The 226,084-nt window shown below is 60.1% G+C and carries 231 protein-coding genes (2 of these 231 cut by a window edge); 99 read left to right on the forward strand and 132 right to left on the reverse strand.

Translation table 11 applies throughout. The features are described from left to right. The 6 genes from HU722_RS25470 to HU722_RS25495 form a co-directional block, all read left to right on the forward strand. Positions 1–457: the 3' portion of a LexA family transcriptional regulator gene (locus HU722_RS25470; RefSeq protein WP_186753070.1), read on the forward strand. The gene continues 320 nt to the left of window position 1, outside the view; the window shows 457 of its 777 coding nt (coding positions 321–777); the start codon falls outside the window, past its left edge; its stop codon occupies positions 455–457. Positions 458–586: 129 nt separating this feature from the next. Further along, complete coding sequence (locus tag HU722_RS25475) at positions 587–967, forward strand: response regulator transcription factor (RefSeq protein WP_186753069.1); 381 nt, start codon at positions 587–589, stop codon at positions 965–967. A 63-nt stretch (positions 968–1,030) separates the two neighbouring features. Beyond that, positions 1,031–1,279, forward strand: coding sequence for a hypothetical protein (locus HU722_RS25480; RefSeq protein ID WP_186753068.1), 249 nt, complete (start codon positions 1,031–1,033; stop codon positions 1,277–1,279). After that, a complete protein-coding gene (locus tag HU722_RS25485) occupies positions 1,276–1,560 on the forward strand; it encodes a hypothetical protein (protein ID WP_186753067.1) in 285 nt (94 codons plus the stop codon). Before HU722_RS25480 ends, HU722_RS25485 begins: the two co-directional genes overlap by 4 nt. Continuing rightward, the gene (locus HU722_RS25490) at positions 1,557–1,724 is read left to right on the forward strand and encodes a hypothetical protein (RefSeq protein WP_186753066.1); all 168 of its coding nucleotides are present in this window, start codon (positions 1,557–1,559) and stop codon (positions 1,722–1,724) included. Before HU722_RS25485 ends, HU722_RS25490 begins: the two co-directional genes overlap by 4 nt. A gap of 220 nt (positions 1,725–1,944) precedes the next feature. Continuing rightward, positions 1,945–3,126: an Arm DNA-binding domain-containing protein gene (locus tag HU722_RS25495; RefSeq protein ID WP_186753065.1), complete on the forward strand. Its 1,182-nt coding sequence runs from the start codon at positions 1,945–1,947 to the stop codon at positions 3,124–3,126. Between the two features lie 22 nt (positions 3,127–3,148). On the opposite strand, the gene HU722_RS25500 is transcribed toward HU722_RS25495, so the two are convergent. Both HU722_RS25500 and HU722_RS25505 read right to left on the reverse strand, forming a co-directional pair. Beyond that, a complete protein-coding gene (locus tag HU722_RS25500) occupies positions 3,149–3,433 on the reverse strand; it encodes an STAS-like domain-containing protein (RefSeq protein WP_186753112.1) in 285 nt (94 codons plus the stop codon). A gap of 2 nt (positions 3,434–3,435) precedes the next feature. After that, positions 3,436–4,422, reverse strand: coding sequence for a hypothetical protein (locus HU722_RS25505; protein ID WP_186753064.1), 987 nt, complete (start codon positions 4,420–4,422; stop codon positions 3,436–3,438). 596 nt (positions 4,423–5,018) lie between these two features. Here HU722_RS25505 and HU722_RS25510 point away from each other — a divergent pair. The 3 genes from HU722_RS25510 (at position 5,019) to HU722_RS25520 (ending at position 7,705) form a co-directional block, all read left to right on the forward strand. Continuing rightward, positions 5,019–5,279 carry a DUF6124 family protein gene (locus tag HU722_RS25510; protein ID WP_065875326.1) on the forward strand — a complete coding sequence of 87 codons (261 nt, stop codon included), beginning with the start codon at positions 5,019–5,021 and terminating at the stop codon, positions 5,277–5,279. A 347-nt stretch (positions 5,280–5,626) separates the two neighbouring features. Further along, positions 5,627–6,136 carry a hypothetical protein gene (locus HU722_RS25515; protein ID WP_065875327.1) on the forward strand — a complete coding sequence of 170 codons (510 nt, stop codon included), beginning with the start codon at positions 5,627–5,629 and terminating at the stop codon, positions 6,134–6,136. Positions 6,137–6,271: 135 nt separating this feature from the next. Next, positions 6,272–7,705, forward strand: coding sequence for an ArnT family glycosyltransferase (locus tag HU722_RS25520; RefSeq protein ID WP_065891135.1), 1,434 nt, complete (start codon positions 6,272–6,274; stop codon positions 7,703–7,705). Positions 7,706–7,719: 14 nt separating this feature from the next. Here the strand turns inward: HU722_RS25520 and HU722_RS25525 are convergent, their stop codons facing one another. Further along, a complete protein-coding gene (locus HU722_RS25525; RefSeq protein WP_049711466.1) occupies positions 7,720–8,208 on the reverse strand; it encodes a TIGR00645 family protein in 489 nt (162 codons plus the stop codon). Between the two features lie 165 nt (positions 8,209–8,373). Between HU722_RS25525 and HU722_RS25530 the strand changes: the two genes are divergently transcribed. Next, positions 8,374–10,197 carry a hypothetical protein gene (locus HU722_RS25530; protein WP_083213997.1) on the forward strand — a complete coding sequence of 608 codons (1,824 nt, stop codon included), beginning with the start codon at positions 8,374–8,376 and terminating at the stop codon, positions 10,195–10,197. A 3-nt stretch (positions 10,198–10,200) separates the two neighbouring features. Here HU722_RS25530 and HU722_RS25535 read toward each other — a convergent pair whose 3' ends face one another. Beyond that, entirely contained in the window at positions 10,201–10,509 is a 309-nt protein-coding gene (locus HU722_RS25535) for a PA4575 family protein (RefSeq protein ID WP_049711465.1), read from the reverse strand. 413 nt (positions 10,510–10,922) lie between these two features. Further along, the gene (locus HU722_RS25540; RefSeq protein WP_065875329.1) at positions 10,923–13,361 is read right to left on the reverse strand and encodes a Lon protease family protein; all 2,439 of its coding nucleotides are present in this window, start codon (positions 13,359–13,361) and stop codon (positions 10,923–10,925) included. A gap of 267 nt (positions 13,362–13,628) precedes the next feature. Between HU722_RS25540 and HU722_RS25545 the strand changes: the two genes are divergently transcribed. The 4 genes from HU722_RS25545 (at position 13,629) to HU722_RS25560 (ending at position 17,236) form a co-directional block, all read left to right on the forward strand. Beyond that, a complete protein-coding gene (locus tag HU722_RS25545; RefSeq protein WP_010206666.1) occupies positions 13,629–14,117 on the forward strand; it encodes a DUF3015 domain-containing protein in 489 nt (162 codons plus the stop codon). A gap of 93 nt (positions 14,118–14,210) precedes the next feature. Continuing rightward, entirely contained in the window at positions 14,211–16,064 is a 1,854-nt protein-coding gene (locus HU722_RS25550; RefSeq protein ID WP_065891137.1) for an Lnb N-terminal periplasmic domain-containing protein, read from the forward strand. Between the two features lie 247 nt (positions 16,065–16,311). Beyond that, positions 16,312–16,668 (forward strand): hypothetical protein, encoded by a 357-nt coding sequence (locus HU722_RS25555; RefSeq protein WP_065875333.1) that lies wholly within the window; start codon positions 16,312–16,314, stop codon positions 16,666–16,668. 70 nt (positions 16,669–16,738) lie between these two features. Next, positions 16,739–17,236, forward strand: coding sequence for a GreA/GreB family elongation factor (locus HU722_RS25560; protein ID WP_065875334.1), 498 nt, complete (start codon positions 16,739–16,741; stop codon positions 17,234–17,236). On the opposite strand, the gene gdhA is transcribed toward HU722_RS25560, so the two are convergent. Both gdhA and ettA read right to left on the reverse strand, forming a co-directional pair. Next, positions 17,233–18,570: an NADP-specific glutamate dehydrogenase gene (gene gdhA, locus HU722_RS25565; RefSeq protein WP_065875335.1), complete on the reverse strand. Its 1,338-nt coding sequence runs from the start codon at positions 18,568–18,570 to the stop codon at positions 17,233–17,235. The two genes, HU722_RS25560 and gdhA, sit on opposite strands and share 4 nt — an antisense overlap. 346 nt (positions 18,571–18,916) lie before the next feature. Continuing rightward, positions 18,917–20,581, reverse strand: coding sequence for an energy-dependent translational throttle protein EttA (gene ettA / locus HU722_RS25570; RefSeq protein WP_049711458.1), 1,665 nt, complete (start codon positions 20,579–20,581; stop codon positions 18,917–18,919). A gap of 160 nt (positions 20,582–20,741) precedes the next feature. Between ettA and HU722_RS25575 the strand changes: the two genes are divergently transcribed. From HU722_RS25575 to glyA, 3 genes are all read left to right on the forward strand, one after another. Then, positions 20,742–21,347 carry a LysE family translocator gene (locus HU722_RS25575; RefSeq protein WP_065875336.1) on the forward strand — a complete coding sequence of 202 codons (606 nt, stop codon included), beginning with the start codon at positions 20,742–20,744 and terminating at the stop codon, positions 21,345–21,347. A gap of 121 nt (positions 21,348–21,468) precedes the next feature. Next, a complete protein-coding gene (locus tag HU722_RS25580) occupies positions 21,469–25,320 on the forward strand; it encodes a bifunctional diguanylate cyclase/phosphodiesterase (protein WP_065891138.1) in 3,852 nt (1,283 codons plus the stop codon). Positions 25,321–25,534: 214 nt separating this feature from the next. Further along, positions 25,535–26,788, forward strand: a complete 1,254-nt coding sequence (glyA, locus tag HU722_RS25585) for a serine hydroxymethyltransferase (protein ID WP_049711455.1) — start codon at positions 25,535–25,537, stop codon at positions 26,786–26,788. A gap of 123 nt (positions 26,789–26,911) precedes the next feature. Here the strand turns inward: glyA and yjiA are convergent, their stop codons facing one another. The 3 genes from yjiA to HU722_RS25600 all read right to left on the reverse strand — a co-directional run bounded on the left by yjiA (position 26,912) and on the right by HU722_RS25600 (position 30,331). Continuing rightward, positions 26,912–27,871 (reverse strand): GTPase, encoded by a 960-nt coding sequence (yjiA, locus tag HU722_RS25590; protein WP_065891139.1) that lies wholly within the window; start codon positions 27,869–27,871, stop codon positions 26,912–26,914. 180 nt (positions 27,872–28,051) lie between these two features. Beyond that, positions 28,052–28,249 carry a YbdD/YjiX family protein gene (locus HU722_RS25595; RefSeq protein ID WP_003176208.1) on the reverse strand — a complete coding sequence of 66 codons (198 nt, stop codon included), beginning with the start codon at positions 28,247–28,249 and terminating at the stop codon, positions 28,052–28,054. Between the two features lie 15 nt (positions 28,250–28,264). Next, positions 28,265–30,331, reverse strand: coding sequence for a carbon starvation CstA family protein (locus tag HU722_RS25600; RefSeq protein WP_057024512.1), 2,067 nt, complete (start codon positions 30,329–30,331; stop codon positions 28,265–28,267). A 174-nt stretch (positions 30,332–30,505) separates the two neighbouring features. On the opposite strand from HU722_RS25600, the gene HU722_RS25605 reads away from it, so the two are divergent. Then, on the forward strand, positions 30,506–30,874 hold the full coding sequence (locus tag HU722_RS25605; RefSeq protein WP_065875339.1) for a PilZ domain-containing protein: 369 nt from the start codon (positions 30,506–30,508) through the stop codon (positions 30,872–30,874). 9 nt (positions 30,875–30,883) lie between these two features. Then, entirely contained in the window at positions 30,884–31,630 is a 747-nt protein-coding gene (locus tag HU722_RS25610; protein ID WP_064053086.1) for a sulfite exporter TauE/SafE family protein, read from the forward strand. 27 nt (positions 31,631–31,657) lie between these two features. Here HU722_RS25610 and HU722_RS25615 read toward each other — a convergent pair whose 3' ends face one another. Genes HU722_RS25615 through katB form a run of 4 tightly spaced genes read right to left on the reverse strand, consistent with a single transcriptional unit; the run spans position 31,658 to position 35,951 of the window. Then, positions 31,658–32,392: a hypothetical protein gene (locus HU722_RS25615; RefSeq protein ID WP_065891140.1), complete on the reverse strand. Its 735-nt coding sequence runs from the start codon at positions 32,390–32,392 to the stop codon at positions 31,658–31,660. A 16-nt stretch (positions 32,393–32,408) separates the two neighbouring features. Beyond that, complete coding sequence (gene radA / locus HU722_RS25620; RefSeq protein WP_049711449.1) at positions 32,409–33,776, reverse strand: DNA repair protein RadA; 1,368 nt, start codon at positions 33,774–33,776, stop codon at positions 32,409–32,411. Between the two features lie 35 nt (positions 33,777–33,811). Beyond that, positions 33,812–34,351 (reverse strand): ankyrin repeat domain-containing protein, encoded by a 540-nt coding sequence (locus HU722_RS25625; RefSeq protein WP_186753063.1) that lies wholly within the window; start codon positions 34,349–34,351, stop codon positions 33,812–33,814. Between the two features lie 58 nt (positions 34,352–34,409). Then, on the reverse strand, positions 34,410–35,951 hold the full coding sequence (katB, locus tag HU722_RS25630; RefSeq protein WP_065875343.1) for a catalase KatB: 1,542 nt from the start codon (positions 35,949–35,951) through the stop codon (positions 34,410–34,412). A gap of 287 nt (positions 35,952–36,238) precedes the next feature. Between katB and mscL the strand changes: the two genes are divergently transcribed. After that, a complete protein-coding gene (gene mscL / locus HU722_RS25635; RefSeq protein WP_065880427.1) occupies positions 36,239–36,658 on the forward strand; it encodes a large-conductance mechanosensitive channel protein MscL in 420 nt (139 codons plus the stop codon). 44 nt (positions 36,659–36,702) lie between these two features. On the opposite strand, the gene HU722_RS25640 is transcribed toward mscL, so the two are convergent. Then, positions 36,703–37,479 carry a ferredoxin--NADP reductase gene (locus HU722_RS25640; RefSeq protein WP_065891142.1) on the reverse strand — a complete coding sequence of 259 codons (777 nt, stop codon included), beginning with the start codon at positions 37,477–37,479 and terminating at the stop codon, positions 36,703–36,705. Between the two features lie 383 nt (positions 37,480–37,862). Here HU722_RS25640 and HU722_RS25645 point away from each other — a divergent pair, with 383 nt between their 5' ends. Together HU722_RS25645 and HU722_RS25650 are read left to right on the forward strand one after the other, a co-directional pair. Next, positions 37,863–38,573, forward strand: a complete 711-nt coding sequence (locus HU722_RS25645; RefSeq protein WP_186753062.1) for a helix-turn-helix transcriptional regulator — start codon at positions 37,863–37,865, stop codon at positions 38,571–38,573. A gap of 161 nt (positions 38,574–38,734) precedes the next feature. Then, entirely contained in the window at positions 38,735–39,859 is a 1,125-nt protein-coding gene (locus HU722_RS25650; RefSeq protein WP_065875347.1) for a methyltransferase, read from the forward strand. 68 nt (positions 39,860–39,927) lie between these two features. Here HU722_RS25650 and HU722_RS25655 read toward each other — a convergent pair whose 3' ends face one another. From HU722_RS25655 to HU722_RS25665, 3 genes are read right to left on the reverse strand one after another with little or no spacing between them, the layout of a single operon-like run. Then, the gene (locus tag HU722_RS25655) at positions 39,928–40,095 is read right to left on the reverse strand and encodes a DUF2474 domain-containing protein (protein WP_010562540.1); all 168 of its coding nucleotides are present in this window, start codon (positions 40,093–40,095) and stop codon (positions 39,928–39,930) included. Positions 40,096–40,107: 12 nt separating this feature from the next. Then, positions 40,108–41,115 carry a cytochrome d ubiquinol oxidase subunit II gene (gene cydB / locus HU722_RS25660; protein WP_065891144.1) on the reverse strand — a complete coding sequence of 336 codons (1,008 nt, stop codon included), beginning with the start codon at positions 41,113–41,115 and terminating at the stop codon, positions 40,108–40,110. A 1-nt stretch (position 41,116) separates the two neighbouring features. Then, positions 41,117–42,556 carry a cytochrome ubiquinol oxidase subunit I gene (locus HU722_RS25665; RefSeq protein WP_065880430.1) on the reverse strand — a complete coding sequence of 480 codons (1,440 nt, stop codon included), beginning with the start codon at positions 42,554–42,556 and terminating at the stop codon, positions 41,117–41,119. A gap of 321 nt (positions 42,557–42,877) precedes the next feature. On the opposite strand from HU722_RS25665, the gene HU722_RS25670 reads away from it, so the two are divergent. Then, positions 42,878–44,116 (forward strand): MFS transporter, encoded by a 1,239-nt coding sequence (locus HU722_RS25670; protein WP_065891145.1) that lies wholly within the window; start codon positions 42,878–42,880, stop codon positions 44,114–44,116. A gap of 74 nt (positions 44,117–44,190) precedes the next feature. On the opposite strand, the gene HU722_RS25675 is transcribed toward HU722_RS25670, so the two are convergent. The 4 genes from HU722_RS25675 to HU722_RS25690 all read right to left on the reverse strand — a co-directional run bounded on the left by HU722_RS25675 (position 44,191) and on the right by HU722_RS25690 (position 48,405). Further along, complete coding sequence (locus HU722_RS25675; protein WP_065891146.1) at positions 44,191–46,374, reverse strand: xanthine dehydrogenase family protein molybdopterin-binding subunit; 2,184 nt, start codon at positions 46,372–46,374, stop codon at positions 44,191–44,193. Continuing rightward, positions 46,371–47,360 (reverse strand): FAD binding domain-containing protein, encoded by a 990-nt coding sequence (locus HU722_RS25680; RefSeq protein WP_065880431.1) that lies wholly within the window; start codon positions 47,358–47,360, stop codon positions 46,371–46,373. Before HU722_RS25680 ends, HU722_RS25675 begins: the two co-directional genes overlap by 4 nt. Continuing rightward, positions 47,357–47,863, reverse strand: coding sequence for a (2Fe-2S)-binding protein (locus HU722_RS25685; protein WP_065891147.1), 507 nt, complete (start codon positions 47,861–47,863; stop codon positions 47,357–47,359). Before HU722_RS25685 ends, HU722_RS25680 begins: the two co-directional genes overlap by 4 nt. 95 nt (positions 47,864–47,958) lie before the next feature. After that, a complete protein-coding gene (locus HU722_RS25690) occupies positions 47,959–48,405 on the reverse strand; it encodes a DUF4879 domain-containing protein (protein WP_065875354.1) in 447 nt (148 codons plus the stop codon). 173 nt (positions 48,406–48,578) lie between these two features. Here HU722_RS25690 and HU722_RS25695 point away from each other — a divergent pair, with 173 nt between their 5' ends. Together HU722_RS25695 and trmA are read left to right on the forward strand one after the other, a co-directional pair. Then, entirely contained in the window at positions 48,579–49,874 is a 1,296-nt protein-coding gene (locus HU722_RS25695) for an NCS2 family permease (protein ID WP_065891148.1), read from the forward strand. Next, the gene (gene trmA / locus HU722_RS25700) at positions 49,871–50,950 is read left to right on the forward strand and encodes a tRNA (uridine(54)-C5)-methyltransferase TrmA (protein WP_065875355.1); all 1,080 of its coding nucleotides are present in this window, start codon (positions 49,871–49,873) and stop codon (positions 50,948–50,950) included. Before HU722_RS25695 ends, trmA begins: the two co-directional genes overlap by 4 nt. Here trmA and HU722_RS25705 read toward each other — a convergent pair. The 9 genes from HU722_RS25705 to HU722_RS25745 form a co-directional block, all read right to left on the reverse strand. Then, positions 50,933–51,403, reverse strand: coding sequence for a DUF2442 domain-containing protein (locus HU722_RS25705; protein ID WP_065875356.1), 471 nt, complete (start codon positions 51,401–51,403; stop codon positions 50,933–50,935). The two genes, trmA and HU722_RS25705, sit on opposite strands and share 18 nt — an antisense overlap. Further along, positions 51,400–51,828: a DUF4160 domain-containing protein gene (locus HU722_RS25710; RefSeq protein ID WP_065891149.1), complete on the reverse strand. Its 429-nt coding sequence runs from the start codon at positions 51,826–51,828 to the stop codon at positions 51,400–51,402. Before HU722_RS25710 ends, HU722_RS25705 begins: the two co-directional genes overlap by 4 nt. 135 nt (positions 51,829–51,963) lie before the next feature. Next, entirely contained in the window at positions 51,964–53,280 is a 1,317-nt protein-coding gene (locus HU722_RS25715) for a TolC family outer membrane protein (protein ID WP_065891150.1), read from the reverse strand. Continuing rightward, a complete protein-coding gene (locus HU722_RS25720) occupies positions 53,277–54,602 on the reverse strand; it encodes an HlyD family type I secretion periplasmic adaptor subunit (RefSeq protein WP_065891151.1) in 1,326 nt (441 codons plus the stop codon). The genes HU722_RS25715 and HU722_RS25720 overlap by 4 nt, the downstream gene beginning before the upstream one ends. Continuing rightward, complete coding sequence (locus tag HU722_RS25725) at positions 54,599–56,335, reverse strand: type I secretion system permease/ATPase (protein WP_065875360.1); 1,737 nt, start codon at positions 56,333–56,335, stop codon at positions 54,599–54,601. The genes HU722_RS25720 and HU722_RS25725 overlap by 4 nt, the downstream gene beginning before the upstream one ends. Positions 56,336–56,508: 173 nt before the next feature. Then, positions 56,509–57,132: a heme acquisition protein HasA gene (locus tag HU722_RS25730; RefSeq protein ID WP_049711428.1), complete on the reverse strand. Its 624-nt coding sequence runs from the start codon at positions 57,130–57,132 to the stop codon at positions 56,509–56,511. Positions 57,133–57,236: 104 nt separating this feature from the next. Continuing rightward, positions 57,237–59,996: a TonB-dependent receptor gene (locus HU722_RS25735; RefSeq protein ID WP_065891152.1), complete on the reverse strand. Its 2,760-nt coding sequence runs from the start codon at positions 59,994–59,996 to the stop codon at positions 57,237–57,239. Positions 59,997–60,146: 150 nt separating this feature from the next. Beyond that, a complete protein-coding gene (locus tag HU722_RS25740) occupies positions 60,147–61,145 on the reverse strand; it encodes a FecR family protein (RefSeq protein WP_065891153.1) in 999 nt (332 codons plus the stop codon). Positions 61,146–61,208: 63 nt separating this feature from the next. Further along, the gene (locus tag HU722_RS25745) at positions 61,209–61,730 is read right to left on the reverse strand and encodes an RNA polymerase sigma factor (protein WP_049711425.1); all 522 of its coding nucleotides are present in this window, start codon (positions 61,728–61,730) and stop codon (positions 61,209–61,211) included. Positions 61,731–61,936: 206 nt separating this feature from the next. Between HU722_RS25745 and aroQ the strand changes: the two genes are divergently transcribed. Beyond that, positions 61,937–62,386, forward strand: a complete 450-nt coding sequence (aroQ, locus tag HU722_RS25750) for a type II 3-dehydroquinate dehydratase (RefSeq protein WP_065891154.1) — start codon at positions 61,937–61,939, stop codon at positions 62,384–62,386. Next, positions 62,383–63,237, forward strand: a complete 855-nt coding sequence (locus tag HU722_RS25755; protein ID WP_065891155.1) for a shikimate dehydrogenase — start codon at positions 62,383–62,385, stop codon at positions 63,235–63,237. Before aroQ ends, HU722_RS25755 begins: the two co-directional genes overlap by 4 nt. Before the next feature lie 138 nt (positions 63,238–63,375). Here HU722_RS25755 and HU722_RS25760 read toward each other — a convergent pair whose 3' ends face one another. Beyond that, on the reverse strand, positions 63,376–64,017 hold the full coding sequence (locus HU722_RS25760) for a TetR/AcrR family transcriptional regulator (RefSeq protein ID WP_049711422.1): 642 nt from the start codon (positions 64,015–64,017) through the stop codon (positions 63,376–63,378). A 77-nt stretch (positions 64,018–64,094) separates the two neighbouring features. Beyond that, complete coding sequence (gene quiC / locus HU722_RS25765; RefSeq protein WP_065891156.1) at positions 64,095–65,996, reverse strand: 3-dehydroshikimate dehydratase QuiC; 1,902 nt, start codon at positions 65,994–65,996, stop codon at positions 64,095–64,097. Positions 65,997–66,206: 210 nt separating this feature from the next. Between quiC and HU722_RS25770 the strand changes: the two genes are divergently transcribed. After that, the gene (locus HU722_RS25770; RefSeq protein WP_065880390.1) at positions 66,207–67,541 is read left to right on the forward strand and encodes an MFS transporter; all 1,335 of its coding nucleotides are present in this window, start codon (positions 66,207–66,209) and stop codon (positions 67,539–67,541) included. A 1-nt stretch (position 67,542) separates the two neighbouring features. Here the strand turns inward: HU722_RS25770 and HU722_RS25775 are convergent, their stop codons facing one another. Next, a complete protein-coding gene (locus HU722_RS25775) occupies positions 67,543–68,421 on the reverse strand; it encodes a DMT family transporter (RefSeq protein ID WP_065880391.1) in 879 nt (292 codons plus the stop codon). A gap of 199 nt (positions 68,422–68,620) precedes the next feature. Here HU722_RS25775 and HU722_RS25780 point away from each other — a divergent pair, with 199 nt between their 5' ends. Genes HU722_RS25780 through HU722_RS25790 form a run of 3 tightly spaced genes read left to right on the forward strand, consistent with a single transcriptional unit; the run spans position 68,621 to position 70,942 of the window. Continuing rightward, positions 68,621–69,034: a membrane lipoprotein lipid attachment site-containing protein gene (locus HU722_RS25780; protein ID WP_049711418.1), complete on the forward strand. Its 414-nt coding sequence runs from the start codon at positions 68,621–68,623 to the stop codon at positions 69,032–69,034. A gap of 45 nt (positions 69,035–69,079) precedes the next feature. Next, entirely contained in the window at positions 69,080–69,967 is an 888-nt protein-coding gene (ypfJ, locus tag HU722_RS25785) for a KPN_02809 family neutral zinc metallopeptidase (RefSeq protein ID WP_065873645.1), read from the forward strand. After that, positions 69,968–70,942 (forward strand): hypothetical protein, encoded by a 975-nt coding sequence (locus HU722_RS25790; protein ID WP_065880392.1) that lies wholly within the window; start codon positions 69,968–69,970, stop codon positions 70,940–70,942. It abuts the gene before it with no gap. Positions 70,943–70,971: 29 nt separating this feature from the next. Here HU722_RS25790 and HU722_RS25795 read toward each other — a convergent pair whose 3' ends face one another. The 3 genes from HU722_RS25795 to HU722_RS25805 are packed head-to-tail and all read right to left on the reverse strand — an operon-like array spanning position 70,972 to position 73,048. Continuing rightward, the gene (locus tag HU722_RS25795) at positions 70,972–71,571 is read right to left on the reverse strand and encodes an HAD family hydrolase (RefSeq protein WP_065891157.1); all 600 of its coding nucleotides are present in this window, start codon (positions 71,569–71,571) and stop codon (positions 70,972–70,974) included. Then, a complete protein-coding gene (gene tesB / locus HU722_RS25800) occupies positions 71,568–72,437 on the reverse strand; it encodes an acyl-CoA thioesterase II (RefSeq protein WP_049711414.1) in 870 nt (289 codons plus the stop codon). Before tesB ends, HU722_RS25795 begins: the two co-directional genes overlap by 4 nt. 41 nt (positions 72,438–72,478) lie before the next feature. Beyond that, positions 72,479–73,048: a GNAT family N-acetyltransferase gene (locus HU722_RS25805; protein WP_065880394.1), complete on the reverse strand. Its 570-nt coding sequence runs from the start codon at positions 73,046–73,048 to the stop codon at positions 72,479–72,481. A gap of 75 nt (positions 73,049–73,123) precedes the next feature. Here HU722_RS25805 and HU722_RS25810 point away from each other — a divergent pair, with 75 nt between their 5' ends. Together HU722_RS25810 and HU722_RS25815 are read left to right on the forward strand one after the other, a co-directional pair. Then, positions 73,124–74,044 (forward strand): histone deacetylase family protein, encoded by a 921-nt coding sequence (locus HU722_RS25810; RefSeq protein ID WP_065880395.1) that lies wholly within the window; start codon positions 73,124–73,126, stop codon positions 74,042–74,044. 170 nt (positions 74,045–74,214) lie between these two features. Next, the gene (locus HU722_RS25815; protein WP_065891158.1) at positions 74,215–75,441 is read left to right on the forward strand and encodes a TIGR03862 family flavoprotein; all 1,227 of its coding nucleotides are present in this window, start codon (positions 74,215–74,217) and stop codon (positions 75,439–75,441) included. 121 nt (positions 75,442–75,562) lie between these two features. Here the strand turns inward: HU722_RS25815 and rhlE1 are convergent, their stop codons facing one another. After that, complete coding sequence (gene rhlE1 / locus HU722_RS25820) at positions 75,563–76,897, reverse strand: RNA helicase RhlE1 (protein ID WP_065891159.1); 1,335 nt, start codon at positions 76,895–76,897, stop codon at positions 75,563–75,565. Positions 76,898–76,945: 48 nt separating this feature from the next. Further along, positions 76,946–77,842: a drug/metabolite exporter YedA gene (gene yedA / locus HU722_RS25825; RefSeq protein WP_065873652.1), complete on the reverse strand. Its 897-nt coding sequence runs from the start codon at positions 77,840–77,842 to the stop codon at positions 76,946–76,948. Positions 77,843–78,002: 160 nt separating this feature from the next. Here yedA and HU722_RS25830 point away from each other — a divergent pair, with 160 nt between their 5' ends. Further along, on the forward strand, positions 78,003–78,464 hold the full coding sequence (locus HU722_RS25830; protein WP_065880398.1) for an Lrp/AsnC family transcriptional regulator: 462 nt from the start codon (positions 78,003–78,005) through the stop codon (positions 78,462–78,464). 221 nt (positions 78,465–78,685) lie between these two features. On the opposite strand, the gene HU722_RS25835 is transcribed toward HU722_RS25830, so the two are convergent. From HU722_RS25835 to HU722_RS25845, 3 genes are all read right to left on the reverse strand, one after another. After that, positions 78,686–79,297, reverse strand: a complete 612-nt coding sequence (locus HU722_RS25835; protein WP_065891160.1) for a 3'-5' exonuclease — start codon at positions 79,295–79,297, stop codon at positions 78,686–78,688. Positions 79,298–79,339: 42 nt separating this feature from the next. Continuing rightward, positions 79,340–79,816: a LabA-like NYN domain-containing protein gene (locus HU722_RS25840; protein ID WP_065873655.1), complete on the reverse strand. Its 477-nt coding sequence runs from the start codon at positions 79,814–79,816 to the stop codon at positions 79,340–79,342. A 117-nt stretch (positions 79,817–79,933) separates the two neighbouring features. Beyond that, the gene (locus tag HU722_RS25845; RefSeq protein ID WP_065891161.1) at positions 79,934–80,701 is read right to left on the reverse strand and encodes a DUF2076 domain-containing protein; all 768 of its coding nucleotides are present in this window, start codon (positions 80,699–80,701) and stop codon (positions 79,934–79,936) included. A gap of 178 nt (positions 80,702–80,879) precedes the next feature. Here HU722_RS25845 and HU722_RS25850 point away from each other — a divergent pair, with 178 nt between their 5' ends. Further along, complete coding sequence (locus HU722_RS25850; RefSeq protein ID WP_065891202.1) at positions 80,880–81,539, forward strand: DUF7847 domain-containing protein; 660 nt, start codon at positions 80,880–80,882, stop codon at positions 81,537–81,539. A 40-nt stretch (positions 81,540–81,579) separates the two neighbouring features. Then, a complete protein-coding gene (locus HU722_RS25855; RefSeq protein WP_065873657.1) occupies positions 81,580–82,668 on the forward strand; it encodes an endonuclease/exonuclease/phosphatase family protein in 1,089 nt (362 codons plus the stop codon). Positions 82,669–82,695: 27 nt separating this feature from the next. Here HU722_RS25855 and hrpB read toward each other — a convergent pair whose 3' ends face one another. Further along, complete coding sequence (gene hrpB, locus HU722_RS25860) at positions 82,696–85,203, reverse strand: ATP-dependent helicase HrpB (RefSeq protein WP_065891162.1); 2,508 nt, start codon at positions 85,201–85,203, stop codon at positions 82,696–82,698. Positions 85,204–85,457: 254 nt separating this feature from the next. On the opposite strand from hrpB, the gene pmcY reads away from it, so the two are divergent. Together pmcY and HU722_RS25870 are read left to right on the forward strand one after the other, a co-directional pair. Further along, positions 85,458–85,877, forward strand: a complete 420-nt coding sequence (gene pmcY / locus HU722_RS25865; protein ID WP_065873659.1) for a periplasmic Zn2+ metallochaperone PmcY — start codon at positions 85,458–85,460, stop codon at positions 85,875–85,877. A gap of 15 nt (positions 85,878–85,892) precedes the next feature. Further along, complete coding sequence (locus tag HU722_RS25870) at positions 85,893–86,786, forward strand: cation diffusion facilitator family transporter (RefSeq protein ID WP_065873660.1); 894 nt, start codon at positions 85,893–85,895, stop codon at positions 86,784–86,786. On the opposite strand, the gene HU722_RS25875 is transcribed toward HU722_RS25870, so the two are convergent. After that, positions 86,783–87,823, reverse strand: coding sequence for a DUF6515 family protein (locus HU722_RS25875; protein WP_065873661.1), 1,041 nt, complete (start codon positions 87,821–87,823; stop codon positions 86,783–86,785). The two genes, HU722_RS25870 and HU722_RS25875, sit on opposite strands and share 4 nt — an antisense overlap. Before the next feature lie 397 nt (positions 87,824–88,220). On the opposite strand from HU722_RS25875, the gene HU722_RS25880 reads away from it, so the two are divergent. Continuing rightward, positions 88,221–88,700, forward strand: coding sequence for an Lrp/AsnC family transcriptional regulator (locus HU722_RS25880; RefSeq protein ID WP_017735654.1), 480 nt, complete (start codon positions 88,221–88,223; stop codon positions 88,698–88,700). Positions 88,701–88,808: 108 nt separating this feature from the next. Beyond that, on the forward strand, positions 88,809–89,018 hold the full coding sequence (locus tag HU722_RS25885; protein WP_065891203.1) for a DUF2788 domain-containing protein: 210 nt from the start codon (positions 88,809–88,811) through the stop codon (positions 89,016–89,018). Here the strand turns inward: HU722_RS25885 and HU722_RS25890 are convergent. From HU722_RS25890 to HU722_RS25905, 4 genes are all read right to left on the reverse strand, one after another. Then, positions 89,013–89,648 (reverse strand): pseudouridine synthase, encoded by a 636-nt coding sequence (locus HU722_RS25890; RefSeq protein WP_065891163.1) that lies wholly within the window; start codon positions 89,646–89,648, stop codon positions 89,013–89,015. The two genes, HU722_RS25885 and HU722_RS25890, sit on opposite strands and share 6 nt — an antisense overlap. A gap of 71 nt (positions 89,649–89,719) precedes the next feature. After that, complete coding sequence (gene amn, locus HU722_RS25895) at positions 89,720–91,192, reverse strand: AMP nucleosidase (RefSeq protein ID WP_175403026.1); 1,473 nt, start codon at positions 91,190–91,192, stop codon at positions 89,720–89,722. A gap of 181 nt (positions 91,193–91,373) precedes the next feature. Further along, positions 91,374–93,029, reverse strand: coding sequence for an acyl-CoA dehydrogenase family protein (locus HU722_RS25900; protein ID WP_065891165.1), 1,656 nt, complete (start codon positions 93,027–93,029; stop codon positions 91,374–91,376). Between the two features lie 67 nt (positions 93,030–93,096). Further along, positions 93,097–95,487 carry a hybrid sensor histidine kinase/response regulator gene (locus HU722_RS25905; RefSeq protein ID WP_065873664.1) on the reverse strand — a complete coding sequence of 797 codons (2,391 nt, stop codon included), beginning with the start codon at positions 95,485–95,487 and terminating at the stop codon, positions 93,097–93,099. A 287-nt stretch (positions 95,488–95,774) separates the two neighbouring features. Between HU722_RS25905 and HU722_RS25910 the strand changes: the two genes are divergently transcribed. The 4 genes from HU722_RS25910 (at position 95,775) to HU722_RS25925 (ending at position 99,295) form a co-directional block, all read left to right on the forward strand. Continuing rightward, complete coding sequence (locus HU722_RS25910; RefSeq protein ID WP_065873665.1) at positions 95,775–96,572, forward strand: hydroxymethylpyrimidine/phosphomethylpyrimidine kinase; 798 nt, start codon at positions 95,775–95,777, stop codon at positions 96,570–96,572. Between the two features lie 18 nt (positions 96,573–96,590). Next, positions 96,591–97,214: a thiamine phosphate synthase gene (gene thiE / locus HU722_RS25915; RefSeq protein ID WP_065873666.1), complete on the forward strand. Its 624-nt coding sequence runs from the start codon at positions 96,591–96,593 to the stop codon at positions 97,212–97,214. A gap of 17 nt (positions 97,215–97,231) precedes the next feature. Next, positions 97,232–98,515: a glutamate-1-semialdehyde 2,1-aminomutase gene (gene hemL / locus HU722_RS25920; protein WP_049711390.1), complete on the forward strand. Its 1,284-nt coding sequence runs from the start codon at positions 97,232–97,234 to the stop codon at positions 98,513–98,515. Positions 98,516–98,740: 225 nt separating this feature from the next. Further along, positions 98,741–99,295 carry a tetratricopeptide repeat protein gene (locus tag HU722_RS25925; RefSeq protein WP_065891166.1) on the forward strand — a complete coding sequence of 185 codons (555 nt, stop codon included), beginning with the start codon at positions 98,741–98,743 and terminating at the stop codon, positions 99,293–99,295. 66 nt (positions 99,296–99,361) lie between these two features. On the opposite strand, the gene HU722_RS25930 is transcribed toward HU722_RS25925, so the two are convergent. Continuing rightward, positions 99,362–99,688 carry a DUF1820 family protein gene (locus HU722_RS25930; protein WP_003236992.1) on the reverse strand — a complete coding sequence of 109 codons (327 nt, stop codon included), beginning with the start codon at positions 99,686–99,688 and terminating at the stop codon, positions 99,362–99,364. Between the two features lie 131 nt (positions 99,689–99,819). Here HU722_RS25930 and miaB point away from each other — a divergent pair, with 131 nt between their 5' ends. The 5 genes from miaB (at position 99,820) to lnt (ending at position 105,248) form a co-directional block, all read left to right on the forward strand. Continuing rightward, on the forward strand, positions 99,820–101,148 hold the full coding sequence (gene miaB, locus HU722_RS25935; protein WP_065873667.1) for a tRNA (N6-isopentenyl adenosine(37)-C2)-methylthiotransferase MiaB: 1,329 nt from the start codon (positions 99,820–99,822) through the stop codon (positions 101,146–101,148). Between the two features lie 231 nt (positions 101,149–101,379). Continuing rightward, entirely contained in the window at positions 101,380–102,384 is a 1,005-nt protein-coding gene (locus HU722_RS25940) for a PhoH family protein (RefSeq protein WP_065873668.1), read from the forward strand. Continuing rightward, positions 102,377–102,835: an rRNA maturation RNase YbeY gene (ybeY, locus tag HU722_RS25945; RefSeq protein ID WP_065873669.1), complete on the forward strand. Its 459-nt coding sequence runs from the start codon at positions 102,377–102,379 to the stop codon at positions 102,833–102,835. The genes HU722_RS25940 and ybeY overlap by 8 nt, the downstream gene beginning before the upstream one ends. Before the next feature lie 41 nt (positions 102,836–102,876). Continuing rightward, complete coding sequence (locus tag HU722_RS25950; RefSeq protein WP_065873670.1) at positions 102,877–103,716, forward strand: CorC family transporter; 840 nt, start codon at positions 102,877–102,879, stop codon at positions 103,714–103,716. An 8-nt stretch (positions 103,717–103,724) separates the two neighbouring features. After that, on the forward strand, positions 103,725–105,248 hold the full coding sequence (gene lnt / locus HU722_RS25955; protein ID WP_065880408.1) for an apolipoprotein N-acyltransferase: 1,524 nt from the start codon (positions 103,725–103,727) through the stop codon (positions 105,246–105,248). 67 nt (positions 105,249–105,315) lie between these two features. On the opposite strand, the gene HU722_RS25960 is transcribed toward lnt, so the two are convergent. Further along, entirely contained in the window at positions 105,316–106,077 is a 762-nt protein-coding gene (locus HU722_RS25960; protein WP_065891168.1) for a YdcF family protein, read from the reverse strand. 95 nt (positions 106,078–106,172) lie between these two features. Then, positions 106,173–106,490: a hypothetical protein gene (locus HU722_RS25965; RefSeq protein WP_065873673.1), complete on the reverse strand. Its 318-nt coding sequence runs from the start codon at positions 106,488–106,490 to the stop codon at positions 106,173–106,175. A gap of 262 nt (positions 106,491–106,752) precedes the next feature. Here HU722_RS25965 and leuS point away from each other — a divergent pair, with 262 nt between their 5' ends. The 5 genes from leuS to HU722_RS25990 all read left to right on the forward strand — a co-directional run bounded on the left by leuS (position 106,753) and on the right by HU722_RS25990 (position 112,931). Further along, positions 106,753–109,359 (forward strand): leucine--tRNA ligase, encoded by a 2,607-nt coding sequence (gene leuS / locus HU722_RS25970; protein WP_186753060.1) that lies wholly within the window; start codon positions 106,753–106,755, stop codon positions 109,357–109,359. Positions 109,360–109,447: 88 nt separating this feature from the next. Next, a complete protein-coding gene (locus HU722_RS25975; RefSeq protein WP_065891170.1) occupies positions 109,448–110,053 on the forward strand; it encodes an LPS-assembly lipoprotein LptE in 606 nt (201 codons plus the stop codon). 39 nt (positions 110,054–110,092) lie between these two features. Beyond that, entirely contained in the window at positions 110,093–111,130 is a 1,038-nt protein-coding gene (gene holA / locus HU722_RS25980; protein WP_049711379.1) for a DNA polymerase III subunit delta, read from the forward strand. Between the two features lie 249 nt (positions 111,131–111,379). Next, the gene (gene arfA, locus HU722_RS25985; RefSeq protein ID WP_003176285.1) at positions 111,380–111,544 is read left to right on the forward strand and encodes an alternative ribosome rescue factor ArfA; all 165 of its coding nucleotides are present in this window, start codon (positions 111,380–111,382) and stop codon (positions 111,542–111,544) included. Positions 111,545–111,605: 61 nt separating this feature from the next. Continuing rightward, positions 111,606–112,931 carry a lytic murein transglycosylase gene (locus tag HU722_RS25990; protein WP_065873676.1) on the forward strand — a complete coding sequence of 442 codons (1,326 nt, stop codon included), beginning with the start codon at positions 111,606–111,608 and terminating at the stop codon, positions 112,929–112,931. Between the two features lie 125 nt (positions 112,932–113,056). On the opposite strand, the gene HU722_RS25995 is transcribed toward HU722_RS25990, so the two are convergent. The 13 genes from HU722_RS25995 to HU722_RS26055 form a co-directional block, all read right to left on the reverse strand. Further along, positions 113,057–113,974 (reverse strand): S66 peptidase family protein, encoded by a 918-nt coding sequence (locus HU722_RS25995; RefSeq protein WP_065873677.1) that lies wholly within the window; start codon positions 113,972–113,974, stop codon positions 113,057–113,059. Positions 113,975–114,125: 151 nt separating this feature from the next. After that, complete coding sequence (gene lipA, locus HU722_RS26000) at positions 114,126–115,127, reverse strand: lipoyl synthase (protein WP_162490596.1); 1,002 nt, start codon at positions 115,125–115,127, stop codon at positions 114,126–114,128. 26 nt (positions 115,128–115,153) lie between these two features. Beyond that, complete coding sequence (gene lipB, locus HU722_RS26005) at positions 115,154–115,801, reverse strand: lipoyl(octanoyl) transferase LipB (protein WP_065891171.1); 648 nt, start codon at positions 115,799–115,801, stop codon at positions 115,154–115,156. Then, positions 115,801–116,076, reverse strand: coding sequence for a DUF493 domain-containing protein (locus HU722_RS26010; protein WP_065891172.1), 276 nt, complete (start codon positions 116,074–116,076; stop codon positions 115,801–115,803). Before HU722_RS26010 ends, lipB begins: the two co-directional genes overlap by 1 nt. Positions 116,077–116,159: 83 nt before the next feature. Further along, entirely contained in the window at positions 116,160–117,317 is a 1,158-nt protein-coding gene (locus HU722_RS26015; RefSeq protein ID WP_065873680.1) for a D-alanyl-D-alanine carboxypeptidase family protein, read from the reverse strand. 180 nt (positions 117,318–117,497) lie between these two features. Further along, positions 117,498–118,502, reverse strand: coding sequence for a septal ring lytic transglycosylase RlpA family protein (locus HU722_RS26020; protein ID WP_065873681.1), 1,005 nt, complete (start codon positions 118,500–118,502; stop codon positions 117,498–117,500). Next, positions 118,502–119,512 carry a lytic murein transglycosylase B gene (gene mltB / locus HU722_RS26025; protein ID WP_186753111.1) on the reverse strand — a complete coding sequence of 337 codons (1,011 nt, stop codon included), beginning with the start codon at positions 119,510–119,512 and terminating at the stop codon, positions 118,502–118,504. The genes HU722_RS26020 and mltB overlap by 1 nt, the downstream gene beginning before the upstream one ends. Positions 119,513–119,529: 17 nt before the next feature. Continuing rightward, entirely contained in the window at positions 119,530–120,633 is a 1,104-nt protein-coding gene (gene rodA / locus HU722_RS26030) for a rod shape-determining protein RodA (protein ID WP_049713470.1), read from the reverse strand. Between the two features lie 31 nt (positions 120,634–120,664). Then, positions 120,665–122,563, reverse strand: coding sequence for a penicillin-binding protein 2 (mrdA, locus tag HU722_RS26035; protein ID WP_065873683.1), 1,899 nt, complete (start codon positions 122,561–122,563; stop codon positions 120,665–120,667). Between the two features lie 15 nt (positions 122,564–122,578). After that, positions 122,579–123,046, reverse strand: a complete 468-nt coding sequence (gene rlmH, locus HU722_RS26040) for a 23S rRNA (pseudouridine(1915)-N(3))-methyltransferase RlmH (RefSeq protein ID WP_003176297.1) — start codon at positions 123,044–123,046, stop codon at positions 122,579–122,581. Positions 123,047–123,055: 9 nt separating this feature from the next. Then, a complete protein-coding gene (gene rsfS / locus HU722_RS26045) occupies positions 123,056–123,550 on the reverse strand; it encodes a ribosome silencing factor (protein WP_003237041.1) in 495 nt (164 codons plus the stop codon). A 69-nt stretch (positions 123,551–123,619) separates the two neighbouring features. Continuing rightward, positions 123,620–124,264: a nicotinate-nucleotide adenylyltransferase gene (nadD, locus tag HU722_RS26050; RefSeq protein WP_049711370.1), complete on the reverse strand. Its 645-nt coding sequence runs from the start codon at positions 124,262–124,264 to the stop codon at positions 123,620–123,622. After that, on the reverse strand, positions 124,264–125,529 hold the full coding sequence (locus HU722_RS26055) for a glutamate-5-semialdehyde dehydrogenase (protein ID WP_065880415.1): 1,266 nt from the start codon (positions 125,527–125,529) through the stop codon (positions 124,264–124,266). The genes nadD and HU722_RS26055 overlap by 1 nt, the downstream gene beginning before the upstream one ends. 174 nt (positions 125,530–125,703) lie before the next feature. Here HU722_RS26055 and HU722_RS26060 point away from each other — a divergent pair, with 174 nt between their 5' ends. Together HU722_RS26060 and HU722_RS26065 are read left to right on the forward strand one after the other, a co-directional pair. Beyond that, positions 125,704–126,390 carry a DNA-3-methyladenine glycosylase gene (locus HU722_RS26060; RefSeq protein WP_065873735.1) on the forward strand — a complete coding sequence of 229 codons (687 nt, stop codon included), beginning with the start codon at positions 125,704–125,706 and terminating at the stop codon, positions 126,388–126,390. Positions 126,391–126,561: 171 nt separating this feature from the next. Beyond that, complete coding sequence (locus HU722_RS26065) at positions 126,562–127,878, forward strand: bifunctional DedA family/phosphatase PAP2 family protein (protein WP_065873685.1); 1,317 nt, start codon at positions 126,562–126,564, stop codon at positions 127,876–127,878. On the opposite strand, the gene HU722_RS26070 is transcribed toward HU722_RS26065, so the two are convergent. From HU722_RS26070 to HU722_RS26080, 3 genes are read right to left on the reverse strand one after another with little or no spacing between them, the layout of a single operon-like run. Further along, positions 127,875–128,465 (reverse strand): LON peptidase substrate-binding domain-containing protein, encoded by a 591-nt coding sequence (locus HU722_RS26070; protein WP_065891174.1) that lies wholly within the window; start codon positions 128,463–128,465, stop codon positions 127,875–127,877. The two genes, HU722_RS26065 and HU722_RS26070, sit on opposite strands and share 4 nt — an antisense overlap. Positions 128,466–128,487: 22 nt before the next feature. Continuing rightward, positions 128,488–129,204, reverse strand: a complete 717-nt coding sequence (locus tag HU722_RS26075) for an LrgB family protein (protein WP_065873687.1) — start codon at positions 129,202–129,204, stop codon at positions 128,488–128,490. Next, complete coding sequence (locus tag HU722_RS26080) at positions 129,201–129,554, reverse strand: CidA/LrgA family protein (RefSeq protein WP_065873688.1); 354 nt, start codon at positions 129,552–129,554, stop codon at positions 129,201–129,203. Before HU722_RS26080 ends, HU722_RS26075 begins: the two co-directional genes overlap by 4 nt. A gap of 160 nt (positions 129,555–129,714) precedes the next feature. Here HU722_RS26080 and HU722_RS26085 point away from each other — a divergent pair, with 160 nt between their 5' ends. The 3 genes from HU722_RS26085 (at position 129,715) to HU722_RS26095 (ending at position 132,664) form a co-directional block, all read left to right on the forward strand. After that, positions 129,715–130,170 (forward strand): MaoC family dehydratase, encoded by a 456-nt coding sequence (locus tag HU722_RS26085; protein WP_049711364.1) that lies wholly within the window; start codon positions 129,715–129,717, stop codon positions 130,168–130,170. Between the two features lie 104 nt (positions 130,171–130,274). Next, positions 130,275–131,993, forward strand: coding sequence for a C13 family peptidase (locus tag HU722_RS26090; protein ID WP_065880417.1), 1,719 nt, complete (start codon positions 130,275–130,277; stop codon positions 131,991–131,993). Positions 131,994–132,022: 29 nt separating this feature from the next. After that, entirely contained in the window at positions 132,023–132,664 is a 642-nt protein-coding gene (locus tag HU722_RS26095) for an oxidoreductase (RefSeq protein WP_049711362.1), read from the forward strand. Positions 132,665–132,953: 289 nt separating this feature from the next. Here HU722_RS26095 and HU722_RS26100 read toward each other — a convergent pair whose 3' ends face one another. From HU722_RS26100 to HU722_RS26115, 4 genes are read right to left on the reverse strand one after another with little or no spacing between them, the layout of a single operon-like run. After that, positions 132,954–133,238 (reverse strand): YceK/YidQ family lipoprotein, encoded by a 285-nt coding sequence (locus HU722_RS26100; protein ID WP_065891175.1) that lies wholly within the window; start codon positions 133,236–133,238, stop codon positions 132,954–132,956. Beyond that, positions 133,231–133,860, reverse strand: a complete 630-nt coding sequence (ubiX, locus tag HU722_RS26105) for a flavin prenyltransferase UbiX (RefSeq protein ID WP_186753059.1) — start codon at positions 133,858–133,860, stop codon at positions 133,231–133,233. The genes HU722_RS26100 and ubiX overlap by 8 nt, the downstream gene beginning before the upstream one ends. Beyond that, positions 133,857–135,206: a UDP-N-acetylmuramate:L-alanyl-gamma-D-glutamyl-meso-diaminopimelate ligase gene (gene mpl / locus HU722_RS26110; protein ID WP_065873691.1), complete on the reverse strand. Its 1,350-nt coding sequence runs from the start codon at positions 135,204–135,206 to the stop codon at positions 133,857–133,859. Before mpl ends, ubiX begins: the two co-directional genes overlap by 4 nt. 57 nt (positions 135,207–135,263) lie before the next feature. Then, positions 135,264–137,171 carry a sigma-54-dependent Fis family transcriptional regulator gene (locus tag HU722_RS26115; RefSeq protein ID WP_065891177.1) on the reverse strand — a complete coding sequence of 636 codons (1,908 nt, stop codon included), beginning with the start codon at positions 137,169–137,171 and terminating at the stop codon, positions 135,264–135,266. Positions 137,172–137,444: 273 nt separating this feature from the next. Between HU722_RS26115 and exaC the strand changes: the two genes are divergently transcribed. The 9 genes from exaC to HU722_RS26160 all read left to right on the forward strand — a co-directional run bounded on the left by exaC (position 137,445) and on the right by HU722_RS26160 (position 146,874). Further along, positions 137,445–138,965 (forward strand): acetaldehyde dehydrogenase ExaC, encoded by a 1,521-nt coding sequence (gene exaC, locus HU722_RS26120; protein WP_065873693.1) that lies wholly within the window; start codon positions 137,445–137,447, stop codon positions 138,963–138,965. Positions 138,966–139,183: 218 nt separating this feature from the next. Further along, positions 139,184–140,617, forward strand: coding sequence for an ethanolamine permease (gene eat, locus HU722_RS26125; RefSeq protein ID WP_049711357.1), 1,434 nt, complete (start codon positions 139,184–139,186; stop codon positions 140,615–140,617). 63 nt (positions 140,618–140,680) lie between these two features. After that, positions 140,681–142,075, forward strand: coding sequence for an ethanolamine ammonia-lyase subunit EutB (locus HU722_RS26130; RefSeq protein WP_065891178.1), 1,395 nt, complete (start codon positions 140,681–140,683; stop codon positions 142,073–142,075). Continuing rightward, positions 142,072–142,905 (forward strand): ethanolamine ammonia-lyase subunit EutC, encoded by an 834-nt coding sequence (gene eutC / locus HU722_RS26135; RefSeq protein ID WP_065880420.1) that lies wholly within the window; start codon positions 142,072–142,074, stop codon positions 142,903–142,905. Before HU722_RS26130 ends, eutC begins: the two co-directional genes overlap by 4 nt. 92 nt (positions 142,906–142,997) lie before the next feature. Continuing rightward, positions 142,998–143,456, forward strand: coding sequence for a GNAT family N-acetyltransferase (locus HU722_RS26140; protein ID WP_049711354.1), 459 nt, complete (start codon positions 142,998–143,000; stop codon positions 143,454–143,456). A gap of 311 nt (positions 143,457–143,767) precedes the next feature. Beyond that, a complete protein-coding gene (locus tag HU722_RS26145; protein ID WP_065891179.1) occupies positions 143,768–144,424 on the forward strand; it encodes a DedA family protein in 657 nt (218 codons plus the stop codon). 6 nt (positions 144,425–144,430) lie between these two features. After that, the gene (locus HU722_RS26150; protein ID WP_186753058.1) at positions 144,431–145,246 is read left to right on the forward strand and encodes a M90 family metallopeptidase; all 816 of its coding nucleotides are present in this window, start codon (positions 144,431–144,433) and stop codon (positions 145,244–145,246) included. Between the two features lie 109 nt (positions 145,247–145,355). Next, positions 145,356–145,883 carry an inorganic diphosphatase gene (gene ppa / locus HU722_RS26155; protein WP_049711351.1) on the forward strand — a complete coding sequence of 176 codons (528 nt, stop codon included), beginning with the start codon at positions 145,356–145,358 and terminating at the stop codon, positions 145,881–145,883. A 214-nt stretch (positions 145,884–146,097) separates the two neighbouring features. Further along, a complete protein-coding gene (locus HU722_RS26160; RefSeq protein ID WP_065873697.1) occupies positions 146,098–146,874 on the forward strand; it encodes a LexA family transcriptional regulator in 777 nt (258 codons plus the stop codon). Between the two features lie 301 nt (positions 146,875–147,175). Here the strand turns inward: HU722_RS26160 and HU722_RS26165 are convergent, their stop codons facing one another. From HU722_RS26165 to HU722_RS26205, 9 genes are all read right to left on the reverse strand, one after another. Beyond that, entirely contained in the window at positions 147,176–147,412 is a 237-nt protein-coding gene (locus tag HU722_RS26165) for a hypothetical protein (RefSeq protein WP_065891181.1), read from the reverse strand. Positions 147,413–147,744: 332 nt separating this feature from the next. Beyond that, on the reverse strand, positions 147,745–148,902 hold the full coding sequence (locus HU722_RS26170) for a glutathionylspermidine synthase family protein (RefSeq protein ID WP_065891182.1): 1,158 nt from the start codon (positions 148,900–148,902) through the stop codon (positions 147,745–147,747). 12 nt (positions 148,903–148,914) lie between these two features. Next, complete coding sequence (locus HU722_RS26175; protein ID WP_049711347.1) at positions 148,915–149,622, reverse strand: DUF1190 domain-containing protein; 708 nt, start codon at positions 149,620–149,622, stop codon at positions 148,915–148,917. Positions 149,623–149,640: 18 nt separating this feature from the next. After that, positions 149,641–150,069, reverse strand: a complete 429-nt coding sequence (locus HU722_RS26180; RefSeq protein WP_065873700.1) for a DUF350 domain-containing protein — start codon at positions 150,067–150,069, stop codon at positions 149,641–149,643. Between the two features lie 16 nt (positions 150,070–150,085). Continuing rightward, a complete protein-coding gene (locus HU722_RS26185; protein ID WP_065891183.1) occupies positions 150,086–150,760 on the reverse strand; it encodes a DUF2491 family protein in 675 nt (224 codons plus the stop codon). Beyond that, the gene (locus HU722_RS26190) at positions 150,747–151,781 is read right to left on the reverse strand and encodes an ion channel (RefSeq protein WP_065881135.1); all 1,035 of its coding nucleotides are present in this window, start codon (positions 151,779–151,781) and stop codon (positions 150,747–150,749) included. Before HU722_RS26190 ends, HU722_RS26185 begins: the two co-directional genes overlap by 14 nt. A gap of 72 nt (positions 151,782–151,853) precedes the next feature. After that, positions 151,854–152,414, reverse strand: coding sequence for a rhomboid family intramembrane serine protease (locus tag HU722_RS26195; RefSeq protein ID WP_065891184.1), 561 nt, complete (start codon positions 152,412–152,414; stop codon positions 151,854–151,856). Positions 152,415–152,564: 150 nt separating this feature from the next. Next, a complete protein-coding gene (locus HU722_RS26200; protein ID WP_049711342.1) occupies positions 152,565–153,263 on the reverse strand; it encodes a PspA/IM30 family protein in 699 nt (232 codons plus the stop codon). Positions 153,264–153,280: 17 nt separating this feature from the next. Continuing rightward, complete coding sequence (locus HU722_RS26205; protein WP_082224410.1) at positions 153,281–153,970, reverse strand: YjfI family protein; 690 nt, start codon at positions 153,968–153,970, stop codon at positions 153,281–153,283. A gap of 507 nt (positions 153,971–154,477) precedes the next feature. Between HU722_RS26205 and HU722_RS26210 the strand changes: the two genes are divergently transcribed. From HU722_RS26210 to HU722_RS26250, 9 genes are all read left to right on the forward strand, one after another. Beyond that, positions 154,478–155,809, forward strand: a complete 1,332-nt coding sequence (locus HU722_RS26210) for an amino acid permease (RefSeq protein ID WP_225930661.1) — start codon at positions 154,478–154,480, stop codon at positions 155,807–155,809. Then, a complete protein-coding gene (locus HU722_RS26215) occupies positions 155,793–157,064 on the forward strand; it encodes an aspartate aminotransferase family protein (protein ID WP_065891185.1) in 1,272 nt (423 codons plus the stop codon). Before HU722_RS26210 ends, HU722_RS26215 begins: the two co-directional genes overlap by 17 nt. Before the next feature lie 75 nt (positions 157,065–157,139). Then, positions 157,140–157,871 carry a TetR/AcrR family transcriptional regulator C-terminal domain-containing protein gene (locus tag HU722_RS26220; RefSeq protein ID WP_065873705.1) on the forward strand — a complete coding sequence of 244 codons (732 nt, stop codon included), beginning with the start codon at positions 157,140–157,142 and terminating at the stop codon, positions 157,869–157,871. Positions 157,872–157,990: 119 nt separating this feature from the next. After that, positions 157,991–159,982: an acetoacetate--CoA ligase gene (locus HU722_RS26225; RefSeq protein WP_065891186.1), complete on the forward strand. Its 1,992-nt coding sequence runs from the start codon at positions 157,991–157,993 to the stop codon at positions 159,980–159,982. Positions 159,983–159,984: 2 nt separating this feature from the next. Continuing rightward, complete coding sequence (locus tag HU722_RS26230) at positions 159,985–161,163, forward strand: thiolase family protein (protein ID WP_065873707.1); 1,179 nt, start codon at positions 159,985–159,987, stop codon at positions 161,161–161,163. Position 161,164: 1 nt separating this feature from the next. Next, the gene (locus tag HU722_RS26235; protein ID WP_065873708.1) at positions 161,165–161,551 is read left to right on the forward strand and encodes a Zn-ribbon domain-containing OB-fold protein; all 387 of its coding nucleotides are present in this window, start codon (positions 161,165–161,167) and stop codon (positions 161,549–161,551) included. Positions 161,552–161,655: 104 nt separating this feature from the next. Further along, on the forward strand, positions 161,656–162,288 hold the full coding sequence (ycaC, locus tag HU722_RS26240) for an isochorismate family cysteine hydrolase YcaC (RefSeq protein ID WP_049711340.1): 633 nt from the start codon (positions 161,656–161,658) through the stop codon (positions 162,286–162,288). A gap of 150 nt (positions 162,289–162,438) precedes the next feature. Next, complete coding sequence (locus HU722_RS26245; protein ID WP_065891187.1) at positions 162,439–163,005, forward strand: hypothetical protein; 567 nt, start codon at positions 162,439–162,441, stop codon at positions 163,003–163,005. Positions 163,006–163,034: 29 nt separating this feature from the next. Then, positions 163,035–163,469: a hypothetical protein gene (locus tag HU722_RS26250; protein WP_065873710.1), complete on the forward strand. Its 435-nt coding sequence runs from the start codon at positions 163,035–163,037 to the stop codon at positions 163,467–163,469. 21 nt (positions 163,470–163,490) lie between these two features. Here the strand turns inward: HU722_RS26250 and HU722_RS26255 are convergent, their stop codons facing one another. Next, complete coding sequence (locus HU722_RS26255; RefSeq protein ID WP_065891188.1) at positions 163,491–164,522, reverse strand: PDDEXK nuclease domain-containing protein; 1,032 nt, start codon at positions 164,520–164,522, stop codon at positions 163,491–163,493. Between the two features lie 201 nt (positions 164,523–164,723). Between HU722_RS26255 and HU722_RS26260 the strand changes: the two genes are divergently transcribed. The 6 genes from HU722_RS26260 to HU722_RS26285 all read left to right on the forward strand — a co-directional run bounded on the left by HU722_RS26260 (position 164,724) and on the right by HU722_RS26285 (position 171,010). After that, entirely contained in the window at positions 164,724–165,368 is a 645-nt protein-coding gene (locus HU722_RS26260) for an NAD(P)H-dependent oxidoreductase (protein WP_065881127.1), read from the forward strand. Continuing rightward, positions 165,307–165,684: a MerR family transcriptional regulator gene (locus HU722_RS26265; RefSeq protein WP_065891189.1), complete on the forward strand. Its 378-nt coding sequence runs from the start codon at positions 165,307–165,309 to the stop codon at positions 165,682–165,684. Before HU722_RS26260 ends, HU722_RS26265 begins: the two co-directional genes overlap by 62 nt. A 159-nt stretch (positions 165,685–165,843) precedes the next feature. After that, the gene (locus HU722_RS26270) at positions 165,844–166,086 is read left to right on the forward strand and encodes an exodeoxyribonuclease VII small subunit (RefSeq protein ID WP_003176346.1); all 243 of its coding nucleotides are present in this window, start codon (positions 165,844–165,846) and stop codon (positions 166,084–166,086) included. Next, positions 166,083–166,970 carry a (2E,6E)-farnesyl diphosphate synthase gene (ispA, locus tag HU722_RS26275; protein ID WP_065873714.1) on the forward strand — a complete coding sequence of 296 codons (888 nt, stop codon included), beginning with the start codon at positions 166,083–166,085 and terminating at the stop codon, positions 166,968–166,970. Before HU722_RS26270 ends, ispA begins: the two co-directional genes overlap by 4 nt. A gap of 110 nt (positions 166,971–167,080) precedes the next feature. Then, positions 167,081–168,979: a 1-deoxy-D-xylulose-5-phosphate synthase gene (gene dxs / locus HU722_RS26280; RefSeq protein ID WP_065873715.1), complete on the forward strand. Its 1,899-nt coding sequence runs from the start codon at positions 167,081–167,083 to the stop codon at positions 168,977–168,979. A gap of 135 nt (positions 168,980–169,114) precedes the next feature. Further along, positions 169,115–171,010, forward strand: a complete 1,896-nt coding sequence (locus tag HU722_RS26285; protein ID WP_065891190.1) for a TonB-dependent receptor domain-containing protein — start codon at positions 169,115–169,117, stop codon at positions 171,008–171,010. Between the two features lie 90 nt (positions 171,011–171,100). On the opposite strand, the gene HU722_RS26290 is transcribed toward HU722_RS26285, so the two are convergent. The 10 genes from HU722_RS26290 to nrdR form a co-directional block, all read right to left on the reverse strand. Further along, a complete protein-coding gene (locus HU722_RS26290; protein ID WP_065873717.1) occupies positions 171,101–171,889 on the reverse strand; it encodes a cobalamin-binding protein in 789 nt (262 codons plus the stop codon). After that, on the reverse strand, positions 171,886–172,305 hold the full coding sequence (locus HU722_RS26295) for an MFS transporter (RefSeq protein ID WP_065891191.1): 420 nt from the start codon (positions 172,303–172,305) through the stop codon (positions 171,886–171,888). Before HU722_RS26295 ends, HU722_RS26290 begins: the two co-directional genes overlap by 4 nt. Then, the gene (gene ribA / locus HU722_RS26300) at positions 172,302–172,919 is read right to left on the reverse strand and encodes a GTP cyclohydrolase II (protein WP_065873737.1); all 618 of its coding nucleotides are present in this window, start codon (positions 172,917–172,919) and stop codon (positions 172,302–172,304) included. Before ribA ends, HU722_RS26295 begins: the two co-directional genes overlap by 4 nt. Positions 172,920–173,052: 133 nt before the next feature. Continuing rightward, positions 173,053–174,021: a thiamine-phosphate kinase gene (gene thiL / locus HU722_RS26305; protein ID WP_186754940.1), complete on the reverse strand. Its 969-nt coding sequence runs from the start codon at positions 174,019–174,021 to the stop codon at positions 173,053–173,055. Positions 174,022–174,037: 16 nt separating this feature from the next. Next, a complete protein-coding gene (gene nusB, locus HU722_RS26310) occupies positions 174,038–174,538 on the reverse strand; it encodes a transcription antitermination factor NusB (RefSeq protein ID WP_065873720.1) in 501 nt (166 codons plus the stop codon). Then, positions 174,535–175,011, reverse strand: a complete 477-nt coding sequence (gene ribH / locus HU722_RS26315) for a 6,7-dimethyl-8-ribityllumazine synthase (RefSeq protein ID WP_003194576.1) — start codon at positions 175,009–175,011, stop codon at positions 174,535–174,537. The genes nusB and ribH overlap by 4 nt, the downstream gene beginning before the upstream one ends. Before the next feature lie 90 nt (positions 175,012–175,101). Beyond that, positions 175,102–176,193 (reverse strand): bifunctional 3,4-dihydroxy-2-butanone-4-phosphate synthase/GTP cyclohydrolase II, encoded by a 1,092-nt coding sequence (ribBA, locus tag HU722_RS26320; RefSeq protein ID WP_065873721.1) that lies wholly within the window; start codon positions 176,191–176,193, stop codon positions 175,102–175,104. Between the two features lie 15 nt (positions 176,194–176,208). Beyond that, the gene (locus HU722_RS26325) at positions 176,209–176,871 is read right to left on the reverse strand and encodes a riboflavin synthase (RefSeq protein WP_065873722.1); all 663 of its coding nucleotides are present in this window, start codon (positions 176,869–176,871) and stop codon (positions 176,209–176,211) included. Between the two features lie 48 nt (positions 176,872–176,919). Then, positions 176,920–178,056, reverse strand: a complete 1,137-nt coding sequence (gene ribD / locus HU722_RS26330) for a bifunctional diaminohydroxyphosphoribosylaminopyrimidine deaminase/5-amino-6-(5-phosphoribosylamino)uracil reductase RibD (protein ID WP_065873723.1) — start codon at positions 178,054–178,056, stop codon at positions 176,920–176,922. Beyond that, a complete protein-coding gene (gene nrdR / locus HU722_RS26335; protein WP_049713467.1) occupies positions 178,053–178,523 on the reverse strand; it encodes a transcriptional regulator NrdR in 471 nt (156 codons plus the stop codon). The genes ribD and nrdR overlap by 4 nt, the downstream gene beginning before the upstream one ends. Positions 178,524–178,663: 140 nt before the next feature. On the opposite strand from nrdR, the gene HU722_RS26340 reads away from it, so the two are divergent. The 3 genes from HU722_RS26340 to trxA are packed head-to-tail and all read left to right on the forward strand — an operon-like array spanning position 178,664 to position 180,701. Next, positions 178,664–179,119, forward strand: coding sequence for a YbaY family lipoprotein (locus tag HU722_RS26340; RefSeq protein ID WP_065891192.1), 456 nt, complete (start codon positions 178,664–178,666; stop codon positions 179,117–179,119). Beyond that, positions 179,116–179,796, forward strand: coding sequence for a class I SAM-dependent methyltransferase (locus HU722_RS26345; RefSeq protein WP_065881119.1), 681 nt, complete (start codon positions 179,116–179,118; stop codon positions 179,794–179,796). The genes HU722_RS26340 and HU722_RS26345 overlap by 4 nt, the downstream gene beginning before the upstream one ends. Before the next feature lie 32 nt (positions 179,797–179,828). Beyond that, positions 179,829–180,701: a thioredoxin gene (gene trxA, locus HU722_RS26350; RefSeq protein WP_186754938.1), complete on the forward strand. Its 873-nt coding sequence runs from the start codon at positions 179,829–179,831 to the stop codon at positions 180,699–180,701. On the opposite strand, the gene HU722_RS26355 is transcribed toward trxA, so the two are convergent. Beyond that, the gene (locus HU722_RS26355; protein WP_065891194.1) at positions 180,698–181,039 is read right to left on the reverse strand and encodes a hypothetical protein; all 342 of its coding nucleotides are present in this window, start codon (positions 181,037–181,039) and stop codon (positions 180,698–180,700) included. The two genes, trxA and HU722_RS26355, sit on opposite strands and share 4 nt — an antisense overlap. Before the next feature lie 136 nt (positions 181,040–181,175). On the opposite strand from HU722_RS26355, the gene HU722_RS26360 reads away from it, so the two are divergent. The 5 genes from HU722_RS26360 (at position 181,176) to HU722_RS26380 (ending at position 185,207) form a co-directional block, all read left to right on the forward strand. Beyond that, positions 181,176–181,763 (forward strand): DUF2796 domain-containing protein, encoded by a 588-nt coding sequence (locus HU722_RS26360; RefSeq protein WP_065873728.1) that lies wholly within the window; start codon positions 181,176–181,178, stop codon positions 181,761–181,763. A 149-nt stretch (positions 181,764–181,912) separates the two neighbouring features. Further along, positions 181,913–182,623: an ABC transporter ATP-binding protein gene (locus tag HU722_RS26365; protein WP_065873729.1), complete on the forward strand. Its 711-nt coding sequence runs from the start codon at positions 181,913–181,915 to the stop codon at positions 182,621–182,623. Between the two features lies 1 nt (position 182,624). Continuing rightward, positions 182,625–183,890 carry an ABC transporter permease gene (locus HU722_RS26370; protein WP_027605183.1) on the forward strand — a complete coding sequence of 422 codons (1,266 nt, stop codon included), beginning with the start codon at positions 182,625–182,627 and terminating at the stop codon, positions 183,888–183,890. A gap of 11 nt (positions 183,891–183,901) precedes the next feature. Continuing rightward, complete coding sequence (locus HU722_RS26375; protein WP_065873730.1) at positions 183,902–184,414, forward strand: DUF3299 domain-containing protein; 513 nt, start codon at positions 183,902–183,904, stop codon at positions 184,412–184,414. A gap of 94 nt (positions 184,415–184,508) precedes the next feature. Next, on the forward strand, positions 184,509–185,207 hold the full coding sequence (locus HU722_RS26380) for an OmpW/AlkL family protein (protein WP_065891195.1): 699 nt from the start codon (positions 184,509–184,511) through the stop codon (positions 185,205–185,207). A gap of 167 nt (positions 185,208–185,374) precedes the next feature. Here the strand turns inward: HU722_RS26380 and HU722_RS26385 are convergent, their stop codons facing one another. After that, positions 185,375–186,259 carry a sugar nucleotide-binding protein gene (locus HU722_RS26385; protein ID WP_083207053.1) on the reverse strand — a complete coding sequence of 295 codons (885 nt, stop codon included), beginning with the start codon at positions 186,257–186,259 and terminating at the stop codon, positions 185,375–185,377. A gap of 142 nt (positions 186,260–186,401) precedes the next feature. On the opposite strand from HU722_RS26385, the gene HU722_RS26390 reads away from it, so the two are divergent. Beyond that, the gene (locus HU722_RS26390; protein WP_065891196.1) at positions 186,402–190,652 is read left to right on the forward strand and encodes a DEAD/DEAH box helicase; all 4,251 of its coding nucleotides are present in this window, start codon (positions 186,402–186,404) and stop codon (positions 190,650–190,652) included. Positions 190,653–190,777: 125 nt separating this feature from the next. Here HU722_RS26390 and HU722_RS26395 read toward each other — a convergent pair whose 3' ends face one another. After that, the gene (locus tag HU722_RS26395) at positions 190,778–192,883 is read right to left on the reverse strand and encodes a mechanosensitive ion channel family protein (protein ID WP_065872576.1); all 2,106 of its coding nucleotides are present in this window, start codon (positions 192,881–192,883) and stop codon (positions 190,778–190,780) included. Between the two features lie 177 nt (positions 192,884–193,060). Between HU722_RS26395 and HU722_RS26400 the strand changes: the two genes are divergently transcribed. Genes HU722_RS26400 through HU722_RS26415 form a run of 4 tightly spaced genes read left to right on the forward strand, consistent with a single transcriptional unit; the run spans position 193,061 to position 196,965 of the window. After that, a complete protein-coding gene (locus HU722_RS26400) occupies positions 193,061–193,987 on the forward strand; it encodes a DUF72 domain-containing protein (RefSeq protein ID WP_065872577.1) in 927 nt (308 codons plus the stop codon). After that, positions 193,984–194,760: an endonuclease/exonuclease/phosphatase family protein gene (locus HU722_RS26405; RefSeq protein WP_065872578.1), complete on the forward strand. Its 777-nt coding sequence runs from the start codon at positions 193,984–193,986 to the stop codon at positions 194,758–194,760. Before HU722_RS26400 ends, HU722_RS26405 begins: the two co-directional genes overlap by 4 nt. Continuing rightward, positions 194,757–196,019 carry a cardiolipin synthase ClsB gene (gene clsB / locus HU722_RS26410; protein ID WP_065891197.1) on the forward strand — a complete coding sequence of 421 codons (1,263 nt, stop codon included), beginning with the start codon at positions 194,757–194,759 and terminating at the stop codon, positions 196,017–196,019. The genes HU722_RS26405 and clsB overlap by 4 nt, the downstream gene beginning before the upstream one ends. Continuing rightward, positions 196,009–196,965, forward strand: coding sequence for a lysylphosphatidylglycerol synthase domain-containing protein (locus tag HU722_RS26415; RefSeq protein ID WP_065872580.1), 957 nt, complete (start codon positions 196,009–196,011; stop codon positions 196,963–196,965). Before clsB ends, HU722_RS26415 begins: the two co-directional genes overlap by 11 nt. Before the next feature lie 127 nt (positions 196,966–197,092). Here the strand turns inward: HU722_RS26415 and HU722_RS26420 are convergent, their stop codons facing one another. The 3 genes from HU722_RS26420 to HU722_RS26430 all read right to left on the reverse strand — a co-directional run bounded on the left by HU722_RS26420 (position 197,093) and on the right by HU722_RS26430 (position 200,078). After that, positions 197,093–197,848, reverse strand: coding sequence for an alpha/beta hydrolase family protein (locus HU722_RS26420; RefSeq protein ID WP_065891198.1), 756 nt, complete (start codon positions 197,846–197,848; stop codon positions 197,093–197,095). Further along, positions 197,838–198,947, reverse strand: a complete 1,110-nt coding sequence (locus HU722_RS26425; RefSeq protein ID WP_065891199.1) for a DUF3182 family protein — start codon at positions 198,945–198,947, stop codon at positions 197,838–197,840. The genes HU722_RS26420 and HU722_RS26425 overlap by 11 nt, the downstream gene beginning before the upstream one ends. Before the next feature lie 171 nt (positions 198,948–199,118). Beyond that, entirely contained in the window at positions 199,119–200,078 is a 960-nt protein-coding gene (locus HU722_RS26430) for a GlxA family transcriptional regulator (RefSeq protein ID WP_065872583.1), read from the reverse strand. Between the two features lie 96 nt (positions 200,079–200,174). On the opposite strand from HU722_RS26430, the gene HU722_RS26435 reads away from it, so the two are divergent. Continuing rightward, positions 200,175–200,738 (forward strand): cysteine hydrolase family protein, encoded by a 564-nt coding sequence (locus HU722_RS26435; RefSeq protein WP_065879555.1) that lies wholly within the window; start codon positions 200,175–200,177, stop codon positions 200,736–200,738. Positions 200,739–200,759: 21 nt separating this feature from the next. Here the strand turns inward: HU722_RS26435 and tam are convergent, their stop codons facing one another. Continuing rightward, entirely contained in the window at positions 200,760–201,521 is a 762-nt protein-coding gene (gene tam / locus HU722_RS26440; protein ID WP_065872592.1) for a trans-aconitate 2-methyltransferase, read from the reverse strand. Positions 201,522–201,621: 100 nt separating this feature from the next. On the opposite strand from tam, the gene HU722_RS26445 reads away from it, so the two are divergent. After that, positions 201,622–202,530 carry a LysR family transcriptional regulator gene (locus tag HU722_RS26445; RefSeq protein ID WP_065879556.1) on the forward strand — a complete coding sequence of 303 codons (909 nt, stop codon included), beginning with the start codon at positions 201,622–201,624 and terminating at the stop codon, positions 202,528–202,530. Positions 202,531–202,678: 148 nt separating this feature from the next. Here HU722_RS26445 and HU722_RS26450 read toward each other — a convergent pair whose 3' ends face one another. Next, a complete protein-coding gene (locus HU722_RS26450) occupies positions 202,679–203,206 on the reverse strand; it encodes a single-stranded DNA-binding protein (protein WP_010467282.1) in 528 nt (175 codons plus the stop codon). A gap of 9 nt (positions 203,207–203,215) precedes the next feature. Continuing rightward, the gene (locus HU722_RS26455) at positions 203,216–204,610 is read right to left on the reverse strand and encodes an MFS transporter (protein WP_049711299.1); all 1,395 of its coding nucleotides are present in this window, start codon (positions 204,608–204,610) and stop codon (positions 203,216–203,218) included. A gap of 178 nt (positions 204,611–204,788) precedes the next feature. Between HU722_RS26455 and uvrA the strand changes: the two genes are divergently transcribed. Beyond that, the gene (uvrA, locus tag HU722_RS26460; RefSeq protein WP_049711298.1) at positions 204,789–207,623 is read left to right on the forward strand and encodes an excinuclease ABC subunit UvrA; all 2,835 of its coding nucleotides are present in this window, start codon (positions 204,789–204,791) and stop codon (positions 207,621–207,623) included. Between the two features lie 66 nt (positions 207,624–207,689). Here uvrA and bfr read toward each other — a convergent pair whose 3' ends face one another. The 32 genes from bfr to fusA form a co-directional block, all read right to left on the reverse strand. Then, entirely contained in the window at positions 207,690–208,154 is a 465-nt protein-coding gene (gene bfr / locus HU722_RS26465; RefSeq protein WP_015886133.1) for a bacterioferritin, read from the reverse strand. 155 nt (positions 208,155–208,309) lie between these two features. Beyond that, complete coding sequence (locus HU722_RS26470) at positions 208,310–209,758, reverse strand: catalase (RefSeq protein WP_065872586.1); 1,449 nt, start codon at positions 209,756–209,758, stop codon at positions 208,310–208,312. 235 nt (positions 209,759–209,993) lie between these two features. Further along, positions 209,994–210,380 (reverse strand): 50S ribosomal protein L17, encoded by a 387-nt coding sequence (rplQ, locus tag HU722_RS26475; RefSeq protein ID WP_017135967.1) that lies wholly within the window; start codon positions 210,378–210,380, stop codon positions 209,994–209,996. A 41-nt stretch (positions 210,381–210,421) separates the two neighbouring features. Next, positions 210,422–211,423 carry a DNA-directed RNA polymerase subunit alpha gene (locus HU722_RS26480; protein ID WP_003176403.1) on the reverse strand — a complete coding sequence of 334 codons (1,002 nt, stop codon included), beginning with the start codon at positions 211,421–211,423 and terminating at the stop codon, positions 210,422–210,424. 22 nt (positions 211,424–211,445) lie between these two features. Next, entirely contained in the window at positions 211,446–212,066 is a 621-nt protein-coding gene (gene rpsD / locus HU722_RS26485) for a 30S ribosomal protein S4 (protein WP_003210056.1), read from the reverse strand. A gap of 18 nt (positions 212,067–212,084) precedes the next feature. After that, complete coding sequence (rpsK, locus tag HU722_RS26490; protein ID WP_002555466.1) at positions 212,085–212,474, reverse strand: 30S ribosomal protein S11; 390 nt, start codon at positions 212,472–212,474, stop codon at positions 212,085–212,087. A gap of 30 nt (positions 212,475–212,504) precedes the next feature. Continuing rightward, on the reverse strand, positions 212,505–212,861 hold the full coding sequence (rpsM, locus tag HU722_RS26495) for a 30S ribosomal protein S13 (protein ID WP_003210063.1): 357 nt from the start codon (positions 212,859–212,861) through the stop codon (positions 212,505–212,507). Positions 212,862–212,990: 129 nt separating this feature from the next. Beyond that, complete coding sequence (rpmJ, locus tag HU722_RS26500; protein ID WP_002555468.1) at positions 212,991–213,107, reverse strand: 50S ribosomal protein L36; 117 nt, start codon at positions 213,105–213,107, stop codon at positions 212,991–212,993. A gap of 28 nt (positions 213,108–213,135) precedes the next feature. Next, the gene (gene secY, locus HU722_RS26505; protein WP_003176406.1) at positions 213,136–214,464 is read right to left on the reverse strand and encodes a preprotein translocase subunit SecY; all 1,329 of its coding nucleotides are present in this window, start codon (positions 214,462–214,464) and stop codon (positions 213,136–213,138) included. Further along, entirely contained in the window at positions 214,465–214,902 is a 438-nt protein-coding gene (gene rplO, locus HU722_RS26510; RefSeq protein ID WP_003176407.1) for a 50S ribosomal protein L15, read from the reverse strand. A gap of 3 nt (positions 214,903–214,905) precedes the next feature. After that, a complete protein-coding gene (gene rpmD, locus HU722_RS26515; protein ID WP_003176408.1) occupies positions 214,906–215,082 on the reverse strand; it encodes a 50S ribosomal protein L30 in 177 nt (58 codons plus the stop codon). A gap of 2 nt (positions 215,083–215,084) precedes the next feature. After that, complete coding sequence (rpsE, locus tag HU722_RS26520; protein ID WP_003176409.1) at positions 215,085–215,585, reverse strand: 30S ribosomal protein S5; 501 nt, start codon at positions 215,583–215,585, stop codon at positions 215,085–215,087. 3 nt (positions 215,586–215,588) lie between these two features. Next, complete coding sequence (rplR, locus tag HU722_RS26525; protein WP_003176410.1) at positions 215,589–215,939, reverse strand: 50S ribosomal protein L18; 351 nt, start codon at positions 215,937–215,939, stop codon at positions 215,589–215,591. Positions 215,940–215,949: 10 nt separating this feature from the next. Next, complete coding sequence (gene rplF / locus HU722_RS26530; RefSeq protein WP_003176412.1) at positions 215,950–216,483, reverse strand: 50S ribosomal protein L6; 534 nt, start codon at positions 216,481–216,483, stop codon at positions 215,950–215,952. Between the two features lie 12 nt (positions 216,484–216,495). Beyond that, on the reverse strand, positions 216,496–216,888 hold the full coding sequence (gene rpsH / locus HU722_RS26535; RefSeq protein WP_010566853.1) for a 30S ribosomal protein S8: 393 nt from the start codon (positions 216,886–216,888) through the stop codon (positions 216,496–216,498). Positions 216,889–217,096: 208 nt separating this feature from the next. Next, the gene (rpsN, locus tag HU722_RS26540) at positions 217,097–217,402 is read right to left on the reverse strand and encodes a 30S ribosomal protein S14 (RefSeq protein ID WP_003176414.1); all 306 of its coding nucleotides are present in this window, start codon (positions 217,400–217,402) and stop codon (positions 217,097–217,099) included. 13 nt (positions 217,403–217,415) lie between these two features. After that, on the reverse strand, positions 217,416–217,955 hold the full coding sequence (gene rplE / locus HU722_RS26545) for a 50S ribosomal protein L5 (protein WP_003176415.1): 540 nt from the start codon (positions 217,953–217,955) through the stop codon (positions 217,416–217,418). Between the two features lie 20 nt (positions 217,956–217,975). Continuing rightward, a complete protein-coding gene (gene rplX, locus HU722_RS26550; protein ID WP_003176416.1) occupies positions 217,976–218,290 on the reverse strand; it encodes a 50S ribosomal protein L24 in 315 nt (104 codons plus the stop codon). A gap of 11 nt (positions 218,291–218,301) precedes the next feature. Further along, positions 218,302–218,670: a 50S ribosomal protein L14 gene (gene rplN / locus HU722_RS26555; protein WP_002555479.1), complete on the reverse strand. Its 369-nt coding sequence runs from the start codon at positions 218,668–218,670 to the stop codon at positions 218,302–218,304. A 23-nt stretch (positions 218,671–218,693) separates the two neighbouring features. Next, a complete protein-coding gene (gene rpsQ, locus HU722_RS26560) occupies positions 218,694–218,960 on the reverse strand; it encodes a 30S ribosomal protein S17 (RefSeq protein WP_003176419.1) in 267 nt (88 codons plus the stop codon). Between the two features lie 2 nt (positions 218,961–218,962). Then, positions 218,963–219,154 carry a 50S ribosomal protein L29 gene (rpmC, locus tag HU722_RS26565; protein WP_002555481.1) on the reverse strand — a complete coding sequence of 64 codons (192 nt, stop codon included), beginning with the start codon at positions 219,152–219,154 and terminating at the stop codon, positions 218,963–218,965. Then, on the reverse strand, positions 219,154–219,567 hold the full coding sequence (gene rplP, locus HU722_RS26570; protein WP_003232424.1) for a 50S ribosomal protein L16: 414 nt from the start codon (positions 219,565–219,567) through the stop codon (positions 219,154–219,156). Before rplP ends, rpmC begins: the two co-directional genes overlap by 1 nt. A 12-nt stretch (positions 219,568–219,579) precedes the next feature. Next, positions 219,580–220,266 carry a 30S ribosomal protein S3 gene (gene rpsC / locus HU722_RS26575; RefSeq protein WP_003176422.1) on the reverse strand — a complete coding sequence of 229 codons (687 nt, stop codon included), beginning with the start codon at positions 220,264–220,266 and terminating at the stop codon, positions 219,580–219,582. Positions 220,267–220,279: 13 nt separating this feature from the next. Continuing rightward, complete coding sequence (rplV, locus tag HU722_RS26580; RefSeq protein ID WP_003103908.1) at positions 220,280–220,612, reverse strand: 50S ribosomal protein L22; 333 nt, start codon at positions 220,610–220,612, stop codon at positions 220,280–220,282. Positions 220,613–220,623: 11 nt separating this feature from the next. Then, entirely contained in the window at positions 220,624–220,899 is a 276-nt protein-coding gene (gene rpsS, locus HU722_RS26585; protein ID WP_003232420.1) for a 30S ribosomal protein S19, read from the reverse strand. Positions 220,900–220,915: 16 nt separating this feature from the next. Next, positions 220,916–221,740 (reverse strand): 50S ribosomal protein L2, encoded by an 825-nt coding sequence (gene rplB / locus HU722_RS26590; RefSeq protein WP_003176423.1) that lies wholly within the window; start codon positions 221,738–221,740, stop codon positions 220,916–220,918. A 14-nt stretch (positions 221,741–221,754) separates the two neighbouring features. Further along, positions 221,755–222,054, reverse strand: coding sequence for a 50S ribosomal protein L23 (gene rplW, locus HU722_RS26595; RefSeq protein ID WP_002555488.1), 300 nt, complete (start codon positions 222,052–222,054; stop codon positions 221,755–221,757). Continuing rightward, a complete protein-coding gene (gene rplD, locus HU722_RS26600) occupies positions 222,051–222,653 on the reverse strand; it encodes a 50S ribosomal protein L4 (protein WP_049711296.1) in 603 nt (200 codons plus the stop codon). The genes rplW and rplD overlap by 4 nt, the downstream gene beginning before the upstream one ends. A gap of 12 nt (positions 222,654–222,665) precedes the next feature. Continuing rightward, the gene (gene rplC / locus HU722_RS26605; RefSeq protein WP_065891200.1) at positions 222,666–223,301 is read right to left on the reverse strand and encodes a 50S ribosomal protein L3; all 636 of its coding nucleotides are present in this window, start codon (positions 223,299–223,301) and stop codon (positions 222,666–222,668) included. Between the two features lie 81 nt (positions 223,302–223,382). Continuing rightward, positions 223,383–223,694, reverse strand: coding sequence for a 30S ribosomal protein S10 (gene rpsJ, locus HU722_RS26610; RefSeq protein ID WP_003186070.1), 312 nt, complete (start codon positions 223,692–223,694; stop codon positions 223,383–223,385). 159 nt (positions 223,695–223,853) lie between these two features. Further along, complete coding sequence (gene tuf, locus HU722_RS26615) at positions 223,854–225,047, reverse strand: elongation factor Tu (protein WP_003176426.1); 1,194 nt, start codon at positions 225,045–225,047, stop codon at positions 223,854–223,856. A 30-nt stretch (positions 225,048–225,077) separates the two neighbouring features. After that, positions 225,078–226,084 carry the end of an elongation factor G gene (fusA, locus tag HU722_RS26620; protein WP_015886136.1) on the reverse strand. The gene runs 1,099 nt beyond the window's last position, so only the last 1,007 of its 2,106 coding nucleotides appear in the window; its start codon lies beyond the right edge, outside the window — the gene reads right to left on this strand; the stop codon is at positions 225,078–225,080.

Below are 226,084 nucleotides of genomic sequence, written 5' to 3' on the forward strand. Positions count from 1 at the left end.
TGCCCCACCCCGCGAGCAATACGTCCTAATACCGCAATATTTAGACGATAACTCGTTCATGCCAAATGTGAACGACGAGCATCGCGGGCTAACCGAAGGCATGGTATTCAGGCGCGGATGGCTTCAAGAAATGGGAGTTTCGTTTAGTAGTCTCAACATCGTTTACGCCGGCGACGACAGTATGGCGCCACATATTTTGTCAGGCGACGTGGTCATGATTGACACGTACAAGCCGACCTTGAAGGATGGTGAGGTATATCTCGTCCGCATGCCTGACGGCAGGACTAGCGTGAGGCGGGTAGCACAGCAAATTTCGGGAAACTGGATGCTTAGGTGTGACAACCAAGACAAGCAGATATTCCCAGACGAGGTTATCCCGAGTTCGGCAGCCGTCGATCTCCCATTGATTGGAAGAGTGATATGGCGCGGAGGAAGCGTGAGGGTATCCAGACCTTAAGTCGAAAAAAAGCCGCCGCAGTTGAGCGGTTTTTTTTGGTCAACTGAAAATAATATTGCCAAAGGCATTTACTAACATAATTACCTTTGGTACTTTTATTTCATCACATCCGAGCATGGAGCTTCAGACATGACCACCAACACCGTCACCGCCGGCAACTGGCAAGGCTCGCTCAAAATGGGCCTGGCTCCTCGCGAGCTTGAAGCCACTTTGTGGGCGGCGGCCGATCTGACGGTGAAAGAGATTGGTCGAGTCATGGGTATCAGTCCGAACACCGCTGAGAAGCGCCTTGAGTCTGCACGGTTCAAGCTAGGCGCCAAGACGATGCGCGGCTTGGTAATCGAGGCGTTCAAGCGCCAGATCATCACCCCTCTGGTAATCGTTCTCTGCATGGTGCTGACCGCCCAGCAAGCCAATACCGAACAGTTCGGCCGCATTCGCCGCCCAGGCGAGCGCCGTACTGAAACACGTGTGGCCGTCCGCCGAATTGAGGCCGCTCCAACCGTTTAACCAACCCTGATTTTTGCGAAAGCCAACAACGCGGTCGGGATTCGTTCGGCCTGGAGAAAGTGAATGTCACGCAAACCGGTCACACCGTTCCGGCTGTTCAAGGTGCTGATGTCGATCCTTATCTATATCAGCGTTTCCATAGGCTGGCTGCTCTTCACAGCCCCCGACCTGATCGACAGTACATCCGGTCTCGATGTGGCCGGGGCCCTCTTCGGCACCGCCGTTTGGCTGATAGGGAGCGCTTGCCTATTTCTGTTTATTACTACACCCAAGCCTGGCGAAACATCAAACACGAAGGAGAAAGGCCAATGAAGCTGATTCCCGCCATTGCCATGCTGCTGTTAGCTGGCCAGGCCTCGGCCGGCGAGCAACTGATCGACGTCCAGCACGACAGCGCCCGTGGCGTCACCTGCTGGATATTGAACAACACCGGGATCAGCTGCTTGCCGGACAGTTCGCTCCTACAGACGCCCACCAGCACCACCAGCGGCGGCGAGAGCCCAGCGGCACTGGCCTCTCTTGCAACATCCATGTGCCAAAGCGAGCAATTGACCGCCGCCCCGCTCCCGCAGAAAACGGGGTTCCAGCTATGAACTGCCGCAACGGTACCAAGGGCCATCGCCTGATCGAGTTGTTCAACGCCCTGCAGCGCCGAGAAACCACCTTCGGGCAGATCTACGCAATGTCGGCGTCGTGCGGTATCGACGCGCGCCGGGTGTTGGCCGACCACTTTCGCGGGAGTTCAAGCGATGGGTAAGTGGGATGTCGCGACACAGTTCGCGGATAACGAAAACGTGTCGCGACACGCGGAACGGTGAAGGTATGCGCTATGTGACCGTCAGGAAATTTGCCAGCGAGTCTGGCTATACAGAAGACGCGATCCGCTCAAAGATCCGTGACGGGATCTGGCGGCTCGGTGAGATATGGATCAAGGCGCCGGATGGCCGGACGCTTCTCGATGTAGAGGGATATGAGTCATGGGTAGAGGCGGGAGGGGAGTTCGGGCAGTCTCCGATTCGAGTATCGAAATCACGTTCATGTATCGGGGCGTCAGGTGCCGCGAGCGGATCACGCTCAAGCCCACCGCCACTAACCTGAAAAAGGCCGAGCAGCACAAGGCCGCGATCGAACACGCCATATCGATCGGCACCTTCGACTACTCAGTGACCTTTCCGGGATCTGCCCGGGCGGCGAAGTTTGCGCCAGAGGCGTCCCGCGAGACGGTGAATGGGTTCTTAACCAGGTGGCTGACTGCGAAGGAAAAGCACGTTGCCAGCAGCACCTTCGACGGGTACCGGAAGTTGGTCACGCTGCGCTTGATCCCTGCTCTGGGCGACACGATGCTGGTAGACCTGAAACGGAAAGCCGTTCGCGACTGGCTCGACACTCTGGAAGTGAGCAACAAAACGCTCAGCAATATCCAGAGCTGCCTGCGCTCCGCGCTGAACGATGCCGCCGAGGAGGAGTTGATTGAACTGAACCCGCTGGCCGGTTGGACCTACTCGCGCAAGGCCGCGCCGCCGAAAGAGGATGATGTCGATCCGTTCAGTCCCGAAGAGCAGCAGGCCGTGCTTGGCGCCCTCTCCGGCCAAGCGCGCAACATGATGCAATTCGCCTTGTGGAGCGGGCTGCGTACCAGTGAGTTGGTCGCTCTGGACTGGGGCGATATCGACTGGCTACGCGAAGAGGTGATGGTAAGCCGAGCGATGACCCAGGCCGGCAAGGGGAAGGCGGAGACCACAAAGACCGCAGCCGGGCGCCGAAGCGTGAAGCTTCTCCGACCTGCGCTGGAGGCGTTGAAAGCACAAAAGGCGCACACGTTCCTGGCTGACGCCGAAGTTTTCCAGAATCCACGCACCCTTGAGCGCTGGGCTGGAGACGGGCCGATCCGAAAAACGATGTGGGCGCCGGCGATGAAGAAGGCTGGCGTTAGGTACAGGCGCCCCTATCAGACTCGCCACACCTACGCGTCAATGATGCTGTCAGCGGGTGAGCATCCAATGTGGGTGGCCAAGCAAATGGGACACAGTGATTGGACCATGATCGCCCGAGTGTATGGGCGCTGGATGCCTGCTGCTGACCTCCATGCAGGTCAGCGAGCTGAAAGTCTTTGGGATGCTTCTGACAAAAATTTTAGCCAAAAAAAAGGGGCTGAATAGCCCCCTTTTCTCGTATCAATGATCACGCAGCAACAGCTCGTCTGCGCTTCATTGCTATGGCAATAGAACGCAACACATCATCAGCAGCGTTAACAATTTTGACATGCTTGATCACGAAGTCAAAACCTCGTTCAAGCACAAGTACGCCGAATAGCTCATCAGCGAAAGATTCGGAGATTGACTCTACCGAAGCTAGATCGATCACGATCTGTTCATGATCATGCAGCTGTCGATACAAAGCGCTCCGTTCCTTCGAGGCGAGGCTTCGGGAAGCTAGGTCACTGTGCCTAAAGGCAAATGTTTCCATCATTACCCCCTCAATAAATTCATAATATTTCTTACATCCTCAGCCTCAACAACCTTAGCGGCCATGAGACTAGATTCTTTAATGGAAAGGGAAACCGCAACCCCTCTCCACGGCTGGGCAAGCCGCCTAAAACTTTGCTGTCCACCTCGGCGCAACATCATCAAGCAGTCACCCGAAGCGATGTTCAAAACACCATCATACGATCTAGCAAGCTCCACAAGCTTCGCTAAGCCTAATCCTTGGTGGTGATTCCCGTTGCCTGAGTGAACAACTGCGGCACCACCAAACGGGCTTGATCCTAGGTAATCCTCAGGGACTGACTGCGCCCATTCATCTTCGAGCTTAGCAAGCTTCGAGGAGTTCCCTTCCTGAATGCACCACTCAACAGCCTCACGATCGGACTTAATTCCCTTGGATCCAGCGATTCGAGAGCGTTTGAGTTCCTCCAGGAAACCCATTCCACAATCAGCTAGAGAAAATTCTATAGCATGACCTGTGCCATTTTTGATGACCTGCCGCTGAGCGACAGAAAACCCTGTGCTAAGCCCATGAGACCAAACGTTGTCATGCATCTCGCCAACTACGTGGGTCAACTCCTTGAAAGCTGGACTCCTACTGTAGTCCACATCATCACACGACGCGAAGGACCGCAAGCAACTGTTGATCTGCGCCGTTGCTTTGTCAACATCATTTTGAGAAGCAAGGGGCGTCAAAGGAGCATAATTAACTCCAGCATTTTTTCGTTCATACTGATAATCATCTAGCCCCCACACTGCCTTTGCCAGGCCGACGGCAGAAAAATACCCCTCATGATTCTCATTCTCAAAAACCACAGACTCACGATTTACGCGCTTGTGAGTGAGGTAGGCAGCGAACGCAGCGATAAACCCTGGGGAGTAATATTTATCAGGCACCATGTGCACTGCTGCGGCGTCCAGATGACCATAATGCTTAGGAAGCCAATCAAGAGCTTCGACGAGGGTAGCCACGCTCATTCCTTTGATTTTTTAGTTAGCCCATCATTTTGACATCACTAGACCACCTGTTCAAAATTATCTGACATCTGGTAGGCCAGACATCTTTGATGCGTATAAAAAATGAAAGAACGTCAACTTAATGACAGCAAAATGGCAGCCTGAAGGCTGGAAGCCACGAACCGTAAGGGCTGGATGCGGGTTCAAATCCCCCCGGCCCACCACTTCGAAGCATCGACAAAACCCGCCTAGTGCGGGTTTTGTTGTTTTTGGGTCTCTGAAATCACCGCCAAACCGCGCTTCGGATTTTTCCTTCAAGATGTCGCGCCCTTGGTGAACTGGTTCCACTCCACCTACCCGGCTAACCTCTCCACGTCGCTGCAAAATCAGCGACCGGGTTTAGCAGCTCGGTTAATATCAAGGCCTGCAAAGCCACCATCCGTTCAAGCGATGCTTTCAGCATCCGCTGGTTCGCATTATGGCGGCTGTGCGTGGGGCACTTTCGGGTGCGCTGGGTTCCTTGATTCCTGGTCTGCTAACCCGCGTACGGTCGCCACCCTTTTCGTTTAGCAGCGATGTCTGGCGACTCCACTAATCAAGGAGATTCAGCCATGAAAAAAATCACCCCAAATCCCCCAACCACCCTCTTCACCATCGCGCCAAACATCGATCCCGAAACACTGCTGATCCAAGCCAGCGAAACCCTTGCATCGCTGGACGCAATCATCACAGACCTGGCCTTCGAACTCGACGGATTAACCCGTCAAAAACTCTTGGGTAGCCAGCAACTGGTGGTGCTGGGCGGATTACTCATCGAGCGTGTGCTCGTCACGCTGGCCTCCACCGCTGACGCGCAACCGTTCCCGACGTAACCTCAGTAGCAAATCAAAAAAACCGAGTCACGTGCAGGCTGACGCCGCTGAAAACGGTCCAACAACTCACCCTGGCAATCACCACTTCACACTGAGCTCAGGCTTTCACGCCCCTTTCACACTTGAGCGTCTATGGTTATACCAGCTCCTTGTGAATATCCCTTTCAAGCCCGCTTCTCCCCATCGCGGGCTTTTCTTTGTCTGCGATTTGCCATCGTCTAATTTCCCCGGCTCACGCTCTCAGCGCACCACCCAAGGGGCACATCCTTTACAATTCAATGCTGCACTACTGCCCTGTCTCCGAGAGACACCAGCGGCAGGCTCCGACTACAAGGACGAACGTCGCATTGAACAAAAACTCCTATGCCTACCTGATACCAACCACCATTGGCCTGCTACTCCTCATCGCGCTGATTCTGGTCTGGACATTCATTATCTGGCCGTCTGCACATTTCAACCCGATAGCTGAAAAGATCGCCCTGATCTCATCGCCAGCGCTGGCAATCATCTTGATGGTGTGGGGGTGGCATACCGGGAACTCCAGGTTCCTGCGCAAAAAACCGCTGGATCGATTAAAAGTCTTTTTCGGCTTGCTCATCGCCAGTGGCTTGGTGATGGATGCGCTGCTATCGGTGGTTATTCTGCTTACGAGCACGGTATTCAGCAGCTATGTGACTTCGTACGAATATGCAGCGGGAGGCAGGCATAATTGCGCAGGCATCCGGGTATTCGATACGGAAGTGAACAAACAGATTAAAATTTGCCGTACCAGCTACTACGGTGAACAGGGTTGGGTAAGGGTGGAAAAACGTAGTGGACCGTTGGGAATTGTTGTAATAGACACCACGCGCCTGTGACTTCCTATACCGCCCAATAGGCGCCCCTCACTATTCTCCCATCTGTTCACGAAACGTTCAGAAACACAGACGGATACTAGCCAACTGCAATGACCGTTCCCCCGGACGGTCCTCCTGCCTTGGTAGCCACAACCCATGACGCGTCCCGCTCCCCTATTACTCCTGCTTGCTGGTCTGTTGTTCTTCTTCGCCCTGGGTAACCATGAGCTGCAAGGCTCCACCGAAGCGCGCGTCGCCGGCATCGCCATGGCCATGCACCTGGACAATAACTGGGTGGTGCCCCAGTTGTTTCGTGAGCCCTTCCTGGAAAAACCGCCCCTGAGCCTGTGGATCGATGCCGGGGCCATTCGCCTGTTTGGCGGCACCACCTGGGCCGTGCGCCTGGCCTCGGCATTTGCCGGGTTGTTCAGCGTGATGCTGCTCTACGCAATGCTGCGCCGGTTCGGACGGCCGCAGACGCTGGCGTTCAGCGCGGCGTTGATTCTGGCGACCATGGCCAGTTACTGGAGCAATGCGCGCGGCGTGGGCGAGGATTCGTTGCTCAGCCTGGGCGTGACCACCGCGCTGCTGGCGTTTTACCAAGCCGTGCGGCCCGAGCACCAAGGTTCAAACACAGCCGCTTGGGCACTGTTTACCGCTGGCATGGTGATCGCCACGCTCAGCAAAGGCGTGCTGGGCCTGGCGATGCCGGGCATTGTGATTTTTGTGTACCTGGCCAGCACCAGCCTGATGGACAAGCGCCTACGCATCGGCGACTGGCTCAAGCCGGCGCTGTTTACCTTGTTGGCGCTTGTGCCACTGCTGATCTGGCTGGGCTTTCTGTTCCAGCGCGGCGGTATGCAGGCGGTGGGCGAAGTGCTGTGGACCAACAGCGTCGGGCGTTTCAGCGGCTCGTTTGTCGAGGCAGGGCACTATGAGCCGATGTATTACTACATCGCAAAACTGCCTCAAGCGTTCTTGCCTTGGAACATCCTGGTGTACCTGGGCCTGTGGCATTTCCGTAAAAGCCTGGTGCGCAACCGCTACCGGCTGTTTTTCAGTGTCTGGCTGGTGGGGCAGTTCACCCTGCTGACGCTGGCGTCCAGCAAGCGCACGGTGTACCTGATGGCACTGACGCCGGCCGCCGCCGTGTTGGCGGCAGAATATGCGCGGGTGCTGCTGGGCTGGCTGAAAGACCACAAGCCCGCGCTGTACAAACACCATAGACCACTAGTCAGCAGCGTTTTCACCCTGGCCGTGGCCTGCTACCTGGCAGCCGCCTTCTGGTTCGCGCCCAAGGCCGACGTGCGCCAATCGTTCGTGCCGGTGATCAGCCAGATCCAGGCGCTCAAAGACGAAGGCAAAGAAGTTGTGCTGTTTCAGCCCAATGAACGCATCGCCGGGGCCAGCGTGTTCTATCTGCGGGGCTACCTGCCCATCCTGCAAACCGAGGCCGAGTTGCACAATTACCTCGCCGCCAAGCCCGGCAACGTTGCATTGCTGGACCATACCAACGGTTTGAGCACGCCTGTGAGGGTCGCCAAGGAGATGTCGATCAATCGCCAGCCTTACTATTTCGTGGAACAGTAAGGCCGGCGCGCACATCAGTGCTTGGTGAGTTTGTCCAGGTAGCCCATGGCGAACGCCGACACGACAAAGGTCATGTGGATGATCACGTACCACATCAAATGCTCCGGATCGACGTTCTTGGCGTCCATGAAGATGCGCAGCAGGTGGATGGACGAGATCGCCACGATGGAGGCCGCGACTTTCATCTTCAGCGACGAAGAGTCCATGGTGCCGAGCCAGTTGAGCTTTTCTTTGTTTTCATCGATATCCAGCTGCGAGACGAAGTTCTCGTAGCCGGAAATCATCACCATCACCAGCAAGCCACCGACCAGCGCCATGTCGATCAACGACAACAGCAGCAGGATCACCTCAGACTCCAGCATGGTAAAAACCGTGGGAATGACGTGGATGATTTCCTGGAAGAACTTCAGCGCCAGGATCAGCAAGCCCAGGGACAACCCCAGGTAGATGGGCGCCAACAGCCAGCGTGAGGCGTACATAGTATTTTCGATAAAGCGTTCCATGGGATCTCACACAGCTTGGCTAAAAATGGTGGCGAGTATACCAGCGGTTACAAAACACCTGTAACCACGAGAAAACTGACCTGGGCGGCATCTGTAAGAGAATTTTTCTGCTAGTGTCGAGCCCAATAAAAATCGGCTCGATGATGTCGGACAGGAAAAACTCAGATGATGGATGTGCGATCCCCTTTGGCCAATCTCGGCCTGTGCGCGGCATTGCTGCTGGCCGGCGGCTGCTCCCCCAGCGACGAGCAGAAGCAGGCCACCCTCGAAGAGAAAACCGCACAATTCGAACACTCCCTCGACAGCATCCAAGACCCCAAGCTGCGCGACGCCGTTGCCGAACTTGGCGGTTCACTGCTGTTACTGGAACGGGCACGGGCCAAGCTTGCCACCAAGCCCATCGAAGCCGAATACGGCGAAGACAGCCTGGCCCTGCTCAGGCACTACCCCACGCCCCAGGCGCTGGTGGACACCTACATCAATGGCCTGTTCGTGCTGCGTAAAACCTCACACTCCGACTATTTGACGGACTTGCAGCCGGTCTTCCCGTTTAATTTCAGTGTCCCGGACCCATTCCCCTTTCCCCATGGCCTGGAATGGAAGTCCGTGACCTTGAGCAACAACAAGGTCATCCCCTTTCAGCCGGAATGGTCGGAAACCGATCCGGGCATCCAACTGAGCCCCAGCAGTTCCAACCTGACCAACCCCGACGACTTGACGGTGACCTACCCGTTTATCGACGGCATCGAAACCGAAAACAAGAGCCAGCCGCAACCCGTCAACCTAAAGGGCACCATTGAAGTGGTTGCGCCGGGCAAGGTGTTGACGTTTGATTTGTCGAAAAAGGACGTCGGCCACAAGCGTACCGAAGGCAATATCACCCTCAACCTGCTGCTCCTGGAGAAAAACTACGCCGAGATCGAGCTGATCAACAGCCAACCACTGGCACCGGAAGTGGGTGACGAGTCGCCCAACCCACTGCTGGTACAGGCACGGGACAGCACTGGGCAATTCCTCACACGCTCGGGCTCGATCAACGAAAGCAGCGCGCAGGTGGCGTTCTACGAGAAGCAACTGGCCGAAATGCGAAAGCAGAAAGTCTGGTCGGAGGCATTCGAAAAACAGCTTACCGATGAACAAAAAGCCTTCGAACACAAGCAGAGCAGCCATTACGCCAAGGTGTATTTCAATGGCGTGATCGACAACCTGCAGGTCAACGTACTGGATTTCTCCACCGCTACGCTTACCCGCAAAGACCTCGACCTGCCCGTGTTGCGCTTTGACAAGAACAGCCTGCAGCAAACCGTACAGGCCTTGCCAATGCCGGTCACCGTATACGACGACGGCGCCGCCAGTTGGCTCAAAGACGCGAGCATGACCGAAGAGCAGCTGAAAAACAGCGTCACCATCAGCCAGTCGGTCGAGGACGCCAGTGCCGCACACATCGTGTTTGACCACCCGTTCACCTTCAATGACGACCTGGTGGGCAGTGAGCGCAACAGCAGCGAATCGCCGGTGACCTTCTTTACCGCCGACGAAAAGGGCGAACGCGGGGAGCCGATCGAATTGCCGACTGAGGCCTTCGAACTGAACCCGGCGCGCGGCACCCTCACCTATGACCTCAACCTGTTTCCGGAAAACCCGGCGTTTGTGGTGGGCTCGATTCCACTGTTCCTGGCGACCATCGAAAAAGCCGACATTGAGGTAGGCAAGCTCCCCAAAGGGCTGTCGCTCAAGGACAACGCGCTGGTCGTGGACCAGAAGGAATTCCCTGCCGACAGCTGGCGCTTCTACGCCAAGGACGCCAGCGGCAACTACCTCAAGGAAATCCTGGGTGTGAGCCACCGCGCCGAGGAATACGGCACGGCGCTGTTTGACGTGCATTATTTCTACGGCCAGCCTACGTCCCTGGAAAGCTACCAACGCACCGACCTCAGCACCGTGCAGTACGGCTTTGAAGTCAAGCTGGACAAGCCCGAGAGCAAATAGCACTCAGTGCTGGGTATCACCATTGAGCTGTCGCAGATGGGCCTGCATGTGCAGGCTCCAGATCTGCGGATCGCCCGCCTGCTCATAGCCATGCAGGGTCAGGCTATCAACGATGGATTCCAGAATGTTCTCCGCCACGAAGGGGCCGTGAAACGGGCCCTGGGACTTGATAGTGGAGGGTTGTTCGCCGGTCATTCCGGCGGCAAACAACAACGTCCACATGCCGTTATCGCCCGCGAGAGGGCGAATGGAACATTCGATACGGGTGACTAGGCCAAAGCACTGGCGGGTGAGGCAAAGGTTGCGCGGCATGGCGGCGACCCTCGTTAGATCGGTGTTCAACCTGCGCCTGGGGCGAGGCTGTCTCTATCCAGCGACTCCTGTGGATATCCCTTGAACACAGAATAGAAGAAAACCGCGACAAACCAAGGCTGTAGGGACCAACGGCGCTGGCCCCTCAACCTAAGTCAAATTTATGGCGGTTTCGTGATTTCTCCGAATACACCACCGTCAATCTGGGAGCTGGCTTGCGTGCGATGACTGACGTCCAGGCAACATCTCCGTTAACGGGTAGACCGCTATCGCAGCATAAGTATCTACACATCTTCAAAGTGAAATTGCGTAGCAGAGGGCACCCTCAAGATGTGTTGATACCTATGGCTATCACAGCGGTGCGGCGACCCGACAAGCCAGCTCCCACACTTGACCGCATCACGACAAAAAAATCAGGTGGGTTTGGCTTCCGCCAACGCCTGCTGTGCCAACTCCTTCTCCGCCTCCTTCAAGTCTTCCTCGCTGATCATCTCGGCAATCGCGCGCAAGCGCTCTACCACGCGCGCATTGACCGTGCCTTCAGGGAACTGCCCTTCCGCATCCGGCTCACCGGCATCCTCACCCACCAGTAGGCTCAAGGCCTCATCCGCCTGGCGCACGGCATAGATGTGGAACTGCCCGGCGCGCACCGCCTGCAGCACCTTCTCATCAAGCATCAGCGTGGCGACGTTGGCTTGCGGAATGATCGCCCCTTGCTCGCCGGTCAGCCCGCGTGCTTCACAGAGGCGGAAGAAACCTTCGATCTTCTCGTTGACCCCGCCCACCGCCTGCACTTCACCAAACTGATTGATCGAACCGGTGATGGCAAAGCACTGTTTGAGCGGCGTCTTCGACAAGGCCGAGATCAAGGTGCACGCCTCGCCCAGGGACGCACTGTCGCCGTCCACGTAGCCGTAGGATTGCTCCAGCGCGATGCTGGCCGAGATCGCCAGCGGGAATTCCTGGGCATAACGGCTACCCAGGTAACCGGTGAGGATCATCACCCCCTTGGAGTGAATCGGCTGGCCGAGGTTAACCTCACGCTCGATGTCGACAATGCCGCTGCCGCCCGGGTACACCGTGGCGGAAATCCGCGCCGGCACGCCGAACGCCGAGTCACCGACCTCCAGCACCGTCAGCCCGTTGCACTTGCCTACGGCCGCGCCTGCGGTGTCGATCAGGATGACCCCGGCCAGCATGTCGTCGAGAATCCGTGCCGACACGCGCCCGGTGCGCGTGGCCTTGGCCTTGAGTGCGCGCTCGATATGACCGGCGTCGGTCATTTCGTCGCCCGCCAGGTGGCGAATGAAATCCGCTTCGCTGACCAGTTGGAACAAATCACCAATGCGCGCCGACAAGCGCCCCTGATGTTCCGCCAAGCGTGCGCTGTAAGTGGCCAGCCGTGCCACCGCATCCGAGGTCAGCGGCGCCATGCCTTCTTCCGATGTGCGGGTTTTGAGCAATTGGGCGAACTGCTCCAGGCTCTCATCGACCATCGGGATATCTTCGTCGAAATCCACCAGCACCCGGAACATCTCCTGGAAATCCGGATCGGCGTCCTGCAACGCGTAGTACAGCTGGCGGGAACCAATGATGATGACCTTGACCTGCAGCGGGATCATCTGCGGGTTGAGGGTCACCGTAGCCAGGCGGCCCAACTCGCCCAACGGCGATTCCATCTTCAGCTTGCGCGACTGCAGGGAGCGCTTGAGGGCGTCCCAGACAAACGGTTCGCTGAGCATTTTTTCGGCTTCAAGAATCAGGAAACCGCCATTGGCGCGGTGCAAGGCGCCCGGACGTAATTGCCGATAGGTGGTGTAGAGCGCGCCCTGGTCGGTGCTGTATTCGATACGGCCGAACAGGTTGTCGTAAGTCGGGTGCGGTTCAAATACCACCGGTGCGCCACCGTTGACCGGATGGCCCACCACCAGGCTTGGGCAGTACTGCTCTTCAAGCAGCTTGCGCGCCTGGGCGTCGGTCTTGGCGTCGTCCACCAGTTGCTCGACTACGGTCTTGAGCAGGTACACCTGCATGGCTTGCAGATAACCGCAGACAGCGGCGTTTTCCGCGTACTTTTCCGACAGCGGTGCGAGCAAAGGCTGCAGGGCCAGCGTGATGGTTTCTTCGTTGAACTGGCGCAGTTGGTTATTGGACTCACGTTTCCACTGCGGCAGGCTGGCCAGTTCCTCATTGAGACGTTCTTCCAGCTCGGAAATATCCGTGTGGAAACGCTCGCGATCGGCTTCCGGTAGCTGCGAGAACTCGGCCTCGTCCAGCGCCTTGCCGTCGAGCATCGGGGTAAAGGCGATATTGGAGCTGTCGCGGTATAGCGCGACGTCTTTTTCCAGGGCCAGGCGTTCGATTACGTCCAGGGCCTTGTCGTAGCGCTGGTTGAAGGCGCGGTCGATGGCACTCTTGCGCTGTTGATACGTCGGATGCTCGAAAACCGCCGGGAAGGTGGCGACCAGGTTGTCGACCAAGCCGTTGATATCGGCAATAAACGCCGCCGCCCCGCCGCCTGGTAGTTCCAGGGCGCGGGGTTCGCGAGGCTCATCGAAATTATTCACATAGACCCAATCTGCCGGGGTCTGCAGGCGTTTGCCTTCGGCTTTCAGGTAACGTTTGACGAACGAAAAGCGGCCGGTGCCGGGCTCGCCCATGACAAACACGTTGTAACCGGGGCGTGGCATGGCCACACCGAACTGCAGTGCTTCAACCGCACGTTCCTGGCCAAGCACACCGCGAAAGGGCTCCAGATCATTGGTGGTCGAGAAGCTGAACTGTTCAGCGGAGAAAGGGCGAGTCAGCGCTTCGGGCGCTAGACGCAAGCTGGCAGCAACAGGATCAGGCATCGGGCTTCCTTACATCAGGCGGGGCAGATAACGGCATTCTGGCTCCCGGTTACGCGCTCTGGCAAGGCGCGCTTGAGGGAAAGCATAGACGCGGGATGCGTCCCGCAAAAATAGTGCGACATCGCGAATTGTTTTATAAAAATACACGGAACCCTTAGAACGTGCCTAAACTCCAAACTGCGCGGGTTGGACTAATAACCGACCCCTAGGGCGCGTTGACGTGCCTGAACCCTTGTCCATTGGTTTGCACACAAAGAGAACAAAGCTATGAAACGGATCCTTCTCGGTACTCTCTTCACCGTCGTCTCCCTCAATGCAATGGCAGAAGCACCAGGTGGCCCGAACTGCGGTTGGGGCAACATGTTGTTTGAAGGCCAGCGCGGTACTCCAGCTCACTTCCTGGCCTCCACCACCAACGGTACTTCGGGTAACGCCACCTTCGGCATGACCTCGGGCACCAACGGTTGCAGCACCAACAGCGCCCTGAGCTATGGCGGCAAGTCCTGGATTGCCATGAATGGCATGATGAACGAGCTGTCCGAAGACATGGCCAAGGGTAACGGCGAAGCGCTGACTACCTACGCTGTGGTACTGGGTGTTGCACCGGAAGATCGCGAGCACTTTGCTGCCGTGACTCACGAGCACTTCCAGCAAATCTTCAGCAAGGCTGACGTGACTGCTGATGACGTGCACAACAACACCATTGCTGTACTGAAAAGTGATGCCCGTCTGGCGAAATACGCTACCCAGGCTTAAGCTCGACCTGCCCGCGCCTTTCGAGGCGCGGGTTTTATTTTTTCGACCTGTCCCCCCTTGGGTCTTTTTTTTATTTCGACTTAAGTAGCCCCCATGCTCAAACGCCTCGCTTGCCTGGCTCTCTTCGCCTGCGCCCCGCTGTACGCGGCACCGCACCTCGATGATCAACGTTTGCAGCAATTGGCCAATGACCCCTTCTGGTTATCCCTGGGCCACTACGAAGCCGGCAAGATCAGCGGCTGGCGCAGTTATGTCAGCGAAAAAAAGTTTTTCCTCGCACCTGACGGCGCCCATCACCCGGATGCGGAACTCAAGGCCACCGTCGACGCCCTTTACGCGCCGGCCAGCCTGGGTGAACAACACGCCCAGTGCGTGTACCCCGCACGAACCCGCTGGCTCAAGGATCAGTTGCAACTTACTGACCTGCCTGCCGTGGACTGCAAAGAATTCAAGCAGTGGTTCAAGGACGTCGCCCCCCATAGTGCGGTGATGATCTTCCCAGCGGCCTACCTCAACAGCCCCTCGTCGATGTTCGGCCACACTCTGCTGCGCATCGACCAGGCCGACGTGCAAAGTAACAACACTGCCCTGCTCAGCTACGCGATCAACTTCGGCGCCTATATCGAGGGCTCCGACAACAGCATTCTCTACGCCTGGAAAGGCTTGATGGGGGGTTACCCCGGCCTGTTCGCCCTGGTGCCCTACCAGGAAAAACTCTCCGAGTACCGTAGTCTCGAGAACCGCGACCTGTGGGAATACCGCCTCAACCTCACCCAGGTCGAGACCGAACGCATGGTCGAGCACGTGTGGGAGCTCAAGCAGATCCAGTTCGACTACTTCTTCTTTGACGAAAACTGCTCCTATCGCCTGCTGGAACTGCTGCAAGTGGCGCGCCCTGGCCTACGCCTGACCGAGCAATTTCCGCTGACCGCCATCCCGACCGACACGGTCAAGGCCGTGAAAGAGGCCGGTCTGGTAGAAAAGATCGACTACCGCCCTTCCCGCGAACGCGAACTGCTGGAGCGCGCCAAACCACTCGACAGCGACGAGCAGCAATGGGTATTGAAGGTCAGCGACGACCAGAAACAATTGCAGGAGCCTGCCTTCAAAGCCCTGCCCCGCGAGCGCCAGGCCCTGATCATCGACGCCGCTTACCGCCTGGGCCGCTACCGCGCCAATGGCCTGGAGCGCGACACCGCCCGCTCCCAGCGCAGCTTCGAACTGCTGCGCGCGATCAATCAGAACCCTGCGCCCGACCTTAAAATCGTACCGCCCGGCCTGCCGGAAAACGGCCATGAATCGCGCACCTGGCAAGCCGGCATCGGCACCCGTGGCGACAAAGCTTTTGGCGAATACGGCCTGCGCATGGCCTACCACGACCTCAACGACAACGCTGAAGGCTTCCCCCTCGGCGCGCAGATCGAAATCCTGCAAATGAAACTGCGCCAGTACGAGGGCAACCACTGGCAACTGCAGCAACTGGACCTGGCCACCATCCGCTCCCTGACCCCGCGCAATGCGCTGTTGCAACCCTGGTCATGGCAAGTCACCGGCGGTCTGGAGCGCGTGCCTGGCAAACACGACGACGAAACCCTGGTCGCCCACGTCAACGGCGGCGCCGGCGGCACCTGGCAACTGCGCGACGACATGCTCGGCTTCGCCCTTGGCACCGTACGCGTGGAACACAACAACGACTTCAACGAAGCCATCTCCCCCGCAGCCGGTTTCAATACCGGGGTGTTGTGGAGGAATCCGCTGGGTAATTTGAGTTTGGAAGCCAAGGGTGATTTCTTCACCAATGGCGAAGTGCGGCGCAGCATCAGCTTGAACCAGCAGTGGGAGCTGTCACGCAACCTGGGGCTGCGGTTGAGTGCACAGCGCGAGTACAGCCACCTTTCCACGCCGGTCAACGAAGTGATGCTTGAAGTGAAGTGGTATCACTACTAATCAAAGCCTGACGAAGATCAAAATGTGGGAGCGGGCTTGCTCGCGAATGCGGTGTATCAGTCACTGGAAACTTGGCTGAGCCACCGCTTTCGCGAGCAAGCCCGCTCCCACATTTGGTGTTGTGTTTAGCCAAACACCATCGTGCGGTCCGCACTTACAACACCTTTCTCACTCTCCCTTCACACCTCCCTGACAAATCCCGTTCTAGACTCTCCCTAACAGCCGTGAAACGGCCAGGGAGTACGCCATGTGGCGGTCTGCGTTATTGCTGTGTGCAGTGGTGTGGCTGGCGGGTTGCCAAACGACCCATCAGGATTTGCTGGCCAAGGGTTATCCACCGGCCTTTGCCGACGGTTTTGACGATGGCTGCAGCAGTGGTCGCCAGGCTGCCGGGGTGATCACCGGGGAGTTTCGCAAAAATGTGCCGCGTTATCTGAAGGATCGGCAATACGCCGAAGGCTGGGAGGATGGCTTTCGACAGTGCAAGGCCATGCGTGAAAACGAAGAGTTGCGCGACTACAGGGACAACCACTGGGATGACCGAGAGCGGGCCTGGCAGCACGAGAAAGACCGCGACGCCGCCAGGGCCTATCGCTCGCAATAGGTCGCTTTCAGACATCCATCGAAACTAATGCGCGGCGAACATGGCCCAAACTCCATAGAGGGAGAACACCATGAGCCGAGCTTTTGTAAACGAGGACAATGCTGCCGCCCAGGCTGATCAGCCGGTGGAGCGTCAGGTCAGTGAGCAGCCCAACCGTCTGACTGCGCAGGGTTTGGCGCAATTGCAGGCCAAGGTTGCGCAGTTGCAGCAGGAACACAGCGCTGAATCCGCCAAGGGCGAGCGCGCTGACAAACAACGCCAGGCCGACCTTGAACGGGATTTGCGTTACTTCAATCAACGGGTGCAGAGCGCCCAAGTGGTCGCACCGGCCACTTCCAGCGATAAGGTGCAGATCGGCAGTTGGGTGACGTTCGCCAATGAGCAGGACGAGCAGCAGCGCATTCAGTTGGTCGGTGAAGATCAGGCGGACGCCAACGCGGGCTTGATCAACTGGGGTTCGCCCCTGGGCCGCGCATTGCTGGGCGCCCAGGTGGGTGACGAGGTGCTGTGGCTGCGCCCCGTCGGCGATCAGTTGATCGAAGTGCTGCTGATTGAGCCCGAGGCTTAGACGATGCCTTGAGCCAGCATCGCGTCGGCGACTTTGACGAAACCCGCGATATTCGCGCCTTTCACGTAGTTGACCCGACCGTTTTCTTCGCCGTAATGCACGCAGGCATGGTGGATCGACTGCATGATGGCGTGCAGCTTGCTGTCCACTTCGCCCGCCGTCCACAGCAGGCGCATGGCGTTCTGCGACATTTCCAGGCCACTGACCGCGACACCGCCGGCGTTGGAGGCTTTGCCCGGTGCGAACAGAACGCCCGCCTCGATAAAGATATCCACAGCCTCCAGCGTGGTCGGCATATTGGCGCCTTCGGCCACGCAGAGGCAGCCGTTGCGCAGCAGGGTGCGCGCAGCATCGGCATTGAGTTCGTTCTGAGTGGCGCAGGGCAGCGCGATGTCGCAGGCCAATTCCCACGGGGTTTGACCCTTGCGAAACTCCAGGCCAAAACGCTCGGCCAGTTCGCTGATGCGGCCGCGTTGCACGTTTTTCAGCTCAAGCAAGGCCGACCATTGCTCCTCGGTCAAACCGCTTTCGGCGTACAGGGTGCCTTCGGAATCGGACAGGGAAATCACCTTGCCGCCCAGGTCCATCACCTTGCGCGCCGCGTATTGCGCCACGTTGCCGGAACCGGACACCGCCACACGCTTGCCCTCGACACGCTGGTTATTGCGCTTGAGCATTTCTTCGGCGAAGTACACGCAACCGAAGCCGGTGGCTTCCGGGCGAATCAGGCTGCCGCCGTAGGTCATGCCCTTGCCGGTCAACACCGAAGTGAATTGGTTGCTCAGGCGCTTGTACTGACCAAACAGGAAGCCGATTTCACGGGCGCCCACGCCGATATCGCCGGCCGGCACGTCCACGTCTGCGCCGATATGGCGGTACAGCTCGCTCATGAAGGATTGGCAGAAGCGCATGACCTCAGCATCGCTCTTGCCCTTGGGATCAAAGTCCGAGCCGCCCTTGCCGCCGCCCATAGGCAGCGAGGTCAGCGAGTTCTTGAAGGTCTGCTCGAAGGCGAGGAATTTCAGCACACCCAGGTTCACCGACGGGTGGAAGCGCAGGCCGCCTTTATAAGGGCCAATGGCGCTGTTCATCTGGATACGGAAACCGCGATTGACCTGGACCTTGCCATGATCATCCACCCATGACACCCGGAAGGTAATCGCGCGTTCCGGCTCGCAGATGCGCTCCAGGATGCCCGATGCCAGGTAGTGAGGGTTGGCTTCAAGAAACGGCCACAGGCTGCGTAGGACTTCTTCTACTGCCTGGTGGAATTCGGGCTGGTCTGGGTCGCGTTTCTTGAGGCGAGCGAGGAAGGATTCGACGGATTCGATCATGAAAAGTCTCGGCAGATTTTTAGTTGTTAACAGAGATTGAGCCGGACTTTATCAATTCGTTTCGCACTGCGACAGGGCAAAATGTCGCCTTTATGAATTTAAATGGTGCATTTGATATAAATAACTACATTATTTCGCCCCCAAATGGGGATTTCAGCTCAAACCATGCACCAATAGGTAGTCGGGCATCGCAGACAAGCCAGCTCCCACATTGACCGAGTACATCCGCATCAGCGCGGTCAAGTGTGGGAGCAGGCTTGCCTGCGATGAGATCACCTCGGTCACCCTGAAAAGCACGCAAAAAAAACGGAGCCCTAAGGCTCCGCTTTTTTCATACCAACCCGAATCAGGCCAGTTTCTTGTGGCGCACACGGTGCGGCTGGGCAGCAGCATCGCCCAAACGCTTCTTACGGTCCGCTTCGTACTCGGTGTAGTTACCTTCGAAGAACACCGCCTGGGAGTCATCTTCGTACGCCAGGATGTGAGTCGCGACGCGGTCAAGGAACCACCGATCGTGAGAGATCACAATGGCGGCGCCAGGGAAGTCCAACAGCGCTTCTTCCAGGGAACGCAAGGTTTCAACGTCGAGGTCGTTGGACGGTTCGTCGAGCAACAGCACGTTGCCGCCCTCTTTCAGGGTCAGGGCCAAGTGCAAGCGACCGCGCTCACCGCCGGACAGGTCCTTGACGAACTTCTGCTGATCGCCGCCCTTAAAGTTGAAACGGCCCACGTAGGTACGCGACGGGATCTCATAGTTGCCGATACGGATCTGGTCGGAACCGTCGGAAATCTGCTGGAACACCGTCTTGCTGCCGTCGAGGTCTTCGCGGCTCTGGTCCACGCAGGCCAGCTGCACGGTTTCACCGACTTCGATAGTGCCCGAATCCGGCGTTTCCTTGCCCATCAGCATGCGGAACAGCGTGGACTTACCCGCACCGTTACCACCAATAACACCGACGATCGCGCCTTTTGGCATGGAGAACGACAGGTTGTCAATCAGCACACGGTCGCCATAGCCTTTGGATACGTTCTTGAACTCGATGACCTTGTCACCCAGGCGCGGGCCGGCCGGGATGTAGATCTCGTTGGTTTCGCTGCGCTTCTGGAATTCCTGCGATTGCATTTCTTCGAAGCGTTGCAGACGCGCCTTGGATTTGGACTGACGCGCCTTGGCGCCTTTACGCACCCACTCCAGTTCTTCCTTCATGGCTTTTTCATGGGCCGATTGCTGCTTGGATTCGGCAGCCAGACGGTCGGACTTGGCTTCCAGCCAACCGGAGTAGTTGCCCTCGTAAGGGATACCGGCGCCACGGTCGAGCTCGAGGATCCAGCCGGCCACGTTGTCCAGGAAGTACCGGTCGTGCGTGATCGCAACCACGGTGCCCGGGAAATCATGAAGGAAATGCTCCAGCCAGGCGACGGAATCGGCGTCCAAGTGGTTGGTCGGTTCGTCGAGCAGCAGCATGTCAGGGGCCGACAGCAGCAGGCGGCACAGGGCCACACGGCGCTTTTCACCACCGGACAGGAATTCGACCTTGGCGTCCCATGCCGGCAGACGCAACGCGTCGGCGGCAACTTCCAGCTGACGCTCCAGGTTGTGACCGTCGCTGGCCTGCAGGATGGCTTCGAGCTTGGCTTGTTCGGCCGCCAGTTTGTCGAAGTCGGCGTCTTCTTCAGCGTACGCGGCGTAAACCTCGTCGAGGCGCGCCTGGGCGTTTTTGATCACGCTGACGGCTTCTTCAACCACTTCGCGAACGGTCTTGGTCGGGTCCAGGATCGGCTCTTGCGGCAGGTAGCCGATGTTCAGATCGGGCATCGGGCGGGCTTCGCCTTCGAACTCGGTGTCGACGCCGGCCATGATTTTCAACAGCGTGGACTTACCCGAACCGTTGAGGCCGAGCACGCCGATCTTGGCGCCAGGGAAAAAGGACAGCGAAATATTTTTCAGGATTTCCCGCTTCGGAGGGACAACTTTCCCCAGCCGATGCATGGTGAAGACGTATTGAGCCAAAATGTGGACCTCATGAAAAAGTGAGAACAGGCCTACGTAGCGTCATGGCGCTGTACATAGCATTGCGAATCCTCAAGGTTAACCTAAGTGGCCGAGCGTATCGAAATCTATCTGTTAGATTAGCCGCCCAACCCCTCAGAGGTTCCAGGAGACCCCCTTCATGCTTGGCGTCATTTCTGCACTCGGCTTGCTGCTATTAATGCCGGGCCCCACCAACACACTGCTATTGCGCTCGGGAATACTCACGGGGTTCAGGCGCGCCTGGCCGCTGAGCCTGCTGGAGTGCCTGGCGTACCTGACGCAGATATCCTTCTGGGGCTACCTGCTCAGCCATATAGGCGACAGCGTGCCTTGGGGGCTGAAGCTCGTGCAGTTCGCTTCGGTCTGTTACCTGATCAGGACTTCCTACCTGCTGTGGTGCCACCCCGACGAAACACTCAAGTCTGCACCTGAAGCACGCGTATCCAGGCTGCATTTCTTTCTGCTGACGCTGATCAACCCCAAGGGTTTGCTGATCGTTTCGTTCATCGTCCCCGTGCAGACGTTTATCGACCTGACGTTATATGTGCAGTTCGTCGCACAGTTCACAGCCGTGGTGGTACCGGTGGGGTGCGCATGGGTACTGTTCGGCGCCCGCATCAGACATGGCGGATACGCCTGGCTGACGCCGCACGCCATCAACCGCACGGCCTCTGTGGTTATCGGCGTCTTCACGCTCGCCATCCTGACCCGCCTGGCCGACAGCCTGATCCACACAGGTGCCTGACTTGAGTCCTGCCAGGCGGGGCTGGCACTTTGCCACAAGTCAGGGCATGCTAGCCGCCCTCCGGGCGTCCGGCTTATAGTGCACGTCGCGCGCCAGTCCAGCCAAACCGCAGGATCACAGCTTGTCCAAAGTCACGCCGCCTACTCCCCTGCGCGCCGCTCATATAGCGCCGGGAGCGCCCCTGCACGGCACCCTCAAAGGCGCATTGGCGACGCTCGTCCTCATGCTGCTCGCCTTATTGTTCTGGCAACTGCTTGACCAGTTGCAGCAAAACCAGAAGAACCAGCAGCAATACACCATCGACTACAGTGCCGACCTGGCCGAACAGATCAGCCTGAACATGGCCCTGAGCGCAAAAATCGCTCTTAACCTACTCCCGATGGTCGAGCCACCGCGCGACAGCGAACAGCAACAGGCCTTGATGCGCACCTTGCAGCGCTCGCTGCCGGAGCTGCGCAGCGTCGCCCTGCTCGCCCCCAGCGGCGCGATGATCAGTGACAGCGCCACCGACAGCCAGGACGGCGCCTGGCTTGAAGAGCTGGTGCAGCGCAGCCACTCCCAGTCCTATTACCTGAGCAACAGCAACGACGGCACCCTCATCTATCTGCTATTGCACCAGCCCAGCGGCGGTTCAAGGATGTACTGGGCATTGCGCCTGGCGCCCAACTACCTGGCCAACCTCACCCCCCAGGACGGCCAGGGCCAACGCCCGATGTGGGTCATCGAGAATCGCGTCAACCACCGCGTCATCAGCCGTGACAGCGGCATGCCGGCCCAGTGGGCCAGCGCCCTCACACCGGACGAACTGAATAAAAGCGTACTGGTCACGCCCCTGAGCAAGAGCGACTGGCAATTGCGTGGGCTGTTCGACCGCACCGCCGTGTTGGAGCAACTGTTGCCGGCGTTTATCGGCAAATGCCTGTTGGGCCTGGCGTTCTCGCTGATCCCGGTGATCGTGCTGTTGAACATGCGTCGCCGCCAGCGCCAAGTGCATGAAGGCCGGCGGCGCTACCAGGACATTTTCGAAGGCACCGGCGTGGCCCTGTGCGTGCTTGACTTGTCGGGCCTGAACGGTTTCTTCGACAAGACCCGATTGCAGACCCGTGAGCAATTGCACGACTGGCTGCAGGCCAACCCCGACGAGCGCCAGCGACTGCTCAAGGAGTTGCGCATCACCGAGGTCAACCAGGTGGCGGTGCGCCTGTTGAACGTGGGCTCCTGCGAGGAGGCTTGGGGACGCCTGATCGATGACTGCCCGCGCAATGCCACGTCCATCGGTTACCAGATACTTGATGCTGTCCTGACCCAACAGAGCCAGTTGGAGCTGGAAATCCAGCTCAAGGACGTGGCCGGCAACGAGCAATACCTGTGGCTGGTGATGCGCCTGCCCGAGCAACAAGACGACTTCAAGGCAGTGATCCTCAGTATCAGCGATATCACCAGCCGCAAGCTGATCGAGCTGTCGCTGGTCGAACGGGAAAGCTTCTGGTCAGACGTGGTCCGCACCGTGCCCGACCACCTGTATGTGCAGGATGTGATCAGCCAGCGCATGATTTTCAGCAACCACCATTTGGGCCACACTCTCGGCTACAACAAGGCCGAACTGCAGCAAATGGGCGAGTACTTCTGGGAAATCCTGCTGCACCCCGAGGACGCCGAGCATTACCATGATTTGCGCCAGCAGCAGCGCAATGTCGGCTACACCACGCAGTTGCACTGCCAACTGCGCTTCCGTCATCGCGATAACCAGTGGCGCCGTTTTGATATCCGTGAACAAGCCCTAGCCCGCGAAGAGACCGCGCAGATCAGCCGGATCATCGGCGTGGCCAAGGACATCACCGACCAGATCGAAGCCAGTGAATCCCTGCGCGACAGCGAACAGCGCTACCGCATGCTGGCCGAAAGCATCAGCGACGTGATCTGCTCCACCGACAGCCAATTGGCCCTCAACTATGTCAGCCCGTCGGTCAATGCCGTGCTGGGCTATGACGTGGATTGGGTGTTCAAGAACGGCTGGCAGTCGATCATTGCCAACCCGCAGCAACTGACCGGCATTTATAGCCTGATGGAGCAGGTCAGCCGCGCGCTGGGCGATCCCGAGGCGTTGAACAAGCTGCGTGATGACATTCAAACCCAGTTGTTCCTGTTCGATTGCCTGCGCGCCGACGGTCGCAAAGTGCCGATTGAGTTGCGCCTGGTGCTGGTGTGGGACGAACACGGCGCCTTTGAAGGCATCCTTGGTGTGGGTCGCGACATCAGCCAGCAGCGCCGCGCCGAGAAAGACCTGCGCATGGCGGCCACGGTATTCGAGCACTCCACGTCGGCGATCCTGATCACCGACCCGGCGGGGTATATCGTGCAGGCCAACGAGGCGTTCAGCCGGGTCAGCGGCTATGCGGTCAGCGATGTGCTCGATCAATTGCCCAACATGCTCACCGTCGACGAACAGCAGGAAGCCCACTTGCGCTACGTGCTCAAGCAACTGCATCAGCACAGCACCTGGGAAGGCGAAGTGTGGCTCAAGCGCCGCAATGGCGAGCATTACCCGGCGTGGGTCGGCATCACTGCCGTGTTTGACGATGAGGGCGACCTAGCCAGCTACGTGTGCTTTTTCAGTGATATCAGCGAGCGCAAGGCCAGCGAACAGCGCATCCACCGCCTGGCCTACTATGACGCCCTGACCCACCTGCCCAACCGCACGCTGTTCCAGGATCGCCTGCACACCGCGTTGCAGTCGGCCGAACGGCAGAAGTCGTGGGTGGTGCTGATGTTCCTCGACCTCGACCGCTTCAAACCGATCAACGACTCCCTGGGTCACGCCGCCGGCGACCGCATGCTTAAGGAAATGGCTACGCGCCTGCTGGGTTGCGTGGCCGAAGACGACACCGTGGCGCGCATGGGTGGCGACGAGTTCACGTTGCTCCTGCAGCCACGGGTCAACCGTGAAATGGCGCTGAACCGCGCGATCCATGTGGCCGAGCAGATCCTCGCCAGCCTGGTAAAACCCTTTGTATTGGAAGGCCGAGAATTCTTTGTGACCGCCAGTATCGGCATCGCCCTCAGCCCGCAGGACGGTAACGAGCTGAGCCAGTTGATGAAAAACGCCGACACCGCGATGTATCACGCCAAGGAGCGCGGCAAGAACAATTTCCAGTTCTACCAGTCGGACATGAACGCCAGCGCCCTGGAGCGCCTGGAGCTGGAAAGCGATTTGCGCCACGCCCTGGAACAGGACGAATTCGTGCTCTATTACCAGCCGCAGTTCAGCGGCGACGGCAAGCGCCTGACGGGCGCCGAGGCCCTGCTGCGCTGGCGCCACCCGCGTCGCGGGCTGGTGCCGCCGGGGGACTTCATCCCGGTGCTGGAAGAGTTGGGCCTGGTGGTGGACGTCGGCGACTGGGTGATCAGCGAAGCCTGTCGCCAACTCAAGACCTGGCACCAGAACAAGGTGCGCGTGCCGAAAGTCTCGGTGAATATCTCCGCGCGGCAGTTCTCCGACGGCCAGTTGGGCACGCGCATTGCCACTATCCTCAAGGACACTGGCTTGCCGCCGGCGTGCCTGGAGCTGGAGCTGACCGAAAGTATCCTGATGCGCGAAGTCAACGAGGCCATGCATATTCTCGACAGCCTGAAAAACCTGGGCCTGAGCATTGCGGTGGACGACTTCGGCACGGGTTATTCGTCACTCAACTACCTCAAGCAATTCCCTATCGACGTGCTGAAGATCGACCGCACCTTTGTCGACGGCCTGCCGTCAGGCGAGCAGGATGCACAGATCGCCCGGGCCATTATCGCCATGGCCCACAGCCTGAACCTGGCAGTGATCGCTGAAGGCGTGGAAACCCATGAGCAACTGGACTTCCTGCGTGAGCATGGCTGCGATGAAGTGCAGGGCTACCTGTTTGGGCGGCCGATGCCGGCGCATCGGTTTGAGGCGCAGTTCAGTAACGACGCCCTCTTCATGTTCGACTGAGTTTGTGTGGTTGGGGCTGATGGCCTCATCGCAGGCAAGCCAGTTCACACATCAAAATGTGGGAGTCGGGCTTGCCCGCAATAGGGCCGGCACTGGCACCGCTTATCCCTAAGTGAATCCCGCTTGTCCGCGACATGATGTCCTTTCATATGCCATCTAAAACCCATTGGGTTAGAATGCCCTCCTTTTCTGCCCCCGATCCTTGAGGACCGCCATGTTCAGCCGTGATTTGACTATTGCCAAGTACGACGCCGATCTCTTTGCCGCCATGGAGCAAGAAGCCGTGCGCCAGGAAGAGCACATTGAGCTGATCGCTTCGGAAAACTACACCAGCCCTGCGGTGATGGAGGCTCAAGGTTCGGTTCTGACCAACAAGTACGCCGAAGGCTACCCAGGCAAGCGCTACTACGGTGGTTGCGAGTACGTTGACGTGGTTGAGCAGTTGGCCATCGACCGTGCAAAAGAACTGTTCGGCGCCGATTACGCCAACGTCCAGCCGCACGCCGGTTCCCAAGCCAACAGCGCCGTGTACCTGGCCCTGCTGCAAGGTGGCGACACCATCCTGGGCATGAGCCTGGCCCACGGCGGTCACCTGACCCACGGCGCCAGCGTTTCGTCCTCCGGCAAGCTGTACAACGCCGTTCAATACGGTATCGATGCCAACGGCCTGATCGACTACGACGAAGTCGAGCGCCTGGCGGTCGAGCACAAGCCAAAAATGATCGTGGCAGGTTTCTCTGCCTACTCGCAGATCCTGGATTTCCCGCGCTTCCGCGAAATCGCTGACAAAGTGGGCGCGTACCTGTTCGTTGACATGGCTCACGTAGCCGGTCTGGTCGCCGCGGGCGTCTACCCGAACCCAGTGCCTTACGCTGATGTGGTCACCACCACGACCCACAAGACCCTGCGCGGTCCACGTGGCGGCCTGATCCTGGCGCGCGCAAACGCCGAGATCGAGAAGAAGCTGAACTCTGCGGTGTTCCCAGGCGCCCAAGGTGGCCCGCTGGAGCACGTGATCGCCGCCAAGGCAATCTGCTTCAAGGAAGCGCTGCAGCCTGAGTTCAAGACCTATCAACAACAAGTCGTGAAGAACGCCAAGGCCATGGCTGAAGTGTTTATCGCGCGCGGCTTTGACGTGGTGTCCGGCGGCACTGAAAACCACCTGTTCCTGCTGTCGCTGATCAAGCAGGACATTTCCGGTAAAGATGCTGACGCTGCCCTCGGCAAAGCCTTCATCACCGTGAACAAGAACTCCGTACCGAACGACCCACGTTCGCCGTTCGTCACCTCCGGCCTGCGCTTCGGCACTCCGGCGGTGACCACTCGCGGCTTCAAGGAAGCAGAGTGCAAGGAACTGGCTGGCTGGATCTGCGACATCCTGGCTGACCTGAACAACGAAGCCGTGATCGACGCGGTACGTGAGAAGGTCAAGGCCATCTGCAAAAAGCTGCCGGTGTACGGCGCTTGATAGCAGTTGCTTGAATAAGAAGCCCGGCTGAAGAGCCGGGCTTTTTTATGCCAATTCAAATGTGAAATACGGTCAATTGTGGGAGCTGGCTTGCCTGCTCCCACAGTTGGGCTGCGTTTCAAGTCAGGGTTGGTAGACCTTGGCAAAACCGTCGCGAATCTTCTGTTCCGGCAACTCATCGGCAATAAACACAATCACACTCTCCCGTGCCTCGCCTTCGGCCCACTCGGTATCCCAGTCGAAACCGTAGAGCTTCAACACGCCCTGGAACACCATGCGTCGATCTTCCCCGGCAATGTTCAGCACGCCCTTGTAGCGCAGCAATTGCTTGCCGTGGTCTTCCAACAGTTCGTTCATGAACTCACTGAGGCGGTCGATATCCAGCGGCTGGTCAGTGCGCAGCACCAGGCTGGAAATGCGGTCGATGGACGGCGCGGCGCTCACCGGGCGCAGGCTCATGCCAGCATTGAGGTTGAAGCCACGCACGTCGAACAGTTCAGCCAAGTCGATATTGCCATGGTCCACCACGCGGATCGGCGCACGGCGATTGATGCGGGTGAGGCGTTCGCTGAGCGCGTCGAAGGTGGCGTCATCCACCAGGTCGCGCTTGCTGACCAGCAGGCGGTCGGCAAAACCGATCTGGGCCTGGGCGATGGTCTGGGTCAGGTGGTGCTCGGCGTGGGCGGCGTCCACCAGGGTGATGATGCCGTCGAGGATGTAGCGCTCGCGCAGTTCCTCGTCGATGAAAAACGTCTGGGCCACCGGCGCCGGATCGGCCAGGCCGGTCGTCTCGATCACCAGGCGATCAAACGCGATCTCGCCGCTGTCCAGACGTTCGAGCAGCAAGTAGAGGGCTTTGGTCAGGTCGGTGTGGATGGTGCAGCACACGCAGCCATTGGACAGGGTCATGACTTGCACCGGTTCTGCGCCCAAGAGCTGGGTGTCGATACCGGCATCGCTGAATTCGTTTTCAATCACGGCGATTTTCAAACCGTGCTCGGCCTTGAGCAGGTGGCGCAGCAGGGTGGTCTTGCCGGCGCCGAGGAAGCCGCTGAGGATGGTGACGGGGATGGGAGAGGACAAAGAAAATTCTCCTGAAGGAACACAAAAACAAATGTGGGAGCGGGCTTATGTGGGAGCTGGCTTGCCTGCGATGCAAACACCTCGGTGTATCAGTTACACCGCAGTGATGCTATCGCAGGCAAGCCAGCTCCCACACAAACCGGCTCCCACAGGGGATCACCGCCAGCCCGAATTATCGGGTCAGCAGCACTTAGGCCCACCCTTGCCACCGTAACGGGCTTCCTGGCGCTCCCGAAAGAACGCCTTGTAGTCCATCATCGGTTTGTCCGGGTGCTTGGTTTGCATATGCTCGACGTACGTGTCGTAGTCGGGCATGCCGACCATCAGGCGCGCGGCCTGACCGAGGTATTTACCGAGGCGACTGATGTCATTGAACATGGCTGCAATCCTCTATTACGCGTCCGGTACAGCCTGGAACGGGGCTTCTTTATCCGTACGTTCTTTGTTGCCCCAGGCGGCGACGCCGACTTTGAGCGCATAGAACAGGATGCTGAACACCACGAACAGGAACAGCGCCGTCAGCGTTGCGTTGGTGTAGGCGTTCCAGATCACGTGCTGCATCTGGTCGATGTTCTTGGCCGGAGCCAGGATCTGGCCGTTGGCCAGGGCATCGCTGTACTTCTTGGCCAGCGACAGGAAGCCGATCGCAGGGTTCGCGTCGAACAGCTTGATGAAGCCCGCCGTGGTGGTGCAGATCAGCAGCCAGACGGCTGGCAGCATGGTCACCCAGATGTAGCGTTGGCGTTTCATTTTGATCAGCACAACGGTTGCCAGCATCAGCGCGATACCCGCCAGCATCTGGTTAGAGATACCGAACAGCGGCCACAAGGTGTTGATGCCGCCCAATGGATCGATCACGCCTTGGTACAGCAGGTAACCCCACATGGCCACGCAACCAGCGGTCGCGATCAGGTTGGCCGTCCAGGACTCGGTGCGTTTCAGCGCCGGCACGAAGGAACCCAACAGGTCTTGCAGCATGAAGCGACCGGCACGGGTACCGGCGTCCACCGCCGTCAGGATGAACAGCGCTTCGAACAGGATCGCAAAGTGGTACCAGAACGCCATGGTGTTTTCACCCGGCAGCACACTGTGCAGGATCTGCGCGATCCCCACCGCTAGCGTCGGTGCACCACCGGCACGCGCCAGGATGGTGGTTTCACCGATGTCATGGGCGACGGCAGACAGCGCCTCAGGCGTGATCGCAAAGCCCCAGCTGCTGACGGTCTGCGCCACGGTGACCACGTCCGTGCCGACAATCGCGGCCGGGCTGTTCATGGCGAAGTACACGCCAGGTTCGATCACCGACGCGGCAACCATGGCCATGATGGCCACGAACGACTCCATCAGCATGCCGCCGTAACCGATGTAGCGGGCATGGCTTTCACTGGCCAACAGTTTGGGCGTAGTGCCCGACGAGATCAGTGCGTGGAAACCCGATACCGCGCCGCAGGCAATGGTAATGAACAGGAATGGGAACAGACCGCCCTTCCATACCGGACCGGTGCCATCGATGAACTGGGTCAACGCCGGCATTTTCAGGTCGGGCATGGTCACCAGGATGCCAATTGCCAAGGCAATGATGGTGCCGATTTTCAAGAAGGTCGACAGGTAGTCGCGTGGCGCGAGGATCAGCCACACCGGCAGTACCGCCGCGACGAAGCCGTAGCCGATCAGCATCCAGGTGATCTGTATACCGGTGAAGGTGAAGGCCTTGGCCCAGACCGGGTCAGCGGCAATCTGCCCGCCCAGCCAGATCGAGCCCAGCAGCAACAGCACGCCGATGATCGAAATTTCACCAATGCGGCCCGGGCGGATGTAGCGCATGTAGATGCCCATGAACATCGCGATCGGGATGGTCGCCATCACCGTGAAGATGCCCCACGGGCTCTCGGCCAGGGCCTTGACCACGATCAGCGCCAGCACCGCAAGGATGATGATCATGATCAGGAAGCAGCCGAACAGCGCGATGGTCCCAGGGATGCGGCCCATCTCTTCGCGGACCATGTCCCCCAGGGAGCGGCCGTTGCGACGAGTGGACAGGAACAGGATCATGAAGTCCTGCACGGCACCGGCCAGCACCACGCCGGCAATCAGCCAGAGCGTGCCAGGCAGGTAGCCCATTTGCGCCGCCAGTACCGGGCCGACCAACGGGCCTGCACCGGCAATCGCCGCAAAGTGGTGACCGAAAAGGATGTGTTTGTTGGTCGGCACATAGTCCAGACCATCATTATTGACCACTGCGGGGGTGGCCCGCCGTGGATCGAGTTGCATCACGTTATTAGCGATGAACAGGCTGTAGTAACGGTACGCAACCAGATAGATGGCCACCGCAGCGACCACAATCCACAAGGCGTTGATCGCCTCGCCGCGGCGCAAGGCCACTACGCCCAGGGCGCACGCTCCTACAATTGCCAGCACCAGCCAGGGTAGATGGCGTAGCAGGCTATTATTATTTTTCATTTTTATATTCCAGCCAGGGTGGACAGAAAGGACAGCCATCCGGAGTTTAGCGCTACTGGCCTTAAAGGCCACCCCCCTACGTTGGTCTAGAGCCTTCTAAGGGTAAAAAAAGCAGAAATAACGGCCCGATGATGGCGCAGGGCTACAATCCTTCTAACCACAGAGGGTTTCACCATGACCGAGCAGCCGTCTGACCGCCGTCGTTTTCGCCGGATCGCCTTTGATGCCAAGACCGAACTTCGGCAAAACGGGCGCGAATGGCCAGTGCAATTAGTAGATTTGTCGCTAAAGGGCCTGTTGGTGCAACGGCCCGAAGACTGGAAGGGCAATAAGGCGCTGCCGTTCGATGTCGACATACGCCTGGATCCCAAGGCGCATATAAAAATGCAAGTGCGACTGACCCATGAGGATCATGGGCAACTGGGCTTTGTGTGCAAAGACATCGATCTGGAGTCGATCAGCCACTTGCGGCGGCTGATCGAGTTGAATCTGGGCGACCAGGAAGAGTTGGAGCGAGAGCTGGGTGCTTTGCTGGAGGTATGAACCGCCATTATGGTTGAGCATGAATGGCTGACAGGCGCTGGATTGGTGCTGCTGGGTGTTATAACGGGTTTTATCGGAACCAATACGGGAGGCAGCGTATTTCTAACCGTTCCAGTGATGATCTGGCTTGGGATACCCCCTCAGTCTTCGATAGCAACCGCTCGCCTGGCTTCGGTAGGCACTATGTTCGCCGGCTTGAGGCACTTTCATAACAGTGGAAAAGTGGATTACAGGCTAGCGGCCCCCGCGGCGGCACTGGGGTTGGCCGGCGCCTTGATCGGTGCAAGCCTGCTCGTGCAAATAGACCCCGCGCTGCTGCATAAAATCATTGGCGGCCTGACGCTACTATTGGTGGCACTTTCACTCATCAGGAAGCCTCATTCACCGAAGGCCACCCCCTCATCGCTCAGACGCTTTTGCGGCTATGTACTGTTTGTTCCCGTGGGCATGATTGGCGGTTTATTTGGCGGACAAGCCAAGTTATCAACTTATTTGTATATTATTTTTTTTAAAAAAACGATCAGTGAATCAATTGGTACTCGGAAAGTCGGAGGTCTCATCCTCTCAGTTGGCTCGTTAATAATATTCGGTATCAGCGGCATCATTAATTGGCAGTACGGATGTTGCCTGATCATAGGCACGCTGGTGGGCGCCAATGCGGGCGCCAAGTTTGCTCTACAGAAAGGCGATAAGTGGATGGAGAGCGCTTTCAATGTCGTCGTCGTTGCCTTGGCGTTGAAAATGCTCTTCTGGTAGCGGTTCTCTCACGGGAAAAACGACAGTTCAGGGAAATGCCGTACGCGTGGGGAAGTCGCTTTCCGTGTCCCAGTAACCCGCTTTCTGGCTCACCGCGACCTGCCACTGCCCATCCACAAAACGATAGGTTTGGTAGCGGGTGGCAAAATCATCCTCGCCATCACCGTCCATAAATGAAGAAACTTGCAGCAGCTCATCCGCGCCACCTTTGACCGGCGATGCAACCCGCCACGCGGCCTTGCCGGTCTGGGCCAAGGTCAGCGTCTTGAACTTGCCGTCAGCGTCCTTGTAACTCATAGGCTCAAGTTTTTGCTTGGCCGGCAGCAGCACTTGAGTTGCCGGGCCACTGTAACTCCCCATTGGCGCGGTCTGATCAATGATCAGAAAATACACCGCGTCCGGTAGGCCTTTGAGCGGGGCTTTCTTGACCTCGGCCAAGGGATAACCGAGGTCGTCGTGCGCGACTAAATCCCCCGACGCCGACAGCAATCGCACCTGGGCTCCGAGCAGCGGGTTTTCTACCAGGTCACCGGGTTCGTCGAACGAATCCTCATCCAGGCCACTGCCCCAACTGTCCTTGTGCATCTGGGCGCTGATGCGTTGATCTTCGAGTACCTGCAAGACGCTGCCGTCTTGTGTCACCAGTTTTTGGGCCAGGCGGTAACCGGCCGGCAGCTTGGCCGTGTCGGCCCACGCCATCGCAGGCAACCCGGCCAAGGCGATAAACAAGGCGATAACACCCCACCTACTCGATCGTTGCATTGCATCCATCCTTGATCTATTCGAAAAGTGCATCCAACGCCTGCTCCAAGCGCGTCACCCCAATAATCTGTATCCCCGGCGGCGACTCCTTCGGCGCATTACCCTTGGGCACGATGGCGCGCTTGAAGCCGTGCTTGGCTGCTTCCTTGAGGCGCTCCTGGCCGCTGGGCACCGGGCGTACTTCGCCCGATAGGCCGACTTCACCAAACACCAGCAAGTCATGCGGCAACGGCCGATTACGCAGGCTGGACATCACCGCCGCCATCAACGCCAGGTCAGACGCGGTCTCCAGCACCTTGACCCCACCCACGACGTTCAGGAATACATCCTGGTCATGGGTCGGAATGCCGCCGTGTCGGTGCAACACCGCGAGCAGCATGGCCAGGCGGTTTTGATCCAGACCCAAGGTCACACGGCGCGGGTTGGCCAGATGACTGTCATCCACCAGCGCTTGCACTTCCACCAGCATCGGGCGAGTGCCTTCCCACGTTGCCATTACCACACTGCCTGGGACTTCTTCCTGAGCGCGAGTCAGAAAAATCGCCGACGGGTTGGAGACTTCTTTCAGCCCCCGGTCTGTCATGGCGAACACGCCCAACTCGTTTACCGCACCAAAACGGTTCTTCACCGCCCGCAGCAAACGCAGGCGGCCGTCGGATTCGCCTTCGAAATACAGCACAGTGTCGACCATATGCTCCAACACCCGTGGCCCGGCCAGCGCGCCTTCTTTGGTCACATGGCCCACGAGGAAGATCGCCGTGCCGCTTTGCTTGGCATAACGCACCAGCAGCGCCGCGCTCTCGCGCACCTGGGACACACCGCCCGGCGCTGATTGCAGTTGCTCGGTGAAAATCGTCTGGATCGAGTCGATCACCATGACCTTGGGCTTTTCGATACGCGCCGTGGCAATGATGCTTTCGATGCAGGTTTCGGTCATGACCCGCAGTTGATCCTGGGGCAAACCCAGGCGACGGGCGCGCATGGCGACTTGCTGCTGGGATTCTTCGCCAGTGACGTACAGCGCCGGCATGCGACTGGCGATGCTGCACAGGGTTTGCAGCAGGATCGTCGATTTACCGATACCCGGATCGCCGCCGATCAGCACCACCGAGCCGTCCACAAGACCACCACCCAATACCCGGTCGAGCTCGCCGGAAGCGGTGGAGAAACGCGGAATTTCTTCAACGCTGACTTCGGCCAACGTCTTGATCTGCGCCTGTTGCCCGGTCCAGCCGGCACGGCCGGTGGGGGCCGCCGCGCCGCCGCTTTCGATCATGGTTTCAGTCAGGGTGTTCCAGGCACCGCATTCGCTGCACTGGCCGGCCCACTTGGGAAAGGTCGCGCCGCACTCCGTGCAGCCGTACATGCGCTTGGCCTTTGCCATTTGAGAACCTCCAACCGAAAAACCGCGATGATAGCTCAGCGCGGCGCCGGGGTCCGGATTTCACCGCTGGCCAATCGTGAAGCACTGTTGCCGATCGGGTCTTCGGCATTGAGGTCGGCGCCTTTGGCTTTCAACGCATCCAACAGCTCGACGCGCTTGAACAGCCCGGCATACATGGCCGCCGTCTGCCCGGCGCCATTGCGCTGGTCGGGGTTGCAGTCGGTGGCCAGCAGGCGTTGGGCAATTTTCAGTTCGCCCTTGAAGATCGCGCCCATCAGCGCTGTGTTGCCGCGTTTGTCCTGCACGCAGGCGTCGGCACCGGCGTTGAGCAAGCGCTCCACGGACGGGCCCTGGCCGTGGTACGCGGCGAGGATCAACGCGGTGTAGCCCTTGTCATCCTGGGTGTTGAGGCTGTAGCCGGAGTCGATAAAGGTATTGAGCATGTCGAGGTCGCCACGACGGGCGGCGTCGAAGTAGTAATCCTGCAACTGGGCCTTGAGCGCGACCGGGTCGGGCGACTCGGCGTGGGCGACAAAGGCCAGCATGGCCATCAGCAGACCGATAGAAATTCGCATGGGTGTTCTCCTGCCAAGGGTCGACGCCCGTCTCTGGGCGCCGACCATAACCAACGGATCAGTCAGTCAGTTTTTCCGCCAGCGCCTTCACGCGCGCCAGGTCCCCCTTGGCAACCTTGGCTACGCCAGTGCCGTACTCCGGGTCGGCTTTGTAAAGGAACGACAGGATGATGTGCTTGCTTTCATCATCGGTGGTTGCCAGCGAGCCGCCGAAGTTCTCGATCAGGTCCTGACGCTCTTTTTTATTGAAGGAGCGGTACAGATCACCGGCCTGCTTGAAGTTCTGCTCACGCTGGATCTTCGTCTGCTGGGTGCTGCCCGACAGGGCCGATTGGCTGTAGCGCGCGGTTTGCGGCTCTTCCCGAGGCTCCAGGCGGCTTGGCTGGTAGTTCACGCCGCTGGTGGTTTTGCCGAAATTCAGTGCGCCGTCCTGATTGCCATTGTTGACGGTCACGCGTGGCGCGTTGATCGGCAGTTGCAGGGCATTGGCGCCCAGGCGGTACATCTGGGTGTCAGCATAGGAAAACACCCGGCCTTGCAGCAGGCGGTCTTCCGACGGTTCGATGCCCGGAACCAGGTTGGCCGGGGCCATAGCCACCTGCTCGGTTTCCTGGAAGACGTTGGCCGGGTTGCGGTTGAGTACCATCTGCCCGACTTTGCGCTCGGGCACATTCGGCCAGATCTTGGTGGCGTCCAGTGGGTCGAAGTCGAACTTGGCCAGGTCTTCAGGCTTGAGCACCTGCACGTACAGGTCCCACTTGGGGAAGTCGCCCTTGTTGATATGCGTGACCAGGTCGTTGGTCATGTGGCTGTAGTCACGGCCCTGCACTTCGGTGACTTGCTTGGGATCAAGGTTCTTGATGCCTTGCAGGCTCTTCCAGTGGAATTTGACGTAGTGCACTTCGCCCTTGGCGTTGATCAGCTTGTAGGCGTGCACGCCGTTGCCATCCATTTCCCGATAACTGGCCGGGGTGCCGGAGTCGGAGTACAGCTCGGTCAGCGTGCGCGTGGACTCGGGCACGTGGGAGAAGAAGTCAAAGCGACGGGAGTCGTCATCGAGGTTGGTGCGCGGGTCAGGTTTGAACGCGTGGACCATGTCCGGGAACTTGATGGCATCGCGGATAAAGAACGTCGGGAAGTTGTTGCCCACCAGGTCCCAGTTGCCGTCGGCGGTGTAGAACTTGGTGGCGAAACCGCGCGGGTCGCGCAGGGTTTCCGGGGAGTGGTTGCCGTGGACCACGGCGGAGAAACGCACGAATACCGGTGTGGTTTCGCCCGCCGCGAATACCTTGGCCTTGGTCAAGTCGCTGAGGTTATCGGTGACCGTGAAGGTACCGTGGGCGCCGGTGCCACGGGCGTGTACCACGCGCTCCGGGATGCGTTCGCGGTCGAAGCGTTGCAGCTTCTGGATCAGTTGCACGTCTTGCAGCAGTACCGGGCCGTTGGCGCCGGCGGTCTGCGAGTTCTGGTTGTCACCCACCGCCGCACCGTTATCGCGGGTCAAGTTGGCGGCTTGCACAGAGAGGGACAGCAGGCTGGCGGTCACCAGTACCAGCGCGGTTCGCGCTGTAACAGGCCCGCGGCTCATTGGGGTTTTCATCAAGGTTTCCTCTGGTTTTTTTAATGCACATTCAGTTGTGCTTGCCAGAGGCTAGTGACCCGAGCGTCAGAAGATAAATAGAAAAGACGTACCAACCCGATTGATAAAATAATCTGGTAAGCACCTGATTTGGCGCGTATTTCGCGCGCGATTGATGGCACTTTGCAAACTATTTGCGATTTAATGTGTCGATAAAAACTAACAGTGTTAACGGTTGTGTCAGGCAAGCCCGCTACGACTGACTTACACTGAGCCCCACCCTTCTCATCTGTAACAAGGAATAACCTATGGGCGTGATCAGTGAGTTCAAGGCCTTCGCGGTCAAAGGTAATGTGGTCGACATGGCCGTCGGTATCATCATCGGCGCGGCCTTCGGCAAAATTGTTTCCTCCTTTGTAGGCGACGTGGTGATGCCACCCATTGGTCTGTTGATTGGTGGCGTGGACTTTGGTGACCTGGCAATAACGCTCAAGGCCGCACAGGGCGATGTGCCTGCGGTCGTCCTGGCGTATGGCAAGTTCATCCAGAGCGTGATCGACTTTGTCATCGTCGCGTTTGCGATCTTCATGGGTGTGAAGGCGATTAACCGCCTGAAACGTGAAGAAGCCGTGGCGCCAAGCCTGCCACCGACGCCGACCAAGGAAGAAGTGTTGCTGGGGGAGATCCGTGATCTGCTCAAGGCACAGAACGACAAGCCGCTTCAGTAAATACCGGTTTGAAAAAAAGGCGCCTGCTTGAGGCGCCTTTTTTATTACCAGTAGTTTTCTACCGCCACCTGACCAGGGCGACGGCTCAGGCTCAGATTCATATCGCGCTGCTTGAGCAACTGCCGTGTGTCATCAACCATCTGCGGATTGCCGCAGATCAGTACGCGGGAATGTTCCGGGGCCAGCTCGACGCCGGCCGCGCGTTCCAGTTCGCCATTTTCAATCAGCGTCGTGATGCGCCCATTCAGCGCGCCTGGGTGTTGTTCACGGGTCACGATAGGAATGTAGGTGAGCTTGTGCGCGTATTCGGCCAGGTACTCGCGCTCGCCCAGTTCCCTGATCAGCGCCTGATAGGCCAGCTCCTTGGCTTCGCGGGCGCTGTACACGAGGAGGATACGCTCGAATTTCTCCCAGACCTCGAAGTCCTGCAGGATCGACAAAAACGGCGCCACCCCGGTGCCAGTGCCCAGCATCCACAAATCGCGACCATCGACGAAACGGTTCAACGTCAGGAATCCGGTGGCCTGGCGTTCCACCATCAAGGTATCGCCCACCCGCAGGCGACTCAGCTCACTGGTGAACTCACCGCCCGGGACAACGATCGAGAAAAAATCCAAGTGCTCATCAAACGGCGAGGACACTAAGGAATAGGCGCGCCAGACGGTGCTGCCATCCGCCTTGGTCACCCCCAGGCGTACGAATTGGCCGGCAGTGAACCGGAAACCGGGATCGCGGGTGGTGCGCAGGGTAAACAGGCTGGGGGTCAGCGATTGCACATCGAGCAAGGTCTGGCGGGTGAATTTCTCAGCGCTGGCCGTCATGGGGGCCTCCGTTCAACAGGTGCCCTAGTGTCCCTCAAAGTGGCGCATGGAAACACCTATGGTTGGTAGTGGTATCGCGCGATGCGTGCAGTAGTGGCTATCCAATTGCACCGCCAATCAATTTGCTATTAGCCTTTCAACCCTGTCTATAAACACGTTGTTAGCTGATCGTTACACCGCCTTTAAACGCCTAATAAACCGTGACATTCAGACGGCCCGCGGCCAACGCCAGCAGGTTCCTTTGCAGAAAAATTCTTAAAGACCTGCGCGCCAGAACGAAATTTTCCTCTCGATATGTAGCCGTTGTCCTACACTCATTTTCGTGCAGCGTTGGGGGTCCAGGACGTACCTCAAGGCACGGAGAATTCCATGGAGTAATACCAATGATTAACTGGCGCAACACACGGCTTCCCAAACTGGAAGGCGAAGATGAGGTCACCAGCGTGTTTGAAATGGTGGGCATCAGAACGCTAGAGCTCGGCTTCCAACACTGTTCCTTCAAGATGAGCGCTAACCTGCCAAAAAACCAAGTCAATCCGATTGAATTCACCAACTACCCAAATGAATGGAAAACAGTCTATGACCAGGCGAGCTTCTTTGGCGTAGACCCGGTGGTGAAGCATTGCAGGGAGAACCCGCTGCCCATTGTCTGGAAGGAAGAAACCTTTAAAGACGTACCCAGCCTTTGGTCATTGGCGCAGACGTTAGGCGTGCACATGGCGCTGACCATAACCGTCCATGATTTCCGGGGCATGTTCAGCATGTTGACCCTGAGCCGTGGTAAAGGCGCAATCACGCCGGAAGAGCTCTACGAAAAATCCGGGCTGATGCTGTGGTTATGTCACGCGATGCATACAGTTCTGGCGCATAAATACGCCGACAAACCCAGCACCCACCCCGCCAGCCTATTGACCCCGCATGAAACGGAAGTGCTCATGTGGTCCGGCAAGGGCAAGACCGCAGCGGACATCGCCGCCATCCTTTGTTTATCCGAACGCACTGTAGGCTTTCATGTCTGCAGTTGCCTGAAAAAACTGGGGGTCAACAACAAGATCGCCGCCGTGCTCCGCGCCGCGCAAGACGGGATTATTTAACCCGCCAACAATCACCGCATGTAATCCCGCTGAAAAAAAAGTAACATTTGCGGCCAATTCTGAGTGTTGAGCAGCCCCCCCGGGAGGCCGCCCGTGGTTCACTCAGACGTCTCGGCTGGCCACTGCCGAACACTTATCGTTTACCCAGAGCCTCCCCCGCCATGCCCCTGCTCGAAAGCCCCTTCGCCCAGCTCGATCTGATCCGCCAGCCAGAGCAACATAATGATCCGCTGCAAGCCTTCGATGCGGCAGACGAGTACCTGCTCAATCATCTGGCCGAACAGCAGCCGACGACTGATACCCGCGTATTGGTGCTCAATGACAGCTTCGGCGCCCTGGCCGCCAGCCTACAAGGCCACGTGCAGGTAACCTCCAGCGGCGACTCATTCCTGGCAGCCCAGGGCCTGGAGAAAAACCTGGTGCGCAACAGCAAGGCGTTTGACGCTGTGCCGTTCATCCCGGCCAGCCAGGCCCCGGCCGGGCCTTTTGACCGCGTACTGATCCGCGTGCCGAAAACCCTGGCCCTGCTCGAAGAGCAACTGATCCGCCTGCAAGGCCAACTTGCGCCGGGCGCCGAAGTGATTGCCGGGGCGATGATCAAGCACTTGCCACGGGCGGCGGGCGAGTTGCTGGAGCGCTACATCGGGCCGATGCATGCATCGCTGGCGGTCAAGAAAGCGCGATTGCTGATCGCCACTGTTGAAGATCGTCCCGCGGCTGTCTCGCCGTATCCGACCCGCTACACCCTGGACGCGCCAGCCATCGAGTTGCTGAACCACGCCAACGTGTTCTGCCGCGAAAGCCTAGACATCGGCACCCGTGCGTTCCTGCCGCACCTGCCGAAAAACCTGGGCAGCGCGCGGGTGGCAGACCTGGGGTGTGGCAACGGCGTACTGGCGATTGCCAGCGCCCTGCAAAACCCCGAGGCGCAATACACCCTGGTGGACGAGTCCTATATGGCCGTGCAGTCGGCGGCCGATAACTGGCAAGCAGCGCTCGGTGAGCGCGACGTCATCGTACGCGCCGCCGATGGCTTGGCCGGCCAGGCGCCCGATTCGCTGGACGTGGTGCTGTGCAACCCGCCGTTCCACCAGCAACAGGTGGTCGGTGACTTCCTCGCCTGGCGTATGTTCCAGCAGGCGCGTGAAGCACTGGTAGTCGGCGGCGCCCTCTATATAGTCGGCAACCGCCACCTGGGTTATCACACCAAGCTGGCACGCTTGTTCCGGGGCGTCGAGCAAATCGCCACCACGCCGAAATTCGTGATCCTCAAAGCGCGCAAATAAAAAAGGCCCCGCCACTGCGAGCAGAGGCGGGGCCAAAAAACCGTGCCGCAAGGCAACGGGATGGGATGTCAGTGGGTGGTCAAGCCAGCCGCGTTCATGAACATGCGCATAAGGCTCGCCACGACGAACAAGGCCAGCACGCTGCCAGTCCAGATCATCGCCAGCCACCCCAGGCGCCGCCACAACGGCTGTTTCTCGGCCTGTTCAATCTCGTGCAACGTAGGCTTGCCAGACATGAGACGACCCTCCTAGTGATAACCGTCTTCGTGGGTGACCTTGCCGCGGAACACGTAGTAGCTCCAGAAGGTGTAGCCCAGGATGAACGGGATGATGAATAACGTGCCCACCAGCATGAAGCCCTGGCTTTGCGGCGGCGCGGCAGCGTCCCAGATCGACACCGATGGCGGAATGATGTTCGGCCACAGGCTGATACCCAGGCCGCTGTATCCCAGGAAGATCAGCACCAGTGTCAGCAGGAACGGCGTGTAGTGCGCGTTGCGTGCCACGGCGCGGAACAGACCGTACATGGTCACCAGCACCAGGATCGGCACTGGCAGGAACCAGAACAGGTTTGGCAGGGTGAACCAGCGCGAGGCAATTTCCGGGTGCGTCAGCGGCGTCCAGATACTCACGATGCCGATCACGGCCAGCACCACGAACGCCAGGGGCCGCGCCAGGTTGTGCATCTTCTCCTGCAACGGGCCTTCGGTCTTCATGATCAGCCAGGTGCAACCGAGCAACGCATAGGCCACGATCAACGCCACACCGCAGAACATCGTGAACGGCGTGGCCCAGTCCAGCGAACCGCCGGCGAACTGGCGATTCACCACCGGGATGCCATCGATAAACGCCCCCAGCGCCACGCCTTGGAAGAACGTTGCAGCCAACGAGCCGCCGATAAACGCCTTGTCCCACAGGTGACGCTTTTGGTCTTTGGCCTTGAAGCGGAACTCGAACGCGACCCCGCGAAAGATCAGCCCGATCAGCATCAGGATCAGCGGCAGGTACAGCGCCGACAACACCACCGAATAGGCCAACGGGAACGCGCCGAACAGTGCCGCGCCGCCCAATACCAACCAGGTTTCGTTACCGTCCCAGACCGGCGCCACGGTGTTCATCATCACATCACGGTCGGTCTTGCCTGGGATAAACGGAAACAGGATGCCGATACCCAGGTCGAAGCCGTCCATGACCACGTACATCATGATGCCGAAGATGATGATCACGGCCCAGATCAGCGGAAGATCAATACCCATCTCAATTCCCCTTGTGCTGGATGTCGTCGTGCTCATTGTCGGTGCCGTCATCGGCAGCAGACAAAGGACGTGCCGGCGTACGTTTCTGGCCAGGGCCGCCGTGGGTTGGCTCGGTCACGTCATGGGCCACAGGGCCTTTGCGCACCAAACGCATCATGTAGCCAAGGCCCGCACCAAACAGCGCGAAGTACACCACCACGAACAACACCAGGGTAATGGTCATCTGCGCCAGGCTATGCCCGGACGAAGCATCCGCTGTGCGCATCAAGCCGTAGACCACCCACGGCTGGCGGCCGATCTCGGTGGTGAACCAACCCGCAAGGATCGCAATCAGGCCGGATGGGCCCATCCACAACGCCAGGTACAGGAACGGTTTGGACGTGTACATCTTGTCGCCCCGGCGCAGCCATAGGCTGAACAGGCCGGTGAAGATCATCAGGAAGCCCAGGCCGACCATGACCCGGAACGACCAGAACACGATGGTCGAATTAGGACGATCTTCCGGAGGGAAGTCCTTGAGTGCAGGCACCTGTTTATCCAGAGAGTGGGTCAGGATCAGGCTGCCCAGGTACGGAATTTCCACCGCGTATTTGGTTTTTTCGGCCTTCATGTCGGGCCAGCCAAACAGGATCAGCGGTGTCGGTTCGTTGCCTTTGTTTTCCCAGTGGCCTTCAATCGCGGCGATTTTCGCCGGCTGGTGCTTCAAGGTATTGAGGCCATGGAAGTCGCCGATCACCGCCTGGATCGGCGCAACGATCAGGGCCATCCACATCGCCATCGAGAGCATTTTGCGGATCGCCGGATTGTCCTTGCCGCGCAACAAGTGCCAGGCCGCCGAGGAGCCGACAAAAAACGCGGTGGCCACGAAGGCCGCCGTGGCCATGTGCGCCAGGCGATAAGGGAACGACGGGTTGAAGACCACGGCGAACCAATCGGTTGGGATCACGCGGCCGTCAATGATTTCAAAGCCCTGGGGCGTCTGCATCCAGCTGTTGGACGACAGGATCCAGAAGGTCGAAATCAACGTACCCACGGCCACCATCACGGTGGAGAAAAAGTGCAGGTTGCGCCCGACCTTGTTCCAACCGAATAACATCACGCCGAGGAAACCGGCCTCGAGGAAGAAGGCCGTGAGCACTTCGTAGGTCAGAAGCGGCCCGGTAACGGCGCCGGCAAAGTCCGAGAAGCGGCTCCAGTTGGTGCCGAACTGGTAGGCCATCACCAAGCCGGACACCACGCCCATGCCGAAGTTGACGGCAAAGATCTTCGACCAGAAGTGGTAGAGGTCACGGTAAGTGTCGTTGTGGGTCTTGAGCCACAAGCCTTCCAGCACCGCAAGGTAACTGGCCAGGCCGATGGTGATCGCCGGGAACAGGATATGGAATGAGATGGTGAACGCGAACTGGATTCGGGCGAGATCTAGCGCCTCCAAACCGAACATAAGTTTTCCTCTTTCAGGTAATACCGAATGCCGGCCGGCGGCCTGCAATCACTGCCCCCATCGATATGGAGTACGCCGAATTTCAATTCGTTTCTTTTTTTGTCCAATCACGCTGGGATGCTTGCCTGGCCTGCCGCCTTGCACTGACGCTGCGAAGGCATTGACCTGGATCAAGCATTGCTAAAAGAGTAGTCCCATTTTTGCGGTTGGCCTGTGTGGTCTTTTGCCGCGTGACAGACTGCCTCAGCTCAGTTCTTGCAACTATCTGTTACAACTTAATGATAATCTCGGCGCTTCCTCCGGCCTTGACCCGAATTCCCGATGCCTAGCGAACCTGCGTTGCTGTTACGTCACCACCGCCCTTTCATCGCGTTCTGGCTGGCACGGATCTTCACCGCCAGCGGCTTCCAGATGCTCACCGTGGCCATCGGCTGGAACCTCTACCAACTGACGGGCAATGTGCTGGACCTGGGTTTGGTCGGCTTGGTGGAATTCGTGCCGCGCGTGCTGTTCATGCTGCACACCGGGCATGTGGCCGACCGCTATGAGCGACGCAAGGTCGCCGCCATCTGCCAGACCGTGCAGGCGCTGATTGCGCTGTCCCTGGCCATCGGTGGCCTGACCGGCAACGTAACCCGCGAGATGATCTTTATCCTCGCCTTCCTGCTCGGCGCCGCGCGCTCATTTGAAATGCCCACCACCCAGGCGATGCTCCCGAGCCTTGTGCCCGCCGCACTGTTCCCACGGGCCGTGGCCTCATCGCAGTCGGCCCAGCAGTTGGCGACCATTGTCGCGCCGGCCCTTGGCGGTTTGCTTTACGCCTTTGGCAGCGTGTGGGTGTATGGCCCCACGGTGGCGCTGTACCTCATTGCGTGCGTGCTGACCCTGAATTTGCCCGCGCGCCAGACGCCGCTGAACAAAGCCAAGGCGACCATGGACTCTCTGCTCGCCGGTATCCGCTTTATCCGCAGCCGCCCGGACATTCTCGGTGCCATCTCCCTCGACTTGTTCGCCGTGCTGCTGGGCGGTGCCACCGCGCTGCTGCCAGTGTTCGCCAAGGACATCTTGCTGACCGGCGCCTGGGGCCTGGGCCTGTTGCGTTCGGCACCGGCAGTGGGCGCGTTATTGATGTCGTTATGGTTGGCGCGGTTCGCGGTGGACCGGCATGTAGGGCGAGTGATGTTCACCGCCGTCGGCGTATTCGGCGTGGCGACCATCGCGTTCGGCCTGTCTACCTCGTTCTGGTTTTCCCTGGCGGTGCTGGTGGTGCTGGGTGCGGCGGACATGATCAGCATGGTGATCCGCGCGTCGTTCGTGCAACTGGAGACACCCGATGAAATGCGCGGGCGGGTCAGTGCGGTCAACGGTTTGTTTATCGGCGCGTCGAATCAGTTGGGCGAGTTTGAATCGGGCATCACCGCCCACTGGTTCGGCACCGTGCCTGCGGTGGTCATGGGCGGGATCGGTACGCTGGTGGTGACAGGGGTGTGGATCAAGCTGTTCCCGACCCTGGCGAATCGGGATCGGATGCATGTGCCGGTGGAAGAGCCCAAGGTTTAAGCCACACCGCAAAACACTGTGGGAGCTGGCCCGCCAGCTCCCACACTTGATCTTCAGTGGCTTGGAGATTGGCGTCAAAGCACTTTGTCCAAGGTGATCGGAAACTCCCGCACTCGCTTCCCCGTGGCGTGATAAATCGCATTCGCCACCGCCGCCGCCACACCCACAATACCGATCTCACCAACCCCCTTGGACCCGAGGGCATTGACGATCTCGTCGTGTTCTTCGACAAACACCACGTCAATCTCGCCGATATCAGCGTTGACCGGGATGTGGTACTCCGCCAGGCTATGGTTCATGTAACGCCCCAATTGATGGTCGATCTGGGTTTCTTCGTGCAGGGCCATGCCAATACCCCATACCACCCCGCCGAGGATCTGGCTGCGCGCCATCTTCGGGTTGACCACGCGCCCGGCGGCAATCGCGCTGACCACCCGGCTGACGTTGATCGTGCCCAGGTCTTCGTCCACGCGCACCTCGACAAATACTGCCGAATGGGTGGCAGTAGCAAACCCCTCGCGCTGCTTGTCGGGCTCGCTGTCGACCTGCACCTCCAACACGTCTTCGCCACTGTCCTTGACCAACTGCGCCAACGACACACTGACGTCACCCGTATGCAGCTGGCCGTCTTCAAAACGTATGGCCTCGGCCGCCTTGAATACCGGATACGTCTGCTGGGCAACGGCCAACAGCTTGGCGTTCAACGCTTCGCAGGCCTGCTGCACAGCCGTGCCGACGGAGGACACCGTAAACGACCCGCCCTGCAGCGGCGCAGTGGGCAACGATGAATCCCCCAACAGAAAGTCCACGTCCTCAACCGCCACGCCACTGGCCTGGGCCGCGATCTGGGTCATCACCGTGTAGGTGCCCGTGCCGATATCGGTGGTGGCGCTGCTGACGGTCAGTTTGCCCTCGGCATCAATACGCGCCTTGGCGCTGGCCTTCATCTGCATCGCCTCCCACACGCCGCCGGCCATGCCCCAGCCGATCAACTGGCGGCCGTCGCGCATGCTGCGCGGTTCCGGGTTGCGTTGGTGCCAGCCGAAACGCTCGGCACCTTCGCCGTAACACTCGCGCAGGGCTTTGCTCGACCAGGGCTTGTCTTCGTTCTGATTGCGTTCGGCATAGTTGATCAGCCGCAGTTGCACCGGGTCCATCCCCAATGCGCTGGCCAATTCGTCCATGGCGCACTCCAGGCCGATCACCCCGAGGGCCGCCCCAGGTGCACGCATGTCCAGCGGCGTGAATACATCCAGTGGCACCAACTTATAAGTCAGCTGCACGTTATCGCAGTGGTAGAGCATGCCGCTCCATTCCACCACGTGCTCACTGAAATCCTCGAAGCGCGACGTCTGGCCAATCGCGGTGTGCCCCAGTGCCAGCAGGCGGCCGTTGGCGGCGGCGCCCAGCTGCAAACGCTGCAAGGTGCGTGGGCGGTAGCCGAAGGTGAACATCTGCTGACGCGTCAGCGTGACCCGCACCGAGCGCTTGAGTGCCAGGGACGCCATCACCGCCAGCGGCAATTGGTACTGCGGGCGCAGGCCGGAGCCAAAGGCGCCGCCGACAAATGCCGCGAAGATACGCACCTGGCTTTTATCCAGGCCGAAGACTTTTTGCACATAGGCCTGGCAGTTCTGCGGGCCTTGGGTCTTGTCGTGGATGTGCAGCGTGCCGTCCGGCTGAAACAGCACGGTGCTGGCGTGGGGCTCCATCGGGTTGTGGTGTTCGATAGGGGTGCTGTAGTGCAGATCCAGGCTGACGGCAGCGCCGGTCCATTCGGCCTGGAAGTTGCCGCGCGGCTTGGGCGGCTTCTGCGGCGACGCGTACGCCTGTTCCTGCGAGGCCAGCAAGTCGGTTTCAAAGGCTTCGGTTTCGTACTCGATCTCCACCAGGGAGCCGGCATGTCGCGCCAGCTCGAGGTTATCGGCGATCACCAGCGCCAGTGGCTGGCCGCTGTACAGTACCCGATCGTTGTACAGCGGGCGAAACGGCGAGCCGTCGGCGGCATCATCGTCCTGGAAAGCATCATCGTAGCTGGCGATTTTTGGCCGATTGAGGTGATGGAGAACCTCCACCACACCCGGCAGCGCCAGCGCCTTGGTCGCGTCGATACGCAGCACCCGGCCCTTGGCCACGGTGCTCGACACTACGCTGCCATGCAACAGGCCTTCTTCGGGAAACTCACCGGCATACCGCGCCTTGCCTGTGACCTTGAGCAGACCGTCAACGCGGTCCAAGGGTTTGCCGATAGCACTCATGGGCGTTCTCCTGCGACAGCGGCGTCACTCAGGGCGCGAATAATCCCCCGGCGTGCCAGCTTGATCTTGAAGCCGTTGTGTTGCAGCGGCTCGGCGTCTTGCAACAGGGCATCGGCGGCGTGACTGAAGGTTTCGCGGCTAACAACCTGGCCGATCAGTGCGGCTTCCACCGCGCGGTCACGCCAGGGTTTGTGGGCCACGCCACCCAGGGCCAGGCGCGCGTCGATGATGGTGTCGCCGTCCAGCTCAAGCGCGGCAGCCACAGACACCAGGGCGAACGCATAGGAGGCACGGTCGCGGATTTTCAGGTAATTGCTATGGTTTGCCAGATGATCGGCGGGCAGTTCGATGGCGGTGATCAGCTCATCGTCGGCCAATTGGTTGTCCCGTTGCGGCGCATCACCCGGCAGGCGATGAAAGTCGGCGAACTCAATGACCCGCGAACCGCCGCGCCCCTCTACATGCACCCTCGCCTCCAGCGCTGCCAAAGCGACGCACATGTCGGAGGGATGGGTCGCGACGCACTGTTCACTGGCGCCGAGGATCGCGTGAATACGGTTCAAACCGGTGCGTGCCGGGCAGCCACTGCCGGGCTCACGCTTATTGCACGGCACGGTCGCGTCATAGAAGTAGTAGCAACGGGTGCGCTGCAACAGGTTGCCGCCGGTACTGGCCATGTTGCGCAGTTGCGGAGAGGCGCCGGCCAGGATGGCCTGGGACAGCAGCGGGTAACGCTGTTCGATCAGCGGGTGCCAGGCCAGGTCGGCGTTGCTCACCAACGCGCCGATCAGCAGACCGCCACCGGCAGTCTCCTGAATGTCATTCAGGGGCAATCCGGTGATATCGATGAGATGCTCGGGGCGGCTGATGTTTTCTTTCATCAGGTCCAGCAGGTTGGTGCCACCGGCAATAAAGCGCGACGCGGCGCTGCTCAGATGAACCGCTTCTTTCACATCCGCAGGCTTGCTGTAGTGGAAGGGATTCATTGTTCACCTCCCACTACGTCTTCAATGGCATCGCGAATATTGCTGTAGGCCCCACAGCGGCACAGGTTACCGCTCATCAGCTCTTGGATTTGCGCCGTGTCGTGGGCGCGGCCTTCATTGGCCAGGCCGACGGCCGAGCAGATCTGGCCAGGGGTGCAGTAACCGCATTGGAAGGCATCGTGTTTGATAAACGCCTGCTGCATCGGGTGCAGTTGGTCGCCGTTGGCCAGGCCTTCGATGGTGGTGAGTTCGGCACCGTCGCACATCACCGCCAGCGTCAGGCAGGCATTGATCCGTTTGCCATCGCGCAAGACGGTGCAGGCGCCGCATTGGCCGTGGTCGCAGCCTTTTTTGCTGCCGACCAGGTCCAGTTGCTCGCGCAGCAGGTCCAACAGCGTGGTCCAAGGCAACACGGCCAGCTGGCGGTCCTGGCCGTTGAGGCGCAGGCGTATCGGGTGGCTGACGAACGGCTGGGCCGCCGCGCCATTGGGGGTCGCGCTCATAAACACCTCACGGGTTGGTGTACATCCGCGGCGTTAGAAAAGTCGCCGTCTCAGGGGTACGACTTCTCGTGGTTTTGAGCGTTCAAGAAGATTGATCAGCGGATATTGAGCAGGGTTTTCAGGGTATTTCGCGGGGGGTTGATCGAGGCGTTGCTGTATTCGAACCAGCCTTGGGCTTGGACATTCAGGTCAAACACATAGATGTAGCCCATCAAAGTGCCGGCCCCGCTGCAGGCCTCGCTGATGTTGCCGACCTGGCATACCGGCGTGCGCTGGCCGTTCAACACCGCGCCATTAAAGAGGCCAACCGGGTTATTGCCCAGGCCGACTTCCATCACAGAAACCCTGGTGGGCCCGCGGTGTTCACACATTTGGGTAGTGCTTACACGTTCCGGAATGGTCTCGCTGCACTTTGCCGACTCGACCTTGAACACACGCACTTCGCTCAAGGGCGGTGCAGTCGCGCCCCACGCCGGTGCTGCGCCGAGCAACAGGCTGATACAGGGGATCAGGGCTAGACTCCACGGGTTAGCGTTTTTCATGCTGCGGGTGACCTTCGTTTAAACGTCGGCGCAGTATGCCTCAAGGCCTCGGCTGCTGGTATGATGCGCCGCTTTTTCCGATCCTCTCTGAAACCAAAGGCGCTTGGCGCAGTTTGTGCTTTGACTTAGAGGTCAACAAATCACGACGCCACAGAGCGTCACAGGGAGCAGGCATGCTGGAAAAGCTGTTTCAACTCAAGGCACACAACACCAACGTGCGCACCGAGATCCTCGCGGGCATCACGACATTCCTGGCCATGGCCTACATCCTGTTCGTGAACCCTAGCATCCTCGGCGAGACCGGCATGGACAAGGGCGCGGTGTTCGTTGCGACCTGCCTGGCGGCGGCCATCGGTTCGACCGTGATGGGCCTGATCGCCAACTACCCGATCGCACTCGCGCCGGGCATGGGCCTCAACGCCTTCTTTACCTACACCGTGGTCCTGCACATGGGCCATACCTGGCAGGTTGCGCTGGGTGCGGTGTTTATCTCGGCGGTGCTGTTCTTCCTGCTGTCGATCTTTCGTATCCGTGAGTGGATCATCAACAGTATTCCCCTGCCCCTGCGCTCGGCGATTGCCGCGGGTATCGGCCTGTTCCTGGCGCTGATTGCGCTGCACAACGCCGGGATTGTGGTTGCCAACCCGGCCACGCTGGTTGGCCTGGGTGACTTGAAGCAACCGGCTCCAATCCTCGCCACCCTGGGTTTCGTGCTGATCGTTGCGCTGGAGGCCCTGGCGGTACGCGGAGCCGTGCTGATTGGCATCCTGGCAGTGACCATCGTGTCGATCCTGCTGGGCGTCACCCCGTTCGGCGGCGTGACCTCAATGCCGCCGTCCCTGGCCCCGACTTTCCTTCAGTTGGATATTAAAGGCGCGCTGGATATCGGCCTGGTGAGCGTGATCTTCGCGTTCCTGTTCGTCGACCTGTTCGATAACTCCGGCACCCTGATCGGCGTCGCCAAGCGCGCGGGCCTGATGGGCAAGGACGGCCACATGCCGAAAATGGGTCGCGCACTGATCGCCGACAGCACCGCCGCCATGGCCGGTTCGCTGCTGGGTACGTCGACGACTACCAGCTACATCGAATCGGCTGCCGGCGTGAGCGCGGGTGGCCGCACCGGTTTGACCGCCATCGTAGTAGCGATCCTGTTCCTGCTGGCGCTGTTCTTCTCGCCACTGGCCGCCAGCGTTCCCGCCTTTGCCACCGCACCCGCGTTGCTGTTCGTGGCCGTGCTGATGACCTCCGGCCTGGCCGAAATCGACTGGGACGACATTACCGTTGCAGCGCCGGTGGTGATCACCGCCCTGGCGATGCCCTTCACTTACTCCATTGCCAACGGCATCGCCTTCGGTTTCATCGCCTGGACCGCCATCAAGCTGCTTTCGGGCCGCTACGGTGAGCTGAACCCGGCGCTGGTGATTCTGTCGATTCTGTTTGTGATCAAGCTGGGCTGGTTCAACGCATGACTTTTGACGCCGCACGCTACACCGCTCAACTACAAGACAAGGTCACGCGCTTGCGTGACCTGCTGGCACCGTTCGATGCACCGCAGCCACAGGTCTTCGACTCGCCCCTGCAGAACTTCCGCCTGCGCGCGGAGTTCCGCCTGTGGCGCGAAGGCGGTGAGCGCCACTACGCGATGTTTTCCCAGGACGACAAGCGCACGCCGATCCTGATCGAAGAATTCCCTATCGCAAGCCTGCGTATCAACCAGTTGATGCCGCAACTCAAGGCCGCCTGGCAAGCCAGCGCCGCCCTGAGCCACAAGCTGTTCCAGGTGGAGTTCCTCACCACCCTGGCCGGCGACGCGATGATTACTCTGTGCTATCACCGCCCGCTGGACGAGCATTGGCACGCTGCCGCGAACCAGCTGGCTGCCGACTTGAACGTCAGCATCATCGGCCGCTCGAAGGGCAAGCGCGATGTGATCGGCCATGATTACGTGGTGGAAAAACTCGACGTTGGCGGGCGCACCTTCAGCTACCGCCAACCCGAAGGTGCCTTCACCCAACCCAACGGCACGGTGAACCAGAAGATGCTCAACTGGGCATACGAAGCCTTGGGTGACCGCCCGGATGATTTGCTTGAGCTGTACTGCGGCAACGGCAACTTCACCCTGCCCTTGGCAACCCGCGTGCGCAAAGTGCTGGCCACCGAGATCAGCAAGACCTCAGTGAATGCAGCCCTGAGCAACCTCGATGAAAACGCAGTGGATAACGTCACCCTGGTGCGACTCTCCGCTGAGGAACTCACCGAAGCCCTTAACGAAGTGCGCCCGTTCCGCCGCCTGCACGGCATCGACCTGAAGAGCTATGAGTTCGGCAGCGTGTTCGTCGACCCGCCGCGCGCCGGCATGGACCCGGACACCTGCGAACTGACCCGACGCTTCGACAATATCCTGTACATCTCCTGCAACCCGGAGACGTTGGCGGCGAACATCGCGCAACTGCATGACACGCACCGCATTACCCAATGCGCGCTGTTTGACCAGTTCCCGTGGACGCACCATATGGAATCCGGGGTGTTACTGACTCGGCGGTAGTTCAACGTCCTCAGGTTCCTTCTTGCGTGGCCGCCCGCCCTTCTTGCCATTGGCTCGGGCGGCGGCGGATTTGGCGGCGCTGCTTTTGCGACCGTTGCGCGAGGCAACCAAACTGGTGGCTAGGTCCATCAGCGGTTTGCTGGTGGCGATCAGGCCCGTGACCGAAACATCCAAGTCCTGGGCCTCACAGCACAGCGCCTTTCCGCCAAAGCCGACTTCAAGTTGCTCAAAGTCCTCCAAGGAAAACCCCGCGAACTCGGGCAGGCCAGCCACCGGCAGTACAACGCGACTGCCGTCGCTGAAGCCGATGGAAATGCAGTTGTCCTCATAACGCACAGAGCTGGCGCGGGCATAAAGGTGCCGTGTCTTACGCCCTCGGGCTATCGCCTTTTCGACATCGGCCTCAGTGAGCGGTTTATAGGGGACAACTTTGGCTTTTACGATTTGCTTCATAGTTCAAGCTCCACAAAACCCGGTGCCCTGACCAGATTCAAAATTGTTTTCTGCCCAACGACATCGTGCCGGGCACGCGCGATCACATAAACACCCGGCTGAATGATCAGCCCAGGCAACACCTCGCGGGCCTCCCAATCCCAGGAGTGATTCTCCAGGCAGACCGTTTGCAGGTATTCCCACCAGATCCTGCGTGCCCGCGCCAGGTAATGCCGCTGCATGATCGCCTCGCGTATTTCTTTCAAAACCGCCAGGGGTGGCTGCCGCCGCTCAGGCTCGACATCCCACAACTCAACATCCCCATCCAGAAAACTGAAACTAAAACGCGCATCCCATCCGTTCCCCCTCACATGCACATGGGGCGGGCAATGCTCATCCCTGATAAACACCGAAATCACATATCCCTTGTAAGCGCCTACTTTCATCGTAACCCATCCGTTAGGTTATTTTCCGCCAGGTAACAATTTTCCCGTGCCACCCGACAACCGGTTTCATATTCCCGAAGCTGTTTCACAGATTAGTAACCACAAAAAACCCGGCGAATGCCGGGTTGTAACCACTCATGCCGACGGCTGGAAATACCCCGCCAGCGCGCGCAAATCCTGCTCACTCAGCAACCCCGCGTAATACTTCAGCTGAATCCTCGCCAGCAGATACGCATGCCGCGCATTCGCCAAATCGCGACGGGCGGTGAAGAGTTGTTGCTCGGCGTCGAGTACATCAAGGTTGACCCGCTCACCGCCGGTGACGCTCTTTTTAGTCGCGGTAACCAGGGCGGTGGCGGAGCTGACGGCCATTTCATAGGCACGCACTTTGGCCGCGCCGCTGGTATTGAGGTTGAACTGCTTGCGCAACTCCACCAGTGTCGCCGAGGTTTGCGCGTCCAGCTCATACTGGGCCTGGGACAGCTGGTTCGCCGCCTGGCGGGTGGAAGCCGACACCCCGCCGCCGGCAAACAGTGGCAGGCTGACCTGAATGCCGACACTGTTGGTGTCGTACTTTTGGTTGTAGCTGCTTTCCGAGTCAGAGCTGGTCTGGCGACTGGTGGCGTACAGGCTGACCTTGGGCAGGTGGCCTGCACGTTTGCGCTCCACTTCATAGGACGCCACGTCCAGGGCGTGGTGCTGGGATTTAAGCTCAGGGTTATTAGCCATGGCCATTTCGCGCCAGGTTTCGAAACGGTTCGGCTCCAGGGGCGGGATATCGAATTGGCGGGTCAGCGGCGCCAGCTCTTCGATCTGTAAAGGTTGGCCGACGATGGCTTCCAGCTCGCGCAAGGCGCTGTCCTGAGCGTCCTGGGCTTCGATTTCTTCAGCCTGCGCCAGGCTCAGACGCGCCTGGGTTTCCAGCACATCCGTGCGCGTGCCCTCGCCGCCTTTGAACAGGCGATCATTAAGTTGCAAGCGCTCGGCAAACGCGCGTTTCTGCGCACGGCTCAGCTCGATACGTTCTTGCGCCAGCAAGGCCTGGCTGTAGGCATTGAGCACCCGCACCGCCAGTTCCTGGCTCTTGCCGCGAAAGTGCTCGTCGGCCATCAACGCCTGGGCGGTGCCCTGGCGAAATCGCGCATAGGCTTCGTAATCCAGCAACGGTTGCTGCAAGGTCAGAGTCGACGCGTAACTGCGGTAGTCACGGTCGCTGGTGACATCACCCGCCGTCACTTCAGACTCATTGCGCGAGTTGTTATAGCTCCACGACAAGTTGGGCAACAACGCCGCACGGCCGATCACGCGATTCTCTTCACCGGCTTCACGCGCCTGGATGGCCGCCTGAAAAGTCGGATCATTGCGCAGGGCCAAGTCGTACGCATCCAGTAAACCCAAGGCGTGTGCCGTCGAGGTACAACCGAAACACAAGGTAAACAGCAGCGCCTTCATTCTTCCACCAGGGCCATATGGGTGCGGTCCAGCAGGGGTTTGAACAGGTAGTTGAGCATCGAGCGCTCACCGGTCTTGACGAAGGTTTCCACCGGCATGCCCGGGCGTATCCGTACACCGTCGAGCTGCTGCATACCCGCCGCGCTAACCTGGGCACGCAGTGTGTAATACGGTTCGTCGGTGCGCTCATCGACCTGGCGGTCGGCAGAAACCAGCGTCACCTCGCCGGCCACCCGTGGCGTGGTGGCCTGGTTGAACGCCGAGAACAGCAACTCCACCGGCAAGCCCGGATGCACCTTGTCGACCATCTGCACTGGCACCCGCGCTTCGACCAGCAACGCTTCGCCTTGCGGCACGATGTCCATCAGTGCCTGGCCGGGCTTGATCACGCCGCCTTCGGTGTACACGTCCAACCCCACCACCACACCAGAGGCGGGGGCGCGTACCAGGCTGTTGGCCAGTTCGAACTCGGCCGAGGCCAGGCGATTGCGCAGGTCGTCGCTGCGGGTGCGGGTCTCGGCCAACTGGCCGCGCAGGTCTTTCTGGAAGTCTTCGCCGAGCTGGCGAATGCGCAAACGCAGCTCGAGGACCTGGCGTTGCAATTGGCCGATACGGCCGTAGTCCTCGGCGATGGCGCCATCGATTTGTGAGTACAGGCGTTCACTGTCGAGCAGGCGGTTGCGCGGAATGTAGCCGTCACGCGCCAACTCGCGCAGGCCTTGCAGTTGCTCATTCAACGCCGCGCGTTGCTGGACCTTGCTCGCTTGCGAATCCCGCGTGCCGCGCAACTGCGCCTCGGCCCCGGCGATGGTTTCGCGCAGGCCTTGTTGCTCGGTTGCCAAGGCCTGGGCGCGGCTATTGAACAGCTGCCGTTGCAGGTTCAGGGTGCTCGCCGCCTCAGGATCGTTGAGCAGTTCAGGGCCGAAGGTGATCGCCGACAACCCTTCGCTTTCGGCATTCAAGCGCGCCTCGCTGGCCAGGGATGCCAAGTACTGGCTGCGCAGGGACTGCATCTGTCCGCGCAACGGGGTTTCTTTCAAGCGCAGCAGCACCTGACCGGCGCTGACCACATCACCGTCGCGCACCTCGATACGTTCGACGATGCCACCGGCCGGGTGCTGCACGGTCTTGCGATGTCCCGAGACCATGACCTTGCCCGGCACCGCCACGCCTTTATCGAGTGGCGCCAATGCCGCCCACGCGAGGAACCCGGCAAAGCCACCGAGTACCAACAGCCAGCCCAGGCGCGAATACTTTTTGTCATCCAGCGCCAGCACATTGCTTGGCGCGTCGCTGATCAACACCGGTTTGCTCTGGCTCATGCCTGTTTTCCTTCACCGAGGCGGTAGCTCATGCTCATGGTCGACACCGGCTTGTTCGCTGCCGGTTTCTGCCGTGCCTCCAACACCCGCGCCGTCGGCCCGTAGGCCTGCAATTGGCCTTCCTTGAGGATCAGCAATTGATCAGTCAGGCTCAGCACATTGGGTTTGTGGGTGATCAGGACCACGGTGCGGCGCTGTTGCTTGAGCTGGGCGATGGCCTGGAGCAAGGCCTGCTCGCCCACTTCGTCGAGGTTCGCGTTGGGTTCGTCCAGCACGATCAGCGCGGGCAGACCGTACAGCGCACGGGCCAGCGCGACGCGTTGCTTCTGGCCACCGGACAAGCCCGCGCCGCCCTCGCCCAGTTGCGTCTCGTAGCCTTGGGGCAGTTGCAGGATCAGCTCATGCACGCCGGCCATTTGCGCGGCAGCCAGGACCTTCTCCGCGTCGACCTCGGCAAACCGCGCGATGTTTTCTGCGAGGCTGCCGGCAAACAATTGGATGTCTTGCGGCAGGTAACCGATGTGCGGCCCCAACTGCTGTTTGTCCCACAAAGCCAGGTCGGCGCCGTCCAGCCGCACCTTGCCGGCCAAGGGTGCCCAGGCGCCCACCAGTATTCGGGCCAAGGTGGATTTACCGCAGCCCGACGGCCCGATCACCCCCAGCACGTCGCCCGCCGCCAAGTTAAAACCCAGGTTGGCCAGCGCCGGCCGACGGCTGCCGGGCGCGCAGGCGCTGATTTGCTCCACGCTCAGTTGGCCTTTGGGCACCGGCAGGCTCATGCGTTCCGGCCGTGCGGGATTCGCCTCCAGCATCTGTGACAGCCGATCAAACGCCAGGCGCGCCGAGCCCCACTGTTTCCACACGCCAATCAACTGGTCGATCGGGCTGAGCACGCGGCCCATCAGAATCGAGCCGGCAATCATCATCCCCGGCGTGATATCGCCCTGCACCGCCAGCAAGGCGCCCAGGCCCAGCACCAAAGACTGCAATGCCAGGCGCACGCCCTTGGACCAGGCGGTGACGGTCGCGGTCTTTTCGCTGGCCAGGTTCTGCTGCGCCAGGAACGCCTGATGCTGGCCGAACCAACGCCCGCGCAACGTAGCGAGCATGCCCATGGCTTCGATGGTGTCGGCATTGCGCAGGTTGGCCGTGGCCTGCTGGCTGGCACTGATGGACAGTTGGCTGGCCAGGGCCATCGGCGCCTGGCTGACGTGATGGTTGACCCACGCCAGCACAATCAACACCACCGCCCCTACCAGCGCCAGCAGGCCGAGCCAGGGGTGAAACAGGAAGATCACCAACAGGTACACCGGAAACCACGGCGCATCAAAAAACGCGAACAACGCCTGGCCGGTGGCGAACTGGCGCAGGGTGGTCAGGTCATGCAGCGCCTGCCCCGCCGCCTGGGTGCCGCCCTTGAGTTGCGCTTCGAACGCGGCGTCGTACACCCGCTGGTTCAAGCGCATGTCCATCTGCGTGCCGAGGCGGATCACCACCTGGCTGCGCACCCATTCCAACGCGCCCATCAGGCCGAACAGGCCGAGGATCATCAGCGTCAGCATCAACAGGGTCATCTGATTGCCCGAGGCCAACACCCGGTCGTACACCTGCAGCATGTAAAGCGCCGGGGCGAGCATCAGCAGGTTGATCACCGCCGAGAACAGGCCGATGTTGAAGAAGCCACTTTTATAGGCCGCGAGGGCGGCCAGGGTTTCGTTGCCGGCGTGGCGCATCTGGGGATTCTCATGGGGTTGGGCGCGCAGCGTCGCCGCGTTGACAGGCGATACGACGCTGCGCAGAATTCGGCACCGCCGCCGCCTGAAGAATTAGAAGGCTTAGGCGACAGCGGTGTACTGCGGCGAATGGGAGAGCGATCTTCCATTCGCTTTTTTCATGCAGCAGAGGTTCAGGCCGCGAGGGCCCAGTCCTGCGCAACGTCTTGCACGCCCACCAGCGCCACGTCGGTGGTGGCAGCGGTGGCCGCGTGGGCAGCCAACCCAGCGCTGACTTCGTCAAAGGTGCTGGCGGTGGACAGACCGAAATCGTCCAGCAGGTCGTTGAGCACGGTTTCCAATGCCGACGTGTTGCCTTGCATCAAGCCGTAGATCACGCTCTGCACTTCGTTGCCGGTGCGGCCTGCACCTTCGGCGGCAAACAGGTCGAGACCGTTGAACGCCACCTTGTAGGCACTCAGGTCAAAATCGCTGCCTGCGCCGCCGGTCAGGCCCGTGCCCAGTTCGACGTTATCCAGGTTGCCCCACAGGTAGTGGTTCAGGTTGCTGCTGGCCGGCAAGGCCGGGTTGAACACATAGTGCAGGCCGTTGCTGGTGTTGCTGTCGGCGATAAACGCGTAGTCGGAGTTGTTGGCGCCATGCGTCGAATACTGATCGCCACTGAAGGTGCCGTTGCTGAAACCGCCGGTGTTACCGGTGCCATGACCTGCGGTGGCGAAACCTATGGCCCAGTCCGTCAGGTAGTCGGACAGCGACGTAGTGCCCAGGTACGACTCGTAACTAACAGAAATAGTCATCACTAAACCTCGTTATAAACAGCGCTATTGATCAGTACGCAGGTGCGCACTTTTTGCCCAACCCTGGGCAAAACCGTGGGTGGATCCAGTGCCTGCGCACCGGATCAGAATGTGTATTCGAGCATTCCGCTCAGCGTGCGCCCGCGCGCCAGGCTCAGGTTGTTGGCATCGCCCATGGCGACGAAATACGCCTCGTCCGTGGCGTTCTCCAACGCCAGCGCGATATTTAATTGATCGGTCATCCAGTAACTGGCGTAGAGGTCATACACGGTGTACTTGGGCCACATGGCCTGGTCGATGAACTGGTAACCCTGGTTATTCAGGTTTTCCCCATTACCGGAGCTGTAGCGAACACGAACGCCGGTATCCAGGCGCTTCTCCAGGAAGCGTGCCCCCACCGTCACTGAACCCCGATCCGCCGGTGTATACGTGGCGTTGCCCATGATTCGGCCGCAGCTTTCCTTGCTGTTGGCGACGTCGTCATCCAGCACTTCGTATTTAGTGACAGGCCTTCGCCCAATCGTGCCGTTGGGGCGCACGTACGTCTCGATCACGGTGGTTGACGGCCCGTTCTTCTTCGCACCGCCTATGTAATAGTTCTTCGAGCAGAACTCATTCGTGCCGATCATGTGGGTGTAGCTGAGGTTGGTATAAGCCCGGCCCATGTCGTAGTTGAATTGGTACTCAAGGCCTCTGAACCGGGTGTCATTGAGGTTATTGGTGTACGCCATGATCCCGTTGAAACCGCCCACGGAGGTTTCCGGCAAACTCACGCTGGTATTGAGGAAGGTGAAGTTCTTAATCTTGGTGTCGAAGTACGCCACCTTGATGCCCAGTCGGTCGTCATTGAAAAACAACGACTCCTTGAACACGTTCATCCCCACTTCCCAATCGCGGGACTCTTCGGGCTTGAGGTAGGGGTTGGGAAACACGCGCTCCCCCGAACCGCCACCGTGCGGGCGGCCGCTCATGAAGGTTTCCGTCACGGCCGGCGGGCGCCAGCCTTTGCCCCAGCGGGCATACAGTTGCAGCCAGTCGAGCCCGGGCTTGATGCCGATACCAAAGGTCGGAGAGAACTGCCCCTGCTCACGATCAATATCGAAAATGTCCTCGACGCGCTTGGCGCCTACCGAGCTTGAGTAAAAACGGTCGCGCTTCCAGAGCGTCATCCCCGTAACGCCTTCCAGCCGATAGCGGTCGTAACGCAGGCCGGCATCCACGGTCAGCCAATCGTCATAGTCGTATTGGAGGGTGTTGAACAGGCTGGCGATGGTGCGCTTGCCTTCCGGGTCTGCACTGGGGGTGTAGGGCAATGAACCGCTGGCGACCGTATTGCTCGATTCAACCTTGTTGGTGCTGGGCTTGAACCTGTCTTGATACATCTCCAGGCCATAGCTCCAACTCACGTGCCCCACGCGGCCCAGGTCAAAGCGCGACGTGTTTTCGCCTTGCAGGCCCCAGGTGTCGGTCTGGAAATGGTCGGTGTAGCCCGGGGTGTAGTTGCCGGAACTCACGGACGCCGTATTGGGTGCGTTGGCGCGATCCAGTTGGGTGGTGACGAAATACAGCTTGGCCTTGAAATCTATCAGCGGGTTATCCGGGCTGTAGCTGTAGTCCAGCGCGACATTTTTCGCGTTGAGGTTGTTTTTGCTGGTACGCAGGTAGTAGGTGCTCTGAAGGTCATCGGCGATGTAGCCCCAGGCATCGTTACTGTCGGCGTCGCTTTCCAGGTAGCTCAACTGCACGCGCTGATCGTTGGGCAGGTTCAGGCCAAGCTTGACGATCTGCGAGCGGGTCACGCTGCCGGTGTCACCGACTTCGCTGTTCAACCAGTCGTCAAAGGCTACCGGGGCGTACTTTCTGGCGCGCATGTTAGTGCCCAGGTTGTCCGCGTTGCGCTTGCCGCCACGGTAGTTACCGAAGTGGCGCTCGCTGTAACCCAGCATGACATCGCCGCGCTCATCACCGAAGGCAAACACGCCACTGCCATTGAAGTCGGTGCCGTTGCCCAGTTCACCGATGCCGCTGCCGGCGCGAATTCGCCCGCCGTATTCTTTGCCGTCCTTGAGAAACTCGCTGGCGTCCAACGTCTTGAACGACGCAATACCGCCCAACACCGCCGCACCGCCCTGCCCCGACTGGCTGCCCTTGTCGATCTGGATGCTGGAGACGAACTCCGGATCGATCAGCATGGTGCCGTTGCGTTGCTGGTGGCCGTTGACGTTGAAGTTCTGGCGCATGCCGTCGATGTTCATGTTGACGCGGCCATAGTCCTGCACGCCGCGAATATTCACCGACAACCCAGGGTCGCGCTGGTTGACGGCGGTGTAGACCCCGGCGGTTTCTTCAAGCATGTCGGCGGCGTGACGGGGCGGGCGTTTATCGATCATGTCACGGCTGATCACGGCCACGGACTTTGGGCTCTGGTACACCCAGTCGCTGGCCTGGCCTTGGGTGTTGCCAGTAATGGTGGTGGTACCCACCGTCATGGCACCGTCATGGTCGTCGCTGACGCGGCTGAGGGAGACCTGGCGGTCGCTGGTGAAGCGGTATTCCACTGGCGCAGCGCCAAGCAAACGGCCCAGCCCTTCCTGCACGCTGAAGCGGCCCTTGAGTGCGGTGCTGTTCAAGCCGCGCAGGCGCTGGCTATCAAACAGCACTTGCAGGCCGGCTTGGTCGGCAAAGGCCAGTACGGCGACGCCCAGAGGTTGCGCAGGAACATCGAACATCAACACGGCGGGCTGGGCGGCGTTACCTGTCTGCGGCTGCGCGGCATACACGGGTGCCGTTACCGCGAACAGGCCCAAGTGAATGGCCAGGGCTAACCGGCTACCGGTGATGCGCCCCTTGTTGAGTGCTGACATTTCTGTTGTTCCCTGCGCTGAGCGTTTTTGTTTGTGAGAATGCTTCTCACCTAGCAAGACGTGCGGCACGCAGGAAGTCAGTAAGACTTTCCGAAAGTTTTTTAAGGAGGGAGGCGTTCGGCGGGTGGGAGAAGGCCTCCCACCGGGTATTCAATAGATCAGGCTGAGGCCTGCCAGGTCCAAGCGTTGCACTTGCAGTTCCTGGGTGAGGGTGGCGAGGGCAGTGTCGAGCATGTCGAGTCGAAACACGCCGCTGACTTCGCGATCGCCCAGTTGCGCGTCTGTCAGCACGATGCGGCCAGGGCGGTAGCGGTTGAGTTGCTCGATGACGTTCGCCAGGGGCTGGCGATCAAAAATCAACACGCCGCGTCGCCAACTGGTGGCGCGCTCCACATCGAATTGATCCAGGGGCACGATGCCTTCCTGAGGGCTGTAGCGTGCGGCCTGGCCTTCCTTGAGCACCCTGTCGGCCGCACCCTTTTTCGGCGTGGCTTGCAGGGAAACCTCGACACTGTGCTGCAGCATGCCGACCCAGGCCTGGCTATCGCCCTCGCGCCCCACCACAAACCGCGTGCCCAGGGCCCGGGTTTGCCCCCCGGCGCTCTGCACCACGAAGGGCCGGTTTTCCCCGCCCACCATCGGCGCCACGTCAAAAATCGCCGCGCCCTGGATCAGGCTGATGCGCCGTTGTACGCCGTCATAGTCCAGGCGGATGGCACTGGCGGAATCCAACTCGACCTTGCTGCCATCGGCCAGGTGCACGGTGCGCATTTCGCCTTTCTGGGTGATGTAATCGGCTTGCATGCGCAGCAACATGTCCGGGCCGCGCACCCAGCCGACGCCCGCCGCCACCACAACCAGCGCAACCGCAGCCGCGCGTTGCCATGGCCTGCGCCGCGTGGAGCGACGCACCGGCAGCGTGGCGGCTGAGGGCCGCTGGCGATGCACCGGCTCTTCCTTATGCACCTCGCCCAATGCCGCCCACGTCTGTTCGGCAAAACGCAGTGCCGCTTCGTGGCGACTGTCGCAGGCGATCCAATGCCGCAGCTCGGCCTGCTCCTGGTCGGTCAGGGCACCGGCGTGCAAGCGCACCGCCCACTCGGCGGCCGCCTCGGTAATGCTGTGCTGTTGCGGACCCTGGCTATTCACGTGTGAATCTCGAATTTTTCGTTATATAACGCTGTGACGTCTGACCTGGCGTATTTCGGTAACTCATTCGTCGGATGGCACCCCCTCGCCGTCCTGCAAGCGCTGCATCACGTAGGCCAGGGCCTTGGCCAGGTGCTTTTGCACGGAGCTGTCGGAGATGTCCAGGTGCCGGGCGACCTGGGCGTGGGTCATGCCTTCGATGCGGTTTAGACGGAAAATCTGCTGGGTGCGCTCCGGCAACTCCGCCAGTGCCTGCTTCAATGCCTGTCGCTGTTGCTGCGCCATTGCCTGAGCCTCCAACCCGGCCACTTCATCTTCAATCTCGGCCAGCGCCTCATGGGGCACGGAGTCTGTCTTGCGCCGCGCTTCCTGGCGAATATGGTCGATCAGCAGATTGCTCGCCGTCCGATAGAGATAGCCCTGGGAGTTGTCGATGCGCTCGCCGGCCGGTTTTTCCGCCAGGCGCAGGAAGCTCTCCTGCACCAGGTCTGCGGCCAACTGCGGGTCCCGTACCTTGCGCGCCAGATACCCGCGCAGGGTATCGGCGTGCTTGAGAAACAGGCCTTTGAGATCCACGTCCGACAAACCGACTCCCTGGAATGTTAAGGAAACAGGCGGCATCTTAAGCGTTGTCGAGAATGATTTTCAATTGATATCTAATCTGATTCAACCGTACGAAAGGTCTGATTAACGGTTCGATTATCGAACATATCCGCCGCCATCAATTGACCAAATTAACTAACCAGTACATTTTATCCACACAACTAACAAGAACTGTGGAGAAACCCTCAATGCCGCCCATCGTGCTGGTGCTCAACGGCCCCAACCTCAACCTGCTCGGCACCCGCGAGCCCGCCACTTACGGCCATGAAACCCTCGCCGACGTCGCGGCGCTGTGTGGCCGCAGCGCCGAACAGCTCGGGCTGAAAATCGAATTTCGCCAGACCAACCACGAAGGCGAATTGCTCGACTGGATCCACGGCGCCCGCGCCCGTTGCGCTGGCATCGTGATCAACCCGGCGGCCTGGACCCACACCTCTGTAGCCATTCGCGATGCGCTGGTAGCCAGTGAAGTGCCGGTAATCGAGGTGCACCTGTCCAACGTGCATGCCCGTGAAGCGTTCCGCCACCACTCCTTTGTGTCGCCCATCGCCAAGGCGGTGCTGGCGGGGTTCGGCAGCCATGGCTACCACCTGGCCCTGGAACATTTCAGCCATCTGCTCAAAGGGGCGGTCCGATGAAACCGCACATCCTCGCTGGCCTGATCGGCGCCGGCATCCAGGCTTCCCGCACACCGGCCCTGCACGAACAGGAAGGTGATGCCCAAGGCCTGCGCTACCTGTATCGCTTGATCGACCTTGAGCCCTTGCACTTGGACATCAACGCCCTGCCCGACCTGCTGCACGCCGCCGAGCTGATGCACTTCACCGGGCTGAACATTACCTACCCCTGCAAGCAGGCGATCCTGCCGCTGCTCGATGAACTGTCCGACGAGGCCCGTGGCATCGGTGCGGTCAATACAGTGGTGTTCAAGGACGGCAAACGCATCGGCCACAACACCGATTGCCTGGGGTTCGCCGAAGGATTTCGACGCAACTTGAATGACGTGGCGCGCCAACGTGTGGTGCAGATGGGCGCTGGCGGTGCGGGCGCAGCGGTGGCCCACGCGCTGTTGGCGGAAGGTGTGGAGCAGTTGAGCATTTTCGACGTGGACGCCAATCGCGCCCGCGACCTTGTGGATAACCTCACGCAACGTTTCGGTGCTGGCCGGGCCCAGGTCGGCAACCACTTGGAGAACGCGATGGCCGAGGCCGACGGCGTGGTCAATACCACGCCGATGGGCATGGCCAAGCTGCCCGGCACACCGGTGCCGGCCGCTCTGTTGCGCACTGAGTTATGGGTCGCGGAAATCGTGTATTTCCCACTCGAGACCGAGCTGCTGCGCGACGCCCGCGCCTTGGGCTGCCGCACGCTGGATGGCGGCAACATGGCGGTGTTTCAGGCGGTGAAGGCGTTTGAGTTGTTCAGTGGGGAGGTGCCGGATGCAGACCGGATGTTGGCGCACTTCCAGAGCATGAACATTTCACTGTAGTAACCGAATCCAAATGTGGGAGCGGGCTTGCTCGCGAAGGCGGTGTGTCAGTCACTCAATGTGTTAACTGATCCACCGCATTCGCGAGCAAGCCCGCTCCCACAGGGATTGCATTTCAGCCTTGAGAGTCGCGCGCACTCAAGCCTGCAAATAGCGCATCACCGAGTCACAAATCATGTCCCGATGCCGCTGTTTAATCGCTTCATCCGACAACTCAATCTGAAAGATCTCGCTGAACGTATGGCGGTTGGACACACGGTAAAAGCTGAACGAGTTGATCAGCAAATGCACATCCAGCGGCTCCAGCCCCTCGCGAAACACCCCCATCTCGGCCCCGCGACGCAACGTCGCGCCCAGCGCTTCGAGAATGTTGCTGTTCATCGCCTTGATCGCATCCGAGCGCTTCACGTACTCGGCATTGTGGATATTTTCGATGCTGACAATGCGCACGAAATCCACGTTCTGGTCGTGGTGATCAAAGGTGAATTCCACCAGCCGACGGATCGCCTCGCGCGGTTCCAGCGCGGTGAGGTTCATCTGGGTTTCGGTGGTGCGAATGTCGCCGTAGAGCTTTTCCAGCACCTCGACGTACAACTGCTCCTTGCTGCCGAAGTAGTAATAGATCATGCGCTTGGAGGTGTGGATGCGCTCGGCGATTGCATCCACGCGAGCGCCGGAAAGGCCCTGCTGGACAAACTCCACAATGGCTTCCTGGAGTATGTTCTCGCGGGTCTTTTCCGGGTTGTTCTTACGACTCTTGCGGGGTGCCTCGGAGGTCATGGTGCGCTCACGGCCAGTGTTGTGCAGGCCGTGATTATGGGCCGCGATGCTGCCTGAAAGAAAGCGCCGGCCTGCCGTTATAAACGCGCCTGGCGAACCGCACCGCTGCGCGATTTGGCCATTGCCGCCAAGCGCACCGCCACATTGGCCGCACCGTAGCCGGCATAGCCGTTCTTGCGTTGGATGATCTCGAAGAAAAACCGCCCTTCAAAGGGTTCGGTGTACACGTGAAACAACTCACCGCCCTGAGCGTCGCGGTCGTACAGCACGTTGTAATACGCCAGCTCGCTGAGGAACTCCTCGTCAAAGTCGAAACGTGCCGCCAGGTCATCGTAATAGTTGAGCGGGATATCCAGCAGCGGCACCCCCGCCTCCTTGGCTCGGCTCACTTCGGCGAAAATATCTGCGCAATCGAAGGCAATGTGGTGCACGCCCGAGCCGCGATAGCTCGACAAGGCATGGGAAATGGCGGTATTGCGGTTCTCGGAGATGTTCAGCGGCAGGCGAATCGAGCTGCACCGGCTGCGCAATGCGCGGCTTTTCACCAGGCCGTAAGGATCGGGCAGCACCACTTCATCATCGGCCTCGAAATCCAGCAGGCTCTTGTAGAACAGCACCCAACTGTCGAGGCTGTCGGCCGGCAGGGCCATCGCCATATGGTCAATGCGCAACAGGCCGCCGCTGGTGGTCGAAGCGCTTTGCAGGTTGAAGTCGGTGTCGTACAGCGTGCCTTCACTTGGGTCTACCAGGTAAATCAGGCTGCCATCCGGTGCGCGCACCGCGGCCAATTCCAACTCGTTAGGCCCGACCAGGCCGCGATACGGCTGGCCCTTGTAGGCCACCGCGCGCTCCAGCGCCTTGGCGCTGTCCTTGACCCGGATCGCGGTGGCGCACAACGAAGGCCCGTGGGCCTCGAAAAAGTTGTGGGCGAAAGAATAGGGTTCGCAGTTGAGGATCAGGTTGATATCACCCTGGCGCAGCAGGCTCACGCTCTTGGAGCGATGCTGCCCGGCCTTGACGAAGCCCAGGCGTTCCAGCCAGTGCGTCAGCTTGGCGCCGAGGCTTTCATCGACAGCGAATTCGAGGAATTCGATACCGTCGTATTCGCTGGCGGCCGGGGTATCAAACAAAATCTCGACCGGTTGCGCCGGTGCTTCCTGCTTCAGGCGTTCGCGGGTTTTCTCCTCCAGGTACAGCAAGGAGCGCAGGCCATCCGCCGCATTAGCACGGGTGGGCGCGGCGCGGAAGCCGTCGTTGAAGATTTCCAGGGACAGGGGCCCGGTGTAGCCACTCTTGATGATCGGCGCGAGGAACCCCGCTAGGTCGAATTCGCCCTGGCCGGGGAAGCAGCGGAAATGTCGGCTCCATTCCAGGACGTCCATGGCCAGGATTGGCGCGTCGGCCATTTGTACAAAAAAGATCTTGTCGCCGGGGATCTCGGCAATGGCACTCGGGTCGCCGTTCAGGGACAGGGTGTGGAAGCTGTCGAGCAGTACGCCCAAGTTTGGGTGATCAACCTGACGCACCAGGTTCCACACCTGTTGCCACGTGTTCACATGCTTGCCCCAGGCCAGGGCTTCATAGCCGATGCGCAGGCCTCGGCGGCCGGCGTGTTCGGCCAACAGGCTCAGGTCATCGAGTAAAATGCGCTCGTCACCTACACAGTCGGCCGACGCATTGCTGCACACTAGCACCAGGTCGGTGCCCAGCTCTTGCATCAAGTCGAACTTACGCTCGGCGCGTTCCAGGTTGCGCGCCAGCCTGTCACGGCGGCAACCTTCAAAGTCGCGAAACGGCTGGAATAAGGTGATGGCAATGCCGAGGTCGGCGCACATCTGCCTGACTTCACGGGGGCTGCCGTCGTAGTACAACAAGTCGTTCTCGAAGATTTCGACCCCATCAAACCCGGCGGCGGCAATGGCTTCGAGCTTTTCCGGCAGGGTGCCGCTCAAGGAAACAGTGGCGATGGAACGTTGCATGGGCGACTCCCGGCAATTGTTGTTTGCAGCAAATTATTCGCCCCCAGCCTACACGCAGCAATTAAAATGTACGAACCGGTTAGTTTTTGGTGCGATTATCGAACACTATGCCGGTTTGGCGAATTGACGATTTTTTAGCCACTGCGCACCATCGATGACGCAACAGACCCAGAACACACCATAAAAATTTCAAAAAACGGGTACGACCTCATGCCTCTGCAAAATTCCGCCCTGGCCGCGCGCCCAGGCACCCCGCACGCCGGCATCGGCGACAAGATCCGCGGCGCCGTGGCCGTGGGCAAAACGCGCTGGGGCATGCTGGCCCTGGTGTTTTTCGCCACCACCCTGAACTACATCGACCGCGCCGCGCTGGGCGTCATGCAGCCGATCCTCGCCAAAGAGATGAGCTGGACGGCGATGGACTACGCCAACATCAACTTCTGGTTCCAGGTCGGCTACGCCATCGGCTTTGTGCTGCAGGGCCGACTGATCGACCGCGTGGGCGTGAAACGCGTGTTCTTCTGCGCGGTATTGCTGTGGAGCCTGGCGACGGGCGCCCACGGCCTGGCCACTTCGGCGGTCGGCTTTATGGTGTGCCGCTTTATCCTCGGGCTGACCGAAGCCGCCAACTACCCCGCGTGCGTCAAAACCACGCGCCTGTGGTTCCCGGCCGGTGAGCGTGCGGTGGCGACCGGTATCTTCAACGCCGGCACCAACGTGGGCGCGATGATGACACCGATGCTGTTGCCGTTGATCCTGCACGTGTGGGGCTGGCAGGCAGCGTTCCTGTGCATGGCGTCACTGGGCGCGATCTGGCTGGTGTTCTGGGGCTTGAAGTACTACAACCCGGAAGACCATCCGACGGTTAAACAATCCGAATTGGACTACGTGCAACGGGAAGTCGAACCGGAACAACCCGGCGTACCCTTCAGCCGTATCCTGCGCATGCGCGGCACCTGGGCCTTCGCCATCGCCTATGCGCTGACCGCGCCAGTGTTCTGGTTCTACCTGTACTGGCTGCCGCCGTTCCTGAACCAGCAATACAACCTGGGCATCAACGTCACCCAGATGGGCATCCCGCTGATCATCATTTACCTGACTGCCGACTTCGGCAGCGTGGGAGGCGGGATTCTGTCGTCGTTCCTGATCGGCCGTGGCATGAACTCGATCAAGGCGCGGCTGCTGTCGATGCTGCTGTTTGCCTGCTGCATCGTCGGCGTGATCATGGCTGCCGGCTCCAGCCAGCTGTGGGTCGCCGTGTTTGCCATCTCCCTGGCGATTGGCGCGCATCAGGCCTGGACTGCCAACATCTGGAGCCTGGTGATGGACTACACGCCCAAGCACATGATGAGCACGGTGTTTGGTTTCGGCGGCATGTGCGCGGCCATCGGCGGCATGTTCATGACTCAGATCGTCGGCCACATCCTTACCGTGACCAACAATAACTACACCGTGTTGTTCACGCTGATCCCGGCGATGTACTTCATTGCGCTGACCTGGATGTACTTCATGGCGCCGCGCAAGATTCCTACCGTAGACGTCTGATCTACCTGCGCCGCTGCTGCCAGGCAGCGGCCAGCCCGCTCATGCAGATCACCCCGATGCCGACCACCGTGGTCAAGTCGGGGGTATGGTTGAACACCAGCCAGCCCAACAACCCCGCGAATACGATCTGGCAATAGCCGAACGGCGCCAACAAGGCCGGCGCCGCGAAGCGGAACGCCTGGGTCAGCATCAAGTGCGCAGTCATCCCGCAGGTACCCAGGGCCAGCATCAACACGCCATGCCACAGCGTCGGGACCTGCCAGAAGAACGGCACCATCGCACTCATCACCAAGGTATTGCACAGGCCGGCGAAAAAGTTGCTGGTGGTGGGGGTGTCGAATTTACTCAGGATGCGCGTGAGCAGTTGGTAGAAGCAGAAGAACAGCGCCGAACACAGCGGCAGCAATACGGCCGGGGTAAACAGCTCGCCGCCGGGGTGGATAATGATCAGCACGCCGACAAACCCGCAGATGACCGCCAGCCACTGGCCGCGCGTCACGTGCTCGCCGAGCAGAGGCACCGAGAGCGCCGTCACCAGGATCGGCGCGAGGAAGTTCACCGCCGTGGCTTCCGCCAGCGGGATGTAATGCAGCGCCGCAGTGAAAAACAGGCTGGTGCCCAGCAGGCACAGCGCCCGCACCACCTGCATCCCCGGTCGTTTACTGCGCAATACACGCAGGCCTGATTGCGGCAGGAAGATGCCGGCCATCAACAAGGTATGCACCAGGTAACGCGCCCACACCACCATCACGACGGGGTAGAACCCCGCCAAGTATTTGGACAAGGCGTCGTGGCTGGAGAACAGGAACGTCGCCAGCACAATCAGCAGGATGCCCTTGAAAGGATGGTTGACGCCGGATAGAGGAGTACTGACGGTCATTGAATTCTCTTGCGTGACGGGCTGAACACGGAGCACTGAATGAAATAGCGCTCAACCCGGTAATCTAGCAGCCGGGCCGGAGTCTGCCCCAAGAGCATAACCAAACACCGTGCGAACAGCGCACTAAATCACGGGATTCGAGTCCAACGCTGCACGTTGATTGCCGTGTTGCACACTTTTTAACCAAGGCCCTGCCGCTATGAAAAAAACCCTCTTTGTTCTGTCTGCCCTTGCCCTGCTCACCGCTTGCAATCAGGAAGCGAAGGAAGCACCCAAACCTGCCCCGGCTTCGGTGCAGGCCACCCTGGTGCCAGAGACCCCGCCCACCGACAAATGGGTCGGCAAGTGGATCGGCGTCGAAGGCCTCAACCTGACCATCGCCAAGGACGACAGCATTGGCCGTGGTCATTACATCCTCACCATGCAATACGGCCTGGACGCCGATGACTCGGGCACCTTCAAGGGTGAAGCCGCCGAAGACGGCATCGCCTTCACCCGCCCCGACGGTCCACAGCTATTGCGGGCTGGCGACGGTGCCGCCACCGGGCTGAAATGGCTCGCGGATAAAAAGGACTGCCTGATTGTCGATACCGGCGAAGGCTATTGCCGCTAATAACGACCATAATCAAACACTGTCATCACCCAGAGGATTGCCCACATGCTATGGAAAAAAGGCCGACGCAGCGACAACGTGGTGGATGCCCGCAGTGACGGCGGCGGCGGTGGGGGCGGCATGCGCTTTGGTGGCGGCAAAGGCCTGAGCCTGACGGCGATTGTGCTGATCGTCGGCATCGGCTGGCTGACCGGCCAGGACCCGATGCAGATCCTCGGTCAGTTGACCGGCCAGATGGAACAGGCACCGTCAGTGAGCACCCAATCGCGCCAGGCGCCGCCGGCCAACGATGAGCAAGCCGATTTTGTGCGGGCCGTCCTGGGCGATACCGAAGACACCTGGGGCCAGGTGTTCCAGGAAAACGGGTTGGCCTACAAGAATCCGAAACTGATCCTGTTCCGTGGCCGGGTGAATTCGGCCTGCGGTGGCGCCACCTCGGCCAGCGGCCCGTTTTATTGCCCGGCTGACCAGCAGGTGTACCTGGACCTGGAGTTTTTCCGGGAAATGTCGCAACGTTTCCAGGCCGCCGGCGACTTTGCCCAGGCGTATGTGATCGCCCACGAAGTCGGGCACCACGTGCAGACGTTGCTCGGCATCTCGTCGAAAATCCAGGCCGCGCGCCAACAGGGCCGGCAAATGGAAGGCGACGGAGGCCTGCTGGTCCGTCAGGAACTGCAAGCCGACTGCTTCGCCGGGGTGTGGGCCAACCGTGCGCAAAAGCGCTTGAACTGGCTGGAGCCCGGCGACATTGAAGAAGCGCTGAATGCGGCCAACGCGATTGGCGACGACCGCTTGCAGCAACAGGGTCAGGGCCGTGTAGTACCGGACTCGTTTACCCACGGCACCTCGGCACAGCGGGTACGCTGGTTCAAGACTGGCTTCGCCCAGGGCCAGATCAATCAATGCGATACGTTTACGGCCAAGAGTCTCTAGATGACTAAACGATTGGGATTGCTGTTGGGTTTGATGCTGGCCTGCTCTACCACCTTGGCCGCGGAACATGGCGTCAACGTCGTGAGTCCCGATCGTTTTCACCTGGATGCCGGTGACCTCAGCCTCGGCTTGAGCCAGGACTGGCGCCAGCCGCTGCCCCAGGTCACCCGTGCGTTGATCATCGTGCATGGTCGCCTGCGTAACGCGCAGACTTACCTGCAAAGCGGTGAAGACGCCGCCGAACACGCAGGCCAAGCTGCCCATACACTGGTGATAGCGCCGCAGTTTCTGAATGAGTTCGACGTGAAGCGCAACCACCTGGACAACCAGGTACTGCGCTGGAAGGGCAATGATTGGATGGCCGGCGAGTCCTCGACCGGCCCTGGCCAGGTCAGCTCGTACGGCGCCCTCGACCAGATCATCAAGCACCTGGGCAATCGCACGCTGTTCCCGGCGCTGAAAGAAATTGTGGTGGCTGGCCACTCCGGCGGCGGCCAAGTGGTGCAGCGTTTCGCCCTCACCGGGCACGAACACCCTACCCTCCTGACCGAAGGCATCCGCTTGCGCTATGTGGTGGCCAATCCGTCTTCCTACGCCTACTTCAGCCCACAGCGCCCGCTGAAGTTCGACGCGGCCAACTGCCCAGGCTTCGACGACTGGAAATATGGCATGCAACACTTGCCGGCCTACGCCAAGGGCCAGAGTGCCGAACAGCTTGAGCGGGTTTACGTGTCACGCAACGTTACCTATCTACTGGGCCAGCAGGACACCGACCCAAACCACCCAGCACTGGATAAAAGCTGTGAAGCCGAGACCCAAGGCGCGTATCGCCTGATTCGCGGGCACAACTATTTTGACTACCTCCAGCAGCGGCATCCGCAGTTGGGCCACAGGTTGGTGGAAGTGCCTGGAGTGGGGCATAACGGGGATGGGATGTTTACGTCGCCGGAGGGCCAGAAGGTACTGTTCCAATAACCCCCCCTGAAGAAGCCCACATTTGATCTCTATTGTCTGGGCTGGATCATCCGGCGCAGCGCCGCACAATCCTCGGCATGCCAATCCGCCAACTCCGGCCACGGGTTTTCCGGCACGTTAACCAACACCGTCCGCGCACCTGCCGCTCGGCCACAATCCAGGTCGAAGCGGTAATCGCCGACCATCACCATCTCGCTCGGCGCGACATCCCAGGCTGCCGCCAGTTTCAGCAAACCACCCGGGTCCGGCTTCGGCGGCGCATCATCACGCCCCAGCACATCCTCGATGGCAAAACAGTCCGCCAGGCCGATCGCCTCCAACGTAACGTGGGCCAACTCCTGCGCATTGCGGGTCAGGATGCCCAGCCGATAGCCCCGCCCGGCCAGTTCGCGCACCAACTCAACCGCGCCATCTGCGGCGACCGAACCCAGCGCCAACTCGCGCTCATGCTCCAGCAGCCAGGCATGCTTGGCCGCCGCCTCATCCGCGGGCAACGCCGCCAGATGCGTGAGAATATCGTCCTCGGGCGGGATCTCCAGGGCCACGCGAATGGCCGCAAAATCATGCACGGCCACCGTCAGCGTGCCATCCATGTCGAACACCCAGTGCGTAACGTCCGCCAGGCTCATGCCCAGTCCTTGCGATGGCGAATCAAGCCTTCCTGGGTCACCGAGGCCACCAGTTGCCCGGCGCGGTTGTACACGCTGCCCCGGGAGAACCCACGGGAATTGCCGGCCCACGGGCTGTCCATGGCGTACAGCAACCAGTCATCGGCGCGCAGGTCAGCGTGAAACCACAGCGCATGGTCGAGGCTGGCGACCTGCATGTCTTTCTGCCACACGGTCTTGCCATGGGGCAGCAACGAGGTGGTCAACAGGCCGAAGTCAGAGGCGTAGGCCAGCAGGTACTTATGCAGCGCCGGCGCGTCGGCCAACGCGCCGTCGGCACGAAACCACACGTACTTGACCGGGTCGGATGGCTGCGGGTTGAACGGGTCTTTTTCGGTGACCGGGCGCACTTCGATCGGCTTGGGGCACAGCAACTTGTCGCGCATATGCTCGGGGATCAAGTGCGCACGCTGTTTGGTCAGCTCAAGCTCGGACGGCAAGTTTTCCGGGCCGACCACTACGGGCATGGTGGTCTGATGGTCGAAGCCTTGTTCGTCGTACTGGAACGAGGCACTGCAGGTAAAGATCGGGTGGCCCTTCTGGATCGCTGTCACACGACGAGTGCTGAAACTGCCGCCGTCGCGTACGCGGTCCACTGAATACACCACCGGCAACGCCGCATCACCGGGACGCAGGAAGTAACCATGCAGGGAATGCACGTGCCGCGCTTCTTCTACGGTCTGGCTGGCGGCCGACAGCGATTGGCCGAGCACCTGGCCGCCGAACAGTTGGCGAAAACCCAGGTCCTGGCTGCGGCCGCGAAAGAGGTTTTCCTCGATCGGCTCCAGGGTCAGCAAGTCCACCAGATCTTCCAATACTTGGCTCATAGAGCAACTCCTACAACAATCGATAGGGCATTCCGGGCTGCTTATCCGTGCAGCGTGTCCAACCATTGGGCGCGGGTGATGCGATACAAAACATGATGGCGCAGCGGGTCATCGGCTGCGACCTTGGGGTGTTCAAAATCTGCCTGGGGATCGTAATGCATACCGATGGCCTGCATGACTTTTTGTGATGGCAGATTGGATTGCGTGGTGAAGGCAACGATTTCGTCCAGTTGCAAGCGGTCGAAACCGCAGCGCAGCGCGGTCCACGCCGCCTCGCTGGCGTAACCCAGGCCCCAGTGCTCGCGAGCCAGGCGCCAGCCGATTTCCACCGCCGGGGTAAAATCCGCTTCGAAGCTGACGTTCAGCAACCCGGTAAGGCCGATGAAGTCACCGGTGTCCTTGCGCTGCAATGCCCACAGGCCAAAGCCGTATTCGGCGAAATGACCACGAATCCGGCCGATCAACGCAGCGCTTTCCAGATGGCTCAGCTTGGCCGGGAAATAGCGCATCACCTGCGGGTCGGCGCACATGCGCGCAAACTCCAGCAAGTCGCTGTCGCGCCATTGGCGCAGCACCAGCCGTGCGCTTTCCAATTCGAGTATCGGCTCCATGGGTCCCCTCCCTTGCCATGTGCGTGAGTGTACAGCGCTGGTAAGATCCGTCGCAGGTTCCCGTCAGAAAATCCCATGCCTTTGCCATTGATCTACCACGATGACTACAGCCCCGAGTTCCCGGCGGACCATCGCTTCCCCATGGACAAATTCCGCCTGTTGCGCGACCACCTGGTGTCCACGGGACTGACCGACGACAGCCAACTGCTGCGCCCACAACTGTGCCCACCGCAGATTCTGGCCCTGGCCCATGACGCTGGGTATATCGAGCGCTATATGAGCGGCGAGTTGTCCCGCGAAGACCAACGGCGCCTCGGCCTGCCTTGGAGCGAAGCCCTGGCCCGGCGCACCGTGCGTGCAGTCGGCGGCTCGATCCTGGCGGCGGAACAGGCGCTGGAACACGGCCTGGCCTGCCACCTGGCCGGCGGCACCCATCACGCCCATTACGATTATCCGGCCGGCTTTTGCATCTTCAATGACTTGGCGGTGATCAGCCATTACCTGCTGGCGAGCGGCCGCGTCAACCGCGTGCTGATCTTCGACTGCGACGTGCACCAGGGCGATGGCACCGCGCGCATTCTCCACGACACGCCAGACGCCATCACTGTGTCGCTGCACTGCGAAAAGAACTTCCCGGCGCGCAAGGCCCAGAGCGACTGGGACATCCCGCTGCCGATGGGCATGGGCGATGCCGATTACCTCAAGGTGGTGGACGACGCGCTCAACTACCTGCTGCCGCTCTACCAGCCCGACCTGGTGCTGTACGACGCCGGGGTCGATGTGCATAAAGACGACGCCCTCGGTTACCTCAAGCTGACAGACGAGGGCGTCGCCGCCCGCGACGAAAGCGTCATGCGCCACTGCCTGGGCCGTGACATTCCGGTGATGGGCGTGATCGGCGGCGGCTACAGCAAGGACCGCCCGGCCCTCGCCCGCCGCCACGGCATCCTGCACCACAGTGCGCAACGGGTATGGACGTCATCAGGTTGTCATTGAACCGTGGGCGTTACCCACAATGCCTGTGGAACCACCTGTGGATAACTTGAGCGTAAGCGCCTGAAAGCCAGAAGCAGTCTGGCCTGTAGGAAGTTGTACATTTTTTGATCAGGCAGTTGCGCCGTCCTCGGGTAGAATGCTCGGCCTATTCAGCGACCGTAGCCCAGCCCATGCCTCAGACCCCTCCTCCTCACGTTGCCATTATCGGCGGCGGCCCTGCCGGGCTGATGGCTGCTGAAGTCCTGAGCCAGGCGGACGTGCGCGTGGACCTGTTCGACGGCATGCCTTCGGTGGGGCGCAAGTTCCTGCTGGCTGGCGTGGGCGGCATGAACATCACCCATTCCGAGGCGTACCCGGCGTTCCTGTCACGGTACGCCGAGCGCGCGCCGCATATGGCGCCCTTGTTGCGTGGGTTTGGTGCCGAAGCGTTGTGCGAATGGATTCATGGCTTGGGCATCGAAACCTTTGTCGGCACCTCTGGCCGCGTATTTCCTACGGACATGAAAGCCGCTCCCCTACTGCGTGCGTGGCTCAAGCGCCTGCGCGATCAAGGCGTGGTTATCCACACTCGCCATCGCTGGGTGGGCTGGAATACCGAGGGCGACTTACTTATCCACAGCCCGGATGGCGAGAAAACTGTCCACAGCGATGCAGCGTTGCTGGCCCTCGGCGGCGGCAGTTGGTCGCGCCTGGGTTCTGACGGTGCCTGGCTCAAGTTGCTGGAAGACAAAGGCGTGCCTTACATCCCATTGCAACCCAGTAATTGTGGCTTCGAGGTGTCGGCCTGGAGCGAATTGATGGTCAGTAAATTCGCCGGTGCGCCGTTGAAAAACGTCGCCATCGGCTTGGGGGATGACAAGCCTCGGTTAGGGGAATGTGTGGTCACTGCCACCGGCATTGAGGGCAGTTTGATCTACGCACTGTCGGCGCCGATTCGCGAAGCGATCAACCGCGACGGTTCGGCCACGGTGCACATCGACCTGTTGCCGAGCAAACCGCTGGATAAGGTCCAGGCTGCCTTGGCCAAGCCACGTGGCTCGCGCTCGATGAGCAAGCATTTGCACAGTCAGTTGGGGTTGGATGGGGTGAAAGCGGCGCTGTTGCGTGAGTTGGCACCGGCAGAGCACTTCAACGATCCGGCGCAACTGGCGGTGGCTATCAAGGCGCTGCCGTTGACGCTGGTGAAGACGCGACCGATGGATGAGGCGATCAGCACGGCAGGCGGCGTGCCGTTTGAGGCGTTGGATGAGCGCTTGATGCTCAAGCAATTGCCGGGGGTGTTTTGTGCGGGGGAGATGCTGGATTGGGAAGCGCCGACGGGGGGCTACCTACTGACGGGATGCTTTGCCAGCGGGCAGGCGGCTGGGCGTGGCATGTTGGAATGGCTTAACCGCTGAGATGTGTGGTGAATCTAGAGCCGCCATCGCAGGCAAGCCAGCGCCCACATTTTGATGTGTGAACACCGTCAAATGTGGGAGCTGGCTTGCCTGCGATGAGGCCATCAGCAACGCCGCAAAATCACTTCTTCTTACGCGGCCCAGTATTAAACACAGGCACCTTGCGCACCGGTTTGATCGAAGGCTCCACCGGTGCCGCATCCCCACTGTCCACCCACTTACCCAGGTTGCGCTTACCGCCACCACCCGACGTTTTAGGCTTCTTCGGTTTTTTCGGCTTCTTCACCACTTGCCCGCTGGCATCGGTGTCCGGCACGCGGTGCTCCGGTTCGAAATCCTGCTCCATATGCCGGTTCAGCGTCTGACGCGTCAGCATCTCAATGGCCGACAGCATGTTCACTTCATCGGCGCACACCAGGGAAATCGCTTCACCGGTATTGCCCGCACGCCCGGTGCGGCCGATGCGGTGAATGTAATCCTCGGCCACAATCGGCAGGTCAAAGTTGACCACCAGCGGCAGGTCTTCGATGTCCAGGCCACGGGCCGCCACATCGGTAGCCACCAGGATCTGCACATCACTCGATTTAAAACGGTCCAGCGCACGTTGACGGGTGGCTTGCGGCTTGTCGCCATGGATGCCGTCGGCATTGATGCCCAGGCCTTGCAACTTATCCACCAGCGCATCCACGCCGTTACGGGTCTTGGCGAACACCAGCACCTGCTTCCAACGGCCTTTGCGCATCAGGTGCACAAACAGCTCAGCCTTACGCTTCTTGTCCACCGGCACCACCCATTGCTTCACGGTGTTGGCGGCGACGTTGCGCGGGCTGACTTCGATGGTCAGCGGGTCGTTGAGCATCTGACCGGCCAGCGTGCGGATCTCGTCGGAAAAGGTGGCGGAGAACAGCAGGGTCTGGCGCTTTTTCGGCAGCATGCGATAAATGTTGGCAAGCTCTTCGGAGAAGCCCAGGTCGAGCATGCGGTCGGCTTCATCCAGCACCAGGGTTTGCAGCTGGTTGAGTTTCAGCGCGTTCTGGCGGAACAGGTCAATCAGGCGGCCAGGCGTAGCGACCAGGATGTCGACGCCTTTGCGCAGCTTCATCATCTGCGGGTTGATGCTCACGCCGCCGTACACGGCGTAAGTGGTCAGCGGCAGGTTTTGGGCGTACTCGGCAACGCTGGCGTGAACCTGTTCGGCGAGCTCGCGGGTTGGGCACAGGATCAGCGCACGCGCCGAGTTGGCAGCGACTTTCGGCCCTTCCATCGTCAACAGTTGCAGCAGCGGCACGGCGAAACCGGCGGTCTTGCCGGTGCCGGTCTGGGCCGCGGCCATCAGGTCGCGACCGGCCAGCACCGCCGGAATGGCTTGCGCCTGCACCGGCGTCGGGGTCTGGTAGCCAAGCGTCTCAAGGGCGCGCAGCAAGGGTTCGATCAGGCCAAGGGTGGCGAAAGTCATGTATTTACCGTAGGAAAAATTCAGCGCAAGGGCGTAATGCGCCGCAGTTTACCTTATTTCCGGCCTCGGCTTGCGCCACTGGGGCAGGCTGATCAATAGCACCGCGCTGATAATCACCAACATGGCCAGGGCTTCTTCCATGCCGATGGTCTCGCCCACGAATACGATCCCCAACAACACCGCCACCGCCGGGTTGACGTAGGCATAGCTGGTAGCCGCCGCCGGGCGTACATGCTTGAGCAGGTACATATAAGCGTTAAAAGCGATGATCGAACCGAATACAGCCAGATAAGCCAGGGCCAGCCAACCTTCCAGCGGTGGCATAGCCTGCAGGCGTTCACCGGTCAACGCGCTGCCGATCAACAACGTGACGCCGGCCACCAACATTTCTGCGGCACTGGCCATGGCCCCTTGAGGCAGCGGCAAGCGCCGGCTCCACACCGAACCAAATGCCCACGAAGCGGCAGCAAATAACAGCAAGGCAGCGCCGGTGGGGCTCGATTGCAACGTGCTGCCCATGTTGAGCATGGCGATGCCGATAATCCCCAGGACCACCCCGGCCCATTCCAGACGGGTATTACGCGCGCCCCAGAAATAGCCACAGAGCAAGGTGAACAACGGCACCGTTGCCACGGCCAGTGCGGCAACGCCGGACGACACACCCGAGTGTTCGGCCAACGTCACCGCGCCGTTGCCGAAAGTCAGCAGCAAAATGCCGATTTTGGCGGCGGCCTTCCACTGCTCCCACGTCGGCGCCGGCGCCCCGCGCCAGCGTAAATAGCCATACATCGCCGCGCCCGCCAGCAAAAAGCGAATCCCACCCAACATCAACGGCGGCCAGTACTCCACACCAATCCGGATCACTAGGTAGGTAGACCCCCAGATCACATACAACGCAAAAAAGGCGGCGATCAATGGTAATGGAAAGCGACGTGGGCCAGGCATTGGGCAGCTCTATGGCAGATGTAGGAAGGCTTATTCTAAAAAAGCAGGTCGATAAACATAAGTTACAAAACCTGTTTAAACCGCCCATACACTTTTCAAAGCATGGTAATCAGCGCTATAAGCCATGCTTTCGAAAGCCACGCGTTACCGGAGCCTTATCATGGACAAATACGACCGCCTGCTCCTCAGCGCCCTGCTCGAAGACGGCCGCGCCTCCTACGCGCAACTCGCCCGCAAGGTAAACCTCTCCGCCCCCGCCGTCGCTGAGCGAGTGGCCAAGCTCGAGGCCAGTGGCGTGATCACCGGTTATCAGGCCAAGGTGGACCTGTCCAAAGTCGGCTTGCCAATTCAATGCGTGATGGAGTTGCGGCTGACTAACCACGGCAGCCAAAAGACCTACGACGCCCTCGCGCAAATCCCTGAGCTGACCGAGTGCCATCGAGTGACGGGTGATCCGTGCGTGATCATGCAAGCGGCAGTGGGCACCATGCCGGAGCTGGAAAACCTGATTAATCGGGTGGCGAAGTTCGGGTTCAGCAAGACCTCGATCATTTTGTCGAGCGCCATAGAGCGGCGGGTGCCGTTGGGGCAGTTGGAGGGGGTCGGGAAGAGTGGCGGCTGACCCACCGCCATCGCGGGCAAGCCCGGCTCCCACAATGAACCGAGTTACCTGGACTGCACGCGGTCAACCACGGGGTGGTGGATCGGGCGCTGTAGTGAGCGGGCTTGCCCCGCGCTGGGCTGCGAAGCAGCCCCAATAAGGCCGCCGCGATTTTTCAGTTAGCACTCGGTGCCAGGTTTTGGGGCCCAGCGCGGGGCAAGCCCGCTCACTACAAAGGCGGATCAGAACCCGCGATGTTTCTTCAGGTGCTCATTGATCTTCGCCGCCGGCACTTTTTGCAAGGTGCACAGCAACTCATGGGACAGTTCGCGCAGGCCGTGGGTGCCGCGCAGTTGCTGGGCCAGGTGCGCGGTCAGGTTGGCGGCCATCTCCGCATCCGCCATCGCCCGGTGAGCCTTGCCGGTGTGGGGCAGTTGGGCGAAGGCGTTGAGCGTGCCGAGTTTGTGGTTGGGCGCGGTGGGCATCAACCGGCGAGCCAGCAGTAGCGAACAAGCAAATTTCTGCAGGCGGGTGCGGCGGATCAAGCCCAGTTCGTAGTCCCAGAATTTCTGGTCGAACGCGGCGTTGTGCGCCATCAAGGGCGTGGTGCCGACGAATTCATTGACTTCATTCATAACCCGCTCAGCCGGCGGCGCGCTGCGCAGCATGGCGTTGCTGATGCCGGTGAGTTGTTCGATGAAACCGGGAACGCGTACGCCGGCGTTCATCAGGCTCTGGTAGCGGTCCACGATCTGGCCGCGTTCGAGGATAACCACGGCGATTTCCGTCGCGCGGCAATAGCTGCTCGGGGTGATGCCGGTGGTTTCAAAGTCGATGACCGCTATACGTTCCAAACCTGTTCCAACTCCGTCTAACAATGTATTAAGCCGCAGCGCTTATTTGAGCAGCAACGCGCCTTCGATGGGTACGTAGCGACTGGCAGCGCGGATCAGTGAGTTGGCCGTCAGCCCCGGCACGCCGTAAGCCACGGCTTCAACGCCGTGCTTGTGGATGATGCGGTCGAGCAGCATGTCGAAATCACCGTCGCCGGAGGCCAGCACGATTTCGTCGACGTGGTCGGCGGCGTCCATGATGTCGAGGGTGATGCCCACGTCCCAGTCGCCCTTGGCCGAGCCGTCGCTGCGCTGGATGTAGGGTTTGAGTTTTACCGTAAAGCCCAGGTTGCGCAGGATCTGCTGGAATTGCTGCTGCTTGCTGTCGCCGCGGTCGATGGCGTACGCATAGGCCTCGACAATCTGCCCCCGCGAACTGATGTCAGCCCACAGGGCGGCATAGTTGAAGTGGCAACCATAGGCCTGGCGGACGGTGTAGTAGAGGTTTTGCACATCGGCGAACACTGCAATTTTCTTCACCGCACTTCCTCATGACAGCCAGGCGCCAGCGCCCGGAAAGGCTGCCAGTATGCCAGCCGCGAGAACGTTTCCGGGAAAAATCAGACCGGGGCGACGAAGCACCCCGGTCAAGGTGCGTCAGACGAAGGAATCGTCGTCGCCGAAGGAAGAAGAATCGTCGGAGTAATCGCTGTCGGCAAAGCTGTCCGAGGCGTTGTCGTTGCCCCAGTTGTCATTGCCGGCAAACTTCTGGTCATCGTTGCCCCAGTTGCCGCTGTCACTGGCAGGCGCGGGCTCTTCGCGGATGATTTCCTCGACGACTTGCGGCTGTTGCGAGTTGTGGTTGAACAGGCTGCTGATGCCCTCTGCCAACATCACACCACCGGCCACACCGGCAGCAGTTTTCAACGCGCCACCGAGGAAACCACTGCCCATTGGAGCGGCTGGCGCTTGCTGTGGTTGTTGATAACTCTGCTGCGGGGCGCCGTAGTTTTGCTGCGACGCAGGCTGGCCAAAGGAAGGCCGCGCCGGTTCACGCCAGCCGCCGCCGGAAGAGGCCGGCGCGCTCTGTGCCGGTTGCGAATCACGTGAACCGCCTCCGCCAAAGATGCTCGACAAGAAACCACCGCCACCCGAAGCGGTGGGTTGCGCGGATTTGGCCCGTTGCAACTCCTCCTGCAATTGCTGGATTTGCTGCGCCTGTTGTTTGTTCTGCGCGTCGAGTGTCTTGAGCGCGTGTTCCTGCACCAGGATCGACTGGGTCATGTAATACCCGGCCGCCGGTTGGCGAGTCATGTGCTCCTTGATCCGCGCTTCGGCCTGGGCGTCGCGGGGGGCTGAGTCCGTTTCGGCTTGCTGCAACCGTGAAAACAGTCCATCGATCAGGGTTTGCTCTTCGCTGTTCATGGCGACCTCGTTAGATTGCCGGTAGAAAAATCGTGGTCTCGCCTTTAATCAGGCGCTGTCTCAGTTATGGGGGTGTTACGAGTTGTTTCAATGGTCTTTACTCAAGGTTTACGTTTGCGTACCGCCAGCCTTGATCGGTTAAAGTGTTGCCCTTGCTTTCAGGCCTGCGATGAACTTGATGAATCCGTTAGACGTATTGCGCGACTCCTTGCGTTTCACCCGACACAACCTGGGCGCCATCGTCCAGCTATGTTTGCCGCTGGTGATTCTCGAAGCCCTGCTGCAACAGGTGCTCAACCACATGGTCGGCCCGGACGCGTTCCCCGGTTACAGCGTGGTGGTGGGGTTGCTGGTCTACCCGCTGTACACCGGCGCGTTGATTCTGTTCCTGGATGCCCGCACCCGTGGCGAGTCGCCGCGCAACCAGGACGTATGGGCCATGGCCCTGACCCTGTGGCCGCGCTTCGCCCTGCTGACGGCCATGAGCACGCTGCTGATTCTGCTGGGGCTGTCGCTGTACTTCCTGCCGGGCCTGTGGCTGATGGTGGTGCTGGCGTTCGCCGAATACTTGCTGGTGCTGCGCGGCATGCCGGCGCTGGAGGCCATGAAGGAAAGCTTCCGCCTGACCCGTGGGCATTTCTGGCGAATCCTGGTGTGCCTGCTGTGCGTGATGACGCCGTTGTGGCTGCTCAAAGGCGCCAGCGTGGCAGCCTATCCAGAACCGGCGCCGCTGCTGGGCCTATTGATGGACAGCGCCCACAGCTTCCTTCAACTGTTTACCAGCGTGGTGCTGTTCCGTTTATTCATGTTGATCGGTGGCGATGCCGACGCGCGGTGATATGCTCCGCACCACTCTTGAAACGCTATAAGCCGAGCCGATGACCCGTTTATTGCGCATCACCCTGCTGGGCCTGCTGATCGTCGCGGGCCTGCTGACGGCCTTGATCTACAGCTTGACCTGGCGCCCCGAGGCCAAGGAAACCCTGCCGGTGAGCTGCGTCGCCCCGCGTGCGCCGACCTTGCTGCCGGGGCAGGCGCTCAAGGTCATGACCTGGAACGTGCAATACCTGGCCGGCAAGAACTACGTGTTCTGGTACGACACCGCCGACGGCAGCGGCCCCGATGATCGCCCCACGGTTGAAGACATGGCCGCCAGCCTCGACGAAGTGGCGCGGGTGATTCGCGACGAACAACCCGACATCCTGCTGCTGCAGGAACTCGACGAAAACGCCAAGCCTTCCCACTACCAAGACCAGCTCGCCCTTTTGCAGGAACGCCTGGTCGACCTCTACCCGTGCAGTGCCCAGACGTTCGACTGGAAAGCCGACTTTGTGCCAAACCTGCATATCTTCGGCAGTGTCGGCCGCAAATTGGCGACCCTCAGCCGCTACCAGATCGAACACGCCGAACGCCTGCAATTGCCGGCATCCGAGGCCAATATCCTCAGCCGCCAGTTCCAACCCAAGCCGGCCTTGCTGCTGACCTACCTGCCGCTCAGCGACGGCGGCCAACTGGCAGTGATCAACACGCGCCTGGACGGCGATGCCCCCGGACGCAGCGCGGTGCAGGAGCAAGTAAACACCACGGTCAAACTGCTGGACAGACTCGAAGGCCGTGGCACACCCTGGCTGATCGGCGGGGATTTCAACCTGCTGCCCCTGGGTCAATTCCTGCGTTTGGACGCCGGTAAGCGCGGGCAATATTCGCCGGACAGCGAGCTGCATATGCTGTGGGACAAATACCCGATGATCCCCAGCAACAGCCAATCCAGCGGCATCGACCGTGAGAAATGGCTGACGCACTTCCCGAATGACCCGAGCGTGGACGGCCCGGATCGCACGTTGGATTACCTGTTCTACAGCCCACGGATCAAGCGGGTGGAAGCCAAGGTGCGCCAGGAAGACACGCTGCGCATCTCCAATCATTTGCCGGTGATCGCACGCTTCCTGCTGCCCGCCGCGCAATAACCCACACCACATAGATAGCTGTCGCGCCTACTTTCGCGGTTTGATCCGTGCCGTCGCCTCGGCCACCAACGGATCATCCGGCCAGTAATGTTTCGGATACCGCCCCTTCAAATCCTTCTTCACGTCGGCGTAGGTACTGCGCCAGAAGTTCGCCAGGTCCTGGGTCACCTGTACCGGCCGCCGCGCCGGGGACAGCAGGTGCAACTTCACCACCTGGCGCCCGCCGGCAATGCGCGGGGTGTCCGCCAGCCCGAACAATTCCTGCAAACGCACTGCCAGAATCGGCGGGTGTTCGCTGTAGTCCAAGCGCACTGACGAACCCGACGGCACTTTCACATGCTGCGGAGCCAGTTCATCGAGGCGCTGTGGCAGCGGCCACGGCAGCAGGTTGTGCAGGTAGCTGGCGATATCCAGGTTGGCGAAATGACTCAGGCGCGAGACTTTGCCCAAGTACGGCATCAACCAGTGTTCAAGGCTGGCGAGCAAGGCGCTATCGCTGATGTCGGGCCATTCGCTGGTTTTGCCGGCGTCGAGTTGGCGCAGCAGCATGACGCGAGCCTGCCATTGCCGTAGCTCAGGCGTCCACGGCAGCAGTTCAAGGCCTTTGCGGCGCACCAGGTTGACCAGCGCCTGGCTGCGCGCGGATTCGTCGAGGCCGGTCAGTGGTTCGCGGCTGAGCACCAGTTCGCCGACTTTGCGTTGGCGTTCGGCGCGCAGGACGCCTTCGCGTTCGTCCCAATCCAATTGGTCGACATTGCGCACTTGCTCGGCCAGCACCATGTCGAACAGCGCCGGATCAAAATCCGCTGCCAGGTAGATGCGTTCTTCACGCTGGCCCTGGCGGCTGCCCAGGTCGGCGATCACCAGCCAGGGTTGCTTCATCAGGCTGTCGGCCTCGGCGAACAACGCGGCACGGCCATTGGCCAGACGGTATTCGGCGCCACCGGGACGGCGTTGCTGGGCGACGCGGTCCGGGTAGGCCAGGGCGAGCAAGGCGCCGAGCCAGCGCGGGTGATCGGGATCGACCACCGGTTGCGTGGCCTTGCCTCTCAGGTAGCCGCGATATTGCCGGGCCAGTTGCTTGGCGCGCTGTACGCCGCCTTGCGTGCCACGCGCACGTTCTTCGCCGGACAACAGCGCCAGGCGGCTGTGCAAATCCGCGCCGCCACCGCGCAAGATGTCGCGCTCACCCAGCAGGGCGGCAACATCACACGCCGTCGCCGCGAGCCCCAAGTCCTGCCCGCGCAAGAGTAAATGGGCAATACGTGGATGAGCAGGCAACTCGGCCATCTTCTGGCCGTGCGCGGTGAGTGTGCCTTCATTCATGGCGCCGAGGCGCATCAGCAAGTCCTGCGCCTGGGCATACGCAGCGGTCGGCGGTACATCCAGCCACACCAGTTGTGTAGGCGTCACACCCCAACGCGCCAACTGCAAGGCCAAACCCGCCAGGTCGGCGGCGAGGATCTCCGCGCTGCCGTAAGCAGCCAGGCCTTCATGCTGGTCCTCGGACCACAAGCGATAACACACGCCAGGTTCCAGGCGCCCTGCCCGGCCAGCCCGTTGCGTGGCGCTGGCGCGGGAGATGCGCTGGGTGTCGAGGCGGGTCATGCCGCTGCCCGGGTCGAAGCGCGGCACGCGGGCCAAGCCGGCGTCGATCACCACGCGCACGCCATTGATGGTCAGGCTGGTCTCGGCGATGTTGGTCGCCAGCACGACTTTGCGTTTGCCGGCGGGCGCGGGATCGATAGCAGCGCGCTGGGCGTTCAAATCCAGTTCGCCATGCAGTGGGCACAGCAGCACATCGGTACGATCACCCAGGGCGTCGGCCAGTTGTTGATTGACCCGCCGAATCTCCGCCTGCCCCGGCAAGAACACCAGCACGCTGCCGGTTTCGTCATGCAGGGCTTCAAGGATGGTCTGTACCAGGCGCGGCTCGATAAATTCACCCGCCTGATACGGCCGCCCCCAACGCATCTGCACCGGGAACATGCGCCCTTCACTGCGCAGGATCGGCGCGTTGTCCAGTAGGCTGGCGAGGCGTTCGCCTTCGAGGGTGGCGGACATCAGCAGGATTTTCAGCGGCTGCTCATCGCGAAACAGGTCGCGGCCGTTCAGGCTCAGGGCCAACGCCAGGTCGGCGTCGAGACTGCGCTCGTGGAACTCGTCGAAAATCAGCAGGCCCACGCCGTCCAACGCCGGGTCGTCCTGCAGGCGGCGAGTGAGAATGCCTTCGGTGACCACTTCGATGCGCGTGTTGGGGCCGACTTTGCTGTCCAGCCGAATGCGATAACCGACGGTTTCACCGACTTTTTCACCCAGCTCGCTGGCCAAGCGCTCGGCAGCGGCGCGGGCGGCCAGGCGACGCGGTTCGAGCATCAGGATGGTTTGCCCGGCCAGCCATGGCTCATTCAACAAGGCCAAGGGCACGCGGGTGGTTTTACCGGCGCCGGGCGGCGCTTCCAGCACGGCTTCATGGCGATTTGCCAAGGCGTCACACAGGGCGGGTAAAACATCATCAATCGGCAACGAATTCATACTGGCTCCAAAGCAGAGCGGCGAGTATAACGGCGAACTGCCGGATGCCGACGCTGGTCTCAAAGACACAACCCGATCCTAATGGGAACACGGTTGAATGTGGGAGCGGGCTTGCTCGCGAATGCGGTGGATCAGTCAGCAGATGTATTAACTGAAAGACCGCATTCGCGAGCAAGCCCGCTCCCACATTTGAACATCGTCGCCTGGTAGATCTGGCTTATAGTCACCTTTCAATCGTGTTCAGGAGATTTTTTATGCGTATCGCTTCCCGTGTCATTGGCGGTGTCCTCGCCGTCACCCTGCTGAGCCAACTGACGGCTTGCGGATCGATCTTCTACCCGGACCGCCGCGGCCAGATCGACGGCAAGATCGACCCGACGATTGCCGTGCTCGATGCCGTGGGCCTGCTGTTCTACGTAATCCCAGGCCTGATCGCCTTTGGTGTGGACTTCGCCACCGGCGCCATCTACTTCGAACCGGGCAAGACCGCCCAAGTCGCCCCGGAAAAACTCCACGAAGCCATCGGCGCCGACGGCAAGGTCGACAATGCCAAGCTGCAAAGCATCATTCAGAAAGAAACCGGCCGCACCCTGCCGCTGGACGACCCGCGCATGATCCAGTTCAAAGGCAGCGTGCAACAGCTCGCCAGCCTGGGCCTGCAACCCGCTGCGTAAGGAGTCGAGCCGTCTATGACCAGCAGTCCCGAACACGCCAGGCTCTTGCGCCTGGCCACCCGCGCTTCGGTGGGTGTGGCCTGTGCGTTGATTATCACCAAGGCCATCGCCTGGTGGTTCAGCGGCTCGGTGAGCATGCTCGCCGGGTTGACCGACTCGCTGCTGGACGGCGTGACCTCGCTGTTGAATTTGCTCGCGGTGCATTACGCGCTGCGCCCGGCCGATGACGATCACCGTTATGGGCATGGCAAGGCAGAATCGCTGGCGGGCATGGCGCAAGCGCTGTTTATCGGCGGCAGTGCGGTGCTGATCGCGTTCCAGGCCTACGAGCGGCTGCAGCACCCGGAACCGGTGGGCGCGCCATGGTTGAGCATTGGTGTGATCGTGTTTTCCCTGGCGTTGACCGTCGCCTTATTAATGCTGCAACACCGGGTGATCCGCGAAACCGGCTCCAACGCCGTGCGCGCGGATTCGCTGCACTACCGCTCAGACCTGATGCTCAATGGGAGCATCCTGGTGGCGCTGGTGCTGGCGGGTTTTGGCTACCATCAAGTGGACGCCTGGTTCGGCCTGGGCATCGCTGCCTACATCTTGTGGAGCGCAATCCAGATCGCTCGGGAAAGTTTTGCGGTGTTGATGGATGAAGAGCTGCCGCCGGACGTCAGCCAGCACATGTTGGAACTGGCCCGTGGCGTACCGGGGGTGTTGGGTGCACATGATCTGCGCACGCGGATTTCCGGCAGCCACTGGTTTGTGCAGTTGCACTTGGAGTTGCCGGGGGAGTTGACGCTGTCAGTCGCCCACGGGATCAGCGATCAGGCCGCCGATGCCATTCACAAGGCTTACCCGCGCGCCGAAGTGCTGGTGCACGCCGACCCGCGGGAAGTAGTCACGGGCAATAAAACCTAGTACTGCACCTGATAGCCGCGACTGCTCAGGCAGTTGCCCTGGGCCTGGCGGTAGGTTTGCACCACCGCCGGGTCGGGGGCGTAGGTCACTTGCTGCGGATCGAAACCGCTTTGCTGCACGGCCCAGCGATAACAGTCATAACCGTCCTGCTGCACCTGGGCCGGTGACTGGCCGTTGGTGGGATACGCCACCACGTCATAGCCATTGCCTTGCGGCGTGGGCTGCGGCGCCGGCACGGCAGTCGGCGGTTGCACCACCACATACTGCTGGGAGCTGCTTTCGTAGGTGTAATAAGAGCCCGCCGCAAGAAAGAACAGCGCACTGCCTATCCACACTTCACGTGCATAGTCGGGCAGGTAATGCACCCGGATACCGTACGGCGGCGTCACCACCACATAGCGCGGGCCTTGCGGGCGGTACCAGTAGCCACCGGAATAGAAGTAATCCTGACCACGGTAAGGCACGCGGTAGTTGCGGTCGGGGAAGCGGTCGATCACGTAGCCAGGGCGATGCTGCGGCCCTGGGCCCCAGCCGTTGCCATGGCCGTCGGGGCGACCGGGCCAGCGGTTATCGCCCGGACGTGAGCCTGGGCCGCCGGCCTCCCAGTGCTGGTTACCGTCATTGCGTCGAGGGATGTCGCGGTAGTAGCCCTGGCGCGGCTCCTGGGTCTGGCGCACGGTGTCCGGGCGACTCTGGATCGGCAGGTTATTCGAGGGCTGCGGCACCGGCCGCCCCTGCTCGTTACCCTGGGGACGCCCCTGCCATTGGCCGCTACCGTTCTGACCACCGCGATCAAAATGCTGATTCTGCGGGCGTGGCTGATTGTTTTCCGGCCGAGGCTGATTGTTCTGCGGACGCGGTGGGTTATTCTGCGGCCGCGGCTGTTCATTACCCCCAGGCCGTCCGCCCTCCGGCCCTCTTTCATGCTGACCACCGCCTTCACCGCGCGGCGCGTTATCACGCTCGTCGGCCACTGCCTGGGCGCCAACGGTGACCATCAGCAAACCAACACCTGCCAAACGCCAGATGCGCTTCATGCTATTCCTCACTGCGGATTAGGGCCTGTCCATGAGACTGGAAAAGCGAGGCCCGGTTCTTGGACAGGTTATCAGCAGGCAAAAGAAAAGGGGTGACCCGTCGGCCACCCCTTGAGAACTTCGTCCTGGCTCAACGCTTTTGGCGTTGGCTCACCTCACGCCGTCTTGTGGACAGTGTGCAGCCTGGAGGCCGGCTCAACCCTGCTGGGGTGGCGGCCGCAACGGGCCTGATTGGGCGCGCTGCTGTGGACTGTTGTCCAGGCGGTGATTCTGTTGATAAAGATACAGGCGAGCGCCCGACAGATGATTGCGAAGATTGCGTCAATAAACAGTGCTTGCGCAATTTTTAACCCTTCATAGATAATTCACCGCAATAGTTACGACAAAGGCCAACCCAATGAGCAAGCTTGACCGATACGACCTGAGTATTTTGGCGGAATTGCAGCGCGATGCGAGGATCTCCAACCAGGAGTTGGCCGAACGTATCGGCTTGTCGCCTTCGCCGTGCTCGCGCCGGGTCAAGCAGTTGGAAGACGACGGCTACATCGCCCGCCAGGTCGCTTTGCTCGACCGCAAGATGCTCGGCCTGAGCCTGACGGCCTATGTGCTGATCGGCATGGACCGCCACACCCCCGAGCGTTTCGAGAATTTCGAAGCGGCCATTCGCACATTGCCCCAAGTATTGGAATGCAGTTTGGTGACGGGGATGGATGCTGACTATCAGTTGAAGGTGGTGGTACCGGATATGGATCACTACCAGAAGTTGCTGCTGGGGCATCTGACGCGCATTGATGGGGTGACCAGCGTGCGGTCGAGCTTTGTGCTGAACCAGGTGCTCAACAGCACCGAACTGCCGCTGACCCACCTGCGTACCTGAGACCAATGAAGCTCCCACATTGACCGCGACCGACTCAGGTCAATGTTGCGTCTGTAACGCTGCCGTATACTTCCCGCCTGCCCTGCTGGAAAAGCCCTAATGAACAACATCGACCCCGTCCTGTTTGAAGAATGGATGATGACCGGCCTGGTCACCCTCCTGATCATTTTCATGGGCTTTATCGTCTGGGACCTGGCGAAGAAATCCAAGGCCGGGCGCTTTGGCTCGTTCATCCTGTTCTTCGTACTGGGCCTGGGCGTGGCCGCGTTCATCATCAAGAGCGTGGTCATCGGCCTGATCGAGTCCGGCGCCTTATAAGCGCGCCGGCACTTCCTTCCACTGGCCTTGATCCAGGCCTTCAATTGTCCAATCGCCAATTCGCACACGTACCAGCCGCAAGGTGGGCAACCCCACGGCGGCGGTCATGCGCCGCACCTGACGGTTGCGCCCTTCTCGAATCACCAACTCCAACCAATGGGTCGGCACGCTTTTACGAAAGCGCACCGGCGGGTTGCGCGGCCATAACTCGGGCTCGTCCAACTGCCGTGCTTCGGCGGGCAAGGTCTTGCCGTCGTTCAGCTCGACGCCGTCACGCAGCCGTTGCAGTTGTTCTTCGGTTGGCTCGCCTTCCACTTGTACCCAGTAGGTTTTCGCCAGTTTGTGCTTGGGGTCGGCAATCCGCGCCTGGAGTTGGCCATCGTTGGTCAGCAGCAACAGGCCTTCACTGTCACGGTCCAGGCGACCGGCCGGGTAGATGCCGGGAATGTCGATAAAGTCCTTGAGGGTCGCGCGCCCGCCTTCGTCGCTGAACTGGGTCAGCACGTCGAACGGTTTATTGAACAGGATCAACTTCGGCTCGGCCGGCGGTGCCTTGGCGACACGACGGGCTGCGGAATGCGGAGGCTTCACGCCGGAGCGGCGCGAATCGGGACGGGTGGGACGGGACATGGCAAAGGAACATCTAACGGTCAGGACCGACAATGCTAGTGGCCTGACCGTTAAATGACCATCCCAACCGCTTAGCGAAACGGCGGTTCGTCGAAGCTGCGCAGTTTGCGCGAGTGCAGCGAGTTGAGCTCGGTGCGCAGCAGGTCCACGGCTTCGATGCCGATCTTCAAGTGCTGGCTGACCGCGCGCTCATAGAACGCGTTGGCCGAACCCGGCAGTTTGATCTCGCTGTGCAGCGGCTTATCGGACACGCACAGCAAGGTGCCGTAAGGCACACGCAAGCGGTAGCCTTGCGCCGCGATGGTACCGCTTTCCATGTCCACGGCCACCGCGCGAGACAGGTTGATCAATGGGCGTTCCTGGGCCCAGCGCAGCTCCCAGTTACGGTCGTCATAGGTCAACACGGTGCCGGTGCGCAGGCGTTTTTTCAGCTCTTCGCCTTTTTCGCCGGTGACGTTGGCCGCCGCTTGCTGCAAGGCCATCTGCACTTCGGCCAGGGCCGGGATCGGAATATTCGGCGGCACTACGCGGTCGAGAATCCCGTCGCGGCGCATATAGGCGTGGGCCAGTACGTAATCGCCGATGGTCTGGGATTGGCGCAGGCCGCCGCAGTGGCCGATCATCAGCCAGCAATGCGGGCGCAGCACGGCCAAATGGTCGGTGATGTTCTTGGCGTTGGACGGGCCGACGCCGATGTTCACCAAGGTCACGCCGTGGCCGTCGCTGGCCTGCAAGTGATAGGCCGGCATTTGATAACGATGCCACACAACGCCTGCGGCAATCGCCGACGCTTCACCGTGGTCCATGCTCTTGTCGATAACCACGTTGCCCGGCAGCACCATCCGGATAAACCGTGGGTCGCTGCGCAGTTGCTCCAGGCCATGCACGATGAACTGGTCGACATAACGGTGGTAGTTGGTCAGCAGGATCCACGGTTGCACATGGCGCCAGTCGCTGCCGGTGTAATGCACCAGGCGGCGCAGGGAAAAGTCAACGCGGGCCGCATCGAACAGCGCCAGCGGCAGCGGGTCGGTATTTTCCCAGTCGTACAGGCCATCGGCGATGCCATCGGTGGCAGCCGACAGGTCAGTGCTGGGGAACACGCGGGCCAGGGTCGCGGCGGTCACGCCGGAGCCGGCCAGTTCGTCGCCCTGCTCCACCACGTACGGGTACGGGATGTTCTGCTGGCTGACGCCCACTTCCACCGTCACGGTGAAGTCGTGCATCAGCGGCACCAGTTGCTCCAGGAGGTACTTACGGAAGGCCGCAGGATGGGTGACGGTAACACTGTAGGTCCCCGGCAACTGGACCTTGGCGTACGCCCGAGTGGTCTGTGGGACTTCGCCGTGGCAGTGGTAGGTCAGGCGCAGTTCCGGGTAACGAAACAGCGCACGTTGTTCGGCATCGGGTTCGACGCGGTCTTTGAGGTACTGCTTGAGGGCTTGATTGAGCGCGCCGGTAGCGCGCTCATGCAGGGCCGCCAGACGATCCACGGCTTCTTCAGCGGTTTGAACGACAACAAAAGCTTCGGTCACGGTAAGCATCCTGTGTTCTGACTTGCAGGCCTTTATCTTGCCTGTATCCCAGGCTCACTGAAACACCGGAATTGGAATGGGATCAATAATGTGGGAGCGGGCTTGCTCGCGAATGCGGCGGGTCAGCTACTGAATAGGTGACTGATACACCGCATTCGCGAGCAAGCCCGCTCCCACATTTTGACCGTGTCTAGTCAGAGGGGTTAGGTGTTGAGCGGGCAACAATCGCTTCCACGTCCACACCACGCGGCAAAGTCCCGTAGACCCGACCGGACGACGCACCCAACCGGCTGGCAATAAACCCATCACTCACCGCCGCATTCCCCGCCTCCAGCAACAATTTGGCCTGCAACGCCACGGCGATATCCTCGGTCAACTGCCGCGCACGGTACTGGATATCCTGAGTGTCCATAAACGCTGACTTCAGCTGTTCAATATGTCGCGCCAATGGCTTATCCCCGTGCCCGTCCCCGAGTTCGACAAACAACGCCTCCAGCACACCCGGTTCTTTTGACAACGCGCGCAGCACGTCCAGGCACTGCACATTGCCGGAACCTTCCCACGTCGAATTCACCGGGGCCTCACGGTACAGGCGCGGCAGGATGCTGTCCTCCACATACCCGGCGCCGCCCATGCACTCGGCGGCTTCGTTGATCATGGCCGGGGCGCGCTTGCAGATCCAATACTTGCCCACCGCCGTCACCAGCCGGGCGAACTTGGCTTCCTGCTCATCACCCAGGTTATCCAGGGCCTTGCCCATGCGCATGCTCAGGGCCAACGCGGATTCACTTTCCAGTGCCAGGTCAGCCAGCACGTTTTGCATCAGCGGTTGCTCGCTGAGTACACGGCCGCCCACCGAGCGATTGGCACAATGATGGCTGGCCTGGGTCAGCGCCTGGCGCATCAGGGCGCTGGAGCCGACCATGCAATCGAAGCGGGTCATGGCGACCATCTCGATGATGGTCGGCACGCCGCGTCCCTCCTCGCCGATCATCCAGGCCAGGGCGCCACGGAACTCCACTTCGCTGGAGGCGTTGGAGCAGTTGCCGAGTTTGTTTTTCAGGCGCTGGATGTAGAACTCGTTGCGCGTGCCATCCGGGCGATGTCGAGGCAGTAGGAAGCAGGACAGGCCCTTGTCGGTTTGCGCCAGCGTAAGGAAGGCATCACACATCGGCGCCGAACAGAACCATTTGTGGCCCACCAGTTCATAGGCTTGCCCCGGGCCGCCCGCGCCGACCGGGTAAGCGCGGGTGGTATTGGCGCGCACGTCGGTGCCGCCCTGTTTCTCGGTCATGGCCATGCCAATGGTGGCCCCGGCCTTGTGGGCGATGCCGACATTGCGTGGGTCGTATTGAGTGCTGAGAATTTTCGGCAGCCAAAGGTCAGCCAATTCTGGCTGCATACGCAGCGCCGGCACACAGGCGAAGGTCATGGTCAGCGGGCAGCCGGTACCGGCTTCGGCCTGGCTGTGCAGGTAGGTCATGGCAGCGCGGGCCACATGGGCACCGGACTGCGGGTGCGCCCAAGGCAGCGACGGCAGGCCGTGCTCGACGGCGGTGCGCATCAGTTCGTGATAAGCCGGGTGAAATTCCACCAGGTCGATGCGATGACCATAGCGGTCATGGCTGTTGAATACCGGTTTGTTCTGATTGGCCAGGAACCCGGCTTCCATCAGCGGCCCACCGGCTAGCGCGCCGTAGGCATCGATGCGCGCCTGCGCCCAGCCAGCGCCACAGCGGCGTGACCATTCTTGCAGTGGCAAGTCGATGCGATACAGGTTAGTGCCGTCCAGGGACGGCGGTTGGTTGGTGACGTCGTGGGTCTCGGCAAACTGATGCAGGTTCATGACGGGCCTCCTGAAAAAGGCCACGTCCAGTTGGGGCCTGAATTTCAGTTAAGCACCGTCATCCGCCTTAAAAAAGGGGCATACCCGCCGAAAGCCCGGCGCTTTCGCCCTCGACCGGACACAACAACCGACGCTCCAACACCGCTTGCAATGCCTCGAAACGCACCGGCTTGACCAGCCGATCGGAGATACCGATGCCATGGCAATGCTCGCGCTCAGACACATTCAGCGACGCACTCAAGGCGATCACCGGCAATTCACCGCAGCCAGGCAGTGCACGAATCTGACAGCACAAAGAGAAACCACCTTCGGGAAGGTCCAACAGTACCGCGTCGAAATCCCCGGCCTGCAAAGCCGCCAACGCGTTCGGGCCGCTGTCCACGTTTTTCACCCGGTAGCCGAGCTTAAGCAGCATGCCGCGCACCACTAATTGGCCGACGCTGTTGTCATCCACCAGCAGCACCGCGCACTCCTGAGGCGCGCGTTGCCGGCCTGGCATTGGTTTGAACTCAGGCGGCACTGGGCTGACCTCCACCTCCAGCTGGAAGCGGCTGCCTTTGCTCGGTTCGGAATGATGAGTGAGGCGCCCGCCCAGCAGCTCGATCAGTTGCCGACAGATCGCCAAGCCGATACCCATGCCGCCATATTCACGGGTGGTGGAGCCATCGAGCTGGAAGAACCGCTGGTACAGCGTGGCCTCATCTAGGAAGGCAAAGCCGATGCCGGTGTCGGTGACGATAAAGCTCAGGCGCAAAGCGCCCTCACTGTGCGGCACGCCGACCACACGCAGGCGGACCGAGCCTTCGTGGGTGAATTTGAAGGCGTTGTCCAGCAGGCAATCCAGGCACTGCAGCAGTTTGTCGGCGTCGCCCACCACGCGGTCCGGCAGTTCATCCGCCACGTCGATGGAAAACGCCAGGCCTTTGCTCTGGGCGCTGGCGTTGAACTGCTGGCGCAAGGTCTCGAGCGTCCCGCGCAGGCTGAACACCTGCGGCTGGGCACTCAGGCGCCCGGCCTGCAATTCAGTCAGGGTGAGGATGCCGTTGACCATGCGCATCATGTCCCGCGCCGAACCGGCGGCCGTTTGCTGGTACTGCGCCAGGTCAGCGTCCAACGGCACGGTTTGCATCAGTTCAAGGGAGCCGATCACGCCGTTCATGGGCGTGCGCAGTTCGTGAGTGAGGGTAGCGAGGAACTCATCCTTGAGTCGGTTACTGCGGGCCAATTGCTGGTTGAGCACTTCGAGCTTCTGGCTGGCATCGAACAGGATCTGCGCCTGTTGCTCACGCATGGAGTTGATACGGTCGGCCAGGGCCAGGGACAACAACGCCACTTCAATCGCCGAGCCGATCTGGCTGGCGTACATGGTCAGGAACACATTGGGCAGGTAGCCCAGCACCATCAGCGTATTCACCACCCCGCCCAGCAGGAACGCCGACCAGGCGATGATGAAATAGCGCGCCACTCGCTGGCCGCAATACCAGGCCTTGATGGCGGCAACAAAGATGGTCACGGTAAATACCAGCGCCAGACCAGTGGCCAGGCGCAGCGCCAGGGCGTAGCTGGTCATCAACGACAGCAGCATCACCACTGCGCCGCAGGCCACCAGCGCCAGCAGCAGGCGGTTGATCCAGCGACTGTGCTGGGCGGTGTGCAAGAAGCTGCGCGCAAACAGGCTGCCGAAGAGCGCCGCCGAGCCAATCAGGAACGGCGTCGCCGCATTCGCCCACCAAGGGTTGTTTGGCCAGAAATACTCCACCGCCGCGCCGTTGACCGACAGTTGGTACATGCCGAACGAAGCAATATAGAAGATGTAATAGAGGTAGCTGGTGTCGCGCACGCTGAGGTAGATGAACAGGTTGTAGACCAGCATCCCCAACAACACGCCATAGATCAGGCCTAACACATACAAGCGCAGCGGCTGTTGTTCCAGGTAGGCGGTGCTGGACCAGAGCGTCAATGGCGCCTGGATCGAGCCCTCGCTTTGCAGGCGCAGGTAGACAGTTTTCGCCTGCCCAGGGGTGAAGTCGACGTTGAACAGGTAATTGTTCTGGCGAATTTCACGGGAAGAATAGGGCAGCGCGTCCCCCGTGCGCCCGGCCAGGCGATAGGTGCCGGTGCTGTCGGGCAAATACAGCTCAAGATGGTCGAGCGGCGGGTACGCCAGCTCCAGCAACCAGGTGCGTTGCGCTTCGGGATGGGTGGGCAGGTAATGCAGATTGACCTTGAGCCAGAATACCGAGCGTGAGTAGCCGGCGTTGAGTGTGTCTTTATCGTGGGGCTTGAATAGCGTGGCGGCGGAAGGCGCGCTCACATCAGCAATGGTCAGGGCATCGGTCGGGTCTTCGAGCACTTGCATGGCCCGGCCCAGCGGCAGGCTTCGCGTGTCTTGGTTGAACTCGACGGCGTTGGCGAGCAGCGGCAGCCCGCACAACAGTAAAATCAGCAAATAGCGCATAGTGCCCCAGCGTGGCCTGTCCGGTTATGTCAAAAAGCCCCCCATCCTTTTGAGAAGACGTACACCGGCAATACAGTTAGTCGTTTGGATCCACTCTAGCATAGCCGCTAAAGGCCATTGGACACCATTGAAATAAAATTTTGAAAGGCTCTAGAACAAGGGTTTTAGCGCGTTTCACCGCAAGTAGCGGATACTAGCAAACAGCCATAAACGCTGATGATTGCGTACAAAATTCAGCCATCGCCAGACGGCCCCGGCAAAAGCGTTTGGTGGTAAGCTCGCGCACCATGAATATCTACAGCTCTCGCCCCGTTGTCCTCTGTCTCTCCGGCCATGATCCCAGTGGTGGCGCCGGCTTGCAGGCAGATATCGAAGCCCTGCTCGCCCAGGGCTGCCATGCGGCCCCGGCCGTCACCGCCCTGACCGTGCAGAACACCGTCAATGTCAGCGATTTCCGCGTGCTCGACCGCGAGTGGGTGCTGGCCCAGGCCAATGCCGTGCTCGGCGATTCCGAGGTGGCAGCGGTCAAGCTGGGCATGCTCGGTTCCACTGCGATGGTCGACACCGTGGTCGAACTGCTGCAGGCGCACCCGCACCTGCCGGTAGTGTGCGACCCGGTGCTGCGCGCCGGTGGCGGTGGCAGCCTGGGCAAGGACGAGGTCGGTTACGCGATGCGCGAGCGGCTGCTGCCGTTGTCGCTGATCGCCACGCCAAACTTGCCCGAAGCGCGCATCCTTGCAGAATTGCCTGAAGGCACGGCGGACGAATGCGCCGAGAAGCTGCTGCCGTACATCAAGCACCTGCTGATCACTGGCGGCCATGGCGATGAGCACGAAGTGCACAACCGTCTCTATAGCCGTGAAGGCACGCGCCAGACCTTTACCTGCCAGCGCCTGCCCGGCAGTTACCATGGTTCGGGCTGCACGCTGGCCAGTGCATTGGCCGGCCGGATCGCCCAGGGCGAAGGCTTGGTCAGCGCCGTGCAATCGGCCCTCAGCTACACTTGGCGCACACTGCGTGACGCCGAACAACTCGGCCAGGGCCAGTTTGTACCGCGCCGGTTGCCGCTGGATTTCTGCTCTTAACACCAAGGGGCATGCCCGATGAAACTACGTGGCCTTTACGCCATTACCGACAGCCAACTGTTGGCCGGCAAATTCCTCGCCTACGTCGAAGCGGCGTTGGACGGTGGCGTGACCCTGCTGCAGTACCGCGACAAAAGCAGCGACGAAGCCCGGCGCCTGCGTGAAGCGGAAAAGCTGCGGGAGCTGTGCTCGCGCTACAAGACCCAACTGATCATCAACGATGACGCTGAATTGGCCGCGCGCCTCGGCGTCGGCGTGCACCTGGGCCAGACCGACGGCCCACTGACCCCGGCCCGTGCGCTGCTCGGTTCCAAGGCCATCATCGGCTCGACCTGTCACAGCCAGATCGAACTGGCCGAGCAGGCCGCCAAGGAAGGCGCCAGCTACGTCGCCTTCGGCCGCTTCTTCAACTCCAACACCAAGCCCGGCGCGCCGGCGGCCACCGTCGAGATGCTGGCCCAGGCGCGCGCACGCTTGCACGTGCCAATCTGCGTGATCGGCGGTATCACCCTGGAGAACGCCGAACCGCTGGTGGCCCACGGGGCCGACCTGCTGGCGGTGGTGCACGGCCTGTTTGGCGCCGACAGCACCCAGGAAGTCACGCGTCGCGCCCGCGCGTTCAACGCCCTTCTTAAGATTTGATTTCAGAGAGCCCAACCATGTCCCGTTCCGAAACGCTGTTTGCCAATGCCCAGAAACATATCCCCGGCGGTGTGAACTCCCCCGTGCGTGCGTTCAAAAGCGTGGGCGGCACGCCGTTGTTCTTCAAGCATGCCGAAGGCGCCTACGTCACCGACGAAGATGACAAGCGCTACGTTGACTACGTCGGCTCCTGGGGCCCGATGATCCTCGGCCACAGCCACCCGGACGTACTGGACGCGGTGCGCAAGCAACTGGAACACGGCCTGTCCTACGGCGCACCGACCGCCATGGAAACCGAGATGGCCGATCTGGTGTGCGCCATCGTGCCGTCGATGGAAATGGTGCGCATGGTCAGCTCCGGCACCGAAGCCACCATGAGCGCGATCCGCCTGGCCCGTGGTTTCACCGGCCGCGACAGCATCATCAAGTTCGAAGGCTGCTACCACGGCCACTCCGACAGCCTGCTGGTGAAAGCCGGTTCCGGCCTGCTGACCCAAGGCGTGCCAAGCTCGGCCGGCGTACCGGCAGCCTTTGCCAAACACACCCTGACCCTGCCGTTCAACGACATCGCCGCCGTCGAGCAGATGCTCAATGAAGTGGGCCAGGACGTGGCCTGCATCATCGTCGAACCGGTGGCCGGCAACATGAACTGCGTACCGCCTGCGCCAGGCTTCCTTGAAGGCCTGCGCGAGCAGTGCGACAAGCACGGCGTGGTGCTGATTTTCGACGAAGTGATGACCGGTTTCCGTGTGGCCCTTGGTGGCGCGCAGGCGCACTACGGCGTAACGCCAGACCTGAGCACCTTCGGCAAGATCATCGGTGGCGGCATGCCAGTGGGCTGCTTTGGCGGCAAGCGCGAAATCATGCAGCACATCGCGCCGCTGGGCCCGGTGTACCAGGCAGGCACCTTGTCAGGTAACCCACTGGCCATGGCCGCCGGCCTGACCACCTTGCGCCTGATCAGCCGCCCGGGTTTCCACGCCGAGCTGACCGACTACACCACCCGCCTGCTCGACGGCCTGCAACAACGCGCCGACGCCGCCGGTATCCCGTTTGTAACAACGCAAGCGGGCGGCATGTTCGGCCTGTACTTCAGCGGCGCCGACGATATCGTCACGTTTGATGACGTGATGGGCAGCGACGCAGATCTGTTCAAGCGCTTCTTCCACCTGATGCTGGAAGGCGGCGTGTACCTGGCGCCGAGCGCGTTCGAAGCCGGCTTCACCTCGATCGCCCATGGCGAAGCCGAACTGAAGCTGACCCTCGACGCCGCTGAACGCGCCTTCGCCGCACTGAAATAATTGGCCGTAAAAATCAGGCACCGCACAAACGGTGTCTGATTTGCTACTTTGCTTACAGAGATTTCCGAGTTTTTTCGAGAAATCACCTGCAATCCGGCAGATAACTTGCCCAACCAGCAGAAAAACGAGTAAAGACTTTGTAAGCAGAGGCCTGCTTATTTCATAATGCGCGCTTATTGGATCCCCCGAGGGTCCGCGTGCCCCGTCAGAGGTAAGTCGATTCCCATGAAACGCACCGGCCGCACCCTGGTTCTGGGCTGCCTGTTGCTCCTTCAGCCGCTGCTGGCACATGCACAAGCAGGCGGCAACTCGTTGTTAATCCCAGCGATGGGTCGTTGCACCCTCAATACCCAGCCAGACAGCCAGGCCGAAGCGCTGAGCGCGTGCCAGAAACAGGCCGAGGACGGGGATGCGCAGGCGCAATACGAGTTGGGTGAGTACTTCCACGACAGCAAAAACCCATCCCGCGACCTCAACAAGGCCTTGAGCTACTTCGAGAAAGCCTCGTTGCAGGGCCACGCCCAGGCGCAGTTCCAACTGGGCAACATGTTCTTCAAAGGCGAAGGTGTGCCGGCCAATAACGTCCAGGCGTATATCGTGCTGAAAATGGCGGCGGTCAACGGTGCGGAAGATGCGCTGGATACGGCCGACGAAGTCGCCGAGCACATGCAGCGTGATGAATTGGAAGTGGCGACCCAGGTGCTGGGGCAGATTTTCCGCAATTACCTGCAGGAATTGCAGAGCGCGGATGGGCGTTCGCCCTTTTCACCCCTGCCCTGAATTCATCTAAACCCTTCTATCGCTATCGCAGGCAAGCCAGCGATGGGCGCGACGCGGTCTGAAGACTTATTTCTCAGGCATCGGCATCGGAAACGGCATGACATTGCTCACGCCCCGCGCTTCGCTGATTTTCGGCGTGCCCAGGCGCTCGACTTCATCGATGCGCACAATCGAATGCATCGGCACAAAACTGCGCACCACGCCTTCGAACTGAGCCTTGAGCTTTTCTTCGCCCGGGTCGACGACCAACTGGGTGCGCTCGCCAAAGACGAACTCTTCCACCTCCAGGAAACCCCACAGATCGCTCTGATAGATCTGCTTGGCGTACATTTCGAACACCTGGCCCTGGTTGAGGAAAATCACCTTATAGATTGGAGCTTCACGTTTGGTCATGGTGGGCGAACAACACATCGGGGATATAAAAGAGGGCGCGAACTATAGCATGGCACCCGATGCACAACGCTAGGAACCAATGGGCATGCCCCCTATAATGCGCGGTTCTTTACCACCAGTTGACGATTACCATGGCCAAGAAGCTTTATATCGAAACCCACGGTTGCCAGATGAACGAGTACGACAGCTCGCGCATGGTCGACCTGCTGGGCGAACACCAGGCCCTGGAAGTCACCGCCCGCGCCGAAGATGCCGACGTGATCCTGCTTAATACCTGCTCGATCCGCGAACGGGCCCAGGACCGTGTGTACTCACAACTGGGCCGCTGGCGTGAATTGAAACTGGCCAACCCGGACATGGTGATCGCCGTCGGCGGTTGCGTGGCCAGCCAGGAAGGCGCCGCGATCCGCGACCGCGCGCCCTATGTCGACGTGGTCTTCGGCCCACAGACCCTGCACCGCCTGCCGGAAATGATCGACGCGGCGCGCATCACCAAGCTGCCGCAGGTCGACGTATCCTTCCCGGAGATCGAAAAATTCGACCATTTGCCCGAGCCCCGTATCGATGGGCCAAGCGCCTACGTGTCGGTGATGGAAGGCTGCAGCAAGTACTGTACGTTCTGCGTAGTGCCCTACACCCGCGGTGAAGAAGTCAGCCGGCCGTTTGACGATGTCATGTCGGAAATCATCCACCTGGCCGAAAACGGCGTGCGCGAAGTGACGCTGCTGGGCCAGAACGTCAACGGCTATCGCGGCCTGACCCACGACGGCCGCCTGGCCGACCTGGCAGAGTTGATCCGCGTGGTCGCCGCCGTGGACGGAATCGAGCGTATTCGCTACACCACCTCGCACCCGCTGGAGTTTTCCGACAGCCTGATCCAGGCTCACGCCGAGGTGCCGGAGCTGGTCAAACACCTGCACCTGCCGGTGCAATCGGGCTCGGACCGCATCCTGTCGGCGATGAAGCGCAACCATACGGCGCTGGAATACAAATCCAAACTGCGCAAATTGCGCGCGGCGGTGCCGGGTATCTGCATCAGTTCGGACTTTATCGTTGGCTTCCCCGGTGAAACCGAGAAAGACTTCGAGCAGACCATGAAGCTGATCGAGGATGTCGGTTTCGACTTCTCCTACTCGTTCGTCTACAGCCAGCGCCCCGGCACCCCGGCGGCCGACTTGCTGGACGAAACCCCGGAAGCGCTGAAAAAAGAGCGCTTGAACGCGCTGCAACACCGCTTGAACCAACAGGGTTTCGAGATCAGCCGACAAATGGTCGGTTCGACCCAGCGGATCCTGGTCACCGACTACTCGAAAAAAGACCCGGGTGAGCTGCAAGGGCGTACTGAGAACAACCGAATCGTAAATTTCCGTTGCGACAATCCGACCTTGATCGGCCAGTTTGCCGAGGTGCACATTGATGCGGCGCAGCCCCATTCGTTGCGTGGTTCTTTGATCAACTGACAATCCCAGGATAAATGAAGATCAAATGTGGGAGCTGGCTTGCCTGCGATAGCGATGTAACAGGCGACATCTCTTTTGAATGTGCAGGCCCCATCGCAGGCAAGCCAGCTCCCACAGTAGTTATTTGTAGTTCTTGAGAGTGAGGCCAGTCCATTTAAGTGCTTTCGCACACAGGCGGCTGGCGTTATTCTCTATTTCACCTCAACAGCCAAAGGGCGGCTAAAAGCGACCTTGAACGCACCCATAGCAGAACCCCATCGTTTTCTCCTCGAGCCCTTTGAGGCTCGCCGTTTCGCCAACCTGTGCGGACAGTTCGACGAGCACCTGCGCCTGATCGAACAACGCCTGGGCATCGAGATCCGCAACCGCGGCAATCAGTTCGAGCTCATTGGCGAGGCCCACTACACCAAGTCTGCAGAAAACCTGCTGCGTCGGCTCTACCGCGAAACCAAGGGTAGCGAGCTGTCGCCGGAAACCGTGCACCTGTATTTGCAGGAATCGGCTGTGGAAGATTTGGCCAACAACCCCGTGGCCGAAGCCAGCGTGGCCCTGCGTACCAAAAAAGGCATGATTCGCCCAAAGGGCCTGAATCAGCAGAAGTACGTCAAGGCAATCCTCGGTAACGACATCAACTTCGGCATCGGCCCTGCGGGTACCGGCAAGACCTACCTGGCCGTGGCCTGCGCGGTCGACGCACTGGAGCGCGAGCAAGTGCGCCGCATCCTGCTGGTGCGCCCGGCGGTCGAGGCTGGCGAGAAGCTCGGTTTCCTGCCCGGCGACCTGGCGCAGAAGATCGACCCGTACCTGCGCCCGCTCTACGACGCGCTTTACGAGATGCTCGGCTTTGAATACGTGGCCAAGCTGATCGAACGCCAAGTGATTGAGATCGCCCCGCTGGCCTACATGCGCGGCCGCACCTTGAGCAACAGCTTCATCATCCTCGACGAAAGCCAGAACACCACGGTCGAGCAAATGAAGATGTTCCTGACCCGCATCGGGTTCGGTTCCACGGCCATTATCACCGGCGACATTACCCAGGTTGACCTGCCCAAGGGCACCAAGTCGGGCCTGAGCCATGTGATTGAAGTGCTCAAAGACGTGCCGGGCATCAGTTTCACGCATTTCTCGCCCAAGGACGTAGTGCGCCACCCGCTGGTGCAGCGCATTGTCGAAGCCTACGAGCGCTTCGAACACCGTGACGATGGTTTGTCCAAGGACACTCGCCGCGATGCTTGAGCTAGACCTGCAGCTGGCTACCGAAGCGCCCGCGCCCAGCGAAGAACAGTTCCGCCAATGGTGTGCGCTGGCCCTGCGCCAGCGCACCGCTGATTCGGAACTGACCATTCGCCTGGTCGACGAGCCCGAAGGCCGCGAACTGAACCACACCTGGCGCCAGAAGGATTACGCGACCAACGTACTGTCCTTCCCCGCCGACGTACCTGATGAACTGCTGGATATCCCGTTACTGGGCGACCTGGTCATCTGTGTCGAGGTGGTGGAGCGCGAGGCCAAGGAACAAGGCAAGGAACTTGAAGCCCATTGGGCCCATCTAGTCATCCACGGCTGCTTGCATCTCTTGGGTTACGACCATATAGACGATGACGAAGCCTGCGAGATGGAAACACTGGAACAAACGTTGCTTGCAGAACTGGGTCATCCAGACCCGTATGCAGACGACGAAGTTTAAAAACACTCAATTGTCACACTAAAGGATTCAGAGTAATCGCTATGAGCGAAGACCGATCGAGCAACGGGCAGAAGTCATGGCTGGGTAAAATTACCCAGGCTTTTGCCCACGAGCCGAAAAACCGCCAGGAGCTGCTTGAGCTGCTGCGCGAGGCCCATCAGAACAAGTTGCTGGACAGCGAAGCGCTGGCTATCGTCGAGGGCGCCATTCAGGTGGCTGACCTGCAAGTACGCGACATCATGGTCCCGCGCTCGCAGATGATCAGCATCAAGGCAACCCAGACCCCACGGGAATTCCTCCCGGCCGTGATCGACTCGGCGCACTCGCGCTACCCGGTGATCGGTGAAAGCCATGACGACGTCATGGGTGTCCTGCTGGCCAAGGACCTGCTGCCGTTGATCCTCAAGGAGAACGGTGACAGCTTCAACATCAAGGACCTGCTGCGTCCGGCCACCTTTGTGCCTGAATCCAAGCGCCTGAACGTGCTGCTGCGGGAATTCCGCGCCAACCACAATCACATGGCCATTGTGATCGACGAATACGGCGGCGTCGCTGGCCTGGTCACCATTGAAGACGTGCTGGAACAGATCGTCGGCGACATCGAAGACGAACACGACGTTGAAGAAGACAGCTACATCAAGCCGCTGCCCAGCGGTGATTTCCTGATCAAGGCGCTGACGCCGATCGAGAATTTCAACGAGTTCTTCGACAGCGAATTCTCCGACGATGAGTTCGACACCGTGGGTGGCCTGGTGATGAGTGCGTTCGGGCATCTGCCAAAACGTAACGAAACCACCGAGATCGGCGCTTATCGCTTCCGTATCCTGAATGCGGACAGCCGTCGTATCCACCTGATCCGCCTGACACCTATTGCCCGCTAAGGACTGACATGCGCCGTTTGATCGCACCCGGCTGGCCCGGTAATTTGCTGGCCGTGGTGGCCGGCGCCATCACCCCCCTGGCGCTGGCGCCGTTCGATCTGTGGCCATTTGCACTGGTAGCGGTCGGGTTGTTCTATGTAGGGCTGCGGGATCTGAGCCCCCGCCAGGCGCTTGGCCGTGGCTGGTGCTTCGGCTTTGGCCTGTTTGGCGCTGGCACCAGTTGGATTTACTACAGCATCCACCATTTCGGCGGCGCTTCGGTGTTGCTGGCTGGCTTCTTGATGCTGCTGTTTACCGCGGCCATCGCCTGGTTCTTCGCCCTGCCCGCCTGGCTGTGGGCGCGCTGGTTGCGCCGCAATGAAGCGCCGTTGGCGGATGCGCTCACGTTCGCGGCGTTGTGGGTCGGCCAGGAAGCATTTCGCGGCTGGTTCCTCACCGGTTTCCCGTGGTTGTACTCCGGTTACAGCCAACTCGACGGCCCCCTGACTGGCTTGGCACCCGTGGGCGGCATGTGGCTGATTTCCTTTGCCCTGGCACTGACGGCAGCCCTGCTGTGCAACCTGCCGCGCCTGCTGGCCGGTAAGCGCAATGCCTTTATCGGCGCTGGCTTGGTGCTGCTGGTAGCGCCGTGGGTGATCGGCCTGGCCCTCAAGCATCACGCCTGGACCAGCCCGTCTGGGGCGCCACTGAGCGTCGCAGCCATTCAGGGCAATGTCGAACAAAGCATGAAGTGGGACCCGGAGCAGCTCAATGCGCAGCTCGCGCTGTACCGCGACATGAGTTTGAGCTCAAAGCGTGTGGACCTGCTGGTATGGCCGGAGACGGCGGTGCCGGTGCTCAAGGAGTCTGTCGAAGGCTACCTGGGCATGATGGGCAAGTTCGCCGCCGACCGGCACACTGCGCTGATTACCGGTGTACCGATCCGCCAGGAAGTGCACCACCAGAAGCGCTACTTCAACGGCATCACCGTGGTGGGCGAAGGTGACGGCACCTACCTCAAGCAGAAGCTCGTGCCGTTTGGCGAATACGTCCCGCTGCAGGACATGCTGCGCGGCCTGATCGCCTTCTTTGACCTGCCGATGTCGGACTTCGCCCGTGGTCCTGCCGATCAGGCGATGCTACAGGCCAAGGGCTATCAGATTGCGCCCTTCATTTGCTACGAAGTGGTGTACCCGGAGTTCGCCGCCGGCCTCTCGGCTCAGAGTGATCTGCTGCTGACCATCAGCAACGACACCTGGTTCGGTCGCTCCATCGGCCCTTTGCAACACCTGCAAATGGCGCAGATGCGTGCGCTTGAAGCCGGCCGCTGGATGATCCGTGCCACCAACAATGGCGTGACCGGCCTGATCAACCCGTATGGGCAGATCACCGTGCAGATCCCGCAATTCGAGCGCGGCATTCTCTACGGTGAAGTAGTGCCGATGCACAACCTCACGCCGTACCTGCAATGGCGCTCGTGGCCGTTGATTATTGTGTGCCTTGGGCTGTTTGGCTGGGCGCTGCTGGCCGGTCGCATGTCCAAAACCGTCTAACAGACAAACGTAAAGCAGTGTGGGAGCTGGCTTGCCAGCTCCCATGATTGACCTGCGGTGTGGCAAGTTACCGATAAAACAACCGGTAACCTACCTGCCCCACCGCTTCATTGATCAACTGCCCGCTCTGCCACACCGACTTGAACTCCGGCATCCAACCACCCAGCGGCCTGGCATTGTCTACGCCCAGGAACCCCACTGGCGCAGGCACTACCGTGAAGCCAGCCTTCTCAAAACTCCACACCGCACGCGGCATGTGCCAGGCCTGAGTTACAACCACTACGCGTTTGACGCCCTCGGGTAGCAGAATCTCAGCACTCATCTGCGCATTTTCCCACGTAGTGCGGCTGTGCTCTTCCTTCCAGTGCACCGTCACACCGAAGTCATCCCTCATCGACACCGACATCAACTCTGCCTCGCTGGGCGGGGTGCCATAATGCAGGCCGCCAGCGGTCAACACCGGCAACCCGGAGGCCTTGGCCAATCGTGCGGCATACCGCTGACGCTCCAGGCCGATACCGGTTGGCTGGTCGGCGCCCCAGGCCGGGTCGCCGCGCTCGCGCCCCGAACCCAACACCACAATGGCGTCGGCGCGCTGAGCCAGTGTCGACCAGTCTTCCCGCGCCAGCGGCGGCTCGGTTTCCAGGGCCCGTGCGCCCCACTCCACCATCACCGGTAGGCTGATCAGCCACATGCCGCCAAAACCCAGGGCAAAGCAGCAACCCGCCAAGCGTGGCCGGCTGCGACGAAACCACCAGGCAAGCGCCAGCAGCAGCAAGAGAATGCCGGGCGGCAGGAGCAATTGTTTAATGAAATAACGAATAGGCATCGGGCATCTCCATAGATGCCCGAAGCCTAAGGTGTAACGGGGTTTAGCGACAATCCTTACAGTGCAGCGCGATGATGCGTTCAGGGGGGAATGAACTACTTGTAGCGGGCGGACCGGAGCTTTTCCGGGCCACGACCGGCCGACAAGTCCTTGAGCCACACCACCTTGGCTGGGTGCGTAGGCTCCCCTGCTGGCGGGTTTGCCACCCAGGGAGGCGCACTGCGCCCATTGCGTTCCAAATAGGCCTCGATCAGTTCCAGCTCTGCGCGGCTCAAACCACGCAGTTCCAACTCAACAGGCCGCTCATCACGCAATCGGCCTGCTGTTCTCGCCGCATCCAATGCACGACCCAATCGGTCGATCAGTCCTTCGTAGATATCCGGTTTCGATACGATTCGCTGCGATTCAACCATCCCCTCACCTCATTGAAGATATGACTCACTCCCCAATAAACAGCGTAGCCCCCATGGCTGCCCCTGCCTGCCGCCGCGACAGACGGCCCTGCGTGCGCAATCAGGGTTTCCCTCGATAGAGTGGGGTCATGTATGCTACGGCGCTTCCTGTAACTCCACTTCCCGCAGGGTTTGGGCACGGACGCGCCGCTTTTTGGTGTCGATCAACCTGAACGTTGCACCGAAGAGGATTAGGCCACCCCTATTCAGTTCAAAAGTAGCCATGCACGAACAATATCAGCCCCGTGAAATAGAAAACGCCGCCCAAACCTTCTGGGACGAGCAAAAGTCCTTTGAAGTCAGTGAACAGCCAGGCAAGGAGACTTTCTATTGCCTATCGATGTTCCCTTACCCCAGCGGCAAGCTACACATGGGGCACGTGCGCAACTACACCATCGGTGACGTGATTTCCCGCTACCAGCGCATGCAAGGCAAGAACGTCCTGCAACCCATGGGTTGGGACGCCTTCGGCATGCCGGCGGAAAACGCCGCGATGAAAAACAACGTGGCCCCTGCCAAGTGGACCTACGAAAACATCGCCTACATGAAGAACCAGCTGCGCAGCCTGGGCTTGGCGGTGGATTGGTCCCGCGAAGTGACCACCTGCAAGCCGGACTACTACCGCTGGGAACAATGGCTGTTCACTCGCCTGTTCGAAAAAGGCGTGATCTACAAAAAGAGCGGCACCGTGAACTGGGACCCGATCGACCAGACCGTGTTGGCCAACGAACAGGTGATCGACGGTCGCGGCTGGCGCTCCGGCGCGCTGATCGAAAAGCGCGAAATCCCGATGTACTACTTCAAGATCACCGCCTACGCGGATGAACTCTTGTCGAGCCTCGACGACCTGCCGGGCTGGCCTGAACAGGTCAAGACCATGCAACGCAACTGGATCGGCAAGTCCAAGGGCATGGAAGTGCAGTTCCCGTACAACGTCGATTCGATCGGCGTAGCGGGCGCGCTCAAAGTGTTTACTACCCGTCCGGATACCCTGATGGGCGCGACTTACGTCGCCGTGGCCGCCGAACACCCGCTGGCCACCCAGGCAGCCCAGAACAACCCTGAGCTGCAGGCGTTCATCGCCGAATGCAAAGGCGGCAGCGTGGCCGAAGCCGACGTCGCCACCCAGGAGAAAAAAGGCCTGCCAACCGGCCTGTTCGTCGAGCACCCACTCACCGGTGAAAAGCTGCCGGTCTGGGTCGCCAACTACGTGCTGATGCACTATGGCGATGGCGCCGTAATGGCTGTGCCGGCTCACGACGAGCGCGATTTTGAATTCGCCACCAAGTACAGCCTGCCGATCAAATCCGTGGTGCGCACCAGCTCGGGCGACACCAACCCGGCCCCGTGGCAAGACGCCTACGGCGAGCACGGTGAACTGATCAACTCCGGCGAATTTGATGGCCTGGACTTCCAGGGCGCGTTCGACGCGATCGAAGTCGCGCTGATCAAGAAGAACCTCGGCGCCTCGCGCACCCAGTTCCGCCTGCGCGACTGGGGCATCAGCCGCCAGCGCTACTGGGGCTGCCCGATCCCGATCATCCACTGCGAAAGCTGTGGCGATGTGCCGGTACCGGAAGACCAACTGCCGGTCGTGTTGCCGGAAGACGTGGTGCCGGATGGCGCCGGCTCGCCATTGGCGCGCATGCCTGAGTTCTACGAATGCAGTTGCCCGAAATGCGGCCAGCCTGCCAAGCGTGAAACCGACACCATGGACACCTTCGTCGAGTCCTCGTGGTACTACGCACGCTACGCCTCGCCGCACTATGAAGGCGGCCTGGTCGAAAAATCCGCGGCCGACCATTGGCTGCCGGTGGACCAGTACATCGGCGGTATCGAACACGCCATCCTTCACCTGCTGTACGCGCGCTTCTTCCACAAGCTGATGCGCGACGAAGGCCTGGTGAGTTCGGATGAGCCGTTCAAGAACCTGCTGACCCAAGGCATGGTGGTCGCCGAGACTTACTACCGCCGTGAAGCCAACGGCGCCTACACCTGGTTCAACCCGGCCGACGTCGAGCTTGAGCGCGACAGCAAAGCCAAGGTCATCAGCGCCAAGCTGATCGCCGACGGCCTGCCGGTGGAAATCGGTGGCACCGAGAAGATGGCCAAGTCGAAAAACAACGGCGTTGACCCACAGTCAATGATCGACCAGTTCGGCGCCGACACCTGCCGCCTGTTCATGATGTTCGCCTCGCCGCCTGACATGAGCGCCGAATGGTCCGACTCTGGCGTCGAAGGCTCGCACCGTTTCCTCAAGCGCGTCTGGCGCCTGGCGCATGCCCACATCAGCCAGGGCTTGCCGGGCAAACTGGACGTAGCGGCGTTGAGCGACGAGCAGAAACTCATTCGCCGCAGCACCCACCTGGCCATCAAGCAAGCCAGCCAGGACGTGGGCCAGCACCACAAATTCAACACCGCCATCGCCCAGGTGATGACGCTGATGAACGTGCTGGAAAAAGCGCCGCAAGCCACTGAACAGGATCGCGCGCTGGTACAGGAAGGCCTGGAAACGGTCACACTGCTGCTGGCCCCGATCACGCCGCACATCAGCCACGACTTGTGGAACCGCCTGGGCCACAACGGTGCCGTCATCGACGCGCGCTGGCCGGTACAGGATGAAAGCGCCCTGGTACAGGACACGCTGCAACTGGTGATCCAGGTCAACGGTAAACTGCGTGGCCAGATCGACATGCCGGCCAGTGCCAGCCGCGAAGACGTCGAAGCGGCTGCCCGCATCAACGAAAACGTGCTGCGTTTTACCGAAGGCCTGACGATCCGCAAAGTGATCGTAGTGCCTGGCAAACTGGTCAATATCGTCGCTAGCTAATCGGATCGGGCGCAGGGCTCGAGCCCTGCGCCGAACAAAGCCTTCAGGGCCTCGATAAGGCCCACATGGTTTCAAGGGGAGCAACAAAATGATCAAACGCAATTTGCTGGTTATGGGCCTTGCCGTGCTGCTGAGCGCTTGCGGCTTCCAGCTGCGCGGTACCGGCACCCACGAAATGGCGATCAAGGAACTGGACGTCAGTGCCCGCGACGCCTACAGCGAAACAGTGACCCAGCTGCGTCAGGTCCTGGAAAACAGTGGCGTTCACGTCTACACCGGCGCGACCTACAAGCTGTTCCTGGCCAATGAAAAACAAACCCAGCGCAACCTCAGCTATGCCAGCGCCGGGCGTGCCTCCGATATCGAACTGAGCACCGTGCTCAACTTTGAAGTCCAGGGCCGCGACCACCTGCCATTGATGGGTGACGACATCCAGATCCAGAAAATCGTCAGCCACGACGGCAACAACCTGGTGGGTTCGGACTCCGAAATCAACCAGGTGCGCAAGGAGATGCGTCGCGAGTTGGTCCAGCGCATGGTGCTGCGCCTGTCGATGATCACCCCGGAACAACTTGAGACCTTGCAGCAACAAGCTGACAACAAGGCCAAGGCCGACGCCGACGCGCTGAAAGCCGCCAAAGAGTACGAAGACAACACGCCGAAACAATCGCCTGTTGAAGTACCTGTCGAGTAAGCCAGACGGGGCGCCCCAGGCGCCCCGTTTACCCTGCCTATGAAACTCGCCCCCGCTCAACTCGCCAAACACCTGCAAGGTGGCCTTGCGCCTGTCTACATCGTCAGCGGTGATGACCCGCTGCTGTGCCAGGAAGCCGCCGACGCCATCCGCACCGCTGCACGCCAGCAAGGTTTCGATGAACGCCAGGTCTTCAGCGCCGACGCCAGTTTCGACTGGGGCACGTTGCTGCAAGCCGGCGCGAGCATGTCGCTGTTTGCCGAAAAGCGCCTGCTGGAACTGCGCCTGCCTTCGGGCAAGCCAGGGGATAAGGGTGCCGCCGCCTTCATTGAGTACTGTTCACGACCTGCCGAAGACACGGTCTTGCTGATCAGCCTGCCCAAGCTTGACGGCAGCGCGCAGAAAACCAAGTGGGGCAAGGCTCTGGTTGAAGGGGCTCAGACCCAGTTCATCCAGATCTGGCCAGTGGACAGCAACCAGTTGCCGCAATGGATTCGCCAACGCCTGTCCCAATCGGGGCTGTCGGCGACCCAGGATGCGGTGGAGCTGATCGCCGCCCGGGTCGAAGGCAACTTGCTTGCCGCCGCCCAAGAGATCGAAAAGCTCAAGCTGATGGCCGAAGACGGGCAAATCACCGTTGAGACCGTCCAGGGCGCGGTGGCCGACAGTGCGCGCTTTGATGTGTTCGGGCTGGTGGATGCCATCCTCAATGGCGAACCCGCCCATGCCCTGCGCATGCTTGAAGGCTTGCGCGGCGAAGGTGTGGAGCCGCCGGTGATTCTCTGGGCCCTGGCCCGGGAACTGCGGGTGCTGGCCAACATTGCCCTGCAATACAGCCAGGGCACGCCGCTGGACAAAGCGTTCAGCCAAGCCCGGCCACCGGTCTGGGACAAGCGCAAACCCTTGATGAGCAAGGCCCTGCAACGACACTCGGCACAACGCTGGGCGCAGCTTTTGCTGGAAGCGCAGCGCATTGATGCGCAGATCAAGGGCCAGGCGGCCGGCTCGCCGTGGATGAGCTTGAGCCGGTTGTCGTTGTTGATGGCCGGCCAGCGCCTGACACTGCCTGCTGAGTAACCATTTTTAAGAACAACGCAAAACCAATGTGGGAGCGGCGGTTCGACGGTTCGACTTGCTCGCGAATGCGGTGTATCAGTCACCTGATTTATTGACTGGTACACCGCATTCGCGAGCAAGCCCGCTCCCACAGTTTGACTGTGCACACCTTCAGATTTCGAGGTTTCCTACACATCGCCGGGCTTTACAGCAGCACAACTTCGGCAGATGATCTGCACCGCTTCATCCCACCTATCAAGAGTACAAACCATGAGCAAAAAGCCATCCAAGCATGGCCCCAACAAGGCCAAATCCATCATCGCCCAGCCACTGTTCCGCAGCCGTCAGGAACGCGCCGGCAAGGGCAAAGGCAGCTACCGCCGCGAAGCCTTCCAGTCTAATAGCTGGGAGGCTTCTTACTTTCTGGCTGCCTGAAGGCAAGCGCCCCTCTGGCATGATAAGGTCTGCACCTGATTTGTAATCTCTGGACCTGTGCATGCCCTCTAGTCTTCCCCGTCGTTGGCACCTTCGCCAACTGATCGCTGCCTCCAGCCTCATTCTGCTAGTCGCCTGCGCGGAGAAACCGACCGCCGCCGACGCTCAACCACTGCCAAAGTTACAGACCGCCCCCGTGGTAGCGCCCGCTGTCGTGGCCCCGCTGGCTGTGGACAATCTTGATATCCAACCGACCCAGACCTTTGCCGAATGGCAGGCTGGCTTTCGCGTGCAAGCCCTGCAGGCCGGCATCACCGAAGCCGTGTTTGACAACGCATTCGCCAACGTCACCCCTGATATGGCGGTAATCCGCGCCGACCGCAGCCAGCCGGAATTTTCCCGCCCCGTGTGGGAATACCTCGACGGCGCCCTTTCGCCGGTACGCGTGCGTAATGGCCAGGCATTGTTGATCAAGTACGCCGATATCCTGCAAAGCATCGAGCAACGTTATGGCGTCGACCGTCAGGCGTTGGTGTCGGTGTGGGGCATGGAAAGCAATTTCGGCCAGTTCCAGGGCAATAACTCGGTGATTCGCTCCCTGGCGACGCTGGCCTATGAAGGCCGTCGCCCAGCATTCGCCCAGGCGCAACTGCTGGCGGCGCTGCAGATCATCCAGCATGGCGACATCCAGGCCGACCAGATGAAAGGCTCCTGGGCCGGCGCCATGGGCCAGACCCAATTTATCCCGACCACCTACAACACCCACGCCGTCGACTTCGATGGCGACGGTCGCCGCGACATCTGGAACAGCCCATCGGACGCCCTCGCCTCCACCGCACACTACCTGCAAAGCTCCGGCTGGCAGAAAGGCCAGCCGTGGGGCTTTGAGGTGAAACAACTGCCGGCGAACTTCGATTACGCCCTGGCCGATGGTGGCATTCGCAAGACGGTCGCCGAATGGCTGAAACTCGGTATCCAACTGCCACCGGGCGCCAGCATGCCGCCCAACGTCGACCAACTGTCCGCCGCCCTGCTGCTGCCGGCGGGCTACCGTGGCCCGGCGTTCCTGGTGCTGGATAACTTCCGCGCAATCCTCAAGTACAACAACTCGTCGTCCTACGCGCTGGCGGTTGGCCTGTTGTCGGAAAGATTCGGTGGCGGTGGTGTGATTCGTGGTGACTGGCCGAAGGATGAGCTGCCGTTGAGCCGCTCCCAGCGTATCGATTTGCAGACAGCGCTGAGTGCCAACGGTTATGACGCGGGGAACCCGGACGGGATCATCGGCGCCAATACGCGCAAGGCGATTCGTGCGGCGCAGCAAGCGCTGGGCTGGCCGGCGGATGGGTATCCGACGGTGAAGCTGCTGGAATCGTTGCAGAACCGGTAGATCTGCTTATGGCTACTACCGCTTTCGCGAGCAAGCCCGCTCCCACATTTAACCGCGTACACCCTTTGGAATACGGTCGAATGTGGGAGCTGGCTTGCCTGCGAAGACGGCTTCACAGGCAACAACTATCTAACGACTACATCCTGCTCCAACACCACCCTCTTCTCCCCCGCATCCAGCCTGACCAACGCGCCCATCGGCAACGTCAGGTTCGGATCACAATGCCCACTGCGCCAGCCGGACAATACCGGAATGCACAGCGGTTCAAAGGTCTGCTTGAGCAGCCGCTCCAACGCATCCTTGTCCACACCCGCCACATCCCCCACCAGCACACCCGCAACCTGGGCCAGCTTGCCCGCCAGGCGCAGGTGCGTGAGCAGACGGTCGATGCGGTAGATCGGCTCGTTGACGTCTTCGATAAACAAGATGATGCCCTCGGCATCCATCTCGTAGGGCGTGCCCATGACAGCCGCGATCATCGACAGGTTGCCGCCGAGCAAACGCCCACAGGCGATGCCCGGTTCAATCGTCGTCAGCGGGTAAGCCACCGGGTGCATCAACTCGCTACCAGTACTCAGTTGGCCGCGCAGCAGGCTGAACAGCGAGGATTCGGTGGGCTGTTGCTTATCGCCCAGCAGATCGGCATTGAGCATCGGCCCGTGGAAGGTCACGAAGCCGGCGTAGCGGCTGATCGCCAGGTGCAGAGCGGTGATGTCGCTATAACCTACGAACGGCTTGGGATTGGCGCGTAGCAGGTCGAAATCCAGGCTATCAAGCAGACGCGGCGTGCCGTAGCCGCCGCGCAGGCAGAAGATGGCGTCGATTTCAGGGTCGGCGAAGGCTTTATGGAGATCGTTGAGGCGGACTGTATCGCTGCCGGCCAGGTAGCCGTCGCGCTCATAGACGCCAGGGAGGATTCGCAGGTCGTAGCCGCGGGCGCGCATCCATTGGCCGGCCTTTTCGACGTCCAGCGTGGCGGGGCCGGCGGGGGCGATCAGGGCGATGGTGCCCTCTGGGCGCAAGGCAGGTACGGCAATGCTCATCCACAATTCTCCTTGGCTGACGCGAAACGAAATGTGGGAGCGGGCTTGCTCGCGAAAGCGCAGTGTCAGTCAATAAATCAGGTGACTGAAACACCGCCTTCGCGAGCAAGCCCGCTCCCACATTGGATCAGCGGTGTTGCCCAAATCTGTATTACGAAACCAGGCTAGCCTTGACCAGCTTGGCTTGCTCGTCCGCATGGTATGACGAACGCACCAACGGCCCCGACGCAACGTTCTTGAAGCCCATCTTGTAACCTTCCTCGGCGAACCAGGCGAAGGTGTCCGGGTGCACGAAACGCTGCACCGGCAAGTGGCTGCGGGACGGTTGCAGGTACTGGCCTAGGGTCAGCATGTCGATGTCATGTTCGCGCATGCGCTGCATGACTTCGATCACTTCTTCGTCGGTCTCGCCCAGGCCCAGCATCAGGCCGGATTTGGTCGGGATGTGCGGCATCATTTGCTTGAATTTCTGCAGCAGGGTCAGCGACCACTGGTAGTCCGAACCCGGGCGCGCGGCCTTGTACAGGCGCGGCACGGTTTCCAGGTTGTGGTTGAACACATCCGGCGGCTCGGCGGCGGTGATTTCCAGCGCCACGTCCATACGCCCACGGTAGTCCGGGACGAGGGTTTCGAGCATGACGTTTGGCGACAACTTGCGGATTTCGCGGATGCAGTCGGCAAAGTGCTGGGCACCGCCGTCACGCAGGTCGTCGCGGTCAACCGAGGTGATCACCACGTACTTGAGCTTAAGGTCGGCAATGGCAATGGCCAGGCTTTCCGGCTCGTTGACGTCCAGTGGCTTCGGACGGCCGTGGCCCACGTCGCAGAACGGGCAACGACGGGTGCAGATGTCACCCATGATCATGAAGGTGGCGGTGCCGCCAGAGAAGCACTCGCCCAGGTTCGGGCAGGAGGCTTCTTCGCACACGCTGTGCAGCTTGTGTTTGCGCAGCAGGGCCTTGATACGGTCGACTTCCGGCGAAACCGGGATGCGCACGCGGATCCAGTCAGGCTTCTTCGGCAGTTCGGTGGTCGGAATGATCTTCACCGGGATGCGTGCAACCTTCTCGGCGCCGCGCAGCTTGACGCCGGCTTCCACCTTGGCACGCGGGGCCGGGGCCGCACGGTCGGTAACGTCCACCGTCGGGATCATGGTTTGCACTGCATCAGTAGTCATAATCAGTCGATTCCGCCCGTAAGGGTCGTCTGCTCAGCATAGTCGAGGTGTTTGACGAGCTGCTCACGCAGCCGGGCACTTACCTCGGCAAATTTAATCGGTGTGGCGTGGTCGCTCAATTGGGTCATCGCCAGCCCGGCGTAACCGCACGGGTTGATCCGTCGAAACGGCGCCAGGTCCATGTCCACATTCAGGGCCAGGCCATGAAAGGAGCAACCGTGGCGAATTCGCAAACCGAGGGACGCGATTTTCGCGCCATCCACATACACACCGGGTGCATCGGGCTTGGCCGCAGCGGTCACGCCGTAACTGGCCAACAGCTCGATTAGGCAAGCCTCCATGCGGCTCACCAGGTCGCGTACGCCAAAGCCAAGCTTGCGTACGTCCAGCAGCAGATAAGCCACCAGCTGACCGGGACCATGGTAAGTCACTTGGCCACCTCGGTCGACCTGCACCACCGGAATATCCCCCGGCAGCAGCAAGTGCTCGGCCTTGCCGGCCTGGCCCTGGGTGAACACCGGCGGGTGCTCCACCAGCCAGATTTCATCCGGGGCCGAGCTGCCGCGCTCATTGGTGAAGCGCTGCATGGCGTGCCAGACGGGCTCGTAGTCCATCCGGCCGAGCTCGCGAAAGCCCAGGACCTGTGACATCACAACACCATGTGCACGAAGCCGGTGGCCCGCAGTTCACTGTTGATGTCGTAGAGCTGGTCTTGACCCGTCGCAACGATGTGCAACTGGATCGTGGTGTATTTGCCTGTGGAGCTGGATCGCTCGTCCACACGCTCATCATTGATCGTGGCGTGCTTGCGCACGATCTCAAGGATCAAGTCTTTGCGGCCTACGCCGGTGTCGCTGATGATCTTGATGGGATAGTCCACCACCGGGAATTCGATCTTTGGCGCCTTTACTTCGGTATCGGTCATGGCGTAACGGCCTCGTAAGCGTAAGCCTTGGCGACAACAAAGCCCCGCGTCGGATCAACGCGGGGCTTTGCAGATGCACACTATCAGTTGAACAAGCCGTAGAAGAATAGACGGATGCTATCCCACACGCGGCGGAAGATACCACCTTCGTCGACGGCGTCCAGGGCGATCAGGTCGGCGCTGTGCACCACCTTGTCGTCCAGCTTCACTTCGACTTTACCGATCACATCGCCCTTGGCGATTGGCGCAACCAATTGCGGGTTCATGGTCATGCTGGCAGCGAGCTTTTTCAGCTGGCCTTTAGGCATGGTCAGGGTCAGGTCTTCAGCCAGGCCGGCCTTGACTTGGGAGGTAGCGCCCTTCCAAACCGGCGCGGTCGCCAGCTCAGCACCCTTCTGGTAGAAGGTCTGGGTTTCGAAGAAGCGGAAACCGTAGGTCAGCAGTTTTTGCGTCTCGGCCGCACGGGCCTGCTCGCTGTTGGTGCCGAAGACCACGGCGATCAGGCGTTGGCCGTCACGTACAGCAGACGACACCATGCAGTAGCCGGCTTCGTCAGTGTGGCCGGTTTTCAGACCGTCAACGGTCTTGTCGCGCCACAGCAGCAGGTTGCGGTTAGGTTGCTTGATGTTGTTCCAGTAGAACTCTTTCTGGGAGTAGATCGCGTAGTGCACCGGGTCGACACGAATGATCGCGCGCGCCAGGATCGCCATGTCGTGGGCCGACGAGTAGTGCTCTGGGTTCGGCAGGCCGGTCGGGTTCATGAAGTGGCTGTTGGTCATGCCCAGATCAGTCACCGTCTTGTTCATCATGTCGGCGAACGCGTCTTCGCTGCCGGCGATGTGCTCGGCCAGGGCGACGCTGGCGTCGTTACCGGACTGGATGATGATGCCGTGCAGCAGGTCGCTCACAGTCACCTGCGAACCGACCTTGATGAACATCCGCGAGCCGCCGGTACGCCAGGCGTTTTCGCTGACGGTCACCGGATCGTTCTCGCCGATCTGGCCGCGACGGATTTCCAGGGTCGCGATGTAGGCGGTCATCAGTTTGGTCAGGCTGGCCGGTGGCAGGCGCTGGTCACCGTTGCTCTCGACCAGCACGTTGCCACTGGCGGCATCCATGAGAACCCAGGACTTGGCGGCCAGTTGCGGGGAAGCCGGCACCATTTCAACGGCCCAGGCGGCCGGGGTGATGATCAGCGAAAGAAGCAGGCACGTGCGTTTGGCTAAGGTGGTGATGTTCATCCGTCTCTCGAAATTGCTTATGGAAACTTGCCCTCGCGGGCAAAACTTATTCAGACAGCCCGTTGCCAGACTGTCGCGTATTCGGTTGCCCGCTCACCCCTTGCCCCTGGGTTTTTATTGTCAAACGAGCCAACAACCACAGCCCTGACCCGCGCACGAGCCAGAACCATCAATTCTCTATTATTCGGCGGTAACCACACTGGGTTGCCCCAGGTTGGCCATGCGCACGCTGTTCTGAACTTGCGCGACTTCGCTCGGCGAGCCTATCGGCCCCATCCGTACGCGATGCAGGGTCTGCTGGTTACGCACGATGGAGCTGATGAACACCGGCGCGTTGACCATGCCGCTCAGCTTGGACCTTAACAGTTCTGCCGCATCCGGGTTGGCGAAAGCGCCGACCTGCAGGTATTGCCCGCCCGCTGCGGCAGCGCCTGGCGCAGCCCTGGGTACGACGACGGTGTCCGGAGCATGCTGCTGCGGCGGCGGCGTCCACTGCTCGATCTTGCCCGTTGAGGCAGTCACTTGCGGTTGCTGGGTTTGCGGTTCATTGAGCATCAACGGCGCTGGCTTGCCACGCTGGGCCCAATACTGCGCAGGGTCGATACCTTCGACTTTCACACGCGCGGTACCGGTTTCGGCGTAACCGAGTTTCTTCGCGGCGGCGTAGGACAAGTCGATGATGCGGTCCGAATAGAACGGCCCGCGGTCGTTGACCCGCAGGATCACCGTGCGGTTGTTGTCCAGGTTGGTCACGCGTACATAGCTGGGCAGCGGCAGGGTCTTGTGGGCCGCGCTCATGCCGTACAGGTCATACACTTCGCCGTTGGCGGTGTTCTGGCCATGGAATTTGGTGCCATACCAGGACGCTGTACCCGATTGGACGTACGTCTTGGATTCCTGCAGCGGGAAGTAATTCTTGCCCAGCACAGTATACGGGTTGGCCTTGTAAGGCCCGGTGTGCAGGGTCGGCGTGGCGTCCGGGATCTTCGACACGTCGACGTCCCACCACGGCGCGCCGTCTTTGTGCGCGCGGTTGATGTCCAGGCCCGGCTGGGCACGGACGACTGCGCCGCCGGACTTTTGCGCCGGCGCGCGGCTGTTGGTGGTGGAACAACTGACGACCAGCAGGGACAACGCGGCGAACGCCACCAGCTTGAGCGGTTGATTGAACGGCGATGCCCGCATTACTTGTTGCCCCGTGCTTGGACCAGCATGTCTGACAGCTGATGCACGGCCATGGCGTACATCACACTGCGGTTATAACGCGTGATTGCGTAGAAATTCTTCAGGCCCATCCAGTATTCCGGGCCGTTTTCGCCTTCAAGGCGGAACGCTGTGACCGGCATATCATCAGGCAGCGCATTCTGACTCGACCAGCCCAGCGCCCGCAACTCCCCGACCGTCTTGGCCGGCTCAATGCCTTGGGTCAGGCCTTCGTCGGCGTGGTCCCCCGTGACATCGGCGCGGATCACCACCGGTTCGCCGCCGACCCAGCCATGACGCTTGAAGTAGCTGGCCACACTGCCGATGGCATCGTCCGGATTGCTCCAGATATTGATATGCCCATCGCCGTCAAAGTCCACGGCATAGGCGCGGAAGCTGCTCGGCATGAACTGCGGCAAGCCCATCGCTCCCGCGTAGGAACCCTTGAGGCTCAGCGGGTCGACCTGCTCTTCGCGGGCCAGCAGCAGGAATTCGCGCAGCTCCTTGCGGAAGAAGTCGGCGCGCGGCGGGTAATCGAAGCCCAGGGTCGACAAGGCGTCGATCACCCGGTAACTGCCAGTATTGCGCCCGTAAAAGGTTTCGATGCCAATGATCGCGACAATGACCTGGGCCGGCACACCGTATTCCTGCTCGGCGCGGGCCAGCACTGCCTCATGCTGACGCCAGAAGTCCACACCCCGCGCCACGCGGGCGTCGGTGAGGAACATCGGGCGATATTCCTTCCACTGCTTCACGCGTTCGGCAGGGCGAGAAATGGCGTCGAGGATCGCCTGTTTTTTCTGGGCCTCGCGGAACACGCCCATCAGTTGCTCACCGGCGAAACCATAGTCGCGGGTCATTTCACCGACAAACTCGGCGACCTGGGGTGAACCATCGTAGTCACCGGCCTGCGCCTCTTGCGTTGCGCCCAGCAGCCCAATCAGGCCCATCCAGGACGCATGCCGAGTCGCCCAGCCGCGCATTACTTGCATTGACATCTTCACCTTATTCAAACCTGTGCGATCCATTTGCGATGCGTATGAATCGACATCAAAACCCCAAACGCTGACATCAATGTCACCAGCGAAGTTCCGCCGTAGCTAATGAACGGCAACGGCACCCCAACCACCGGCAACAGGCCACTGACCATACCGATGTTGACGAAAACGTAAACAAAAAAAGTCATGGTCAGGGCGCCGGCCAGCAATTTGCCGAACAACGTCTGCGCCTGCGCGGTGATCACCAGGCCGCGACCAATCAACAGCAAATAGATCAGCAGCAGCGCGCAAATGCCCACCAGGCCGAACTCTTCGCCCATTACCGCAATGATGAAGTCGGTATGGCTCTCGGGCAAAAAGTCCAAGTGCGATTGGGTGCCCAGCAACCACCCCTTACCAAATACGCCGCCGGAACCGATGGCGGCCTTCGACTGGATGATGTTCCAACCGGTGCCGAGCGGGTCGCTTTCAGGGTCGAGGAAGGTCAGGATTCGCTGCTTCTGGTAGTCATGCATAAAGAAGAACCACATAGCCACGGCCACGGGCACGGCGGCAGCCAGCACGCTGAGGATCCAGCGCCAGCGCAAACCGCCCATGAACAGCACGAAGGCACCGCCCGCCAGGATCAGCAGCGAGGTGCCGAGGTCGGGCTGGCGCACGATCAGCACAAACGGCACGCCAATCAGGATCAGGCTGATCCCCACGTGTTTGAGCTGCGGCGGCAGGGTGCGCTTGGACAAGTACCAGGCGATGGTCGCGGGCATCAGAATCTTCATGAATTCCGACGGCTGGAAGCGAATCACCCCCGGAATGTTGATCCAGCGCGTCGCGCCCATGGCGTTGTGGCCCATCACGTCCACTACCACCAGCAACAGCACCCCGGCGACGTAGCCCAGCGGCACCCAACGCGCCATGAACCGTGGCTCAAGCTGGGCAATCACGACCATCGACAACAGGCCCAGGCCGAACGACGACGCTTGCTTGATCAGCAGGTCCCAGTTCTTGCCGCTGGCCGAGTACAGGACGAACAGGCTGCCCGCTGCCAATGTCAGCAACAGGATCAGCAACGGACCATCAATGTGCATGCGTTGCAGCAACGTCGCACGGCGACGCATCACGTCTTCGCTGGAGAGGATGCGGTCAAAATTACTCTTCACGGGCCGTAACCTCGGTGCTTGAAGGGGGGCCGCCATATTCGGGCTTGAGCCTGCCGTCGTCGGCCAACAGCCAGGCGTCCATGATCTGGCGCACCACCGGGGCCGCGACGCCGGAGCCGGATTCGCCGTTTTCGACCATCACCGCCACCACGATTTTCGGATCGTCCGCCGGCGCGAAGCCGACAAACAAGGCGTGGTCACGGTGGCGCTCCTGAACCTTGGAGCGGTCATATTTCTCGCCTTGCTTGATCGCCACCACCTGCGCGGTACCGCTCTTGCCGGCAATGCGGTATTGCGCGCCAATGGCCGCTTTGCGCGCAGTACCGCGGGCGCCGTGCATCACTTGCTGCATGCCGTGATTGACCTTGGTCCAGTCCGACGGGTCACGCAGCACAATGTCGGGGATCGGGTTGTCATCCACCGGCTTTTCGCCTTCGATGGTCCGGGCCAGGTGCGGACGGTTCCAGATGCCTTTGTTGGCCACCAGCGCCGTGGCCTGCGCCAGCTGCAGCGGCGTGGCCTGCATGTAGCCCTGGCCGATGCCGAGGATCAACGTCTCGCCCGGGAACCACGCCTGGCGGCGGGTTGCGCGCTTCCACTCGCGCGACGGCATCAAGCCCGGGGACTCTTCGAACATGTCCAGGGAGACTTTCTGACCGAGGCCGAACTTGCCCATATAGGTGGATAGGCGATCAATCCCCAGCTTGTGGGCTAGGTCGTAAAAATAGGTGTCGTTGGAGCGCATGATCGCGGTGTCCAAGTCGACATAGCCGTCACCGGTGCGGTTCCAGTTACGGTATTTGTGATCGTAGTTGGGCAGCATGTAGTAGCCAGGGTCATAGACTCGGCTGGAGGCCGTGACCACGCCCGCGTCCAGACCCGCAATCGCCACCGCCGGCTTGATTGTCGAACCCGGCGGGTACAGGCCGCGCAATACGCGGTTGAACAGCGGCCGGTCAATGGAATCGCGCAACTCGGCGTAAGCCTTGAAGCTGATGCCCGTCACAAACAAGTTGGGGTCGAAGCTTGGCTGGCTGACCATCGCCAGCACTTCACCGGTTTTCGGGTCCAGCGCGACTACCGCGCCACGGCGACCGCCCAGGGCCATCTCGGCGGCTTCCTGCAACTTGATGTCCAGGCTCAGGACGATGTCCTTGCCCGGCACCGGGTCGGTGCGCTTGAGTACCCGCAGCACACGGCCGCGAGCGTTGGTCTCGACTTCTTCGTAACCCACCTGGCCGTGCAGTTCTGGCTCGTAGAAACGCTCGATGCCTGTCTTGCCGATATGGTGGGTGCCGCTGTAATTGACCGGGTCGAGGCTTTTCAGCTCTTTCTCGTTGATTCGCCCCATGTAGCCGACAGAGTGCGCAAAATGCGGCCCCTGCGGGTAGTGCCGCACCAACTGCGCCACCACTTCCACACCCGGCAGACGGAACTGGTTCACCGCGATCCGGGCGATCTGCTCTTCGGTCAGCTCAAACAGGATCGGCACCGGCTCGAATGGCCGGCGCCCCTGCTTCATGCGCTTTTCGAAGATCACGCGGTCTTCCGGGGTCAACTGCAGCACCTCGACGATCACATCGAGGATCTGCTGCCAATCACCGGAACGTTCGCGGGTCATGCTCAGGCTGAAGCTGGGCCGGTTATCCGCGACCACCACGCCATTGCGGTCGAAAATCAGCCCACGGGTCGGCGGAATCGGCTGCACATGCACCCGGTTGTTTTCCGACAGCGTGGAGTGATAGTCGTACTGGATCACCTGCAGGAAATACAGGCGCGCAATCAGCACCCCGATCAGCCCCACCACCATAAAAGCGCCGAACACGACCCGAGCGCGTACGAGACGTGCGTCTTTCTCGTGGTCCTTGATGCGGATCGGCTGGGTCATCGAAAGAGGCGCAGATTATTTGTGATAAGGGTGCCCGGACAGAACTGTCCAGGCGCGATACAGCTGTTCACCGATCAGGATTCTTACCAACGGGTGCGGCAGCGTCAGCGCTGACAACGACCAACGCTGGTCCGCCCGCGCACAGACTTCCGGCGCCAGCCCTTCGGGGCCGCCCACCATGAAGTTGACCGTACGCGAATCCAGGCGCCAGCGATCCAGTTCCACCGCCAATTGCTCGGTGCTCCAGGGTTTGCCGTGCACTTCGAGGGTGACGATGCGCTCGTTGGGGCCGACCTTGGCCAACATGGCTTCGCCTTCCTGACGGATAAAGCGCGCCACGTCGGCATTCTTGCCCCGGGTATTCAGCGGTATTTCCACCAGTTCAAGCGACAGCTCAGCGGGCAGACGCTTGGCATACTCGTGCCAGCCTTCTTCCACCCACTTGGGCATGCGTGAACCGACAGCGATCAGACGCAGGCGCACAGCCGTTCCTTATTCCTGGTCTTTGTTCAGCTTGTCGAAGTGCGCGTGGCCCACTTCCGGGCTGTGGTGCTTGCCATCGGCGGCACGGCTCTGCTCGGCGCCTTTCCACAGACGTTCCAGGTCGTAGAACTGGCGAGCGTTGGAGGTCATCATGTGTACGATCACGTCGTCCATGTCCAACAGCACCCAGTCGCTGTCGCCCTTGCCTTCTTCACCCAGCGGCTTGACGCCTTGTGCTTTGACGGCTTCGCGAACCTTGTCCAGCATCGCGCCGATCTGGCGGTTGGAGGTACCGGTGGCGATGATCATGTAGTCGGTGATGCTCTGCTTGTCGCGCACGTCCAGCACTTGGATGTCCTGGGCCTTGACGTCTTCCAGGGCCGCCACGGCGACTTTTACCAGCTCTTCGCCAGCCAGCTCAGGGCCAACGTGGGCTTCTACTGGCAGCGGGGCGCTTTTGAAGGTGCCTTTGCGCTTAACTTTGCTTACGTCTTTGTTCGTCATATAAAACTCGTTTTGCTCGTATATACGGGCGCTCGCTGTACGACTGTGCGTACGTTCAAGCGCGCCTTTTCAGTTCGACGCACGGTAAAGCCCGTGCGCATCGATGTAGGCCAGGACCGCGTCAGGCACCAGGAAACGTACCGACTTACCGCTGGCCAGCAGTTGACGGATCTGGGTGGCGGACACCGCAAGCGGGGTCTGCCAGACGAATGCAATATTCCCGTTCGGCCCGGTCAGGGCCAAGGGGTCACTTACCGACCGCGCGGCCAGCAGGTTGCGCAAGGCATCCGGCGGTTCGCTGTCGGCATCCGGGCGTTGCAAAACCAGGATGTGGCAATGCTGGAGGAGTTCCTCCCAGCGATGCCAAGAGGGCAGGCCGCAAAAAGCGTCCCAGCCCAAAAGCAGAAACAACTGGTCATCCGCGGCCAACTCGGCGCGCATCAGCTCCAGGGTGTCAACAGTGTAGGACGGTTTATCGCGCTTGAGCTCATGGTCGTCCACCACCAACGGCGAGATACCTTCCACGGCCAGGCGCACCATTTCCAGGCGCTGCTGCGGCGACACCTGCGGCGTATCGCGATGCGGAGGCCGGGCGTTGGGCATCACCCGCAGCTCGTCCAGCGCGAGCGCATCCGCGACTTCCAGGGCGCTGCGCAAATGGCCGATGTGCACGGGGTCGAAGGTACCGCCGAGCAGCCCGATGCGTTTAGCCATCAAGTGCGCACATGACCGTCGCCGAACACCACGTACTTCTCGCTGGTCAGGCCTTCCAGCCCAACCGGGCCACGGGCATGCAGCTTATCAGTGGAAATACCGATCTCCGCCCCCAGGCCATACTCGAAGCCGTCTGCAAAACGCGTCGAGGCGTTGATCATTACCGAGGCGGAATCCACTTCGTTGAGGAAACGCCGGGCATCGCTGAAATGCTCGGAAACAATGGCGTCGGTGTGCTTGGAGCCGTAGGTGTTGATGTGCTCGATGGCCTCATCCAGGTCATCAACGATCTTGATCGACAGGATCGGCGCCGTGTATTCGGTGTACCAATCCAGCTCGGTCGCTTCGATCACGTCCGCGCCCAACAGCGCACGGGTACGCACACAACCACGCAGTTCCACGCCCTTGTCGCGGTAGATGGCAGCCAGCGGCGGCAGCACGCGCTCGGCAATGCCGACGTGCACCAGCAGGGTTTCCATGGTGTTGCACGGGGCGTAGCGGTGAGTCTTGGCGTTGTCGGCGATGCGGATCGCCTTGTCGATGTCGGCGGCGATGTCGATGTACACGTGGCACACGCCGTCCAGGTGCTTGATGACTGGCACCTTGGCATCGCGGCTGACGCGCTCGATCAGGCTTTTGCCACCACGTGGCACGATCACGTCGACAAATTCCGGCATGGTGATCAGCGCGCCCACGGCGGCACGGTCGGTGGTTTCCACCACTTGCACCACTTCGGCAGGCAACTCGGCCACGGCCAAGCCCTGCTGAATGCACGCTGCAATGGCACGGTTGGAATTGATCGCCTCGGAACCGCCACGCAGGATGGTGGCGTTGCCGGACTTGAGGCACAGGCTCGCGGCGTCGATGGTCACGTTCGGACGCGACTCATAAATGATGCCGATCACGCCCAGCGGCACGCGCATCTTGCCGACCTGGATGCCGGACGGCAGGTAACGCATGTCGCGGATTTCGCCGATGGGGTCAGGCAGCTTGGCCACCTGACGCAAACCTTCGATCATGTCGTCGATACGTGCCGGGGTCAGCGCCAGGCGGTCCAGCAGGGCTGGCTCCAGGCCATTGGCGCGGCCGTTGGCCAGGTCCAGTTCGTTGGCAGTGGCGAGCTCGGAGCGCGAAGCATCCAGAGCGTCGGCGGCAGCCAACAGGGCACGGTTCTTCTGCGCAGTGCTCGCACGGGCGATCAACCGCGAGGCCTGACGGGCAGCGCGACCCAGGCGGGTCATGTAGTCAAGAACGGACTCAGTCATGGTCAGGGAGTCTTGGCAGGGAGGAAAGCGGCAGATTATAGCTGTGACGCCGCCCGACTGACAGCGGTGAGGGGCGGATGGTCGAAATGAACTGTAAAAATCTGGGGTTCAGCGGTAATTAAGGTGGGAGTTGTTATGATTCCGTCACATTTAGCCGTATTTACCCTGACTGCCATGCCCAGCTCATCACCCCTACTCCCCGCCAGCCCCCTGCCCGACAGCTTCTTCGACCGCGATGCGCAAATTCTTGCGCAAGCATTGCTCGGAAAAGTCATCCGCCATCGTGTCGGCGAAACCTGGCTTTCGGCACGAATTATTGAAACCGAAGCCTATTACGTGGCCGAAAAAGGCAGTCACGCTTCATTGGGCTACACAGAAAAGCGTAAGGCATTGTTTCTGGATGGTGGTCATATCTACATGTACTACGCCCGTGGTGGCGATTCCCTGAACTTCAGCGCTCATGGACCGGGCAATGCCGTGTTGATCAAATCGGCGTATCCGTGGGTCGACGCGTTGTCCGGCCCTGAAAGCCTGGCGCAGATGCTGTTGAACAACCCGAATGCCGACGGCAGCCCGCGCGCCGCTCAAAAGCTGTGCGCTGGCCAGACCTTACTGTGTAAAGCCTTGGGGCTGAAAGTGCCGATGTGGGATGCCAAGCGCTTCGATCAGGAGTTGCTCTACGTCGAGGATGTGGGCCAGGCGCCGACTCAGATCATCCAAACCACCCGCCTGGGCATTCCCAGCGGCCGTGATGAACACTTGATGTACCGCTTTGTGGATGCCGGCTATGCGCCTTATTGCACACGGAACCCGCTGCGCCGGGGCCAGGTCGAAGGTCGCGATTATTTTTTGATTGATTGAACACAAAAACCGGCAGCACAGCAGATCCCATGTGGGAGCTGGCTTGCCTGCGATAGCGGCGGATCAGGCAACTGAAATGTTTGCCTAAACACCGTCATCGCAGGCAAGCCAGCTCCCACAGTTTGATCTCTAGTGTTTGGGGTTATGGATTACATAGATGGAGTGGATTGTATGGGCCAATGGCTCGATAGCATTACCGGCTGGTTGACCCTCAACCCCGAATGGCTGGCGGTGGCGGTGTTTATCGTCGCCTGCGTGGAGTGTCTGGCCATCGCCGGGCTGATCGTGCCTGGCACGGTATTGTTGTTTGCTATTGCCGCACTCGCCGGCAGCGGCGCGCTGTCCCTGAGTGAAACCTTGCTGCTGGGTTTCCTGGGCGGTCTGCTCGGTGACGGGGTTTCCTACTTTCTGGGTCGACATTTCCACCAGAACATCCGGCGCTTGCCCGGCTTGCGTCACCACCCTGAATGGATGAACGGCGCTGAAACCTACTTCCACAAGTACGGCATTGCCAGCCTGCTGGTCGGACGCTTCATCGGCCCATTGCGCCCTATGCTGCCGATGGTGGCGGGCATGTGCGACATGCCATTTCCGCGCTTTGCGGTGGTGAGCATCGTGGCGGCAGCGGGCTGGTCGGTGGCCTATCTGCTGCCGGGATGGGCGACCGGCGCCGCCTTCCGCTTGCCTCTGCCCGAGGGGTTCTGGCCCGAGGCCGCAGTGGTCGCAGGATGCCTGGCCGTACTGATCGGGCTGAGCTTGAACAGCAGCTTGCGCGGCCATCGTCGCGCTACCTTGTGGATTGGTTGCGCCAGCCTGGTGCTGTTGATCGCGCTGTTTATCGGCTACCACTCTCTGGACAACTTCGACCATGGCCTGACCGCCCTGGTGCAGGAGCATCGCAGCCCTTGGCTGGATGAAGTGATGGTGCGCATCACCCAACTGGGTGAATTCAAGAAGATGTTTTTCGCCAGCGCCGTGTTCACCGGCCTGCTGCTATTGGCACGCCAATGGCGCCATGCGGTGTTTGTCGGCGTAACGCTGGCCGGAGCGGCGGTGATCAACACCGGGACCAAGCTGTTTTTCGCTCGCGGACGGCCAGAAATCCTGACAGACCCTTTGACCAGCTTCAGCATGCCCAGCGGCCATGCGTCCGGCGCGTTCGCGTTTTTCCTGGCCCTGGCGATCCTGGCCGGTCGCGGGCAACCCACACGGCTGCGCCTGACCTGGATGCTGCTCGGCTGTATTCCGGCTGCATTTATTGCGCTGTCGCGGGTCTACCTCGGCGCCCATTGGCCCACGGACATCCTGGCCGGCACACTGCTGGCGATGACGGTGTGTGCGTTCAGCCTGGCCATCAGCGAGTACCGAAGCCCGCTGCCCGCCATGTCACAAAAAACCTGGTGGCTGCTGTTGCCGGCGCTGATTGCGGTGCTGAGTTTCATCGCACTCACCGGCACGCCGCATGCTCTGCTGCGCTACGCCTATTAAGTGAACAGCTCACCCTGCAACTCATCGAGCAGCATCTGGATCGCATCCAGGCGCTGCTGCGGGTCGTCGAGTTGCAGCAGGTCGATCTTGTCGGCGTCGGTGAAGGGCAGCAGATACGCCAACTGATTGCCCAAGGCTTGCTGCCCCTCGGCGTGCGCATCCATGTCCAGCGAAGCAACCAAGGGGTGCTCGGCCAACGCCTGCAGCAGCGCCAGCAGGTCGGCGTCCTCTTCTTCCAGCGGTTGGTCTGGCAGTTCTTCGAGCCATTGCACGTCGGCCACCAGCAATTGGTCCCTCTGCACGCCCGCATCCCGTACGCGGAACCTGCGGCCGCCTTCGACTCGAATCCCCAGCAGGCCGTTGTCCTGCTGCTTGAAGTCGCGAATCAGCGCTTCACAGCCGATCAGCGCGTAGCCGTCCGGCGCCATGCCCACTTCCCTGCCGTCGAGGACGCACACCACGCCGAAGCTTTCGCCCTTTTTCATGCAGCGGCTGATCATGTCCAAGTAGCGCGCCTCGAACAGTTGCAGGTCGAGGGTGCAGCCAGGGAACAGCACGGTATTGAGCGGGAACAGCGCCAGACTCATAAAAGGTTTCCTTAAACCCGATTTAAACGATCACCGACACAGCCAGCGGCAGGAACACCGCCGTGGCTACGCCCATCAGACTCATGGCCAGCGCCGCAAAGGCGCCGCACTCTTCGCTTTCCTGCAGGGCCACCGAAGTGCCGACGGCGTGGGCAGTCATGCCCAGGGCCATGCCACGCGCTTCGGGGCTGTACACGCCCAAGCGTGAAAGCAGTGACGGGCCGACCATCGCCCCCACCACCCCGGTGATCAGCACAAACACCGCCGCCAACGCCGCCACGCCGCCGATCTGCTCGGCCACCAGCATGGCAATCGGCGAGGTCACCGACTTGGGCGCCATGGTCATCAACATCATGTGCTCGGCGCCAAACCACCAGCCCAGCAGCACACACAGGCCGGTGGCCAACACCCCGCCTACCACCAGCGTAGTAAAAATCGGCCAGAACAATTGGCGAATCCGTCGCAGGTTCAAATACAGCGGCACGGCCAGCGCCACCGTCGCCGGGCCGAGCAGGATGCCCATGATCTCGGTGCTCTTGCGGTATTCGGCGTAGCTCAGGCCACAGGAGAGCAACACGCCGATCACCAACAGCATGGAGACCAGCACCGGTTGCAGGAAGACCCAACGGGTTTTCTCGAACCCTGCCAACACCAGTTGATAGGCACCGAGGGTAATGCCAATGCCGAACAAGGGGTGATGAATCACCGCCGTCCACGCGCCCTGCCAGTCGAAGGTCATTGGTCCTTCTCCTTGCGCTTGACCATCTGCTGCATCAGCACGCCGACAAACGCCATGGCGGTCACCAGCGACAATACCAGCGCGCCGACAATCGCCCAGAAATCAGCGGCAATGTCCTTGGCATACACCATTACCCCCACCGCCGGCGGCACCAGCAGTAACGGCAGGTAACGCAACAGGCTGCTGGCCGCCAGGCTCAGGGGCTCGCCGACTTCGCCGCGCCACACCAGGTAACCCAGCATCAGCAACAGGCCGATGATCGGCCCCGGCAGTACCGGCAGCAGCAAATGATTGAGTGCCGTGCCGATCAATTGAAACAGCACCAGCCATGTCAGACCGCGTAACAGCATCCGTTTTCTCCCCCCTCAAAACGTATCGGCATTATAAGCATGCCCGCCGTATGCTCAGGCATTCGCCAAAAGCATGGTGGGTTGACCCGACCTGTTGCCCATGATGATCTACATTGAAGTTCGCCTACTGATAAAAACCGATGAACCAAGGAGAGACGCAATGCCCTATGTACCCGTAGCGCAGCTCAACGATTATGTCGGCAAGGAACTGGGACGTTCCGAATGGCTCACCATCGACCAGGCGCGCATCAACCTGTTCGCAGAGGCCACTGGCGATCATCAGTTCATCCACGTCGACCCGGTCAAGGCCGCGCAAACACCGTTCGGCAGCACCATCGCCCACGGTTTCCTGTCGTTGTCGCTGATGCCCAAGCTGATGGAAGACATCCTGATCATGCCTGAAGGCCTGAAGATGGCAGTCAACTATGGCCTGGACAGCGTGCGCTTTATCCAGCCGGTGAAGGTTAATTCCAAGGTGCGCCTGAACGTGACCCTGACCGACGTCACCGAGAAAAAGCCTGGCCAATGGCTGTTCAAGGCCACGGCCACCCTGGAAATCGAAGGCCAGGAAAAACCCGCCTACATTGCCGAGTCGCTGTCACTCTGCTTCGTGTAAGCCTTGCCTGTGGTGGGGGGTAAAACCTCACCACAGTGTATGTAAATTTATGTATGAAACTCGCGGCTGCGGCATACTCGGCGTTCAATTACCCGGATCCCGCTATGCGCCCACTCGCTCCCCTTGCCCTTGCCCTGTTGCTCACCGCTTGCGGAGACGGCGAATCGCTGTTGCCGCCCGATGCGCGCCTGCCCGACGGCGGCCGCTATCGGGGCGATGTGGTCAATGGTTTGCTGCAAGGCCAGGGCCGTGTGGACTACCCCAATGGCAGCTGGTACGCCGGCCAGTTCGACAAAGGTCAATGGCACGGCCAGGGCGAATGGCATGGCAGCAATGGCGAAGTCTATAAAGGTCAGTTCAAACAGGGTCTGTTCGACGGCCAGGGCAGCCTGACCACGGCGGGCAGCCACTATGTGGGCGGTTTCAAAAACGGGCGACGCAACGGCGAAGGCACCCTCAAAGAGGGGCAGATGACCTATCGCGGTGAATTCAAGGACGACCAGTATTCCGGCCTCGGTCGCCTGGAACTGGCCGACGGCAGCCAGTACCAGGGCCAGTTTGCCCACGGCAAGCCGAATGGCGAAGGCCAGCGCAACGATGACAGTGGCAACCAGTTCAGCGGCCATTTCGTCGATGGCCAACTGGAAGGCAACGGCACGTTCAACAGCGCCGACGGCGACATCTATGTCGGCCAGTTCAAACAGAACCAGCTCAACGGCAAGGGCCGCTATGAGAACGCCGACGGCGACGTGTGGATCGGCCAGTTCAAGGAAGGTGCGCTCAGCGGCAAGGGCGAATTGATTGGCGTCGATGGCAGCCACTATGTGGGTCAGTTCAGCGACTGGCGCTTTACCGGTGAAGGGCGCCTGAACCTCACCGACGGCAGCTTCTATATCGGCGGCTTCGACAGCGACAGCTATCAAGGCAAAGGCACCCTCGTCCTCACCGATGGCACCGTACAGGCCGGCACGTGGGTCAATGGCATGCGCGTGCGTGATGCCGACGGCAAATTATTGCCCGACCCACTGGAAATCGGTGTGCTGGCCCAGGGCCGCCTGCTGGATACCGCCCTCGCCGAAGTGCCCGCCTCCACGCCCGCCGTGGAGCTGTACACCCTGGCTGTGGCCGGTGACGGCAAACAGAGCGTGTTCCTGCGCGAGGCCGATTACGTCAGCAACCTGCTCGCAACGCGTTTCGGCGCGCGTGGGCAGATTCGCCTGGTCAATCACCGCGACCACATCGCCGACCGCCCACTGGCCACCCGCGAAAGCCTGCGTCGCGCCGTGCAAACCCTGGCCGAACGCACCGGGCCGGAAGACTTGGTGTTTATCTACATGACCAGCCACGGCACCCACGAACACGAACTGGTGCTGGACCAACCGCGCATGGAGCTGGCGGACCTGCCTGCCGATGAACTGGCCGCCGTGATGGCGCCGTTGAAGAACCGCGACAAGATCGTGGTGATTTCCGCCTGCTACTCCGGCGGCTTCATCCCGGCACTGAAAGATGAGCGCACGCTGATCATGACCGCCTCGCGGGCCGACCGTGTGTCCTTCGGTTGTTCCGAGGAAGCCGACTTCACCTACTTCGGCGACGCCCTCTTCGCCCAAGCCTTCAACCAGACCGACGACCTGCAGCAAGCCTTCAAGCTGGCGCAACTGCATGTGGCCGAGCGCGAGCAGGCGGACAGCTTCGAAGCCTCCGAACCGCAGATCTGGGCTCCCAAGGGCGTCATCGCCCATTGGCAATTATTACGTAAGCAGCAGGCACGAAAGGCGCTCGAAAGCGTCTCAATGAATAGCAAGGAAGCCAAAGGCAACTAAGCTGTAACGTGTAACAAGGGGGAAACACCATGTACCTGACTCCGCAGCATATCTTGCTCGCTGGCGCCTCTGGCCTCACCGGCGAACACCTGCTCGACCGCCTGCTCAACGAACCCACCGTGACCCGCGTGCTGGCACCCACCCGCAAGCCACTGGCCGAACACCCGCACCTGGAAAACCCGGTGGGCGACCCGGCGGTGTTCCTGCCGCAACTGAGCGGCCAGGTGGATATCGCCTTCTGCTGCCTGGGCACCACCATCAAACAAGCGGGCTCCGAAGCCGCCTTCCGCGCGGTCGACCTGGACATGGTCGTGGCTTTCGCCAAACGCGCGAGGGAACTGGGCGCGCGGCACCTGATCGTGATCAGCGCGATTGGCGCCGACCCGAAATCTTCGATCTTCTACAACCGCGTCAAAGGTGAAATGGAAGAGGCGCTGAAGGCCCAGGATTGGCCACAACTGACCATCGTGCGCCCTTCGCTGTTACTCGGGGAAAGGCTGGAGCCGCGCTTGGCCGAACAACTGGCCGGACCGTTGTCGCGACTGATTCCGGGCAAATACCGCGGCATTGAAGTGTGCGAACTGGCCCGCGCCATGTGGCGCCTGGCGCTGGAAGAGCAGGATGGGGTGCGAGTGGTGGAGTCGGATGAGTTGCGCAAGCTGGGCAAGTAGTTCTGTGGTGAACACAAGGGCCTCATCGCGGCATAGGTATCTACACATCTTGAGGGAGCCCTCTGCGTAGCAGCTGTCGAGCCCCGGCGAGGCTGCGTTTGCGGGCTGTCTGACACACCGCTGACGCAGCCTCGCCAGGGCTCGACAGCTGCTACGCAATTTCACTTTGAAGATGTATAGATACTTATGCTCATCGCGGGCAAGCCCGCGCCCACATTTGATCGGGTTCAAACAGTTCTAAATGTGGGAGCTGGCTTGCCTGCGATGAGGCCATCACAAGCAATACACCTCATAGGCCGCCTGTGGCATTGAAGCCAACACCCAACACCGTCAACACCGACAGCGGCAACAACAGCGTATCGAGCAACGCACTCGCCGGCAGATCCACACCGGGGTAGCTCGGCGCCTCTGCACCAAACCTATCCTTGGCGCAACAACCTCCATTCATCGCATACAGATCCAGGCGCGTACCGGCATACACCACCGGCGCGCCTGGCTTTGCCGCATCCAGCGTGCGGGCAGTGGCGCAGCCCGTGAGTTGCAACGCCAGCAAGATCAGCAGCGCCTTATTCATCACTGCTCAAATGATGCTCACCCCAACGTGGCAGCATGTCTTGAGGGATATTCAGCAGGTTGAGAATCCGCGCCACCACAAAATCCACCAAGTCATCGATGGTCTGCGGCTGGTGATAAAAACCGGGCGAGGCCGGCAAAATCGCCACGCCTATGTTCGACAACTTGAGCATGTGCTCCAGGTGGATGCTCGAATACGGCGCTTCACGGGGCACCAGGATCAACTGCCGGCGCTCTTTCAACGTCACGTCTGCCGCGCGTTCAATCAAGTTGTTGCAGGCACCCGTGGCGATTGCCGACAAGGTGCCCGTGGAACACGGCACCACCACCATGGCCGCCGGCGCACCCGAGCCGGAGGCCACGGGCGACATCCAGTCCTCTTTACCGTAAACCTTGATCTGCCCCGCCGCCGCACCGGTGTACTCGGTGAGGAAGGCCTGCATCATCTGCACCTTGGGTGGCAGCGCCACGTCGGTCTCGGTGGCCATCACCAACTGCGCGGCCTTGGAGATCAGGAAGTGCACCTCACGGTCTTCGCGCACCAGGCAATCCAGCAGGCGCAAACCATAGGGCGCGCCGGACGCACCGGTCATCGCCAGGGTGACGCGTTCCGGCCCGCTCATTTCAGCGCCTCGGCCAGCTTACCGTGCAGGCCACCGAAGCCGCCGTTGCTCATGACCACCACATGCGTGCCGGGTTTGGCCTGTTGCTTGACGTGCTCAATGATGCCTTCGATGGAATCACACACGGTGGAGGGCACCGTGCACAGCGCGGCAATCGCCGGCAGGTCCCAGCCGAGATTGGCCGGCGCGTACCAGACGGCCTCGTCGGCATCGTTGACGCTTTCCGGCAGGCCATCGCGGTGCGCGCCGAGCTTCATGGAATTGGAACGCGGCTCGATAATCGCAATGATCGGCGCATCACCGACACGCTTGCGCAGGCCGTCCAACGTAGTAGCAATGGCCGTTGGGTGGTGGGCAAAGTCGTCGTAGATGGTAATGCCATTCACGTCGGCGACTTTTTCCATACGGCGCTTCACGCTTTTGAAAGCACTCAACGCGGCAATGCCCATGGAAGGCACCACGCCCACATGCCGCGCGGCAGCCAGGGTAACCAAGGCGTTGGCGACGTTGTGCTGGCCGGTCATGTCCCAATCGACAATGCCCTGGGCTTCGCCGTCGAACAGCACTTCAAATCGGGAACCGTCTTCGCTGAGCAGCTTGACCTGCCATTGCCCGCCCACGCCAGTGGTTTGCACCGGGGTCCAGCAGCCCATGTCGATCACGCGCTGCAACGCCGGTTCGGTGGTCGGGTGGATCACCAGGCCTTCGCTCGGAATGGTGCGCACCAAATGGTGGAACTGACGCTCGATGGCTAGCAGATCGGGGAAGATGTCCGCGTGATCGAACTCCAGGTTGTTCAGGATCGCCGTGCGCGGGCGGTAGTGAACGAACTTGGAGCGCTTGTCGAAGAAGGCGCTGTCGTATTCATCCGCCTCGATCACGAAGAACGGCGTATCGCCCAGGCGCGCCGACACCGAGAAGTTCTGCGGCACGCCGCCGATCAGGAACCCCGGGCTCATGCCCGCATGCTCCAGCACCCAGGCCAGCATGCTGCTGGTGGTGGTTTTGCCGTGGGTGCCGGCAACCGCGAGCACCCAACGGCCTTGCAGCACATGGTCCGCCAGCCATTGCGGGCCAGACACATAGGGCAAACCTTTATTGAGTACGTATTCGACCGCCGGGTTGCCACGGGACATGGCGTTACCGATCACCACCAGGTCCGGGACCGGGTCGAATTGCGACGGGTCGTAGCCTTGGGTCAGCTCGATGCCCTGGGCCTCGAGTTGCGTGCTCATGGGCGGGTAAACGTTGGCATCGGAGCCTGTCACGTGATGGCCCAGCTCTTTGGCCAGTACTGCCATCGAGCCCATGAACGTGCCGCAAATACCGAGAATATGAATGTGCATAGTCGACCTCGTAAAACATCGAGGCAGGTTAGCGCAGGGGGGCGAAAATCGCACCTTTTAGCTGAGGGCGTGGCGCGCGATGCCGTGCCGGCGCAGCTTTCTATACAGCGTGTTGCGGCTCACACCCAACTGCTCCGCTGTGTGCGTCATGTGCCAGCGCTGTTGCTGCAACGCCGTAAGCAGTGCGAGGCGTTCGGCGTCTTCCAGTGGCGATTCCACAAGCTTGGCCTGCGCGGCTGCCACGGGACGGGCCTGGCGAATCTGCGCGGGCAAGTCCTCAAGGCCGACACGCCCCTCGTCGCACAACGCCACCAACGTGCGCAATACCGTGCGCAGTTGGCGCACGTTTCCTGGCCAGGCGAATGCCAGCAGCGCCCCACGCGCCGCCGGGTCGAGCGATACGGCCTCACCGTTGGCTTCCTGCGCCAGCAGAAAATCGAGCAACTGGGATGTGTCACTGCGCTCGCGCAAAGGCGGCAACCCAACTTCCAGACCATTGAGCCGGTAGTACAAGTCCTCGCGGAAACTGCCTTCCTGCACACGTTCCAGGAGATTGCGGTGGGTCGCGCTGATGATTCTGACGTTCACCGCCAGGGGCTCACCGCCGAGCGGCACCACCAGCCGATCCTCCAGCACCCTTAATAGCCGGGTTTGCAGCGCCAGGGGCATATCGCCGATTTCATCCAGGAACAACGTGCCGCCGTCGGCTTGCTGCAGCTTGCCTTGCATGCCCTCTTTGCGCGCGCCGGTAAAGCTGCCGCCGCGATAGCCGAACAGCTCGCTTTCAATCAGGCTTTCCGGAATCGCCGCACAGTTGAGCGCAACAAACGCTTTGTCGGCACGCTGGCTGGCCAAGTGCACAGCCTTGGCGAAGGCCTCTTTGCCGGAGCCGGTTTCGCCATTGATCAGCAACGGCACATCGCGCTCGAACACGCGCAGCGCCTTGCAGAAATCCTGTTGCAGCGCCGGATCACCCAAGCAGATGCCGGGCAGGCGCGGCCGCTCCACCACGGCCGGCCGGGTAACGGGCGCGGGCGCACTGCGCGCCTGGCCACGCAACGCCGCGAACAAATGCCGGCCATCACGGGTACGCAGCGGCCAACTGGCGGTGGCATTCGCACTGGCGCGACCGAGCAACTGATCCAGGGAGCACTCGAAAAACGCCTCCACCGGCTGCCCGAGCAAATGACCACGCAATTGCCCCAACAGGTTCAGCGCGCTCTGGTTAACCGCACAAATCCGCCCTTCGCCATCGAACGCCAGCAGGCCTTCGCTGAACAACCCAACCGATTCCGCCTGCAGGTGAAAGCGCAGCAGCCAGTGGTGTTCAAAGTGACGCAGGAAGTAACAACTCTCGATCATCTTCGCCGACAGGTTCACCAGTGCCATGGTGTGGAACTGGCTCTGGCGCGACACCGCTTCCCGTGCCGACGACACATCCAGCACCGCCAGCAGGTCGCCATGGGGGTCGAACACCGGGCTCGCCGAACAGGTCAGGCCGGTGTGGCGCCCACGAAAATGCTCATCGCGATGAATGGTCAGGGACTGGCGCTCCACCAGGCAGGTGCCGATGCCATTCGTGCCTTCGCACGCTTCGCTCCAATCCGCGCCCAGCCACAGCCCCGCGCGCTCGAAAATCTTGCGCTCCGACGGCGCAGTGACGCAGTTGAGGATCACCCCGCGCGCGTCAGTCAGTAACACCGCATGCCCGGCACCGGAGAGTTGCTGGTGCAGGCTGTTCATCTCGCTGCCGGCGATGTGCAGCACCTGCTGCAGGCGTTCGCGGCTTTCCAGCAAGCGGCCGTGTTCGAGCACAGTGGGGGCAATGGTTTGCGCAGGGTCAAGGTGGTAGTCCTCCAGGCAACGCAGCCAGGAGCGAGCGATGGAAGGATCGCTGGACGGGTCGCGGCCATGCGCCACGGTCAAAACTTGTTGGGCATGGCGACTGAATTGATCGTTGTGCATTTCTTATTATTCTCCCTGCGTGAGAACGCCCAGCATCCCCCAGCCATCCAGGCATTGCAATCCCGGGCCGACCCACCGGTCACAGGCTGTACCGTTTGTGGCACAAACTGTCACATCACCTGTATCAGCCCTGCTACAGCAACGCCTTGCAAGAATGCCCAACCCTTTGATTTACCTGGCGTGCAAAGCGGTGGCCCAACCTTTGCTCTACGCTTTATTACGCGCTTGCTGCGCTGCACTCCGAATAAACATAAAAGCCAGGAGATACCCACCATGCGTTATGCACACCCCGGTACTGAAGGCGCCGTCGTTTCGTTCAAGGCCAAGTACGGCAACTACATCGGTGGCGAATTTGTTGCGCCGGTCGACGGCAACTATTTCACCAACACCTCGCCGGTCAACGGCAAGCCTATCGCCGAATTCCCGCGCTCCACTGCCAAAGACATCGATAAAGCACTGGACGCCGCCCACGCTGCCGCCGACGCCTGGGGCAAGACCTCGGCCCAGGACCGCTCGCTGGTCCTGCTGAAAATCGCCGACCGCATCGAACAGAACCTCGAACTGCTGGCCATCACCGAAACCTGGGACAACGGCAAGGCCGTGCGTGAAACCCTGAACGCCGACATCCCGCTGGCCGCCGACCACTTCCGCTACTTCGCCGGCTGCATCCGCGCCCAGGAAGGCAGCAGCGCCGAGATCAACGAACACACCGCGTCCTATCACTTCCATGAGCCGCTGGGCGTGGTCGGTCAGATCATCCCGTGGAACTTCCCGCTGCTGATGGCCGCGTGGAAACTCGCCCCGGCCTTGGCCGCCGGCAACTGCGTGGTGCTCAAGCCTGCCGAGCAAACGCCGCTGGGCATCAACGTGCTGATGGAATTGATCGGCGACCTGCTGCCACCGGGCGTGCTGAACGTGGTGCACGGCTTCGGTAAAGAAGCCGGCGAAGCCCTGGCCACCAGCAAGCGCATTGCCAAGATTGCCTTCACTGGCTCTACGCCAGTGGGCTCGCACATCATGAAATGTGCTGCGGAAAACATCATTCCGTCGACTGTTGAGCTGGGCGGCAAGTCGCCGAACATCTTCTTTGCCGACATCATGAAAGCCGAGCCATCCTTTATTGAGAAGGCCGCTGAAGGTCTGGTGCTGGCGTTCTTCAACCAGGGCGAAGTGTGTACCTGCCCATCGCGCGCGCTGGTGGAAGAGTCGATCTACGACGACTTCATGAAAGTGGTCATGAAGAAAGTCGAGCAGATCAAACGCGGCGACCCGCTCGACACCGACACCATGGTCGGCGCCCAGGCGTCCGAGCAGCAATTCGACAAGATCCTGTCCTACCTGGAAATCGCCAAGGGCGAAGGCGCACAACTGCTGACTGGCGGTAAAGTCGAGAAGCTCGAAGGCGATATGGCGGGCGGCTATTACATCCAGCCGACCCTGCTCAAGGGCACCAACGAAATGCGCGTGTTCCAGGAAGAAATCTTCGGCCCGGTGGTGAGCATCACCACCTTCAAGGACGAAGCCGAAGCCCTGGCGATTGCCAACGACACCGAGTTCGGCCTGGGTGCCGGCGTGTGGACCCGCGACATCAACCGCGCCTACCGCATGGGCCGCGCGATCAAGGCGGGCCGCGTGTGGACCAACTGCTACCACCTGTATCCGGCGCATGCGGCTTTCGGCGGTTACAAGAAGTCCGGCGTGGGGCGTGAGACGCACAAGATGATGTTGGATCATTACCAGCAGACTAAAAACTTGCTGGTGAGTTACGACATTAATCCACTTGGCTTCTTCTAACGTTGCCTCCTAGCAGGCGACCCGCTCTCAACTTGAAATGAGATCAAGTGTGGGAGCTGGCTTGCCTGCGAAAGCGGTGTGTCAGCCAAGTATGTGTTAACTGACAAAACGCTTTCGCAGGCAAGCCAGCTCCCACATTTGAACTTCGCAAGTAGCTGCTACCTCATTCGGCACACAGAGGCCGAGTTAAAAACAATAAGAATGGAAGGTACTTTCCAATGCCTAGCGAACCCACTGGATCCTCCGTCGACTTCGAAAAAGTCGGCACCGACTACTTCCAACAACGCGAACTTAAAAAAGGCGCCGCCGGCTGGGTGTTGCTGGTCGGCCTCGGCGTTGCCTACGTCATCTCCGGCGACTACGCCGGCTGGAACTTCGGCCTGGCCCAGGGTGGCTGGGGCGGGATGTTCCTCGCCACCTTGCTGATGGCCACCATGTACCTGTGCATGTGTTTCTCCCTGGCCGAGCTGTCTTCGATGATCCCTACCGCCGGCGGTGGCTACGGCTTTGCCCGCAGTGCCTTTGGCCCTTGGGGCGGGTTCCTCACAGGCACCGCGATCCTGATCGAATACGCCATCGCCCCCGCCGCCATTGCGGTGTTTATCGGCGCGTATTGCGAGTCACTGTTCGGCATCGGCGGCTGGATGATTTACCTGGCGTTCTACATCATCTTTATCGGCATCCATATTTTTGGTGTGGGTGAAGCCCTGAAGCTGATGTTTGTGATTACTGCCGTCGCCGCGATTGCCCTGGGCGTGTTCCTGGTGGCGATGGTGCCGCACTTCAACGTCGCCAACCTTTTGGATATCCCGGTCACCGAAGCCAAAGGCGCCAGCACCTTCCTGCCATTCGGCTATGTGGGTGTGTGGGCGGCAATCCCCTATGCCATCTGGTTTTTCCTCGCGGTCGAGGGCGTGCCGCTGGCCGCCGAAGAAACCAAAAACCCCAAACGCGACCTGCCGCGCGGCCTGATCGGCGCCATCGTGGTGCTGACCAGCTTTGCCCTGCTGATCCTAGTGATCGCACCGGGCGGCGCCGGCACTTACGCGCTGATCAAATCCGGCAACCCGCTGGTTGAAGCGCTGGCCTTGGCCTACGGCGGTTCCACCTGGATGGGCAGCTTCGTCAACCTGGTTGGCCTGGCCGGCCTGATTGCGAGCTTTTTCTCGATCATCTACGCCTATTCGCGGCAGATCTTCGCCTTGTCCCGCGCCGGTTACCTGCCACGCAAACTGTCCCAGACCAATAAAAGCAAGGCGCCGGTGCTGGCGCTGGTCATCCCCGGCATCATCGGTTTTGGCCTGTCGCTGACCGGCCAGGGGGATTTGCTGATCCTGGTGGCGGTGTTTGGCGCGACGATTTCCTACGTGCTGATGATGGCCGCGCACATCACCCTGCGCATCCGTCGCCCCAAAATGGACCGTCCGTACCGCACGCCGGGTGGCATCTTCACGTCAGGCGTTGCGCTGGTACTGGCCTGCGTGGCCGTGGTGGCGGGCTTTCTGGTGGATCCACGGGTGGTGATTGGCGCCGCGATCATCTATGGAGTATTAATTGCTTACTTTGCTTTCTACAGCCGGCATCACTTGGTAGCAGGCACGCCCGAAGAGGAATTCGCGGCGATCCAGGCCGCAGAGGCCGCCTTGCACTAAATGCCGTAAACCTCGACGCGGGGACCTTGTTCACAGGGGCCCGCGTCATCAAGGAGACACTGTATGGCAAGCTTTTCCCACGCGGTAGGTGCACAAACCTACCGCTTCGACAGCCTCAAGGACGTGATGGCCAAGGCCAGCCCCGCACGCTCCGGGGACTTTCTCGCCGGCGTCGCCGCACAGAACGACGGCGAACGGGTGGCCGCGCAGATGGCGTTGGCGAATATCCCGCTGAAACACTTCCTGGAAGAAGTGCTGATTCCGTATGAAAGCGACGAAGTCACCCGACTGATCATCGACACCCACGATAAACAGGCGTTTGCGGCGGTCAGCCACCTGACCGTCGGCGGCCTGCGCGACTGGCTGCTCAGCGACGCCGCCGATGAACAATCCCTACGCGCATTGGCGCCAGGGCTGACACCGGAAATGGCGGCCGCCGTGTCCAAGATCATGCGCGTGCAGGACCTGGTGCTGGTGGCGCAGAAGATCCGCGTGGTCACGCAGTTTCGCGGCACCATGGGCCTGCGCGGGCGGTTATCCACACGGCTGCAACCCAACCATCCGACGGACGAACCAGCAGGTATCGCGGCGAGCATCCTTGATGGCCTGCTCTACGGCAACGGCGACGCCATGATCGGCATCAACCCGGCCACCGACAGCATCGCCTCGATCTGCGCCATGCTGGAGATGCTCGACGCGATTATCCAGCGCTATGAGATCCCGACCCAGGCCTGCGTGCTGACCCACGTCACCACCTCCATCGAAGCGATCAACCGCGGCGTGCCGTTGGACCTGGTGTTCCAGTCGATTGCCGGCACCGAGGCGGCCAACGCCAGTTTCGGCATCAGCTTGAGTGTGCTGCAGGAAGGTTACGACGCGGGCTTGAGCCTCAATCGCGGCACGCTGGGCCAGAACCTGATGTATTTCGAAACCGGCCAGGGCAGTGCCTTGTCGGCTAACGCGCACTTTGGCGTCGACCAGCAAACCTGCGAAACCCGCGCCTACGCGGTGGCGCGGCACTTCAAGCCATTCCTTGTGAATACTGTGGTCGGTTTTATCGGCCCCGAGTACCTGTACAACGGCAAGCAAATCATTCGCGCGGGCCTGGAAGACCACTTCTGCGGCAAGTTGCTGGGCGTGCCGATGGGTTGCGACATCTGCTACACCAACCACGCCGAAGCCGACCAGGATGACATGGACACGCTGCTGACCCTGCTGGGCGTGGCCGGGATCAACTTCATCATGGGCATCCCCGGTTCCGACGACATTATGCTCAACTACCAGACCACCTCGTTCCATGACGCGTTGTACGCCCGCCAGACCCTGGGGTTAAAACCGGCGCCGGAGTTCGAACAGTGGCTGGCGAAGATGGGCATCTTCACGCAAGCCGACGGCAAGGTACGCTTCGGCAACAGCCTGCCACCGGCGTTTCGCCAAGCCTTGGCGCAACTGGGATGAAGGAGCCGCCCGTGCAACTAGACCTGCCTGACAACCCCTGGCTGGAACTGCGCCGCCTGACGCCGGCGCGTATTGCCCTGGGCCGAACCGGCACCAGCATCCCCACCAACGCGCAACTGGACTTCCAATATGCTCACGCCCAGGCGCGTGACGCGGTGCACCTGCCCTTCGACCACGCGGGCCTGAGCAGTCAACTGGCAGAACGCGGACGCGATAGTTTGTTACTGCACAGTGCTGCTGCCGACCGGCACAGCTACCTGCAACGCCCGGATCTGGGGCGGCGCCTCAGTGATGAGTCGGCCCAAACCCTGCGCGACCATGCCGAGGCTAATCCCGGCGGCGTGGATCTGGCGGTGGTGGTGGCCGATGGTTTATCGGCGCTGGCGGTGCATAAACACACCCTGCCGTTTCTTACACGCATGGAGGAACAAACCCACGCTGAAGGCTGGTCTTTGTCGCCCGTCATTTTGGTGGAACAGGGACGCGTGGCGGTGGCAGATGAAATCGGCCAATTGCTCGGTGCCAGGATGGTGGTGATCCTGATCGGCGAACGGCCAGGCCTCAGCTCGCCGGACAGCCTGGGGCTGTATTTCACCTACAACCCCAAAGTGGGCCTTACCGACGCCTATCGCAATTGCATCTCCAACGTACGCCTGGAAGGACTGAGTTACGGCATGGCGGCCCATCGCCTGCTGTATCTGATGCGAGAGGCGTGTCGTCGGCAGTTGTCGGGGGTCAATCTCAAGGACGAAGCGCAGGTTCAGACAATCGAATCCGACGATCCGGACCTCATGAAAGGTAACTTCCTGCTCAGTTCACCGGATGACTGATTGATGGGCGATTGCGCTTTTTCACGCCATTAGGCAGCATCGAGTCACGGCCGCTTGTGTGGTCATACCCAATCTGGAAGTTGAGGCCTGGCATGCGGATTACTCAAGCGACCCTGGAACACCTGGACCTGTTGACCCCGTTGTTCGTCAAATACCGCGAGTTTTATGGCGCCTTGCCCTTCCCGGACTCCTCGCGGGCCTTTCTGGAAAAACGCCTGCGCCGCAAGGAGTCGGTGATTTACCTGGCCCTGGCGGACGATGACGACAAGAAGCTGCTTGGATTTTGCCAGCTGTACCCCAGCTATTCGTCGCTGTCGCTGAAGCGGGTGTGGATTCTTAATGACATCTACGTGGCGGAAGACGCGCGCCGACAATTAGTGGCGGACAACCTGATGCGTACGGCGAAGAAGATGGCCAAGGAGACACATGCGGTGCGGCTGCGAGTCTCGACCAGCAGTGACAATGAAGTGGCGCAGAAGACCTATGAGTCGATCGGATTCCGTGAGGACACTGAATTCAAGAACTACACGTTGCCGATCAGCGAAGACTGAAACCTGAATACTTCAAACACTACAATTCCCCTGTGGGAGCGGGCTTGCTCGCGAAAGCGTTGGTTCAGTCAGACTATTTATAACTGACCCGCCGCTTTCGCGAGCAAGCCCGCTCCCACATTTGGATTTGTGGTGATCTGCGGACCGCGTGCCACGACATCCCCCGCTACAAAACCAACACGCTTTTCACCGCTCTATCCGTATAATGCGGACCTTTCAGGGTTGTAAGAAATGCGGCATACACTTGTAGCCTTATTACCCGAGCTTCCGCACAGGCCTGCAGAGCCGGGCCATTCACACAGGTGCCATCCATGGATTTCAACCCGCTCGACCTTATCCTGCATCTCGATGTTTACCTCGACCTGCTGGTAACCAATTACGGTCCGTGGATCTACGCCATTCTGTTTCTGGTCATTTTTTGCGAAACCGGCTTGGTGGTCATGCCGTTCCTGCCGGGTGATTCGTTGCTGTTTATCGCCGGCGCCGTGGCCGCAGGTGGTGGTATGGACCCGGTCTTGCTGGGCGGCCTGTTGATGCTGGCGGCGATCCTTGGCGACAGCACCAACTACGTAATCGGGCGAACGGTGGGCGAACGCTTGTTCAACAACCCCAACTCGAAAATCTTCCGTCGCGATTACCTGCAAAAAACCCACGACTTCTACGACAAGCACGGCGGCAAAACCGTGACGCTGGCGCGCTTCCTGCCAATCCTGCGCACCTTCGCGCCGTTCGTCGCCGGCATCGCGAAAATGCCCTACGTACGCTTCTTTGGTTTCAGCGTGCTGGGCACTATCCTCTGGGTGGGCGGCTTGGTCACCTTGGGCTACTTCTTTGGCAACGTGCCGTTCATCAAGAAAAACCTGTCGCTGCTGGTGGTGTTTATCATCCTACTGTCGCTGGTACCGATGATCATTGGTGTATTCCGCAGCCGTTTTGGCCGCTCCTCCTCCGAAGCCAAGTCGCAGTAAGCGCCGATGTGGTCCCTCAGCGCCTGGCGTCGCCAGCGCTTGCTGGCCAGGCACCCGATTGCCGATGACACCTGGCAGCGGGTACGCCAGCACCTGAGCTTCCTCGACGGCATCACTGCCGATCAGGACCAGTGGCTGCGTGAAGCCTGCGTGGTGTTCCTTGCCGAAAAACACCTCACCGCCCTGCCCGGCGTCGAACTGCATCAGGAACAACGCCTGCTGCTCGCCGCCCAGGCGCAACTGCCGCTGATAAACCTCGGCGACCTGGATTGGTACCAAGGCTTCCACGAAATCGTGCTGTACCCCGACGACTTCGTCAGCCCCCAGCGCCATCGCGACAGCAGCGGCATCGAACACGAATGGGACGGCGAACACAGCGGCGAAGCCTGGCAACAAGGCCCAGTGATCCTCGCCTGGCCCGGCGTACTCGCCAGCGGTAACTGGGAAGGCTACAACCTGGTCATCCACGAACTGGCGCACAAGCTCGACATGCTCAACGGCGACGCCAACGGCCTGCCACCGCTGCACAACGACATGCGCGTGCAGGAATGGGCCAGCGTGATGCAAAGCGCCTACGACGACCTCAATCGCCAACTGGACGCCAACCCGGACGCCGATACCGAGATTGACCCCTACGCCGCCGAAAACCCGGCGGAATTCTTTGCCGTCACCAGCGAATATTTTTTCAGCGCCCCGGATTTGCTGGTGAGCAGTTATCCACAGGTGTACGCGCAACTCAGCCGCTTTTATCGCCAGTATCCCTTGGCCCGCCTCACCGAACTGCAGGCCAGCGACCCACGTTATCAGCCACAAGGCGAATGACCGTACGACGTCTGGCGCATGGCATCGGCGTCAGAATGTGCCTATAATCGCCGCCACTTTTAGGCCAATCCGGCCAAGTTTCTTGGCCAATTAACGGGGGCAACGCCCAATGAGCTACAGCAAGATTCCGGCTGGCAAAGACCTGCCGAACGACATCTACGTCGCCATCGAGATTCCGGCCAACCACGCGCCGATCAAATACGAAATCGACAAAGACAGCGACTGCCTGTTCGTTGACCGTTTCATGGCCACCCCGATGTTCTACCCGGCCAACTACGGTTTCATCCCGAACACCCTGGCTGACGACGGTGATCCCCTCGACGTGCTGGTTGTAACCCCTTACCCGGTTACCCCAGGCTCGGTTATCCGCGCACGCCCAGTCGGCATCCTGAACATGACCGACGACGGCGGCGGCGACGCCAAAGTCATCGCAGTGCCACACGACAAGCTGTCCCAGCTGTACGTGGACGTGAAGGAATACACCGACCTGCCGCCCCTGTTGCTGGAGCAGATCAAACACTTCTTCGAGAACTACAAAGACCTCGAAAAAGGCAAATGGGTGAAGATCGACGGTTGGGGCGATGCAGAAGCCGCTCGCGCAGAAATCATGAAGTCGGTCGCGGCCTACAAAGGCTGATACCTGCTCCTCATTGCCTCGGCAATTGAAAAAGCCCCGATCATTCGGGGCTTTTTTTGTGGGAAAAACTAAACGACAAGTTCAATTCTTTATAAGCAATGTTTAACTAGCGACCGAATCCGAAGTATTAAGCTACAACTAAGCAAAAGCCTACAAGCGCAACTCAACGCATGGTTTATTTGATCTGTAAATCCCGCCAGTAAACTCTGCGTTTATGAATACATCAGGTGATCGTTTAAAAGCGCTACTGCGGGAAGTTCATCTTTCCGCCTCCGACTTCGCCAAGAACCGTGGCGTCACGCCTCAACACGTGAACAACTGGTTCAAGCGCGGTGTACCCATGGGCCGACTAAACGAGATCGCAGAACTGTTGTGCATCTCTAGCCGCTGGCTGCGTACCGGCGAAGGCCCCAAACACCCACCGGCCAACTTCCTGCTGGAAGGCCCGGACACCCGAAAAGGACTGCCCTCTACCCGCGAAGGAAGCGGCAAATACCTCACAGGCCCCGCCTGTCCTCCAGAAAAAATCGACGTGGAGATCGACCTCCACCCCTCATTCGCCTCCACCGAACGCATCCGCGTCTCCCTGCACACCCTCCAAACCCTCACCGTAAACCCCGACCGCGCCCTGGGCGCCTACATGGTCGACAACAGCATGATCGACATCATCCAACAAGGCGCCACCCTCGCCATCGACCGAGGCCGCACGCAAATCATCGACGGCGAAATCTACGCCGTAGAACACGACGGCATGCTGCGCATCAAATACCTCTACAACCGACCTGGGGGTGGTTTGCGCATGCGTAGCCACAATGCCGGCGAGCATCCCGACGAATACCTCACACACGAACAACGCTTTGAACAGAACTTCCAGATTCTGGGATGGGTGTTCTGGTGGTCCACCCTGAACAACCGCCGGCCCCCGGTGCCGCTGGATGAACATCTTTTAGGCTGGGAAGGCTCTAAATCGGAGCCGGAGGTGGGCATTTGAAATGAATGTGGGTATCATGCGCCGCACATTTGGCAGGGGGTGGCTTTGCGCTATCCACCCTGCTCGGCGATGCGGAGGAGTTCCCGCTGATGCCCCTACTATTCAGCCTGACGCAATGTGGGCTGAGCGATTTGAAGGCTGGTGAGGCTTGTCAAAAACAAGCTGAGGCAGTCCCCGAGAAGCCGGCCACAAGCCGGCTTTTTAATGCCTGTAAAAATCCCAAGTCAATTGTCCAACAGCTGTTGGGCAATTGACTGACCTAAAGCGGTCGGCTTATAGCCCTTCCCGCCGCTGAAGGATGTTAGTGAGCCTGCATACACTCCACCGCCCGATCCGCAACCATCTTCGCCATCTCCACCAAATGCATCACCGCCCTATGCGGTGCCCCCAGCGGTTCACCGATCGCTTGCGACGTGGCCACTGCACACTGCAGCAACTCAGCCACACGCACCCAGGCTTCCTCAAAGCTCAGTTCTTCATTAATGGTAAATGGGTGAGTCGCACCCGATGATGGCGAATCCGAAACAACGTTATCCATAGCAAAACTCCAATCGATAATCTGGAGCTGCCACGACCCGCGACTAAACGAAAGGCGGCAGCTGTACGCAGGTTAGTCGACCGGTCGATTGGAAACCCGGCGCACCCGGAGGTGCCCTGCGCACAGCCACCATAAGATGCAGGCGAAGGAGTGCCTGACTCATGAGTTGCTTATGCGCCAATCGAATCCGGGCGACTAAACCCGGTCACTGAATAGGCAGTGACAGCTCGCAGCCTAGTCACGCATTCCCGCTGGCGCAATGCACTTGGGATTCTCTCGGAAACGTCCTGCAAATGAAAGGGATCAACCCTGCTGGCCCTTTAAGCTCGGCCTTAATCCAATATCAAATGCGGCAAAAACCGACTCGAATCCTTGGTAATCAAACTATTGTCTTCCCGCACCCCAATCCCCGCCGCCTGATCACCAATCACCCAAGACCCAATCAGCGTGTAGCTGTCACCAAACTTCGGCAGCGGCGCAAACTCCTGAAGAATGAACGGCGCATCCGTATAGGGCCCGTCCTCTTTCACGATCAGCCCGTCAGCCGTTTGCAGCTCGATGTTGGCCCCCTCCCGCGAGAAGAACGGCTTGCGCACCCAGCCCTTTGGCACGGCTTTCCCCGGGTCGGTATCCAGGTGGGACGCGAGCAAATTCGGGTGGCCTTTGTTGAATTCCCACAACAGCGGCAGGATGCCTTTATTGGAGATTATGGATTTCCACGCAGGCTCGAAAAACTGCGTATCACTTTGGGCAATCGCCGAGCCGAAGGGCTCGTGGAAGATGAACTCCCAGGCGTGCAGTTTGAACAGGTGGGGGATCCAGCGGTCCTCGAGGTCGACGAAGCGGCCTTCGGCGGTCAGGCCGATGTCTTCGATGTCGATGTGGCGTGATTCGATACCGACTTTTTCCGCGACGAGGCGCAGGTAGTCGGTGGTGCCTTTGTCTTCGATCGATTCTTTCATCGAGGCGAAGTAGAACGGTTGGTTGATCTGCAATTGGGCGAAGGCCTGGTGCAGTTTGGTGTCGATGCTGTTGAACTGGTCGGCGTGCTTGGGCAGCAGGCCGCGTTCGATGCATTGTTCCAGCCAGCCCCACTGGAACGCGGCCGCTTCGTACAGGCTGGTGGGGGTGTCGTAGTTGAGTTCGAGCAGCTTGGCGGGCCCGGTGCCGTTGTAGGAAAAGTCCATGCGCCCGTACAGGTGCGGGTGACCTTCGAGCCATGAGGTTCGAATCATGTCGTAGAACGGCGCGGGGATGCTCAGGCGGTCCAGCAGTTCCTCGCTGTGGACCACGCGGGCCACGAGGTCCATGCACATGTCATGGATCTCGGTGGTCGGGTCTTCGAGATCTTGCTCGATTTGCTTGAGCGTGAACTGGTAGTACGCGCTCTCGTCCCAGTAGGGTTCGTCGTCGATGGTGTGGAACAGGAAGCCGAGGCTGTCGGCAGTCTGTTTCCAGTCATGACGCTCTGCGCAATGGATCTTCTTCATGGCCCGGTTTCCTTAACTGCTCGACCCGCCGCCGCCCCAGCCGCTGCGTGCGCTGGCCTTGCTGCCGAAGCCGCCACGGGAGGTGGCCGACGATACGGCGCTGGACGCGCTGGAGGAGCGCAGCGTGTTCGAGTAATTGCTGCTGCCGTACCGCGCCTGGTTCGAGCGGTCGAATGTCGCCCCGCTGGAGGCCCGCTGACTCAGCGTCGAGGAGCCATAGCTGCCGCGATCGTCGCGGTAGCGATACACCGGCTCGGAGCGGTAGCTGTTGCGGTTGTTGCTCAGCATGTTGCCGATCAACAGCCCCGTCAGCAGGCTGCTGGTGGAGAAGCCTGAGCCGCTTGCTTGCGATTCGCCCGTTTGCGCCTTGGCCGCGTCGACCTGGGATTGCGTGACCTGGCCTTCGGCGGTCAGTTCGAAACCGCCCAGCTTGGGGATGAACTGGCCATTGGAGTCCAACTGGCACCAGCCGGCGACAAAGTCGGCATCGCAATCGGCCTGGCTGGCGTATACCGGGGCGATGCGGCGATGCTCGGCCATGGCCGTCATGTAGGCGTCCGAGCAGACGTCCACCGGAAGCTTTTCATCGGCGCACTGCTGAACAGACTGGAAGTTGTACTTCTTCTGCAACTCGTAGGTTTTTTCCGTCGGCCCGCAGCCGGATATCGCCATGGCGACCGACGCTGCCAGCGAAAGCTGGACGTACTTGCTTCGTTTCATCGGGAGCTCCGTGCGCAATCAGTTCTGGGAAGGCGTCATGCAGGCGGCGTTCAACATGCCGACGCTGATGGCCACGGCTGCCACGTAGATACCGGCCGCGAGTTCGCCTTTCTTGATGCGTTCGGAAGTGCCTTTGAGCACCAGGCTGGTCACCAGAAACGCCAACAGTTGGACGAGGGCGGCGATCACGGCCCAGACGACGAAGTCGAGGAGGCTGATCGAGAAGGCAATCACATTGCTGGCCGGAATCGCGAAACCAATGATGGCGCCGCCCAGCGCGACCGCAGCCGACACGTTGCCCGCGCGGATCAGTTCGAATTCCTTGTGCGGGGTGACGCGGGTGTAGATGAACTGGAACAGCGCGAACAGCACGGCGGCACCCAGGATGTAGGTGACAAACCCGAACACGGCGGGTTTATTCAGCGAGATGGACAGAGCTTCTAGCATGGATTTCTTCCTTTTTTCAGAGCGTATTCAGGTCGGTTGTGTACAGCGAAATGCCCAGCGAGGTGCTCAGGCTGACGGTGCCTTCAGCGTCTTCCTCGACGGAAAACAGCAGGAACTCCCGGCGGTCGGTCAGGCCGGTGTCACGGGCGTACAGCATCGAACGGTGCTCGACGGTGTAGGCACTCTCCGGATTGATCACCTGTTCACTCATTGACACTAATTCTGTCTGGCCCTCCTCGCTGCCCCACACGCGGCTGTATTCAACGCCGTTGTGCGTGTAGGTCGGCAGCCCGATCAGGCTCTGTGGACCGGCGAGACGACGCAGTTCCGCCTCACTGCTGAGGGTGACGTAACTCAGGTAGTTGAACAGGATCACCGACTCGACCTGCCCGGCGATGTCACCCGTGGTGTGCACCTGCAGCCAGTAATCTTCGTCGTTCATGTAATAGCGCGACAGCCAGGTCGACTGCCCGAGGTCCACGGTGCCGTTGCTCCAGATTTCCTGGGAGCCGGGGATAACCACGCTGGTTTTATCATCAAGCAACAATCGCAGGCTTGCGTCGAAGATCACGCCTTTGCCCGGCGCCAGGCCCAACGGGCCAGTGGTCGGCAGGGCTACGCTGGCTGTGCGGTTCGAATCGGTATTCGCGTTCGGGGCCTCAAGCCCCATCAACTGTTTAAGCCATCCCATTGGAGATTTCCTTGAGGCGTGTAGAGGCGATGTAAAAGAGTTCACCGCCTTCAACGCGCGTGGCGCTTGGCGGGTTGATCGACGGTTGCTGAGCACCCTTGGCGCGGTAGCCGATGAGCGTGGCGTTGTGGCGTTCCTTCATCTGCGTGTACAGATCACCGAACGTTGCTTCAAAGGCCTCGGGCAATTTCATCAGGTATTGGGTGGCGCCTTGGCCCACGCACAACAGCTCATTAATGACCACTGACGAGCCCGGGTCCTGGGAGGCGCGCACCAACATCTCGATCGCCATGCTGGAGGTGCACTCCAGGCTGGGGGCGTAGGAGCTGGCGAGTGCGGCAATTTCACTTTCGTTGAAGTGCGCGACCACATGCCCAACAGGTTTCAGTTGATTCACCGCCAGCACGGTGGCCAGCGTCAAGTCGTCAGACGGGGTTCGCACCAGCACACGCTCGGCACCGGGAACGCCTGCACGCAACAGTAACGCGGTGGAGGACAGGCTTTCGCCGCGGATGAATGCCGCTTTGCCGGGCATCGGGTTTTCTTCGAGGGTGCAATCGCAGATGACGATCAGGTTGTCGTTTGAGGTTTCGTCTTGCAGCAACAACTCAATGACCCGCTCGCTGGACGTACCTTCCCAGCCAATGAGCACCGTATGGCCGACTTTTCCGGTGAAATCGCCTTTGCCCTTCATGCCTTTTCTCCATGCATCGATGACACTGCTGGTGGTTTTGCCGATGGCTGCCGTCAACAGCGCAATGCCCCCGAGCATGACCCAGGTGGCCACGAAAATTCGCCCCGCCGAGGTCTGTGGCGCGAGGTCGCCATAGCCGACGGTGAGTGTGGTGGTGAGGTAGAAGTAGATAAACGTGGCGGGAGCAGTAAGGTGCTGTTCGCCCAGAAACACCAGGCCCAGATAGGCCGTGCTCAGGTGGACACCCAGGGCAATGACCAGACCTGCCCAGCCGAAGCGGTGAAAGAGGGAGGACGCGTACAGGCGCAACAATAGAAATATCGACATGTCGTCCCTGATTCCCTGGGTACTTGATTCCGGATGAGGTCAGCGCCTCGGCGTCTGGAGGCTCAAGTGCGTTCACCGCGCATTAAACCTGCTGCGCGGCGCAGAGAGAAGTACCTTGGCAGCAATTAATCCAGCGAACGCACCAAACAGGTGACCTTCGAAGGACACCCCCTGACGCGGCAGGAAGCCAAAAATCAGCCCGCCATACAGCAGAGCGACAACACCGGCAGTTATCAGGTTGCTCCAGCTCCGATGAAACCAGGCGCGAGACAACAGGTAGGCCCACAGCCCGAATACCCAGCCGCTGGCCCCCACGTGCACCCCTGCAAAACCGAACAGCCAGACCAACAAGCCGCCCAGCAGGATAATGATTGCGCTGACGCTGATGAACCGATTGAACCCTTCGATGATGACCAGGGTGCCCAGTATCAAAAAGGCGATCAGGTTCGCACTCAGGTGAGCAAAGGACGCGTGCAAAAAGGGTGAGGTGAGAATGCCCGGCAGCCCGTACAGCGTTCTTGGCACAAGGCCGAATGCCATCAGGCTGTAACCGGTGACTGCATTGAGCAATTGCAGCGCGACCATCAAGAGGGCGAGGCCTGCGATTGTCTTGAACCCCTTCAGGGCATCCATCCTGACCTCGACGTTAAATGCCGGCCCGCTAATGAACCGTGGCGAGGGAGCTTGCTCCCGCTGGGCTGCGTAGCGGCCCTGAAAATGGGACTGCTGCGCAGCCCAACGGGAGCAAGCTCCCTCGCCACAGGTACAGTGTTCGCCCTTCGCTTACTCGGCCGACTTTTGCTTCAGACGTTCCAGAATCGCATTGGCGCTGCCTTCGTTCGGCGTGATGCCGGCGTCGCGCAACTTGCGCTCCAGGTCGGTACCCGTCGAGGCGTCAGCCAGTTCGTCCTGGGCTTGCAGTTCAGCGGCGCGTTGCTGCTGTTTGGCTTGCAAGCGATTCAACGTACCGACGGCGGTTTCCAGCTTGCCGTTGGCACCGCCACTGGCGATGGACGCGCTGACCTGGGCCTTCTGTACGCTGTCGCGCGCCTTGGCCATGTCCACTTGCTGACGCAGGCTTTTAATCCGGCTTTCGGCCTTGGTGATGTCCTTGCGCATGCTTTCAGCGTACCCACCGAACTCGGCGGCCTGCTTTTGCTCGACGTCCAATTCGTTGGTCAGGGTCGAAATGGCCTCGGCCACTTCCAGCGCCAGGTCTTCACGGTTGGCCTGGATAGCGGCCATCGCCTTGGACTCCAGGTCCTTGATCTTGGCGTTGTACTCGCCGACGCGATCGGTCGCCAGCTTGTGCTTGGCCATGATGCTGACCAGCTCACGCTTGGCGTTGGCCAGCGCGCTGTCGGCATCGCGAATTTCCTGGTCGAGGATGCGCAGGGCTTGTTGGTCGACGATTGATTCGCCGACTTCGTTGGCACCGCCACGCAGCGCGGTGAACAATTTGCTCCAGATGGACTGAGTCATTGGATATTCCCTACTGATTAGTTGAAGAAGCGTTCAAAGGCTTCGCTGGCGCGCTGCACGTTATCGACGAGGGTTTTTACCTCGGTCACGATGTTCGTCAGGCTGGAGTCGGAGCTCAACGCGCCGAACATGTTGTAAACAACTTGCCCGTTCGGCATGGACTCGATGCCGATCGAAGACAGCGGGAACATTTCCCGGCTGCGCAGCACGGCGTCATTGAAGGCAGGTACATCGTTGATGGACTCCACGTCGACCAGAACGGTGTCGACGATGATCTGCTCGCCGACCACCGCGATGTAAATCGGCAAGCCACCGAAGTCGTTCATTTCCAGCTTGATGCTGGACTCGGAGCCTTGAACCAGAGAAAGCGTAATGTCGTTGGAAACCACGTCGTCCAGGGCCTGAAGTGCACTGAAGAGGCGATCGATGTTCCAGTTGGTACCTGCGCTCATGTAATTCTCCGACATGAATGAGCCAGCCAGAATCGGCTGGCGAAGCTGTTTCTCCATCTGCTTGAGCAGGCTTCGATTTTCGGGAAGCACCCAAGTCTCGTGTTTCACATAACCGGCGGCCGCCAGGCCCGCGCGCATCTGCTTCATATAAAAGCTCGACGGCTTCTTTGCGGGCGATTTCAAGCGCTCTCCCTTGCGGCTTGCTGAATCTGTATCGGGCCCTGCTGGCGGGCTCGATGGAGAGCTGCTTTTCATGGTACTGACCTCGTTGTGAAAAACTCACGCGTGAGAAACACTACAGGCAATTTCGATCGTGCTCAATAGCTCACGCGTGAGATTTTTTCGGTGCGTTTTTCGGCCATCAAAAATAGCTGGGCAAGCGATAGGCGCTCCCTGGGAAACGCCCTGCAAGCAAAAAGGATCAGTCCTGCTGGCCTTTGAAAATCACACCCCACTCACTCCCGTGTTCCCCCCACCCACCTGTGTTCCCAGGTGACACCCCCCGACCTTACCCCCATCGCATAAACATCAAATGAAACGTCCTACACACATATCTAAACAAACCGTTTAAGCGCCAATTCCCCGACTCCCCTCTCCGCTGGCCCAAAACCTGCTTATTGCACACCGTACAATAAAACCGGCTCAAGCCGGGCTCACCCTCAACCACTGCTGCGTAATGCAGCCAGGGGAATGCTGATGTCTACAACACCGCTTCACTCTTCCAACCATGGCTTGGCGCGATCGCTCAAGGAGCGCCACGTCATGTTGATCGCTATCGGCGGCATTATCGGGGCCGGATTGTTTTTGGGGTCGGGCAAGGCGATTGCCACGGCGGGGCCGGCGCTGTTGCTGGCGTATGCATTGTGTGGAGGGATGGTTTATTTGATTGCGCGGGCGCTGGGAGAGTTGTCGTTGTATCGGCCCAGCAGTGGGTCGTTTGCGACGTATGCGGAGGAGTTTTTGGGGCCGCGGGTGGCATTTATCACGGGGTGGTCGTATTGGATGATCTGGATTCTGGTCGGGGTGCTGGAGGTGACCGGGATTGGCTTGCTAATGAAGTATTGGTACCCGGAGTTGCCGCAGTGGATTCCCGCGCTGGTCACTGTCGGCGTGTTGATGGTGATCAATCTGTTTGCGGTGAAGACGTTTGGTGAGGTGGAGTTCTGGCTGGCGTTGATCAAGGTGTTGACGATTGTCGGGCTGATTGGGGCGGGGTTGGTGATTTTGTTGTTTGGGCTGGAGACGTCTGCGCAGACGACACCCTCAGTCGCGAATCTCTGGCAGCACGGTGGTTTTTTTCCGAATGGCTGGAAGGGCTTCTGGTTCGCGGTGCCTGTCGCCGCGTTTACCTTTGCCGGGGTGGAGGTGATTGGTTTGGTGGCGGCGGAAACGGCCGAGCCGCAGCGCACCTTGCCACGAGCGATCAATAGCATCCTGTGGCGCATGGCGATTTTTTACCTGGGGTCGACCGCTGTGATCATGGCGCTGTACCCGTGGAACCAGATCGACACCGCGCAAAGCCCGTTTGTGATGGTGTTCGACAGTACTGGGCTGGGTGTGGCGGCCGGATTTATCAATTTCGTGGTGATCAGCGCGCTGGCGTCCTCGTGCAATACCGGACTGTTTGCCACCAGCCGCATGTTGTTTGCGCTGTCGCATATCCGGCAGGCGCCGCGTCAGCTGCAGGTGTTGAGCCCGCAACAGGTGCCGGCCCGTTGCTTGATGGTGTCGACCGCCATTTTGCTAGTGGGGGTGCTGCTGAATTATTTGATCCCGGAGAGCATTTTCAGCCTGTTGATCACGGGAATCCTGGGCCTGTTGATTTGGGTGTGGATGGTGATCATCACCGCGCATATGGCCTATCGCCGTAAGGTGCAGCGCAGCGAGCTGGCAGAAGTGGATTACCGCCTGCCCTGGCCCAAGGTCAGCAGTGTGCTCGTGCTGGGTTACCTGGGCGTGCTGACGGTGTTGGTGATCCGCGACCCGGAAACGCGCGCGGCGTTTTACGTGGCGGCGGCGTGGTTTGGCTTATTGATGCTGGTGTATCCGAAACGTGCTGCGTCGAAGGGGGTGAGTGATGCCTGGCAAGCTTGAGTTGGAGCGTTGCATTCAACGGTACATCCGGGCCAATCCCAAGAGTGCGCGCCAGTTGGAGTGGGCCGCGCAGGTGATGCCCGGCGGCAACACGCGCTCGGTGCTGTTTTATGAGCCGTTTCCGTTGGTGATGACAGGCGGCAGCGGGTGTTTTCTCGATGATCTGGATGGGCACCGCTACGTCGACTTCCTCGCGGAATACACGGCAGCGCTGTATGGACACTCCCATCCGGCGATTACCCATGCGCTGACAAAGGCGATGGCGAATGGGCTGAACCTGAGCGCCCATACGGAATGGGAGGCGCGGCTGGCAACACTGATTGTGGAGCGCTTCGGCTGTATCGAGCAGGTGCGGTTTACCAACTCCGGCACCGAGGCGAATCTGCTCGCGCTGGCGGCGGCGAAGGCCTACACCGGGCGCAGCGGAGTCATCGCGTTCAACGGCGGTTATCACGGCGGTGTGTTGAGTTTTGCCGGGGCAAGCACGGCGATGAATGTGCCGCATCGGGTCTACTTGGCCGACTACAACGACCTGGACAGCGTCGAGCGTTTGCTGCATGAGCATGTCGACATTGCGGCCATCCTGGTGGAGCCGATGCTGGGTGCGGGCGGGTGTATCTGTGCCGAGCCGGGGTTTCTCGAAGGGTTACGGGAAAGGAGCCAGGCCCATGGCACGCTGCTCATCTTCGATGAAGTGATGACCTCGCGCCTGGCCCCCGGCGGGTTGCAGGAAAAGCTCGGCATTACTCCGGACCTGATCACCCTGGGCAAATACCTCGGCGGCGGCCTGCCGTGCGGCGTGCTCGGTGGGCGGCGGGACATCCTGGCGCAGTTTGACCCGCGCCATGGATGCCTGTCCCATGCGGGCACGTTCAATAACAATGTGCTGACCATGGCGGCGGGCATCGCCGGACTGGAGCAGGTGTACACCCGCGAAGCAGCGTTGGAACTCAATGCCCGTGGCGACAGGTTGCGCGGCCAGCTCAATGAGGTGCTGGCGCCCATGTCGATGCAATTTACCGGGCAAGGATCGGTGATGAATCTGCATCCCACGGGCTTACCGATTCGTCGTCCGTCAGATATCCCAACGGACCGAAACGACCTGCGCGACCTGTTCTTCTTTCACCTGCTCGAATGTGGGATCTACAGCGCGCGGCGCGGGTTGTTTGCGCTGAGTTTGCCGCTGACTGACCGCGAGCTGAGCCGACTGGTCACGGCCACGCAAGCGTTCGTCGAGCGCTACGGAGGGGGTTGACGGCTATTGCGCAAGAGCGACAGCGAATCGGTGAACCGCTATCCTTTCGCCGTCGCTCAACCGGAACCCACAATAATGACCAGCAAAACCGCAAACCCACGAGGCAGGCGTAAAAAAACCGCTGGCGAAGATGCAAAGAGCCCACTGAACAAAGACGCCATCATCACCGCCGCCCTGGCGTTGATCGATCGCGAAGGCCTGGACAAATGCAGCCTGCGCAACCTGGCCAGCAGCCTGGGTGTGTACCCGACGGCCATCTATTGGTACGTCTCATCACGCGAGTTGTTGTTGAGTGAAGTGCTGGCCAAAGTCCTGGAACACGTTGCGCCAGAGCCTCAGGAGCGGCGCTGGCAGGACTACCTGCGTGCGGCGATGGTCAACTGCCATGATGCCGTGCACCAGCATCCGAACATCGCGCCGTTGTTGGGTTCGCAATTGGTGTCCAACGCCAGCACCGACTTCACGTTGGTCGAGGGTGTGTTGGCAGCACTGCAACAAGCGGGTTTCAGCGGCCCTTCCCTGGCCGCCGCCTACAATACGTTTATCGCTGCTCTTACCGGTTTCACGACGCTGGAGTACGCGCCATTGCCGGATAATACCGAGGCATGGCAATGCCAAGTGCAGGAGAAGCTGCGGGCCATCGATGCAGAACAGCACCCCACGCTCGCGCAGAATATGGACCAACTGAGCAATCGCGGTTTCAGCCTGCGCTGGCAAAATGGCGTGCACGCGGCGCTGGATGAGAGCTTCACGTTCTACGTCGACACCCTCCTCTGCGGCCTGGAAACCCTGGCTGCCCGCCGCTGAAAATTCGCACAGCAAAACCAGACACACCACCAATTGTACGTCGTACAATTTGTCGCTACAGTCCGCCACGCAAGAGCACCCCATGACCCGAATAACAACAACGTCAGAGGTCTTTTATCGTGGCGACTGGATTCAACGACGTGGCCCAGGGGCAACTGCTCTGGCAGCCCTCCCCTGAGCTTCTTCAACACGCTTGCCTCACTCACTACCTGAGTTGGCTGAGGCACGAACGCAAGCTCAGATTCGCCGATTACCACCCGCTATGGCAGTGGTCCGTCGATGAGCCGGAAGCGTTCTGGCAATCGATCTGGGATCATTTTCACATTCAGGCCAGTAGCCCTCACCAAGCGGTGCTGGGTGACCGTGCGATGCCCGGTGCGCAGTGGTTTCCCGGTGCGCGACTGAATTTTGCCGAACACATTCTGCGCAATGAACGCGAAGGCGACGCACTGCTCTACCAGAGTGAAACGGTTGCCTTGCAAGGCCTGCCGTGGAGTGACTTCGCCCGTCAGGTTCGCACCCTGGCGACCTACCTACGGGAAGTGGGCGTGATGCCGGGTGATCGAGTGGTGGCTTATTTGCCAAATGTTCCCGAGGCGATGATCGCGCTGTGTGCCTGTGCGGCCATCGGTGCGGTCTGGGCCAGTTGCTCGCCGGATTTCGGTGCGGAGGGCGTGCTGGACCGGGTGCGGCAATTGTCGCCGAAGGTGCTGTTGGCGGTGGACGGTTATCGCTATGGCGGCAAGGCGTTTGATCGACGCGAACAGGTCCGGCACATTGCCCGCGAGCTGGGCAGTATCGAACACGTCATCGTGCTGCCAGCGCTGTTTCCCGATGAACCGCTGACGGTTGCCAACGCCATCGATTGGCGCGCCTTGCTCCGGCGGCCTACGGTGCCCGCTGCCGATTTCCACTGCGAACAATTGCCCTTCGATCATCCGTTATGGGTGCTGTTTTCTTCCGGCACGACTGGCTTGCCCAAAGCCATCGTACACAGCCATGGCGGGATACTTCTGGAGCAACTGAAGGCACTGCATCTACACCTGGATTTTCGCCCCGGTGATACAGCATTCATCTTCACCACCACAGGCTGGATGATGTGGAACACCTTGTTCAGCGCCCTGCTCTGCGGAGTACGGCCGGTGCTCTATGACGGCCATCCGACCTGGCCGAACATCGATACGCTGTGGCAGATCGTGCAGGACAGCCGCGCCAGCTTTTTCGGCACCAGCCCGACTTATATCGAGTTGATGAAACGCTACGACGTAGTGCCCCGTGAGCGCTTTGACCTGGGCGCGCTGCGCACCGTGATGCCGGTTGGCTCGCCGGTTTCGCCGCAGTGCAATGCCTGGTTTTACCGCAACCTCAAAACGGATATCTGGGTGACCACGGGCAGCGGGGGCACGGACATTTGCACGGGCCTGGTAAGCGGCGTGCCGACGCTGCCGGTGTATGCCGGTGAAATCCAGGCGCGCGCCCTGGGTGTGGCGGTTCATGCGCTTGATGAAAATGGTCGGCCGGTGGTTGAACAGGTTGGCGAGTTGGTGGTGACGTCGCCCATGCCGTCGATGCCGGTGTACTTTTGGGATGACACTGGGGGCGAGCGCTACCGCGAAAGCTATTTCCAACCCTGGCCAGGGGTGTGGCGCCATGGGGATTTTTTCTTGCTCAATGCCCGTGGCGGTTGCCAGGTGCTGGGGCGTTCGGACGCCACGCTGAACCGCTTTGGGGTGCGGATCGGTACAGCAGAAATCTACCGGGCATTGGAGCCCATCGCAGAAATCGACGATGCGCTGATCGTGAATCTGGACCTGCCCGAAGGCGGTTTTTTCATGCCGCTGTTTGTCCAACTGCGTCACGGCGCGGTGCTGGACGATGCCTTGCAGCAGCGCGTGCGTGAATGCCTGCGCCAGGCGTGTACGCCCCGGCATGTACCGGACCAGATCCTCGCGGTGCCGCTGATTCCCCTGACGCTGACCGGTAAAAAAATGGAAGTGCCGGTGCGCCGAATCCTGATGGGGCACGAGCCGCAAAACGTCGCCAACCTCAGCGCCATGCGCGATCCGCAGGCGCTGGCGTTTTTCATCGAATACGCCCGCCGGAGTCGTTAACCATGAAGGGCAACGCATTTATCGTCGGCGCCTACGAACATCCCACACGGCATGCGGTGGACCGCTCCCTCGCGCAATTGCACGCGGACGTGGCCCGCGGCGCCCTGGCGGATGCGGGGCTGAGCCTCAGCGACGTGGACGGCTACTTTTGCGCCGGCGACGTACCCGGTTGGGATGCTCCGGGTGTAGGGCCTTTTTCCATGGTCGAGTACCTGGGCATTCATCCTCGGCACTTGGAGACCACAGAAAGCTGGGGTTCGTCCTACCTGCATCACGTCGCCCAAGCTACACGCGCGATTGCCGACGGGCGCTGCACCGTCGCCCTGATCACCCAAGCCGGACGCCCGCGTGCCAGGCGCCAACGGCCGGACGCCAGCCACCTCGATCAGCCCCAAACCACCTGCGAAGGCCCCTTTGAAATGCCCTACGGCGCCGCCGTGACCAACCTGTACGCGATGTGCGCGATGCGCCATCAGTACGAGCACGGCACCACCGCCGAGCAACTGGCCTGGATCAAAGTCGCAGCGTCGCACCATGCACAGCACAACCCCCTGGCGATGTTGCGCAACATAGTGACGGTGGACGATGTGCTGAACTCACCGCTGATCGCCGCCCCGTTGCGACGCTTGGATTGTTGTGTGATCAGCGACGGCGGTGGCGCGTTGGTGGTGGTTCATCCGTCCATTGCGCAGGCACTCAAGCGGCCGCTGATTACACCCATCGGTGCAGGTTATTCACTCAGTCATCTGAACGGCGGCTACTTCGACCTGCTGGCTTCGGGCGCGGTGAAGTCTGGCGCCGATGCCTTCGCCGAGGCACGGCTCAAACCCAGCGACATCCGCTACGCCTCGCTGTACGACAGCTTCACCATCACCGTATTGATCCAGCTGGAAAACCTAGGCTTCTGCCCCCCCGGCGAGGGCGGTGCTTTCGTTGCCGACGGTAAATTGATCAGCGGCGTGGGCCCGTTGGCGATCAATACCGACGGTGGCGGGCTGTGCAACAACCACCCCGGCAATCGCGGCGGCATGGCCAGGCTGATAGAGGCTGTGCGTCAGTTACGTGGCGAGGCACACCCAGCGGTGCAAAGGCCTGACTGCGCGCTGGCCCTGGCCCACGGCACCGGTGGATTGCTGGGCTCACGGCATGGCAGCGCTACTCTCATTCTGGAGCGACTCTGATATGCACCTGACCTCACCGCACATCACCCCCGAAAGCGCGCCGTTCTGGGAAGCGGCCAACCGGGAGCAACTGCTGCTGCGCCGCTGCCTCGACACTGGCAAGGCCTTTTTCTACCCCCGCGACCACAGCCCTTTTACTGGCAGTGCAGCCACCGACTGGATCGTCGCCAGCGGCAACGCCACGTTGTACAGCTTCAGCTACAGCGGGCGAGACGATGAAGCGTATTGCATCGCCTACGTAACGCTCGACGAGGGACCGACAATGTTGTCCGTCATCGAGTGCGAGGACAGGCAACAGCTGCATATCGGGCAACGGCTTGAGGTGACCTTCGCGCCGACGCCCAATGGGCAAAAAATACCTGCCTTTCGATTGTCTCTTACAGGTTGACGGTAAGACACGCCACAGCCGATTTATCACCCGCCAACCACCCATTAATCTGTGCCCATGTTGAACGCAACGCCAAACCCACTTAAACAAAAAAGGATTCAACCATGAGCACGCCAACCTACAACCGCTTGAACAAAGACGACGCCGTAGTTCTACTGGTCGACCACCAGACCGGCCTGATCTCCCTGGTGCAAGACTTCTCCCCTAACGAGTTCAAGAACAACGTGCTCGCCCTGGCGGACCTGGCCAAGTTCTTCAACCTGCCGACCATCCTCACCACCAGCTTCGAACAAGGTCCCAACGGCCCGCTGGTGCCGGAGCTGAAAGAAATGTTCCCGGACGCGCCGTACATCGCTCGCCCTGGCCAGATCAATGCGTGGGACAACGAAGACTTCGTCAAGGCGATCAAGGCTACCGGCCGCAAGCAGATCATCATTGCCGGTGTGGTCACGGATGTGTGCGTCGCGTTCCCTACGTTGTCGGCACTGGCGGAAGGCTTTGATGTATTTGTGGTAACCGATGCCTCGGGCACGTTCAACACCACCGTGCAGCAGGCGGCGTGGAGCCGGATGACCCAAGCCGGTGCGCAGATGATGAACTGGTTCTCGGTGGCCTGTGAGCTGCATCGCGACTGGCGCAACGATATCGAAGGCCTGGGCAATCTGTTGTCCCAGCGTATTCCGAACTACCGCAACTTGATGAATGGTTACTCGGCGCTGACGGCGCGTAAGGACTAAGCCAACCGTTTCATTCAACAAGCCTGCCCTGAAAAGCAGGCTTTTTTCGTGGAGCTAGCAGTACGCCATTAGCACACTTGCCCTAATTGTTACTGTGCAGTCGCAACACTAAAGTCCTTCAGGTGTTTGAAGCCTCAAGGAAGAACTCAGTTGAATACGCTAACCAAGGCCGGACACTACCTGGCACTCCTGACAGCCTTACTGGCCAGTGCCACGTGGGCGCTCGCCGACGAGCAAGAACCTGTCGGCGACTGGTGGATCATCTACGGCAACGGCCGGGCGCATCAAAACGTGATGTATGTGGCCGACCGTACTTCCGTGGTGCGTTCGAACCATACCAAGGGCGCCCAGTTGGTGGCCGTCACTCTGGTGTATGAGGACCCGGGCAAGCCGATGATCGATGTGTACAACATCGAGGTGCAGTGCCCCACGCGCAAAGTGCGCTTCCTCAACGGGCAGTCGGTCGCGCAATTTTCCTACACGCTCAAGCACTTGAAGGTCTCCAAAACCTGGCAAACGCCCAAGGAGTTCTGGCGCGATCGCACGCTCGCGTTTGTCTGTGAACCGGGCAAGAGCAAAGACACGATCGCCATGGGCAAGATGACCCACCTGCAGATGATCCAGACCACCAAGGCCATGTTCCAGCAGTTGGGGCCGACTCAGGAGAAGAGTCAGATGATCGATGACCTCGACGATATGTTGGGCAACAAGCCCTGAACAGCACGCACCTACACGAAGGATTCACTATGCCTACATGGACAAGGCTGTTGCTGGCAGGACTCTTGTTACCTGCCACGCTTTTTATTAACGGCTGCCACCTGATTGCACAATCGCGCTGGGAAGGCAGGGATGCTCAGGAAGCGCTGAATTTATTCGGCAAACCCGACTCGATGAAAAAGCAGAACGGGCCCAGTGGCGAAACGCAGGTGGTGATGACTTGGTACAAGTCGTCTTCCTGGAACACCACCGAAGCCGCGGGAACTTCAATGAACCACACCGGAAACGGCATGGTTTATACGGAGTATTACCAGAGCGTTGGACACAGTTCGGATTGCAAGCTTGAGGCCACCGTAAACAAGGCCAAGAAGATCGTGCTGTTCAGGATTGAGGATGGCCGCATCCTCCATGGCAAGTGCATCAACATACCGTATGTGCCGGGGTATATTCCGCCAGGGTTCTAGGGCTCGCAGCCCTCTCGCACTCTAATCCGCCAGCTCCCGCTCGATCTGCTCAATGCTAGGCAAAACCGTTTGCAGCTCAGCGGGCAGCGACTCAACCAGTTGATATTCAGCCACACCCATCGGTCGGTTGTTGTCGCGCAATGCATATTCGGCGACGACTTCGTTTTTGCTCTTGCACAGCAGCAGGCCAATCGTTGGCCCATCTTGCGGGTGTTTGAGCTGGGCATCGACGGCCGCGAGATAAAAACTCAACTGCCCCAGGTGCTCGGGCTTGAACTTGCCCGCCTTCAGTTCGATCACCACGTAGCAGCGCAGCTTCAGGTGATAGAACAACAGGTCGACAAAGAATTCATCGCCCCCAACGTCGAGCAGCACTTGCTGGCCAACGAAGGCAAAACCGGCGCCCAGCTCCAACAAAAAATCAGTGACGTGTTTGATTAAGGCGTTTTCTATGTCGCGCTCGTGCGCGTCCAAACCCAGGCTGAGGAAATCAAAACGGTATGGGTCTTTCAGCGATTCGCGCGCTAAATCGGATTGAGGTTTGGGCAGATGGCTTTCGAAATTGCTGACGGCCTTGCCACTGCGCTCCAGCAATCGGCTTTCGATCTGCATGACCAACGTGTTGCGCGACCAGTTGTGTTCTATCGCCTGGGCGATGTACCAGCGGGGGGTTTCGGGACCGGGGAGTTTGTCCAGCAGCGCCAGTTGGTGATACCAAGGTAATTGTGCAAGCACCCCTTGCACAAATTCCGAGTCTGGCCACGCCTCAGCGAAAGCACGCATGTACTTAAGATTACGCGGTGAAAATCCCTTCATTTTGGGAAAGGCCGCACGCAAATCCTGGGCAAGACGATCAATGACTTTACTGCCCCAGCCCTGCTCAGCCTGGCGGGTCAAAATGTCCTGGCCGATCTGCCAGTAGAGCAGCACCAGTTCTCGGTTTACCGCCAGCGTTGCGCGCTGTTGCGCCGAATGGATGCGGCCTTTCAGGTCAGTCAACCAGTCGTTATAGCCCGCAGGCGGTTGGGTCAAGCCGATAGCGGTATCGCTCATGCCATTGCACTCTTGTGTGTTGAGGCAGGCTAGTCAGGGGCATGTGCTGTCACAAGGGGCCAGGAACGCTTCAGGAAGGGCCTTTCAACGGTTACAGAAACGTCCTGCTGGCCATTGCAGATCGGCGTATTGCGGCCCCACGCTTGACTCTCCCCTATACGGCAACCCTTACCCTGAAAGGCCATGTTCAGGACCTCTCCCATGACCCCGCGCACCTTGGTTATCCTCGGACACCCCTCCGCCACCAGCTTTTGTTCAGCCCTGGCCGAAACGTACGTCCACGCCGCAAAAGACGCCGGCCATGAGGTGCGCGTCTTACGCTTGGGCGACCTGGCTTTCGACCCCGTCTTGCACAACGGCTACTCCGAGGTCCAAGCCCTGGAGCCCGACCTGCTCAGTGCACAATCCGACATCCTTTGGGCCACCCATCTGACGTTCATTTTCCCAATCTGGTGGGGCGGCATCCCGGCCTTGATGAAAGGTTTTATCGACCGAACTTTCCTGCCCGGCTTTGCCTTCAAATACCGTGCTGGCAAGGCATTCCCTGACAAACTGTTGAAAGGCCGGACCGCGCACCTGTTGGTGACCCTGGACACGCCTGCGTGGTATTACCGCTGGTTCTATCGCATGCCGGGCATCCATCAGATGCGCAAGACCACGTTGGGGTTGTGTGGCATCAAGCCGATCAAGACGTTGCTGTTCGGGCCGGTACTGGGCTCTACTGCGGCGCAGCGGCACAGGTGGCTGAAACAAGCAGGCGCTTTACTGGGAAAAGGGAGTTTTCATGTACATCGGCAAAGCCGCGCAGTTGTCGGGCACAACGATCAAGGCAATTCGTCACTATGAGGCGATCGGGCTGCTGCCGGCGCCACAGCGTCTGGGCCAGTACCGGGTTTATTCGGCGCAAAGCGTTGAGCTGTTGATGTTTATCAAGTGCGCGCAGCAACTGGGCTTCAAGCTCAAGGAGTTGCAGGACATTCTCCGAGGCCATCAAGGCGACGCGTTGCCTTGGGACCGGGCGGACCAGGCTATCGCTGTCAAAAAACAGGAACTGGCCGTGCACATTGCCGAATTGCAGAAGATGCACATGGGATTGCTGGCATTTGAGGCACAGCTGAAGGATGCACAAGGACAGTGCTTGTCAGTAGCGCAGAGAACCTGACGGCTCATGAGCCGAATAATATGGCTAATCGGCTCATCAGATGAGCCGAATAATCCGCTTATTCGGCTCACACACCACGGCATCCTCCCCCGCTCATTTGCCCAGAATCCCCATGTCTGCTAGTGTCGCGCCGGTTTACCGTCTACCGGAATAGCCGCCATGGCCCGCAAAAAAGTTGCACTCGATTTCGAACAATCCCTCGCCGACCTGCAAACCCTGGTCGAGCGTCTGGAGAACGGCGAGTTGTCGCTGGAAGACTCGTTGACAGCGTTTGAGCAAGGTATCGGCCTGACCCGCGACTGCCAGAGCGCTTTGGCGCAGGCGGAACAGAAGGTCCAGGTATTGCTGGAACGTGACGGGGAGTTGGCCGAAGAGCCTTTCGATGCGGAACAGCCCGAATGATCGACGCGTATCAGGCCAGTAGCCAAGCCCGGGTCAATGCGGCGTTGGAACCTTTGTTTGTTGCGCCAAGCCCCGAACTCAAGCGTCTTTACGAAGCCATGCGCTACAGCGTGATGAATGGCGGCAAGCGCGTGCGCCCGTTGCTGGCCTATGCGGCCTGTGAAGCCTTGGGCGCGCCGGCCGAACAGGCGAATGGCGCGGCGTGTGCGGTGGAGTTGATTCACGCCTATTCGTTGGTGCATGACGATTTGCCGGCGATGGACGACGATGATTTGCGTCGCGGCCAGCCGACCACCCACAAAGCGTTTGATGAAGCGTGCGCGATCCTCGCCGGTGACGGCCTGCAAAGCCTGGCGTTCAGCGCACTGCTGGACCCGGCGCTGAGCAGCGTCAACGCCGACATCCGTCTGCGTATGGTTACCGCCCTGGCCGTGGCTGCAGGGCCCGCCGGTATGGTCGGTGGCCAAGCCATCGACCTCGGTTCGGTGGGCCAGAAGCTTGATCAACACGCCCTGGAATACATGCACCGACACAAGACCGGCGCCTTGATCGAAGCCGCCGTGCACTTGGGCGCCCTTGCCAGTGGGCGGGCCGAAGCCCCTAAATTGGCGGCGCTGAAGACCTACGCGCTGGCCGTTGGCCTGGCGTTCCAGGTGCAGGACGACATTCTCGACGTAGAAAGTGACACCGCCACCCTGGGCAAGCGCCAAGGCGCCGATATCGCACGGGACAAACCGACTTATCCTGCGCTGCTAGGGCTGGAATCGGCCAAGGCTTATGCCTTGGAACTGCGCGACCAGGCCCTGGACGCCCTGCGACCTTTCGACGCGGCGGCCGAGCCACTGCGTGACTTGGCGCGGTATATCGTCGAACGCCGGCACTGATTACAGCGGCCATTTCAGCCGCATATCGGCCAAGTTCGGCGCTCTGCGTGGGCAGTTTGCGATGCTTGAGGTAAACTGCCGCCTCTTCTATACCTATAACGATTCGCCTGATGCCCACGACGTTTCAAGAGATTCCCCGCAAGCGCCCGTCCACGCCCCTGCTCGACCGTGCTGCCACGCCGGACGGCCTGCGTCGGTTGGGTGAAGCCGAGCTGGAAACCCTGGCCGATGAGTTGCGCCTGGAATTGCTCTACACGGTCGGCCAGACCGGTGGGCATTTTGGTGCTGGCCTGGGCGTCATCGAGCTGACCATCGCCCTGCACTACGTGTTCGACACCCCGGACGACCGGCTGGTGTGGGACGTGGGCCATCAGGCGTATCCGCATAAAATCCTTACGGGGCGCCGCGAGCAAATGGGCACCCTGCGCCAGAAGGACGGCGTTGCTGCCTTCCCGCGTCGCTCCGAGAGCGAGTACGACACCTTTGGCGTCGGCCATTCCAGCACCTCCATCAGTGCAGCGCTGGGCATGGCGATTGCCGCCCGTCTGCAAGGCAGCGATCGCAAGGCGATTGCCGTGATTGGTGATGGCGCGCTGACTGCCGGCATGGCCTTCGAAGCGCTGAACCATGCGCCGGAAGTGGACGCCAACATGCTGGTGATCCTCAACGACAACGACATGTCGATCTCGCGCAATGTCGGTGGCCTGTCCAACTACCTGGCAAAAATCCTCTCCAGCCGCACTTACGCCAGCATGCGCGAAGGCAGCAAGAAGGTGCTCTCGCGCCTGCCCGGCGCGTGGGAAATTGCCCGGCGCACCGAAGAATACGCCAAGGGCATGCTGGTGCCTGGCACCCTGTTTGAAGAGCTGGGCTGGAACTACATCGGCCCTATCGACGGCCACGACCTGCCGACCCTGATTGCCACGCTGCGCAACATGCGTGACCTCAAGGGCCCGCAGTTCCTGCACATCGTCACCAAGAAAGGCAAAGGCTTTGCCCCGGCAGAAGTCGACCCGATCGGCTATCACGCAATCACCAAGCTGGAACCGCTGGACGCCCCCGCCGCTGCGCCGAAAAAAGCCAGCGGGCCTAAGTATTCCGGTGTGTTTGGCGAATGGCTGTGCGACATGGCCGCCGCCGACCCGCGCCTGGTGGGCATTACTCCGGCGATGAAGGAAGGCTCCGACCTGGTGGCGTTCAGCGAACGTTTCCCGCTGCGCTACTTTGACGTGGCGATTGCCGAGCAGCACGCAGTTACATTCGCCGCCGGCATGGCCTGTGAAGGCGCCAAGCCGGTAGTAGCGATCTACTCGACGTTCCTGCAACGCGGTTACGACCAGTTGGTGCATGACGTAGCGGTGCAAAACCTAGACGTGCTGTTTGCCATCGACCGCGCCGGTTTGGTCGGCGAAGACGGCCCGACCCACGCGGGCAGCTTCGACTTGTCCTACTTGCGCTGCATCCCCGGCATGCTGGTGATGACGCCGAGCGACGAAAACGAATTGCGCAAGATGCTCAGCACCGGCCATCTGTACAACGGCCCGGCGGCCGTGCGCTACCCTCGCGGCAATGGCCCGAATGCCGTGATCGAAAAAGACCTGGAGCCGATCGAGATCGGCAAAAGCATCGTGCGTCGCCAGGGCAGCAAGACCGCGTTCCTAGTGTTTGGCGTGCAGCTGGCCGAGGCCCTGAAAGTCGCCGAGAAGATCGACGCGACCGTGGTCGACATGCGTTTCGTCAAACCACTGGATGAAGCCTTGGTGCGCGAGATCGCCGGTAGCCACGAGCTGCTGGTGACCGTCGAAGAAAACGCCATCATGGGCGGCGCCGGTGCGGCGGTCAGCGAGTTCCTGGCACGGGAGAATATCCTCAAGTCAGTGCTGCACCTGGGCTTGCCGGATGTGTACGTCGAACACGCCAAGCCGGCGCAGATGCTGGCGGAGTGCGGGTTGGATGAGGCCGGGATTGAGGCTTCGGTGCGCGAGCGCATGGCACTCCTGAACCTGTAAACAACATTCAAATGTGGGAGCTGGCTTGCCTGCGATAGCATCACCTCGGTTACGCTGACAGACCGAGGTGCCTGCATCGCAGGCAAGCCAGCTCCCACATTGGTTTGCATTGTTTTTAAATGCCATGGACAGCCAATGAAACGCCTTCGCTATGCCTTGCCCCTTTTCCTTCTGCCTGCCACCGACCTGCTCGCAGACAGCCGCGACGACGCCCTGAAACTCCCCAACGTCGTCATCAGCGCCAACCGCCAGGTGCAGGCGCGCAACGACAGCAGCGCCGCCAACAGCGTGTTTACCCGCGATGACATCGATCGCCTGCAACCCACCAGCCTCACCGACCTGCTCAGCCGCGTTCCTGGCGTGCAAATAGCACCGACTGGCGGCCGCGGCAGCCTGCCCGGCATCTATATGCGTGGCACCAAATCCGCACAGAGCCTGGTGCTGGTGGACGGTCAGCGCATCGCCAATACCACCTCCGGTGACAGCGGCTTGCAGTACCTGAACGTCGACCAGATTGAACGGGTGGAAGTGCTGCGCGGTTCACGCTCAGTGATCTACGGCAGCGATGCCATTGGCGGGGTGATCCAGGTGTTTACCCGGCGTAATACCGAGCAAGGCCTGCAACCACGCCTCAAGCTCGGTTTCGGCAGCAACCAGACCTGGGAGCGTAGCCTTGGCCTGTCCGGCGGTGATGAGCACACCCGTTTCAACCTCGGCGCGAGCCTGGATGAAACCGCGGGCATCAACTCGACGCACACGTCATTCCCAAGCGATGGCGACCACGACGCCTACCGCAACCAGTCACTCAGCCTGAACCTGAGCCATTCCTTCAGCGATGAGCTAGAGGCCGGTTTCAACCTGTTGGATAACCGTGGCAAATCGGAGTACGACAACAGCTTCGGCCGCTACGACGTCGCCACCGGGCAAACGCTTGGGCAAAAGCCCTACACCGACTACGCGGTGAGCAGCGCCAGCGGCTATGTCGATGCCAGGCTCAACGAGCGCTGGCAATCGCGCCTGGAGCTGGGCCATAGCGAGAACCGCGACACCAAGCGCGACACCCTCAGCGATGACTTCAGCGTGTTCAACACGTACCGCGACTCGGTCAACTGGCAGAACGACCTGACGCTGAATGACCAGAACAGCCTGATTCTCGGCGGCGACTGGTACGAAGACCGCTTCCACGGCTCCACCACCTTTACCGAAAACAGCCGCTGGAACCGTGCAGCTTTTGTGCAACATCGGTTCCACGGCGAATGGTTTTCCACCGAGTTGGGGATACGGCGCGACCAGAACCAGCAATTTGGCGGGCAGAACAGCTGGAGCGGCACCGTCACCGTGCCGGTCAACCCCGACAACGACGTGCTGCTGAGCTACAGCGAAGGCTTTCGTGCGCCGACCTTCAACGACCTGTATTACCCGGATACGAAGTACAGCAACCCCAACCTGCAGCCCGAAACCTCGAAAAGCTACGAGCTGCAATGGCGCAGCCAGTTGAGCGACAGCACGCGCCTGGAGGCCTCGCTGTACCGCACCGACTTGAGCGACGCGATCATTCTCGACAGTAACAGCAAGCCCCAAAACGTGGCGTCGACGCGCATCGATGGCGTTGAGGCCGCGCTGAAGCAAGAGCTGTTTGGGTGGCAGGGCAACCTGGGGCTTGCGGTCATCGACCCGCGCGACCGTGACAGCGGCCACACCCTGGCCCGACGGGCGCGGCGTACGTTGAGCCTGGATCTGGATCGGCAGTTCGACAAACTGGGGGTAGGTGCCAGTTGGCAGGCCATCAGCAGCAGCTATGACGATGAAGACAACACACACCGCCTTGGCGGGTATGCCTTGCTGGGATTGCGCAGCAGTTGGGCGTTGAATCGGGAAGTGGCGTTGTCGCTGAAGGTCGATAATCTGTTGGACAAGTCGTATGCACGGGCGCGTTACAGCTATAACGACCCGGGGTTCTTGAACAATCAGGATTACCGTGAAGAAGGCCGGGTGTGGATGGTTGGGGTTACCTGGACACCTGAGATCTGAGTGGGCCGTACAGGCCTCATCGCAGGCAAGCCAGCTCCCACATTTGGAATGCGTTTCCCTGTGGGAGCTGGCTTGCCTGCGATAGCGGTGTCACAGGTCAGGTGCAATCACCTGACACAACCTCGCCACCGCCTCCAACATCTGCCCACTGGGCCGCTCCAGGCCTTTGTCCGGAACCACCCGCACCCGCGTCGCCATCGACGGCCAGACCTTCCAGGCCTCCTTCTGCGCCTGATCCCCCACCAGAATCAACTCGGGATCACGCTGCAACACCGACTCGATATTCACCTGCGGCGCGGGCAGCGTGAGGTCGTCAAACACATTGCGCGTGCCGCACACACTCAAGGCATCACTGATGATCTGCCCGCCGCCCACGGTGTACAGCGGCTGGTTCCACACTTGGTAGAACACCCGCAACGGTTCGGCCCGCTGATAACGCTGACGCAGTTCGGCCAGGCGCTGGCGCAACTGTGCAGCCAACTGCCGACCGGCTTCAGGCCGACCTAATTGTTCGGCGATGGCCTGCACTTGGGTGGTGAGTTGTTCAAGGCTGTGGGGTTCGGCGACGTACACCGGAATGTTCAGGCGCTGCAACTGCTCACGCTGGGCCGGGCCGACACTGCCGGGCCACAGCAGGATCAGGTCGGGCTTGAGACTGAGCAGGCGCTCCATGTCCAGTTGGCCGTAACGCCCCACCGACGGTACTTGCGCCAAGGCTGCCGGGCGATCGCCGCCGTCGAGCACGCCCACCAGCAGGTCGGCAGCGCCCAGTTCAGCGACGATTTCAGACAGCGATGGCGCCAGGCTGATCACGCGTTCGGCAGCCAACGCCTGGGCACTCAATGCCAGCAGCAGGAACGCCAGCCAGTGACACCTCATCCCAATTGACGGGGGATGCGGTAGAGGTAAAACAGCACGAGTGTCGATAGCACCAGCAGGAACAGCGGCACGGCTTCAAGGCCGACAAACACCGCCAACGCACCGATCCAGGCTGGCACGGCGGCAACCAGCAACGCCGCGCGCCGACGCGCCGCCAAGGTAATCCAGGCAGCCGGTTCTTCGGGGGTATCGAGGGCTTTGGAGGTCGCGATCAACGCATGTTTATAGCCGTTGAAGTAGCGCAGGCTGAGGAACATCGAGGCCACGCCGGCAATAAAGAACGGCATGGCGAGCACCGGCAGCAAGGACTGGGCCTTGCCAAATACCAGGTTGATCACGAACAAAGGGAGCAGCGCCAGCGCCAGGTACTGCCACCAATTGAAGGACAGTCGCCGTTTCACCTGGCCACGAGTCACGCGCGGTCGACCTCGCCCTGGTGCTCGTTGCCCATCATGTGGTCGAGCTTGCTGGCCTTGGTGGCCAGGTAGAGCTTGTTATGCGGGTTGTGCCCGGTGTGCAACGGCACGCGCTCGGCAACGGTGATGCCCATTTCGGTCAAGGCTTTGACCTTGCGCGGGTTATTGGTCATCAGGCGCAGGGATTTGACGCCCAGATACTCCAACATCGGCAGGCAGATCGCGTAGTCACGCTGATCGGCGGCGAAGCCCAGGCGCTCGTTGGCCTCCACGGTATCGGCACCGCCATCTTGCAGCTCGTAGGCGCGGATCTTGTTCATCAGGCCAATGCCGCGGCCTTCCTGACGCAAGTACAGCAGCACGCCACGGCCTTCGCGCGCGATAGCTCGCATAGCCGCTTCAAGTTGCGAACCGCAGTCGCAACGCTGGCTGAACAGTGCATCGCCGGTCAGGCATTCGGAGTGCACACGCCCAAGCACCGGCGCGCCATCCGCGATATCGCCCAGGCTAAGCACAACGTGCTCGCGCCCGGTGGCTTCTTCAAGAAAGCCGCTCATGGTGAACGTGGCAAAAGGGGTAGGCAGCTTGGAAGCGGCGACGAAAACGATGGGCACCATGTGCTCCTGATTTCAGTTTTTACAGAGGCAGCCATTGTAACAGCACGTTCCTACAGACGCTTAAGCTGAATTATCGCTGATAAAGATCAATCGGTTTGATTGGCCTTTGTTCTGCTTCTATGCAGCGCTGCTATTCACGCGTCTCGCGAAAGTGTTGATAGCCACGGATGGCGGGGGTGATGTCCTGTCCGTTAGCGTCGAGCAGCGTCACGCCCTGTCCCGCCTCGACTCGGCCGATCACATGGATCGGCCAGCCGGCGGCCTGCAGCGGCGCCAATTCGGCGGATGGCAGGGTAAACGCCAGCACGTAGTCGTCGCCCCCGCTCAACGCCGCCACGCGTGCCTGGTCATCGCCGACAAACGCCAGCAGCGCCCCGGACAAGGGCAACTGTTGACGCTCGATCAGCAGGCTGACAGACGAAGCCTTGGCGATATGCCCGCAATCGGCCAGAAGCCCGTCGGAAATATCCATCGCGGACGTCGCCTTGCCGCGCAGTGCCAGGCCCAAGGCCAACTGCGGTTGTGGCGACCAGTAATGCGCCAGCAACGGCTCGGCGATGGCCGCGTCAGCGCTGCGCTGCCCCAACACCAGCGGCAAGGCCCCGGCGGCATTACCCAGCTCGCCGCCGACACACAGCAGGTCACCCGGCCGCGCACCGCTGCGGGTCAAGGCTTGCCCGGCCGGCACACGACCAAACACGGTCAGGGTCAGGCTGAGGGGCCCGCGTGTGGTATCGCCGCCCACCAGGCCCACGCCGCAGCGTTGCGCCATGAGGTTCAAACCCAGGGCATAGGGTTGCAGCCAATCGGCATCAACCGTCGGCGTGGTAAGGGCAAGGGTAAACGCGAGGGGGTTGGCGCCCATGGCAGCCAGGTCGCTCACCGCCACCGCCAACGAGCGTTGGCCGAGCAGGAAGGGGTCGCAGGGGTCCGAAAAGTGCACCCCGGCCACCAATGTATCGGTAGAAATTGCCAGTTGCTCCCCGGCAGGGAGCGCCAGCAAAGCGCAGTCGTCGCCGATCCCCAAGGCAATGCCTTCGCCGCCTTGCGCACAAGGCGCGGCGGCGAAGTAGTTGCGGATCAGCTCAAACTCGCCCACAGGACTCAAGCGCCGGTTAGCGCTTGTACGCCTTCACTTCGGCTTCACGCAGGCGCGGGGCCAGCTTGTCGAGCACGCCGTTGACGAACTTGTGGCCGTCGGTCGAACCGTAGACTTTCGCCAGTTCGATGCCTTCGTTGATCACTACGCGGTACGGCACATCGACGCGATACAGCAGTTCCCAGGTGGACAGGCGCATCACGCACAGTTCAACCGGGTCCAGTTCTTCGATGGTCAGGTCCAGGCAAGGTGCCAGGGCCGTGTCGATCTCGCTCAGGTGCGCATACACACCGTGCAGGATGTCGTGGAAGTACGGCAGGTCGGCGAAGGTGAAATCGTTGTCGACGCGAAACTGCGCTTCGATTTCGTTCAGCGAGGCGCCCGCCATCTGACGCTGATACAGCGCCTGGGTGGCCAGTTGACGAGCAGCGCGACGCTTCTCGTTCTTAGACGGCTTACCGGCGTCGGCTGGACGCTCGTCGCGTGGGTTGAAACGATCGCTCTCGTCGGAAATCACTTGGCCTCCAACTGCGACAGCAGGCTGACCATTTCCAGGGCGGACAGGGCAGCTTCAGCGCCTTTGTTACCGGCCTTGGTGCCGGAACGCTCGATGGCTTGCTCGATGGAATCAACGGTCAGTACGCCGAAGGCGACCGGCACGCCGAACTCCATGGACACCTGGGCCAGGCCCTTGGTGCATTCGCCAGCCACGTATTCGAAGTGCGGAGTACCGCCACGAATGACCGCGCCCAGGGCGATGATGGCCGCGTATTCACCCTGTTGAGCAACTTTTTGCGCAACCAGTGGAATTTCGAAGGCGCCAGGGGCACGGATAAGGGTGATATCGCTTTCGCTCACACCGTGGCGAACCAGGGCGTCCACGGCACCGCTCACCAGGCTTTCAACCACGAAGCTGTTGAAGCGGCCAACTACCAGGGCGTAGCGGCCTTTGGGGGCGATGAAGGTACCTTCGATGGTCTTCAGGGTCATTCGACAAATCTCTTAAAGAGCCGGGACGCGTGTATGACGCGCCCCTTAGTGATATTTGAACCGCAAACAAGGGGCGACAATCGCCGGCCTTTATTCGGAGGGCACGTATTCTACTACTTCCAGGTCGAAACCGGATATCGCATTAAATTTCATGGGTGCACTCATCAAGCGCATTTTGCGCACGCCCAGATCACGCAGGATCTGCGAACCGGCACCGACGATGCTATAGGTGGTCGGTTTTTTCACCGCCACGTGGTCAGCCGTTTCGCGGATATGCGCCAGCAATACATCGCCGTCGACCGGATTACCCAGCAACAACACCACACCGCTACCCGCCTCGGAGACCGCAGCCATGGCGGCGCGCAGGCTCCAACGGCCCGGTTGCTTGACCATCAGCAGGTCACGCAGCGGGTCCATGTTGTGCACGCGCACCAAGGTTGGTTCGTCTGCACAGATGGTGCCCAGGGTCAGGGCCATGTGCACGTCGCCTTCCACTGAATCACGGTAGGTCACCAAATTGAATTGGCCCAGTTCGCTGTCCAGTGGCTGCTCGGCAATCCGCTGAACGGTACGTTCGTGGATCATCCGGTAGTGAATCAGGTCGGCAATGGTGCCGACCTTGATGTTGTGTTCGGCGGCAAAGGCTTCCAGTTCAGCACGACGGGCCATGGTGCCGTCGTCGTTCATCACTTCGCAGATCACCCCGCTCGGCTCGAAACCGGCCATGCGCGCCAGGTCGCAGGCGGCTTCAGTATGACCGGCGCGAGCCAGGGTGCCACCCGGTTGGGCCATCAGTGGGAAGATGTGACCTGGGCTGACAATGTCTTCGGCCTTGGCGTCTTTCGCGGCGGCAGCTTGTACGGTGCGCGCGCGGTCAGCGGCGGAAATCCCGGTGGTGACGCCCGTGGTAGCTTCAATCGATACGGTGAACTTGGTGCCAAAACCCGAACCGTTGCGCGGCGCCATTAATGGCAGCTTGAGCAACTCGCAGCGCTCGCGGCTCATGGGCATGCAGATCAGCCCGCGGGCGTGCTTGGCCATGAAGTTGATGTGCTCAGCCTGGCAGGCCTCGGCGGCCATGATGATGTCGCCTTCGTTCTCGCGGTCTTCGTCATCCATCAGGATGACCATCTTGCCTTGGCGGATGTCTTCAACCAGTTCTTCGATGCTATTGAGCGCCACGTGGCACCCCCTTGGTCAGGATTTCAGGTAGCCATTAGCGGCCAGAAAACTTTCGGTGATGTTACTGGCAGCAGGCTCTGCGGCCTTGTCGCCCAGCAATAGGCGCTCCAGATAACGGGCAAGCAAGTCGACTTCAAGGTTAACCCGGCGACCCGGCTGGTACGACGCCATGATGGTTTCGCTCAGGGTGTGGGGAATAATGGTCAGTTCAAATTCGGCGCCGTTCACGGCGTTCACGGTCAGGCTGGTGCCATCGACGGTGATCGAGCCTTTGTGGGCAATGTATTTGGCCAACTCTTTGGGCGCGCGGATGCGAAACTCCACGGCCCGCGCGTTTTCGCTGCGCGCCACGACTTCGCCGACGCCGTCGACGTGGCCGCTGACCAGGTGGCCGCCAAGGCGGGTGGTCGGCGTCAGGGCTTTTTCCAGGTTGACCGGGCTGCCGGCCTTAAGGTCATTCATCGCGGTGCAGTCCAGGGTTTCCCGGCTGACGTCGGCGGCGAAGCCATTGCCCGGCAGCTCGATGACGGTCAGGCACACGCCACTGACGGCGATACTGTCGCCCAGCTTGACGTCGCCCAGGTCGAGCTTGCCGGTTTCAACCAGCAGGCGTACATCGCCGCCTTTGGGGGTCATTGCACGGATGCTGCCGATGGATTCGATAATGCCGGTGAACATTTCGTTCTCCTGAAAACGGGGGGCTGACGCTCAAGCGCAGGCCGGGAATTATACGCTCGCTGCGGGGAGCGGGATGGCAGTGACTCGCCAGTCGTCGCCAACAGCGCGCATTTCAGTGATCTTGAGTTGGGGGGCGTCGGCGAGTTTCTCAAGCGGCCAGTCCAGCAAAGGCCGGGCGGCGGAGCCAAGGAACTTGCCGGCGACGAATATCACGTATTCATCCACCAGGCCTTGCTGGGCGAACGCGCCCGCCAGGCTTGGGCCGGCTTCTACCAGCACGTCATTGACGCCGCGGGCAGCCAGCGCAACCAGTGCTGAGCGCAGGTCGACCTGGCCCTCGACGCCCGGCACCACCAGGCACTCGGGGCCACGGGGGAACTGGTTTTCCGCGGTCACGCACGTGATGACCAACGCCGGGCCGGCCTTGAAGAACGGCGCATTGAGCGGCACGCGCAAGCGGCCATCGATCAGCACGCGCAACGGCGGGCGCGACATCGCCAGGGCAGTCGTGGCTTCGTCCAGGCCGAGCTCGGCGGCGCGTACGGTCAAGCGCGCACCGTCCGCCAACACTGTGTCGGCGCCCGTCAGCACCACGCTGGCCTCGGCGCGCAGGCGCTGTACCGCGGCGCGGGCGGCGGGGCCGGTGATCCATTGGCTTTCGCCGCTGGCCATCGCGGTGCGACCGTCCAGGCTCATCGCCAATTTAACCCGCACAAACGGCAGGCCGTGTTCCATGCGCTTGAGGAAACCCTTGTTGAGGGCCCTGGCTTCACCTTCCAATACACCGCTGCGTACCTCGATCCCGGCCTGGGCCAGACGCTGCATGCCGCGCCCGGCGACTTCCGGGTTAGGGTCCTGCATCGCCGCAACCACCCGCGCCAACCCGGCGCTTACCAACGCATCGGCGCACGGCGGGGTGTGACCATAGTGGCTGCAAGGTTCAAGGGTTACGTAGGCCGTGGCACCGCGAGCCTTGTTACCCGCTGCGCGCAGGGCATGCACTTCGGCATGGGGCTCGCCGGTACGCACATGCCAGCCTTCGCCGACAATCTGCCCATCACGCACAATCACGCAACCTACCCGTGGGTTGGGATGGGTGGTGTACAAGCCATTGCGTGCAAGTTCCAGGGCGCGGGCCATGTAATGGGCGTCGAGCACTGCCTGTTCAGCAGAAGGTGGGTTCATTCTTTGGCAGGCTCACGGGCCAGGCGGTCGATCTCTTCACGGAACTCATTGAGGTCCTGGAAGCGTCGATACACCGAGGCGAAACGGATATAGGCAACTTCGTCGAGCTTTTGCAGCTCGCCCATTACCAGCTCTCCAACTACCAGGCTCTTGACCTCGCGTTCGCCGGTCGCCCGCAGCTTGTGCTTGATGTGCACCAGCGCCGCTTCCAGCCGCTCGACACTCACCGGGCGTTTTTCCAAGGCGCGCTGCATACCGGCGCGTAATTTATCTTCGTCGAAAGGCTGGCGGCTGCCGTCGGACTTGATCAGACGTGGCAATACCAGTTCGGCGGTTTCGAAGGTGGTGAAACGTTCACCGCAGCCAGAGGCCAGGCATTCGCGCCGGCGACGCACTTGATCGCCCTCGGCGACCAGACGCGAGTCAATGACCTTGGTGTCGTTGGCACCGCAGAAGGGACAGTGCATGGTTGGCAGGCAACAAATAAAGGGAGGGCCATGGTAGCGCATCCCCGTGGCAAGACAAGCCATAGCCTTTACGGTATATAGGCTGACTATTATGTTTCATATCTTTTAAGCCACGGATTTTGTCCTTTCTGGAGCCGTACATGCAGTTACGACCACTTGTTTTGCTCACCCTTTTCAGTTTTCTGGTCGCCTGCAGCAGCGAAGCCCCCAAGCCGGCCGCACCTCAACCGACACCAGCGCAAGAGAAAAAAGTCCCAGGGATTGAAGACATGGGCCCCCTGCCTGCCTATCAGCGGGAAATCAGCGGCAGCCTGACCAACGTGCCGGCGGGTGCCGAAGTCGAGATGGCCTTGTTGGTCATCGACGACCGTTCGCGTCCGCAGCAACTGCTCGCCAGCAGCGTATTGAACGGCAACGGCAAGCCCTTGGCCTTCCGCCTGCGCTACAACCCCGAAGCCTTCCCAGCCGGTGCGCGGGTTGAACTGCGTGGCCGCGCCAGCCAGTCCGGCCAGTTGATCCTGCACCTGCCTGCCGTACTGATCACCCAGGCAATCACCCAGACCACCGGCCCCCTGCAACTCGTCAAGGCACCATGACGCCACCGCTGGACTTGCAAGCGGCGCTGAGCGAACTGATCGGCGACGCGCAACTGGTGCCCTGCCCGCTGCCGGGTACCGAGCTGTCTTTGTGGCTGCTGGATGCAGACAACATGGACCGCGCCTTCAGTCCCGAGGAAACCCGGCGCATCCTGCATGAACCGCCTTACTGGAGTTTTTGCTGGGCCAGTGGTTTGGCGCTGGCGCGGTATCTGGCGGCGAATCCTGAGTGGGTCGCCGGCAAGCGCGTGCTGGATTTTGGCGCGGGTTCCGGTGTGGCCGGGATTGCGGCGACTAAAGCGGGCGCGCTGGAAGTAGTCGCCTGCGACCTGGACCCGCTGGCCTTGGCATCCTGCCGGGCGAATGCCGAGCTTAATGGCGTGGAACTGGGTTATTCGGCGGACTTTTTCGCGGAAGCAGACCGCTTCGACCTGATCCTGGTGGCTGACGTGCTCTACGACCGGGCGAACCTGCCGCTGCTGGACCAGTTCCTGACCCGTGGCCGCGAAGCGTTGGTGGCGGATTCGCGGGTGCGGGACTTTCAGCACCCGGATTATCAACGGCTGGAGACTCTGGATGCGCTGACGTTGCCGGACTTGGCGGAGCCTTGGGAGTTTCGCAAGGTGAGTCTGTACCATTCGCGGCGCACTTTCAGCCAGGCTCGCCAGCCCTTATAGTTGCCCCATTCCCGCTTTATTCGAGACGCCCCATGAGTGAGCCCACGCCGTACATCTTCGACGTTACTACTGCCACCTTCGACCAGGCGGTGATCCAGAACTCCTTCGAAAAACCCGTGCTGGTGGATTTCTGGGCCGAGTGGTGCGCGCCGTGCAAGGCGTTGATGCCGATGCTCGCGAAAGTTGCCGAGAGTTATCAGGGCGAGCTGCTGCTGGCCAAGGTTGATTGCGAGGCCGAGCAGGACATCGTCGCGCGTTTTGGCATTCAAAGCCTGCCGACGGTGGTGCTGTTCAAGGATGGCCAGCCGGTGGACGGTTTTGCCGGTGCGCAGCCGGAGTCGGCGGTGCGGGCGCTGTTGGAGCCGCATGTGCAGATGCCGCCGCCAGCGGCGGCGGATCCGTTGGAGCAGGCCCAGGCGCTGTTTGCCGAAGGTCGCATCAGCGATGCCGAAGCGGTGCTGGTCGCGCTGTTGGGCGAGGACAACACCAACGCCGCCGCACTGATCCTATATGCACGCTGCCTGGCCGAGCGCGGTGAGTTGGGCGAAGCCCAGGCCGTGCTGGACGCCGTGAAAAGCGACGACCACAAAGCCGCCCTCGCCGGGGCCAAGGCGCAGATCACTTTCCTGCGCCAGGCTGCCGACCTGCCGGACGCCGCCGACTTGAAAAGCCGCCTGGCGCAAAATCCGCAGGACGATGAAGCGGCTTACAAGCTGGCGATCCAGCAACTGGCGCGCCAGCAGTACGACGCGGCGCTGGAAGGTTTGCTCAAGCTGTTCATCCGCAACCGCAGCTACAGCGAAGGCCTGCCGCACAAGACCTTGCTGCAGGTGTTCGAACTGCTGGGCAATGATCACCCGCTGGTGACCGTGTACCGCCGCAAGCTGTTTGCCGCGCTGTATTAATCGCCGACCCAACTGTACAGCGGCGTATCACCGCCGCTGGCCACTTTCACCTTGGCGCTATGGCGCAGGCGCACCAACAGGCGCTTGCCCGCCGAGGCGTCCCCCGCCAAGCCTTCCAACTGGTCGAGCAGTTCGAGGCCACTGAGTTGCCCGGCCTCGCGCAACAGATCCTGAGCGTTCTGCCACAGGTCATCATTCTGCTTTATCGGCGCAACTGTCGGCGTACTCGGTGCTGGGGCGGCCTGCAATTGCGCGCCCAGGCGTGCCCAATCAGCGTCGTCCAGCTCCAGGGTCAAGTCCACCGGCAGGTCGCCGACCGTTCCACGAATTCGCAACATCGTCGTTACTCCTGCACATTTTCCGACAGGCATGCTCCCATGCGGCTTGCGCAACGCCAAGCAGACGGTCAAACTCCCGGCACTATTGTTATAAGATCACATAACAAAACTTTCATCTTCGCTCGGGAGTTTCACCATGCGCCGTCTGTTGCTTGCTTTGCCGTTTGCCCTGCTGCCACTGGCGGTCGCCCATGCTCACGACGATCACGACCATGAACACGGCAGCCTCGGCGCCCATGAACACGGCGTTGGTCGCCTCAATGCGGTGCTCGACGGCCAAGCCCTTGAACTAGAGTTGGACAGCCCGGCGATGAACCTGGTGGGTTTCGAACACGTGGCCACCAGCGCGGCGGACAAAGCCAAAGTCGCCGCTGCACGTAAACAGCTGGAAAGCCCTGTCGCCCTGTTCAACTTGCCCAAGGCCGCCGGCTGCGTCGTCAGCACCCAGGAACTCAACAGCCCGTTGTTCGGCGACAAGCCCGAAGCCGACCATGACGATGACGATGACGCCAAAGACGGCGCCCACGAGCACCATCACGACCACAGCGAGATCCACGCCCATTACCAGTTCACCTGCGCCACGCCGACAGCCTTGAGCAATCTCGACCTGAGCCAAGTGTTCAAGACCTTCCCCGCCACCCAGAAAATTCAGGTACAACTGATCGGCCCGAGCGGCCAGCAAGGTGTTGAAGCGACGGCCACAGCAGCCACCGTTAAATTCTGATTTGAAAATGCGGTCACTGTGGGAGCTGGCTTGCCTGCGAACGGATCGCCTCGGTATGTCTGGAAAAACCGAGTCGCCCGCATCGCAGGCAAGCCAGCTCCCACAACGGATCGGCGCCATTTTCTACAACCAGGCACTACTGATTTAACATGACCCAAGCATTGATTGAACTGTCTGACCTGGGCTTTAACTGGCCCGGGCACCCACAGTTGCTGGACATCCCCGCTTTCCGCCTGGAAGCAGGTGAAACCCTGTTTCTGAAGGGCCCGAGCGGCAGTGGCAAAACCACGCTACTGGGCCTGCTCGGCGGCGTACAGAAACCCAGCCAGGGCAGCATCCGATTGCTCGGCCAGGAGCTGACCGAACTGTCGGCCGGCGCCCGCGACCGCTTCCGTGTCGACCACACCGGCTACATCTTCCAGCAGTTCAACCTGCTGCCGTTCCTGTCGGTGCGCGAGAACGTCGAGTTGCCCTGCCACTTTTCCACGCTGCGCGCGCAGCGGGCGAAACAACGTCACGGCAGTGTCGACCGCGCCGCCGCGACCTTGCTGGCGCACCTGGGTTTGAAAGACAAAGACCTGCTGGAACGCCGCGCCGACTCGCTGTCCATCGGCCAGCAACAACGGGTGGCCGCCGCTCGCGCGCTGATCGGTCAACCCGAGTTGGTGATCGCCGACGAGCCCACCTCGGCCCTGGACTACGACGCCCGCGAAGCGTTCCTTCAGCTGTTGTTCGCTGAATGCCGCGAAGCCGGCGCCAGCCTGTTGTTTGTCAGCCATGACCAAAGCCTGGCCGCGCTGTTCGACCGCCACCTGTCGCTGGCCGAACTCAATCGCGCCGCCACGCCCGCAGAGGTTTGAGATGTATCTGTTCCGACTAGCCATGGCCAGCCTGGCTAACCGCCGCTTTACCGCGATCCTCACCGCATTCGCCATCGCCCTGTCTGTGTGCCTGCTGCTGGCCGTGGAACGCGTGCGTGTCGAGGCGCGCAACAGTTTCGCCAGCACCATCAGCGGCACCGACCTGATCGTCGGCGCCCGCTCCGGCTCGGTGAACCTGCTGCTGTATTCGGTGTTTCGCATCGGCAATGCCACCAACAATATCCGCTGGGACAGCTACGAGCACTTCGCCGCCAGCCCCCAGGTGAAATGGGCGATCCCGATTTCCTTGGGTGATTCCCACCGCGGCTACCGCGTGATGGGCACCAACGAGTCCTACTTCGAGCACTACCAATACGGTCGCAAGCAAAACCTTGAACTGGCCAGCGGCCGCGCCTTCGCCACCGACCCGTTCGAAGTGGTGCTCGGCGCCGAAGTGGCTGACGCACTGCACTACAAACTCGGCGACAAACTGGTGCTGGCCCATGGCGTGGCGGTGGTCAGCCTGGTCAAGCACGATGACAAACCCTTCACCGTGGTCGGCATCCTCAAGCGCACCGGCACGCCGGTGGACCGTACCTTGCACATCAGCCTCGGTGGCATGGAGGCGATCCACATTGATTGGCACAACGGCGTGCCGGCTCAAGGCAAAGGCCGCATCAGCGCCGATCAAGCACGCAACATGGACCTCACACCGCAAGCCATCACCGCGTTCATGCTTGGCCTGAACAACAAGATTTCCACCTTCGCCCTGCAACGCGAGATCAACGAATTCCGTGGCGAGCCGATGTTGGCGATCCTGCCGGGCGTAGCGCTGCAAGAACTGTGGAGCATGATGGGCACCGCTGAAAAAGCGCTGTTTGTGATCTCACTGTTCGTGGTGCTCACGGGCCTGATCGGCATGCTCACGGCGATCCTCACCAGCCTCAACGAGCGCCGTCGCGAAATGGCGATCCTGCGCTCGGTGGGCGCACGGCCATGGCATATTGCGACCTTGCTGATCTTTGAAGCCTTTGCCCTGGCGCTGTCCGGCGTGATCGCGGGCGTGGGCCTGCTGTACGTGTGCATCGCCGCCTCGCGCGGTTACCTGCAGGCCAATTACGGCCTGGACCTGCCCATGTCGTGGCCCAGCGAATATGAATGGACGCTGCTCGCCGGTATCCTGGCCGCCGCGCTGTTGATGGGCAGCGTGCCCGCGTGGCGCGCCTATCGACAATCCCTGGCCGACGGCCTGTCCATACGTTTATGAGGAAGGCCTTGATGCGTCGCGCCCTCGCTGCACTGTTTTTGCTGGTGGCCCTGCCCGCCTGGGCCGCCGAGCCCAAGGAACTGACCTGGTCGGAGCTGATCCCGCCGGATGCCATGCCCGAAGTGCCCAATATGCAGCCGCTGCACAACCTGTCCGGCATGGCGGATGCACTGGAGTCGGCGCCGGCGGCCAAGCAGGAAATGCCCCACGCGCCTGTGGTGCAAAGCCTTGATGGCAAGCGCATCCGCCTGCCCGGTTATATCGTGCCGTTGGAAGTCGGCGAAAACGGCCGCACCACTGAATTCTTGCTGGTGCCGTATTTCGGCGCGTGCATCCACGTTCCGCCACCGCCATCGAACCAGATCGTGCACGTTAAAAGTGAAGTCGGCGTGAAGCTCGATGAGCTGTATCAACCGTACTGGATCGAAGGCGCGATGCGGGTCAAACCGTCCACCAGCGAACTGGCCGACGCCGGTTACCAGATGGATGCCGAGAAGATTTACATCTACGAGCTGCCGGAATAGCGCTGATCGCCCTTTCATTGAGCTGAGTCAAAAGATCGAGCGGAACGATCTTTACCATTGGACGTACAACTTTTAACGTCCTTTTGGAGCTCCCATGAACAAGTCTCTGCTCGGCGCGTCCCTCTTCGCGCTCGCCCTCGCTGCCCCTGTCGCACACGCTCACGAAGCGGGCGACATTCTGGTTCGCGCCGGTGCAATCACCGTGAATCCGAAGGCTGATAGCAGCACCGTCAAAGTTGACCAAGGCCCATTGGCCGGCGCCAACCTGGGCGGCAAGGCGACCATGAGCAGCGACACCCAACTGGGCCTGAACTTCGCCTACATGCTGACCAACCACGTCGGTATCGAACTGCTGGCCGCCACGCCGTTCGAGCACGACGTGAAGATCAAAGGCACCGCCCTAGGCGCCGCCAACGGCAAGCTCGGCACCCTGAAACACCTGCCGCCAACACTGAGCGTCGTGTACTACCCGTTGGATAACAAATCGGCCTTACAACCTTACGTAGGCGCCGGTATCAACTACACCTGGATCTACGACGAGCACGTCGGCAGCCGTGCCCAAGGCGCAGGTTTCAGCAACTTCAAGGCTGAAAACTCCTGGGGCTGGGCTGCACAGATCGGCGCGGACTACATGATCAACGACAAGTGGATGATCAACGCCCAGGCGCGCTACATCGACATCAGCACCAAGGCCACCGTGGAAAACAACGCCGTGGCACCTGGCACTCGCGCCAAGGTCAATGTGGACGTGGACCCGATGGTTTACATGGTGGGTATTGGTTACAAGTTCTAATCCCGACCTAAGCACACTGCATAACCAAATGTGGGAGGGGGGTTGTGTGGGAGCCGGGCTTGCCCGCGATGCAGACACCTCGGTGTATCAGTGATACCGAGGTGGTGCTATCGCAGGCAAGCCAGCGCCCACACAAGCCCCCTCCCACATTTTGGTTTTGCGTGTAGTCAGCTGTGCCGATAGAACCGATCCAGCAACGCCGGCAACCCCGCCCGCCACGCCCGTGGCTTGATGCCAAAGGTATGGAGGATTTTCTTGCAGGCGAGCACCGCGTGTTGCGGTTCTTCACTTGCATCCGGCCGGGCCGCATGGGCCTGGGCGGTGGGGGATTCGATCGCCAACGGATGAAAGTTGCGCGCTTCTGTGAGGATCGCCTGGCCCAGCGCCAACGGCGTGGTCGCCTCATGGCCCGCGTAGTGGTAAGTGCCCCACAACGGCGCCGCGCAATCGAGTTGCTTGAGCACCGAAATGATCACCCGCGCCGCATCGTCCACTGGCGTCGGGTTGCCGCGCCGGTCGTCAGCCATCAGTAATTCATCGGGTTTTTCGGCCCGGGCCAGGAAGCGCCCGAGGGTGCCGTCGACGCTGTCATCCAGCAGCCAGCCAAACCGCAGCAACACATGTTGCGGGCAAGTGGCGCGCACACTTTGTTCGATACGCCACAACGCCTGGCCGCGCAGGCCCAGGGGCACCGGCTCGTCTTTTTCGCTGTAGGCGGTGGCGCGAGAGCCATCGAACACGCGGTAGCTGGACGGTTGCAGCAAAGTGATGTTGTGGTGCTGGCACAGCTCGGCCAGACGCTCAATGGCGAACTCCTGGGAGGCCAGGCGCGTTTCGCTGACCGCTTCGGCCTGGAACCAGTCGAAATAGTAGGCGAGGTTGATCAACGCATCGGGACGGGTGTCGTCGAGCAATTGGGTGAGGCTCGCGGCATCCCAGCCGTCTTGGGGCGGTTTGGGTGCGAGGAAACCAATGTCTTCCTCTGCACCGAGGCGAATCAGCGCCTGCCCGAGGGCATTCCCGCCGCCCAGTAACATAAGGCGCATTCGCATAGAGTGTGCAGGCCCGGTCTGTTTAGAACGATGGTTATTCAGGTATTTGTCAGAATCGTTGCATTTTGCGGGTTTGTAGCGCAACCGTCACGGACAAACTGCGCGATTGCAACTTGTTGGAGCGGGCGGTATCAATCACTCCATGAACCTTCCTGAATCCACCGACAGCGCATTGAACGGCTTCCACCCCGCCGTCAGTGCCTGGTTCCGCAGCACCTTCCCTTCGGTGACAAGCGCCCAGGCCCAGGCATGGCCGCTGATCCGCCAACGCCAATCGACGCTGATCGCCGCGCCCACCGGCTCCGGCAAGACACTCACAGCCTTTTTGGCGGTGCTGGATGACTTGGTCCAGCAAGGATTGGCGAACGGCGGGCAACTGCCGGATGAAACCCTGGTGGTCTACGTGTCGCCGCTGAAGGCGCTGTCCAACGACATCCAGATCAACCTGCAGAATCCGCTTGCCGGGATCACTCAACACTTACAGAACCAGGGCCTGCCGCCGCTGGTGATCCGCACCGCCGTGCGCACGGGCGACACCCCGCAAAAAGACCGCGTGCAAATGCGCAAGCGCCCGCCGCACATTCTGGTGACCACCCCGGAATCGCTCTACGTGCTGCTGGGCTCGGACTCCGGTCGGCAAATGCTCGCCAGCACGCGCACGGTGATCGTCGATGAAATCCACGCCATCGCGGCCGGCAAACGTGGCAGCCATTTGGCGTTGAGCCTGGAGCGCCTACAAGCGCTGTGTGCCGAGCCGCTGACGCGCATTGGCTTGTCGGCCACGCAAAAGCCCATCGATGCGGTGTCACGTTTCCTGGTGGGTACGGGTCGCCCCTGCGCGATTGTGGACATTGGCCACGCGCGCCCGCGCGACCTGAATATCGAGGTGCCGCCGGTCCCGCTCTCGGCAGTAATGGCCAACGATGTGTGGGAGTTGGTCTACGACCGTCTCGCCGAATTGGCCCGCGAGCACCGCACCACGCTGGTGTTCGTCAACACCCGCCGTCTGGCCGAACGCCTGGCCCGGCATTTGAGCGAACGCCTGGGCAAAACCGCCGTGGCCGCTCACCACGGCAGCCTGGCCAAGGAAATGCGCCTGGACGCCGAACAACGGCTCAAGGCCGGTGAGCTGCAAGTGCTGATCGCCACCGCGTCCCTGGAGCTGGGGATTGATATCGGCGACGTGGATTTGGTCTGTCAGATCGGCTCGCCCGGCTCCATCAACGGTTTTCTGCAAAGAGTGGGACGCTCCGGCCACCAGGTCGGCGGCACACCCAAAGGTCGCTTGTTCGCCACCACGCGCGACGACTTGATCGAATGCGCCGCGCTGCTCGATTGCGTACGTCGGGGTGAGCTGGACACCTTGCACATACCGGTCGCGCCGTTGGACGTGCTGGCCCAACAGATCATCGCCGAGGTCAGCGCCCAGGAATGGTCGGAGCAGGCCTTGCTCGACCTGATCCGCCGCGCCGCGCCCTACGCCGAGCTGGATGAACGCCATTACCAAGCGCTGCTGCAGATGCTCAGCGACGGCTACAACGGCCGCCAGGGCATCCGCAGCGCCTACCTGCACCGCGACGCCCTGACCCGCACCCTGCGCGGTCGGCGCGGCGCCAAACTCACTGCCGTGACCAGCGGCGGCACCATTCCCGATAATGCCGACTACAGCGTGTTGCTCGAACCCCAGAGCCTGAACATCGGCAGCGTCAACGAAGACTTTGCAGTGGAAAGCATCGCTGGGGATATCTTCCAGCTCGGCAATACGTCCTACCGAATCCTGCGGGTCGACGCCGGCAAGGTGCGCGTCGAGGATGCCCATGGCCAGCCGCCGACCATTCCGTTCTGGCTCGGCGAAGCGCCGGGGCGCAGCAACGAATTGTCGGCGGCGGTGGCGCGCTTGCAGGGCCAATTGGACGCGCTGCTCAGCGCCACGCCCGGCAACCTGCAAGCCGCGCAGGACTGGCTCATCGAAACCCTCGGCCTGAACCGCGCCAGCGCCGAACAAATCCTCGATTACCTGGCGCGCACACGCTTAGCCCTGAGCGCCCTGCCGTCCCAGGACACGTTGATCATGGAGCGTTTCTTCGACGCGTCCGGCGGCACCCAACTGATCATCCACACGCCGTTCGGCAGCCGCGTCAACCGCGCCTGGGGCCTGGCCTTGCGCAAGCGTTTTTGCCGCACCTTCAATTTCGAATTGCAGGCCGCCGCCAGCGAAAATGCGATCGTGCTGTCGCTGTCCACCAGCCACAGTTTCGAGCTGGACGAGGTGTGGCGTTACCTCAACAGCCACAGCGCCGAACATATCCTGATCCAGGCCGTGCTGGAGGCGCCGCTGTTCGGCGTGCGCTGGCGCTGGAATGCCGGTGTGGCCCTGGCATTACCGCGCTTTACCGGCGGGCGCAAGGTGGCGCCGCAGATCCAGCGCATGAAAAGCGAAGACCTGATCGCCAGTGTGTTTCCCGACCAGATCGCCTGCCTGGAAAACCTCGCCGGCGAGCGCGAAGTGCCTGAACACCCGCTGGTCGAGCAAACCCTCGACGACTGCCTGCACGACGCCATGGACAGCGAGGCCTGGCTGGCCCTGCTGCGGCGCATGGAGCGCGGCGACGTGCGCCTGATCAGTCGCGACCTGCCGGCGCCCTCGCCGATGGCCGCCGAAATACTCAGTGCGCGCCCCTATACTTTTCTTGACGATGCGCCGCTAGAAGAGCGCCGCACCCAGGCCGTGCTCAACCGACGCTGGAGCGACCCGCAAAGCACCGACGACCTCGGCGCGCTGGATGCTGACGCTATTGCCGGCGTGCGCGAAGAAGCCTGGCCGGCACCCAACGGGCTGGATGAAATGCATGAGGCGTTGATGAGCCTGGCGTGTATCGCCGCTGCCGAAGTCTCCCCGCCATGGGCGCAATGGCTGCACGCCTTGGCCAAGAGCGGTCGTGCCTTTCAATTGCACAATGGCCTATGGGTTGCCGTTGAACGCTTGAGTTGCTTGCAGGCGATCTACCCCAACGACTTGCCGCTGTTACCTGGTTTCGATGAGCCCTGGACCTTTGATGAGGCCGTGGTAGAAGTGCTGCGCGCACGCCTCGGTGGGTTCGGCCCGCTGAGCCTGAGCGAGATCGCCGCGCCATTGGCCTTGCCAGAAACTGACGTGCTCCAGGCGCTGGCCCGCCTGGAGCAGGAAGGCTATGTGTTACGCGGCCATTTCAGCCCTGCTGCCACTGAGGAGCAATGGTGCGAACGCCACCTGCTGGCGCGTATTCATCGCTATACAGTCAAGCGCCTGCGCCGGGAAATCGAGCCGGTGGCGCTGCAGGACTTCATGCGGTTTCTGTTCGATTGGCAGCACTTGTCCGACGGCACACGCGGTCAGGGCAGCGCGATGTTGCCGCAGATCGTCGCGCAGTTTGAAGGGTATGCCGCCGCCACGTCCGCCTGGGAGAGCGACCTGCTCAGCGCACGGCTCAAGGATTACGCCTCCACCTGGCTCGACGACCTGTGCCGCAGCGGCAAACTGGTGTGGACGCGTTTGAGCAACAAGGCCGGCGCCATGGCATTACGCAGTACGCCAGTGGTGTTACTGCCGCGCAGCCAGGTGGGACTGTGGAGCGGACTGACCGAACTCACCGACGCCACCACACTGTCGCCCAAGGCGCAGAAGGTGCATCAAGCCCTGCGCGACCACGGCGCGCTGTTTTTTGATGAGCTGGTGCACGAGGCCCACTTGCTGCGCAGCGAACTGGAAAGCGCCTTGCAGGAACTGGTCGGCGCCGGGCTGGTAAACGCCGACAGCTTCGCCGGCCTGCGCGCCCTGACCACACCCGCCAGCAAACGCCAGGCGCGCAGCAGTCGGCGTGGGCGCGGCGCGTTTATCGGCGGCATGGACGACGCCGGGCGCTGGGCCTTGGTGCGGCGTTCACCCACCGCCGCTGGCGCGCATTCGGCCGAGACGCTGGAGCATGTGGCAATGACCTTGCTGCGCCGCTATGGCGTGGTGTTCTGGCGGTTGCTCGAGCGTGAGGCGGATTGGCTACCAAGCTGGCGCGAGTTGCTGCGCACTTTTCATCGGCTGGAAGCACGCGGGGAGATTCGCGGGGGGCGGTTTGTCAGTGGGTTGGCGGGAGAACAGTTTGCGCTGCCGGAGGCGATCCCGTTGCTGCGTGAAGTGCGACGTCGGGCCCATGACGGCAGTTTGATTGTTGTGTGTGGGGCTGATCCGTTGAACTTGGTGGGTACGTTGTTGCCGGGTACCAAGGTGCCCGCGGTGAGTGGCAATCGGATCGTATATCGGGACGGGTTGCCGGCGGCGGTGATGGTGGCGGGCAAGCAGCAGGTGTTGATGGAGGTGGATCAGTTGGCGGTGCGGAATAAACTGATTAACCGTCCGTAACGTAGCAGCTGTCGAGCGCCAGCGAGGCTGCGTCGGCAGCACCGCCAAATTCGTGTCAGGCATATTATCGAGTCGCGTCCGACGCAGCCTCGCTGGCGCTCGACAGCTGCTACGGGTTGTGAAGGTTACTGAGTCCGAGGCTGCTCCGTCAGCACCACCGAAGCCGGCACCTCTGCATCCGGTTCATCCCTCTGCGGCGCACGCTTGGGCAACAACACCTGCTGTGGATAAGTCTGCGCGAAGTGCACCTCGTCACAATTATCCACAAGCTTTTTCAGCCGCTGGTTAAACGCGCGACTCACCGCGTATTGCCCGCCCGAGACCGTACGGAACTGCGCCGTCAGCACCACGCCGTTGAGGTCCATCTTGTCGACGCCAAACACCTCCAGCGGGCCTTGCAGGTTGTACTTGAGGAACACATCATCGCGAATCGATTGCCCGGCCTCGCGGATCAATTCCACCGCCTTGTCCACGTCCGTGTCGTAGGTGAACTGCACTGAGAAGAATGCATAGGCAAACTGCCGCGACTGGTTGGTAACCGCCTTGATCTGCCCGAACGGCACCGAATGCACAAACCCCTTGCCGTCGCGCAGGCGCAGGGTACGGATGGTCAGGCCTTCGACCGTGCCGGCGTGGCCGGAATCGAGCACTACCCAGTCGCCGATGGACAGGGTGTCTTCAATGATGATGAACAGCCCGGTGATCACATCCTGCACCAGCTGCTGGGAACCAAAACCGATAGCCAGGCCAACCACGCCGGCACCGGCCAGCAGCGGTGCAACGTTGATGCCGAGGTTGGCCATGGTGGTGATTGCGCAAATCACCACCAGGATGATTTTCACCGCATTGCGCACCAGCGGCAGGATGGTTTTCACCCGGGTGCTGGGCTGGCGGCTCGAGCGTTTGTTGACCGGCGGTTTCAGCGCTTCCTGAATCGCCGTATCCAGGACCACCCAGAACAGCCAGGTCATCAGCAGGATCAAGCCAATGCTGCTGAGGGAATCGCTGATCGCTCGACCGATCGAGTTGCGCTCGGCGAATTCAAACAGCGAGACGCCCCAGATACGCCCGAGGACTTCAATAAACCCGATCGCCATCGCGATACGCAAGATCGCGTGCAGCAAGCTGAGGAAACGCTCCTTGTAAGCACTGCTGCGCTGGATCGCCACTTGGCTGCGCGACTTGAACAGGTGTTGCAGCACAGTGCTCAGGAACACCGTGCCGATCAGCAAAATGGTGGTGAGCAGCGCGCAGCGCAGGGCTTTCTGATTATCGTCCCCGGCGCCGATCAGGTTGATCGCCGAAACCAGCACCATCAGCAGGATCGGCCAATACCAGAGCCCGGAAAATATCCGCAGCGATTGTTGCAACGCCGGGTGTTTAAGGCGCTGGGACAGCGCCCGATTACGAATCAGGTGCGCGACCGGGCGACGCAGGCGAATCACCAGCATGCCGAAAATCACCGCCGCAAACAGGCCGGTAAACACCGCAATGCCGCTGGTGATATTGCCGCCGAACTGGCGGGCGATCTGCGGGCTGGTCAGCGCATCGCTGAGGGCGGCGAGGAACCCGATCATGAACAGTGGCTTTGGGCAGTAATCGCGGATGATCTGCACGGCCGGGCGTTTATGCCCGACGTTAAACATCACGATCACGCACAGCAGGATGGACGTGGAGAAGATGCCGCTACTGGTCGCATAGGCAAAACACAACGCCAGCGCCCGGCCGATGGAGGTCGGCAAAAAATGACTGACGTAAAGCGTCAGCGGTAGACAGATCACGGCCGGGATCGTGTAGGGCATCAGATAGCCGAGTACGCCTTGCAAGCGTCCACGCCGTTCAACAAAGGGACGTTGACTGATACGCCTGACCAACATGCGCCCCAGGAAGGTCAAAAGCGCGAAGGCGCCGATCCAAACGCCGGACAACAGCAGGAAGTCCCCGGCCACGCTCCATGGCGAGCGGTCCGAGGGACGGTTGACCAGGCGCCCCACCTCATTGGCCGCACGGTCGGCGCGCAGGCGCCAGGCGTCAAGGAGGTTCTGGTTGAGATCAAGCTTGTCCTGCACATCATCGATGCTGGAGCTGATGGCCCCGAGCAGGCCGCCCTCGACCAGGATTTCCGGCTTGGCCGGCGTTTCGGCTTCAGGCGCGGCCGCCGCGGCGTGCACTGCGCCGCTGCCGCAAAACAGCAGCGCGCCGAGCAGTAATGCAGTCTTTGAATTCAGCAAAACACCGGGCTCCTTGAGGTAGGTCTGTAAGGAACTGACGGGTTTTGGCGCTGATCGTTCCCGTCTAGAACGCAATGCGCTGGGGCGTGCCGTCCGTAAGGCGCTGGAAACTTTCTCGCAAATCCCACAGTCATCCCTCCATGGAGGTCATTCGACCCATTAACCACGGGAGCAACCATGTCCGCGATTCATATCGGCATTTCCGGCTGGCGCTACACGCCTTGGCGGGGGGATTTCTACCCCGAGGGCCTGACCCAGAAACGTGAGTTGCAGTTTGCGTCACGGGCGGTCAACAGCATCGAGATCAATGGTTCGTTCTACGCGCTGCAAACGCCGCAGCGCTATGCCGAGTGGTACGCCGATACGCCGGAGCAGTTCGTGTTCAGCGTCAAGGCACCGCGCTACATCACGCATATCCTGCGGTTACACGATGTGCACAAGCCCATGGCCAACTTTTTTGCCTCCGGCGTGCTGGAGCTCAAGGAGAAGCTGGGGCCGTTTCTTTGGCAATTCCCACCCAGTTTCACATTCGACCCACCGCTGTTTGAGGCTTTTCTCGCGCAGTTGCCCACCGATACCCGACAAGCCGCCGCCCTCGCCCGCCAGCATGAATCGCGGGTCAATGGCAAAGCCAGCATGAACGCCCATGGCAAAAAACCGCTGCGCCACGCGGTCGAGATTCGCCATAAGAGCTTTGCCGTTCCGGAATTTGTGCAGATGCTCGACAAATACGGCGTGGCGTTGGTGGTCGCCGACACCGCCGGCAAGTGGCCGTATCTGGAAGACGTGACCGCTGACTTCCTCTACCTGCGGCTGCACGGCGATAAAAAGCTCTACGCCAGCGGCTACACCGACGCAGCGCTTGAGCGCTGGGGCGACCGGATCGAATGCTGGCGTCACGGCAAACAACCCTCAGACGCCCATCTGATCGACCCGAAACGCAAGCCGCGCGCGCGCAAGCAGCGCGACGTGTTCTGCTTCTTCGACAACGACATCAAGGTGCGCGCGCCCTTCGATGCGCGCCAATTGCTACAACGCTTCGAGCTGGATAAAGCATTGACCACTGAGCCCGGCAAACTACCAGAATCGGGGGTGCTGCCATGACTCATCCGGAATTGATTCCCGTGACGCCCAACGTCGCCATCACGCGCTTCACGGTGCTGACGGTCAATATCCACAAGGGTTTCACTGCCTTGAATCGACGCTTCATCCTGCCTGAGCTGCGTGAAGCGGTGCGCAGCGTGGGCGCCGACATGGTGTTCCTGCAAGAAATTCACGGCACCCATGAGCGCCACCCCCAGCGCTTCAGCGACTGGCCAAACATGCCGCAGTACGAGTTCCTCGCTGACAGCATCTGGCCGCAGTTCGCTTACGGGCGCAATGCGGTCTACCCACACGGCGACCATGGCAATGCGCTGCTGTCGAAATTCCAGATCGTGCGCTACGACAACCTCGACATTTCCCAAAGCGGCCATGAAAACCGTGGCCTTTTGCATTGCGTGATGCGCCTGCCGGGCACCGGCCAAGAGGTGCATGCGATCTGCATTCACTTGGGGCTGCGCGAAGTGCACCGCCAGCAGCAATTGCGCTTGATCGAACAGCGCATCAGCGAAATTCCTGCCGACGCGCCGCTGGTGGTTGCCGGTGATTTCAACGATTGGCGCCAAAAGGCCGACCTGAGCCAGAGCGGCCTGAAGGAAGTATTCATCGAAACCCAGGGCAAACCCGCGCGCACCTTCCCGGCGCGCTTGCCTTTGCTGCCGCTGGACCGGATTTATGTACGCAATTTGAAGGTGCATAACCCCCGAGTACTGACGACACGGCCCTGGTCCCATCTATCAGACCATGTCCCCCTGTCGGTGGAGATCGAGCTATGAACGTCGCTGTAGAACATATTTCCACCGACCAGCCGCCGGACCAAACCAAGGCACGTGACCTGGATTACGGCTGGCAGAGTGGCAACCAAGTCCAATTGCTGGAGAACGGCGAAGCGTACTTCCCTGAGGTGTTCACCGCACTGCGTGAAGCCCGGCGCGAGATCCTGCTGGAGACCTTCATTCTCTTCGAGGACAAAGTGGGTAATGAGCTGCATGGCATCCTGATCGAGGCGGCGCGCCGTGGGGTCAACGTGGTGGTCAGCCTGGATGGCTTTGGCTGCGGCGAACTGAACCCGTCGTTTCTCGGCGAGCTGGCCGAGGCCGGCGTTGCGGTGCAGATGTTCGACCCCGCGCCAAAGACCCTGGGCATTCGCACCAATTGGTTTCGCCGCCTGCACCGCAAGATCGTCGTAGTGGACGCGGAGGTGGCGTTCATCGGCGGAATCAATTTCTCCGCCGACCACCTGGGCGATTACGGTCCCGAGGCCAAGCAAGATTACGCGGTGAAGGTGATCGGCCCGGCGGTAGCGGACTTGCATCATTTCGCCTTGGCCCAAAGCGGCCGCCAAGTACGCACGCGGCGCGGTTGGCGACGACGCCAGCAGCGGCCGGAGATCTGGTCGACCGATAAAGGCGACGGCCAGGTGCGCCTGATTTACCGCGACAACGCGCAGCATCGCGATGACATCGAAGAAGCGTATATCCACGCCTTGAGCAAAACCCAGACACGCGCGGTGATCGCCAACGCCTACTTCTTCCCCGGTTACCGCCTGCTGCGGGAAATCCGCAATGCCGCGCGCCGTGGCGTGCACGTGCAATTGATCATGCAGGGCCAGCCCGATGTACTGCTGGCCAAGCTGGCGGCGCGCATGCTGTACGACTATTTGCTCAAGGACGGCGTGGTGATCCACGAGTATTGCCAGCGCCCACTGCACGGCAAAGTCGCACTGGTGGATGACGAATGGAGCACGGTGGGGTCGAGCAATCTGGACCCATTGAGCTTGTCGCTGAACCTGGAAGCCAACGTGTTGATTCGCGACCGTGCGTTCAATCAACAGCTGTATGAACGACTGGAAGCCCTGGCCAAAAACCACTGCCAGACCATGCCGGAAAACCGCAAGCCGCGCCTGTGGCTCTGGCGTTTGACCGTGGGTTTCCTGGTGTTCCATGTGATGCGCCACTTTCCTGCGCTCACCGGCTGGTTGCCCGCGCACAAGCCGCGCTTGAAACCTTTTGAGGCTCAGCGCCATGACGTCTGAAACCAAAGGCTCGCGGTTCAAGCGCTGGAAGAAGCCGCTGACCATCGCCTTCTTCTTGCTGCTGATCGTGCTGTTCACCCTGCTCGCGCGGCGCATCGATTGGAGCGAAGTGGTGCAGACCCTGGGCGACTTCAAGGTGCGCACGTTGTTGATTGCAGGCGCACTGACGCTGTGCAGTTTCCTGGTCTACGCCAGCTTCGATCTGATTGGCCGCACCTACATTCGCCAGAATCTGGTGTGGAAGCAGATCTTGCCGGTGGGCATCATCAGCTACGCCTTCAACCTCAATTTGAGCGCCTGGGTCGGCGGCATCGCCATGCGTTATCGGCTGTATTCGCGGCTGGGAGTGAGCACAGGCAATATCGCCAAGATCCTCGGTCTGAGCCTGGCCACCAATTGGTTTGGCTACATGGCGATCGCCGGGGTGGTTTTCAGCAGCGGCCTGGTCACGATGCCACCGGGCTGGAAGGTCAGCACCACGGCGTTGCAAGGCATTGGCGCGTTGTTGGTACTGGCCAGCCTGGGTTATCTGGTGGCCTGCCAGTTTTCGAAAAAGCGTGCGTGGACGATTCGCGGCATGGAAATCAACCTGCCGTCGCTACGCATGGCGTGCCTGCAGCTGATGTTGGGCGCGTTGAACTGGTCGCTCATGGCCGCGGTGATCTTCACCCTGCTGCCAGCCAAACTGGATTATCCGCTGGTGTTAGGGGTGTTGCTGATCAGCGCGATTGCCGGGGTGCTCACCCATATTCCGGCAGGGCTGGGCGTGCTGGAGGCGGTGTTCATTGCGTTGTTGCAGCATGAAGCGTCGCGGGGCAGTTTGCTCGCCGGGTTGATCGCGTATCGGGCGATCTACTTCATCTTGCCGCTGCTGATTGCGCTGGTGATGTACCTTGGCGTAGAGGCCAAGGCCAAGGCGTTGCGGGTGAAGAAAACACCGGCTTAAGACGGTGGTGACTGGTCGACCGCCTTCGCGAGCAAGCCCGCTCCCACATTTAATCGTGTACATCCTTTGGAATGCTGTCGAATGTGGGAGCGGGCTTGCTCGCGAAGGCGGTCTAAAGAGCATCCAATTATTGAGACTGGATAATGCTCAACCGCTCACCCACCACCATTTCGGTAATCCAGTCCACCAGGATCGAGGTGTACGCCTGCTGGGACACCGGGTCGCTGAGGGAGTGATCGGCGCCATCGATGATGCGATGGGTCAGGGAATGGGTCTGCTGGCACGCCGCGCGGTAACTCATGATGGTGGCGTGGGGCACGTGGGCATCGGTTTCCGACTCAACGATCAGCACATCACCGGTAAACGCAGAACACGCGTGCAAGGCGCGATTGGTTTCGGCGTGGACCAGCGTGCTGCGGTAATCCATCAGGTCGGCCTTATCCAGATCACGCTTGGGTTTGAGCCATTCCTGGTCGCGGTACAGCGCCGGCACGCGCAGCGCCAGCCAGCGCACCGGGCGCAGTGAGGTGAGAATGGCCGCGAGGTAGCCGCCGTAACTGGTGCCCACCACCGCCACCGCCGAGGTGTCGATGGCCGGGTGGGACAGCAATCGATCATAGGCCGCCAGCAGGTCGCGCAGGTTGTCTTCGCGGGTGACGCGAGACAGCGGAATCCCAGTGCCGGCATGGCCGCGCAGGTCGAAGGTGAGGCACACGCAGCCCAAGCCGGCGATGCCTTTGGCGCGTTCAAGATCACGCTCCTGGCTACCGCCCCAGCCGTGCACAAATAACACGCCGGGTACTTTGGATTTGGGACTCAGGAAGGTGCCGCTCATCTGTTCGTCATCGATGTCGATCGCAATGCTTTCGCTTCTAGCCGTCATAAGATTTAACCGTCACGTACTTAAGAAGAAACTCGCTGTTTTCCGCCGGCCCGCGATACACCTCAATGGCATCAGCCGGCAAGGGTTGGTCCGCGTAGGTTTCCACAGAGGACACACGGATCGCACGCAGGCCGGGGTTGTTGATAAAACTTTGCAACGCTGCGACTTCCGCGCTGCTGGCTCCGCCCATGCGCCAGGATTGTTCGAGCACGCCGCTGCGGCGTTGGCCGTCGCTGTCCAAGCCCTGGGCGATGTCGTAGTTGCGCCGCGATGCGTAGAAGCCGGGATAGGCTTCATCGGCGGCCGCGTCGAACACCTGCGCTTGTTCGATGGCTTCGCGTACGTCGTCGGGCAGTTCGAGTTGCAACAGAGCTTCGTAGCCACCCGGCACCGCCAATAGGTCGGAGCCGCCGTAGACGTCTTCGCCCTGCCCGTCTTTCGTCAGGTATTGCTCGCCGCAGTAGCTGAGCACGTGATCGCCGATGAAGCTTTGGCCGACGCTGTGGGTGATTACGTCCTGCAGGTCTTGCTCCAACACCACACCATCGCTGAAGAGCTTCGCGGCCTCAGGTCGAGCCAGCACGGCTTCGAACTCATCGAGACTGTGGATAACTTCCTGACCTCGGCCGGCGCAGGCGTGCACCGGTTTCAGGCGAATGGGTCCGCTGTAGAGCAGGCGCGTGGCTGCGGGCCGGGCGTCTTCCAGCGCGAAGACGCTCAAACCATCCAGCACGACGTTTCGCACACGTTCGCAGAATAGCGCTGACCAACCTTCGGGCGCTTTGGCTTCAGGCCCGAGCAGACCATGGCTGATGGCTTTGGTGCAGATGAAGTCGTGGTCGACGTAACCGCCCCACACATCCTCCGCCCCCTTGATATGGAGCGCACGCGCCTGGGCTGCACCGACCAGGGTTTGCGTGGGCAGCAGGTAAAGTGATCGTCCCGCATGTAGAGCCGGGTCGTAGCTGCCACCGAATTTTAGCCCGAGAATCTGTGCCAGCCAGCGCGCCAGGGCGCGGTTGGTTTCGATCTCATGCAGAGGGGCGCTTTCACGTGTGGAGTGAGCGACCACCAGCTTCTTGCGTTGAGTCGGGGTCATGCGTCCCCCTTGGCCTTCCCGCCATGTGTGTGCAAGAGAGGTTGCAGGGATCAGGCCAACGCGCTTTCGAGGCGGATGGTTGTGAAATCAAGCAGTTGCCGAAAAACCGGTGGCAGTTGGCCTGCTCCATTTTGCACGACAGCGCGTCGGCGTCGCGGCGTTCTGCACGATTCAGACGCCAAACCGTTTGCGGTAATCGCTGGGCGCCAGGCCGGTGATCTTCTTGAAGATGGCGCGGAAGGCGCTGGGGTCCTGATAGCCCACGGTCCACGCGATGTGATCAATGGTGCCGTTGGTAAACTCGAGCATTTGCCGAGCCTTGCCCACGCGCAGATGCTGACAGTATTCGGTGGGTTTCAACCCGGTGGCGTTGCGAAAGCGCCGTAGGAATGTGCGCTCCTCCAAGCCTGCCTCCAGTGCCATCGCCGTGAGGGAAACATCCACCGCACCGGTGGCCTGCAACCAGTGCTGAACCTTGAGGATGGCGGCGTCGCCGTGGCCGAGAATCGGCGCAAAGTTGCTGCCGCATTGGCTGGCGCTGTCACTGTGCTCGATCACCAGGAAACGCGCGGTATCCGCCGCAATGCTAGGGCCCATCAGGCGATCGACCAGGCGCAGGCCGAGTTCGGACCAGGCCATCAAGCCAGCGGTGGTAATAAGGTCGCCGTCATCAACGATGGGTTTATCCGCTTCAAGGCGCACGGCCGGGTAACGCGCGGCGAAGGATTTGGCGGAAGACCAATGAGTGGTGGCGCTGCGCCCATCGAGCAATCCGCTGCGCGCCAGCATGATCGAACCCATGCAGACGCCGCCCAATACGGTACCTGCGGCGTGTTGCCGGCGAAGCCATTCCAGTAGCGCAGGCGGCGCTTGTTCTTCGGTGAACTCACCAATCGACGGGGGCACCAGTACGGCCATCATGGGTTGATCAGGGCCGGGATGGCTATCGAATACGCGCACCGTTTCACCGGTAGCCTCCACCTGCCAATGGCTGATCCGCAAGAGCGGCAACTGTGCGCACTGGTGCTCGGCGGCGATGCGGTTGGCGACGCCGAACAGGTCAGTCAGGCCGTGCACGGCCGCCATCTGCGCCCCCTGGTAGATCAACACGCCCAGCTCAACCACGACCATTGTCAGTTTTCCCCCTTTTATTGTCGGTGCAGCCAATCCCAAGTGCAGGCGCCAGCTAAGATACTGGGCCCATCAACCCATCACGAGGCAACACACATGGCCAAGCAAGCGCTCATCCTAATCGATATCCAGAACGACTACTTCCCTCAAGGCAAGTGGCCACTCGACGGCGTCGAAGCCGCAGCGGACAAGGCCGTGCATGTGTTGCAGGCGTTTCGCCAGGCGGGCGATGCGGTGATTCATGTGCGTCATGAGTTCACGTCTGAGGACGCGCCGTTCTTCACACCGGGCTCCGAGGGTGCGCATCTGCATCCCAAAGTGATGAATGAAGGCAATGAGCCGGTGGTGCTTAAACATTTTGTGAATTCGTTTCGCGAGACCAACCTGCGCGCACTGCTGGAACAACGCAGCATCACCGAACTGGTGGTGGTCGGCAGCATGAGCCATATGTGCATCGATGCGGTGGTCCGGGCGGCGGCGGACCTGGGCTACAAGGTCACGGTCATTCATGACGCGTGTGCGACCCGGGACCTGGAGTTCAATGGCCAGGTGATCCCGGCTGCGCAGGTGCATGGGGCGTATATGGCGTCGCTGGCATTCGGCTATGCGGGCGTGGTGTCGGCAGATGAATATTTCAAGGCGCAAGCGGCGGCGGCATAACCGCCACGGGTCTTGGCGACGTTAGCGGGTAGCGATAATGAACAGGCGCGGAAAAGGCAGCAGCACGGTGCCATCGGCCAGGGCTGGGTAAGCCTGGGCAATCCGCGCCTGGTACTCCTGCAGGAAGGCAGCCTTCTCGCTATCGGTCAACGGCGCCAGGAAGGGTCTTAGGGCCGAGGCCTTGAACCACTCCACCACCGTAGCGTAATCCGCCAGCGGGTGCTGATAGGTGGTGCGCCACACATCGACGGTGCTGCAATGTTTGCTCAGCAGCTCGTAGTAGTAGCTCGCGGTGTGGCGTTCATTGTGTTTGACCGCGCCGATCCTGGCAGACCACGGGCCATCAGCGGCAACTTCACGGGCAAGTCGGTGGGCAGGCTCATCGAGGTTGTCCGGCGTTTGCACCGCCAGCGTGCCAGCGGGTGTCAGTTGGTGGACCAAGTGCGGGTAAAGCGTGGCGTGGTCAGGCAGCCATTGCAGCGACGCGTTGGCCAGGATCACATCGAAAGTCTGTGCGGGGTTCCAGGCGCCGATGTCCGCCAGTTCGAAGTTCAGCGCCGGTAGCCGTTGGCGTGCATCGACCAGCATGTCGTCGGAGCTGTCCATGCCGGTAACGTGCGCATGCGGGAAGCGCTCGGCCAGCACCTCGGTGGAATTGCCGGGACCGCAGCCCAGGTCGACAGCCGTACGCACCTCGGTATTCGGAATGGCCGCGACCAGGTCGCGGACGGGACGGGTGCGTTGCTGTTCAAACATCGTGTATTGCTTGGCAGACCAGGTCATCACGGCTTCCTTCTGTTTGAGGTTGGCCACAGCCTAAATCTTGTGAGCCATGAGAACAAATGCCAGGATTGGCACTCTCCCATACCTGAAAAGTATTCCTATGCTGGAGCTTCGCCAACTCAAGGCCTTCGTAGCCATCGCCGAAGAAGGTTATATCACCCGCGCTGCCGAACGCCTGGGCATGCAGCAGCCGCCGTTGACACGGATGCTGCAAAGCCTCGAAGCCGAGTTGGGCGTGGTGCTGATGGAGCGTTTGCCCCGAGGCGTGCGACCCACTACCGCCGGGCTCGCTTTACTCGACGAGGCCCGTGAACTACTCGCGCAGGCTGAAGGCATTGCGGACGTAGTGCGCCTTGCCGCACGGGGTGAGCGCGGACGGCTGGCGATCGGGTTCACTAGCTCGGCTGCACTGCATCCCTTTGTGCCGAGTGTGTTGCGGTTGTTTCGCGAAACCTATGTCGGCGTCACGGTGGTGTTGGAAGAAGCTGGCACCGGCGAACTGCTGGACGCGTTGGCGCATGAAAAACTGGACGCGGCGTTTATCCGCTCCCCCCTCAGCGGGACTCAATCGCTGCAGGACGACCCGATCCTGGTGGAGCCGATGTTGCTGGCGCTGCCCACTGATCATCCGCTGGCACTCAATGCGGGCTCTCCCCTGCCCTTGAAGGCATTGGCGAGCGAGTCCTTCGTGCTCTATCGCCGCCGCGTGGGGTTGGGCCTGTATGACGCGATTCTGGTGGCGTGCCGTGAAGCGGGGTTCAGCCCTCAGGTGGTCCAGGAAGCCCCGCGCATGACCGCGACACTCAGCCTGGTAGCGGCGGGACTTGGGGTGTCCATCGTGCCGGCGTCGATGCAACGGTTACGCGGAGACGGCATCGTGTATCGGGAACTGACGGAGTGTCAGAGCCTGGTGGCGCCACTGCATTTGGCAACGCGGATTGATGACGGATCCACAGTGTTACGCCGGTTCAAAGAGATGGTGGTGACAGCGGCCGAGGCGGACGCCTGATCACCGGTTAAGCGCTGCGTTATTTCATCCGTGTCAACGTGCTCATACAGGGATCGTCATTGAGGATGAAGTCCTCACGTAGAAATGCAAAGCCCCCGCAGTGCGGGGGCTTCAGGCCTAAACTTTACAATAAAGTCTCAGGTAAGTCCTAGAACGGGATATCGTCATCAAAGCTGTCGAAATCCGGGGCCGGTTGCGGAGCAGCCTGTTGTGGAGGCGGCGCCTGGCGCGACTGTTGCGGTGCCGACTGCTGCGGACGCGGAGCCTGCTGGCGTGGGGCCGGAGCGGACTGCTGGTAGTTATTGCCCCCGCCTTGCTGGTCGCCCTGCTGTGGACGGCCGCCCAGCAGTTGCATGGTGCCTTGCATGTCGACCACGATTTCAGTGGTGTAACGCTTGATGCCGTCTTTTTCCCACTCACGGGTTTGCAGCTTGCCTTCGATGTACACCTGCGAACCTTTGCGCAGGTACTCACCAGCAATCTCTGCAACCTTGCCGAACATCGACACACGGTGCCATTCGGTTTTTTCGACCTTCTGGCCAGTCTGCTTGTCGGTCCACTGTTCGCTGGTCGCCAGACTCAGGTTGGTCACGGCGTTACCGTTAGGCAAGTAGCGAACCTCGGGATCCTGGCCGCATGTACCGACCAATATGACTTTGTTAACCCCACGGGCCATAACGTTCTCCTAAGCTGGGCGCGCTGTCGGCACTGGGTTGACCAGTTGCTCGAGCGTCGCGCGATCCAATAATTCGGTGTCCAATTTGATGTAAATGGCTGCTTCTTCAGCAATCACGACTGCATCGGTTACCCCTACGACGGCCTTCAGGCGCTCTACCAGACCGCTTTCACGGATCGCCTCGGGCGATAGCGGCAAACGCAGACTTGTGACGTAGGGAGGTTCGCGCATGGTAACAGCAAAGGCTAGCCAAAGTGCAGCCAGCCCGGCGCATCCCAGGAAGACAACCGACAAACCGCCATGCTGGAACATCCAGCCACCCATGATGCCGCCCAGTGCAGAACCCAGGAACTGGCTGGTGGAATACACCCCCATGGCCGTCCCTTTGCCGCCGGCCGGTGAAACCTTACTGATCAGCGAAGGCAACGAAGCCTCCAGCAGGTTGAACGCGGTGAAAAATACCACCGTGCCGATTACCAGCGCCCGCAGGCTGTCGCCGAACTGCCAGAAGAATAGCTCAGTGAGCATCAACGTCGCGACGGCGCCCAAGAGAACTCGTTTCATTTTGCGTTTCTTCTCGCCATAAATGATGAACGGGATCATGGCGAAGAACGAAATCAACAGCGCGGTGAGGTAGACCCACCAGTGCTGTTCCTTGGGCAACCCGGCTTTTTCCACCAGCGCCAGGGGCAAGGCGACGAAGCTGCACATGAGCATGGCGTGTAATACGAAGATACCTAAATCCAGGCGCAGCAGGTCCGGATGCTTGAGTGTCGGCAATAAAGCCTTGCGCGCGACGCCCGACTCGCGGTGCTGCAACGTGCCGGTGGAGCGCGGCACCATAAAGGCTACGATCACGATACCGAACAGCGCCATGCCGCCGGTGGCCAGGAACAGCCCGTGCAGGCCGAACGCGCGCGTCAGCAAGGGGCCGACCACCATGGCCACGGCAAACGACAGGCCGATGGTCATGCCGATCATGGCCATGGCCTTGGTGCGGTGTTGCTCACGGGTCAGGTCTGACAGCAGCGCCATGACCGCGGCGGAAATCGCACCGGCACCTTGCAGGATGCGCCCGGCGATCACGCCCCATATCGAATCCGCTTGCGCCGCGAGCACGCTGCCGAGCGCAAAGACGATCAGCCCCAGGTAAATCACCGGGCGACGGCCGATGCGGTCGGAAATGATCCCGAACGGAATCTGAAAAATCGCCTGCGTCAGGCCATAGGCGCCAATCGCCAGGCCGATCAATGCGGGGGTCGCGCCTGCCAGATCCATTCCATAGGTCGCCAGTACCGGCAACACCATAAACATGCCCAGCATACGGAAGGCGAACACCAGGGCCAGACCGCTTGCTGCTCGGGTCTCGCCGCTACTCATGCGTTCGCTGTGGGGATCGTGCATGGAAAAACCTCGTGTGAACCGGCGGCGATTCTACCAGTCCCATCGATTGAGAGGGTATATGCGGCGCTTTGCCGCGCAGCTTTCATCTAAGGCTGCAAGCGGCCTTTTGACAGTGTATATTCATCCAGTCTTTAGCCGTATACTCCGGCATTATTTACGCCCGCCGTGCGAGGCCATCTTGGACAAGATCCTGATTCGTGGGGCTAGAACCCACAACCTGAAGAACATCGACCTGACCCTGCCACGGGACAAACTGATTGTCATCACCGGCTTGTCCGGGTCCGGCAAATCGTCGCTGGCGTTTGACACGCTGTATGCCGAAGGCCAGCGTCGCTACGTGGAATCGCTGTCGGCCTATGCCCGCCAGTTCCTGTCGATGATGGAAAAGCCCGACGTCGACACCATTGAAGGCCTGTCGCCGGCAATTTCCATCGAGCAAAAATCGACTTCCCATAACCCGCGCTCCACCGTGGGCACCATTACCGAAATCTACGACTACCTGCGCCTGCTGTATGCGCGCGTGGGTATTCCGCGTTGCCCGGACCACGATATTCCCCTGGAAGCCCAGACCGTCAGCCAGATGGTCGACCTGGTGCTCGCCCAGCCGGAAGGCGCCAAGCTGATGCTGCTGGCACCGGTGATTCGTGAGCGCAAGGGTGAACACCTTTCCGTCTTCGAAGAACTGCGGGCGCAAGGTTTTGTGCGGGCGCGAATCAACGGCAAGCTCTACGAGCTGGACGAAGCGCCGAAGCTCGACAAGCAGAAGAAGCACTCGATTGATGTGGTCGTCGACCGTTTCAAAGTGCGGGCAGACCTTCAACAGCGCCTTGCGGAATCCTTCGAAACCGCGTTGAAGCTGGCCGACGGCATTGCCCTGGTGGCTCCGATGGATGACGAGCCGGGCGAAGAGATCATCTTCTCCGCGCGCTTTGCTTGCCCGATCTGCGGGCACGCAATCAGTGAGCTGGAACCCAAGCTGTTCTCCTTCAACAACCCGGCCGGCGCCTGCCCGACCTGTGATGGCCTGGGCGTGAAGCAGTTCTTCGACATCAAGCGTCTGGTCAATGGTGACTTGACGCTGGCGGAGGGCGCGATACGTGGCTGGGACAGGCGTAACGTCTACTACTTCCAGATGCTGGGGTCGCTGGCGTCGCACTATAAGTTCAGCCTCGAAGTACCTTTCAACGAACTGCCGGCCGAACAGCAGAAAGTCATCCTGCACGGCAGCGGCTCGCAGAACGTCGACTTCAAGTACCTGAATGACCGGGGCGATATCGTCAAGCGCTCCCACCCGTTCGAAGGCATTGTGCCGAATCTCGAGCGTCGCTACCGCGAAACCGAATCGGCGAGCGTGCGTGAAGAACTGGCTAAATTCCTCAGCACCCAGCCTTGCCCGGATTGCCGTGGCACACGCCTGCGTCGAGAGGCGCGGCATGTGTGGGTGGGCGAGAAGACGTTGCCTGCGGTGACCAACCTGCCAATCGGTGATGCCTGCGAGTACTTTGGTGTGCTCAAGTTGACGGGGCGCCGTGGGGAAATCGCCGACAAGATTCTCAAGGAAATTCGCGAGCGGTTGCAGTTCCTGGTCAACGTTGGCCTGGACTACCTGTCTCTGGACCGAAGTGCCGACACGTTGTCTGGCGGTGAAGCCCAGCGGATTCGCTTGGCCAGCCAGATTGGTGCCGGCCTCGTGGGTGTACTGTACATCCTCGATGAGCCGTCGATTGGCTTGCACCAACGCGACAACGATCGTCTGCTGGGCACGCTGAAACACCTTCGGGATATCGGCAACACGGTGATCGTGGTCGAGCACGATGAAGATGCGATTCGCCTGGCCGACTATGTGGTTGATATCGGCCCGGGCGCGGGTGTGCATGGCGGGCATATTGTTGCCGAAGGTACGCCTGCCGAGGTCATGGCCCATCCGGACTCGCTGACCGGCAAGTACTTGTCTGGCCGTGTGAAAATTGCCGTGCCGGCTAAACGCACACCGCGCAACAAGAAGCAGGCGCTGCACCTCAAGGGCGCGCGTGGCAATAACTTGCGCAATGTCGACCTGGAAATTCCGCTGGGCCTGTTGACCTGCGTGACCGGTGTTTCCGGCTCGGGCAAGTCGACACTGATCAACAACACGCTGTTCCCCTTGAGTGCCACCGCCTTGAACGGCGCGACTACGCTGGAAGCGGCTGCTCACGACAGCATCAAGGGTCTGGAGCTGCTGGACAAAGTCGTCGATATCGACCAGAGCCCTATTGGCCGCACGCCGCGCTCCAACCCGGCGACCTACACAGGGTTGTTCACACCCATTCGTGAGCTGTTTGCCGGCGTCCCGGAGTCCCGCTCGCGGGGTTACGGGCCGGGCCGGTTCTCGTTCAACGTCAAGGGCGGTCGCTGTGAAGCGTGCCAGGGCGATGGTTTGATCAAGGTGGAGATGCACTTCCTCCCGGACATCTACGTGCCGTGCGATGTGTGCAAGAGCAAGCGCTATAACCGCGAGACCCTGGAGATCAAATACAAGGGCAAAAGCATCCACGAAACCCTGGAGATGACCATCGAGGAAGCGCGGGTATTCTTTGACGCGGTTCCGGCGTTGGCGCGCAAGCTGCAGACATTGATGGATGTGGGCCTGTCGTATATCAAACTGGGGCAATCGGCGACTACGCTGTCCGGTGGTGAGGCGCAACGGGTGAAGCTGTCCCGCGAGCTGTCCAAGCGCGACACGGGCAAGACCCTGTACATCCTCGATGAGCCGACCACCGGCCTGCACTTTGCGGATATCCAGCAACTGTTGGACGTGTTGCACCGCCTGCGCGACCACGGCAACACCGTGGTGGTGATCGAGCACAACCTGGATGTGATCAAGACCGCCGACTGGTTGGTGGACCTGGGGCCTGAAGGTGGTTCCAAGGGTGGCCAGATCATCGCGGTGGGCACACCGGAGCAGGTCTCCGAAATGCCGCAGTCACACACCGGCTATTACTTGAAGCCGTTGTTGGCGCGCGACCGGGCCTGAGTTTTTCGGGCCCAATGAAAAGCCCCTGTCACTTTGCGGTGACAGGGGCTTTTTTGTAGCCGGGAATCAGAACTGCGATTGCAGGTAATTCTCCAAGCCGACCAGCTTGATCAAGCCCAACTGCTTTTCAAGCCAGTAGGTATGATCTTCTTCGGTGTCATTCAACTGCACCCGCAGGATTTCCCGGGTGACATAGTCGTTGTGCTGCTCGCAGAGCTCGATGCCTTTGCAGAGCGCGGCACGGACCTTGTACTCGAGGCGCAGGTCGGCAGCGAGCATGTCAGGTACCGTAGTGCCCACATCCAGATCATCGGGACGCATACGTGGCGTGCCTTCGAGCATTAGGATACGGCGCATCAGTGCGTCGGCGTGCTGTGCCTCTTCTTCCATCTCGTGGTTGATACGCTCGTAGAGCTCGGTAAAACCCCAGTCTTCGTACATGCGCGAGTGGATGAAATATTGGTCACGAGCAGCCAGTTCGCCCGTCAGCAACGTGTTGAGGTAATCGATTACGTCGGGGTGACCTTGCATCGCCCTACATCTCCCTGCTTGAAAGTCTGTAGTTTGAACCATGATGACCCGGAGGTCACGGGACCAACGGCAGAAAAGTGAAGATTTCCCGAGAAAAGTAGCTGAAATAACGCAAAAACCGCCCAAATGAGGGCGGTTCTGCTTATCGTTTAGAGTTAGTTAAGCGATACACCCAGTGCCTTTGCGATTGCTTCTCCATAAGCAGGATCTGCTTTGTAGAAATGCTGCAGCTGGCGCTGAACCACATCACTGGAAACGCCACCCATTGCACCGGCGATGTTGTTGGTGAGCAACGCTTTCTGCTCATCGTTCATCAGGCGGAACAGTGCACCTGCGTGGCTGTAGTAATCGGTGTCTTCCCGGTGATCATAACGGTCAGCAGCACCGCTCAATGCCAACGCAGGCTCCGCGTATTGTGGTGCTTGCTTCGGCGCATCTGCGTAGCTGTTCGGCTCGTAGTTGGGCCCCGCGCCACCGTTGCTGCCAAATGCCATCGAACCATCACGCTGGTAGCTGTTCACCTGGTTACGTGGGGCATTCACCGGCAGTTGCTGGTGATTGGTGCCGACGCGGTAACGGTGAGCATCTGCGTATGCGAACACACGACCTTGCAGCATACGGTCTGGCGACAGGCCTACACCCGGCACCATGTTGCTCGGGCCGAACGCAGCCTGCTCCACTTCAGCGAAGTAGTTCTGCGGATTGCGGTTGAGTTCGAGCTCGCCAACTTCGATTAACGGGAACTCCTTCTGCGACCAGGTCTTGGTCACGTCAAAGGGGTTCTCGTAGTGAGCATTAGCCTGGGCCTCGGTCATGATCTGGATGCAGACCCGCCATTTCGGGAAATCACCGCGCTCAATCGCGCCGAACAGATCGCGCTGGGCGTAATCCGGATCGGTACCGGCCAGGCGCGCGGCCTCAGCCGGCGCCAAGTTCTTGATGCCTTGCTTAGTCTTGTAGTGCCACTTCACCCAGTGGCGCTCGCCATTGGCGTTAATCAGGCTGTAGGTGTGACTGCCGAAGCCGTGCATGTGGCGATAGCCATCAGGGATGCCACGGTCCGAAAACAGAATGGTGACCTGGTGCAGTGCCTCCGGAGAGTGCGACCAGAAGTCCCACATCATCTGAGCGCTTTTGAGATTGCTTTGCGGCAGGCGCTTCTGGGTGTGGATGAAGTCCGGAAACTTTAAAGGATCGCGAATGAAAAACACTGGGGTGTTGTTACCCACGATGTCCCAGTTGCCTTCTTCGGTGTAGAACTTCAAGGCGAAGCCACGTGGATCGCGCTCGGTATCAGCCGAACCACGCTCTCCGCCTACGGTGGAGAACCGCAAAAAGGTTGGGGTTTGCTTGCCGACGGATTCAAACAGCTTGGCGCTGGTGTATTGCGTGATGTCTTGGGTGACGGTGAAAGTGCCAAAGGCACCCGAACCCTTGGCGTGTACGCGACGCTCCGGAATGTTTTCACGGTTGAAGTGCGCGAGCTTCTCGATCAGGTGGAAATCGTCGAGCAGCAATGGGCCACGTGGACCGGCGGAACGGGAATTCTGATTGTCCGCAACGGGCGCGCCGCTGGCGGTGGTAAGGATTTTATTCTGGCTCATGCAATCTTCCTCAGGTCGGACTTGGAACTGCCGGCTAGTCGGCTTGGAGGGAGTATTGATCATCGATATGACGCCTACAAATTCATTAAATTGTCGGCATCGATAGAAAATAACTACCAACCTCCCCAGAGGCATATTGCCAAGCACAACCCGTGGACGCTTGTACAAATCACGCTTTTATTACGCGCACAAAAAACCGGGCACTAGGCCCGGTTCTTCGTTACAGCTTGTCGTCTTACTCGGCGCTTACAGCTTCGCCGGCAGTAGCACGATCAACCAACTCGACGTACGCCATTGGCGCGTTGTCGCCAGTACGGAAGCCGCACTTGAGGATGCGCAGGTAGCCACCCTCACGGGTAGCGTAACGCTTGCCCAGGTCGTTGAAGAGCTTACCAACGATAGCTTTCGAACGAGTACGGTCGAAAACCAAACGGCGGTTAGCCAGGCTGTCTGTCTTAGCCAAAGTGATCAGCGGCTCAGCAACGCGACGCAGTTCTTTAGCTTTTGGCAGTGTAGTTTTGATCAGCTCGTGCTCGAACAGCGACACCGCCATGTTTTGAAACATGGCCTTGCGGTGCGAGCTGGTACGGCTCAGGTGACGACCACTTTTACGATGACGCATGGTTCATTCCTTACCAAACTCACGTTCGGTGATTACGACGATCAGGCAGTCGCCTTGTCGTCCTTCTTAAGACTTGCAGGCGGCCAGTTGTCGAGGCGCATGCCGAGGGACAGACCGCGGGAGGCCAGAACGTCCTTGATTTCAGTCAAGGATTTCTTGCCCAGGTTCGGAGTCTTCAACAGTTCTACTTCGGTGCGCTGAATCAGGTCACCGATGTAGTAAATGTTTTCCGCCTTAAGGCAGTTAGCCGAACGTACAGTCAGTTCCAGATCGTCAACCGGGCGAAGCAGGATCGGATCGATCTCGTCTTCCTGCTCGATTACCACTGGTTCGCTGTCACCTTTGAGGTCGACGAACGCAGCCAACTGCTGTTGCAGAATGGTTGCAGCGCGGCGGATAGCCTCTTCAGGATCCAGAGTACCATTGGTTTCCAGATCAATAACCAGCTTGTCCAGGTTAGTACGCTGCTCGACACGGGCGTTTTCCACCACGTATGCGATACGGCGAACCGGGCTGAACGAAGAGTCAAGCTGCAAGCGACCAATGCTGCGGCTTTCATCTTCATCGCTCTGACGCGAGTCGGCCGGTTCATAACCACGACCACGAGCTACAGTGAGCTTCATGTTCAGGGCGCCGTTAGACGCCAGGTTAGCGATTACGTGATCGGGATTAACGATCTCGACATCATGATCCAGCTGAATATCGGCAGCGGTAACCACCCCCGAACCCTTCTTCGACAAGGTCAGCGTAACTTCGTCACGGCCGTGCAGCTTGATAGCCAGACCTTTAAGGTTCAACAGGATTTCAATTACGTCTTCCTGTACACCTTCGATGGCGCTGTACTCGTGGAGCACACCGTCAATCTCGGCCTCGACTACTGCACAGCCGGGCATTGAGGACAACAGGATGCGGCGCAGCGCGTTGCCCAGGGTGTGGCCAAAACCACGCTCGAGAGGCTCGAGCGTGATCTTGGCGCGGGTTGGACTGACAACCTGCACATCAATGTGGCGGGGTGTCAGGAACTCATTTACCGAAATCTGCATGGATGCACCTATTTTCTAGCCCTTACTTGGAGTAGAGCTCGACAATCAGGCTTTCGTTGATGTCGGCGGACAGATCACTGCGAGCAGGAACGTTCTTGAAAACGCCCGACTTCTTCTCAGTGTCTACTTCTACCCATTCTACGCGGCCACGTTGGGCACACAGATCGAGAGCTTGGACAATGCGAAGTTGGTTTTTTGCTTTCTCGCGAATCGCGACCACGTCACCAGCACGAACCTGGTAGGACGGGACGTTAACGGTTTGGCCGTTTACGCTGACGGATTTGTGCGATACCAGCTGGCGGGATTCGGCGCGAGTCGAACCAAAGCCCATACGGTATACAACGTTGTCCAGACGGCATTCGAGCAGTTGCAGCAGGTTTTCACCGGTTGCACCTTTCTTGCCAGCAGCTTCTTTGTAGTAGCCGCTGAATTGACGCTCGAGAACGCCGTAGATACGACGGACCTTCTGCTTTTCACGCAGTTGGGTGCCGTAATCGGACTGGCGACCGCGGCGTTGGCCGTGGATACCAGGTGCTGCTTCAATGTTGCACTTCGATTCGATCGCGCGCACGCCGCTCTTCAAGAAGAGATCGGTGCCTTCACGACGAGCGAGTTTGCATTTTGGACCAATGTAACGAGCCATTCTTTACAATCTCCTGGATTACACGCGGCGCTTCTTCGGCGGACGGCACCCGTTGTGCGGGATTGGCGTCACGTCGGTGATGCTGGCGATCTTATAGCCACAGCCGTTCAAAGCACGGACAGCAGACTCACGACCTGGACCTGGACCTTTGACGTTAACGTCAAGGTTTTTCAGGCCGTATTCCAGCGCAGCTTGACCAGCACGCTCAGCAGCTACTTGAGCAGCGAACGGGGTGGACTTGCGGGAACCGCGGAAACCCGAACCACCGGAGGTAGCCCAAGAAAGCGCGTTACCTTGACGGTCGGTGATGGTCACGATTGTGTTGTTAAAAGAAGCATGGATGTGGGCAATGCCATCAACCACTGTCTTTTTAACTTTTTTACGAGGACGAGCAGCAGGTTTAGCCATGATAATTTTCCTGTCGATTCGCGTGGGCGATTACTTGCGGATCGGCTTACGCGGACCTTTACGGGTACGCGCGTTAGTCTTGGTACGCTGACCGCGTACTGGAAGACCACGACGATGACGCAGACCACGGTAGCAACCGAGGTCCATCAAACGCTTGATTTTCATGTTGATTTCGCGACGCAGGTCACCTTCAGTGGTGAACTTCGCCACTTCGCCACGCAACAGCTCAATCTGCTCGTCGCTCAGATCTTTGATCTTTGCGGCTGGGTTTACCCCAGTGTCTGCGCAAATTTTCTGCGCAGTAGTGCGACCAACACCATAGATGTAGGTCAGCGAGATAACAGTGTGCTTGTTATCTGGAATGTTAACGCCTGCAATACGGGCCATTCAGTGGGACTCCAATTGACAGCTACCTACGCCCCGGAAGCCAAGAAATAGGGCGCGAGATAATATCGCTGTAATAACAAATAATCAACCCGGCAGCGCACTAGCTGCCGGGCTTCAAGCGGATCACACTCAGCCTTGGCGCTGTTTGTGACGCGGTTCCGCGCTGCAAATTACTCGAACAACACCTTCGCGGCGAATAATCTTGCAGTTACGGCACAGCTTTTTCACCGATGCACGAACTTTCATCACCAACTCCTCGAACCTTATGGGGTACTCAGCGCAACATGCCGCTGCCGTAGCCCTTCAGGTTGGCTTTCTTCATCAGGGATTCGTACTGGTGCGAAACGAGGTGCGATTGTACTTGGGACATGAAGTCCATCACAACCACGACCACGATCAGCAACGAGGTCCCGCCAAGGTAGAACGGAACGTTTGCTGCAACCACCAGGAACTGGGGAAGCAAGCACACGGCCGTCATATATAGAGCACCGAACAGGGTCAAACGGGTCAGAACGCCATCAATGTAGCGTGCAGACTGCTCACCTGGACGGATGCCCGGAATAAAGGCACCGGACTTCTTCAGGTTTTCCGCTACGTCTTTCGGATTGAACATCAACGCCGTATAGAAGAAGCAGAAGAAAATAATCCCTGCACTAAACAGCAGAATATTCAACGGCTGACCAGGAGCGATCGACTGAGAGAGGTCCTGCAGCCAGCCCATATTTTCAGACTGACCAAACCAGGTACCCAACGAAGCCGGAAACAGCAAAATGCTGCTCGCGAAAATTGCCGGAATAACACCGGCCATATTCACTTTCAGCGGCAAGTGGCTGGTCTGCGCAGCAAAAACCTTACGGCCCTGCTGACGCTTGGCGTAGTGAACAGCAATGCGACGCTGGCCACGCTCAATGAACACCACAAAACCGATAATCGCTACTGCCAGCAAACCGATGGCAACCAAAGCGAAAATGTTGATATCACCCTGACGTGCAGACTCGAAAGACTGCCCAATTGCTCTCGGAAGACCGGCGACGATACCTGCGAAAATCAACATCGAGATACCGTTACCAACACCACGCTCAGTAATCTGCTCACCCAGCCACATCATGAACATCGCACCAGCCACAAACGTGGATACCGCGACGAAATGGAAGCCAAAGTCACCAGTGAACGCAACACCCTGCCCGGCCAGGCCAACGGACATGCCGATAGCTTGAACCAAGGCGAGGATGACAGTGCCGTAGCGGGTGTACTGGCTAATCTTGCGACGGCCAGCTTCACCTTCCTTCTTCAACTGCTCCAGCTGCGGGCTGACGGCGGTCATCAGTTGCATGATGATCGATGCCGAAATATACGGCATGATCCCCAGTGCAAAGATGCTCATCCGTTCCAGCGCGCCGCCGGAAAACATGTTGAACAAGCTAAGAATGGTCCCCTCATTCTGTCGAAACAGGTCTGCGAGTCGGTCCGGGTTGATACCTGGAACCGGGATGTGTGCGCCTATTCGGTAGACGATAATCGCCAGGAACAGAAAACGCAGACGAGCCCAGAGTTCAGACATACCGCCTTTGCCGAGCGCTGAGAGAGCACCTTGCTTAGCCATTTATTCCTCGAACTTGCCGCCAGCTGCTTCGATAGCCGAACGCGCACCTTTGGTGGCGCCGATTCCCTTGCCGATAGTGACAGCGCGAGTCACTTCACCGGACAGCATGATTTTCACACGCTGTACGTTGACGTTGATCACGTTGGCATCTTTCAGGGTCTGCACAGTAACGATGTCGCCTTCCACTTTGGCCAGCTCGGACAAACGCACTTCTGCGCGGTCCATGGCTTTCAGGGATACGAAACCGAACTTAGGCAGGCGACGATGCAGCGGCTGTTGACCGCCTTCAAAGCCTGGAGCGATGGTGCCACCGGAGCGGGAGGTTTGACCTTTGTGGCCACGGCCACCAGTCTTACCCAAACCGCTACCGATACCACGGCCCGGACGATGCTTTTCGCGACGGGAACCCGGCGCTGGACTCAGATCATTGAGTTTCATCGATTAACCCTCTACACGCAGCATGTAGTAAGCCTTGTTGATCATCCCGCGATTCTCGGGAGTATCCTGGACTTCTACAGTGTGACCGATGCGACGCAGACCCAAACCTTTAACGCACAGTTTGTGGTTAGGGATGCGGCCGGTCATGCTTTTGATCAGCGTTACTTTAACGGTAGCCATGATCAGAAGATCTCCTTGACAGTCAGACCACGCTTCGCAGCGATGGACTCAGGAGATTGCATAGCTTTCAAACCTTTGAAAGTGGCGTGAACCACGTTTACCGGGTTAGTCGAGCCGTAGCACTTGGCCAGAACGTTCTGAACGCCAGCAACTTCGAGGACAGCACGCATAGCGCCGCCAGCGATGATACCGGTACCTTCAGAGGCAGGCTGCATGTACACCTTCGAAGCGCCATGAGCGGACTTCATTGCGTACTGCAGAGTGGTGCCGTTCAGATCAACTTGGATCATGTTGCGACGAGCAGCTTCCATTGCCTTCTGGATCGCGGCAGGCACTTCACGTGACTTGCCACGGCCGAAGCCAACACGCCCTTTACCATCACCAACCACGGTCAACGCGGTGAAAGTGAAGATACGGCCGCCTTTAACGGTTTTGGCTACGCGGTTAACTTGAACCAGCTTCTCAATGTAGCCTTCGTCGCGCTTTTGGTCGTTATTTGACATAACTTAGAACTCCAGCCCAGCTTCACGAGCAGCATCAGCCAGCGCTTTCACGCGACCGTGGTACTTGAAGCCAGAGCGGTCGAAAGCCACTTGCGAGACGCCAGCGGCCTTAGCACGCGTAGCGACCAGCTGGCCAACCTTAGTGGCCGCGTCGATGTTGCCAGTGGCACCATCACGCAGTTCTTTATCCAAAGTCGAGGCGCTTGCCAGGACCTGGTTGCCGTCGGCCGAGATGACCTGGGCGTAGATGTGCTGCGACGAGCGATACACGCAGAGACGCACGACTTCGAGTTCGTGCATTTTCAGGCGTGCTTTGCGAGCGCGACGCAGTCGAGTAACTTTTTTGTCGGTCATTTGCTATGCCCTACTTCTTCTTGGCTTCTTTACGACGGACGACTTCGTCCGCGTAGCGCACACCTTTGCCTTTGTACGGCTCTGGTGGACGGAAGTCGCGGATCTCAGCGGCCACCTGACCTACCAGCTGCTTATCGATGCCCTTGATCAGGATATCGGTTTGGCTAGGGGTCTCAGCGGTGATGCCTTCCGGCAGTTCGTAATCCACTGGGTGCGAGAAGCCAAGGGCCAGGTTCAAAACCGTGCCTTTTGCTTGCGCTTTGTAACCAACACCGACCAGCTGGAGCTTACGCTCGAAGCCTTGGCTTACGCCTTGGACCATGTTGTTTACCAACGCACGCGTGGTACCGGCCATTGCGCGAGTTTGTTGATCGCCATTGCGAGCAGCGAAACGCAGCTCACCAGCTTCTTCAACGATCTCAACGGACGAATGGATGTTCAGTTCAAGAGTACCCTTGGCACCCTTCACCGAAAGCTGTTGGCCTGCGAATTTTACTTCGACACCGGCTGGCAGCTTAACGGGGTTCTTAGCGACGCGTGACATGCTTATCCCCCCTTAGAACACAGTGCAAAGAACTTCGCCGCCGACACCGGCAGCGCGCGCAGCACGATCCGTCATCACACCTTTGTTGGTGGAGACGATAGACACACCCAGACCGCCACGAACTTTCGGCAGATCTTCGGCGGACTTGTACTGACGCAGGCCTGGACGGCTAACGCGCTTCACTTCCTCGATGACCGAACGGCCTTCGAAGTACTTCAGCTCGATGGACAGCAGTGGCTTGGTTTCGCTGCTGATCTGATAACCCGCAATGTAGCCTTCGTCTTTCAGGACTTTGGCAACAGCTACCTTCAACTTGGAAGATGGCATGCTTACGACGGACTTTTCAGCCATCTGGGCATTACGGATACGAGTTAGCATGTCCGCTAACGGGTCCTGCATACTCATGGGCTAGACGCTCCTAATACAAAAAAATTAGCCTTGCGGCTACATATGTCGCCGAGAATCTCCGAGCATAAAAAACACGGGCTCAGGCGAGCCGCGTATTTTAAACACACTCCAGAAATGAAACAAGCCCCAAAAGGGGCTTGTTCCAGATTCAAGGTCACCGGCGGTCAGTATCTTGCGATACCGACCACCTGGACGCTGAAAGTACTTACCAGCTGGCTTTAACCAGACCTGGTACGTCACCACGCATTGCCGCTTCACGCAGTTTGTTACGGCCGAGGCCGAACTTGCGGTAAACGCCGTGTGGACGACCGGTCAGGCGGCAGCGGTTACGCATGCGCGAAGCGCTTGCGTCACGTGGCTGCTTCTGCAGAGCAACTGTAGCTTCCCAACGCGCTTCTGGACTTGCGTTCAGATCAACGATGATTGCTTTCAGTGCTGCACGCTTCTTGGCGTACTTGGCAACCGTGAGCTGACGCTTCAGCTCGCGGTTTTTCATGCTCATCTTGGCCATGGTCCTACTCCAATCAGTTGCGGAACGGGAATTTGAAAGCACGCAACAGGGCGCGACCTTCATCATCGTTCTTGGCAGTGGTGGTCAGGGTGATGTCCAGACCGCGGAGAGCATCGATCTTGTCGTAGTCGATTTCCGGGAAGATGATCTGCTCTTTCACGCCCATGCTGTAGTTACCACGACCATCGAAGGACTTGGCATTCAGGCCGCGGAAGTCGCGAACCCGAGGCAGGGAGATCGACAGCAGACGATCCAGGAATTCGTACATACGCTCACGGCGCAGAGTCACTTTGACGCCGATCGGCCAACCTTCACGGACTTTAAAGCCAGCGATGGATTTCCGAGCGTAAGTCACAACGACTTTTTGACCGGTGATCTTTTCTAGGTCAGCAACGGCGTGTTCGATGACTTTTTTGTCGCCGACCGCTTCGCCCAGACCCATGTTCAGGGTAATTTTGGTAACGCGTGGAACTTCCATCACGTTCGAAAGCTTAAGTTCTTCCTTAAGTTTCGGTGCGATTTCTTTCCAGTAAATCTCTTTTAGTCGTGCCATGGTCTTCTACCTAGCAGTGTTCAAGCATCAACCGCTTTTTGGGTCGACTTGAAGACACGAATTTTCTTGCCATCTTCTACTTTGAAACCAACGCGGTCAGCCTTGTTGGTTTCGCCGTTGAAAATGGCGACGTTAGAAGCGTCCAGTGGAGCTTCTTTTTCGACGATACCGCCTTGTACGCCCGACATCGGGTTAGGCTTGGTATGACGCTTAACCAGGTTCAGACCACCGATAACCAGACGGTTATTAGCGAGAACCTTAAGCACCTTACCGCGCTTACCTTTGTCTTTGCCGGCGATCACGATGATCTCGTCGTCACGACGAATCTTTTGCATGTCGGATCTCCTTACAGCACTTCTGGGGCGAGCGAGACGATCTTCATGAACTTCTCAGTACGAAGTTCACGGGTCACTGGCCCAAAGATACGGGTGCCGATCGGCTCTTGCTTGTTGTTCAGAAGAACAGCAGCGTTGCCATCAAAGCGGATAATGGAGCCATCAGCACGACGTACGCCGTGACGAGTGCGGACTACAACAGCAGTCATCACTTGGCCTTTCTTCACCTTACCGCGAGGAATTGCTTCCTTCACGGTAACTTTGATGATGTCACCGATACCAGCGTAACGACGATGGGAGCCACCCAGCACCTTGATGCACATAACACGGCGAGCGCCGCTGTTATCGGCCACATCGAGCATGGATTGAGTCTGAATCATATAATTTCTCCGACCCCTAGTCCTTAGACTTCCACAGCGCGTTCGAGAACATCAACCAATGCCCAAGACTTGGTCTTGGCCAGCGGACGAGTTTCACGAATAGTGACTTTGTCGCCGATGTGGCACTGGTTGGTTTCGTCGTGCGCGTGCAGCTTAGTCGAACGCTTAACATATTTACCGTAGATCGGGTGCTTAACGCGACGCTCGATCAGTACGGTGATGGTTTTGTCCATCTTGTCGCTGACAACACGGCCAGTCAGCGTACGGACAGTCTTTTCGGCTTCAGCCATGATCACTTACCTGCCTGCTGGTTGAGCACAGTCTTCACGCGAGCGATGTCACGCTTAACTTGCGAGAGCAGATGAGACTGCCCCAACTGGCCAGTTGCTTTCTGCATACGCAGATTGAACTGGTCGCGCAGCAAGCCGAGCAATTGCTCGTTCAGCTGCTGTGCGGATTTTTCACGAAGTTCATTCGCTTTCATCACATCACCGTCCGTTTAACAAAGGCGGTGGCGAGCGGCAGCTTTGCAGCAGCCAGGGCAAAAGCCTCACGCGCCAGCTCTTCAGTAACACCCTCGATTTCATACAGGACTTTGCCTGGCTGAATCTGGGCAACCCAGTACTCCACGTTACCCTTACCTTTACCCATACGAACTTCGAGGGGCTTTTTGGAGATAGGCTTGTCCGGGAATACACGGATCCAGATCTTGCCGCCACGTTTAACGTGACGGGTCAGAGCACGACGCGCTGACTCGATCTGACGAGCGGTGAGACGACCACGAGCTACAGACTTCAGCGCGAACTCGCCGAAGCTGACTTTGCTACCGCGCTGAGCCAGACCACGGTTGTGGCCTGTCATCTGCTTGCGGAACTTCGTACGCTTAGGTTGCAACATTTGGCGTACCCCTTACTTAGCAGCTTTTTTACGAGGCGCTGGTGCTTGTGGTTTCAGTTCTTCTTGGCGACCACCAATTACTTCGCCCTTGAAGATCCAAACCTTTACACCGATCACACCGTAAGTGGTGTGAGCTTCGTAGTTGGCATAGTCGATGTCGGCACGCAGGGTGTGCAGTGGCACACGACCTTCGCGATACCATTCAGTACGTGCGATTTCAGCACCGCCGAGACGACCGCTCACTTGGATTTTGATGCCTTTGGCACCAATGCGCATGGCGTTCTGTACAGCGCGCTTCATAGCGCGACGGAACATTACGCGACGCTCCAGCTGCTGAGCTACGCTCTGCGCAACCAGCATACCGTCGAGCTCCGGCTTGCGGATCTCTTCGATATTGATGTGCACAGGCACACCCATTTGCTTGGTCAGGTCCTGACGCAGTTTCTCAACATCTTCACCTTTCTTCCCGATAACGATACCTGGACGAGCGGTGTGGATGGTGATACGTGCAGTTTGCGCCGGACGATGGATATCGATACGGCTTACGGACGCGCTTTTTAGTTTGTCTTGGAGATACTCACGCACCTTCAGATCAGCGAACAAATAGTCCGCATAAGTCCGACCGTCTGCGTACCAGACGGAGGTGTGCTCCTTGACGATTCCCAGGCGAATGCCAATGGGATGTACTTTCTGACCCATCTCTTCGACTCCGTTACTTGTCAGCAACCTTGACAGTGATATGGCAAGACCGCTTGACGATGCGATCAGCACGGCCTTTGGCACGTGGCATGATGCGCTTCAGCGAACGCCCTTCGTTGACGAAAACGGTGCTGACCTTCAGGTCATCAACGTCTGCGCCTTCGTTATGCTCGGCGTTGGCTACGGCCGACTCCAGCACTTTCTTCATGATCTCGGCGGCTTTCTTACTGCTGAAAGCCAACAGGTTGAGCGCTTCGCCCACCTTCTTCCCGCGGATCTGGTCGGCGACCAAGCGGGCTTTCTGGGCGGAGATTCGAGCGCCCGACAACTTAGCGGCTACTTCCATTTCCTAACCCCTTAACGCTTGGCTTTCTTGTCTGCCACGTGCCCACGATAAGTGCGGGTACCGGCAAACTCGCCTAGTTTGTGGCCGACCATGTCTTCGTTCACGAGAACTGGGACGTGCAAGCGACCGTTGTGTACAGCGATGGTCAAACCGACCATTTGTGGCAGGATCATCGAACGACGCGACCAGGTCTTAACTGGTTTGCGATCGTTCTTTTCCGCCGCCACTTCGATCTTCTTCAGTAGGTGAAGATCAATAAAAGGACCTTTTTTCAGAGAACGTGGCACTGTCGTATCCCTCTATTTACTTGCGACGACGGACTATCATTTTGTCGGTACGCTTATTACCACGAGTCTTCGCGCCCTTAGTCGGGAAGCCCCATGGCGATACCGGATGACGACCACCAGAGGTACGACCTTCACCACCACCGTGTGGGTGGTCAACCGGGTTCATGGCAACACCACGAACGGTTGGGCGAACGCCACGCCAGCGTTTGGCACCAGCTTTACCCAGCGAACGAAGGCTGTGCTCGGAGTTCGAGACCTCACCCAAGGTCGCGCGGCATTCAGCCAGCACTTTACGCATCTCACCAGAACGCAGACGCAGGGTCACGTAGACACCTTCACGAGCGATCAGCTGAGCCGAAGCACCAGCGGAACGAGCGATTTGCGCGCCTTTACCTGGCTTCAATTCGATGCCGTGTACGGTGCTACCAACTGGAATGTTGCGCAGTTGCAGAGCGTTGCCCGGCTTGATCGGCGCCAAGGCACCTGCGATCAGCTGGTCGCCAGCGCTCACGCCTTTAGGGGCGATGATGTAGCGACGCTCGCCATCTGCGTACAGCAGCAGAGCGATGTGAGCAGTACGGTTTGGATCGTATTCAATTCGCTCGACAGTGGCGGAGATGCCATCTTTGTCGTTGCGACGGAAATCGACCAGACGATAATGCTGCTTATGGCCACCACCGATGTGACGGGTGGTAATACGACCATTGTTGTTACGACCACCAGTCTTCGATTTTTTCTCGAGCAGCGGTGCGTGAGGAGCGCCTTTATGCAGCTCCTGGTTGACCACCTTGACCACAAAACGGCGGCCAGGGGAAGTCGGTTTGCATTTAACGATTGCCATGATGCACCCCTTCCTTACTCAGCACTGCTGCTGAAATCGAGATCTTGGCCTGGCTGAAGGGAGATAACTGCCTTCTTCCAGTCATTACGCTTGCCCAGACCGCGAGCAGTGCGCTTGCTCTTACCCAGAACATTCAGGGTAGTAACACGCTCTACTTTCACGCTGAACAGGCTTTCGACGGCCTTCTTGATTTCCAGCTTGGTTGCGTCAGTTGCAACCTTGAAAACGAACTGGCCTTTCTTGTCAGCCAGAACCGTAGCCTTTTCGGAAACGTGCGGGCCAAGCAGAACTTTAAATACGCGTTCCTGGTTCATCCCAGCAGCTCCTCGAATTTCTTCACGGCCGACACGGTGATCAACACCTTGTCGTATGCGATCAGACTAACTGGATCGGAACCTTGCACGTCACGTACATCAACGTGTGGCAGGTTGCGAGCAGCCAGGTACAGGTTCTGATCAACAGCTTCAGACACGATCAAAACGTCGGTCAGGCTCATGTCGTTCAGTTTGCCCAGCAGGTCTTTAGTTTTTGGACTTTCAACAGCGAAGTCCTGAACCACAACCAGACGATCGGTACGCACGAGTTCAGCAAGGATGGAGCGCAGTGCTGCGCGATACATCTTCTTGTTGAGCTTCTGCGAGTGATCCTGTGGACGAGCTGCGAAAGTGGTACCACCGCCACGCCAGATTGGGCTACGGATAGTACCGGCACGAGCACGGCCAGTACCTTTCTGACGCCAAGGGCGCTTACCGCCACCACGAACGTCGGAACGGGTCTTTTGCTGCTTGCTACCTTGACGGCCGCCGGCCATGTAGGCCACGACTGCTTGGTGAACGAGCGTCTCGTTGAATTCGCCGCCAAATGTCAGTTCGGAAACTTCGATCGCTTGAGCGTCATTTACATTTAATTGCATGTCAGCTTCCCCTTAACCGCGAGCCTTGGCCGCTGGACGTACAACCAGGTTGCCGCCAGTAGCGCCAGGAACAGCACCCTTGACCAACAACAGATTGCGTTCAGCGTCGACGCGCACTACTTCGAGGGACTGCACGGTCACGCGCTCAGCGCCCATATGACCGGACATTTTTTTGCCCTTGAATACACGACCAGGAGTCTGGCACTGGCCAATAGAGCCCGGGACGCGGTGGGAGACGGAGTTACCGTGAGTGTTGTCTTGGCCACGGAAATTCCAACGCTTGATCGTACCCTGGAAGCCTTTACCTTTGGACTGACCGGTTACATCAACCAGTTGACCAGCGGCGAAGATTTCAGCGCTGATCAGATCGCCAGCCTGGTAGTCGCCGTCTTCAAGACGGAACTCCATAACAGTGCGACCAGCTGCAACGTTTGCTTTAGCGAAGTGACCTGCTTGAGCAGCAGTCACACGCGAAGCACGACGCTCGCCGACAGTGACTTGCACTGCACGATAGCCATCGGTCTCTTCAGTTTTGAACTGGGTGACGCGATTCGGCTCGATCTCAATGACCGTAACCGGAATGGAGACACCTTCTTCGGTGAAAATACGGGTCATACCGCATTTACGACCGACTACACCAATAGTCATGTTGTAAACCTCATGAGTGTACGGGGCTTTCACCCGCTATGGCCGCCCATTTCAGAGCGTTACACGACTAAGACCCAAGTCTTAGCCGAGGCTGATCTGTACTTCCACACCGGCCGCCAGATCGAGCTTCATAAGTGCATCAACGGTTTTATCCGTTGGCTGGACGATGTCCAGTACGCGCTTATGAGTACGGATCTCGTACTGGTCACGCGCGTCTTTGTTGACGTGCGGGGAGACCAGAACGGTGAACCGCTCTTTACGGGTAGGCAGTGGAATTGGACCACGCACTTGAGCACCAGTACGTTTCGCGGTTTCCACGATTTCCTGGGTGGATTGGTCGATCAGGCGATGGTCAAAAGCCTTCAACCTGATACGGATTTGCTGATTTTGCATTGGATTTCAGACTCCGGCTGCTATTCCCAGCGAGCGCAATACGCCCGTTAAAAGGAGGCGCAATTCTATAGACGCCCCAGATGGGTGTCAACCCAATAAAAAAGGCCCCCGCTAAGCGGGGGCCTTCTCAAAACATCGAAGCTATCTCAGAAGAGATAATTACTCGATGATTTTAGCTACAACGCCAGCACCAACGGTACGGCCGCCTTCGCGAATAGCGAAACGCAGACCGTCTTCCATTGCGATAGTTTTGATCAGGGTAACAACCATTTTGATGTTGTCGCCCGGCATTACCATCTCAACGCCTTCCGGCAGTTCGCAGTTACCAGTCACGTCAGTAGTACGGAAGTAGAACTGTGGACGGTAGCCTTTGAAGAACGGAGTGTGACGACCGCCTTCTTCTTTGCTCAGCACGTACACTTCAGCTTCGAACTTGGTGTGCGGCTTAACCGAACCTGGCTTAACCAGAACCTGGCCACGCTCAACGTCGTCACGCTTGGTACCACGCAGCAGAACGCCGCAGTTCTCGCCAGCACGACCTTCGTCGAGCAGTTTACGGAACATTTCAACACCGGTGCAGGTGGTGACGGTAGTGTCACGCAGACCAACGATTTCCAGTGGATCTTGAACCTTAACGATACCGCGCTCGATACGACCAGTCACAACAGTACCGCGACCAGAGATCGAGAATACGTCTTCGATTGGCATCAGGAACGGCTTGTCGATAACACGGACTGGATCTGGGATGTAGCTGTCCAGAGTCTCAACCAGTTTACGAACGGACGTGGTGCCCATTTCGTTATCGTCTTTGCCTTCCAGAGCCATACGAGCAGAACCGATGATGATCGGAGTGTCGTCACCTGGGAAGTCGTAAGTGCTCAGCAGATCGCGCACTTCCATCTCAACCAGTTCCAGCAGCTCAGCGTCATCTACCAGGTCAGCCTTGTTCAGGTAAACCACGATGTACGGAACGCCTACCTGGCGGGACAGCAGGATGTGCTCACGGGTCTGTGGCATCGGACCATCAGCGGCCGAGCAAACCAGGATAGCGCCGTCCATTTGAGCAGCACCGGTGATCATGTTCTTCACATAGTCAGCGTGACCTGGGCAGTCAACGTGAGCGTAGTGACGGATCAGCGAGTTGTATTCAACGTGCGCGGTGTTGATGGTGATACCACGAGCTTTCTCTTCTGGTGCGCTGTCGATTTTATCGAAATCAACGATTGCAGAACCGAAAACTTCGGAGCAAACGCGAGTCAGAGCAGCAGTCAGAGTGGTTTTACCGTGGTCAACGTGACCGATGGTGCCAACGTTGACGTGCGGTAGGGAACGATCAAATTTTTCTTTAGCCACGACAATTAACTCCTTGCCTAAAGGACTGAATCAGCCTTGTTTTTTGGATACAGTTTCAGCGATGTGCGCCGGAGCTGTGTTGTATTTTTTGAATTCCATAGAGTAGCTTGCGCGACCCTGAGACATGGAGCGAACGTCGGTCGCATAACCGAACATCTCACCCAACGGAACCTCGGCGCGAATCACTTTGCCGGAAACCGTGTCTTCCATACCCAAGATCATGCCGCGACGACGGTTAAGGTCGCCCATGACATCACCCATATAGTCTTCAGGTGTAACAACTTCTACCGCCATGATTGGCTCAAGCAACTCACCACCGCCCTTCTGGGCCAGTTGCTTGGTTGCCATGGAAGCAGCCACCTTAAACGCCATCTCGTTGGAGTCGACGTCGTGGTAAGAACCGTCAAAAACGGTTGCTTTCAGGCCGATCAGCGGATAGCCGGCAACAACACCGTTCTTCATCTGCTCTTCGATACCCTTCTGGATAGCAGGGATGTATTCCTTAGGAACAACACCACCTACTACTTCGTTCACGAATTGCAGACCTTCCTGACCTTCGTCAGCAGGAGCAAAACGGATCCAGCAGTGACCGAACTGACCACGACCGCCGGACTGACGAACGAACTTGCCTTCGATTTCACAGTTCTTCGTGATGCGCTCACGATAGGAAACCTGAGGCTTACCGATGTTGGCTTCGACGTTGAACTCACGGCGCATCCGGTCAACCAGGATGTCCAGGTGAAGCTCGCCCATGCCGGAGATGATCGTTTGACCAGTCTCTTCATCAGTCTTGACGCGGAAAGATGGATCTTCCTGAGCAAGCTTGCCCAGAGCGATACCCATTTTTTCCTGGTCATCCTTGGTCTTAGGCTCTACGGCTACCGAAATAACCGGCTCCGGGAAGTCCATGCGAACCAGGATGATTGGCTTGTCAGCGTTGCACAAGGTTTCACCGGTGGTGACGTCCTTCATGCCGATCAAGGCCGCGATGTCACCAGCGCGTACTTCCTTGATCTCTTCGCGGGCGTTTGCGTGCA

Origin of the sequence: Pseudomonas tritici (assembly GCF_014268275.3) — a bacterium.
Classification (GTDB): domain Bacteria; phylum Pseudomonadota; class Gammaproteobacteria; order Pseudomonadales; family Pseudomonadaceae; genus Aquipseudomonas; species Aquipseudomonas tritici.

Excerpts from the sequence above, each read along its gene's own strand:
- HU722_RS25880 (WP_017735654.1), top strand. The coding sequence starts at position 88,221 with ATGAGCAAGCTTGACCGATACGACCTGAGTATTTTGGCGGAATTGCAG.
- HU722_RS25665 (WP_065880430.1), bottom strand. The coding sequence starts at position 42,556 with ATGTTCGGTTTGGAGGCGCTAGATCTCGCCCGAATCCAGTTCGCGTTC.
- rpsM (WP_003210063.1), bottom strand. The coding sequence starts at position 212,861 with ATGGCCCGTATTGCAGGCGTTAACATTCCAGATAACAAGCACACTGTT.
- trxA (WP_186754938.1), top strand. The coding sequence starts at position 179,829 with ATGAGTGAGCCCACGCCGTACATCTTCGACGTTACTACTGCCACCTTC.
- gdhA (WP_065875335.1), bottom strand. The coding sequence starts at position 18,570 with ATGATCGAATCCGTCGAATCCTTCCTCGCTCGCCTCAAGAAACGCGAC.
- HU722_RS26165 (WP_065891181.1), bottom strand. The coding sequence starts at position 147,412 with ATGGATAACGTTGTTTCGGATTCGCCATCATCGGGTGCGACTCACCCA.
- rplB (WP_003176423.1), bottom strand. The coding sequence starts at position 221,740 with ATGGCAATCGTTAAATGCAAACCGACTTCCCCTGGCCGCCGTTTTGTG.
- tam (WP_065872592.1), bottom strand. The coding sequence starts at position 201,521 with ATGACCTGGTCTGCCAAGCAATACACGATGTTTGAACAGCAACGCACC.
- HU722_RS25705 (WP_065875356.1), bottom strand. The coding sequence starts at position 51,403 with ATGAAGCAAATCGTAAAAGCCAAAGTTGTCCCCTATAAACCGCTCACT.
- HU722_RS25815 (WP_065891158.1), top strand. The coding sequence starts at position 74,215 with ATGCCTCAGACCCCTCCTCCTCACGTTGCCATTATCGGCGGCGGCCCT.
- HU722_RS25720 (WP_065891151.1), bottom strand. The coding sequence starts at position 54,602 with ATGAGCCAGAGCAAACCGGTGTTGATCAGCGACGCGCCAAGCAATGTG.
- rplD (WP_049711296.1), bottom strand. The coding sequence starts at position 222,653 with ATGCAATTAAATGTAAATGACGCTCAAGCGATCGAAGTTTCCGAACTG.
- HU722_RS25480 (WP_186753068.1), top strand. The coding sequence starts at position 1,031 with ATGTCACGCAAACCGGTCACACCGTTCCGGCTGTTCAAGGTGCTGATG.
- HU722_RS26270 (WP_003176346.1), top strand. The coding sequence starts at position 165,844 with ATGGCCCGCAAAAAAGTTGCACTCGATTTCGAACAATCCCTCGCCGAC.
- rplN (WP_002555479.1), bottom strand. The coding sequence starts at position 218,670 with ATGATTCAGACTCAATCCATGCTCGATGTGGCCGATAACAGCGGCGCT.
- HU722_RS26380 (WP_065891195.1), top strand. The coding sequence starts at position 184,509 with ATGAACAAGTCTCTGCTCGGCGCGTCCCTCTTCGCGCTCGCCCTCGCT.
- HU722_RS26375 (WP_065873730.1), top strand. The coding sequence starts at position 183,902 with ATGCGTCGCGCCCTCGCTGCACTGTTTTTGCTGGTGGCCCTGCCCGCC.
- HU722_RS26065 (WP_065873685.1), top strand. The coding sequence starts at position 126,562 with ATGGGCCAATGGCTCGATAGCATTACCGGCTGGTTGACCCTCAACCCC.
- HU722_RS25770 (WP_065880390.1), top strand. The coding sequence starts at position 66,207 with ATGCCTCTGCAAAATTCCGCCCTGGCCGCGCGCCCAGGCACCCCGCAC.
- HU722_RS25575 (WP_065875336.1), top strand. The coding sequence starts at position 20,742 with ATGCTTGGCGTCATTTCTGCACTCGGCTTGCTGCTATTAATGCCGGGC.
- miaB (WP_065873667.1), top strand. The coding sequence starts at position 99,820 with ATGGCCAAGAAGCTTTATATCGAAACCCACGGTTGCCAGATGAACGAG.
- HU722_RS25680 (WP_065880431.1), bottom strand. The coding sequence starts at position 47,360 with ATGAATCCCTTCCACTACAGCAAGCCTGCGGATGTGAAAGAAGCGGTT.
- HU722_RS25555 (WP_065875333.1), top strand. The coding sequence starts at position 16,312 with ATGTGGCGGTCTGCGTTATTGCTGTGTGCAGTGGTGTGGCTGGCGGGT.
- HU722_RS25725 (WP_065875360.1), bottom strand. The coding sequence starts at position 56,335 with ATGCGCCACGCCGGCAACGAAACCCTGGCCGCCCTCGCGGCCTATAAA.
- HU722_RS26200 (WP_049711342.1), bottom strand. The coding sequence starts at position 153,263 with ATGACTCAGTCCATCTGGAGCAAATTGTTCACCGCGCTGCGTGGCGGT.
- holA (WP_049711379.1), top strand. The coding sequence starts at position 110,093 with ATGAAACTCGCCCCCGCTCAACTCGCCAAACACCTGCAAGGTGGCCTT.
- radA (WP_049711449.1), bottom strand. The coding sequence starts at position 33,776 with ATGGCAAAGGCCAAGCGCATGTACGGCTGCACGGAGTGCGGCGCGACC.
- glyA (WP_049711455.1), top strand. The coding sequence starts at position 25,535 with ATGTTCAGCCGTGATTTGACTATTGCCAAGTACGACGCCGATCTCTTT.
- HU722_RS25755 (WP_065891155.1), top strand. The coding sequence starts at position 62,383 with ATGAAACCGCACATCCTCGCTGGCCTGATCGGCGCCGGCATCCAGGCT.
- HU722_RS26325 (WP_065873722.1), bottom strand. The coding sequence starts at position 176,871 with ATGTTCACCGGCATTATCGAATCCATCGGCAGCATCCGTGCAATGACC.
- HU722_RS26150 (WP_186753058.1), top strand. The coding sequence starts at position 144,431 with ATGTGGTCCCTCAGCGCCTGGCGTCGCCAGCGCTTGCTGGCCAGGCAC.
- rsfS (WP_003237041.1), bottom strand. The coding sequence starts at position 123,550 with ATGACGAACAAAGACGTAAGCAAAGTTAAGCGCAAAGGCACCTTCAAA.
- HU722_RS26205 (WP_082224410.1), bottom strand. The coding sequence starts at position 153,970 with ATGAAAAGCAGCTCTCCATCGAGCCCGCCAGCAGGGCCCGATACAGAT.
- HU722_RS26450 (WP_010467282.1), bottom strand. The coding sequence starts at position 203,206 with ATGGCCCGTGGGGTTAACAAAGTCATATTGGTCGGTACATGCGGCCAG.
- lnt (WP_065880408.1), top strand. The coding sequence starts at position 103,725 with ATGCGCCGTTTGATCGCACCCGGCTGGCCCGGTAATTTGCTGGCCGTG.
- HU722_RS26340 (WP_065891192.1), top strand. The coding sequence starts at position 178,664 with ATGCAGTTACGACCACTTGTTTTGCTCACCCTTTTCAGTTTTCTGGTC.
- rpsN (WP_003176414.1), bottom strand. The coding sequence starts at position 217,402 with ATGGCCAAGATGAGCATGAAAAACCGCGAGCTGAAGCGTCAGCTCACG.
- rpmD (WP_003176408.1), bottom strand. The coding sequence starts at position 215,082 with ATGGCTACCGTTAAAGTAACGCTGATCAAAAGCATGACCGGCCGCATC.
- HU722_RS26190 (WP_065881135.1), bottom strand. The coding sequence starts at position 151,781 with ATGTCGATATTTCTATTGTTGCGCCTGTACGCGTCCTCCCTCTTTCAC.
- ubiX (WP_186753059.1), bottom strand. The coding sequence starts at position 133,860 with ATGAGCGGGCCGGAACGCGTCACCCTGGCGATGACCGGTGCGTCCGGC.
- HU722_RS26435 (WP_065879555.1), top strand. The coding sequence starts at position 200,175 with ATGGCCAAGCAAGCGCTCATCCTAATCGATATCCAGAACGACTACTTC.
- HU722_RS25925 (WP_065891166.1), top strand. The coding sequence starts at position 98,741 with ATGAAACGCACCGGCCGCACCCTGGTTCTGGGCTGCCTGTTGCTCCTT.
- HU722_RS25625 (WP_186753063.1), bottom strand. The coding sequence starts at position 34,351 with ATGCGAATTTCTATCGGTCTGCTGATGGCCATGCTGGCCTTTGTCGCC.
- ribH (WP_003194576.1), bottom strand. The coding sequence starts at position 175,011 with ATGACCCTGAAGACCATCGAAGGTACCTTCATCGCCCCCAAAGGCCGC.
- rpsK (WP_002555466.1), bottom strand. The coding sequence starts at position 212,474 with ATGGCTAAACCTGCTGCTCGTCCTCGTAAAAAAGTTAAAAAGACAGTG.
- HU722_RS25780 (WP_049711418.1), top strand. The coding sequence starts at position 68,621 with ATGAAAAAAACCCTCTTTGTTCTGTCTGCCCTTGCCCTGCTCACCGCT.
- HU722_RS26210 (WP_225930661.1), top strand. The coding sequence starts at position 154,478 with ATGTTGATCGCTATCGGCGGCATTATCGGGGCCGGATTGTTTTTGGGG.
- HU722_RS25730 (WP_049711428.1), bottom strand. The coding sequence starts at position 57,132 with ATGACTATTTCTGTTAGTTACGAGTCGTACCTGGGCACTACGTCGCTG.
- HU722_RS26115 (WP_065891177.1), bottom strand. The coding sequence starts at position 137,171 with ATGCACAACGATCAATTCAGTCGCCATGCCCAACAAGTTTTGACCGTG.
- leuS (WP_186753060.1), top strand. The coding sequence starts at position 106,753 with ATGCACGAACAATATCAGCCCCGTGAAATAGAAAACGCCGCCCAAACC.
- rplO (WP_003176407.1), bottom strand. The coding sequence starts at position 214,902 with ATGAAACTCAATGATCTGAGTCCAGCGCCGGGTTCCCGTCGCGAAAAG.
- nrdR (WP_049713467.1), bottom strand. The coding sequence starts at position 178,523 with ATGCACTGTCCCTTCTGCGGTGCCAACGACACCAAGGTCATTGACTCG.
- HU722_RS25615 (WP_065891140.1), bottom strand. The coding sequence starts at position 32,392 with ATGCAACGATCGAGTAGGTGGGGTGTTATCGCCTTGTTTATCGCCTTG.
- HU722_RS25910 (WP_065873665.1), top strand. The coding sequence starts at position 95,775 with ATGAATATCTACAGCTCTCGCCCCGTTGTCCTCTGTCTCTCCGGCCAT.
- HU722_RS25595 (WP_003176208.1), bottom strand. The coding sequence starts at position 28,249 with ATGTTCAATGACATCAGTCGCCTCGGTAAATACCTCGGTCAGGCCGCG.
- eat (WP_049711357.1), top strand. The coding sequence starts at position 139,184 with ATGCCTAGCGAACCCACTGGATCCTCCGTCGACTTCGAAAAAGTCGGC.
- HU722_RS26290 (WP_065873717.1), bottom strand. The coding sequence starts at position 171,889 with ATGAGGTGTCACTGGCTGGCGTTCCTGCTGCTGGCATTGAGTGCCCAG.
- HU722_RS26265 (WP_065891189.1), top strand. The coding sequence starts at position 165,307 with ATGTACATCGGCAAAGCCGCGCAGTTGTCGGGCACAACGATCAAGGCA.
- HU722_RS26095 (WP_049711362.1), top strand. The coding sequence starts at position 132,023 with ATGTACCTGACTCCGCAGCATATCTTGCTCGCTGGCGCCTCTGGCCTC.
- mpl (WP_065873691.1), bottom strand. The coding sequence starts at position 135,206 with ATGCACATTCATATTCTCGGTATTTGCGGCACGTTCATGGGCTCGATG.
- HU722_RS26185 (WP_065891183.1), bottom strand. The coding sequence starts at position 150,760 with ATGGGATGGCTTAAACAGTTGATGGGGCTTGAGGCCCCGAACGCGAAT.
- hemL (WP_049711390.1), top strand. The coding sequence starts at position 97,232 with ATGTCCCGTTCCGAAACGCTGTTTGCCAATGCCCAGAAACATATCCCC.
- HU722_RS26365 (WP_065873729.1), top strand. The coding sequence starts at position 181,913 with ATGACCCAAGCATTGATTGAACTGTCTGACCTGGGCTTTAACTGGCCC.
- aroQ (WP_065891154.1), top strand. The coding sequence starts at position 61,937 with ATGCCGCCCATCGTGCTGGTGCTCAACGGCCCCAACCTCAACCTGCTC.
- HU722_RS25525 (WP_049711466.1), bottom strand. The coding sequence starts at position 8,208 with ATGGAACGCTTTATCGAAAATACTATGTACGCCTCACGCTGGCTGTTG.
- thiE (WP_065873666.1), top strand. The coding sequence starts at position 96,591 with ATGAAACTACGTGGCCTTTACGCCATTACCGACAGCCAACTGTTGGCC.
- HU722_RS25855 (WP_065873657.1), top strand. The coding sequence starts at position 81,580 with ATGACCCGTTTATTGCGCATCACCCTGCTGGGCCTGCTGATCGTCGCG.
- HU722_RS25545 (WP_010206666.1), top strand. The coding sequence starts at position 13,629 with ATGAAACGGATCCTTCTCGGTACTCTCTTCACCGTCGTCTCCCTCAAT.
- rpsE (WP_003176409.1), bottom strand. The coding sequence starts at position 215,585 with ATGTCAAATAACGACCAAAAGCGCGACGAAGGCTACATTGAGAAGCTG.
- HU722_RS26255 (WP_065891188.1), bottom strand. The coding sequence starts at position 164,522 with ATGAGCGATACCGCTATCGGCTTGACCCAACCGCCTGCGGGCTATAAC.
- HU722_RS25560 (WP_065875334.1), top strand. The coding sequence starts at position 16,739 with ATGAGCCGAGCTTTTGTAAACGAGGACAATGCTGCCGCCCAGGCTGAT.
- HU722_RS25950 (WP_065873670.1), top strand. The coding sequence starts at position 102,877 with ATGAGCGAAGACCGATCGAGCAACGGGCAGAAGTCATGGCTGGGTAAA.
- HU722_RS25695 (WP_065891148.1), top strand. The coding sequence starts at position 48,579 with ATGCTGGAAAAGCTGTTTCAACTCAAGGCACACAACACCAACGTGCGC.
- rhlE1 (WP_065891159.1), bottom strand. The coding sequence starts at position 76,897 with ATGACTTTCGCCACCCTTGGCCTGATCGAACCCTTGCTGCGCGCCCTT.
- HU722_RS25535 (WP_049711465.1), bottom strand. The coding sequence starts at position 10,509 with ATGCCGCGCAACCTTTGCCTCACCCGCCAGTGCTTTGGCCTAGTCACC.
- HU722_RS25845 (WP_065891161.1), bottom strand. The coding sequence starts at position 80,701 with ATGAACAGCGAAGAGCAAACCCTGATCGATGGACTGTTTTCACGGTTG.
- rpmC (WP_002555481.1), bottom strand. The coding sequence starts at position 219,154 with ATGAAAGCGAATGAACTTCGTGAAAAATCCGCACAGCAGCTGAACGAG.
- rplQ (WP_017135967.1), bottom strand. The coding sequence starts at position 210,380 with ATGCGTCATCGTAAAAGTGGTCGTCACCTGAGCCGTACCAGCTCGCAC.
- exaC (WP_065873693.1), top strand. The coding sequence starts at position 137,445 with ATGCGTTATGCACACCCCGGTACTGAAGGCGCCGTCGTTTCGTTCAAG.
- HU722_RS26355 (WP_065891194.1), bottom strand. The coding sequence starts at position 181,039 with ATGTTGCGAATTCGTGGAACGGTCGGCGACCTGCCGGTGGACTTGACC.
- HU722_RS26130 (WP_065891178.1), top strand. The coding sequence starts at position 140,681 with ATGGCAAGCTTTTCCCACGCGGTAGGTGCACAAACCTACCGCTTCGAC.
- HU722_RS25900 (WP_065891165.1), bottom strand. The coding sequence starts at position 93,029 with ATGAACCTGCATCAGTTTGCCGAGACCCACGACGTCACCAACCAACCG.
- HU722_RS26385 (WP_083207053.1), bottom strand. The coding sequence starts at position 186,259 with ATGCGAATGCGCCTTATGTTACTGGGCGGCGGGAATGCCCTCGGGCAG.
- HU722_RS26455 (WP_049711299.1), bottom strand. The coding sequence starts at position 204,610 with ATGCACGATCCCCACAGCGAACGCATGAGTAGCGGCGAGACCCGAGCA.
- HU722_RS26070 (WP_065891174.1), bottom strand. The coding sequence starts at position 128,465 with ATGAGTCTGGCGCTGTTCCCGCTCAATACCGTGCTGTTCCCTGGCTGC.
- HU722_RS25870 (WP_065873660.1), top strand. The coding sequence starts at position 85,893 with ATGACCAGCAGTCCCGAACACGCCAGGCTCTTGCGCCTGGCCACCCGC.
- HU722_RS26015 (WP_065873680.1), bottom strand. The coding sequence starts at position 117,317 with ATGAACATCACCACCTTAGCCAAACGCACGTGCCTGCTTCTTTCGCTG.
- HU722_RS26140 (WP_049711354.1), top strand. The coding sequence starts at position 142,998 with ATGCGGATTACTCAAGCGACCCTGGAACACCTGGACCTGTTGACCCCG.
- HU722_RS25600 (WP_057024512.1), bottom strand. The coding sequence starts at position 30,331 with ATGAAAAATAATAATAGCCTGCTACGCCATCTACCCTGGCTGGTGCTG.
- HU722_RS26430 (WP_065872583.1), bottom strand. The coding sequence starts at position 200,078 with ATGGTCGTGGTTGAGCTGGGCGTGTTGATCTACCAGGGGGCGCAGATG.
- HU722_RS25475 (WP_186753069.1), top strand. The coding sequence starts at position 587 with ATGACCACCAACACCGTCACCGCCGGCAACTGGCAAGGCTCGCTCAAA.
- HU722_RS25490 (WP_186753066.1), top strand. The coding sequence starts at position 1,557 with ATGAACTGCCGCAACGGTACCAAGGGCCATCGCCTGATCGAGTTGTTC.
- HU722_RS25540 (WP_065875329.1), bottom strand. The coding sequence starts at position 13,361 with ATGCCTGATCCTGTTGCTGCCAGCTTGCGTCTAGCGCCCGAAGCGCTG.
- HU722_RS26160 (WP_065873697.1), top strand. The coding sequence starts at position 146,098 with ATGAATACATCAGGTGATCGTTTAAAAGCGCTACTGCGGGAAGTTCAT.
- HU722_RS25485 (WP_186753067.1), top strand. The coding sequence starts at position 1,276 with ATGAAGCTGATTCCCGCCATTGCCATGCTGCTGTTAGCTGGCCAGGCC.
- HU722_RS25960 (WP_065891168.1), bottom strand. The coding sequence starts at position 106,077 with ATGCCTATTCGTTATTTCATTAAACAATTGCTCCTGCCGCCCGGCATT.
- rplX (WP_003176416.1), bottom strand. The coding sequence starts at position 218,290 with ATGCAAAAGATTCGTCGTGACGACGAGATCATCGTGATCGCCGGCAAA.
- HU722_RS26415 (WP_065872580.1), top strand. The coding sequence starts at position 196,009 with ATGACGTCTGAAACCAAAGGCTCGCGGTTCAAGCGCTGGAAGAAGCCG.
- rpsD (WP_003210056.1), bottom strand. The coding sequence starts at position 212,066 with ATGGCTCGTTACATTGGTCCAAAATGCAAACTCGCTCGTCGTGAAGGC.
- rplP (WP_003232424.1), bottom strand. The coding sequence starts at position 219,567 with ATGTTGCAACCTAAGCGTACGAAGTTCCGCAAGCAGATGACAGGCCAC.
- HU722_RS26235 (WP_065873708.1), top strand. The coding sequence starts at position 161,165 with ATGCACCTGACCTCACCGCACATCACCCCCGAAAGCGCGCCGTTCTGG.
- HU722_RS25670 (WP_065891145.1), top strand. The coding sequence starts at position 42,878 with ATGCCTAGCGAACCTGCGTTGCTGTTACGTCACCACCGCCCTTTCATC.
- HU722_RS26405 (WP_065872578.1), top strand. The coding sequence starts at position 193,984 with ATGACTCATCCGGAATTGATTCCCGTGACGCCCAACGTCGCCATCACG.
- HU722_RS25775 (WP_065880391.1), bottom strand. The coding sequence starts at position 68,421 with ATGACCGTCAGTACTCCTCTATCCGGCGTCAACCATCCTTTCAAGGGC.
- HU722_RS25520 (WP_065891135.1), top strand. The coding sequence starts at position 6,272 with ATGACGCGTCCCGCTCCCCTATTACTCCTGCTTGCTGGTCTGTTGTTC.
- rplV (WP_003103908.1), bottom strand. The coding sequence starts at position 220,612 with ATGGAAGTAGCCGCTAAGTTGTCGGGCGCTCGAATCTCCGCCCAGAAA.
- lipA (WP_162490596.1), bottom strand. The coding sequence starts at position 115,127 with ATGATCCCGACGGTGGACGTTACCGACCGTGCGGCCCCGGCCCCGCGT.
- HU722_RS25795 (WP_065891157.1), bottom strand. The coding sequence starts at position 71,571 with ATGAGCCTGGCGGACGTTACGCACTGGGTGTTCGACATGGATGGCACG.
- HU722_RS26075 (WP_065873687.1), bottom strand. The coding sequence starts at position 129,204 with ATGACCTTCGACTGGCAGGGCGCGTGGACGGCGGTGATTCATCACCCC.
- ycaC (WP_049711340.1), top strand. The coding sequence starts at position 161,656 with ATGAGCACGCCAACCTACAACCGCTTGAACAAAGACGACGCCGTAGTT.
- HU722_RS26020 (WP_065873681.1), bottom strand. The coding sequence starts at position 118,502 with ATGCGGGCATCGCCGTTCAATCAACCGCTCAAGCTGGTGGCGTTCGCC.
- HU722_RS25995 (WP_065873677.1), bottom strand. The coding sequence starts at position 113,974 with ATGAGCATTGCCGTACCTGCCTTGCGCCCAGAGGGCACCATCGCCCTG.
- HU722_RS25975 (WP_065891170.1), top strand. The coding sequence starts at position 109,448 with ATGATCAAACGCAATTTGCTGGTTATGGGCCTTGCCGTGCTGCTGAGC.
- rpmJ (WP_002555468.1), bottom strand. The coding sequence starts at position 213,107 with ATGAAAGTTCGTGCATCGGTGAAAAAGCTGTGCCGTAACTGCAAGATT.
- HU722_RS25990 (WP_065873676.1), top strand. The coding sequence starts at position 111,606 with ATGCCCTCTAGTCTTCCCCGTCGTTGGCACCTTCGCCAACTGATCGCT.
- HU722_RS26445 (WP_065879556.1), top strand. The coding sequence starts at position 201,622 with ATGCTGGAGCTTCGCCAACTCAAGGCCTTCGTAGCCATCGCCGAAGAA.
- HU722_RS26220 (WP_065873705.1), top strand. The coding sequence starts at position 157,140 with ATGACCAGCAAAACCGCAAACCCACGAGGCAGGCGTAAAAAAACCGCT.
- HU722_RS25675 (WP_065891146.1), bottom strand. The coding sequence starts at position 46,374 with ATGAGTGCTATCGGCAAACCCTTGGACCGCGTTGACGGTCTGCTCAAG.
- HU722_RS25875 (WP_065873661.1), bottom strand. The coding sequence starts at position 87,823 with ATGAAGCGCATCTGGCGTTTGGCAGGTGTTGGTTTGCTGATGGTCACC.
- katB (WP_065875343.1), bottom strand. The coding sequence starts at position 35,951 with ATGAAAACCCCAATGAGCCGCGGGCCTGTTACAGCGCGAACCGCGCTG.
- HU722_RS25650 (WP_065875347.1), top strand. The coding sequence starts at position 38,735 with ATGCCCCTGCTCGAAAGCCCCTTCGCCCAGCTCGATCTGATCCGCCAG.
- rplC (WP_065891200.1), bottom strand. The coding sequence starts at position 223,301 with ATGACTATTGGTGTAGTCGGTCGTAAATGCGGTATGACCCGTATTTTC.
- HU722_RS26080 (WP_065873688.1), bottom strand. The coding sequence starts at position 129,554 with ATGCTGTTACGCGGTCTGACATGGCTGGTGCTGTTTCAATTGATCGGC.
- clsB (WP_065891197.1), top strand. The coding sequence starts at position 194,757 with ATGAACGTCGCTGTAGAACATATTTCCACCGACCAGCCGCCGGACCAA.
- cydB (WP_065891144.1), bottom strand. The coding sequence starts at position 41,115 with ATGGGTATTGATCTTCCGCTGATCTGGGCCGTGATCATCATCTTCGGC.
- HU722_RS26175 (WP_049711347.1), bottom strand. The coding sequence starts at position 149,622 with ATGAAACGAAGCAAGTACGTCCAGCTTTCGCTGGCAGCGTCGGTCGCC.
- HU722_RS26180 (WP_065873700.1), bottom strand. The coding sequence starts at position 150,069 with ATGCTAGAAGCTCTGTCCATCTCGCTGAATAAACCCGCCGTGTTCGGG.
- HU722_RS26060 (WP_065873735.1), top strand. The coding sequence starts at position 125,704 with ATGCCCAGCTCATCACCCCTACTCCCCGCCAGCCCCCTGCCCGACAGC.
- HU722_RS25715 (WP_065891150.1), bottom strand. The coding sequence starts at position 53,280 with ATGAAGGCGCTGCTGTTTACCTTGTGTTTCGGTTGTACCTCGACGGCA.
- rplW (WP_002555488.1), bottom strand. The coding sequence starts at position 222,054 with ATGAACCAGGAACGCGTATTTAAAGTTCTGCTTGGCCCGCACGTTTCC.
- rpsQ (WP_003176419.1), bottom strand. The coding sequence starts at position 218,960 with ATGGCTGAAGCCGAAAAGACTGTCCGTACGCTGACTGGCCGTGTTGTC.
- HU722_RS26390 (WP_065891196.1), top strand. The coding sequence starts at position 186,402 with ATGAACCTTCCTGAATCCACCGACAGCGCATTGAACGGCTTCCACCCC.
- HU722_RS25640 (WP_065891142.1), bottom strand. The coding sequence starts at position 37,479 with ATGACGGCCAGCGCTGAGAAATTCACCCGCCAGACCTTGCTCGATGTG.
- HU722_RS25645 (WP_186753062.1), top strand. The coding sequence starts at position 37,863 with ATGATTAACTGGCGCAACACACGGCTTCCCAAACTGGAAGGCGAAGAT.
- HU722_RS25710 (WP_065891149.1), bottom strand. The coding sequence starts at position 51,828 with ATGAAAGTAGGCGCTTACAAGGGATATGTGATTTCGGTGTTTATCAGG.
- rplR (WP_003176410.1), bottom strand. The coding sequence starts at position 215,939 with ATGACCGACAAAAAAGTTACTCGACTGCGTCGCGCTCGCAAAGCACGC.
- HU722_RS25530 (WP_083213997.1), top strand. The coding sequence starts at position 8,374 with ATGATGGATGTGCGATCCCCTTTGGCCAATCTCGGCCTGTGCGCGGCA.
- HU722_RS25905 (WP_065873664.1), bottom strand. The coding sequence starts at position 95,487 with ATGCGCTATTTGCTGATTTTACTGTTGTGCGGGCTGCCGCTGCTCGCC.
- HU722_RS26100 (WP_065891175.1), bottom strand. The coding sequence starts at position 133,238 with ATGAATAAGGCGCTGCTGATCTTGCTGGCGTTGCAACTCACGGGCTGC.
- HU722_RS25930 (WP_003236992.1), bottom strand. The coding sequence starts at position 99,688 with ATGACCAAACGTGAAGCTCCAATCTATAAGGTGATTTTCCTCAACCAG.
- ispA (WP_065873714.1), top strand. The coding sequence starts at position 166,083 with ATGATCGACGCGTATCAGGCCAGTAGCCAAGCCCGGGTCAATGCGGCG.
- yedA (WP_065873652.1), bottom strand. The coding sequence starts at position 77,842 with ATGCCTGGCCCACGTCGCTTTCCATTACCATTGATCGCCGCCTTTTTT.
- mscL (WP_065880427.1), top strand. The coding sequence starts at position 36,239 with ATGGGCGTGATCAGTGAGTTCAAGGCCTTCGCGGTCAAAGGTAATGTG.
- HU722_RS26010 (WP_065891172.1), bottom strand. The coding sequence starts at position 116,076 with ATGACCGATACCGAAGTAAAGGCGCCAAAGATCGAATTCCCGGTGGTG.
- HU722_RS25760 (WP_049711422.1), bottom strand. The coding sequence starts at position 64,017 with ATGACCTCCGAGGCACCCCGCAAGAGTCGTAAGAACAACCCGGAAAAG.
- HU722_RS25510 (WP_065875326.1), top strand. The coding sequence starts at position 5,019 with ATGAAAAAAATCACCCCAAATCCCCCAACCACCCTCTTCACCATCGCG.
- HU722_RS25685 (WP_065891147.1), bottom strand. The coding sequence starts at position 47,863 with ATGAGCGCGACCCCCAATGGCGCGGCGGCCCAGCCGTTCGTCAGCCAC.
- secY (WP_003176406.1), bottom strand. The coding sequence starts at position 214,464 with ATGGCTAAGCAAGGTGCTCTCTCAGCGCTCGGCAAAGGCGGTATGTCT.
- HU722_RS26285 (WP_065891190.1), top strand. The coding sequence starts at position 169,115 with ATGAAACGCCTTCGCTATGCCTTGCCCCTTTTCCTTCTGCCTGCCACC.
- HU722_RS26145 (WP_065891179.1), top strand. The coding sequence starts at position 143,768 with ATGGATTTCAACCCGCTCGACCTTATCCTGCATCTCGATGTTTACCTC.
- HU722_RS26090 (WP_065880417.1), top strand. The coding sequence starts at position 130,275 with ATGCGCCCACTCGCTCCCCTTGCCCTTGCCCTGTTGCTCACCGCTTGC.
- HU722_RS26195 (WP_065891184.1), bottom strand. The coding sequence starts at position 152,414 with ATGGATGCCCTGAAGGGGTTCAAGACAATCGCAGGCCTCGCCCTCTTG.
- HU722_RS26215 (WP_065891185.1), top strand. The coding sequence starts at position 155,793 with ATGCCTGGCAAGCTTGAGTTGGAGCGTTGCATTCAACGGTACATCCGG.
- mrdA (WP_065873683.1), bottom strand. The coding sequence starts at position 122,563 with ATGACCCAGCCGATCCGCATCAAGGACCACGAGAAAGACGCACGTCTC.
- ribD (WP_065873723.1), bottom strand. The coding sequence starts at position 178,056 with ATGAACCCACCTTCTGCTGAACAGGCAGTGCTCGACGCCCATTACATG.
- HU722_RS25735 (WP_065891152.1), bottom strand. The coding sequence starts at position 59,996 with ATGTCAGCACTCAACAAGGGGCGCATCACCGGTAGCCGGTTAGCCCTG.
- HU722_RS25965 (WP_065873673.1), bottom strand. The coding sequence starts at position 106,490 with ATGGTTGAATCGCAGCGAATCGTATCGAAACCGGATATCTACGAAGGA.
- quiC (WP_065891156.1), bottom strand. The coding sequence starts at position 65,996 with ATGCAACGTTCCATCGCCACTGTTTCCTTGAGCGGCACCCTGCCGGAA.
- HU722_RS25810 (WP_065880395.1), top strand. The coding sequence starts at position 73,124 with ATGCCTTTGCCATTGATCTACCACGATGACTACAGCCCCGAGTTCCCG.
- HU722_RS25500 (WP_186753112.1), bottom strand. The coding sequence starts at position 3,433 with ATGGAAACATTTGCCTTTAGGCACAGTGACCTAGCTTCCCGAAGCCTC.
- HU722_RS26250 (WP_065873710.1), top strand. The coding sequence starts at position 163,035 with ATGCCTACATGGACAAGGCTGTTGCTGGCAGGACTCTTGTTACCTGCC.
- HU722_RS26360 (WP_065873728.1), top strand. The coding sequence starts at position 181,176 with ATGCGCCGTCTGTTGCTTGCTTTGCCGTTTGCCCTGCTGCCACTGGCG.
- eutC (WP_065880420.1), top strand. The coding sequence starts at position 142,072 with ATGAAGGAGCCGCCCGTGCAACTAGACCTGCCTGACAACCCCTGGCTG.
- nadD (WP_049711370.1), bottom strand. The coding sequence starts at position 124,264 with ATGGCTAAACGCATCGGGCTGCTCGGCGGTACCTTCGACCCCGTGCAC.
- HU722_RS25550 (WP_065891137.1), top strand. The coding sequence starts at position 14,211 with ATGCTCAAACGCCTCGCTTGCCTGGCTCTCTTCGCCTGCGCCCCGCTG.
- tesB (WP_049711414.1), bottom strand. The coding sequence starts at position 72,437 with ATGAGCCAAGTATTGGAAGATCTGGTGGACTTGCTGACCCTGGAGCCG.
- HU722_RS26425 (WP_065891199.1), bottom strand. The coding sequence starts at position 198,947 with ATGACCCCGACTCAACGCAAGAAGCTGGTGGTCGCTCACTCCACACGT.
- HU722_RS25690 (WP_065875354.1), bottom strand. The coding sequence starts at position 48,405 with ATGAAAAACGCTAACCCGTGGAGTCTAGCCCTGATCCCCTGTATCAGC.
- HU722_RS26085 (WP_049711364.1), top strand. The coding sequence starts at position 129,715 with ATGCCCTATGTACCCGTAGCGCAGCTCAACGATTATGTCGGCAAGGAA.
- hrpB (WP_065891162.1), bottom strand. The coding sequence starts at position 85,203 with ATGAATTCGTTGCCGATTGATGATGTTTTACCCGCCCTGTGTGACGCC.
- arfA (WP_003176285.1), top strand. The coding sequence starts at position 111,380 with ATGAGCAAAAAGCCATCCAAGCATGGCCCCAACAAGGCCAAATCCATC.
- bfr (WP_015886133.1), bottom strand. The coding sequence starts at position 208,154 with ATGCAAGGTCACCCCGACGTAATCGATTACCTCAACACGTTGCTGACG.
- HU722_RS26420 (WP_065891198.1), bottom strand. The coding sequence starts at position 197,848 with ATGACGGCTAGAAGCGAAAGCATTGCGATCGACATCGATGACGAACAG.
- HU722_RS26370 (WP_027605183.1), top strand. The coding sequence starts at position 182,625 with ATGTATCTGTTCCGACTAGCCATGGCCAGCCTGGCTAACCGCCGCTTT.
- ppa (WP_049711351.1), top strand. The coding sequence starts at position 145,356 with ATGAGCTACAGCAAGATTCCGGCTGGCAAAGACCTGCCGAACGACATC.
- HU722_RS26345 (WP_065881119.1), top strand. The coding sequence starts at position 179,116 with ATGACGCCACCGCTGGACTTGCAAGCGGCGCTGAGCGAACTGATCGGC.
- HU722_RS26480 (WP_003176403.1), bottom strand. The coding sequence starts at position 211,423 with ATGCAGATTTCGGTAAATGAGTTCCTGACACCCCGCCACATTGATGTG.
- HU722_RS25790 (WP_065880392.1), top strand. The coding sequence starts at position 69,968 with ATGACTAAACGATTGGGATTGCTGTTGGGTTTGATGCTGGCCTGCTCT.
- amn (WP_175403026.1), bottom strand. The coding sequence starts at position 91,192 with ATGCTTACCGTGACCGAAGCTTTTGTTGTCGTTCAAACCGCTGAAGAA.
- rplF (WP_003176412.1), bottom strand. The coding sequence starts at position 216,483 with ATGTCACGCGTCGCTAAGAACCCCGTTAAGCTGCCAGCCGGTGTCGAA.
- ypfJ (WP_065873645.1), top strand. The coding sequence starts at position 69,080 with ATGCTATGGAAAAAAGGCCGACGCAGCGACAACGTGGTGGATGCCCGC.
- rpsJ (WP_003186070.1), bottom strand. The coding sequence starts at position 223,694 with ATGCAAAATCAGCAAATCCGTATCAGGTTGAAGGCTTTTGACCATCGC.
- HU722_RS25655 (WP_010562540.1), bottom strand. The coding sequence starts at position 40,095 with ATGTCTGGCAAGCCTACGTTGCACGAGATTGAACAGGCCGAGAAACAG.
- HU722_RS26470 (WP_065872586.1), bottom strand. The coding sequence starts at position 209,758 with ATGAGCCAGAATAAAATCCTTACCACCGCCAGCGGCGCGCCCGTTGCG.
- HU722_RS26230 (WP_065873707.1), top strand. The coding sequence starts at position 159,985 with ATGAAGGGCAACGCATTTATCGTCGGCGCCTACGAACATCCCACACGG.
- HU722_RS25605 (WP_065875339.1), top strand. The coding sequence starts at position 30,506 with ATGACCGAGCAGCCGTCTGACCGCCGTCGTTTTCGCCGGATCGCCTTT.
- HU722_RS25495 (WP_186753065.1), top strand. The coding sequence starts at position 1,945 with ATGGGTAGAGGCGGGAGGGGAGTTCGGGCAGTCTCCGATTCGAGTATC.
- rpsH (WP_010566853.1), bottom strand. The coding sequence starts at position 216,888 with ATGAGTATGCAGGACCCGTTAGCGGACATGCTAACTCGTATCCGTAAT.
- HU722_RS26400 (WP_065872577.1), top strand. The coding sequence starts at position 193,061 with ATGTCCGCGATTCATATCGGCATTTCCGGCTGGCGCTACACGCCTTGG.
- rodA (WP_049713470.1), bottom strand. The coding sequence starts at position 120,633 with ATGCGTCGCCGTGCGACGTTGCTGCAACGCATGCACATTGATGGTCCG.
- rpsC (WP_003176422.1), bottom strand. The coding sequence starts at position 220,266 with ATGGGTCAGAAAGTACATCCCATTGGCATTCGCCTGGGAATCGTCAAG.
- rplE (WP_003176415.1), bottom strand. The coding sequence starts at position 217,955 with ATGGCACGACTAAAAGAGATTTACTGGAAAGAAATCGCACCGAAACTT.
- ybeY (WP_065873669.1), top strand. The coding sequence starts at position 102,377 with ATGCTTGAGCTAGACCTGCAGCTGGCTACCGAAGCGCCCGCGCCCAGC.
- trmA (WP_065875355.1), top strand. The coding sequence starts at position 49,871 with ATGACTTTTGACGCCGCACGCTACACCGCTCAACTACAAGACAAGGTC.
- HU722_RS26260 (WP_065881127.1), top strand. The coding sequence starts at position 164,724 with ATGACCCCGCGCACCTTGGTTATCCTCGGACACCCCTCCGCCACCAGC.
- dxs (WP_065873715.1), top strand. The coding sequence starts at position 167,081 with ATGCCCACGACGTTTCAAGAGATTCCCCGCAAGCGCCCGTCCACGCCC.
- HU722_RS26055 (WP_065880415.1), bottom strand. The coding sequence starts at position 125,529 with ATGACTGAGTCCGTTCTTGACTACATGACCCGCCTGGGTCGCGCTGCC.
- HU722_RS26170 (WP_065891182.1), bottom strand. The coding sequence starts at position 148,902 with ATGAAGAAGATCCATTGCGCAGAGCGTCATGACTGGAAACAGACTGCC.
- HU722_RS25890 (WP_065891163.1), bottom strand. The coding sequence starts at position 89,648 with ATGTCCCGTCCCACCCGTCCCGATTCGCGCCGCTCCGGCGTGAAGCCT.
- HU722_RS25610 (WP_064053086.1), top strand. The coding sequence starts at position 30,884 with ATGGTTGAGCATGAATGGCTGACAGGCGCTGGATTGGTGCTGCTGGGT.
- lipB (WP_065891171.1), bottom strand. The coding sequence starts at position 115,801 with ATGTCACAGGTCCTGGGCTTTCGCGAGCTCGGCCGGATGGACTACGAG.
- HU722_RS25850 (WP_065891202.1), top strand. The coding sequence starts at position 80,880 with ATGAATCCGTTAGACGTATTGCGCGACTCCTTGCGTTTCACCCGACAC.
- pmcY (WP_065873659.1), top strand. The coding sequence starts at position 85,458 with ATGCGTATCGCTTCCCGTGTCATTGGCGGTGTCCTCGCCGTCACCCTG.
- HU722_RS25805 (WP_065880394.1), bottom strand. The coding sequence starts at position 73,048 with ATGGAGCCGATACTCGAATTGGAAAGCGCACGGCTGGTGCTGCGCCAA.
- HU722_RS25830 (WP_065880398.1), top strand. The coding sequence starts at position 78,003 with ATGGACAAATACGACCGCCTGCTCCTCAGCGCCCTGCTCGAAGACGGC.
- mltB (WP_186753111.1), bottom strand. The coding sequence starts at position 119,512 with ATGCAAGTAATGCGCGGCTGGGCGACTCGGCATGCGTCCTGGATGGGC.